At 62.0% G+C, this 181,973-nt stretch carries 179 protein-coding genes, 5 tRNA genes and 4 pseudogenes (1 of these 188 only partly in view); 79 read left to right on the top strand and 109 right to left on the bottom strand.

Annotated elements, in window-relative coordinates:
- From malQ to E8E78_RS21485, 4 genes are all read right to left on the bottom strand, one after another.
- On the bottom strand, positions 1-1,816 hold the 5' portion of the coding sequence (gene malQ, locus E8E78_RS21470) for a 4-alpha-glucanotransferase (protein WP_280314369.1). 254 nt of this gene lie to the left of the window's left edge; the window shows 1,816 of its 2,070 coding nt (coding positions 1-1,816); it begins with the start codon at positions 1,814-1,816; its stop codon lies off the left edge, out of view.
- Positions 1,813-3,555 (bottom strand): malto-oligosyltrehalose trehalohydrolase, encoded by a 1,743-nt coding sequence (gene treZ, locus E8E78_RS21475; RefSeq protein WP_049273900.1) that lies wholly within the window; start codon positions 3,553-3,555, stop codon positions 1,813-1,815. The genes malQ and treZ overlap by 4 nt, the downstream gene beginning before the upstream one ends.
- A 14-nt stretch (positions 3,556-3,569) precedes the next feature.
- Complete coding sequence (gene glgA / locus E8E78_RS21480) at positions 3,570-5,129, bottom strand: glycogen synthase GlgA (RefSeq protein WP_016498821.1); 1,560 nt, start codon at positions 5,127-5,129, stop codon at positions 3,570-3,572.
- Positions 5,130-5,671: 542 nt separating this feature from the next.
- Entirely contained in the window at positions 5,672-5,839 is a 168-nt protein-coding gene (locus E8E78_RS21485) for a DUF6026 family protein (RefSeq protein WP_280314364.1), read from the bottom strand.
- Positions 5,840-6,042: 203 nt separating this feature from the next.
- On the opposite strand from E8E78_RS21485, the gene gnd reads away from it, so the two are divergent.
- From gnd to E8E78_RS21510, 5 genes are all read left to right on the top strand, one after another.
- The gene (gnd, locus tag E8E78_RS21490) at positions 6,043-7,026 is read left to right on the top strand and encodes a phosphogluconate dehydrogenase (NAD(+)-dependent, decarboxylating) (RefSeq protein ID WP_016488154.1); all 984 of its coding nucleotides are present in this window, start codon (positions 6,043-6,045) and stop codon (positions 7,024-7,026) included.
- The gene (gene zwf / locus E8E78_RS21495; RefSeq protein WP_059395765.1) at positions 7,023-8,528 is read left to right on the top strand and encodes a glucose-6-phosphate dehydrogenase; all 1,506 of its coding nucleotides are present in this window, start codon (positions 7,023-7,025) and stop codon (positions 8,526-8,528) included. The genes gnd and zwf overlap by 4 nt, the downstream gene beginning before the upstream one ends.
- Before the next feature lie 144 nt (positions 8,529-8,672).
- Positions 8,673-10,469, top strand: coding sequence for a glycoside hydrolase family 15 protein (locus E8E78_RS21500; protein ID WP_049275377.1), 1,797 nt, complete (start codon positions 8,673-8,675; stop codon positions 10,467-10,469).
- Between the two features lie 256 nt (positions 10,470-10,725).
- On the top strand, positions 10,726-11,013 hold the full coding sequence (locus E8E78_RS21505; protein WP_041167664.1) for a HigA family addiction module antitoxin: 288 nt from the start codon (positions 10,726-10,728) through the stop codon (positions 11,011-11,013).
- Positions 11,014-11,167: 154 nt separating this feature from the next.
- On the top strand, positions 11,168-11,788 hold the full coding sequence (locus E8E78_RS21510) for a TetR/AcrR family transcriptional regulator (protein WP_026034333.1): 621 nt from the start codon (positions 11,168-11,170) through the stop codon (positions 11,786-11,788).
- A gap of 176 nt (positions 11,789-11,964) precedes the next feature.
- Here the strand turns inward: E8E78_RS21510 and preA are convergent, their stop codons facing one another.
- The 3 genes from preA to hydA form a co-directional block, all read right to left on the bottom strand.
- Positions 11,965-13,239: an NAD-dependent dihydropyrimidine dehydrogenase subunit PreA gene (gene preA / locus E8E78_RS21515; RefSeq protein ID WP_280314357.1), complete on the bottom strand. Its 1,275-nt coding sequence runs from the start codon at positions 13,237-13,239 to the stop codon at positions 11,965-11,967.
- The gene (locus E8E78_RS21520; RefSeq protein ID WP_059395766.1) at positions 13,240-14,607 is read right to left on the bottom strand and encodes an NAD(P)-dependent oxidoreductase; all 1,368 of its coding nucleotides are present in this window, start codon (positions 14,605-14,607) and stop codon (positions 13,240-13,242) included.
- Positions 14,608-14,772: 165 nt separating this feature from the next.
- Positions 14,773-16,212 (bottom strand): dihydropyrimidinase, encoded by a 1,440-nt coding sequence (gene hydA / locus E8E78_RS21525; protein WP_280314355.1) that lies wholly within the window; start codon positions 16,210-16,212, stop codon positions 14,773-14,775.
- Between the two features lie 344 nt (positions 16,213-16,556).
- Between hydA and E8E78_RS21530 the strand changes: the two genes are divergently transcribed.
- Positions 16,557-18,062, top strand: a complete 1,506-nt coding sequence (locus E8E78_RS21530) for an NCS1 family nucleobase:cation symporter-1 (RefSeq protein WP_197864829.1) — start codon at positions 16,557-16,559, stop codon at positions 18,060-18,062.
- Positions 18,063-18,073: 11 nt separating this feature from the next.
- Positions 18,074-19,357, top strand: a complete 1,284-nt coding sequence (locus E8E78_RS21535) for a Zn-dependent hydrolase (RefSeq protein ID WP_049275344.1) — start codon at positions 18,074-18,076, stop codon at positions 19,355-19,357.
- Between the two features lie 111 nt (positions 19,358-19,468).
- Here the strand turns inward: E8E78_RS21535 and E8E78_RS21540 are convergent, their stop codons facing one another.
- The 6 genes from E8E78_RS21540 to nhaB all read right to left on the bottom strand — a co-directional run bounded on the left by E8E78_RS21540 (position 19,469) and on the right by nhaB (position 24,540).
- Positions 19,469-19,996: an ATPase AAA gene (locus tag E8E78_RS21540; protein ID WP_049275317.1), complete on the bottom strand. Its 528-nt coding sequence runs from the start codon at positions 19,994-19,996 to the stop codon at positions 19,469-19,471.
- Between the two features lie 34 nt (positions 19,997-20,030).
- Positions 20,031-20,990 carry a ribonuclease Z gene (locus E8E78_RS21545; RefSeq protein ID WP_059395768.1) on the bottom strand — a complete coding sequence of 320 codons (960 nt, stop codon included), beginning with the start codon at positions 20,988-20,990 and terminating at the stop codon, positions 20,031-20,033.
- Between the two features lie 16 nt (positions 20,991-21,006).
- Complete coding sequence (locus E8E78_RS21550) at positions 21,007-21,507, bottom strand: NUDIX hydrolase (RefSeq protein ID WP_059395769.1); 501 nt, start codon at positions 21,505-21,507, stop codon at positions 21,007-21,009.
- Positions 21,508-21,538: 31 nt separating this feature from the next.
- Positions 21,539-22,084, bottom strand: a complete 546-nt coding sequence (locus E8E78_RS21555; RefSeq protein WP_016498835.1) for a lipocalin family protein — start codon at positions 22,082-22,084, stop codon at positions 21,539-21,541.
- Positions 22,085-22,155: 71 nt separating this feature from the next.
- Positions 22,156-22,779 carry a dihydrofolate reductase family protein gene (locus E8E78_RS21560; RefSeq protein WP_049275320.1) on the bottom strand — a complete coding sequence of 208 codons (624 nt, stop codon included), beginning with the start codon at positions 22,777-22,779 and terminating at the stop codon, positions 22,156-22,158.
- Between the two features lie 258 nt (positions 22,780-23,037).
- Positions 23,038-24,540, bottom strand: coding sequence for a sodium/proton antiporter NhaB (nhaB, locus tag E8E78_RS21565; protein WP_232861200.1), 1,503 nt, complete (start codon positions 24,538-24,540; stop codon positions 23,038-23,040).
- A 150-nt stretch (positions 24,541-24,690) separates the two neighbouring features.
- Between nhaB and E8E78_RS21570 the strand changes: the two genes are divergently transcribed.
- Both E8E78_RS21570 and nudC read left to right on the top strand, forming a co-directional pair.
- Positions 24,691-25,503 (top strand): crotonase/enoyl-CoA hydratase family protein, encoded by an 813-nt coding sequence (locus E8E78_RS21570; RefSeq protein WP_280314347.1) that lies wholly within the window; start codon positions 24,691-24,693, stop codon positions 25,501-25,503.
- 36 nt (positions 25,504-25,539) lie between these two features.
- Complete coding sequence (gene nudC, locus E8E78_RS21575) at positions 25,540-26,370, top strand: NAD(+) diphosphatase (protein ID WP_084967431.1); 831 nt, start codon at positions 25,540-25,542, stop codon at positions 26,368-26,370.
- Here the strand turns inward: nudC and E8E78_RS21580 are convergent.
- The 12 genes from E8E78_RS21580 to E8E78_RS21635 form a co-directional block, all read right to left on the bottom strand.
- On the bottom strand, positions 26,338-27,117 hold the full coding sequence (locus tag E8E78_RS21580; protein WP_016498840.1) for a TSUP family transporter: 780 nt from the start codon (positions 27,115-27,117) through the stop codon (positions 26,338-26,340). The genes nudC and E8E78_RS21580 overlap by 33 nt on opposite strands.
- A gap of 146 nt (positions 27,118-27,263) precedes the next feature.
- Positions 27,264-28,154 carry an RHS repeat-associated core domain-containing protein gene (locus tag E8E78_RS21585; protein ID WP_059395771.1) on the bottom strand — a complete coding sequence of 297 codons (891 nt, stop codon included), beginning with the start codon at positions 28,152-28,154 and terminating at the stop codon, positions 27,264-27,266.
- A gap of 225 nt (positions 28,155-28,379) precedes the next feature.
- Positions 28,380-29,210, bottom strand: a complete 831-nt coding sequence (locus E8E78_RS21590) for an alpha/beta hydrolase (protein WP_049275326.1) — start codon at positions 29,208-29,210, stop codon at positions 28,380-28,382.
- A gap of 173 nt (positions 29,211-29,383) precedes the next feature.
- On the bottom strand, positions 29,384-30,673 hold the full coding sequence (locus tag E8E78_RS21595) for an FAD-binding oxidoreductase (RefSeq protein ID WP_059395772.1): 1,290 nt from the start codon (positions 30,671-30,673) through the stop codon (positions 29,384-29,386).
- A 280-nt stretch (positions 30,674-30,953) separates the two neighbouring features.
- Entirely contained in the window at positions 30,954-32,918 is a 1,965-nt protein-coding gene (locus tag E8E78_RS21600) for a DNA topoisomerase III (RefSeq protein WP_049275330.1), read from the bottom strand.
- A 199-nt stretch (positions 32,919-33,117) separates the two neighbouring features.
- The gene (locus E8E78_RS21605) at positions 33,118-33,546 is read right to left on the bottom strand and encodes a GNAT family N-acetyltransferase (RefSeq protein ID WP_059395773.1); all 429 of its coding nucleotides are present in this window, start codon (positions 33,544-33,546) and stop codon (positions 33,118-33,120) included.
- Positions 33,539-34,705, bottom strand: coding sequence for a cupin domain-containing protein (locus tag E8E78_RS21610; RefSeq protein ID WP_016498846.1), 1,167 nt, complete (start codon positions 34,703-34,705; stop codon positions 33,539-33,541). Before E8E78_RS21610 ends, E8E78_RS21605 begins: the two co-directional genes overlap by 8 nt.
- Positions 34,706-34,786: 81 nt before the next feature.
- Positions 34,787-36,157, bottom strand: coding sequence for an adenylosuccinate lyase (gene purB / locus E8E78_RS21615; RefSeq protein ID WP_041167991.1), 1,371 nt, complete (start codon positions 36,155-36,157; stop codon positions 34,787-34,789).
- 229 nt (positions 36,158-36,386) lie between these two features.
- Positions 36,387-37,013 carry a high frequency lysogenization protein HflD gene (gene hflD / locus E8E78_RS21620; RefSeq protein ID WP_016498848.1) on the bottom strand — a complete coding sequence of 209 codons (627 nt, stop codon included), beginning with the start codon at positions 37,011-37,013 and terminating at the stop codon, positions 36,387-36,389.
- The gene (mnmA, locus tag E8E78_RS21625; RefSeq protein ID WP_049275335.1) at positions 37,010-38,134 is read right to left on the bottom strand and encodes a tRNA 2-thiouridine(34) synthase MnmA; all 1,125 of its coding nucleotides are present in this window, start codon (positions 38,132-38,134) and stop codon (positions 37,010-37,012) included. Before mnmA ends, hflD begins: the two co-directional genes overlap by 4 nt.
- A 57-nt stretch (positions 38,135-38,191) precedes the next feature.
- Entirely contained in the window at positions 38,192-38,632 is a 441-nt protein-coding gene (locus E8E78_RS21630) for an NUDIX hydrolase (protein ID WP_016498850.1), read from the bottom strand.
- 222 nt (positions 38,633-38,854) lie between these two features.
- Positions 38,855-41,080, bottom strand: a complete 2,226-nt coding sequence (locus tag E8E78_RS21635; protein ID WP_016498851.1) for an NADP-dependent isocitrate dehydrogenase — start codon at positions 41,078-41,080, stop codon at positions 38,855-38,857.
- A gap of 412 nt (positions 41,081-41,492) precedes the next feature.
- On the opposite strand from E8E78_RS21635, the gene icd reads away from it, so the two are divergent.
- Positions 41,493-42,749, top strand: coding sequence for an NADP-dependent isocitrate dehydrogenase (gene icd / locus E8E78_RS21640; protein WP_280314336.1), 1,257 nt, complete (start codon positions 41,493-41,495; stop codon positions 42,747-42,749).
- Positions 42,750-42,819: 70 nt separating this feature from the next.
- Here the strand turns inward: icd and cspD are convergent, their stop codons facing one another.
- Entirely contained in the window at positions 42,820-43,086 is a 267-nt protein-coding gene (gene cspD, locus E8E78_RS21645; protein ID WP_016498853.1) for a cold shock domain-containing protein CspD, read from the bottom strand.
- 230 nt (positions 43,087-43,316) lie between these two features.
- Here cspD and clpS point away from each other — a divergent pair, with 230 nt between their 5' ends.
- Both clpS and clpA read left to right on the top strand, forming a co-directional pair.
- The gene (gene clpS, locus E8E78_RS21650) at positions 43,317-43,679 is read left to right on the top strand and encodes an ATP-dependent Clp protease adapter ClpS (protein ID WP_016488124.1); all 363 of its coding nucleotides are present in this window, start codon (positions 43,317-43,319) and stop codon (positions 43,677-43,679) included.
- 30 nt (positions 43,680-43,709) lie between these two features.
- Complete coding sequence (clpA, locus tag E8E78_RS21655; protein WP_049275337.1) at positions 43,710-45,980, top strand: ATP-dependent Clp protease ATP-binding subunit ClpA; 2,271 nt, start codon at positions 43,710-43,712, stop codon at positions 45,978-45,980.
- Positions 45,981-46,125: 145 nt separating this feature from the next.
- Here the strand turns inward: clpA and infA are convergent, their stop codons facing one another.
- From infA to aat, 3 genes are all read right to left on the bottom strand, one after another.
- A complete protein-coding gene (gene infA / locus E8E78_RS21660; protein WP_002553999.1) occupies positions 46,126-46,344 on the bottom strand; it encodes a translation initiation factor IF-1 in 219 nt (72 codons plus the stop codon).
- A 101-nt stretch (positions 46,345-46,445) separates the two neighbouring features.
- Positions 46,446-47,153 (bottom strand): arginyltransferase, encoded by a 708-nt coding sequence (locus E8E78_RS21665; RefSeq protein ID WP_028613329.1) that lies wholly within the window; start codon positions 47,151-47,153, stop codon positions 46,446-46,448.
- Between the two features lie 56 nt (positions 47,154-47,209).
- Positions 47,210-47,890 (bottom strand): leucyl/phenylalanyl-tRNA--protein transferase, encoded by a 681-nt coding sequence (aat, locus tag E8E78_RS21670; protein ID WP_280314330.1) that lies wholly within the window; start codon positions 47,888-47,890, stop codon positions 47,210-47,212.
- A gap of 442 nt (positions 47,891-48,332) precedes the next feature.
- Here aat and E8E78_RS21675 point away from each other — a divergent pair, with 442 nt between their 5' ends.
- The 6 genes from E8E78_RS21675 to cysG all read left to right on the top strand — a co-directional run bounded on the left by E8E78_RS21675 (position 48,333) and on the right by cysG (position 55,917).
- Positions 48,333-50,819: a DNA translocase FtsK gene (locus E8E78_RS21675; protein WP_280314328.1), complete on the top strand. Its 2,487-nt coding sequence runs from the start codon at positions 48,333-48,335 to the stop codon at positions 50,817-50,819.
- Between the two features lie 62 nt (positions 50,820-50,881).
- Positions 50,882-51,505, top strand: coding sequence for an outer membrane lipoprotein chaperone LolA (gene lolA / locus E8E78_RS21680; RefSeq protein ID WP_041167665.1), 624 nt, complete (start codon positions 50,882-50,884; stop codon positions 51,503-51,505).
- 12 nt (positions 51,506-51,517) lie between these two features.
- Positions 51,518-52,843 carry a replication-associated recombination protein A gene (locus tag E8E78_RS21685; protein ID WP_028613325.1) on the top strand — a complete coding sequence of 442 codons (1,326 nt, stop codon included), beginning with the start codon at positions 51,518-51,520 and terminating at the stop codon, positions 52,841-52,843.
- Positions 52,840-53,214 (top strand): fluoride efflux transporter CrcB, encoded by a 375-nt coding sequence (crcB, locus tag E8E78_RS21690; RefSeq protein ID WP_016498860.1) that lies wholly within the window; start codon positions 52,840-52,842, stop codon positions 53,212-53,214. Before E8E78_RS21685 ends, crcB begins: the two co-directional genes overlap by 4 nt.
- A 30-nt stretch (positions 53,215-53,244) precedes the next feature.
- A complete protein-coding gene (gene serS, locus E8E78_RS21695; RefSeq protein ID WP_049275342.1) occupies positions 53,245-54,525 on the top strand; it encodes a serine--tRNA ligase in 1,281 nt (426 codons plus the stop codon).
- Entirely contained in the window at positions 54,526-55,917 is a 1,392-nt protein-coding gene (gene cysG, locus E8E78_RS21700; RefSeq protein ID WP_049275343.1) for a siroheme synthase CysG, read from the top strand.
- Positions 55,918-56,046: 129 nt separating this feature from the next.
- Here the strand turns inward: cysG and E8E78_RS21705 are convergent, their stop codons facing one another.
- From E8E78_RS21705 to E8E78_RS21740, 8 genes are all read right to left on the bottom strand, one after another.
- Complete coding sequence (locus tag E8E78_RS21705) at positions 56,047-57,006, bottom strand: glutathione S-transferase family protein (protein ID WP_059395775.1); 960 nt, start codon at positions 57,004-57,006, stop codon at positions 56,047-56,049.
- Between the two features lie 94 nt (positions 57,007-57,100).
- A complete protein-coding gene (locus E8E78_RS21710) occupies positions 57,101-58,102 on the bottom strand; it encodes a glycosyl transferase family protein (RefSeq protein ID WP_059395793.1) in 1,002 nt (333 codons plus the stop codon).
- 11 nt (positions 58,103-58,113) lie between these two features.
- Positions 58,114-58,449, bottom strand: a complete 336-nt coding sequence (locus E8E78_RS21715) for a TusE/DsrC/DsvC family sulfur relay protein (protein ID WP_016498865.1) — start codon at positions 58,447-58,449, stop codon at positions 58,114-58,116.
- Positions 58,446-58,742: a sulfurtransferase complex subunit TusB gene (gene tusB, locus E8E78_RS21720; protein WP_016498866.1), complete on the bottom strand. Its 297-nt coding sequence runs from the start codon at positions 58,740-58,742 to the stop codon at positions 58,446-58,448. Before tusB ends, E8E78_RS21715 begins: the two co-directional genes overlap by 4 nt.
- Complete coding sequence (tusC, locus tag E8E78_RS21725) at positions 58,742-59,101, bottom strand: sulfurtransferase complex subunit TusC (RefSeq protein ID WP_016498867.1); 360 nt, start codon at positions 59,099-59,101, stop codon at positions 58,742-58,744. Before tusC ends, tusB begins: the two co-directional genes overlap by 1 nt.
- Position 59,102: 1 nt before the next feature.
- The gene (tusD, locus tag E8E78_RS21730) at positions 59,103-59,495 is read right to left on the bottom strand and encodes a sulfurtransferase complex subunit TusD (protein WP_016498868.1); all 393 of its coding nucleotides are present in this window, start codon (positions 59,493-59,495) and stop codon (positions 59,103-59,105) included.
- A gap of 174 nt (positions 59,496-59,669) precedes the next feature.
- The gene (locus E8E78_RS21735; protein WP_059395776.1) at positions 59,670-61,049 is read right to left on the bottom strand and encodes a uracil-xanthine permease family protein; all 1,380 of its coding nucleotides are present in this window, start codon (positions 61,047-61,049) and stop codon (positions 59,670-59,672) included.
- Between the two features lie 437 nt (positions 61,050-61,486).
- Positions 61,487-62,158 carry a Bax inhibitor-1/YccA family protein gene (locus tag E8E78_RS21740; protein ID WP_003251184.1) on the bottom strand — a complete coding sequence of 224 codons (672 nt, stop codon included), beginning with the start codon at positions 62,156-62,158 and terminating at the stop codon, positions 61,487-61,489.
- Positions 62,159-62,292: 134 nt separating this feature from the next.
- On the opposite strand from E8E78_RS21740, the gene E8E78_RS21745 reads away from it, so the two are divergent.
- The 3 genes from E8E78_RS21745 to arfB all read left to right on the top strand — a co-directional run bounded on the left by E8E78_RS21745 (position 62,293) and on the right by arfB (position 63,329).
- Positions 62,293-62,380: transfer RNA gene (locus tag E8E78_RS21745), tRNA-Ser, on the top strand.
- Between the two features lie 90 nt (positions 62,381-62,470).
- Positions 62,471-62,719 carry an entry exclusion lipoprotein TrbK gene (trbK, locus tag E8E78_RS21750; protein WP_016498870.1) on the top strand — a complete coding sequence of 83 codons (249 nt, stop codon included), beginning with the start codon at positions 62,471-62,473 and terminating at the stop codon, positions 62,717-62,719.
- A gap of 196 nt (positions 62,720-62,915) precedes the next feature.
- A complete protein-coding gene (arfB, locus tag E8E78_RS21755; RefSeq protein WP_280314315.1) occupies positions 62,916-63,329 on the top strand; it encodes an alternative ribosome rescue aminoacyl-tRNA hydrolase ArfB in 414 nt (137 codons plus the stop codon).
- Between the two features lie 440 nt (positions 63,330-63,769).
- Here the strand turns inward: arfB and E8E78_RS21760 are convergent, their stop codons facing one another.
- Together E8E78_RS21760 and E8E78_RS21765 are read right to left on the bottom strand one after the other, a co-directional pair.
- Complete coding sequence (locus E8E78_RS21760; protein ID WP_003251131.1) at positions 63,770-64,411, bottom strand: 3-oxoacid CoA-transferase subunit B; 642 nt, start codon at positions 64,409-64,411, stop codon at positions 63,770-63,772.
- 8 nt (positions 64,412-64,419) lie between these two features.
- Positions 64,420-65,115 (bottom strand): 3-oxoacid CoA-transferase subunit A, encoded by a 696-nt coding sequence (locus E8E78_RS21765; RefSeq protein ID WP_049273909.1) that lies wholly within the window; start codon positions 65,113-65,115, stop codon positions 64,420-64,422.
- Between the two features lie 389 nt (positions 65,116-65,504).
- Here E8E78_RS21765 and E8E78_RS21770 point away from each other — a divergent pair, with 389 nt between their 5' ends.
- Together E8E78_RS21770 and E8E78_RS21775 are read left to right on the top strand one after the other, a co-directional pair.
- Positions 65,505-67,670 (top strand): methyl-accepting chemotaxis protein, encoded by a 2,166-nt coding sequence (locus E8E78_RS21770; RefSeq protein WP_280314310.1) that lies wholly within the window; start codon positions 65,505-65,507, stop codon positions 67,668-67,670.
- A 129-nt stretch (positions 67,671-67,799) separates the two neighbouring features.
- Positions 67,800-68,678, top strand: a complete 879-nt coding sequence (locus E8E78_RS21775) for a LysR family transcriptional regulator (RefSeq protein WP_061203129.1) — start codon at positions 67,800-67,802, stop codon at positions 68,676-68,678.
- 188 nt (positions 68,679-68,866) lie between these two features.
- On the opposite strand, the gene E8E78_RS21780 is transcribed toward E8E78_RS21775, so the two are convergent.
- Positions 68,867-70,084, bottom strand: a complete 1,218-nt coding sequence (locus tag E8E78_RS21780; RefSeq protein ID WP_084967430.1) for an amidohydrolase family protein — start codon at positions 70,082-70,084, stop codon at positions 68,867-68,869.
- Between the two features lie 283 nt (positions 70,085-70,367).
- Between E8E78_RS21780 and E8E78_RS21785 the strand changes: the two genes are divergently transcribed.
- On the top strand, positions 70,368-71,534 hold the full coding sequence (locus E8E78_RS21785) for an MFS transporter (protein ID WP_084967429.1): 1,167 nt from the start codon (positions 70,368-70,370) through the stop codon (positions 71,532-71,534).
- A 112-nt stretch (positions 71,535-71,646) separates the two neighbouring features.
- A complete protein-coding gene (locus E8E78_RS21790) occupies positions 71,647-72,285 on the top strand; it encodes a TetR family transcriptional regulator (RefSeq protein WP_016487984.1) in 639 nt (212 codons plus the stop codon).
- Between the two features lie 3 nt (positions 72,286-72,288).
- Here E8E78_RS21790 and E8E78_RS21795 read toward each other — a convergent pair whose 3' ends face one another.
- The 4 genes from E8E78_RS21795 to E8E78_RS21810 all read right to left on the bottom strand — a co-directional run bounded on the left by E8E78_RS21795 (position 72,289) and on the right by E8E78_RS21810 (position 78,055).
- Positions 72,289-75,852: a molybdopterin cofactor-binding domain-containing protein gene (locus tag E8E78_RS21795; protein WP_280314302.1), complete on the bottom strand. Its 3,564-nt coding sequence runs from the start codon at positions 75,850-75,852 to the stop codon at positions 72,289-72,291.
- The gene (locus E8E78_RS21800) at positions 75,849-76,322 is read right to left on the bottom strand and encodes a (2Fe-2S)-binding protein (protein WP_059395936.1); all 474 of its coding nucleotides are present in this window, start codon (positions 76,320-76,322) and stop codon (positions 75,849-75,851) included. The genes E8E78_RS21795 and E8E78_RS21800 overlap by 4 nt, the downstream gene beginning before the upstream one ends.
- 133 nt (positions 76,323-76,455) lie before the next feature.
- Positions 76,456-76,932, bottom strand: a complete 477-nt coding sequence (locus E8E78_RS21805) for a MarR family winged helix-turn-helix transcriptional regulator (protein ID WP_049274749.1) — start codon at positions 76,930-76,932, stop codon at positions 76,456-76,458.
- A gap of 70 nt (positions 76,933-77,002) precedes the next feature.
- Positions 77,003-78,055: a 2,5-dihydroxypyridine 5,6-dioxygenase gene (locus E8E78_RS21810; protein WP_049274750.1), complete on the bottom strand. Its 1,053-nt coding sequence runs from the start codon at positions 78,053-78,055 to the stop codon at positions 77,003-77,005.
- Between the two features lie 323 nt (positions 78,056-78,378).
- On the opposite strand from E8E78_RS21810, the gene nicC reads away from it, so the two are divergent.
- The 6 genes from nicC to E8E78_RS21840 all read left to right on the top strand — a co-directional run bounded on the left by nicC (position 78,379) and on the right by E8E78_RS21840 (position 84,707).
- On the top strand, positions 78,379-79,527 hold the full coding sequence (nicC, locus tag E8E78_RS21815; protein WP_049274752.1) for a 6-hydroxynicotinate 3-monooxygenase: 1,149 nt from the start codon (positions 78,379-78,381) through the stop codon (positions 79,525-79,527).
- The gene (nicD, locus tag E8E78_RS21820) at positions 79,524-80,330 is read left to right on the top strand and encodes an N-formylmaleamate deformylase (protein ID WP_061203126.1); all 807 of its coding nucleotides are present in this window, start codon (positions 79,524-79,526) and stop codon (positions 80,328-80,330) included. Before nicC ends, nicD begins: the two co-directional genes overlap by 4 nt.
- Before the next feature lie 13 nt (positions 80,331-80,343).
- Positions 80,344-81,096, top strand: a complete 753-nt coding sequence (locus tag E8E78_RS21825; protein WP_016498886.1) for a maleate isomerase — start codon at positions 80,344-80,346, stop codon at positions 81,094-81,096.
- A 15-nt stretch (positions 81,097-81,111) separates the two neighbouring features.
- Entirely contained in the window at positions 81,112-81,753 is a 642-nt protein-coding gene (locus tag E8E78_RS21830; protein WP_041167667.1) for an N-carbamoylsarcosine amidohydrolase, read from the top strand.
- Positions 81,754-81,960: 207 nt separating this feature from the next.
- Positions 81,961-83,274, top strand: coding sequence for an MFS transporter (locus E8E78_RS21835; protein ID WP_059395932.1), 1,314 nt, complete (start codon positions 81,961-81,963; stop codon positions 83,272-83,274).
- A 140-nt stretch (positions 83,275-83,414) separates the two neighbouring features.
- Positions 83,415-84,707, top strand: a complete 1,293-nt coding sequence (locus E8E78_RS21840) for an OprD family porin (RefSeq protein WP_280314291.1) — start codon at positions 83,415-83,417, stop codon at positions 84,705-84,707.
- Positions 84,708-84,871: 164 nt separating this feature from the next.
- Here E8E78_RS21840 and E8E78_RS21845 read toward each other — a convergent pair whose 3' ends face one another.
- On the bottom strand, positions 84,872-85,057 hold the full coding sequence (locus tag E8E78_RS21845) for a hypothetical protein (RefSeq protein ID WP_280314288.1): 186 nt from the start codon (positions 85,055-85,057) through the stop codon (positions 84,872-84,874).
- Positions 85,058-85,729: 672 nt separating this feature from the next.
- Between E8E78_RS21845 and E8E78_RS21850 the strand changes: the two genes are divergently transcribed.
- Positions 85,730-85,924: a hypothetical protein gene (locus tag E8E78_RS21850; protein WP_016498891.1), complete on the top strand. Its 195-nt coding sequence runs from the start codon at positions 85,730-85,732 to the stop codon at positions 85,922-85,924.
- Between the two features lie 113 nt (positions 85,925-86,037).
- Here E8E78_RS21850 and E8E78_RS21855 read toward each other — a convergent pair whose 3' ends face one another.
- Positions 86,038-86,961, bottom strand: a complete 924-nt coding sequence (locus tag E8E78_RS21855; RefSeq protein WP_049276322.1) for a LysR family transcriptional regulator — start codon at positions 86,959-86,961, stop codon at positions 86,038-86,040.
- A 98-nt stretch (positions 86,962-87,059) separates the two neighbouring features.
- Between E8E78_RS21855 and E8E78_RS21860 the strand changes: the two genes are divergently transcribed.
- Positions 87,060-87,821, top strand: a complete 762-nt coding sequence (locus E8E78_RS21860; protein WP_016498893.1) for a TSUP family transporter — start codon at positions 87,060-87,062, stop codon at positions 87,819-87,821.
- 1 nt (position 87,822) lies between these two features.
- On the opposite strand, the gene E8E78_RS21865 is transcribed toward E8E78_RS21860, so the two are convergent.
- The 4 genes from E8E78_RS21865 to E8E78_RS21880 all read right to left on the bottom strand — a co-directional run bounded on the left by E8E78_RS21865 (position 87,823) and on the right by E8E78_RS21880 (position 92,090).
- Positions 87,823-89,247, bottom strand: coding sequence for a GGDEF domain-containing protein (locus E8E78_RS21865; protein ID WP_084967423.1), 1,425 nt, complete (start codon positions 89,245-89,247; stop codon positions 87,823-87,825).
- Between the two features lie 138 nt (positions 89,248-89,385).
- Positions 89,386-91,215 carry an SLC13 family permease gene (locus E8E78_RS21870; protein WP_049276325.1) on the bottom strand — a complete coding sequence of 610 codons (1,830 nt, stop codon included), beginning with the start codon at positions 91,213-91,215 and terminating at the stop codon, positions 89,386-89,388.
- A gap of 224 nt (positions 91,216-91,439) precedes the next feature.
- On the bottom strand, positions 91,440-91,832 hold the full coding sequence (locus E8E78_RS21875) for a glycine zipper domain-containing protein (protein ID WP_016498896.1): 393 nt from the start codon (positions 91,830-91,832) through the stop codon (positions 91,440-91,442).
- Between the two features lie 72 nt (positions 91,833-91,904).
- On the bottom strand, positions 91,905-92,090 hold the full coding sequence (locus E8E78_RS21880) for a hypothetical protein (RefSeq protein ID WP_016498897.1): 186 nt from the start codon (positions 92,088-92,090) through the stop codon (positions 91,905-91,907).
- 224 nt (positions 92,091-92,314) lie between these two features.
- On the opposite strand from E8E78_RS21880, the gene E8E78_RS21885 reads away from it, so the two are divergent.
- Positions 92,315-93,466, top strand: a complete 1,152-nt coding sequence (locus tag E8E78_RS21885; protein WP_059395929.1) for a GGDEF domain-containing protein — start codon at positions 92,315-92,317, stop codon at positions 93,464-93,466.
- A gap of 10 nt (positions 93,467-93,476) precedes the next feature.
- On the opposite strand, the gene E8E78_RS21890 is transcribed toward E8E78_RS21885, so the two are convergent.
- Positions 93,477-93,767 (bottom strand): RcnB family protein, encoded by a 291-nt coding sequence (locus E8E78_RS21890; protein ID WP_016498899.1) that lies wholly within the window; start codon positions 93,765-93,767, stop codon positions 93,477-93,479.
- 116 nt (positions 93,768-93,883) lie between these two features.
- Between E8E78_RS21890 and E8E78_RS21895 the strand changes: the two genes are divergently transcribed.
- Positions 93,884-94,234 carry a hypothetical protein gene (locus tag E8E78_RS21895; RefSeq protein WP_016498900.1) on the top strand — a complete coding sequence of 117 codons (351 nt, stop codon included), beginning with the start codon at positions 93,884-93,886 and terminating at the stop codon, positions 94,232-94,234.
- A 127-nt stretch (positions 94,235-94,361) separates the two neighbouring features.
- A complete protein-coding gene (locus E8E78_RS21900; protein ID WP_197863213.1) occupies positions 94,362-95,183 on the top strand; it encodes a class I SAM-dependent methyltransferase in 822 nt (273 codons plus the stop codon).
- On the opposite strand, the gene E8E78_RS21905 is transcribed toward E8E78_RS21900, so the two are convergent.
- From E8E78_RS21905 to E8E78_RS21920, 4 genes are all read right to left on the bottom strand, one after another.
- Positions 95,184-95,951 (bottom strand): SDR family oxidoreductase, encoded by a 768-nt coding sequence (locus E8E78_RS21905; RefSeq protein WP_156858364.1) that lies wholly within the window; start codon positions 95,949-95,951, stop codon positions 95,184-95,186.
- A gap of 35 nt (positions 95,952-95,986) precedes the next feature.
- Positions 95,987-97,054: a phosphotransferase family protein gene (locus tag E8E78_RS21910; protein WP_049276330.1), complete on the bottom strand. Its 1,068-nt coding sequence runs from the start codon at positions 97,052-97,054 to the stop codon at positions 95,987-95,989.
- A 186-nt stretch (positions 97,055-97,240) separates the two neighbouring features.
- Complete coding sequence (locus tag E8E78_RS21915; RefSeq protein ID WP_016487959.1) at positions 97,241-97,558, bottom strand: SCP2 sterol-binding domain-containing protein; 318 nt, start codon at positions 97,556-97,558, stop codon at positions 97,241-97,243.
- 56 nt (positions 97,559-97,614) lie between these two features.
- The gene (locus tag E8E78_RS21920) at positions 97,615-98,325 is read right to left on the bottom strand and encodes a histidine phosphatase family protein (protein ID WP_049276331.1); all 711 of its coding nucleotides are present in this window, start codon (positions 98,323-98,325) and stop codon (positions 97,615-97,617) included.
- Positions 98,326-98,523: 198 nt separating this feature from the next.
- On the opposite strand from E8E78_RS21920, the gene sohB reads away from it, so the two are divergent.
- Both sohB and E8E78_RS21930 read left to right on the top strand, forming a co-directional pair.
- The gene (gene sohB / locus E8E78_RS21925; RefSeq protein ID WP_043199556.1) at positions 98,524-99,543 is read left to right on the top strand and encodes a protease SohB; all 1,020 of its coding nucleotides are present in this window, start codon (positions 98,524-98,526) and stop codon (positions 99,541-99,543) included.
- Positions 99,544-99,697: 154 nt separating this feature from the next.
- A tRNA-Cys gene (locus tag E8E78_RS21930) sits at positions 99,698-99,771 on the top strand.
- 98 nt (positions 99,772-99,869) lie between these two features.
- On the opposite strand, the pseudogene E8E78_RS21935 reads toward E8E78_RS21930, so the two are convergent.
- From E8E78_RS21935 to yejK, 3 genes and pseudogenes are all read right to left on the bottom strand, one after another.
- A pseudogene (locus tag E8E78_RS21935) lies at positions 99,870-100,922 on the bottom strand (tyrosine-type recombinase/integrase).
- A 1-nt stretch (position 100,923) separates the two neighbouring features.
- Positions 100,924-101,109, bottom strand: a complete 186-nt coding sequence (locus E8E78_RS21940) for a DUF4224 domain-containing protein (RefSeq protein ID WP_280314268.1) — start codon at positions 101,107-101,109, stop codon at positions 100,924-100,926.
- Between the two features lie 251 nt (positions 101,110-101,360).
- Positions 101,361-102,407, bottom strand: a complete 1,047-nt coding sequence (yejK, locus tag E8E78_RS21945) for a nucleoid-associated protein YejK (RefSeq protein WP_280314267.1) — start codon at positions 102,405-102,407, stop codon at positions 101,361-101,363.
- A 383-nt stretch (positions 102,408-102,790) separates the two neighbouring features.
- Between yejK and E8E78_RS21950 the strand changes: the two genes are divergently transcribed.
- Positions 102,791-105,526 (top strand): hypothetical protein, encoded by a 2,736-nt coding sequence (locus E8E78_RS21950; protein ID WP_280314265.1) that lies wholly within the window; start codon positions 102,791-102,793, stop codon positions 105,524-105,526.
- Between the two features lie 43 nt (positions 105,527-105,569).
- Here the strand turns inward: E8E78_RS21950 and E8E78_RS21955 are convergent, their stop codons facing one another.
- Positions 105,570-106,331: a hypothetical protein gene (locus E8E78_RS21955; protein ID WP_280314263.1), complete on the bottom strand. Its 762-nt coding sequence runs from the start codon at positions 106,329-106,331 to the stop codon at positions 105,570-105,572.
- Positions 106,332-106,440: 109 nt separating this feature from the next.
- Here E8E78_RS21955 and E8E78_RS21960 point away from each other — a divergent pair, with 109 nt between their 5' ends.
- From E8E78_RS21960 to E8E78_RS21980, 5 genes are all read left to right on the top strand, one after another.
- Positions 106,441-106,917, top strand: a complete 477-nt coding sequence (locus tag E8E78_RS21960) for a glycoside hydrolase family 104 protein (protein WP_280314260.1) — start codon at positions 106,441-106,443, stop codon at positions 106,915-106,917.
- Positions 106,914-107,231 carry a DUF6527 family protein gene (locus tag E8E78_RS21965; RefSeq protein WP_280314258.1) on the top strand — a complete coding sequence of 106 codons (318 nt, stop codon included), beginning with the start codon at positions 106,914-106,916 and terminating at the stop codon, positions 107,229-107,231. Before E8E78_RS21960 ends, E8E78_RS21965 begins: the two co-directional genes overlap by 4 nt.
- Entirely contained in the window at positions 107,216-107,731 is a 516-nt protein-coding gene (locus tag E8E78_RS21970) for a DUF2514 domain-containing protein (protein ID WP_280314256.1), read from the top strand. The genes E8E78_RS21965 and E8E78_RS21970 overlap by 16 nt, the downstream gene beginning before the upstream one ends.
- A 311-nt stretch (positions 107,732-108,042) precedes the next feature.
- Positions 108,043-108,336 (top strand): hypothetical protein, encoded by a 294-nt coding sequence (locus tag E8E78_RS21975; protein WP_280314254.1) that lies wholly within the window; start codon positions 108,043-108,045, stop codon positions 108,334-108,336.
- On the top strand, positions 108,333-108,680 hold the full coding sequence (locus tag E8E78_RS21980) for a hypothetical protein (RefSeq protein WP_280314251.1): 348 nt from the start codon (positions 108,333-108,335) through the stop codon (positions 108,678-108,680). Before E8E78_RS21975 ends, E8E78_RS21980 begins: the two co-directional genes overlap by 4 nt.
- Before the next feature lie 317 nt (positions 108,681-108,997).
- On the opposite strand, the gene E8E78_RS21985 is transcribed toward E8E78_RS21980, so the two are convergent.
- A complete protein-coding gene (locus tag E8E78_RS21985) occupies positions 108,998-111,706 on the bottom strand; it encodes a calcium-binding protein (RefSeq protein ID WP_280314247.1) in 2,709 nt (902 codons plus the stop codon).
- A gap of 180 nt (positions 111,707-111,886) precedes the next feature.
- Between E8E78_RS21985 and E8E78_RS21990 the strand changes: the two are divergent.
- Together E8E78_RS21990 and E8E78_RS21995 are read left to right on the top strand one after the other, a co-directional pair.
- Positions 111,887-112,180 (top strand): annotated as a pseudogene (locus tag E8E78_RS21990) (hypothetical protein).
- A complete protein-coding gene (locus E8E78_RS21995) occupies positions 112,177-112,491 on the top strand; it encodes a hypothetical protein (RefSeq protein WP_280314244.1) in 315 nt (104 codons plus the stop codon). Before E8E78_RS21990 ends, E8E78_RS21995 begins: the two are co-directional and overlap by 4 nt.
- Positions 112,492-113,159: 668 nt before the next feature.
- On the opposite strand, the gene E8E78_RS22000 is transcribed toward E8E78_RS21995, so the two are convergent.
- Entirely contained in the window at positions 113,160-113,819 is a 660-nt protein-coding gene (locus E8E78_RS22000) for a hypothetical protein (protein ID WP_280314239.1), read from the bottom strand.
- 393 nt (positions 113,820-114,212) lie between these two features.
- On the opposite strand from E8E78_RS22000, the gene E8E78_RS22005 reads away from it, so the two are divergent.
- The 4 genes from E8E78_RS22005 to E8E78_RS22020 all read left to right on the top strand — a co-directional run bounded on the left by E8E78_RS22005 (position 114,213) and on the right by E8E78_RS22020 (position 115,778).
- A complete protein-coding gene (locus E8E78_RS22005) occupies positions 114,213-114,383 on the top strand; it encodes a hypothetical protein (protein WP_155403390.1) in 171 nt (56 codons plus the stop codon).
- Positions 114,380-114,598: an entry exclusion lipoprotein TrbK gene (gene trbK, locus E8E78_RS22010; protein ID WP_280314237.1), complete on the top strand. Its 219-nt coding sequence runs from the start codon at positions 114,380-114,382 to the stop codon at positions 114,596-114,598. Before E8E78_RS22005 ends, trbK (E8E78_RS22010) begins: the two co-directional genes overlap by 4 nt.
- A 120-nt stretch (positions 114,599-114,718) precedes the next feature.
- Entirely contained in the window at positions 114,719-114,916 is a 198-nt protein-coding gene (locus E8E78_RS22015; RefSeq protein ID WP_049276334.1) for a hypothetical protein, read from the top strand.
- Positions 114,917-115,415: 499 nt separating this feature from the next.
- Positions 115,416-115,778, top strand: coding sequence for a hypothetical protein (locus tag E8E78_RS22020; protein ID WP_016498926.1), 363 nt, complete (start codon positions 115,416-115,418; stop codon positions 115,776-115,778).
- A 460-nt stretch (positions 115,779-116,238) separates the two neighbouring features.
- Here the strand turns inward: E8E78_RS22020 and E8E78_RS22025 are convergent.
- Positions 116,239-116,400: pseudogene (locus tag E8E78_RS22025) on the bottom strand (type II toxin-antitoxin system HicA family toxin).
- Between the two features lie 2 nt (positions 116,401-116,402).
- On the opposite strand from E8E78_RS22025, the gene E8E78_RS22030 reads away from it, so the two are divergent.
- Positions 116,403-116,525 (top strand): hypothetical protein, encoded by a 123-nt coding sequence (locus tag E8E78_RS22030; RefSeq protein ID WP_265411837.1) that lies wholly within the window; start codon positions 116,403-116,405, stop codon positions 116,523-116,525.
- A 112-nt stretch (positions 116,526-116,637) separates the two neighbouring features.
- On the opposite strand, the gene E8E78_RS22035 is transcribed toward E8E78_RS22030, so the two are convergent.
- Positions 116,638-116,880, bottom strand: coding sequence for a Pathogenicity locus (locus E8E78_RS22035; RefSeq protein WP_080642775.1), 243 nt, complete (start codon positions 116,878-116,880; stop codon positions 116,638-116,640).
- A 45-nt stretch (positions 116,881-116,925) separates the two neighbouring features.
- Here E8E78_RS22035 and E8E78_RS22040 point away from each other — a divergent pair.
- A pseudogene (locus tag E8E78_RS22040) lies at positions 116,926-117,611 on the top strand (putative metallopeptidase).
- Positions 117,612-117,711: 100 nt separating this feature from the next.
- Here the strand turns inward: E8E78_RS22040 and E8E78_RS22045 are convergent.
- From E8E78_RS22045 to adhP, 19 genes are all read right to left on the bottom strand, one after another.
- Positions 117,712-118,032, bottom strand: a complete 321-nt coding sequence (locus tag E8E78_RS22045) for a hypothetical protein (protein ID WP_049277011.1) — start codon at positions 118,030-118,032, stop codon at positions 117,712-117,714.
- A 28-nt stretch (positions 118,033-118,060) separates the two neighbouring features.
- Positions 118,061-118,780, bottom strand: coding sequence for an SOS response-associated peptidase family protein (locus E8E78_RS22050; protein ID WP_061202539.1), 720 nt, complete (start codon positions 118,778-118,780; stop codon positions 118,061-118,063).
- A 177-nt stretch (positions 118,781-118,957) separates the two neighbouring features.
- Positions 118,958-119,851 (bottom strand): LysR family transcriptional regulator, encoded by an 894-nt coding sequence (locus E8E78_RS22055; RefSeq protein WP_016498932.1) that lies wholly within the window; start codon positions 119,849-119,851, stop codon positions 118,958-118,960.
- Positions 119,852-119,933: 82 nt separating this feature from the next.
- Positions 119,934-120,986 (bottom strand): alpha/beta hydrolase, encoded by a 1,053-nt coding sequence (locus tag E8E78_RS22060; protein WP_197863212.1) that lies wholly within the window; start codon positions 120,984-120,986, stop codon positions 119,934-119,936.
- A gap of 49 nt (positions 120,987-121,035) precedes the next feature.
- Complete coding sequence (locus E8E78_RS22065; RefSeq protein WP_172439568.1) at positions 121,036-121,980, bottom strand: alpha/beta fold hydrolase; 945 nt, start codon at positions 121,978-121,980, stop codon at positions 121,036-121,038.
- Between the two features lie 121 nt (positions 121,981-122,101).
- The gene (locus tag E8E78_RS22070) at positions 122,102-122,875 is read right to left on the bottom strand and encodes a carboxymuconolactone decarboxylase family protein (RefSeq protein ID WP_061202541.1); all 774 of its coding nucleotides are present in this window, start codon (positions 122,873-122,875) and stop codon (positions 122,102-122,104) included.
- 229 nt (positions 122,876-123,104) lie between these two features.
- Entirely contained in the window at positions 123,105-123,572 is a 468-nt protein-coding gene (locus E8E78_RS22075; protein ID WP_049277004.1) for a cupin domain-containing protein, read from the bottom strand.
- A 59-nt stretch (positions 123,573-123,631) separates the two neighbouring features.
- Entirely contained in the window at positions 123,632-124,624 is a 993-nt protein-coding gene (locus tag E8E78_RS22080; RefSeq protein ID WP_280314226.1) for an aldo/keto reductase, read from the bottom strand.
- 24 nt (positions 124,625-124,648) lie between these two features.
- A complete protein-coding gene (locus tag E8E78_RS22085) occupies positions 124,649-125,239 on the bottom strand; it encodes a flavodoxin (RefSeq protein WP_049277001.1) in 591 nt (196 codons plus the stop codon).
- The gene (locus E8E78_RS22090; protein ID WP_016498939.1) at positions 125,236-126,225 is read right to left on the bottom strand and encodes an aldo/keto reductase; all 990 of its coding nucleotides are present in this window, start codon (positions 126,223-126,225) and stop codon (positions 125,236-125,238) included. The genes E8E78_RS22085 and E8E78_RS22090 overlap by 4 nt, the downstream gene beginning before the upstream one ends.
- Before the next feature lie 173 nt (positions 126,226-126,398).
- The gene (locus tag E8E78_RS22095) at positions 126,399-127,763 is read right to left on the bottom strand and encodes an ATP-binding protein (protein WP_049276999.1); all 1,365 of its coding nucleotides are present in this window, start codon (positions 127,761-127,763) and stop codon (positions 126,399-126,401) included.
- Entirely contained in the window at positions 127,760-128,422 is a 663-nt protein-coding gene (locus tag E8E78_RS22100; RefSeq protein ID WP_084966337.1) for a response regulator, read from the bottom strand. Before E8E78_RS22100 ends, E8E78_RS22095 begins: the two co-directional genes overlap by 4 nt.
- Positions 128,423-128,424: 2 nt before the next feature.
- Positions 128,425-129,066: a hypothetical protein gene (locus tag E8E78_RS22105; protein WP_084966336.1), complete on the bottom strand. Its 642-nt coding sequence runs from the start codon at positions 129,064-129,066 to the stop codon at positions 128,425-128,427.
- Positions 129,063-129,869 (bottom strand): SDR family oxidoreductase, encoded by an 807-nt coding sequence (locus E8E78_RS22110; RefSeq protein ID WP_280314219.1) that lies wholly within the window; start codon positions 129,867-129,869, stop codon positions 129,063-129,065. Before E8E78_RS22110 ends, E8E78_RS22105 begins: the two co-directional genes overlap by 4 nt.
- Complete coding sequence (locus E8E78_RS22115; RefSeq protein ID WP_016498944.1) at positions 129,856-130,536, bottom strand: iron-containing redox enzyme family protein; 681 nt, start codon at positions 130,534-130,536, stop codon at positions 129,856-129,858. Before E8E78_RS22115 ends, E8E78_RS22110 begins: the two co-directional genes overlap by 14 nt.
- Before the next feature lie 8 nt (positions 130,537-130,544).
- A complete protein-coding gene (locus E8E78_RS22120; protein WP_061202546.1) occupies positions 130,545-132,014 on the bottom strand; it encodes an AMP-binding protein in 1,470 nt (489 codons plus the stop codon).
- The gene (locus E8E78_RS22125) at positions 132,004-132,681 is read right to left on the bottom strand and encodes a thermostable hemolysin (RefSeq protein ID WP_084966333.1); all 678 of its coding nucleotides are present in this window, start codon (positions 132,679-132,681) and stop codon (positions 132,004-132,006) included. The genes E8E78_RS22120 and E8E78_RS22125 overlap by 11 nt, the downstream gene beginning before the upstream one ends.
- A gap of 469 nt (positions 132,682-133,150) precedes the next feature.
- Positions 133,151-133,357 carry a DUF6434 domain-containing protein gene (locus tag E8E78_RS22130; protein ID WP_280314212.1) on the bottom strand — a complete coding sequence of 69 codons (207 nt, stop codon included), beginning with the start codon at positions 133,355-133,357 and terminating at the stop codon, positions 133,151-133,153.
- 91 nt (positions 133,358-133,448) lie between these two features.
- Entirely contained in the window at positions 133,449-134,459 is a 1,011-nt protein-coding gene (adhP, locus tag E8E78_RS22135; protein WP_084966332.1) for an alcohol dehydrogenase AdhP, read from the bottom strand.
- Between the two features lie 383 nt (positions 134,460-134,842).
- Between adhP and E8E78_RS22140 the strand changes: the two genes are divergently transcribed.
- The gene (locus E8E78_RS22140; protein ID WP_049276984.1) at positions 134,843-135,040 is read left to right on the top strand and encodes a hypothetical protein; all 198 of its coding nucleotides are present in this window, start codon (positions 134,843-134,845) and stop codon (positions 135,038-135,040) included.
- Between the two features lies 1 nt (position 135,041).
- Here E8E78_RS22140 and E8E78_RS22145 read toward each other — a convergent pair whose 3' ends face one another.
- Both E8E78_RS22145 and E8E78_RS22150 read right to left on the bottom strand, forming a co-directional pair.
- A complete protein-coding gene (locus E8E78_RS22145; protein WP_016498950.1) occupies positions 135,042-135,455 on the bottom strand; it encodes a DoxX family protein in 414 nt (137 codons plus the stop codon).
- 104 nt (positions 135,456-135,559) lie between these two features.
- Positions 135,560-135,644: transfer RNA gene (locus E8E78_RS22150), tRNA-Leu, on the bottom strand.
- A gap of 202 nt (positions 135,645-135,846) precedes the next feature.
- Between E8E78_RS22150 and E8E78_RS22155 the strand changes: the two genes are divergently transcribed.
- The 4 genes from E8E78_RS22155 to E8E78_RS22170 all read left to right on the top strand — a co-directional run bounded on the left by E8E78_RS22155 (position 135,847) and on the right by E8E78_RS22170 (position 139,181).
- A complete protein-coding gene (locus E8E78_RS22155; protein ID WP_059395922.1) occupies positions 135,847-136,122 on the top strand; it encodes a hypothetical protein in 276 nt (91 codons plus the stop codon).
- Positions 136,123-136,204: 82 nt separating this feature from the next.
- Positions 136,205-137,365, top strand: a complete 1,161-nt coding sequence (locus E8E78_RS22160; protein ID WP_049276981.1) for a PAS domain-containing sensor histidine kinase — start codon at positions 136,205-136,207, stop codon at positions 137,363-137,365.
- Between the two features lie 5 nt (positions 137,366-137,370).
- Positions 137,371-138,816 (top strand): ATPase domain-containing protein, encoded by a 1,446-nt coding sequence (locus tag E8E78_RS22165; RefSeq protein WP_280314200.1) that lies wholly within the window; start codon positions 137,371-137,373, stop codon positions 138,814-138,816.
- Positions 138,817-138,827: 11 nt separating this feature from the next.
- Positions 138,828-139,181 carry a response regulator gene (locus tag E8E78_RS22170; RefSeq protein WP_016498954.1) on the top strand — a complete coding sequence of 118 codons (354 nt, stop codon included), beginning with the start codon at positions 138,828-138,830 and terminating at the stop codon, positions 139,179-139,181.
- 43 nt (positions 139,182-139,224) lie between these two features.
- Here the strand turns inward: E8E78_RS22170 and csrA are convergent, their stop codons facing one another.
- From csrA to E8E78_RS22210, 8 genes are all read right to left on the bottom strand, one after another.
- Positions 139,225-139,422: a carbon storage regulator CsrA gene (gene csrA / locus E8E78_RS22175; RefSeq protein WP_004375914.1), complete on the bottom strand. Its 198-nt coding sequence runs from the start codon at positions 139,420-139,422 to the stop codon at positions 139,225-139,227.
- Positions 139,423-139,675: 253 nt separating this feature from the next.
- The gene (locus E8E78_RS22180) at positions 139,676-140,698 is read right to left on the bottom strand and encodes a DNA topoisomerase IB (RefSeq protein ID WP_049276977.1); all 1,023 of its coding nucleotides are present in this window, start codon (positions 140,696-140,698) and stop codon (positions 139,676-139,678) included.
- A gap of 57 nt (positions 140,699-140,755) precedes the next feature.
- Positions 140,756-141,847 carry a molybdenum ABC transporter ATP-binding protein gene (gene modC / locus E8E78_RS22185; protein ID WP_049276975.1) on the bottom strand — a complete coding sequence of 364 codons (1,092 nt, stop codon included), beginning with the start codon at positions 141,845-141,847 and terminating at the stop codon, positions 140,756-140,758.
- A 1-nt stretch (position 141,848) separates the two neighbouring features.
- Complete coding sequence (modB, locus tag E8E78_RS22190) at positions 141,849-142,529, bottom strand: molybdate ABC transporter permease subunit (protein WP_016487935.1); 681 nt, start codon at positions 142,527-142,529, stop codon at positions 141,849-141,851.
- The gene (gene modA / locus E8E78_RS22195) at positions 142,529-143,287 is read right to left on the bottom strand and encodes a molybdate ABC transporter substrate-binding protein (RefSeq protein WP_280314197.1); all 759 of its coding nucleotides are present in this window, start codon (positions 143,285-143,287) and stop codon (positions 142,529-142,531) included. Before modA ends, modB begins: the two co-directional genes overlap by 1 nt.
- A gap of 180 nt (positions 143,288-143,467) precedes the next feature.
- A complete protein-coding gene (locus tag E8E78_RS22200) occupies positions 143,468-144,544 on the bottom strand; it encodes a nitronate monooxygenase family protein (protein WP_280314193.1) in 1,077 nt (358 codons plus the stop codon).
- Positions 144,545-144,567: 23 nt separating this feature from the next.
- Positions 144,568-144,738, bottom strand: coding sequence for a hypothetical protein (locus tag E8E78_RS22205; protein WP_196304849.1), 171 nt, complete (start codon positions 144,736-144,738; stop codon positions 144,568-144,570).
- Between the two features lie 7 nt (positions 144,739-144,745).
- Positions 144,746-145,048, bottom strand: a complete 303-nt coding sequence (locus tag E8E78_RS22210) for a DUF1883 domain-containing protein (protein WP_016487931.1) — start codon at positions 145,046-145,048, stop codon at positions 144,746-144,748.
- 160 nt (positions 145,049-145,208) lie between these two features.
- Between E8E78_RS22210 and E8E78_RS22215 the strand changes: the two genes are divergently transcribed.
- The 8 genes from E8E78_RS22215 (at position 145,209) to E8E78_RS22250 (ending at position 152,676) form a co-directional block, all read left to right on the top strand.
- Positions 145,209-145,571, top strand: coding sequence for a hypothetical protein (locus E8E78_RS22215; protein ID WP_049276969.1), 363 nt, complete (start codon positions 145,209-145,211; stop codon positions 145,569-145,571).
- A gap of 77 nt (positions 145,572-145,648) precedes the next feature.
- Entirely contained in the window at positions 145,649-146,299 is a 651-nt protein-coding gene (locus E8E78_RS22220) for a c-type cytochrome (RefSeq protein ID WP_059395917.1), read from the top strand.
- Positions 146,296-147,210, top strand: a complete 915-nt coding sequence (locus E8E78_RS22225) for a c-type cytochrome (protein ID WP_280314187.1) — start codon at positions 146,296-146,298, stop codon at positions 147,208-147,210. Before E8E78_RS22220 ends, E8E78_RS22225 begins: the two co-directional genes overlap by 4 nt.
- 298 nt (positions 147,211-147,508) lie before the next feature.
- On the top strand, positions 147,509-148,348 hold the full coding sequence (gene galU, locus E8E78_RS22230) for a UTP--glucose-1-phosphate uridylyltransferase GalU (protein ID WP_016487927.1): 840 nt from the start codon (positions 147,509-147,511) through the stop codon (positions 148,346-148,348).
- A gap of 97 nt (positions 148,349-148,445) precedes the next feature.
- Complete coding sequence (gorA, locus tag E8E78_RS22235; protein ID WP_049276964.1) at positions 148,446-149,801, top strand: glutathione-disulfide reductase; 1,356 nt, start codon at positions 148,446-148,448, stop codon at positions 149,799-149,801.
- A 279-nt stretch (positions 149,802-150,080) separates the two neighbouring features.
- Positions 150,081-150,644 carry an alkyl hydroperoxide reductase subunit C gene (gene ahpC, locus E8E78_RS22240; RefSeq protein WP_004375926.1) on the top strand — a complete coding sequence of 188 codons (564 nt, stop codon included), beginning with the start codon at positions 150,081-150,083 and terminating at the stop codon, positions 150,642-150,644.
- A gap of 125 nt (positions 150,645-150,769) precedes the next feature.
- Positions 150,770-152,332: an alkyl hydroperoxide reductase subunit F gene (gene ahpF / locus E8E78_RS22245; protein ID WP_016498964.1), complete on the top strand. Its 1,563-nt coding sequence runs from the start codon at positions 150,770-150,772 to the stop codon at positions 152,330-152,332.
- 155 nt (positions 152,333-152,487) lie between these two features.
- On the top strand, positions 152,488-152,676 hold the full coding sequence (locus E8E78_RS22250; protein ID WP_049276962.1) for a hypothetical protein: 189 nt from the start codon (positions 152,488-152,490) through the stop codon (positions 152,674-152,676).
- Positions 152,677-152,680: 4 nt separating this feature from the next.
- Here the strand turns inward: E8E78_RS22250 and E8E78_RS22255 are convergent, their stop codons facing one another.
- From E8E78_RS22255 to nhaR, 3 genes are all read right to left on the bottom strand, one after another.
- Positions 152,681-153,328 carry a DUF480 domain-containing protein gene (locus E8E78_RS22255; protein ID WP_049276961.1) on the bottom strand — a complete coding sequence of 216 codons (648 nt, stop codon included), beginning with the start codon at positions 153,326-153,328 and terminating at the stop codon, positions 152,681-152,683.
- 112 nt (positions 153,329-153,440) lie between these two features.
- Complete coding sequence (gene sstT, locus E8E78_RS22260; protein WP_280314184.1) at positions 153,441-154,652, bottom strand: serine/threonine transporter SstT; 1,212 nt, start codon at positions 154,650-154,652, stop codon at positions 153,441-153,443.
- Positions 154,653-154,757: 105 nt separating this feature from the next.
- Positions 154,758-155,651 (bottom strand): transcriptional activator NhaR, encoded by an 894-nt coding sequence (nhaR, locus tag E8E78_RS22265; protein WP_016498968.1) that lies wholly within the window; start codon positions 155,649-155,651, stop codon positions 154,758-154,760.
- A gap of 131 nt (positions 155,652-155,782) precedes the next feature.
- On the opposite strand from nhaR, the gene E8E78_RS22270 reads away from it, so the two are divergent.
- Entirely contained in the window at positions 155,783-156,022 is a 240-nt protein-coding gene (locus E8E78_RS22270) for a hypothetical protein (RefSeq protein WP_019473606.1), read from the top strand.
- Between the two features lie 29 nt (positions 156,023-156,051).
- On the top strand, positions 156,052-156,804 hold the full coding sequence (locus tag E8E78_RS22275; protein ID WP_016498970.1) for a TerC family protein: 753 nt from the start codon (positions 156,052-156,054) through the stop codon (positions 156,802-156,804).
- A gap of 61 nt (positions 156,805-156,865) precedes the next feature.
- Here E8E78_RS22275 and E8E78_RS22280 read toward each other — a convergent pair whose 3' ends face one another.
- Positions 156,866-157,042: a hypothetical protein gene (locus tag E8E78_RS22280; RefSeq protein WP_016498971.1), complete on the bottom strand. Its 177-nt coding sequence runs from the start codon at positions 157,040-157,042 to the stop codon at positions 156,866-156,868.
- Between the two features lie 165 nt (positions 157,043-157,207).
- Here E8E78_RS22280 and E8E78_RS22285 point away from each other — a divergent pair, with 165 nt between their 5' ends.
- Positions 157,208-157,942, top strand: coding sequence for a peptidase C39 family protein (locus E8E78_RS22285; protein ID WP_016498972.1), 735 nt, complete (start codon positions 157,208-157,210; stop codon positions 157,940-157,942).
- 94 nt (positions 157,943-158,036) lie between these two features.
- Here E8E78_RS22285 and E8E78_RS22290 read toward each other — a convergent pair whose 3' ends face one another.
- Positions 158,037-159,320: an FAD-binding oxidoreductase gene (locus tag E8E78_RS22290; protein ID WP_049276956.1), complete on the bottom strand. Its 1,284-nt coding sequence runs from the start codon at positions 159,318-159,320 to the stop codon at positions 158,037-158,039.
- A gap of 203 nt (positions 159,321-159,523) precedes the next feature.
- Between E8E78_RS22290 and E8E78_RS22295 the strand changes: the two genes are divergently transcribed.
- The 4 genes from E8E78_RS22295 (at position 159,524) to E8E78_RS22310 (ending at position 161,223) form a co-directional block, all read left to right on the top strand.
- A tRNA-Val gene (locus E8E78_RS22295) sits at positions 159,524-159,600 on the top strand.
- 169 nt (positions 159,601-159,769) lie between these two features.
- A tRNA-Val gene (locus E8E78_RS22300) sits at positions 159,770-159,846 on the top strand.
- A gap of 132 nt (positions 159,847-159,978) precedes the next feature.
- The gene (locus E8E78_RS22305) at positions 159,979-160,548 is read left to right on the top strand and encodes an SPOR domain-containing protein (protein ID WP_016498974.1); all 570 of its coding nucleotides are present in this window, start codon (positions 159,979-159,981) and stop codon (positions 160,546-160,548) included.
- Between the two features lie 249 nt (positions 160,549-160,797).
- The gene (locus E8E78_RS22310) at positions 160,798-161,223 is read left to right on the top strand and encodes a bifunctional (p)ppGpp synthetase/guanosine-3',5'-bis(diphosphate) 3'-pyrophosphohydrolase (protein WP_016498975.1); all 426 of its coding nucleotides are present in this window, start codon (positions 160,798-160,800) and stop codon (positions 161,221-161,223) included.
- A 3-nt stretch (positions 161,224-161,226) separates the two neighbouring features.
- Here E8E78_RS22310 and E8E78_RS22315 read toward each other — a convergent pair whose 3' ends face one another.
- Positions 161,227-161,919, bottom strand: a complete 693-nt coding sequence (locus E8E78_RS22315; RefSeq protein ID WP_049276142.1) for an endonuclease I family protein — start codon at positions 161,917-161,919, stop codon at positions 161,227-161,229.
- 6 nt (positions 161,920-161,925) lie between these two features.
- Positions 161,926-162,168: a DUF1654 domain-containing protein gene (locus tag E8E78_RS22320; RefSeq protein WP_016498977.1), complete on the bottom strand. Its 243-nt coding sequence runs from the start codon at positions 162,166-162,168 to the stop codon at positions 161,926-161,928.
- A gap of 200 nt (positions 162,169-162,368) precedes the next feature.
- Here E8E78_RS22320 and E8E78_RS22325 point away from each other — a divergent pair, with 200 nt between their 5' ends.
- The gene (locus E8E78_RS22325) at positions 162,369-164,414 is read left to right on the top strand and encodes a TonB-dependent receptor (RefSeq protein ID WP_049276143.1); all 2,046 of its coding nucleotides are present in this window, start codon (positions 162,369-162,371) and stop codon (positions 164,412-164,414) included.
- A gap of 25 nt (positions 164,415-164,439) precedes the next feature.
- On the opposite strand, the gene E8E78_RS22330 is transcribed toward E8E78_RS22325, so the two are convergent.
- From E8E78_RS22330 to E8E78_RS22355, 6 genes are all read right to left on the bottom strand, one after another.
- Positions 164,440-165,735, bottom strand: coding sequence for an FAD-binding oxidoreductase (locus E8E78_RS22330; RefSeq protein WP_049276146.1), 1,296 nt, complete (start codon positions 165,733-165,735; stop codon positions 164,440-164,442).
- A 54-nt stretch (positions 165,736-165,789) separates the two neighbouring features.
- Positions 165,790-166,212, bottom strand: a complete 423-nt coding sequence (locus E8E78_RS22335; RefSeq protein WP_280314177.1) for a RidA family protein — start codon at positions 166,210-166,212, stop codon at positions 165,790-165,792.
- A 30-nt stretch (positions 166,213-166,242) separates the two neighbouring features.
- Positions 166,243-167,382, bottom strand: a complete 1,140-nt coding sequence (locus tag E8E78_RS22340; RefSeq protein WP_049276149.1) for a tyramine oxidase subunit B — start codon at positions 167,380-167,382, stop codon at positions 166,243-166,245.
- Between the two features lie 125 nt (positions 167,383-167,507).
- On the bottom strand, positions 167,508-168,725 hold the full coding sequence (locus tag E8E78_RS22345) for a multidrug effflux MFS transporter (protein WP_280314175.1): 1,218 nt from the start codon (positions 168,723-168,725) through the stop codon (positions 167,508-167,510).
- A 212-nt stretch (positions 168,726-168,937) separates the two neighbouring features.
- A complete protein-coding gene (locus tag E8E78_RS22350; RefSeq protein ID WP_049274528.1) occupies positions 168,938-170,248 on the bottom strand; it encodes a hypothetical protein in 1,311 nt (436 codons plus the stop codon).
- Positions 170,249-170,427: 179 nt separating this feature from the next.
- Positions 170,428-171,915, bottom strand: a complete 1,488-nt coding sequence (locus E8E78_RS22355) for an aldehyde dehydrogenase family protein (RefSeq protein WP_049274529.1) — start codon at positions 171,913-171,915, stop codon at positions 170,428-170,430.
- 367 nt (positions 171,916-172,282) lie between these two features.
- Between E8E78_RS22355 and E8E78_RS22360 the strand changes: the two genes are divergently transcribed.
- The 3 genes from E8E78_RS22360 (at position 172,283) to feaR (ending at position 175,387) form a co-directional block, all read left to right on the top strand.
- Entirely contained in the window at positions 172,283-173,779 is a 1,497-nt protein-coding gene (locus tag E8E78_RS22360; protein WP_059395909.1) for an APC family permease, read from the top strand.
- Positions 173,760-174,332 carry a DUF3156 family protein gene (locus tag E8E78_RS22365; RefSeq protein WP_059395908.1) on the top strand — a complete coding sequence of 191 codons (573 nt, stop codon included), beginning with the start codon at positions 173,760-173,762 and terminating at the stop codon, positions 174,330-174,332. Before E8E78_RS22360 ends, E8E78_RS22365 begins: the two co-directional genes overlap by 20 nt.
- A 113-nt stretch (positions 174,333-174,445) precedes the next feature.
- Positions 174,446-175,387, top strand: coding sequence for a transcriptional regulator FeaR (feaR, locus tag E8E78_RS22370; RefSeq protein WP_049274532.1), 942 nt, complete (start codon positions 174,446-174,448; stop codon positions 175,385-175,387).
- Between the two features lie 55 nt (positions 175,388-175,442).
- Here feaR and E8E78_RS22375 read toward each other — a convergent pair whose 3' ends face one another.
- Positions 175,443-176,741, bottom strand: coding sequence for an FAD-binding oxidoreductase (locus E8E78_RS22375; RefSeq protein ID WP_280314170.1), 1,299 nt, complete (start codon positions 176,739-176,741; stop codon positions 175,443-175,445).
- 107 nt (positions 176,742-176,848) lie between these two features.
- Here E8E78_RS22375 and hpaR point away from each other — a divergent pair, with 107 nt between their 5' ends.
- Positions 176,849-177,271, top strand: coding sequence for a homoprotocatechuate degradation operon regulator HpaR (hpaR, locus tag E8E78_RS22380; RefSeq protein WP_059395906.1), 423 nt, complete (start codon positions 176,849-176,851; stop codon positions 177,269-177,271).
- A gap of 11 nt (positions 177,272-177,282) precedes the next feature.
- Here hpaR and E8E78_RS22385 read toward each other — a convergent pair whose 3' ends face one another.
- Entirely contained in the window at positions 177,283-177,882 is a 600-nt protein-coding gene (locus E8E78_RS22385) for a helix-turn-helix domain-containing protein (protein WP_280314168.1), read from the bottom strand.
- A gap of 202 nt (positions 177,883-178,084) precedes the next feature.
- Here E8E78_RS22385 and E8E78_RS22390 point away from each other — a divergent pair, with 202 nt between their 5' ends.
- Positions 178,085-179,254, top strand: coding sequence for a p-hydroxyphenylacetate 3-hydroxylase oxygenase component (locus E8E78_RS22390; RefSeq protein ID WP_280314166.1), 1,170 nt, complete (start codon positions 178,085-178,087; stop codon positions 179,252-179,254).
- Positions 179,255-179,333: 79 nt separating this feature from the next.
- Positions 179,334-180,263: a p-hydroxyphenylacetate 3-hydroxylase reductase component gene (locus E8E78_RS22395; protein WP_016498992.1), complete on the top strand. Its 930-nt coding sequence runs from the start codon at positions 179,334-179,336 to the stop codon at positions 180,261-180,263.
- A gap of 149 nt (positions 180,264-180,412) precedes the next feature.
- Here E8E78_RS22395 and hpaI read toward each other — a convergent pair whose 3' ends face one another.
- Entirely contained in the window at positions 180,413-181,216 is an 804-nt protein-coding gene (hpaI, locus tag E8E78_RS22400) for a 4-hydroxy-2-oxoheptanedioate aldolase (RefSeq protein ID WP_280337140.1), read from the bottom strand.
- 10 nt (positions 181,217-181,226) lie between these two features.
- Positions 181,227-181,973: 2-oxo-hept-4-ene-1,7-dioate hydratase (gene hpaH, locus E8E78_RS22405; protein ID WP_280337131.1), on the bottom strand; the 747-nt coding region annotated here is incomplete at its 5' end.

Here is a 181,973-nt window from a genome sequence, read left to right on the forward strand (position 1 = left end):
TCAGTTCACCGTAGTTGGTCTCCAGGGTACGGCGCAGGCCGTCGTGTTCTATCTGGCGGCCTTGGCGCCAGTGCAGTTCGGTGGCAGCGTCGATCAGTTGCAAGCGGTGGCTCCAGTCGATGTCGCGGTTTTCCAGCCAGCCGGCCAGCGGTGCCAGGTCGTGGGTGCCGGTGGTGGCCAGGGCGTTGTCCGGCCAGTCCAGTATCGGTTTGAACTGGCCTGGCTGGGTTTGCTCGAACGGCAGCACGCGCATGCCCAGCACGGCCTTCTCGGCCAGTGTTTCGCGCAGGCCGCCGGGCACGGTGCCCAGGTCTTCACCGAGAATGATCGCCTGGTGGCGCACCGACTCCAGCGCCAGCAGGCGCAACAGGTCGTCCACCGGGTAATTGAGGTAAGCGCCTTCGCTGGGCTTGGCCCCCTGCGGGATCAGCCATAGCCGGCGCAGGCCCATCACATGGTCGATGCGCAAGCCACCGGCATGGGCCAGATTGGCCCGCAGCATCTCGATGAAAGCGCGGTAGCCGTTGCGCTTGAGGCCTTCGGGCGAGAACGCACAGATGCCCCAGTCCTGACCGGCGCGGTTGAGGATGTCGGGTGGCGCGCCTACTTTCAGGCCCGCCAGCAATTCGTCCTGGCGGCTCCAGGCCTGGCTGCCGGCACCGTCGGCACCCACCGCCAGGTCGGCGATCAGGCCCACTGCCATGCCGTTGCCGCGGGCTGCTTCCTGGGCACGTTGCAGGCCGCGCTCGGTCAGCCATTGGCAGAAGGCATGGAACTCGACCTTGGCCGGGTAGGCATTGGCAAAGGCTTCAACTTCCGGGTGGTAGGGGTCGTGCCAGGCCTTGGGCCAGTTGCGCCAGTCGGCACCCAGGCCGTGCTCCACCGCCTGGGCTTGCAGCACCTCGAAGCGGCAGTGGTGCTCCAGCGCCTGGCCGCCCGCTTCGCGGAAGCTGTCAAAATCGCTGCGCAGCGGGTGGTCACCCTGGCTGAAACCCTGGTACAGCGCTTCAAGCAGGCGCAGGCGGGCGCTGGCGGCGCGTGGCCAGTCGACCAGCGGGCGTTGCTCAAGTTCTTCCAGTTGTTGCTCCAGCCCGCAGGCTTCGATGGCCATGCGCACCTCCCGTTCGCCCAGCAGGGCGGCGGGGCTGGCGTACAGGGTGTTGAGCAACAGGCGGCTGGAGGGCGAGTAGGGGCTGTAGTGCTCCTGGTCGATGGCCGACAGTGTATGGATGGGGCTGATGGCCAAGGCATCGGCACCGCGCTCGGCAGCCGAGCGGGCCAGCTGCTCCAGCGCCAGGCAGTCGCCGTAGCCGCCGTCGCCTGGGCGGCGCAGGCTGTACAGCTGAACGGCCAGGCCCCAATAGCGTGGTGGTGGCTGTTGCACCGTGTCTTCGAGGCTGTGGCAGCGGGGCGGGGCCACGGCCACGGTGAAGTGGCGGCTGTCGATTTCCACCTGGTGGTAGCCGATTGGCAGCTCACCGGGCAGGCGTGCCTGGTCGTCAAGTTTCAGGGTGAGTGAGGCGTGGTCTTCCAGGGTGCAGTGGGCGACGCTGGCGGCGCTGAAGTAACGCGCCAGCGCCAAGGGCTTGCCCAGGTCTGCGGTCAGCAGGGGCGGCAGGTGTTCGCTGTCTTCGGCGGCTTCCACCGTGCGCAGGCTGATGGCGATGGCGTCGTCGTCAGCGGCAGCGTGGCCCAGGCCTTCAAGAATGGTGCGCAGCACCTCGTCACTGACGCGCTGGGGCCGGGCATTGGCGTCGATCCAGTCGCGGCTCAACCCGACGCGGTTTGCCAAGCGGTGCAGGGCGGTTTCGCTCATGGGCGCTCCTGGTCAGGGGGAAGCAGGCTGACCACGCAGCTGTACGCGGCCATTTGGGTATCTGGGTGTCGGGTGTCGCTGCTGTCGAACAGCCGGGTGGCGGCAGCGGGCAGTTCGACCGCCTGCGCAGTGGGCGCCAGGTTCAGGTCGATGCGCAGGGTATTGCCATCGCCCAGCCGCCAGCGTGCGGTCAGCGCTTTGTCGCCATGCACCTCGGCGCCCAGTGAGCGGCTGCCGGGCAGGTGCGGGATGACGTGGCGGCGTCGCAGTTCGAGCAGTTGCTGGTACAGGCCGTGCCAGCCGGCGATCACTTCCTTGTTTTGCGGGCGTGAAGATTCAAAGGTCTGTTCGGCGTTGGGGTCGGGAATGTGCTCACGCTGCTCGGGGTCGGCGAACGCAGTGAAGTGGGCGAACTCGCCACGGCGGCCTTCGCGTACGGCGTCGGCCAACTGGTCATGGAAGTCGGTAAAGAACAGGAACGGCCGGCAGCTGCCGTCGTCGTCGCCCATGAACAGCAGCGGAATCATGGGGGCCAATAGCAGCAGGCCGGTGGCCGCACGCAGCGCTGGCGGCGGGCACAGGCGGGTCAGGCGTTCGCCAAGCGCGCGGTTGCCGACCTGGTCGTGGTTTTGCAAGAACAACACAAAGGCGCTGGGCTCCAGGTGCCCGCTGGGTTCACCGCGGGGCGTGCCGTGGCGGTTTGCCTGGCCCTGGAACACGAAGCCTTCAGAAAGGCAGCGGGCCAGCTGGTCGATGGGGCGCTTCTGGTAGTCGGCGTAGTAGCCTTCGGTTTCGCCGGTCAGCAGCACATGCAGGGCATTGTGGCCGTCGTCGTTCCACTGGGCGTCAAAGCCCTGTTCCAGCAGGCCGGCCTGATTGTGCTCGTTCTCCAGCACCAGCCACACATGCCGGCCCGGCTCCACGGCGGCGCGTACGCGCTGCGCCAGCTCGATCAGGAAATCGGGCTGGTCGATGGCATGTACGGCATCCAGGCGCAGGCCGTCGCAGCGGTAGTCGCACAGCCACATGAGGGCATTCTGGATGAAGTACTCACGCACTTGCGGGCGGCGGAAATCGATGGCCGCGCCCCAGGGCGTCTGCCGGTCTTCGCGGAAGAACGGGCTGGCGTACTGGTGTAGGTAATTGCCGTCGGGGCCGAAGTGGTTGTAGACCACATCCACCAGCACCATCAGCCCTTCGCCGTGGGCTTGGTCGACCAGCGCGCACAGCTGCTCGGGGCTGCCATAGGTGTTCTGCGGTGCGTAGGGCAGCACGCCGTCGTAGCCCCAGTTGCGCTCGCCGGGGAACTGCCCCAGTGGCATCAGCTCGACGGCACTGATGCCCAGCTCGGCCAGGCGCGGCAGCTGCCGGGCAACCCCGGCGTAGCCATCGAGTAAACCGACATGCAGCTCCTGGATCACTGCTTCGTGCCAAGGCCGGCCTTGCCAAGGGTGTTGCCACTGGTAACCGGCCACATCCACCACCTGGCTCGGGCCTTTTACGCCCTCAGGCTGGTAGCGGGAGGCCGGGTCCGCCACTTGCAGCTCACCGTCGATACGGTAGTGGTACCGGTCACCGGCCTGGCACTGAGCCACACCGGTGTACCAGCCATCGTCGTCGGGCAGCAGCTCGATGGCCGGCTGTTGCTCCAGTTCTACGCTCACGCTGCGCGCATCGGGTGCCCAGAGGGCGAAGCGCGCCGACGTGGCGTCCAGTAAGTGTGCGCCATGCCTGTGCATCTTCCAGCCCCCGCTCAGTAGTGGCTCAGTTGTGCCTGCTTGACCAGATCCTCGTAGAGGCGGGCGTAGGGTTCCACCGCCTGGCACCAGTTGAATGGCTGGGTCATCGACAGGCAGCGCATGGCGTTCAGCAAATCCTTTTTACCGTATACATAGAAGGCGCGGCTGAGTGCCTGGCGGTAGCTCTCGACGGTGGACTCATTGAACAGGAAGCCCGTGACGCCGCACTCGATGGTGTCGGCCAGGCCGCCAGTGTTGCGCGCTACCGGCAGCGAGCCGAAGCGTTGCGCGTACATCTGGCTGAGGCCGCAAGGCTCGTAGCGCGATGGCATCAGCAAGAAGTCGCTGCCGGCAAACATGCGCCGGGCGTCGGTTTCGTTGAAGCCGATGCGCACCCCGATGCGGCCCGGGTGGCGCAGCGCCAGCTCGCGCATGGCCTGTTCTTCTTCCGGCTCGCCACGGCCGATGATCGCAATCTGCCCGCCTTGTTCGACGATGTAGTCGGCCACACCCAAGGTCAGGTCCAGGCCCTTCTGATACACCAACCGTGATACCACGGCGAACAGTGGTCCGTCAGAATCCTCCAGACCGAACAGGGCGCGTACCTCCTGAGTGTTGCGCGCCTTGCCTTCCCAGTCGTTGATGCTGAAGTTGTGCTGCAGGTGCTTGTCGGTGGCCGAGTCCCAGCTTTCATCGATGCCGTTGGGGATGCCACCAAGCAGGCCTTGCTGGGCTTTGCTGGCGAGGAAACCGTCCAGGCCGCAACCGAATTCCGGGGTGGTGATTTCCCGGGCATAGGTGGCGCTGACCGTGGTGATGTGGCTGGAATACGCCAAGCCCGCCTTGAGGAACGACAGCTTGCCGTAGAACTCCATGCCTTCCTGCTGCATGGCGTGGTCGGGAATGGCCAGCTCCGGGCTGCAACCACGGCTGTACACACCTTGGTAGGCCAGGTTGTGGATGGTGAAAAGGGTCGGCGTATTCAGCCCGCGCCAGTGCATGTAGGCCGGGGCCAGGCCGGCGGGCCAGTCATGCGCGTGCACCACTTCCGGCGTCCAGTGAATCTTGCCTTCGCCCGCAGCAATCTCGGCGGCAGCCAGGCCCAGGCGGGCAAAGCGGATGTGGTTGTCGGGCCAGTCGCGGCCATTGTTGGCACCATAGGGAGTGCCATCGCGCTGGTACAGCTCGGGGCAGATCAGCACATAGATGACCAGGCCGTCGGCCATGTCCATGCGCCCGATCTTGCACGGCGGCAGGGCCGCGTGGCCGCCCAGTTCACCGACGATGTGGATCGGGTTGTCGCTCTCCATCACCTGGGGGTACCCCGGGATCAACACCCGTACATCGTGCAGGTGCGCCAGGGCACGGGGCAGGGCGGCGGACACGTCACCCAGGCCTCCTGTCTTGACCAGGTCTGCGATTTCCGAGGTGACGAACAGAATCTTGCGCATGTTCGGGTTTTGCTGGCGCTGCGCGCCGGGTGCCTTGCCTGTCGTGGCGAAATCCGGGGTAAGCGGCTCGCGGTTGTCCGGTTTGAATGAATCTACGTGAGGCTCGACAGCGGCACTGATCATACTTCTCTCCGTCCCTATGCTTGGCCGGGTGCTGGCACCCGTGGCGATGTTTCGTGTTGGTTCTCTCTGGTTCTGAATACTGCGTAGTGCGTTCCATGCCCCAGGTTCGTGCGCGCAGGCACAACGCGATCAGCACTCCGGCCGAAGGCGGTTGGACTGGTTGGGATGGGTGGGCCGAGCCAGGGAATGTCCCCTGCGTTTGGCCTACTTAGTTCCTGACCTGCCCGCTTTCCTGAAAGTTCGACTTTTTTACGTCACTCTTCCATTGAGCAAATGGCGGGCCGAAAACCGAGTGTAGGAGAGAAAGTGATAAAAAGGTGACCCACTGGTCACTATTGTTATGTGCGGAATAGACGCAAACGTTGGCGTTTGTGACCGGTCATGAAAGGGGGTGGGCGAAGATAGGGCGGGGGTGTTTGGAGGGTGCGCCGAATTGTGGCTGGAGTGGGCTGGCGCACCATAATGGGGCGCTGCAGGTGTGTTTGCTTTTTCACAAGGGGCAGCAGCGTGGGAGCCCAAGAAGCCCCCACTGAGAGGAAGGGTCAGAGATTGACGGCCTTGCCGTCGATACGCGCCTGCGCCAGCAGCAGGTTCAACTGGGCGACCTGTTGGCGCAACTGGTCACGTTCGTCTTTCAATTTACGCAGCTCATCACGGCGCACGGAGACATAGAGTGTCTGGGTTGGGGTTGCAGGCATCAAGGTACCCATGAGCACACCTCGCGGTTTTGGCTGGTGACAAGTCAAAGCGTAGACGCTTCACGCGGGGCGCATTCTGAATTCTTTTGCAGTTGGTGGGAACTTTTTTGTTTATCGTGGTCTTGCCGTTCGTCGCTGAACCCTCGGGCGGCATGCTGGACTAATCTGAAACGCTGGACTGTGTTGTCATCCATTTCGTAAGGGAGCATCGGCTCATGCAATTGGGAATCGTCGGGCTGGGCCGCATGGGCGGCAATATCGCAAGGCGCCTGATGCGCGCCGGCCACCGCACCGTGGTGCACGACCGCAATCGCGAGGCCATTACCGGGCTGGAGGGCGAGGGTGCCCAAGGCGCGCACGACCTTGGTGCGCTGGTACAAAAGCTGAAAGCCCCACGCGCAGTGTGGGTGATGCTGCCGGCCGGCGAGCCAACCGAGCAGACCATCGCGCAGTTGGCTGACCTGCTGGAACCGGGCGATGCGATCATCGACGGCGGCAATACCTTCTACAAGGACGACATGCGCCGCGCTGCCGAGCTGGCCAAGCGCGGCCTGCATTACCTGGACGTCGGCACTTCTGGGGGTGTATGGGGCCTGGACCGTGGCTACTGCATGATGATCGGCGGCGAAAAGGACGTGTTCGAGCGCCTGGAGCCACTGTTCAAGGCGCTGGCCCCAGGCGTGGGTGACATCCCGCGTACTCATGGCCGCAGCGGGGAGCATCAGCGCGCCGAGCACGGCTATATCCACGCGGGCCCACCCGGCGCCGGGCACTACGTGAAAATGGTGCATAACGGTATCGAGTACGGCCTCATGCAGGCCTATGCCGAAGGCTTCGACCTGCTGCGCAGCAAAGGTGGCAACGAGCTACCGCAAGACCAGCGCTTTGACCTGAACGTGGCCGAGATCGCCGAGGTGTGGCGGCGTGGCAGCGTGGTAACCTCATGGCTGCTCGACCTCACCGCCGATGCCTTGGTGGCCGACCCGCAGCTGTCGCAGTTCAGTGGCTCGGTATCCGACAGTGGCGAAGGCCGCTGGACCATCGATGCCGCCGTCGAGCAGGCGGTGCCGGTGCCGGTGCTGTCCAGCGCACTGTTTGCGCGCTTCCGCTCGCGCCAGCAGCAGGGCACGTATGGTGACAAGATTCTTTCGGCCATGCGCCTGGGCTTCGGTGGCCACGTCGAGAAGAAAGGCGAATGACCAAACAGACCATTCCAGCCGCTCCTCCCTGTACCCTGTTCCTGTTCGGCGCCAATGGCGACCTGGTCAAGCGCCTGCTGATGCCGGCGCTGTACAACCTCAGCCGCGACGGTTTGCTGGACCGCAACCTGCGCATCGTTGGCGTTGACCACAACCCGGCCAGCGCCGAGGAATTTGCAGAGCGCCTGCATGCGTTCATGCTCGAGCGGGATAAAGGCGGCGAGGGCAGCGCCAAGTGCCTGGACGAAAAGCTCTGGGCACGCCTGGCCAAACGCCTGGATTACCAGACGGGCGATTTCCTCGACCCGGCCACTTACCAGGCCCTCGCCAAGCGCATCGACAAAACCAGCCACGGCAATGCCATCTTCTACCTGGCCACCTCGCCGCGTTTCTTCCCCGAGGTGGCGCAGCGCCTGGGGCAGGCCGGCTTGCTCGACGAGTCTGGCGGCGGCTTTCGCCGCGTGGTGGTCGAGAAGCCATTCGGCACCGACCTGGCCAGCGCCGAGGCGCTCAACGCCTGCCTGTTGAAAGTGATGGGCGAACGGCAGATCTACCGTATCGACCATTACCTGGGCAAAGAGACGGTGCAGAACATTCTGGTGAGCCGCTTCTCCAACGGCCTGTTCGAATCATTCTGGAACAACCACTACATCGACCACGTGCAGATCACCGCTGCGGAAACGGTCGGCGTCGAAACCCGTGGTGCGTTCTACGACAGCACCGGGGCCCTGCGCGACATGGTTCCCAACCACCTGTTCCAGTTGCTGGCGATGGTGGCCATGGAGCCGCCGGCTGCGTTCGGGGCTGACGCGGTGCGCGGCGAAAAGGCCAAGGTGGTCGGTGCTATTCGCCCATGGTCGGCGAAAATGGCCCTGAAGAACTCGGTACGCGGCCAGTACAGTGCCGGCAAGCAGGGGCGCAAGCAGCTGCCCGGTTACCGGCAGGAGTCCAATGTCGCGCCTGACAGCCAGACCGAAACCTACGTGGCGCTGAAGGTGATGATCGACAACTGGCGGTGGGCCGGCGTGCCGTTCTACTTGCGCACCGGCAAGCGCATGAGCGTGCGCGACACCGAAATTGCCATTTGCTTCAAGCCCGCGCCGTATGCGCAGTTCCGCGAGTCGGAGCTGGAGCGGCCCAAGCCCAACTACCTGAAAATCCAGATTCAGCCCAACGAAGGCATGTGGTTCGACCTGCAGGCCAAACGGCCAGGGCCGGAGCTGGTGATGGAGAATGTGGAGCTGGGCTTTGCCTATAAAGACTTCTTCAAGATGACCCCGGCGACCGGCTACGAGACTCTGATTTACGACTGCCTGACCGGTGACCAGACCCTGTTCCAGCGGGCTGACAACATCGAGAACGGCTGGCGAGCGGTGCAGCCGTTTCTCGATGCCTGGGCCCAGGATGGCGAGGTGCATCAGTACCCGGCCGGTGAAGACGGGCCTGACGCTGGCAATGAATTGCTGACCCGCGACAAGCGCGAGTGGCACCGCTTGGGCTGATGCTTTTGTAAAGCCTGTGCCGGCCCTTTCGCGGCTAAAGCCGCTCCCACAGGTATCGCATCAGGCCTGAGGGAAATGGTATCCCTGTGGGAGCGGCTTTAGCCGCGAAAAGGCCGGCACTGGCGATCACATCAAGGAGACCTAATGCCTGCCCACATCGAAGACTACGCCCTGCTGGGCAACTGCCGCAGCGCCGCCCTGGTCAGCCGCGATGGCTCGCTCGACTGGCTCTGCCTGCCACGCTTCGACGCCCCCGCCGTGTTTGCGGCCCTGCTGGGCAACGAAGAAAACGGCCGCTGGCGCGTTGCCCCCTGCGACCCCGTCGAGCACAGCAGCCGCCAATATCTGGACGACACCCTCGTGCTGGAAACCACCTGGGTCACTGCCACCGGCCGTGCCCGGGTGCTCGACTTCATGCCGCTGGGCGACGTCAATTCGGTGGTGCGGATCGTCGAGGGTCTCAGTGGCGAAACCAATTTTGAAATGGACCTGGTCATGCGCTTCGACTACGGTCGCAGTGTGCCATGGGTGGAACGGCTCGCCCCACTGACCCTCAGCGCCGTTGCCGGCCCTGACCGGCTGATCCTGTGCAGCACCGTCCCCCCGCATGCACTCGACCACCATACCGTCGCGCGCTTTCGTGTTGGCGCGGGCGAGCGCCAAATCTTCAGCCTGCGTCACCAACCCTCGCACCTGCCAGTGCAGCCCGACTGCGATATCGACCAGGCTTTTGCCCAAACCGTCGAGCAGTGGCAGGCCTTCGCCACCCGCTGCCCGCAGGTAGGGCCATACACCGCCCTGGTGCGCCGCTCGTTGCTCACACTCAAGGCAATGACCTACGCCCCCACGGGTGGCATCGTCGCCGCCGTCACCACCTCGCTGCCTGAGCGGGTGGGTGGGGAGCGCAACTGGGACTACCGCTTCTGCTGGCTGCGCGACGCCACCATGACCCTGCTGGCGTTCATGAACCTGGGCTACTTCGACGAGGCCCAGGCCTGGCGTGAATGGCTACTGCGCTCAGTGGCCGGCAACCCCGAGCAGATGCAGATCATGTATGGCCTGGCCGGTGAGCGCGACCTGCAGGAATACACCTTGCCGTGGCTGGCCGGATACGAGCATTCGCAACCCGTGCGGGTAGGCAATGCAGCGTCGCAACAGATGCAACTGGACATCTACGGCGAGCTGGCCGATGCCATGGCCCAGGCGATCAAGGGCGGCTTGCCCCGCCACCCGCGCAGCGCCGCCATCTCCCGCCTGATCCTGCCTTACGTCGAACGCATCTGGCGCGAGCCGGACGAAGGCATTTGGGAAGTGCGCGGCGGCCGCCAGCAGTTCGTGCACTCCAAGGTCATGGCCTGGGTTGCCTTCGACCGTGCCGCGGGGCTGGCTGACACCACTGAAGAAGGCCGCGAACGCGGGCACCATTACCGCCAGGTGGCTGACGAAATCCACCGCGAAGTGTGCGAGCACGGCCTGGACGCCAACGGCCGGTTTTTCGTCCAGGCCTATGGCTCGAGTGAAATGGACGCCAGCCTGCTGCAGATAGCCCTGACCGGCTTCCTGCCGGCTGATGACCCACGCTTCTTGCGCACGCTGGAGCAGATCGAACAGCGCCTGCTGAAGAACGGCCTGCTGATGCGCTACGACAGCGACAGCTGCAGCGACGGCCTGACGCCGGGGGAGGGCACCTTCCTGGTGTGTTCGTTCTGGCTGGCAGACGTTTATGTTTTGCTGGGCCGCCAGGCTGAAGCCGAAGCGCTGTACCAGCACCTGACCGGCCTGAGCAACGACCTCGGCCTGCTGGCCGAGCAATACGACCCGGCCGGCCAGCGCATGCTCGGCAACTTCCCCCAGGCGTTCAGCCATATCGGCATCATCAACACCGCACTCAATCTTCATCGCGCACAGTGCCCGGTGCGCGACCGGGCGAGGTGCGGGTAGCGGATGAACGTAGCAACTGCCTTGCTCAATATCTAGAATCGCGTGAGATCCCTGTGGGAGCGGGTTTACCCGCGAAGAATACAACGCGCAGCATGGCACCGGCTTCGCCGGTGTTCGCGGGTGAACCCGCTCCCACAAGGTGCGCGATAGGCTTGGTACTCCGTCATTTGTGACGCATTGCGTCACATATATTGTCTGTACGAGTGTGATGTGTAGGGTCACACTAGGTGCGTACACCTAGTTCGGAGAGCTGTTCATGCCTTTGCACAATCCGCCACATCCTGGCGAAACCTTGCGCGAAGATGTTTTGCCAGCGCTTGGCCTGACGGTAAAAGCCTTCGCGTCGCACCTTGGGTTTTCCCGCGAAGCGCTTTCGCGGGTACTGCATGGCCGCGCGGCAATGTCTCCGGACCTGGCGGTACGCCTGGAGATGGCGGGTATCAGTACCGCCCGCCTTTGGTTGGCCATTCAGGCTGATTACGATATCTGGCAGGCGCGCCACCGCCATCAGCCCGTGATTACCCGGTTGTTTCAGGCCGCCTGATATAAAAGTGTGAAACGAGCGGAGTAGACTAGGCCAAACCCCTTCGGCACGGAGCACACATGGGCATTCGCGGTACTGACCGGCAAATCGACAATATCGAGTTAAGTGACGGCCGGTTGACCGGTGGCTTGGCGGTGTGGGCGGCCCAAGCCTGATGGCCAATCACAAGATCGAAATTCGCCGACGCAATATCGAGAAAATCTTGCAGGCGGCGGAAAAGGTGTTTGCCGAGAAAGGCTACGGCGCCACCTCCATGGGGGACATCGCCGAGCAGGCCGAATTGCCACGCTCCAACCTGCACTATTACTTCAGCACCAAGGACGAGTTGTTCCGCGCGGTGCTGCAGGACTTGCTGGATGTATGGAAGCAGGACGCACTGTGTTTCGAGAACTTCGACGACCCGCGCGTGGTGCTGACCAGCTACATCAGGGCGAAGATGGGCCATTCGCGCTCGCGGCCCCTGGGCTCGAAGATTTGGGCCGAAGAGATGCTGCACGGGGCGCCGGTGCTTGGGGTGAACCTGGATGACAGCCTGGTGCCTTGGGCGAAATTGAAGGAAGCCAAGATCCGCCGTTGGGTGGAGGAGGGGCGTATTCTGCCGGTAGAGCCGTCGGCATTGCTGTACATGATCTGGGCGTCTACCCAGCACTATGCCGACTTTGGTTACCAGGTGCAGTTGCTCAATGGCGGCGAGATGTTGTCAGACATGGCGTTCGAGAGTGCGGTGCAGACGGTGACCAGCGTGATCTTGCGGGGGATCGGGCTGGAGCCTTGAACCGAGGTTCCAGCCTGACGCGGTCCATTGTAGGAGCGGCCTTGTGCCGCGATGGGGCGCGAAGCGGCCCCGGCAATTTCGGCGGCGAAGCTCAAACCCCGGGGCCGCTTCGCGCCCCATCGCGGCACAAGGCCGCTCCTACACCGATCGCGTTGCTGGTCAGGCAGTGTTCTACCTCAACTGGCCTCGCGGTAGGGGTTACGCGGGTCCTGTGTCCAGTTCAGGTAAGGCTTGCCGGTATCCTGCGCCTGCATCTCGATGCAGTTTTCAACCGGGCAGGTGATCTGGCACAGGTTGCAGCCCACGCATTCCTCTTCGATCACGCTGTAGGCATGTGTGCCATCTGCCTTCAGCGTGCTGGCAATGGCCTGGTGCGAGGTATCCTCACAGGCGATGTGGCAGCGCCCACAGCCAATGCACGCCTCCTGATCGATGTGCGCCACCGATTTATAGTTGATGTCCAGGTACTTCCAGTCAGTGGTGTGCCCCACCGCCTGCCCGCGGAACGCTTCGACAGTGTCATGCCCATGCTGGTCCATCCAGCGCGCCAGGCCGTCCTTCATGTCCTCGACAATACGGAACCCGTGCAGCATCGCCGCCGTGCACACCTGCACGGCGCCACTGCCCAGGGCGATGAACTCCGCCGCATCACGCCAGTTGCCGATGCCGCCAATGCCGCAGATCGGCAAGCCGCGTGTTTCCGGGTCGCGGGCAATTTCCGCCACCATGTTCAGGGCAATCGGCTTCACTGCCGAGCCGCAATAACCGCCATGGGTGCTCTGGTCACCGACGATGGGGTGGGCGACCATGCGGTCCAGGTCGACGCTGGTGATGGAGTTGATGGTGTTGATCAACGACACCGCATCGGCCCCGCCGCGGTGCGCAGCGCGAGCCGACTGGCGGATGTCGGTGATGTTCGGCGTGAGCTTGACGATCACCGGCAGCGAGCAGTACGTCTTGCACCAGCGGGTGACCAGCTCCACGTATTCCGGCACCTGGCCGACTGCCGCACCCATGCCACGTTCCGGCATGCCGTGCGGGCAGCCGAAGTTCAGCTCGATGCCATCGGCACCGGTGGCTTCCACCAGCGGCAGGATGAACTTCCAAGAGTCCTCCACGCACGGCACCATCAGCGACACGATCAAGGCTCGGTCGGGCCAGTCTTTCTTCACCTGGGTGATTTCGCGCAGGTTGATTTCCAGCGAACGGTCGGTTATCAGCTCGATATTGTTGATGCCCTGCACCAGGCGGTTGGCGCCGTAGTGCGCCGAATAGCGCGACGACACGTTGACCGCCGCCGGGTCCTCGCCCAGGGTTTTCCAGACCACGCCGCCCCAACCGGCCTCGAAGGCGCGGACCACGTTGTAGGCCTTGTCGGTTGGCGGTGCGGACGCCAGCCAGAACGGGTTGGGTGCCTTGATGCCGGCAAATACGATAGACAAGTCGGCCATTTACGCTGCCTCCACGTTGAGCATGAGTTGGGCATGGATGGCTTCGGCGGCCAGCTTGCCGTGCTGTACGGCCTGGACGGTAAGGTCCTGGCCCAGGGCGGTGCAGTCGCCGCCGGCATACACGCCCGGCAGGCTGGTCTGCAGGGTTTGGTCAACACGAATGCGCTCACCCTCGCGGGCCAGCTGCGCAGCCACCGGGTCGACCAGGCAGGCATCGTCGAAGCGCTGGCCGATGGCCTTGAAGATGGCATCGGCGGCCAGCTCGAAGGTTTCGCCGGTGTCGCGCAGGCGGCCGTCCGCCAGCTCGGTGCGGGCGAAGCGCATGCCGCGCACCTTGCCGGCGTCGTCCAGCAGCACGGCGTCGGGGCGGGCCCAGGTGTGCAGGCGCACCTGGTTGGCCTTGGCGATGTCCTGCTCGTGGCCGGTGGCGCCCATGTCGGTGTGGCCACGGCGGTACACCAGGTTGACGTCGCGGGCCCCCAGGCGGCTCATCTGCACGGCCATGTCAATGGCGGTATTGCCAGCACCGATCACCAGGCAGCGGTCGGCCAAGGGTAGCTGGCTCAGGTCATCGGCCTGGCGCAACTCGCGGATGTATTCGGTAGCGGCGAGCACGCCCGGGGCTTCTTCATCGGGCAGGCCAAGCTGGCGCACGGCGTTCAGACCGAGGCCGAGGAACACCGCGTCGTACTGATCGCGCAGTTCGCCCAGGCTAAGGTTGCCGCCCAGGCGGTGGCCATGGCGTACTTCGATGCCGCCAATGCCCAGCAGGAACTCCACTTCACGCTGGGCGTAGTCGTCGACCAGCTTGTAGCGGGCGATGCCGTACTCGTTAAGCCCGCCGGCCTTGTCGCAGGCCTCGAACACCACCACGTCATGCCCGTGCATGGCCAGCCGGTGTGCGCAGGACAGCCCGGCAGGGCCGGCGCCGACTACGGCGATGCGTTTGCCGGTAGCCGGTGAGCGCTTGAACGGGTGTTCGGTGAAGTGGGCGTTGTCCAGGGCGTAGCGCTGCAACTGGCCGATCAGTACCGGTGCACATTCCTGCGCGTTGTTGCGCACGCAGGCTTGCTGGCAGAGGATTTCGGTGGGGCAGACGCGGGCGCAACTGCCTCCCAGGATGTTGGCCGAGAGGATGCGCTCGGCGGCGCCTTGCAGGTTTTCGTCGCTGATGCGGTGGATGAATGACGGGATGTCGATGTCGCTGGGGCACGCGTTGACGCAGGGGGCGTCGTAGCAGTACAGGCAGCGCGCGCTTTCGACGGCGGCCTGGCGGGCGGTGAGGGGTGGGGCCAGGTCGCTGAAGCGCTCGGCCAACTGGTCGGCACCGGCCCGGGGGCGCGGCAAGTGGTTCAGGGCGTCGATCACGGTTGTAGCCTCTCTCTTTATTATATTTGGCTTGAAACGGGGGTCGCTGTGCGCCCCAATCGCCGGCAAGCCAGCTCCCACAGGAATCCCACAGGCCTTGAGAGCTGCGCGGTCGAGGTGGGAGCTGGCTTGCCGGCGATGGGCTGGGCAGCAGCCCCAATGGCCTTAGCGCTGAACGGGCGTCGGGCGCTGCTGTTCGGCGCGTCGCCCCAGCACCTCGTACACCGACGGATACGCCGGCCGTTCCACATACCGCCCCGCACCGGCCTCGGCGCGCAGGTCGCCATCGGCCCAGAGCACCTTGCCCTGGCTGATGGTGTGGCTGGGGATGCCGCGCACCGTGCGGCCTTCGAAGATATTGAAGTCCACCCGCTGGTGGTGGGTCTGGGCCGAGATGGTGCGGGTGCCTTGCGGGTCCCACAGCACCAGGTCGGCGTCGGCACCCACGCGGATGGCGCCCTTGCGCGGGAACAAATTGAAGATTTTTGCCGTGTTGGTTGAGGTCAGCGCCACGAACTCATGCATCGACAGGCGCCCGCTGTTGACCCCGGCATCCCACAGCACCGCCATGCGGTCTTCGATGCCGGCAGTGCCGTTGGGGATCCGGCTGAAGTCGTCGCGGCCCATGGCTTTCTGCTCGGCGCAGAAGCAGCAGTGGTCGGTGGCCGTGGTGTGCAGGTTGCCCGATTGCAGGCCGCGCCACAGCGCCTCCTGGTGCTCACGCGGGCGGAAGGGCGGGCTCATCACGTAGCCGGCAGCAGTGGCCCAGTCCGGGTGACGGTAGACGCTGTCGTCCAGCAGCAGGTGGCCGGGCAACACTTCGCCGTAAACCGGCTGGCCCTTGGCGCGCGCATAGGTGATTTCATCCAGCGCTTCACGGCTGGAAATGTGCACAACATACAGCGGCGTACCAATGGTTTCGGCAATGCGGATGGCGCGGCTGGCCGCTTCACCTTCCACTTGCGAAGGGCGCGAAAGCGGGTGTGCCTCTGGCCCGGTCAGGCCCTGGGCCAGCAGTTTTTTCTGCAGGTGGTAAACCAGCTCGCCGTTCTCGGCATGCACGGTGGGCACCGCGCCCAGTTGCAGGCAGCGCTCGAAGCTGGCCACCAAGGTGTCGTCGGCGGCCATGATCGCATTCTTGTAGGCCATGAAGTGCTTGAAGCTGTTCACCCCATGCCTGGTCACCAGCTCGCCCATCTCCTCAGCTACCTGCTCGCTCCACCAGGTGATGGCCACATGGAAGCCGTAGTCGCTGGCGCTCTTTTGCGCCCAGCCGCGCCAGGTGTGGAAGGCCTCCAGCAGCGACTGCTGCGGGTTGGGGATGACGAAGTCGATGATCGACGTGGTGCCACCGGCCAGGCCCGCAGCGGTGCCACTGAAGAAATCCTCGCTGGCCACCGTGCCCATGAATGGCAACTGCATGTGGGTATGCGGGTCGATGCCGCCGGGCATCAGGTACTGGCCGCTGCCGTCGAGGATCTCGCAATCGGTGGGCGGTTCGAGGTTTGGCCCGATGGCACGGATCAGGCCATCGGCACACAAGACATCGGTGGGGTAACTCTCTTCGTGGGTAACCACGGTGGCGCCACGGATCAACAGGGACATGCCGTTTTCCTCGCAGGCTGACCGGTCTGGGCCGGTTCTTGGAATTGTTTCGGGTGCAGGGCAGGCAGGGTGGTTAATCCTGTCAGTCCTGACAAGATTCGAGGCTAGATGCTGATCTGGGAATCTTCAAGAAAATTTTCCTATAAATTTTATGGTTTTTAATCATCTGATATTTAAGGATTAATTTTTAAAGACCCGCTGACTTCGGGCCTTTCAGGGGTTGTTGACTGACTTGACAAGATGGAATTCTGGTCAAGATTTCTAAGCACATATACGCGTGTGTACTCCGGCCATCGAATTAGCCCGATGAGCAAACAACTACAAGAAAATCTGGAGAAGGGCCCATGCAACAGAGCAGATCGGAAGTGGTCGAGCAGGATGGCCTGTTTGAGCTGTCCGAGGGCAGTGATGTCCTCGACAGCCCGCGCTACAACCACGACATCGCACCGACCAAGGTGCACCAGCGCACCTGGAACAAATGGCACATCACCGCCTTGTGGGTGGGCATGTCCATCTGCGTACCCACCTACACCCTGGGCGGCGTGCTCACCGCCTACTTCGGCCTCAGTGTCGGCGAAGCGCTGCTGGCGATCCTGCTGGCCAACGTGATCGTGCTGATCCCGCTTACCCTCAACGCTTTCCCCGGCACCAAGTACGGCATCCCGTTCCCGGTGCTGCTGCGCTCGTCATTCGGCATCTTCGGCTCCAACGTACCGTGCCTGATCCGCGCCGTGGTTGCCTGTGGCTGGTTTGGCATCCAGACCATGTTCGGCGGGCTGGCCATTCACCTGTTCCTTGGTTCGGTGTTCGATGGCTGGAAGGCCTTGGCCGGCACGGGCGAGGTGATTGGTTTCATGATTTTCTGGTGCCTGAACCTTTGGGTGGTGCTGCGCGGCGCCGAGTCGATCAAGTGGCTGGAAACGCTGTCGGCACCGCTGCTGGTGGCGGTGGGCGTCGGCCTGCTGTTCTGGGCCTTGCCACACATGTCGATGACCGAACTGCTGGCGCAACCACCCAAGCGCCCGGAAGGGGCGAGTGTGGTCGGTTACTTCTGCGCGGGGCTTACGGCCATGGTCGGCTTCTGGGCCACCTTGTCGCTGAACATTCCCGACTTCAGCCGCTACGCCCGCAGCCAGAAGGACCAGATTCTCGGGCAGATCTTCGGCCTGCCGCTGACCATGTTCCTGTTCGCTTCGCTGGGTGTGGTGCTGACCGCCGCCTCGGCGTCGCTGGTGGGTGAGACGGTGTCCGACCCGGTCAGCCTGATCGGCAGGATCCACAGCCCGTTCTGGGTAGCCCTGGCCATGGCATTGATCGTGATTGCCACACTGTCGACCAATACGGCGGCGAACATCGTGTCGCCGACCAACGACTTCCAGAACATCGCCCCACGCCTGATCGGGCGCACCCGCGCGGTATGGCTGACCGGCTTTATCGGCCTGGTGCTGATGGGCCATGAGTTGCTGAAGAAGCTGGGCCTGATCGTCTCCGACCTGAGCCTGGAGAGCGTGTATTCCAACTGGCTGCTGGGCTATTCCAGCCTGCTCGGGCCGATTGCCGGGATCATGGTGGTGGACTACTTCCTGATCCGTCGGCAGCAGCTGGACCTGGCCGGGTTGTACCGCGACGACGTGTACCCGGCGTGGAACTGGCCCGGGTTTGCCGCCTTCGGCTTGCCGGTGGCGCTGACGGTCATGGCGATTGGCAACAGCAGTTTCAGCTGGTTCTACGACTACGGCTGGTTTACCGGCTCGCTGCTGGGCGGCGCGCTGTACTACGTATTCGCCAGCTTGGCGGTGGGCGCGGGTTCACCCGCGAAGAGGCCCGCACCGACAACAAAAAAAGCCTGAAGGAGAAACCCGTGACCCCAGTCAAAGAGATCCTCAAGACCACCGTTCGGCATGTCGACAGCAACCGCCTGTGGCAATCGCTGATGGACCTGGCCCGCCTCGGTGCCACCGCCAAGGGCGGCGTCTGCCGCCTGGCCCTGACCGACCTCGACCGCCAGGCCCGCGACCTGTTCGTGCAGTGGTGCGAAGCTGCCGGTTGTACGGTCAGCATCGACGCCGTCGGCAACATCTTCGCCCGCCGCCCGGGGCGTAACCCCAAGCTGCCCCCGGTGATGACCGGCAGCCATATCGACACCCAGCCCACGGGCGGCAAGTTCGATGGCTGCTTCGGGGTGATGGCCGGGCTGGAGGTGATACGTACCCTGAACGACCTGGGCGTGGAAACCGAAGCCCCGCTGGAAGTGGTGGTGTGGACCAACGAAGAAGGCTCGCGCTTTGCACCGTGCATGATGGGTTCAGGGGTGTTCGCCGGCAAGTTCACCCTGGAGGAAACCCTGGCCAAGCGTGATGCCCAGGGCGTCAGCGTCGGTGAAGCCTTGAACGCTATCGGCTATGCGGGCCCGCGCGCGGTGCTGGGTCACCCGGTCGGGGCCTATTTCGAGGCCCATATCGAACAGGGCCCGATCCTTGAGGACCAGGCCAAGACCATCGGCGTGGTGCTCGGGGCGCTGGGGCAGAAGTGGTTCGACCTGACCCTGCGCGGCGTTGAAGCCCACGCGGGGCCGACACCCATGCACCTGCGCAAGGACGCCCTGGTCGGCGCTGCCGCCGTGGTGGAGGCGGTAAACCGTACCGCCCTCGGCCACCAGCCCCATGCCTGTGGCACTGTGGGTTGCCTGCAGGCGTATCCAGGCTCGCGTAACGTGATCCCGGGTGAGGTGCGCATGACCTTGGACTTCCGCCACTTGGAGGGCGAGCAACTGAATGCGATGATCGCCGAGGTGCGCGGGGTGATCGAGGCAACCTGTGCCAAGCATGGCTTGAGCCACGAACTGGTGCCTACGGCCGACTTCCCGGCGTTGTACTTCGACAAAGGCTGTGTCGATGCCGTGCGCGCCTCGGCGCAGGCGCTGGGGTTGCCGCACATGGACATCGTCAGCGGTGCGGGGCATGACGCGATCTTCCTGGCCGAACTAGGGCCAGCGGGGATGATTTTCGTGCCCTGCGAAAACGGCATCAGCCACAACGAAATCGAGAACGCCACGCCCGATGACCTGGCGGCGGGCTGCGCAGTGTTGCTGCGGGCGATGCTGGAGGCGTCGGAAGCGATTGCCAGCGGGCGCTTGGCGGCCTAGCCAGAGATTGATGTTGCCTGCACGGGCCCTATCGCCGGCAAGCCAGCTCCCACAGGTACAGCGCCGCCCTCAGGCCCGGTGATACCCCTGTGGGCGCTGGCTTGCCGGCGATCAGGCCGGAACAGGCAATGAAAGGCTCGCCAGAAACGCCGCGATCTGCCGCTCACCACGCAGATGCACAACCGGCACCTGCGGCCCGATTGCCTGGCGGTTCGCTTCGATACCTGGGCGATAGCCCCGGTCGAACGTCCACACAAACTTCAGGAAGGTCAGAAACGCCCGGTCCAGCCGCTCTGTGCACCCGGTCGGCAGGTCTGGCCGTGGCTTGTTCATCACACTGCGCAGGATGACCCGCTTCAGGCATGTCAGCCGTGGTGTATCCAGCCAGATGACCAGGTCGGCCCGTGGCAAGCGCAGGTCGAAGGTGCGGCGGCTGTAGTTGCCCTCGCATACCCACGCTTGCCCGCTAACCGCATCGCGTACCCGGCTGCGAAAGGTCTCGGCATCCGGCTCTACCCAACCGGCCTCCCAGAACAACGTGTCGAGGTGTACCACCGACGCCCCCAGGCGGGCGCCGATCAGCCGGGCCAAGGTCGATTTGCCACTGCCGGCGTTGCCCAGAATCACGATGCGTTGCATGGCCAAGTCCTTTTGGAAAACCGGCCATGCTAATTCATCCGGCTGGCTCAAGACAGCCATCACGGCCAATGCGATAGCGCTGCAGGTCCTGCGCCAGGATCAGTTGCCCGTGGTAGTGGGCGAGGGCTTCGTCACGCACGTTGTCGATATTCGGGCTGCGCCGCGGGTCGTTCTGGTAACGGGCGCTGAAGTGCGTCAGCACCAGGTTGCGCACGCCTGCGCTTTCGGCAAAGCGCGCCACCGCCGCCGCGGTACTGTGGCCGAAGGTGACCCCGGTGCGTTCGACCACGGCCTGGGTGAACGTGGCTTCGTGCACCAGCACATCCGCGCCTTGGGCAGCGTCGGCCAGCAGCTCGGGGGTATCGTTGTCGCCGCAGACGATCACCCGCCGCGGTGGCCGGGAAGCGCGCAGGTAGTCGTTGCCGTTCAGCAACTGCTCGCCATGCTGTACCGTCAAACCCTTGGCCAGCTCGCCCCACAGCGGGCCACGCGGTATGCCTTCGGCTTCCAGGCGGGGGATGTCCAGGCGCGGTTCGGGGTTGAGTTCGGTGAACACGAACCCGACGCTCGGCACGCGGTGTGACAGCTGAACGGTGGTCACCTGCAGGGTATCGTTGCGCCATTCGACCAACTCTTCCACGGCCAGCAGGCGCAGTTCGAATGGCAGGAAGGTGTCGCTGGCTACCAGGCCCTGGCGTACCCAGTCATGCAGCGCAGCCGGCAGGATCAGCTCCAGCGGTTGGGTACGCCCGCTCATGCCGGCACTGGCCAGCAGGCCGGGCAGGCCGAAGCAATGATCGCCGTGCACGTGGGTGATGAAAATGGCGCGCAGGTCGCGGATCGACAGCGGGGTACGCAGCAGCTGATGCTGCGTGCCTTCGCCGCAATCGACCAGGTACCAGCCGCTGCCACTGGCCTCGATCACCGCCGTGGCGCTGACATTGCGTGCCTTGGTGGGCACCCCGGCGCAGGTGCCGAGGAACAACAGGTCCATGCTCAGGTTCCTTGTTTCAACCCAACAGCGCCAAGTCGTGCAGCAACGCCTGCAGCCCTTGTGGCACCAGCGGGCAAGTGCGCTCGAAATCGGCGCTGTCGCACCAGCGGGCGCGGAACGGGCTGCTGTTGGACTCGTGGCCGTCCAGCCAGGCGCGCTGGTACAGGCTGGCGTCGTCGAAGCGCGCATCGTACACCTGCACGACCTCATGCCCCGGTTTGCCGGCATAGGTGAACAGGCTTTCCAGGGTGCCGAGCAGGCGGACATCACTGATCGGCTGGCCCAACTCCTCCATGATTTCCCGCGCGATGGCATCGCGGCCCAGCTCACCGAACTCGATACCGCCACCCAGTGGGCGGGACAGCGTCTGGCCGGTGACGGGATCATCGAACACGTTGACCAGAATCTTGCCCTGGTGATGGAACACGCACAGGGCAAGAAAACGGATGCGCGGTGCTGATGGCGGCTTGGTATTCAACGGTCTCGTTCCTTCGAGGCGAGAAAGGGCGCACACCATATCCGGATTGCCGTCAGCCGTCGACGGCCTGCTAGTCTCCCTGGCGCCAGATGAGCTTGCTGGTGTCATACCCTTGCTCCCGGGCGATGGTCAGCAGTTGCTCGCGCTGCTGGTCGGTGACCGCAGGCGTGCGTGAAAGCAGCCACAGGTACTCGCGGTTGGGGTGGCCGACCAACGCCACGCGGTAGTCCTTGTCGTGGTACAGCACCCAGTACTCGCCCTTGGTCAGGCCCGGTGCCAGGCGGCTGAACCAGTTGTCGAAGCGCACCCACAGCTTGTCGGTGCTGCCCGGCTGCTGGGCCTCGGCGATGCCCTTGGCTTCGTTCCACTGGCCGTCCTTTTCCTTGCAACGGTTGGTCACGTCGATCCGGCCATCCGGGCGCAGGCCATAGTGTGCCTCGGACTGCACGCAGTTGCGCTGGAAGAACATCGGCAGCCGGCCCAGTTCATACCAGGTGCCCTGGTAGCGTTGCAGGTCCACCTGCTGGGTGTGCGGTGGTGCCGGTTGATCGTTGCCGGCGCAGCCGAGCAGCGCCAGGGTCATGCAGGAAAGCAGCAGCGTAGTGCGCAGCGCCATGGTTGACCTCCTTGGAGCGGATAGGGGCTTCCTGTGTTTCGATGCCTGCGCGGGGCAAAAGTTGTACGGGATTACACCACGTCGAATGAACCGGTCTGCACCTGGCCTGCGCGCACGTAGCGGCTGATGATCACACCCTTGGGCGAAACTTGCGACTGCAGCAAGGTAAAGGCCGCTGCTGCTGCGTCATGACCGAACAGGCGTTTGCCGTGGCCGAGTAGCAGCGGGTGGGTCAGCAGTTGCAGTTCATCGACCAGGTCTGCCGCCAGCAGTTGCTGCACCAGGTAGGCGCTGCCCTGGGTCAGCAGGTTGGCGCCGTCCCATTGCTTGAGCGAGCGTACCGCAGCGGCGATGTCCGTGCCGAGAGCGTGGCTGTTGTGCCAGTCGAGGGTGGCAGGGGTGTGGGTGGCCACATGCTTGGGCACGCTGTTGAACAGGTTGGCGATGGAGAAGTCTTCGGCGTTGTCTTTGATGTTTGGCCAATAGCCGGCAAAAATGTCGTAGGTGCGCCGGCCCAGCAGCAGCTCAAAGGGCTGGCTGAACAATGCCTGCATCGCCTGGCCAAACACTTCCTCGGCGTAGGGCACGATCCAGCCGCCGTAGGCAAAACCGCCGCTGGTGTCTTCCTGCGGGCCGCCGGGAGCTTGCATCACGCCGTCGAGGCTGATGAAGGCGGCTACGATGAGTTTGCGCATGGGGACTCTCCTGTTGGCAGCCCGTTGGCTGCTTTCTTGGGTAGTCGAATGGCACCAGGCAGAATCGACACAGGTCTCGAAAGTGATGCAGTTCCTGTGTAGGAGCGGCCTTGTGCCGCGAACGGGCTGCGAAGCAGCCCCAGGATTTCAGCGCAAATGCACAAATTGCCGGGGCTGCTTCGCAGCCCGTTCGCGACACAAGGTCGCTCCTACAAGAGACTGAATTAGCCGATTACAAGGGGCCCGTGCAGGTTTACATCACAGCCAGTAGGTCACCGCCCACCAACCCAGCCCACCCATCACCACGGTATAGGGCAAGGCCATCCATACCATCCGCCCGTACGACAGCCGGATCAGCGGCGCAATCGCCGAGGTGAGCAGGAAAAGGAACGCTGCCTGCCCATTCGGCGTTGCCACGCTGGGCAGGTTGGTGCCGGTGTTGATCGCCACCGCCAGCGTTTCGAAATGCTCGCGGCTCATGCTGCCATTGAGAAACGCCTGCTTCACCTCGGTGATGTAGATGGTGGCGACGAACACGTTGTCGCTGATCGCCGACAGCAAACCGTTGGCCAGGTAGAGCATGCCCGGTTGCTGCTCGGCCGGCAGCGTCAGCACCCAACTGATCAATGGGCTGAACAGCTGCTGCTGATGGATAACCGCGACCACGGCGAAAAACACCACCAGCAACGAGGTGAACGGCATGGCGTCCTGGAAGGCGCGGCCTAGCCGGTGTTCATCGGTGATACCGGTAAACGCCGTGATCAGCACGATCACCATCAGGCCGATCAGGCCGACTTCAGCCACATGCAGCCCCAGGCAGACGATCAATATCAGCGCTGCAAACCCTTGCACCCACAGCGCGATGCGCTGGGCCTGGGTACGTGCGGCGTCGTCCTCGGCCGCGTAGGCGGCCAGCACCTGGCGCACCGGCTCGGGCATCAAGGCGCCGTAGCCGAACAGGCGCAGTTTTTCCAGCAGCACACAGGTCAGCAGGCCGGCACCCAGCACTGGCAGCGACACAGGTGCCACCTTGAAGAAGAAGTCGGCGAAGTGCCAACCCATCTCGTGGCCGATCAGCAGGTTCTGGGGCTCGCCCACCAAGGTGCACACGCCACCCAGGGCGGTACCCACTGCGCCGTGCATCAGCAGGCTACGCAGGAAGTCGCGGAACTGGTCGAGGTCTTCGCGGTGCAGGTGGGCGATCTGCTGGTCGCTGTCCACCGCGCTTTCCTCGCGCGGGTTGGCGCCGGACGCGACGCGGTGGTACACGGCGTAGAAGCCGACCGCAGCGCTGATGATCACCGCCGTCACGGTCAGCGCATCGAGAAACGCCGACAGAAACGCCGACAGCACACAGAACAGCAACGCCAGAACGGCCTTCGAGCGCACCCCGAGCAAAATGCGCGAAAACAGGAACAGCAGCAGCTCCTTCATGAAATGGATACCGGCGACCATGAACATCAGCAGCAGGATCACCGGGAAGTTGTGCTGCAGTTCCTCGTACAGCGCCTGTGGCGTGGTCATCTGCAACAGCAAGGCTTCGATTAGCAGCAGGCCGCCAGGCATCAGCGGGTAGCACTTCAGCGCCATGCCCAGGGTGAAGATGAATTCGAGCACCAGCGCCCAGCCGGCTGCAACCGGGCCAATGGTAACCAGCAGCAGCGGGTTGAGCACCAGGAACAGGCAGATGACCGCCTTGTACCAAAGCGGCGACTGGCCCAGAAAACCGTGGGCGAGGGCGCCGGACAGGGAGCGTGACATGAATATGTATCCTTATGATTCGGCGATGGCGCACGGTGCCGGATTGGCGCGTCTTAGGCAAGGCGTGCAGTCCCGTTTTTGGCACAAGTACGGCCATCGGGCTGGGTTACCATCCACGCCATGAATCCTTCCCCCGCAGGAGTGCCGCCCGTGACCGAGTACAGTGCGTTCAAGGTTGAACTGACCGACAACATCGCCCACGTTCAGATCAACCGCCCGGAAAAGGTCAACGCGATGAACGCGGCCTTCTGGGAAGAGATCATCACTATCTTCCAGTGGATCGACGACACCGATGCCGTGCGGGCGGTAGTGATCAGTGGTGCCGGCAAGCATTTTTCCGCAGGCATCGACCTGATGATGCTGGCTTCGCTGGCCGGGCAAATGGGCAAGGACGTGGGGCGCAATGCGCGCTTTCTGCGTGGCACCATCCAGCGCCTGCAAGCCTCGTTCACCGCCGTCGACAAATGCCGCAAACCCGTATTGGCGGCCGTGCAGGGTTACTGTATCGGCGGCGCCATCGACCTCATCTCGGCGTGCGACATGCGTTACTGCAGCAGCGACGCGCAGTTCTCGATCAAGGAAATCGACATGGGCATGGCCGCCGACGTCGGCACACTGCAACGTTTGCCACGTATCATTGGCGACGGCATCATGCGTGAGCTGGGTTTCACCGGTCGCAACGTTGCGGCCGACGAGGCCCTGCGCATCGGCCTGGTCAACCGGGTCTATGATGATCAGGCCGCACTCCTGGACGGTGTCTTTGCCATCGCTCGGGAGATTGCTGCAAAATCGCCGATCGCCGTGGCCGGCACCAAGGAAATGCTCAGCTACATGCGTGACCATCGCATCGACGATGGCCTGGACTACATCGCCACCTGGAACGCCGCGATGCTGCAGTCCGAAGACCTGCGCGTGGCCGTGGCGGCGCACATGAGCAAACAGAAACCGACGTTCGCCGACTGATCGGGCCGGGGGACGCGCAGTCAAGGAACCCCCGACATGTCAGCACGCTGGACTACTGCAGTACTCGACCCGCAGATCACCGGGGGCGTGGCCGTGGCCCGCAGCCCGGAAGGGTTTCTGGTGGACGACAACGGCGCGCTGTTTCCCCGCGACTGGCTCAAACGCCAGGACCTCGACGTGTTATGCGAGCACGGCATCGGCCATTTCGACGGCCAGCCGGTGTTCCTGCTGGAGCTGCGCAGCGCCACCGACGTGCCCGGTTGCCACTGGCGTGGCCTGCGGGCATTCATGCTCGAAGGCGACTTCGACACCTACAAAATACTGGGTTATGCCGCGCAGATCGGCACCTGGGCCCGCGAGCACCGTTTCTGCGGCAGCTGCGGCCAGGCGATGACGCAAATTCGCTGGGAGCGGGCGATGTACTGCCAGCCATGCGACCTGCGCAGCTATCCGCGTATTTCGCCGAGCATGATCGTGCTGGTGACCCGTGGCGATGAAATCTTGCTGGCGCGCTCGCCGCGCTTCGTCACCGGCGTGTACAGCACCTTGGCGGGCTTTGCCGAGCCGGGTGAGTCGGCAGAAGACTGCCTGGTGCGCGAAGTGCGTGAAGAGGTGGCGGTGGAGGTGCGGAACATCCAGTACGTCGGCAGCCAGTGCTGGCCATTCCCGCACTCGATGATGCTGGGCTTTCATGCCGAATACGCGGGGGGCGATATCGTCATGCAGCCGGACGAGATCGAGGACGCCCAGTGGTTCAGCGTCCACGACCTGCCGCCGCTGCCGGCCGGGCGGTCCATTGCCCGGTACCTGATCGATCTTTATGTGGCCAGGCGCTTAGGCTTGCCCGAACCAGTGCTGCCACGCTAGGCGCACGGTCAAGGCGAGCACCACGGTGATGAACACCGGGCGGATGAATTTGCTGCCGCCACTGATCGCCGTGCGTGCGCCAAAAAAGGCACCAACCATGACCGACAGGCCCATGCACAGGCCGACGACGTAATCCACCTGCCCGGAAATGATGAACACCGTCAGCGCCGCGATGTTGCTGACGAAGTTCATGCTGCGCGCCACGCCGCTGGCGCGGACCAGGTCGATGGGGTACAGCAGCAGGGTGCTGACCGTCCAGAACGCCCCGGTACCCGGGCCGGCCACGCCGTCGTAGAAGCCCAGGGTGAAGCCCTGCGGCACTTGCCACTTCTTCTTGATCGGCGCATCGGCATCCAGCGGCGCCTTGGGTGTGCCGCCGAACAGCAGGTAGATACCGCAGGCAAAGACGATCACCGGCAGCATCTTGTTCAGCCATTCGGCTGGCATGTAGTGGGCGATTACCGCACCTAGCAACGCCCCGGTCAGGGTAGCGAACAACGCCGGGCGCCACTGCGCGGGGTGGAACAGTTTGCGCTTGTAGTAGGTGAAACCTGCGGTGGCCGAACCGAAGGTGGAGCTGAGCTTGTTGGTGCCCAGGACCAGGTGCGGTGGCATGCCGGCGGTGAGCAGGGCCGGGGTGGTGAGCAGGCCCCCGCCACCGGCGATGGCATCGATGAAACCGGCGACGAAGGCGACCAGGGCCAGGATCAGCAGGGTTAAGGGTTCTACGGTGAGTTCGAAGGGCATGGGAGGCTTTCAAGCTGAAGGGCAGGTTGCGTCAAATGGCCGCAAAAGAACCGCCATGGTAATACTTGGTGCCTGCGCTTGTCAGTCTCTCGATTTGTTTAATTGACTCAACATCCATACCTCATGCGTTTACCGGCTCGAACGGCTCAGTCATCAAATTTTTCCCATGACTCTCGTATCGCCGGACCTGCCTCCTGTGGGTTGAGTGGTTGGGGTTTAAGCTTATCTAGCCTTTGGGTGTACCTTGCAAGCTTTATATACGAGCCCACTACTCTTAGTTGCTCGTCGGGGGTTAGGTATTTTGTGTTGTCGAGTTCGTCGATGTTTATAGGTAAGGACTCCGGGCTTTTAAAGTGGCGTCGGGTGGCAGTGCCAGCGTCTTGAAGTTGTTTAATGTTATTGTTAAGGTCCGGGATTCTTGCGAGCGCTTTGAAATGTTTTTGCGTGGCGTCCCGGTGATTAAGTATAAAGCCGTATTCCGCATTCAGCTCTGCGTCTGCTTCAATTGCTGCGGTGGCTGCGACGCGATAGTCGGGCTCCTGTTTTTTGAAAAAAGTCCTTACCGCTGTGCCTGCTTGCGTGATCCACGCCTTGAGGGCTTTCCACGTGTGTCCCGAAGGATCATGGCGATTTATAGGGTCTCCCATGCAGTAAGCGTAAGCGTTAAGCGTACGGTTCCTGAAGGGGCTGAGGCTGTCGGGCGAAAGGAACCGCATTATCTGCGGGCTGAATGCACGATAACCGTTGCCTAGGTGATAGCAGTTTGTGAGCCGATCATAACGTTGCCCGGTGTATCCCAGGATCAGGTCAGTCTGGCCGTGCCCATAGGCTGTATAGCTAAGATATTTCCTGCTGTTGCGAGATGAGCTGTTAACTATGGAACTCTGCGAGTTTTCTGCCAATAGCGTTGTCTCGGCAGAACGCTCCGCCAGAGGAGTGTTAGAGGCTGAAAATAGCGTTACGCTTTGGCCGTTGCCAATCTCTGAGGACAGTTGGCCATTTTTGTAGAATAAGCGCTGCTTCCTGTTCTGTGCCATGGTCAGCCTGCGGGTGCGAGAAGTAATGAATTTAAATTACCTTCATGCAAAACAGACAGGCGCGCAACTGGTAGTTTTGCCAGTTGCGTACGCACATAAAATAAGTGCGTTGACAGCCCTTTCGCGGGTGAACCCGCTCCCACAGGTTATATGCACATCTGAAGAATTGTGCAGTACCTGTGGGAGCGGGCGTGCCCGCGAAAGGGCCGGTGCAGGCTAATTACATCAACTACGGATAAACGCCAGCAAATCCGCATTGATCACATCGGCATGGGTAGTCGGCATGCCATGCGGGTAGCCTTTGTAGGTTTTCAGTGTGCCATTGGGCAGCAACTTGGCCGACAGCACCCCGGAGTTTTCATAGGGCACGATCTGGTCATCGTCCCCATGCATCACCAGTACCGGCTGGTTTATGCCTTTGAGGTCTTCGGTGAAATCGGTCTGTGAAAACGCCACGATGCCATCGTAATGGGCCTTTGCACTGCCGATCATGCCTTGGCGCCACCAGTTGGCGATGATGCCTTCGCTGGCTTCGGCACCGGGTCGGTTGTAGCCATAGAACGGCCCGGCTGGCACATCCCGGTAAAACTGCGCCCGGTTGCTGGCGACCTGGTTCTGGAAATCGTCGAACACCGACTTGGGCAGGCCGCCGGGGTTGCCGGGTGTTTGCACCATCAAGGGCGGTACGGCGGCGATCAGCACGGCTTTGGCCACTTTGTCCTCAGGGTACCGAGCCATGTAACGCACCACCTCGCCACCCCCGGTCGAGTGGCCGACATGTACGGCGCCTTGGGTGCCTAGGTGGGCAACCACGGCGGCTACGTCGTCGGCGTAATGATCCATGTCGTGGCCGTCCCATACCTGACTGGAGCGGCCATGACCTCGGCGGTCGTGGGCAACCACGCGGTAGCCCTGGGCGAGGAAGAACAGCATCTGCGCGTCCCAGTCATCGGCACTGAGCGGCCAGCCGTGGTGGAAGTGGATCACCGGTGCATCGCGCGGGCCCCAGTCCTTGTAGAAAATCTGTACGCCGTCCTTCGTGGTTACATAGCTCATGGTCGTGTCTCCTGGGTGCAGGAAGCGAAGGGAGCTATTGAGAATAGGAGGGATTTTGTCGGGTATCAGGACGTTGTGTTGCCTGTGCGGGCCTTTTCGCGGGTGAACCCGCTCTTACACTGTGAGCTCCCTTTCACCCGCGAAGCGGCCCGCACAGGCAATACTGATGCCCTTCAGACGCGGTCGCGCATGCGGTACCAGGCTTTTGCCGCAGCTTCCAAAGGCGCAGCCAGCAGATCTCCCCCGGGGAAGCGTCCATTGTCGATGCCTTGGTACAGCGCCAACAGCTCCTCATCGCCAAGAATGGCATCGCTGACGGCTCGCGCTGCGGCCAGGGTTGGCAGTACGCCATGCCCGGAGAAACCCTGCAACCAATAGCGCTGGCCCTCGTGCCCGACGTCCGGGGTGCGCTGGATGCTGCAATCGATATGGCCGCCCCAGGCATAGTCGATGGCCACACCGGCCAGTTGCGGGAACACCCGCTCCAGGTAAGGACGGGTGGCGCTGGCGACGTCCTTGGGAATACCGCCCAGGTAAGTGCAGCCGCCACCGAACAGCAGGCGGTGATCCGGGGTGAGGCGGAAGTAGTCCGGCACGAACTGGTTGTCGATCACGCAACTGTTACGCGGCAGCAGCGACTGGGCGAAGTCGGCGTCCAGTGGCGCTGTTGCCACCTGATAGGAGCCGACCGGCAACAGGCGGCGCGACAGACCACGGTCGAGGCGGTCGATGTAGGCGTTACAGGCCAGCACCAGCACCTGGCAGCGCACTTCGCCATTTTCGGTACGGGCGGTATAGCCGTTGCCGGCTTGCTGATAGCTGAGTACCTGGCTCTGTTCATAGATATGCCCGCCACTGGCTTCGATGGTGCTGGCCAGGCCTTGTGCCAGCTTCAGCGGGTTGAGGTGGGCGCCTTTGGCGTCATACAGCGCAGCCTGGTAGCGCGGGCTGTCGATCCATTGTGGCAGCTCGTCGCGGCCGATCAGGCGCAGGGCGTCGTAGCCCCATTTGTGTTCGGCGTCGTGCAGGGCTTCTTCGAGCATTTTCACCCGGCGCGGCAATACCGCAGTCCACAGGCTGCCCTGCCGGTAGTCGATATCGAAGCCGTGGCGTTGTGGCAGTTCGCGCATCTCGTCGGCGGCCCAGCACATGCTGGCCCACAGGCGCCGGGTGCGTTCGACGCCCAGTGCTTTTTCCAGTGGCGGCATGTCGCATGACCAGCCCAGCAGTGCCTGGCCACCGTTGCGTCCGGAAGCAGCCCAGGCCACACGGCTGGCCTCCAGCAGTGTTACGCGTTTGCCTGCCTGGGTCAGGCGCAGGGCGGTATGCAGGCCGCTGAAACCGGCGCCGATGATCAGCACGTCGGTGTCGTGGGGGCCTTGCAGGGTAGGGCGCAGCGGGATGTTGGCGGGGTAGGTCTGGGCGTAGTAGCTGGCGACGTGCTGGGCGGATTGTTTGAACATGCAAAAGCCTCGTGAAAATTATTGTGATTATTTTCATGAAAACTTAGCAGGGAAATTTCATGGTGCCAATGTGTCAGGCAGGGTTTGGTAGTTTACCTCTTATCAATATGCTGCCTGAGCTGGCCCTATCGCCGGCAAGCCAGCTCTCACAAGTACCCAATTGGCATCAGCACCTGTATAAGCCTTAGGTTCTCAAGATATGCACTGGCTTCAGTCCTTCTACAAGACTTGTGGGAGCTGGCTTGCCGGCGATAGGGCCTGTAATGCGAGTGCAGAAGCTTCAGGTTGTGGCTTTTTTCCGGGGCTGACGCGGCTTGCTTGCTGCCGATTTGCTTCCGGCTGCTTTGCTTTTTCCTCCACCTCCACCGCGACGCTTCTTCTTCCAGGGCGGCGCTGCCCCGGCTGCCGGCCCGCTGATGGTCATGCGCATGCCGCTGCAACGCTCGACCAGCTTGCCCATCCACGCCGACTGTCGGGCCACGAATTCTTCCAGGCTCATCTCGCCGCTTTGCACCATGTCCAGCGCCTGCTCCCAGATCGCCGTGGTGCCAGGGTCGGCGATGGCGCGGGGGACGGCATCAATCAGGCTGAAGGCCGCAGGCGTGGCCGCCAGCGCTTTGCCGTTTTTTACGAGATAGCCGCGGTCGAGCAGGCCCTGGATGATGCTGGCGCGGGTGGCCTCGGTGCCGATGCCGGTGGTTTCTTTCAGCTTCTGCTTCAGGCGCGGGTCGTCCACCAGCTTGGCCACGTTTTTCATTGCCTTGATCAGGTCGCCTTCAGTGAACGGCTTGGGCGGCTGGGTCCACAGGTCTTTCAGTTGCAGGCCTTGGACGGTGCAGTCCTGGCCTTCGCTCAGTGCTGGCAGCACCTGGGCCGGTGGTGCTTCGCGGCCCTTGGCCGGGGTCAGCGCTTCGGGCAGGGCGCGGCGCCAGCCCGGCTCGACGATTTGCTTGCCCACCGCGCGCAGGGCATGGCCGGCGCAGTCGAAGTCGGCCTGGGTGCGATCATATTCGTGGTTGGGCAGGAACTGCGCCAGGTAGCGGGCGCGGATCAGGGTGTACACCGCCTTGTGCTTGGCCGGCAGGCGCGACGGGTCGCTGGCGGCGGCAGTAGGGATGATGCCGTGGTGGGCGCTGACCTTGGCGTCGTTCCACGCCCGCGACCGGCGCTGCGGCTCCAGGTGGGGCTGCAGCGGCGCGAGGCCGGCATCGGCCCGTTGCAGGGCGGCGAGGATGGCCGGTGCTTCGGCGTGCTGGCTCAGCGGCAGGTAGCCGCAATCGCTGCGCGGGTAGGTGATGAGCTTGTGGGTTTCGTACAGGGCCTGGGCAATGTCTAGGGTTTCTTGGGCGCCGAGGCCGAACTTTTTCGAGCACAGCTCTTGCAGGGTGCCAAGGTCGAAAAGCAAGGGCGCGGCTTCACGCACGCGCTCGGTGGTCACTTTTACGGCCCGTGCCGTGCCAGCGTTACCGATGGCGGCGGCGGCCTGTTGCGCCAAGCTCGGGTTCAGGCAGCGGCCCTGGTCGTCGCAGGCGTCCTCGGGCGCACGCCACTGGGCGTTGAAAGCTTGGCCTGCATGTTCAAGCTGTACGTCGATGGCCCAGAACGGCACCGGCACGAAGTCGGCGATGCTGCGGTCGCGGTCGACCACCAGGCGCAAGGTGGGGGTTTGCACCCGGCCCACCGGCAGCACGCCCTGGTAGCCGGATTGGCGGCCAAGCAGGGTGAACAGCCGGCTCATGTTCATGCCGATGAGCCAGTCGGCGCGAGAGCGGCCCAGCGCCGAGTGATAAAGGTTGAACGTTTCGTGGCCTGGCAGCAGGCGTGCCAGGGCCTTGCGGATGGAGGTGTCGTCGAGCGCCGACAACCAAAGGCGCTGCACCGGGCCGCGGTAGCGGCAATGCTCGACCAGCTCGCGGGCAATCATTTCGCCTTCGCGGTCGGCGTCGGTAGCAATCACCAGCTCCCGCGCTTCGCCCAGCAGGCGCTTCACCGCCTTGAACTGGCTGGCGGTCTTGGGCTTGACCAGCATCTTCCACTTGTCCGGGATGATCGGCAGGTCGGCCAGGTTCCAGCGCTTGTAGCGTTCGTCGTAGCTGTCGGGCGGGGCGGTTTCCAGCAGATGGCCGATGCACCAGGTTACGCAGACGTCAGTGCCTTGCCAGCAGCCGTCGCCCTTGCGGGTGGCGCCTAGCACTTTGGCGATGTCTTTTGCCTGTGACGGTTTTTCGCAGAGGAACAGGCGCATGGCCGGGGACGCTTCATCGGAGGTGATGGGCACTAGGATGCGCAAGCGGGAGCGCGGAGGCAAGTTTTATCTGGATGGATGTACAGGTTTTTGTCAGGGGAAGTGTTTTGAGCTGTACGGCCCTTTCGCGGGTAAACCCGCTCCCACAGGGGCCGCACATTTTTCAGAATGTGTGGGGCGCCTGTGGGGAGGTGATGGATCAGACGCGCGAGTCGCGCACCATGTCCACGTGCGGGATGCCGGCTTCGAGGAATTCCTCGCTGACTATGCGAAAGCCGAGGCGCTCGTAGAACGGCGTGGCGTGCACCTGGGCGCTGAGCATCTGCTGCTTCAGGTCGCGGTTTTGCGCTTCGACGATCACTGCGTTCATCAGCGCGTCACCCACCTTCAGGCCGCGCCAGTCCTTGAGCACCGAGATGCGCCCGATGGTGCCGTCCGCCAGCAGGCGCGCGGTACCAATCGGGTAGTCACCCTCCATGGCCAGGAAGTGCAGGGCGTCCTGGTCTTCCGAATCAAACTCCAGCTCTGGCGGAATGTGCTGCTCGGCGACGAACACCGCTTCACGGATACGGCGGATGTCGGCGTTGTCTTTGTGCCAGTCGGCGAGGCGAACGCTGATCTTATTCATTGGCGAATCCCAGGCTCCCTTGTTTGACCAGCTGCTGTAGAAGCATAAGGCCATCTTCGTCCTGCAGCCAGTCTGCGAGGTTGTCGATGTGCAGGGCGTCTGCCGCGCACACCAGCTTCAGCAGCTCGCGCAGCTTGCCTGGCAGCGGGCAGCTGCGGCCGCTGGCGAACAGCAGCAGGTCGTCCTCGAACTCCGACCAGGCCATGCGTGCGCTTGGGTTGCGGATCAGGATGGCGCCTTGCTCGAGGGCGTCCACCAGCTCTTCCTCGCTCAGCTCTTCGCCAACGATCTGCTCGGGGTAGCGCGGCTCGGTCATGAACTGGCCGAACCAGGTCAGCAGCAGGTCCTTGTCGCCCATGTGCTTATCGAGCAGGGCCTTGAGGCGGTCGAGGGCGTCGTGCTGGATCTGGTGGGGGTCGCTGACCGGCTGGGCGTCGGCGTCACTGTAGCGCTCTTCGTCCGGCAGGAACTGGCCGAGGAAGTCGGTGAAGTGGGTCAGCACTTCGGCGGCGCTTGGCGCGCGGAAGCCCACCGAGTAGGTCAGGCAGTCGTCCACGGCCACGCCGTAGTGAGCCAGGCGTGGTGGCAGGTAGAGCATGTCACCTGGCTCCAGGGTCCACTCTTCGCTCTGCTCGAATTCGGCAAGGATGCGCAGGTCGGCGTGCTCCAGCAGCGGGCTGTCGCTGCTGCACATCTGGCCGATCTTCCAGTTGCGCTCGCCGTGGCCTTGCAGCAGGAACACGTCGTAGTTGTCGAAGTGCGGACCAACGCTGCCACCGGGGGCGGCGAAGCTGATCATCACATCGTCGATACGCCAGCTGGGCAGGAAGCGGAAGTTTTCCAGCAGTTCGGCCACTTCCGGGACGAACTGGTCCACCGCTTGTACCAGCAGGGTCCAGTCTTTTTCCGGCAGCTCGGCGAAGGTGTCTTCGTTGAACGGGCCGCGGCGCAGCTCCCACGGGTGGGCACCGTGCTCGAGCACGATACGCGATTCGACTTCCTCTTCCAGGGCCAGGCCAGCCAGTTCGTCGGGGTCGATCGGGCTGATGAAGTCCGGGAAGGCCTGGCGCACCAGCAGGGGCTTCTTCTGCCAGTAGTCGCGCATGAATTCGCGGGCCGAGATGCCGCCGAGCAGCTGCAGTGGAGTATCAGGATTCATGTTCAACCTATTGAAAAAACGTAATTTTCGTCCGGGAATAAAAACGCCCGGCCAGGCCGGGCGTTGCACGCGACGGTCAGCTTAGATGCGTTTGGCCTGGGCTGCCGCGTTACCGATGTAGGTAGCGGGGGTCAGCTGCTTGAGCTCGGCCTTGGCTTCGGCTGGCATGTCGAGGCCATCAATAAAGGTGAGCAGCGCGTCCGGGGTGATGCCCTTGCCACGGGTCAGCTCTTTGAGCTTCTCGTAGGGGTTTTCGATGTTGAAGCGGCGCATCACGGTCTGGATAGGCTCGGCCAGCACTTCCCAGCAGGCGTCCAGGTCGGCGGCGATACGGGCTTCGTTGACTTCCAGCTTACCGATGCCTTTCAGGCTGGCTTCGTAGGCAATGACGCTGTGGGCGAAGCCCACGCCCAGGTTGCGCAGCACGGTGGAGTCGGTCAGGTCGCGCTGCCAGCGCGAGATCGGCAGCTTGCTGGCCAGGTGCTGGAACAGCGCGTTGGCGATACCCAGGTTGCCTTCGGAGTTTTCGAAGTCGATCGGGTTGACCTTGTGCGGCATGGTCGACGAGCCGATTTCGCCGGCAACGGTTCTTTGCTTGAAGTAGCCCAGCGAGATGTAGCCCCACACGTCACGGTCGAAGTCGATCAGGATGGTGTTGAAGCGGGCGATGGCGTCGAACAGCTCGGCGATGTAGTCGTGTGGCTCGATCTGGGTGGTGTACGGGTTGAACTGCAAGCCCAGCTCGTCTTCGATGAAGGCGCGGGCGTTCTCTTCCCAGTCGATCTGCGAGTAGGCCGACAGGTGGGCGTTGTAGTTGCCCACGGCGCCGTTGATCTTGCCCAGCAGCGGTACGGCAGCGACCTGGGCGATCTGGCGCTCCAGGCGGTACACGACGTTGGCCAGCTCTTTACCCAGGGTAGTCGGCGAAGCCGGCTGGCCGTGGGTGCGCGACAGCATCGGCACGTCGGCGTGGGCGTGGGCCAGGGCGCGGATGGCGTCGGCGATCTGGCGCATCAGCGGCAGCAGCACGTCGTCACGGCCGGCGCGCAGCATCAGGGCGTGGGACAGGTTGTTGATGTCCTCGCTGGTGCAGGCGAAGTGGATGAACTCGCTGACCTTGGCCAGCTCAGGCAGCTTGGCGGCCTGCTCCTTGAGGAGGTATTCGATCGCCTTGACGTCGTGGTTGGTGGTGCGCTCGATTTCCTTGACGCGCTCGGCGTGCTCAAGTTTGAAATCGGTGGCCAGGTTGTCCAGCAGTGCGTTGGCTTCGGCGGAGAACGCCGGCACTTCGCCGATCTGCGGGTGGGCGGCCAGGCGCTGCAGCCAGCGCACTTCGACCAGGGCGCGGAAACGGATCAGGCCGAATTCGCTGAAAATGGGGCGCAAGGCCTGGGTTTTGCCGGCATAACGGCCGTCTACAGGGGAAACCGCAGTGAGCGAAGAAAGCTGCATGGGGTGTTCTCGGACAGTCAGGCTTTTGGAAGGGCGCATATCATACATGAAAATTGCGCCCAGGTCGGGTGGCTGACCAAAGGTCGGCCCAATTTGGATCTGGTGGCAGACCCTGTGGGAGCGGGCATGCCGCGAACACCGGCGTAGCCGGTGACATACACCGAGTCGCCTGCTTCGCGGCGGTTCGACGCCTCGACGCGCCCGCTCCCACAAAGGGCAGCTCAGCCCGTCAGTTGGGGCTGCGCATCATGTCGTACAGTTCGTTCAGCAGCTTGCGCCGGCTGAACACCAGTTGCCAGCGGTGACCGCCCAGTTGGCGCCACAAGCGTGCGGCGCGGATGCCGGCCAGCAGCAGGGCGCGGATTTTCGAGGCGTTGCTGGCCTGCTGCAGGAAGCGCATGTCGCCATGCACCTGAATGCGCTGACGCAAGGTGCTCAGGGTGTCCTGGTACAAGGCACCACTGGAGGCAATGACGTTTTCATGAACAAGGCCAAAATGGTCAGCCTGGGACTGGATTTGCGGCAGGCGGTTGCCGATGGTATCGAGCAGGTCGCCACGCTTGTTCAGCTGGCGCTCCAGCCCCAGCATTGACAGGGCGTAGCGCAGTGGCTCGCGCTGCAGGCTGTTGGGGTCGCGCTCCAGTGCGCCGATCAGCGCGCGGTAGCCGTCGCGCAGGTTCAGGTCGTCACCGCCGAACACCTCGAGGGTGTCCTTGGGGTCACGTACCAGCAGGCTGCCAAGCATGCAACCGATGTTGGCCTCACTGGCCTGGCCGGTGCGGGCGATACGGTCCACCAACACAGCGGCCTGAAACACACCGCCCAACGCAATCAGCTGCTCCTGCAGGTTGCTCATGCGCGCGGGCTCCACGGCTCGGCGGCTTCGATCACGCCGCCGCCCAGGCACACTTCACCGTCGTAGAACACCACCGACTGGCCTGGGGTAACGGCGCGCTGCGGCTCGTCGAACACCGCGCGGTAGCCGCTGGCCGTAAGTTCCAGGGTGCACTGCTGGTCGCTCTGGCGGTAGCGTACCTTGGCGGTGAGCTGACGCGGGCTGCTGAGGTCGATGGGGTTGACCCAGAAGATTTCCGAGGCGAGCAGGGCGCGGGAGAACAGCCAAGGGTGTTCGTTACCCTGGCCGACCACCAGCACATTGCGGGTGAGGTCCTTGTGCAGCACGTACCACGGCTCGTCACCGGCATCCTTCAGGCCGCCGATGCCCAGGCCCTGGCGCTGGCCGATGGTGTGGTACATGAGGCCATGGTGGCGGCCGATCACTTCACCGTCGGTGGTTTCGATGTTGCCCGGCTGGGCTGGCAGGTACTGTTTGAGGAAGTCGCTGAAGCGGCGCTCGCCAATGAAGCAGATGCCGGTGGAGTCTTTTTTCTTGGCGGTGGCCAAGCCGTGCTTTTCGGCGATGGCGCGCACTTGCGGTTTTTCCAGCTCGCCGACCGGGAACAGGGTACGGGCGATTTCCTTGCCGCCGACGGCGTGCAGGAAGTAGCTCTGGTCCTTGTTCGGGTCCAGGCCCTTGAGCAGTTCGGTAAGCCCGTCGGTGTCGCGGCGGCGCACGTAGTGGCCGGTGGCAATCAGGTCGGCACCCAGTGACAGGGCGTAGTCGAGGAACGCCTTGAACTTGATTTCGCGGTTGCAGAGGATGTCCGGGTTGGGCGTGCGGCCGGCCTTGTATTCTTCAAGGAAGTGCTCGAACACGTTGTCCCAGTACTCGGCGGCGAAGTTGGCGGTGTGCAGCTTGATGCCGATGCGGTCGCACACGGCCTGGGCGTCGGCCAGGTCTTCACGGGCGGTGCAGTATTCGGTGCCGTCGTCTTCTTCCCAGTTCTTCATGAACAGCCCTTCCACCTGGTAGCCCTGCTCGATGAGCAGAAGGGCGGAGACGGAAGAGTCCACGCCGCCGGACATGCCGACGATGACGCGGGTCTTGGCGGGGTCTTTGAGTGCTGGGCTGGTCATGGGTACCGGTGTGTATCAAGGGAAAAACGTCGATTCTATCAAACCCGTGGCGACGCGTCAGTCGCGGAGCAGGGTAAGGCTGTGCAAGGGGCCGTTGAGGTAGTCGTCGAGGCAACGTGGCACCAGCTCGCTGCGCCAGCGGGCCGGGTCGGCCAGCAGCTCGTCACGGGTCAGCCACACGGCGCGGACGATGTCGCTGTCCAGTGCCAGGTCGGCGTGGTGGCGCACCGGGCGGGCGGCGAAGCAGATGCGCTGGTAGGTCACGCCGTTGCTGGGGGCGGTGTACAGGTAGATGCCGACCACGCCGGTGAGCTCGACTTCCCAGGCGGTTTCTTCCAGGGTTTCGCGCAGGGCTGCCTGGGGCAGGGTCTCAAAGGGTTCGAGGTGGCCGGCGGGTTGGTTGAAGACGTGCTGGTTGGCTTTGAATTCTTCGACGAAGAGGAACTTGCCTTCGTGCTCGACGATGGTGGCGACGGTGATGTGGGGTTGCCAGGTCATGAGCATTTCCTATGGTTGGCACGGGCCCTGTAGGAGCGGCCTTGTGCCGCGAAAGGGCTGCGAAGCGGCCCGAGGTAATCAGCTTCGCAGCAAAAAACGCCGGGGCCGCTTTGCGGCCCTTTCGCGGCACAAGGCCGCTCCTGCAGGGGGCCGTGCAAGCTCTTTCAGAAAGCACAAACCCCGGTGCGTGGCCGGGGTTTGTGCTGTTACTTCAAGCGAACCTTACAGGGCAGCAATGGCGCTGTTCAGGGTCTGGCTTGGGCGCATCACCTTGGCGGTCAGCTCGGCATCCGGGGCGTAGTAGCCACCGATGTCGGCTGGCTTGCCCTGAACGGCGTTGAGCTCGGCGACGATGGTCTCCTCGTTCTCGGCCAGGGTTTTTGCCAGCGGGGCGAAGCGTGCCTGCAGGGCAGCGTCGTCAGCCTGGGCGGCCAGGGCCTGGGCCCAGTACAGGGTCAGGTAGAAGTGGCTACCGCGGTTGTCGATACCGCCAACTTTGCGCGAAGGCGACTTGTTGGTGTCGAGGAACTTGCCAGTGGCCTGGTCCAGGGTGTTGGCCAGCACTTTGGCGCGCGGGTTGTCGTAGGTGTTGCCCAGGTGCTCCAGGGAGGCGGCCAGGGCCAGGAATTCACCCAGCGAGTCCCAACGCAGGAAGTTCTCTTCCACCAGCTGCTGCACGTGCTTGGGCGCCGAACCGCCGGCGCCGGTCTCGAACAGGCCACCGCCGTTCATCAGTGGCACGATCGACAGCATCTTGGCGCTGGTGCCCAGCTCCATGATCGGGAACAGGTCGGTCAGGTAGTCGCGCAGCACGTTGCCGGTCACCGAGATGGTGTCCTTGCCTTCGCGGATGCGGGCCAGGGAGAACTTGATGGCATCGACCGGGGGCAGAACACGGATGTCCAGGCCAGTGGTGTCGTGATCCTTCAGGTACTGCTGCACCTTCTCGATCATCACGCCGTCGTGGGCGCGGGCCGGGTCCAGCCAGAACACCGCAGGGGTGTTGCTCAGGCGGGCACGGTTGACGGCCAGCTTGACCCAGTCCTGGATCGGCGCGTCTTTGGTCTGGCACATGCGGAAGATGTCACCGGCTTCGACGTTCTGCTCCAGCACAACGTTGCCCTTGCCATCGACCACGCGCACGACACCGTCGGCCTTGATCTGGAAGGTTTTGTCGTGAGAGCCGTACTCTTCGGCTTTCTGCGCCATCAGGCCAACGTTCGGCACGCTGCCCATGGTGGTCGGGTCGAAGGCGCCGTGCTGCTTGCAGTCTTCGATGGTGGCCTGGTAGATACCGGCGTAGCAACGGTCCGGGATCACGGCCTTGGCGTCTTGCAGTTCACCGGCGGTGTTCCACATCTTGCCCGAGTCACGGATCATGGCCGGCATCGAGGCGTCGACGATGACGTCGCTCGGCACGTGCAGGTTGGTGATGCCTTTGTCGGAGTTGACCATGGCCAGGGCCGGGCGCTGGGCGTACAGGGCCTGGATGTCGGCTTCGATCTCGGCCTGCTTCTCGGCTGGCAGGTCCTTGATGCGGGCGTACAGGTCGCCGATACCGTTGTTGGCGTTGAAGCCTACTTCGGCCAGGGCTGCGGCGTGCTTGGCCAGCACGTCGTTGTAGAACTCTTCGACGATGACGCCGAACATGATCGGGTCGGAAACCTTCATCATGGTGGCTTTCAGGTGCACCGACAGCAGCACGCCGGCGGCCTTGGCATCGGCGATCTGCTCGGCGATGAAGGCTTTCAAGGCCTTGCGGCTCATGGTTGCGCAGTCGATGATTTCGGCGGCCTTGACGGCGGTCTTTTCTTTCAGGACGGTGGTGGTGCCGTCTTTGCCGACCAGCTCGATGCGCAGGCTGTCGTCAGCTTCGATCAGTGCGGCCTTCTCGCTGCCGTAGAAGTCGCCCTGGGTCATGTGGGCAACGTGCGACTTGGAGTCGGCGGCCCAGGCGCCCATCTTGTGCGGGTGCTTGCGGGCGTAGTTCTTGACCGACAGCGGCGCGCGGCGGTCGGAGTTGCCTTCGCGCAGCACCGGGTTCACGGCGGAGCCCTTGATGCGGTCGTAGCGGGCACGGGACTCTTTCTCGTCCGCGGTGGCCGGCTCGTCGGCGTAATCAGGGATGTTGAAGCCCTTGCCTTGCAGTTCCTTGATCGCGGCCTTGAGCTGCGGTACCGAGGCGCTGATGTTCGGCAGCTTGATGATGTTGGCTTCAGGGGTGGTAGCCAGCTGGCCCAGTTCCGCCAGGTGATCGCCTACTTGCTTCTCTGCGCCCAGTTGCTCCGGGAAGGCGGCAAGGATACGGCCGGCCAGGGAGATGTCGCGAGTTTCGACGGCGATGTCAGCCGAAGCGGTGAAGGCTTCGACGATCGGCAGCAGCGAGTAGGTGGCGAGGGCGGGGGCTTCGTCGGTGAAGGTATAGATGATCTTGGAACGGGTGGGCATGCGGGTTAACTCTCTGTGTGCTGAGCGTGCTCGAGTCTCGTGGTGCGCAGGGTAGGCGCATCGCCCTGGCAGCGCCATGAGCGGAAAGTCGAGAGGCTGCGAGCGGTGATGGTGGATGCATCAGTCGAGCGTCAATGCTGAGCTGCGGTAACAACCCAGGCTTTTCGGCCATTCATGGCCAAGGGCGGTCCGCATTTTCCTGGGATTCGCCCCGATGACCCTACGGTCGCGGCGGAGTATACCAAACCATTCGGGCTAATCAGCAAGGCCAAGTGATATCGGCCCATTTATAAGACCAAAGACGTAGCTGCAATGTGGCGGGTTGTCGCATGCCTTGCAGGTCGGCAGATGTGGTTTAGGCTCAGTGGATCGCACGATGTCCAATCACACCCGACAGCGGAGTAGTGCAAGCATGGGATACCAGAAAATCAAGGTTCCGACCGACGGCAACAAGATCACCGTCAATGCAGACCATTCGCTCAACGTTCCTGACAACCCCATCATTCCTTATATCGAAGGCGACGGGATTGGCGTCGATGTCTCGCCGGTAATGATCAAAGTGGTGGATGCGGCCGTGCAGAAGGCTTACGGCGGCAAGCGCAAGATCGCCTGGATGGAGGTATATGCTGGCGAAAAAGCCACCCAGGTTTACGACCAGGACACCTGGTTGCCGCAGGAAACCCTCGATGCCGTGCGGGACTACGTGGTGTCGATCAAGGGCCCGTTGACCACCCCGGTGGGGGGTGGCATCCGTTCGCTCAACGTTGCCCTGCGCCAGCAACTGGACCTGTATGTGTGCCTGCGCCCGGTGCTGTGGTTCCAGGGTGTGCCGAGCCCGGTGAAAAAGCCCGGTGATGTCGACATGGTGATCTTTCGCGAGAACTCCGAGGACATTTATGCCGGTATCGAGTGGAAGGCCGGCTCGCCTGAGGCGAACAAGGTGATCAAGTTCCTCAAGGAGGAAATGGGCGTCACCAAGATCCGCTTCGACCAGGACTGCGGCATCGGCGTCAAGCCGGTATCGCGCGAGGGCACCAAGCGCCTGGTGCGCAAGGCCCTGCAGTACGTGGTGGACAACGACCGCGAGTCGCTGACCCTGGTGCACAAGGGCAACATCATGAAGTTCACCGAGGGTGCCTTCAAGGACTGGGGTTACGAAGTGGCCCGTGACGAGTTTGGTGCCGAACTGCTCGATGGCGGCCCGTGGATGAAGTTCAAGAACCAGAAAAGCGGCCGTGAAGTCATCGTCAAGGACGCCATCGCCGACGCCATGCTGCAACAGATCTTGCTGCGCCCGGCCGAGTACGACGTGATCGCCACCCTCAACCTCAACGGTGACTACCTGTCCGATGCGCTGGCGGCGGAAGTGGGGGGTATCGGCATTGCGCCGGGCGCCAACCTGTCCGACACCGTGGCCATGTTCGAGGCTACCCATGGCACCGCGCCCAAGTATGCCGGGCAGGACAAGGTAAACCCCGGCTCGGTGATCCTCTCGGCAGAGATGATGCTCCGGCACATGGGCTGGACCGAGGCGGCCGACCTGATCATCAAGGGCACCAACGGCGCCATTGCGGCCAAGACCGTGACCTACGACTTCGAGCGCCTGATGGACGGCGCCACGCTCGTGAGCAGTTCAGGCTTTGGCGACGAAATGATCAAGCATATGTAAGGCAATATAAAACCGGCCGCTCCTGTAAAGAAGCGGCCGGTTGTTTCGTATACCGGCGCAGCGCAGGCAGTCAGGCTTTGGCAGTTTCGCTCTGCGGCTCGCCCAGGGTTCTGTCGGGCTCTGCCGCGGCCACCGCAGCGTCCTTGATTTCGACGGCGTGCAAACCTTTGGGGCCCTGTACGATGTCGAATACTACGGACTGGCCTGCCTTGAGGGTTTTGTATCCGTCCATCCGGATGGCCGAATAATGGGCGAACAGGTCATCGGATTTACCTTCCTCATTGATGAATCCATAGCCCTTGGCATTGTTGAACCACTTGACTTTACCGCTTGCCATCCCTATGTCCCTCTGCAAAGGACTCCATCACTGGAGTATCATCCACTTCATCCGCATACGAACCTTGCGAAAAATCTGGTTGACTGCGCGGATCTTTATCGACCACGGTGGGTTCTTATTGGTTGTAACACCGTTTTGCCGATAGTCAAGGTCGCCCGGCGCCTGCGCCGGCCGTGGCCTATGCCGTCAACCCACAACCTTAACCTGACGCTCATGATGAAATTCTTTCCATGCATGCACCTAGTGAGATTCGACTAACATTCAATCAGGATCGCCCGCAAACGAATGAGGACGACGGCTCGGGTCTTGCAGTCCAGGAAGCCAAGCCGATCCTGCAGGCGCCACCGATGTACAAGGTGGTTTTGTTCAACGATGACTACACGCCAATGGATTTCGTCGTCGAAGTGCTCGAGACGTTCTTCAGTCTGAACCGCGAGCTGGCGACCAAGATCATGCTGACCGTCCATACAGAAGGGCGGGCAGTGTGCGGATTGTTTACCCGTGACATCGCCGAAACAAAGGCTATGCAGGTCAACCAATACGCCAGGGAAAGCCAGCATCCGCTACTCTGTGAAATCGAGAAGGACGGTTAATCGCCGACCACTTGGGTATGAGGTGAAGCTATGTTAAACCGCGAGCTCGAAGTCACCCTCAATCTGGCCTTCAAGGAGGCCCGTTCGAAACGTCATGAGTTCATGACCGTCGAACATCTGCTGCTGGCACTCCTTGACAATGAGGCTGCCGCGACCGTTCTGCGCGCCTGTGGCGCCAATCTCGACAAGCTCAAGCACGACCTGCAAGAGTTCATCGATTCCACCACGCCGTTGATTCCTGTCAACGATGAAGACCGTGAAACCCAGCCGACCCTGGGCTTCCAGCGCGTACTGCAGCGTGCCGTGTTCCACGTGCAAAGCTCTGGCAAGCGCGAAGTGACCGGCGCCAACGTGCTGGTGGCGATCTTCAGCGAACAGGAAAGCCAGGCCGTGTTCCTGCTCAAGCAGCAGAGCGTGGCCCGCATCGACGTGGTCAACTACATCGCCCATGGCATCTCCAAGGTGCCGGGGCATGGCTCGCAGTCTGACAGCGACCAGGAAATGCAGGACGATGAGGGCGGTGAAACCTCCTCTTCGAGCAACCCGCTGGACGCCTATGCCAGCAACTTGAACGAGCTGGCCCGTGCCGGCCGTATCGACCCGTTGGTGGGCCGCGAGCAGGAAGTTGAGCGGGTGGCGCAAATCCTTGCCCGTCGACGCAAGAACAACCCGCTGCTGGTGGGTGAGGCTGGCGTGGGCAAGACGGCCATCGCCGAAGGCCTGGCCAAGCGCATTGTCGATGGCCAGGTGCCCGACCTGCTGGCGCAGAGTGTCGTGTACTCCCTCGACCTTGGCGCACTGCTGGCCGGTACCAAGTACCGCGGCGACTTCGAGAAGCGCTTCAAGGCGCTGCTCGGTGAGCTGCGCAAACGCCCGCAGGCGATCCTGTTCATCGACGAAATCCACACCATCATCGGTGCCGGTGCGGCGTCAGGCGGGGTGATGGATGCCTCCAACCTGCTCAAGCCGTTGCTGTCGTCGGGTGAGATCCGTTGCATTGGCTCGACCACCTTCCAGGAGTTCCGCGGCATCTTTGAGAAGGATCGTGCCCTGGCACGGCGTTTCCAGAAGGTGGATGTCAGCGAGCCGTCGGTCGAAGACACCGTGGGCATTCTGCGCGGCCTGAAGGGGCGCTTCGAAAGCCACCACAATATCGAATACAGCGACGAAGCCCTGCGCGCCGCCGCCGAACTGGCCTCGCGTTACATCAATGACCGGCACATGCCGGACAAGGCTATCGACGTGATCGACGAAGCCGGTGCCTACCAGCGCCTGCAACCGGAGGCCAACCGCGTCAAGCGCATCGACGTGCCGCAGGTCGAGGACATTGTCGCCAAGATCGCGCGAATTCCGCCGAAACATGTCAGCAGTTCCGACAAGGAGTTGCTGCGTAACCTCGAGCGTGACCTGAAACTGACCGTGTTCGGTCAGGACCAGGCCATCGATTCGCTGTCTACCGCCATCAAGCTGTCCCGCGCTGGCCTCAAGTCGCCAGACAAGCCTGTCGGTTCGTTCCTGTTCGCTGGCCCTACCGGCGTCGGCAAGACGGAAGCGGCGCGGCAGCTGGCCAAGGCGCTGGGCGTGGAGCTGGTGCGTTTCGACATGTCCGAGTACATGGAGCGCCACACCGTGTCGCGCCTGATCGGTGCGCCTCCTGGTTACGTTGGCTTTGACCAGGGTGGTTTGCTGACCGAGGCGATTACCAAGCAACCGCATTGCGTATTGCTGCTCGATGAAATCGAGAAGGCCCACCCGGAAGTCTTCAACTTGCTGCTGCAGGTGATGGACCACGGGACCCTGACCGACAACAACGGGCGCAAGGCCGACTTCCGTAACGTGATCCTGATCATGACCACCAACGCTGGCGCGGAAACCGCGGCACGGGCCTCGATCGGCTTCACCCATCAGGACCATGCGTCCGATGCCATGGAAGTCATCCGCAAGAGCTTCACGCCAGAGTTCCGCAACCGCCTGGACACCATCATCCAGTTCGGCCGCCTGAGCCACGAAACGATCAAAAGCATCGTCGACAAGTTCCTTATCGAACTGCAGGCGCAGCTGGAGGACAAGCGTGTGCTGCTGGAAGTCAGCGATGAGGCGCGCGGCTGGCTGGCGGCGTCGGGCTACGACGTGCAGATGGGTGCGCGGCCGATGGCGCGGTTGATCCAGGACAAGATCAAACGGCCGCTGGCCGAGGAGATCCTGTTTGGTGAACTGGCCGAGCATGGCGGTGTGGTGCACATCGACCTGCGCGATGACGAACTGGTGTTCGACTTCGAGACCACGGCTGAAGTGGCGTGATATTGGGGCCGCGTTGCGGCCCATTCGCAGCACAAGGCCTTTGTAGGCGCAGCCTTGTGCTGCGAATGGGCTGCAAAGCAGCCCCTTGCAATCTGACAGGCACAAAAAAGCCCGGCACATGGCCGGGCTTTTTCATGGCTGGAGCTTAGCGCGCACGGTAAGTGATGCGGCCCTTGCTCAGGTCGTACGGCGTCAGCTCGACGCGGACCTTGTCGCCAGTGAGAATACGGATGTAGTTTTTGCGCATCTTTCCGGAGATGTGCGCGGTTACGACGTGCCCGTTTTCCAACTCCACGCGGAACATGGTGTTGGGCAGGGTGTCGACGACAGTACCTTCCATTTCGAAGCTGTCTTCTTTCGACATGCAGTTGAGCCCTCGGATCCAGTGTTAGCCCGACGCATATCCGCACCGGGCAAAAAAGTGGCGCCGATTATGCCGGAAATCTGCGTGTCAAGCCAATGCTTTCAGTTGAGGGTGACCCAGCGCTGGTTTATCAGCAACTCGATGGGCCGATACTGCGTCTTGTAGTTCATTTTCTTGCAGTTCTTGATCCAGTAGCCCAGGTAAACCGCTTCCAGGTCCTGGCGCACGGCCTCCGTGATCTGCCAGAGGATGGCGAAGCGGCCAAGGCTGCGTCGCTCCTCGTCCGGCTCGTAGAAGGTGTACACCGCCGACAGGCCATTGGGCAGCAGGTCGCACACTGCCACCGCCAGCAAACGGCCTTCCAGGCGGAACTCGTAGAACCAGCAGAACGGCAGGTCGCGCACCAGAAAGGTAGAAAACTGGTCGCGGCTGGGCGGGTACATGTCACCGTCGGCGTGGCGCGTTTCGATATAGCGCCGGTACAACTCGAAGTATTCTTCCTTGAACGTCGGGCGCGCAGCGCTCACGGTCAGGTCGGCGTTGCGCTTGAGAATGCGTCGTTGCTGGCGGTTGGGAATGAAGCGCGCCGCCGGGATGCGCGCCGGCACACAGGCGTTGCAGTTCTGGCAGTGGGGGCGGTACAGGTGGTCGCCACTGCGCCGAAAGCCCATTTCCGACAGGTCGGCGTACACGTTCACGTCCATCGGCTGGCTGGGGTCGAGGAACAGCGTGGTCGCCTGCTCGTCAGGCAGGTAGCTGCAGGAGTGGGGCTGAGTGGCATAAAACTTCAACCGCGCCAACTCTGTCATGATCAACCCCTTCGGTGAGACTTTGTTTTAAGTGTAAGCCAGCTATGGCAACTCGCCTAGGCAACCCACGTTGCGCTGTTGGGTTGGTCGAGGTGGCGTGCCAGGTAGCCGGCGAACTCGGCGCGGCTGATGGCGTGGGCGCCCAGGCTGTGCAGGTGGTTGGTGGGCATCTGGCAGTCGATCAGCACGAAACCGGCTTCGCGCAGGTGGTTGACCAAGGTCACGAAGCCAACCTTGGAGGCGTTGTCGGCGCGGCTGAACATTGATTCGCCGAAAAACAGCTGGCCCATGGCCAGGCCGTACAGGCCGCCGACCAGCTCGCCGTCCTGGCGTACCTCCACCGAATGCGCGATGCCACGGCGGTGCAGTTCGCAGTAGGCGTTGCGCATGGTGTCGGTGATCCAGGTGCCGTCGGCGTAGTCGCGTGGTGCGGCGCAGGCAGCGATGACGGCGGCAAAGTCGGTGTCGAAGCTGACCTCGTAGCGGCCCTGGCGCATCAGCTTGGCCAGCGACCGTGAAACGTGAAGTTGGCCGGGCAGCAGCACCGTGCGCGGGTCGGGTGACCACCACAGGATCGGCTGGCCGTCCTGGTACCACGGGAAGCAGCCATGGCGGTAGGCCTGCACCAGGCGCTCGGGGCTCAGGTCGCCGCCAGCGGCAAGCAGCCCGTTGGGGTCGTGCAGGGCCTTTTCCAGGGGCGGGAAGGTCAGCGAGTCGCGGGTCAGCCAGGTGAGCATGGTCTATCGTGCGGTGGGGGAGGGGAGAGGGCAGCATGGCGCGGGTGAAAAGCAGGGTCAATCTCTTTGGCTGCTTCGCGGGCACGCCCGCTCCCACAGAAACCCCACGGTCTTCAGGCTTGCGCAGGCCTGTGGGAGCGGGCGAGCCCGCGAAGAGGCCGGCACAGGCCAGGAAATCAGGCAATTTCCTGCACATTCATGAAACCGCAGGCACCATCCGCTACATTTGCTGTCACACCTGTGCAAAAACACAGCATAAGCCTTTGTCACAAAAGAAAATGCATGCTCAAATTGCAGCCATGTGAAAGTCGCCCCCGGCAAACCCCCATGCGGCGTGCCGCCATGGCGGCTGGCGGGCAGTAATGTTAAAAGTAGTGGTTCATTGGCCGCACAGCCGGCCGATCACTATTGGACGCGCACCACGCGCAGGAATAGACGCGTTTTGAAGAAATCCACCGCAACCCCAGCTCCTCTGCCTGTGCCCCTGTGGCGGCAGCAGCTGCATTACCGCCTCAAGGAAGGTGCGTTGATCGCGATCGGCGCCCTGTGCCTGTACCTGTGGATGGCGCTGCTGACCTACGACACCTCCGACCCGGGCTTCAGCCACACCAGCAACGTCGACCAGGTGCAGAACGCCGCCGGGCGGGCCGGTGCCTACTTCGCCGACATCCTGTTCATGGTGCTGGGTTACTTCGCCTACATCTTCCCGCTGTTGCTGGCGGTCAAGACCTGGCAGATCTTCCGTGAGCGCCATCAGCCGTGGGACTGGAGCGGCTGGCTGTTCTCCTGGCGATTGATCGGCCTGGTGTTCCTGGTGCTGTCCGGTGCAGCGCTGGCGCATATCCACTTCCATCCGCCGGCGAGCATGCCGTTTTCCGCGGGTGGCGCGCTGGGCGAGAGCCTTGGCGAGCTGGCGCGCAACCTGCTGAACGTGCAGGGCAGTACGCTGATGTTCATTGCCCTGTTCCTGTTCGGCCTGACCGTGTTCACCGATTTGTCGTGGTTCAAGGTGATGGACCTGACCGGCAAGATCACCCTCGACCTGTTCGAGTTGGTGCAGGGCGCCGCCAACCGCTGGTGGGAGGCGCGCAATGAGCGCAAACGCCTGGAGGCGCAGCTGCGTGAGGACGAGCCAGTCTTCAAGGCACCGCCGACGGCCGCCGACAAGCGCGAGCCTGCCAAGCCGGCGTTGCGCGAGCGTATCTTCAAGCGTGAAGAAGCGCCCGCCCAGCCTGTTGTGCAGCGCGAACCGACCCTTGCTCGTGAGCCCGTGGTGCCGCGCGAGTCGGTAGTGGCGCGTGAAGCCGTGGTGCCCCGCGAGCAGCCTGCGGGCCCGACCATCGTGCCACCGGCAGCGGCCAAGGCGCCTGAGCCGAGCAAGCGCGTGATGAAAGAGAAGCAGGCGCCGCTGTTTGTCGACAGCGCCATCGAAGGCACCCTGCCGTCCATCTCCATTCTCGACCCGGCAGAGCAGAAAAAGATCGAGTACTCGCCAGAATCCCTGGCCAGTGTCGGCCAGTTGCTGGAAATCAAGCTCAAGGAATTCGGCGTGGAAGTGGCGGTGGACTCGATCCACCCCGGCCCGGTGATTACCCGCTATGAAATTCAGCCGGCCGCTGGGGTGAAAGTCAGCCGCATCGCCAACCTGGCCAAGGACCTGGCGCGTTCGCTGGCTGTGACCAGCGTGCGGGTGGTGGAGGTCATTCCTGGCAAGACCACCGTGGGGATCGAGATCCCCAACGAAAACCGGCAGATGGTGCGCTTCTCCGAAGTGCTGGCCACGCCCCAGTTCGACGAGCAGAAATCGCCGGTCACCCTGGCCCTGGGCCACGACATCGGCGGCAAGCCGGTCATCACCGACCTGGCCAAGATGCCGCACCTGCTGGTGGCTGGTACCACCGGCTCCGGTAAGTCGGTGGGTGTGAACGCGATGATCCTGTCGATCCTGTTCAAATCCGGCCCGGAAGACGCCCGGTTGATCATGATCGACCCGAAAATGCTCGAACTGTCGATCTACGAAGGCATCCCGCATTTGCTGTGCCCGGTGGTCACCGACATGAAGGACGCCGCCAACGCCCTGCGCTGGAGCGTGGCCGAGATGGAACGGCGCTACAAGCTCATGGCGGCCATGGGCGTGCGTAACCTGGGCGGCTTCAACCGCAAGATCAAGGATGCCGAGGAAGCCGGCGAGGTCATCCATGACCCGCTGTTCCGCCGCGAGAGCATGGACGACGTGCCGCCTGCGCTGAAAACCCTGCCGACCATCGTGGTTGTGGTCGACGAATTCGCCGACATGATGATGATCGTCGGCAAGAAGGTCGAAGAGCTGATCGCCCGTATCGCCCAGAAAGCGCGGGCGGCCGGTATCCACCTGATTCTTGCCACCCAGCGCCCGTCGGTGGACGTGATCACCGGCCTGATCAAGGCCAACATCCCGACCCGCATGGCGTTCCAGGTGTCGAGCAAGATCGACTCGCGCACCATCATCGACCAAGGTGGCGCCGAGCAGCTGCTGGGCCACGGTGACATGCTGTACATGCCGCCGGGTACCAGCCTGCCGATCCGCGTGCACGGTGCGTTCGTCTCCGACGACGAAGTGCACCGCGTAGTGGAAGCGTGGAAGCTGCGCGGCGCGCCGGACTACAACGACGACATCCTCAACGGCGTGGAAGAGGCCGGCAGCGGCTTTGAAGGCGGCGGCGGTGGTGGCGATGGCGATGATTCGGAAAGCGACGCCCTGTATGATGAGGCCGTGCAATTCGTGCTGGAAAGCCGCCGTGCGTCGATCTCGGCCGTGCAACGCAAGCTGAAGATTGGTTACAACCGCGCCGCCCGCATGATCGAAGCCATGGAAATGGCTGGCGTGGTCACCCCGATGAACAGCAACGGCTCGCGGGAAGTGATTGCCCCGGGCGGCCCGCGCGACTGACGAACACCTTGCCGGGCGCCAACGATGGCGCCCGGCCTTTTCAATGCTCAATGAGGATTACCATGCGCGCGATTCGCATGCTGTTGGTTTCTGCCCTTGCTCTGGGCAGCGTTTCGGCTTTTGCCGGTGAGCAAGATGTACAACGCCTGACCCAGCTGCTGGAAAAGTCGCAGACCATCGAGGCCAACTTTTCCCAGCTGACCTTGGGGGCCGACGGCACCAGCCTGCAGGAGACTGCTGGCCAGATGATCGTCAAGCGCCCGGGCCTGTTCTACTGGCACACCAATGCGCCACAGGAGCAGGTGGTGGTGTCTGATGGCAAGATGGTTACCCTGTGGGACCCGGACCTGGAACAGGCTACCGTCAAGAAGCTCGACGTGCGCCTGAACCAGACCCCGGCACTGCTACTGTCCGGCGACGTGTCGAAAATCAGCCAGAGTTTCGACATCGCCTCGAAAGAGCAGGGCGAAGTCATGGACTTCACCCTCAAGCCGAAGACCAAGGACACCCTGTTCGACTCGCTGCGCGTGTCGTTCCGCAAGGGCCTGATCAATGACATGCAACTGGTCGACAGCGTCGGCCAGCGTACCAACATCCTGTTCAATGGCGTCAAGGCCAACCAGGCGGTGCCGGACAGCAAGTTCAAGTTCGACATCCCCAAAGGTGCTGACGTGATCAAGGAGTAACCGGAGCTCGTCATGGACCTGTTTCGAAGCGAACCTGTCGCCCAGCCCCTGGCCGCCCGCCTGCGCCCGTCCAACCTGGACGAATACGTCGGCCAGGAGCACCTGCTGGCACGCGGCAAACCGCTGCGTGAGGCGCTGGAGCAGGGTGCGCTGCACTCGATGATCTTCTGGGGGCCGCCTGGGGTGGGCAAGACCACCCTGGCGCGGCTGCTGGCGCAGTTCTGCGATGCGCACTTCGAAACCGTGTCTGCGGTGCTGGCCGGAGTCAAAGAGATTCGCCAGGCAGTGGAAGTGGCTAAACAGCAGGCGGGCCAGTACGGCCGGCGTACCATTCTGTTCGTTGACGAAGTGCACCGCTTCAACAAGTCGCAGCAGGATGCCTTTTTGCCCTATGTGGAAGACGGCACCCTTCTGTTCATCGGCGCCACCACCGAGAACCCGTCGTTCGAGCTGAACAACGCGCTGCTGTCGCGGGCGCGGGTGTATGTGCTCAAGAGCCTGGACGAGGCGGCCCTGCGCAAGCTGGTCAACCGTGCGCTGACCGAAGAGCGTGGCCTGGGCAAGCGCAACCTGCGGGTGGGCGACGACGCCTTCAAGATGCTGATGGCCGCCGCCGACGGTGATGGCCGGCGCATGCTCAACTTCCTTGAGAATGCCTCGGACCTGGCGGAAGACGGCAGCGAAATCGACGTCGAGATGCTGCAGAGCCTGCTGGGTGACAGCCGTCGCCGCTTCGACAAGGGCGGCGAGGCGTTCTACGACCAGATTTCCGCGCTGCACAAGTCGGTGCGCGGCTCCAACCCCGATGGCGCCCTGTACTGGTTTGCCCGCATGCTCGACGGCGGCTGCGACCCGCTGTACATCGCCCGCCGCGTGGTGCGCATGGCCAGCGAGGACATCGGCAACGCCGACCCGCGCGCGCTTAGCCTGTGCCTGGCGGCCTGGGACGTGCAGGAGCGCCTGGGCAGCCCCGAGGGCGAGCTGGCGGTGGCGCAGGCCATCACCTACCTGGCCTGTGCGCCGAAGAGCAACGCGGTGTACATGGGCTTCAAGACCGCCCTGCGCGAAGCGGCCGAGCATGGCTCGCTGGAAGTGCCGTTGCACCTGCGCAACGCCCCGACCAAGCTGATGAAACAACTGGGCTATGGCGACGAGTACCGTTATGCCCACGATGAACCCGATGCCTACGCCGCCGGTGAAGATTACTTCCCCGATGAGTTGGAGCCTCGCCAGTACTACCAGCCGGTGCCCCGTGGCCTGGAACTGAAGATTGGCGAGAAGCTGCGCCACCTGGCCGACCTCGATCGCAACAGCCCCCGCCAGCGGAGAAAACCGTGATTGCACTCATTGCCGCCGTCAGCGCGGGCGGTATCGTCGGCACCTTGTTGCGCTTTGCTACCGCCAACTGGGTAGCGGCCCACTGGCCACGGCACTTCTATGCCGGTACGCTGGCGGTCAACCTGGTTGGCTGCCTGCTGATCGGCCTGCTCTATGGCTTGTTCTTGCACAAGCCACTGGCGCCGGTCGAGCTGCGCGCTGGCTTGATTGTCGGCTTCCTCGGAGGCCTTACAACCTTTTCCTCTTTCTCGCTCGATACCGTGCGCCTTATGGAAAGCGGGCAAGTGCCCCTTGCCTTAGGCTATACCAGTATCAGCGTGGTGGGCGGGCTGCTCGCGACCTGGGCCGGCCTGTCCCTTACCCGATTCTGAACCAACACCTACCTATAACGAGAGAACGATATGCTCGATTCCAAACTGTTACGCGGCCAACTTCAGGAAGTGGCGCAACGCCTGGCCTCCCGTGGCTTTAGCCTGGATGTCGCGCGCATCGAATCACTGGAAGAGCGCCGCAAGGCGGTGCAGACCCGCACCGAGCAGCTGCAGGCTGAGCGTAACGCTCGTTCCAAGTCTATCGGCCAGGCCAAGGCCAAGGGCGAAGACATCGCGCCACTGATGGCAGACGTCGAGCGCATGGCCAACGAACTGGCTGCCGGCAAGACTGAACTGGACGGCATTCAGGCCGAACTGGACGGTATCCTGCTGACCATCCCTAACCTGCCGGACGCCAGCGTACCGGTCGGTGCCAGCGAAGACGACAACGTCGAAGTGCGCCGTTGGGGTACGCCGACCGCCTTTGACTTCGCAATCAAGGACCACGTCGCCCTTGGTGAAGTCAGCGGTGGCCTGGACTTCGAGGCCGCAGCCAAGCTGTCTGGCGCCCGCTTTGCCGTGCTGCGTGGCCCTATCGCACGCCTGCACCGCGCCCTGGCGCAGTTCATGATCAACCTGCACACCGGCGAGCACGGCTACGAGGAGCACTACACCCCGTACCTGGTGCAAGCGCCTGCCTTGCAGGGCACTGGCCAGCTGCCGAAGTTCGAGGAAGACCTGTTCAAGATCACCCGCGAAGGTGAAGCTGACTTCTACCTGATCCCGACTGCCGAAGTGTCGCTGACCAACCTGGTAGCGGGTGAAATCCTCGACGCCAAGCAGCTGCCGCTGAAACTGGTTGCCCACACCCCTTGCTTCCGCAGTGAAGCCGGTGCTTCTGGCCGTGACACCCGCGGCATGATCCGCCAGCACCAGTTTGACAAGGTGGAGATGGTGCAGGTGGTGGAGCCGGCTAAGTCGATGGAAGCCCTGGAAGGCTTGACCGCCAACGCCGAGCGCGTGCTGCAGCTGCTGGAGCTGCCGTACCGCGTGCTGGCCCTGTGCACCGGCGACATGGGCTTTGGCGCCGTGAAAACCTACGACCTGGAAGTGTGGGTACCGAGCCAGGACAAGTACCGCGAAATCAGCTCGTGCTCCAACTGTGGCGACTTCCAGGCACGCCGCATGCAGGCCCGCTGGCGCAACCCGGAAACCGGCAAGCCAGAGCTGGTGCACACCCTCAACGGCTCCGGCCTGGCCGTAGGCCGTACCCTGGTTGCCGTGCTGGAAAACTACCAGCAGGCTGACGGCTCGATCCGTGTGCCAGACGTGCTGAAGCCGTACATGGGCGGCGTCGAGGTCATCCGCTAAATGGATTACCTGCCGCTGTTCCACAAGCTGCAGGGCGGCCGCGTGCTGGTCGTCGGTGGCGGTGAGATCGCCTTGCGCAAGGCGCGCCTGCTGGCGGATGCCGGTAGCGAGCTGCGCGTGGTGGCGCCGGATGTCGACGGCCAGTTGGCTGCGTTGGCCCGGGAAGGTGGCGGTGAGGTGCTGGTGCGTGGCTATCAGGCAGCCGACCTGGTCGGTTGCCGGCTGGTGATCGCGGCTACCGACGACCCTGGGCTGAATGCCCAGGTGTCGGCGGATGCCCAGGCACTCAGCCTGCCAGTCAACGTGGTGGATGCCCCGGCCCTGTGCACGGTGATCTTCCCGGCGATTGTCGACCGTTCACCGCTGGTGATTGCGGTATCCAGTGGCGGTGACGCCCCGGTGTTGGCGCGTTTGATCCGCGCCAAGCTGGAGGCCTGGATTCCGTCGGCCTATGGTGAGCTGGCCGGGCTGGCTGCGCGTTTCCGGCACAAGGTCAAAACCTTGTACCCGGACGTCAACCAGCGTCGCGGCTTCTGGGAAACCGTGTTCCAGGGGCCGATTGCCGAGCGCCAGCTGGCCGGGCAGGGCGCTGAGGCCGAACGCCTGCTGCAGGCGATGGTCGATGGCGCGCCGGTGCAGCAGGGTGGTGAGGTGTACCTGGTAGGTGCGGGCCCGGGCGATCCGGACTTGCTCACCTTCCGTGCCTTGCGCCTGATGCAGCAGGCCGACGTGGTGCTGTACGACCGCCTGGTGGCACCTGCAATCATCGAGATGTGCCGCCGTGATGCCGAGCGCATCTACGTGGGCAAGCGCCGCGCCGATCATTCCGTGCCGCAGGACCAGATCAACCGCCTGCTGGTCGATCTGGCCCAGCAGGGCAAGCGTGTGCTGCGACTGAAGGGTGGCGACCCGTTCATCTTCGGCCGGGGTGGCGAAGAGATCGAAGAGCTGGCCGAGCATGGCATCCCTTTCCAGGTAGTGCCGGGCATTACGGCGGCCAGTGGCTGCTCCGCGTATGGCGGCATACCGCTGACTCACCGCGACTACGCCCAGTCGGTGCGCTTTGTCACCGGACACCTGAAGGATGGCACCAGCAACCTGCCGTGGAATGACCTGGTGGCGCCGGCGCAGACCTTGGTGTTCTACATGGGGTTGGTCGGTTTGCCGACCATCTGTGCCGAGCTGATTCGCCATGGGCGGGCGGCAAGTACCCCGGCGGCGTTGGTGCAGCAGGGGACTACGCGTAACCAGCGGGTGTTTACCGGTACTTTGGCGGACTTGCCAGAGCTGGTGGCCCGGCATGAAGTGCATGCGCCGACCCTGGTGATTGTTGGGGAAGTGGTGCAACTGCGTGACAAGCTGGCCTGGTTCGAAGGTTCGCAGAACAGCTGAAATTGTCGGGGCCGCTTTGCGGCCCATTCGCAGCACAAGGCTGCTCCTACAGGGGTCGCGTGAAGCCCTGCGTGATTCCTGTAGGAGCAGCCTTGTGCTGCGATGGGCTGCAAAGCAGCCCCGGCTATCTCAAGCCTGCCAGATCCCTTTCCCCACCAACTTCTCTCGATCATGCGGCAAGCCAAAGTCCTGCAACGGCCCCTTAGGCACGATCCCGGTCGGGTTGATGGTCTTATGGCTCATGTAATAGTGCTTCTGGATATGCTCCATATCCACCGTCCCCGCCACCCCTGGCCACTGGTACAGCTCACGCAGCCAGTTCGACAGGTTGTGATAGTCACTCAGGCGGCGCAGGTTGCACTTGAAGTGCCCGTGGTACACCGCATCGAAGCGCACCAGCGTGGTAAACAGGCGTACATCGGCCTCGGTCAGGTACTCACCGGCCAGGTAGCGGTTACGGCTCAGCACGTCTTCCAGATGATCCAGCTCGTTGAACACGTCGTCGAAGGCTGCCTCGTAGGCGTCTTGCGTGGTGGCAAAGCCTGCGCGGTACACGCCATTGTTCACCGCCGGGTAAATGCGCTCGTTCAATGCCTCGATGGTCGGCCGCAGTGGCTCGGGGTAAAGGTCCAGCGTATTGCCGGTCAGCTCGTTGAACGCGCTGTTGAAGATACGGATGATCTCCGACGACTCGTTGTTGACGATGCGTTTCTCTTGCTTGTCCCACAACATGGGCACGGTGACGCGGCCGGTGTAATGCGGGTCATCCTGGGTATAGCGCTGGTGCAGGTACTGCAGGCCGTCAAGGTGGTCACCGCTGGACCCTTGCTGCTGGTCGAAGGTCCAGCCATTGTCTTGCATCAACCAACTGACCACCGACACATCGATCAATGGCTCAAGGCCTTTCAGGGCACGCAAGATCAGGGTGCGGTGGGCCCATGGGCACGCCAGCGAGACGTACAGGTGGTAACGGCCAGCCTCCGGGGCGGGGAGCTGATTGCGGCGCTGGGCGTTTTCGCGTTTGAACGTGCCGTCCTTGCCGTTTTCATACCACTGGTCATGCCAGCGGCCGTCGATCAAAAGGCCCATGGTGAGCTCCTGAAACAAAGTTGTTTGTCGTTGGAGCCCAGTCTAGGCCAAATCGTTCGAACAAATAGCGCAAATATCGGGGTGCTATTATCGGCTAAATCGATCTATTCCGCGTATCCCAGTAGCCCTGCGCTGTCGTGAATGCCTGTTCGCGGTCTTGCCCCAGGCCACGCAGGGCCAGGGCCATGGTCGCGATCAGGGCCTTTTCGCCATAACTGTCTTCCACTTCACCGCGCCAGAACGCGCGCAGGTGCTCGGCCTGCAGGCTGCCCGGTTTGACATGGCGGCGCTCGCTCAGTGCTGGCCACTCTTCGTCCCACGCTTCGCCCGCCGTGGTGCCGTAGAGGTGGCTGATGACATCGGGGTTGACCTCAATCTCGCCGCCATCGCCCTTGATCACCACAGCATGGTCGCCCAGCAGGCGGCTGGCCTCACGGTGCACGGCCTGGTAGCCAGGGTGGAAGATGCTTTGCAGGCCACAGCGTGCGCCCAGCGGGTTAAGTACCCGGGCCAGCGAATGGATGGGCGAGCGCAGGCCCAAGGTGTTGCGCAGGTCGATCATGCGCTGCAACTGCGGCGCCCAGTCGTGCAGCGGGAAGAACGCCAGTTGGTACTGGTCGAGGGCGTTGCCGACGGCGGCCCAGTCGCGGCACAGCGGGATCTGCAGCAGGTCGAGCAGTTGCTCGCTGTACATGCGCCCGGCAGTGTGTGCGCCGCCGCCGTGCATCAGGATGCGCACGCCATTGCCGGCCAGGCACTTGGCCGCCAGCAGGTACCAGGGCAGGTGGCGCTTCTTGCCGGCGTAGGTGGGCCAGTCCAGGTCCACCGCAATGCTCGGTGCCTGTAGGTGGGCGCGCAGGGCCTCGGTGAAGCCGGCCAGCTCTTCGGCGCTTTCTTCCTTGTGGCGCAGCAGCATGAGGAAGGCCCCCAGCTGGGTGTCTTCGACCTTGTCTTCCAGCAGCAGGGTCATCGCCGCGCGGGCTTCTTCGCGGGTCAGGCCGCGCGCGCCGCGCTTGCCTTTGCCAAGAATGCGCACGAATTCAGCGAACGGGTGTTCGGCGGGGGTCTCCAGGGTAAGGGGACGAACTTCATTCAAGAGGGGCTGGGTCATATGCAGTTGGTCGGCTTGGGCAGGCCCGCCAGCTTGGCGGCAAGTTTGGCGGGGGTGCCATTGAACAGGCGGTTCAGGTGCGGGCTGTTGCCCTTTTCCGGGCCCAGCTTCAGGGCCGCGTACTTGATCAGCGGGCGCGTGGCCGGGGACAGCTGGTATTCCTGGTAGAACTGGCGCAGCAGTTCGAGGATTTCCCAATGGTCCGCCGTCAACGGGATACCCTCGCGCTCGGCCAAAGCCTCGGCGGCGGCGCGGGACCAGTCTTGCAGGTCGACCAGAAAGCCGTCCTTGTCCAGGGCGATCGCCTGATCGCCAACGTTGAGCGTACTCATAGCCAGCTGTTGACCTTGTCGTAATGCAGCGACAGTTCGACGAACCCGGCGTAGTCCACGGCCTTGGCCAAGTCGTTGTCGACCGCGCGGGCTTGCACATCCTCGTCCAGGGCGAACAGGCGCTGGGCCAGGCCGGCAGCTTGCAGCTGGCGGTGCGGCTCGCTGCCGCTGCGCAGGGCATACACCGCATCGCCGCATAGCAGCAACGCGTCGTCGGTGCCGAGCAGGCGCAGGCAGCTGGCCAGGCGCTCGTCGCCAAACGGAGAGTGGGCAATTACATGCAGGGTTGTCATCAGAGCGTTACCACCTGGTCGAAACGGGCGATCAGCGCGGCAAGGGCCGCGTCATCCAGCACTTGCACCGGCAGCGCCAGGGCATCGACTGCCAGGCCGCGGCGGGTGAGGCTGTGGCTGCAGGCGAACAGCTCCTCGACACCGAACATCGGCAGCGCCTGCAGGTTGGCGGCCAGGTTCTTCTGTTGCACGGCGGTGGGTTGCTGGCCGGGAGCGAGCTGGAACACCCCGTCGTCGAGAAACAGCATGCCCAGCGGCAGGTCGAAGGCCCCGCCGGCCAGGGCGATGTCCAGCGCTTCGCGGGCTGATGGGCCATTCCAGGGGGCCTGACGGCTGATGATCAACAAGGATTTGGCCATTTCAGTCGCCTCCAAAGCAGACAAGGCGGTCGGCAACCTGCGCCGCTTCATGCAGCTGGCCAAGCCCCGACAGTTCCCAAGGTTTGGGCAGGTTCACCGCCGGGCGCTGGTAACGGTTGGCTTCGGCCTCGTCGAGCACGCCACGGCGCAGGGCGGCGGCGATGCACACCACGGCGTCCAGCTGGTGAGTCTCGATAAAGGCACGCCATTGGCTGGCCACATCCAGTTCGTCCTGGGGCGCGACCACGTTGGCCGAGGCACTGTGCACCCCGTCCTGATAAAAGAACAGCCGGGCAATCTCATGCCCGCCGGCCAGCACCGCCTCGGCGTAGCGCAAGGCGCGCCGCGAGGAGGGCGCATGGGCCGGGGAGAACACCGCGATAGCGAATTTCATGGCTAACTCATGCAAAGGAATGCCGCCATGATAAAGCAAAAAAGCCCGCGCCCGCTTGTGCAAGCGGCGCGGGCTTTCTATGTATCCGTGTGCCCTACGCGCCCCTGTGGGAGCGGCCTTGTGTCGCGATGGGCTGCAAAGCAGCCCCATGGCCCTGTCAGAAGGACACAAGACTCAAGCCTGCTCCTTGCTCTCCGGCAAGAACCAGTTCAGCACCAGCGCACAGATCCCCCCGGTAGCCACACCCGACTCCAGCACATTGCGAATCGCCGCCGGCATATGCGCCAGGAACTCCGGCACCTGCGCCACGCCCAGGCCCAGCGCCAACGACACGGCAATGATCAGCAGCGCACGGCGGTCCAGCCGGGTGCTGGCCAGAATATTGATCCCCGAAGCCGCAACCGCCCCGAACATCACCATGGCCGCGCCACCCAGCACCGGCTCCGGCACTGCCTGGATCACCCCGGCGACGCTCGGGAACAGCCCCAGCAGCACCAGCATCACGGCGATCCAGATACCGATATGTCGGCTGGCAATGCCGGTCAGCTGAATCACCCCGTTGTTCTGGGCAAAGATCGAGCTAGGGAAGGTATTGAACACACCGGCCAGCAGCGAGTTGGCACCGTTGACCAGCACGCCACCCTTGATCCGCTGCATCCATACCGGCCCTTCGACCGGCTGGCGCGACACCTTGCTGGTGGCGGTAACGTCACCGATGGCTTCCAGCGAGGTCACCAGGTAAATCACCAGCATCGGAATGAACAGCGCCCAAGAGAAGCCCAGGCCGAAGTGCAGCGGGGTCGGTACCTGGAACAACGCGGCTTCGTGCATGCCGGTAAAGTCCAGGCGGCCCATGTAGCCGGCCAGTGCATAGCCAACCGCCAGGGCAATGACGATGGCGCAGCTGCGCATCCACACTACCGGCACGCGGTTGAGGATCACGATGATCGCCAGCACCACGCCCGACAGCAGCAGGTTATCGCCGTTGGCAAAGGTGCCATTGGCCATGGCGCCGAAGCCACCGCCCATGCTGATCAGGCCGACCTTGATCAAGGTCAGGCCGATCATCAGCACCACGATACCGGTCACCAGCGGAGTGATCAGGCGTTTGACGAACGGCAGGATGCGCGACACGCCCATCTCCACGAACGAGCCCGCGATCACCACGCCGAAGATGGCCGCCATCACACCTTCTACCGGCGTGCCTTGCTTGACCATCAGCGCGCCGCCCGCAATCAGCGGGCCGACGAAGTTGAAGCTGGTGCCCTGCACAATCAGCAGCCCGGCGCCGAATGGGCCAAAGCGCTTGCACTGCACGAAGGTGGCGATACCCGAGATCACCAGCGACATGGAAACGATCAGGTTGGTATCGCGCGCAGAAACGCCCAGCGCCTGGCAGATCAGCAGGCCAGGGGTAACGATCGGCACAATGATCGCCAGCAAGTGCTGCAGGGCAGCCAGCAGGCCAATCAGCAGCCGTGGCTTGTCCTCCAGGCCAAGCACCAGTTCATTGGCAGGCGCCGACGCGCCTGGGCTGTGTTCGTGTGAGCTCATTGCTGAAAGCCGCCCCGGAAGAAAAAAGGAGCGCATTCTACGGGGTGAAGAGGGATTGCGGTAGAGAAAAGCACGATGGCAGCATGATCGGCGAGCATTCGCCTGATTATCTGACTTTTTAGTCAGTTATTTGATGCTGACTTATCAGGGAAAACAAAGTCCCAGCCTACACCGTTGCCCTTTGTGGGAGCGGGTTCACCCGCGAAGAATGCGACGCGGTGCTTGGCACCGGCGTTGCCGGTGTTCGCGGCTAAAGCCGCTCCCTCAGGTACAGCCATAGCCTGGAATTTGCGCAATACCTGTGGGAGCGGGCAAGCCCGCGAAGAATCCACCGCGGTGCGGGGCAATGGCTAAACTGGCGTTCGCGACCAGGCGCCCCCAATTCCGCGCGCCCACAAAAAAGCCCGCCGAAGCGGGCTTTCTCACACAGCAATCAATCAGTCATCGCGACCCATGATGCCAAACAGCTGCAGCAGGCTTACAAACAGGTTGTAGATCGACACATACAGGCTGATGGTCGCCATGATGTAGTTACGCTCGCCACCATGAATGATCGCGCTGGTCTGGAACAGGATGCAGACCGACGAGAACAGCACGAAGCCAGCGCTGATCGCCAGTTGCAGGCCGCTGATCTGGAAGAAGAAGCTGGCAACGACAGCGCCAAGCAACACGAAGAAGCCCGCAGTGATGAAACCGCTGAGGAAGCTCATGTCCTTGCGGGTGATCAGCACATAAGCCGACAGACCACCAAACACCAGCGCAGTCATGGCAAACGCCGAGCTGACCACTTCAGCGCCACCGGCCATGCCCAGGTAACGGTTGAGGATCGGGCCGAGAATGAAGCCCATGAAGCCGGTGAGGGCGAAGGTGGACACCAGGCCCCAAGCCGAATCACGCAGCTTGTTGGTCAGGAAGAACAACCCGTAGAAGCCGATCAGCACCACGAACACGTTCGGGTAGCCGACGCGCATCTGCTGGGCAACGAATGCCATGACACCGCTGAAGGCGAGGGTAAGCGCCAGCAGGCTGTACGTGTTGCGCAGGACCTTGCTGATCTCCTGCTGCTCGACCTGCTGGCCGTGATGGACGGCGTAATCCTGTTCGCGCATGGCGACACTCCTTGGTAAAACCTGTGGTTTCAGACGTTCAGATGCTAGGAGTCTATCAGAGCTCCTGCAACCCGCGACACAGAGAGTTTGACAGCGTGTTTCATTACGGTATTATGGCGGCCGCAAAACGAGCTGGAAGCGTGGCCGAGTGGTTTAAGGCAACGGTCTTGAAAACCGTCGATGGGCAACTATCCTAGAGTTCGAATCTCTACGCTTCCGCCACATTCAAAGCCCTGATTATTCAGGGCTTTTTGCGTTTTTAGGGCCTGTAAAACGGGCTTCTGGAGCGGGTCTGTTCAAAGGAGTGAGTGAATGTCCATTGTGCCTTTTGCACGTCTGGTTGCAGCGCTTGGCGTTGCCGTGAGCCTTACAGCCATTGCCGAAGACAGGGTGCCTGAACCCAACGAAGCGAATTGCTCGGGTGAAACCTATGAGCAAATCCTGGCGAGCCTCTCCAAGGAGTGGGACCGCAATGAGTTCATCGCCAACTGCAAGAGCTTCCATGCTGCCAAAAAGATGACCAAGTGGAAGTTCGAAAAGAGCCCACCTGACAGCTTCTGAGCACAGCCAAAGCCCCCGCAGAGATGCTGGGGCTTTTTTGCATTGGATTGGGGCATTTCGCGTTGCCTCGATGGCATACCGGGCGAGTGCACAAGTCAGCAACGCCCGACTTCCGCGCTGATTCAAGGAATCGTGTGTTGTTCTATGGGAGCGCGGCCAAGGCTGTGATAATGGCGGCAATGACAAGGGCCATACCATGCTGACCATCTCCAATAACGTGCATCTGCCGGATGCCGAAATCGAACTGACCTATATCCGCGCGCAAGGCGCGGGTGGGCAGAATGTCAACAAGGTGTCCAGCGCCGTGCACCTGCGCTTCGACATCCCGGCCTCTTCATTGCCCGAGTTCTACAAGGAGCGGCTGCTGGCGCTGCGTGACAGTCGCATCACCGGCGACGGTGTGTTGATCCTCAAGGCCCAGCAATACCGCACCCAGGAGCAGAACCGTGCTGACGCACTGGCGCGTCTTGCCGAGTTGATCATCGCTGCCGGCAAGACCGAGAAGAAACGCCGCCCCACCAAGCCGACCCTGGGCTCGAAGACCCGCCGGCTTGAGGGCAAAGCCAGGCGGAGCGCTGTCAAGGCCGGTCGGGGCAAGGTGGATTTCTAGGGCTGATGTTGGACCGTCGCTGGCGAGTCTGAGCATCTGGTGATGCCAGCGTGGCTAGTCCTGCCGCAAAGCGGCCCCCGGATTCTGGGGTTACATCAACTGTTGCTGGGGGCTGCTTTGCAGCCCTTTCGCGGCACAAGGCCGCTCCTACAAAGGACCGCGCGTGTTTCTGAGATTTTCTGGAAGGCGGGTGCTGTCACTCGGCAGGCATTTCTCCCGAGGCATGCACAGGACCTGTGGGAGCGGCCTTGTGTCGCGATTGGGCTGCGGAGCAGGCCCTGGATTTCAGCGCAGATGCACAAATTGCTGGGGCTGCTTTGCAGCCCAATCGCGACACAAGGCCGCTCCCACAAATGGGGCAGTGCAGGCCGGCGCAATGGCAGTTCCCACAGTAGCCATGCAACACCGGCAAGCGGGCGCTTGCCCGCCGGTTCCGCCGATCACTTGATCAGCGGCACACCGCTCAGCTTCTGCAACTCGTCAAAGTCGATATCCGCGCAGATTTCTACCACTTTCAGCCCTTCAGGCGTCACTTCCAGTACGGCCAGGTCGGTGTAGATGCGGCTCACGCACGCAATGCCGGTCAGCGGGTAGGTGCACTCGGGCACCAGCTTGCTTTCGCCGGTCTTGGTCAGGTGGTCCATCATCACGAACACCTGGCGGGCGCCGGTGGCCAGGTCCATCGCGCCGCCTACAGCCGGGATCGAACCTTCGGCGCCGGTGTGCCAGTTGGCCAAGTCGCCCTTGACCGACACCTGGAAGGCGCCCAGTACGGCGATGTCCAGGTGGCCGCCACGCATCATCGAGAACGAGTCGGCATGGTGGAAGAAGGCACCACCGGTCAGCAGGGTGACGTGCTGTTTGCCGGCGTTGATCAGGTCATCGTCTTCCTCGCCCGGCGCAGGGCTTGGGCCCATGCCCAGCAGGCCGTTCTCGCTGTGCAGGAACACTTCCTTGTCGCCCAGGTAGTTGGCCACCAGGGTCGGTGCGCCAATGCCCAGGTTTACGTACGCGCCTTCCTGGATGTCTGCGGCCACGCGCTGGGCCATCTCGGTGCGGGAGAGCTTTTTGGTGATGGTCATGGCAGGCCTCAGACAGCTTTGGCAATCGAAGAAGCGGCAGCGCCGGAAACGGCAACCACGCGCTGGACGAAGATACCCGGGGTGATGATGTGTTCCGGGTCCAGTTCACCGAGTTCGACAACCTGGTCGACCTGGGCGATGGCGGTCTTGGCAGCCATGGCCATGATCGGGCCGAAGTTGCGCGCGGCCTTGCGGTAGGTCAGGTTGCCCCAACGGTCACCCTTGTGCGCCTTGATCAGCGCGAAGTCGGCGTGCAGCGGCATTTCCAGCACGTACATGCGGCCGTCAATTTCACGGGTTTCCTTACCTTCGGCCAACAGGGTGCCGTAGCCAGTCGGCGAGAAGAACGCACCAATGCCCGAACCCGCTGCGCGGATGCGCTCGGCCAGGTTGCCTTGCGGCACCACTTCCAGCTCGATCTTGCCGGCGCGGTACAGTTCGTCGAACACGTAGGAGTCGGACTGGCGCGGGAACGAGCAGACCACCTTGCGCACACTGCCCGCCATGAGCAGGGCGGCCAGGCCGATCTCGCCGTTGCCGGCGTTGTTACTGATAATGGTCAGGTCGCGGGCACCGGTTGCGATCAGGCCATCGATCAGCTCGGACGGCATGCCGGCTGTGCCGAAGCCACCGACCATGATGGTCGAACCGTCGGTGATCCCTTCCACCGCGCTGGCGATGGACTCGTACGTTTTATTGATCAAGGCGAGCTCCTGGTTGTTCCTGGAGTATGGTTGTCGGGCTGGCCGGCGCGTGTGAGGCGATGGGGCCAATCAGCGCTTAAAATTGTTTGCTGACTTTCGCTATAGCGTGCCGCAAGATAGGGCAACAGTAGAGGGGGTTTAGCGGAATTTGTGCGATTATCGAACTGTTGTGCGATGTGCGAGCAGTTCTGGTGGTTATTCGTCACATTCCGGATAAGGGCCTGATTTCATGTGATTCGCGCCTCGTTGGTGCATTCAGGGCCTGCCATAACCTTTCTTGCACAAGTGCTGTGCATTCAATGACTTGAATTCCCTATTAATCACCGCTCCCGCCGTTGGCGTGCGACTTGCTATCAGATTGCCATCCGATGTCGCGTATGGTGAAGATAATGTCGCTTTCCAGTGGTTCCATGCAGTTGTCATCCAGCGAGAAGGGCTGGCTGCCCTGGTTCGGTAAAACCGGAAAGCTCCGAATGGGCTGGGCATGTCACCTGAACCGGGCGAATTACCCGCAGATCGAGCAAACCTTCGAAGCCATCGCCCAGACCCGCATGCGTTTGTTGCATGAATGGGCGTGCGAGCACTGGGAGCACTTGGCGGAACTTGCGGAGCAACTCGCGCAAGGGTTCGCTCAACCCGACAGCACGCTGCTGCGCGACAAGCTGGCACAGGCCGAAGACTTTTCCGAGTTGTTTGTCGTCGATGCTGCGGGCAGCATCATCGCCTCGACCTGGCCACAACGTGGTACGCCACGTATCGAGCAGACTGCAGCTCTGGCCCAAGGGCTGAAGGCGCCCTTTCTGCATGGCCCTTACAGCGACCCGCTGACCCTGCGCATTGGCCCGTCGTCTTCACGCTTCCACGACGAAGTGACGCTGATGTTCTACCAGCCGGTGAAGGCTGGCGGTAAAGTCGTTGGCTGCCTGTGCGGTCGGGTACCCAACGATGTTCTGGGCGACCTGATCCAGCGCGAGGCCGGGCATATTTTCGCCGAGTCGGGCGACAACTACCTGTTCATGGCGCAGTCGCTTTTCGACCCGGCCATCCAGCCTGGCACAGCCCTGTCTCGCTCGCGCTTCGAGGACGGCACTTTTACCCACGGCGAAAATCTCAAAAGTGGTGTGCACACGCCCTGGACCACCGTGCAGGTCCAGCGCCATACCGAGCTGGAACTGCGCTTCACCGACCCCTCCACGCGCGAACTGCACCCGGGGGTAAGGGAAACCATCAGACGTGGTGCCAACCTGTTCGTGACTTACCCGGGCTACTCGGACTACCGCCACGTGCCGGTGGTCGGCAAGGGCGTAACGTTCCAGTTGCCGGGGTCGCCCGACCGCTGGGGCATGATGTGCGAGGCGGACCTGGAAGAGGTCTACCGACGCCGCTCGCTGAGCTATGGCTTGATGAAGCCCTACGTGGCGACCATGGCCGGGTTATTCGGTTGCAACTACCTGGTGCAGCACCATGCCGGCCTGCCGCAAGGGCTGAACGACGTGATTCTGGCCGTGAGCATGCTCGGCGCCACGCTGGTGTTCGGCGTGTTCGGGCCCAAGCGCCTTGCAGCCAGGTTGAATGGCATGAGCGGCGTGCTGCGCACCATCGCCGAGGGTGAAGGCAACCTGCGTCAGCGCCTGGACACCAGCGCCCTGGGCAACGATGAGAGCGGCGACATGGCGCGGTGGATCAACAGCTTCATCGACCGCCTGGACGCGGTGGTGGGGCAGGTGGTGAAGGCCAGTCGCACAGTCGGCAGCACCAACCAGATGATGCTCGGGCGCAGCCAGGAGGCGAGTGTGAGCTCTGCCGATGTGGCGGACGCCGTGCACCAGATGATGATCATAATGGAGGAGCAGCTCGGCGAACTGCAGCAGGCCTCGGTCAGTGCCGAGCAGATGAAGCAGGCCATGGACGAGGTGGTCAGCCGTGCCCGCGAGCAGTTTCTGGCGGTGCAGGCAGGCACCCAGTCGATTCGCGATGTGGTGGCGCGTTCGTCCTCCAGCGTGCAGCGGCTCGACAGCCGCATGGTCGAGATCGACAACATCACCGGGTTGATCAGCGACATCACCAACCAGACCAACCTGCTGGCGCTCAATGCTGCCATCGAGGCGGCGCGTGCTGGCGAGCATGGCCGCGGTTTTGCGGTGGTGGCCGACGAGGTGCGCAGCCTGGCCGCGCGAACCGCGCGCGCCGCCGAAGACATTCGCCACATGGTCGAGAGCCTTCAGGGCGAAACCCGCCAGGCCGTCAGCTTCATGGAGCAGGGCGTACAGGACGTCGACAACAGCCTGCGCCTTGCCGAAGATGCCTCGTCCGAGAACGTTCAACTGCACCAGGCCGTGGAGGGCATGTTCGCGATCATCCAGCAGCTCAACCGGCGTAGCGTGGAATACGGCAAGACCATCGACCAGGTCAACCAGTCCTCCAGCGAGATGCGCCAGACGGCGGTGGTGCTGCAGAGTAGCGCGCAGAAGGTGCGGGTGGATGCTGGCAAGTTGCAGAAGCTGGTGGGGCAGTTCGAGGTGAGTGGCGAGGAGAAGGGGGTAGCTGCAGCTTGAGCAAAGCACCGCATCCGCGAAAGGGTTCGTGCATGCATACAAGGTATGCCTTGCCCTCTGGCATTGCATCATGCACTGCCGCTTCAGGCATCATGTACCCAGCCCCATCCACAAAAGCTGAACCCGCAGATGCCTGACTCCATCAAACCCAACCGTGCCATCTATGACCTGGACATGCTCCGCACCGTGGTCATGGTGGCCGACTGCGGCAGTTTCACCACCGCTGCCGCACGCCTGCACTCCACCCAGTCCACGGTCAGCCAGAAGGTGCGCCGGCTGGAGGAAATGGTTGGCCAGCAGTTGCTCGACCGCAGCAACCGCGAGGTACACCCGACCGATGCGGGGGAAACCCTGCTGGGGTATGCGCGGCACCTGCTGGCAGTGAGCAGTCAACTGACCGAGGCCATGTCGGGCGGGGTGACAGTGACTGTACGCATCGGCCTGCCGGACGATTTTGTCGCAGGCAAGACGATGCAGGCGCTGGCGGCGTTCAACCGGCGTAATCCGACAGTGAAGCTGGAGATTACCGGTGGGTTGAGCCGCGATTTGATGAGTACCTACGACCGAGGCGAGCTGGACTTGGTGTTGATCAAGCAACGGCGCCATAGCCGCGAGGCGAATGCCTGCCAGCCAGAGCGCATCGAGTGGATCGACAGTGCGCAGTACCCGTGTTTTGCCCAAGACCCCATTCCGCTGGTGACCTTTCCGCCGCGGGGATTGTACCGGGATGACATGATCGGTGCGGTCGAGGCCATGGGGCGCAGTTGGCGGATCGCTTTTACCAGTTCGAGCCTGGCGGGGATTCAGGAGGCGGTGGCTAACGGGTTGGGGGTTAGCCTGCTGCCGTCGCGGGTGGTGACGGGTGGGCATCGAGTGCTTGGGGCGGAGCAGGGGTTCAAGCCCATCAAGGTGTTTGAGGCGGCGATTTTTCATCGGCCTACGGCGGACCCTATGGTCATGGCGCTGGCTGAAATTCTGATCGGGATCTTGCGGGGTGAGGAGGAATGAGCCTGCGCAGCCCATTGGCTGCGCCTTCGCTCAGGGTACAAAGCTCGAAACCGTGCCGCGAACCCTGTGGGAGCGGGTTTACCCGCGAAGAAGACAACGCGGTGTATGGCACCGGCGCTGCCGGTGTTCGCGGGTGAACCCGCTCCCACAGGGGCCGCGCAGGGCTGGGGTCTGTACTTTGCCTGCGATTAACGGCGCAGTTCGGTAGCAAACTGCACTGCCTTCAACTGCAACTGCGCAGGCCCGCCCCAGAACGCGCCGTGGCGCACGATCACCCGTTCATGAATGGCAGCCGCTACCGCCGCAGCGGCATTGGGTGCCTTGAACAGCACGAAGCTGGCCTCGTTACCAACCTTCAAACCATAGTCCTGTTTGCCCATCACCCCGGCACTGGCTTCGGTCGCCATTTCCAGTGCAACCCGCAGCTCGCCATCGGTATTGAAGCCCGAGCGATAGCTGACCAGCATCGCCCGCTGCAGCATGTCGCCATTGCCGTAGGGCCACCAGGCGTCCTGGATGTTGTCGTTGCCGGTAAATACCCGCACGCCGCCGTTACGCAGGCGCAGCACGGGTGGGAACGCATGTTCGCCGGGGGCGTTGGTCATGATGGATATGCCGGCGCCCGCCAGTACTTCGGCCGTGCGGTCGACCACAGCATCGGATACGTCGCCCAGGCCGTAGGCGTGGCTGACCGCCACCAGGCCTTGCATGCCCAGTGCCTGGGTGCGTGCCGCAATGCGCTCGAGCTGGGCGATGCAGATATCGCCCGGCTCGTGCAGGTGAATGTCGACCTTCACGCCATGCCGTTCGGCGATGCCGAAGACAATGTCCAGCTGGGCGTCGGCGTCGCCATCCAGTGTGGTGGGGTCGATGCCGCCGACCACCTGCACGCCTTCGCGCATGGCCGCTTCCATCACTTCAGCCGTGCCGGGGCAGCTCACCACGCCTGCCTGGGGGAAGGCCACCAGCTCGATGTCGAGCAGGTCTTTCCACTTGTCCCGGGCTTCGAGCATGGCGTGCAGATTGGTCAGGCCGGTGGTGGCGTCCACGTCCACGTGGCAGCGCATCGCCAGGGTGCCGAACGAGGCGGCTTGGCGCATCAGCGCATCGGCGCGCTCGACGATGGGTGGGGCACTGGCCAGTTCGCGTTTTTCCACGGCCAGGCGCTCGCGCAGGCTGGCGACCGGTTGGTGCGGTCGCCAGCGGTCGCCGACAAAGCTCTTGTCCAGGTGGATGTGGCCATCGACAAAGCCTGGCAGCACCAGCAGGCCTTCGAGGTCGATGGTTTCACGGGCTGGGGTGCTGGCGCGTTGCGGGCCGATGTGGGTGATGCGCCCGTTGGTTACGGCAATGTGCAGAGGCATGCCATCGGCGTCGATGGCGTTGATGAACTCACGGTCGTTCATGATCGGGCCTTTTCTACTGAGGCTTGGGTGACGTACCACGGTAGGGGGGATGCCGATAGGTCTCCAATTAATTATCAGGATCGGGTGCAGTGCATTTATGGATGCAGCCCAGGGCAGTCTGGCCTGCATTAAAAAGCCCACTGATATCGATGCCGATAATTAACTTTCAAAGCCTTCCATCTCGGCCCACGATTGCCCACGAGACCCGCCCAGCCGCCAGCTACGGCGCCTTTCAGGGCAGGTCGCCACACACAATAAAAACAAATGCCGTGTCGGGGTCCCCATGACGCAAGATTCCAAGCTGCTGCGTGCCGCGCTGATTTTCATCGCCTGTACTTCCTTCATCGTCTGTGGCGTACAACCCATCTTCATGGGGTTGGTCACGGAGCAACTGAGCCTGTCACTCGATCAGCAGGGCTGGGTGGTGTCGGTCGAGATGATCGGCATGACCCTGGGTACCTTGCTTTGCCCGGTGCTGATGAAGCGCCACGGCGGGCGCAGCCTGTGCCTGATCGTGGGCGCACTGTGCGTGGCCTTGAGCATCGCGACCGCCTTTGCCACCACCAACACCCTGCTACTGATCGTGCGCCTGGCGGCCGGCACCTGTGCGGGGCTGGTGTATGCCTATGCGGTGTCCACGCTGGGCCGCTTGCCCAACCAGGACCGTTCGTTCGGGTTGATGCTGTTGCTGCAAACCCCAGAGTACTCGCTGTTTTCCGCAGCGTTGCCGTTGCTGGCCGCGCAGAGTGGCACGGTAACCGCCCTGTGCGCGTTCGGCCTGTGGTACTTGCTGATCTGCGGCGCCAGCCTGGTGCTGCCACGTCGCCCGCCGGCGTTGCTGGCCAGTGGCGAAGCCTCGCCTGCCCAGGGTGGTTCGGCGCGCACGGGGCGTACTGCGTTGGTGGGCATGCTGTTCATGCAGATCGCCATCTACTGCGTATGGGGCTTCATTGACCAGTTGGCGCGAGACCAGGGTATCAGCGGGGTGGATATCGGCTGGGCGTTTGGCCTGTCGGCCCTTGGTGGTTTGCCGGGTGCGGGGCTGCCTAGCCTGCTGGGTGCGCGGGTCAATCGCCAGCTGATGATCGCCGTAGGGCTGGTGGCGGTGTTCATTTCCATCGCCATGCTCACCGGCCATACCCGCACGCCGATGCAGTTGTTCGTCGCGTTGCTGCTGATCAACTTTGGCTGGGTGCTGTCGTTGTCCTACTACATGGCGCTGATCACCACCAACGACCCGACTGGCAAGCTGACGCCTTTGGTCAGCATTACCTTGATGGGGGCTGCAGCAGTGACGCCGGCACTGATTGCCATGCTGGTGGAGGGCTCCAACCAGCAGCTGATTTTCCTGTTGGGTACCGGGGCATTGGTGATTGCCTTTGCAGTTACCTGCCTGGGCGCTGGGGCCAAGCCTGCCAGGCAAGGAAGTGTGCATGATTCGACGGTTTAGCTGTAAGCCTGCTGGAGCAGTGCGGGCAGCGTGGTGATACAGCACGTTGTCTCGCAAAGGCCCAACGTCTGTGGCAGTGTTGGGTTATCTCGCCAGCCCCTCAGGGACCGACATGCAAACTCGCAAAACCGGTGTTCGTGCCCAACAAGCCGACCGCACCCGGGACAACATTCTCAAGGCTGCGGTGAAGGTCTTCAGCAAGGAAGGCTTCACCGGTGGGCGTATCGAGCAGATCTCCACGCTGGCCAAGTCCAACGACCGGATGATCTATTACTACTTCGGCAGCAAGGAAAAGCTGTTCATCAGCGTGCTGGAGCATATCTACGCCAGCTTCAACCAGGCCGAAGCCAAGCTGCGCATCGACCTCGGCGACCCGGAACAGGCCCTGCGTGAGCTGGTGGCGTTCATCTGGGACTATTACGTGCGCCACCCCGAATTCGTCACCATCCTCGCCACCGAAAACCTTCACCAGGGCCAGCACGCGCGCAAGTCGCAGAACCTTAAGGCGCTGTCCGGCGAAGCGGTCGGCGTGCTGCGGCCGATCATTGAAGCAGGCCAGGCCAAGGGCCTGTTCCGCGACGACATCGACATCACCCACGCCTACCTGATGATTGCCTCGCTTTGCTATTTCTATAATTCCAACCGCCACACCCTCAGCTCGTTTCTGGCCGTAGACCTGGCCGACAAGCAGGCCAAGGCCGACTGGCTGGTATTTATCAGCGACCTTGCCCTGCGCGGCCTGCGCCGCTGACGCTCAGTGGCTGCCGGGGTTGGCGCGCACCTGCGCGGCCTTGGCCGCCAGGCCTTGCCAGGCCGGCTTGTCCGCAGCGAAGCGCTGGCGCAGGTAAGCTGCCAGGTCGGCGACCTGGCGGTCCGACAGGCTGTCCTTGAAGCCGGGCATGTAGCCCAGGTCACGGGTTGCGGGGGTGGCAATGCCGTGCAACACCACGCGCAGCAGGTTGTCCGGCAGGGGGCTGTGGACGTTGCTGTTGACCGCCATCGACGGGCTGACGCCAAACAGCTTCGGCCCCAGACCATCGCTGTGGCAGGCCATGCATGCGCCTTTGAATACCCGCTCGCCGTTGCTCAGCGACACTTGCGTGTCCACCTGGGGCGCGGCCTTGGCGGCCACTGCCTGTGGCTCGCCGTCGAGTGAACCTAGGTAGTGGGCAATGGCACGCACGTCGCTCTTTGGCAGGGTGGCCAGTTCGCTGACCACCGGGCCCATGGGGCCGGCCGCTACACCGTGCTTTTCGGAGAAGCCGGTGCTCAGGTAGCTGAACAGTTCGTCTTCGCTCCACGGCGTGGATGATTTGCCCAGCGCATTCAGGGCCGGGGCTTCCCAGCCATCGACCATGCCGCCCGCCAGGTAGCTGCTGCCGCCTTTTTCCGCGCCCATCAGGTTGCGCGGCGAGTGGCAGGCGGTGCAGTGGCCCAGGCCGTCGACCAGGTAGGCGCCGCGGTTCCACTGCGCACTGCGCTGCGGGTCGGGCTGGTATTCGCCGCGTTGCAGAAACAGCGCATTCCAGCCGGCCATCAGTGGCCGCTGGTTGAACGGGAAGCGCATCTGGTTGGCGGGTGCTTCCTGGCGTACCGGAGTTTGCGACATCAGGTAGGCATACAGCGCCTGCATGTCGGCGTCGTTGATGTTGCGAAATGAGGTATAGGGGAACGCCGGGTACAGGTGCCGACCGTCGCGGCTGATGCCTTCGCGCATGGCCCGCTCGAAGGCGCCGAATGACCAACGGCCGATGCCGGTTTCCGGGTCGGGCGTGATGTTGGTGCTGTACAGCGTGCCGAACGGTGTTTCCATCGCCAGCCCGCCTGTATTGACCTTGCCGCCGCTGACCGTATGGCACACGGCGCAGTCACCGGCCGCCGCCACCTGGCGCCCACGCTCGAGCATCGCGGCGCTCCAGCTGCCAGCGCCTGGCGGGGTGACCGGGGCGATTTCGGCGCGCCAGGGCAGGGCTGTGGCGAGTACGCCCAATGCAGCGCCGAATACCCCGGCCAGCGAGCCGAACCACCACTTCGAACGCTTGGTGGTCGGCTGCGCTGGCGCGGGCGCGTCAGGGCCCTGACCTTCGCCATCGAGGGCGGCACGCACCCGTTCCGCCGTGATTGGCAGTTCGCGAAAACGAATGCCGGTCGCGTCGAAAATGGCATTGGCGATGGCCGCCGCGCTCGGTACCGAGGCCGACTCGCCACTGCCCATCGGCGCTTCGTGCTGACGCGGCAGCATCATCACGTCGATGGCCGGCAGTTCGGGGAAGGTCAGGATCGGGTAGCCGCCCCATTCCTTGCTGGCCACCGTCGACTCTTCGAAGCTGACCTGTTCCTTGAGCACCCGGCTGGTGGACTGGATGACGTTACCGTGGATCTGGTGGCGCACGCCCTCGGGGTTGACCATCATCCCGGCATCGTGGCCGATCACCACGCGGGTGACGGCCACTTCACCGGTGCGCCGGTCCACCGCGACATCGGCCACCCATGCCGCCCACGCCGCGCCAAAACCGGGGAATTTGCTGTGGATGTAGCGTGCATAGGCAAAGCCCCTGCCGCGCAGCACATCGCCTTCGGCCTGCGCCTGCATGGGCCGGGTATGCGGCTGCCATTCGGCGCGGTCGGCGGTGGCCTTGACCAGGTCGATGGCGCGCGGGTCGGACAGGTGCCTGAGGCGGTATTCGACCGGGTCGACGCCAGCGGCAAAGGCCAGCTCATCGATGTACGACTCGTGGGCGAAGCTGTTGGGCATGGCCGACACGCCACGCATCCACGAGGCACGTACCAGTGGCGTCATGTCGTTGATGGTGACGCGCATGTGTTCGTAGTCATAGGGCGGTATAGAGGTGCGGTCGCCCATCTCGAACAGGGCCGGCACTGGCTCCACGGCGCCGGTCAACAGCAGGGCCAGGGTAGGTGCGCCATTGGAGGGGTAGCTGGTCTGGAAGTCGTAGGCGGCCACGCTGCCGTCGGCGTTCAGGCCGCCGTCGATTTCCATCAGTTGCGCGGTGCCCTTGGGCTCCCACACATGCTCCTGCTCGCGGGTCAGCTGCACCCGCACCGGGCGCTGTACCGCGCGCGACAGCAGCACCGCGTCGGCGCACACGTCATCGGCACAGTTGCGGCCGTAGCAACCGGCGGCCTCCATGCGAATGATCTCGATGCGCTCCTCTGTGCACTCCAGCAGCCAGGCGAGGTCGGCGCGCAGCAGGTGCGGGTTCTGCGTGCCGGACCACACGCGGATCGGCCCATCGGTGAAGTCGGCCAGCGCGCACGAGGGGCCGATCGATGCGTGCAGCTGGTACGGCCACAGGTAGCTGCGGCTCAGGCGCTGGGTGGCATTGGCGATGCCGCCGTCGACATCGCCCTGGTCCAGCACAGTGCGCTGTACCCGCGGGTTGTCGCGGATGGCCTGGGCGACATCGCTGAGGTCGGGCAGCTTGCCTGTGAATGGTTTCCAGCTGATTTTCAGCGCCTGGGCCGCGCGGATCGCTTGCTCTTCGCGCTCGGCCACCACGCCGACAAAGTCGCGGATGACGACCACGGCCACCACGCCGGGCAAATGGGCGATGGACGATTCATCTACCGCCAGCAGGCTGTTGCCGACGAAGTCGCCGCTGTCATGACCGGCGTAGGGCGGGCGGATCACCCGGCCGTGAAGCATGTCGGGCAGGCGCATGTCATGCACGTAGGTCAGCTCGCCGGTGGCCTTGCCGGGAATGTCTACCCGTGCAGCGCTGCGGCCGACCAGGCGGTAGTCGTCGATGGCCTTGAGCGGGGCATCGTCGGCAATGTGCAGCTGGTGGTTTTCGTCCTGTACCAGTTCGGCAAAACGCAGCGTGCTGCCATCGCTGGCGATGACCGCGCCTTCTTCGATGCGTAGCACTTCGGGCGTGCAGCCAAGGCGTTGCGCGGCCTGTTGCAGCAGGTGGCGCCGCGCGGTGGCGGCTGCCTTGCGCAGGGGCACGGCGGAAATCTGCAGGGTGGCGCTGGCGATGGTCGCGCCCTGGTTGGGTGCCCGCTCGGTGTCGCCCAGCACCATGTGCACCTGGTCCATGTGCAGGTCCAGCTCTTCGGCGACGATTTGCGCCAGCGAGGTGCGGATGCCGGTGCCCAGGTCGACGTGGCCGTTGAAGGCGTAGACCATGCCGTCGTCGCTGACAGCGATGAACAGCGCCAGCTCGCGCGCCTTGACCACAGGCGTCACACCCTTGGCCACGGGGCCCGAGGGTGGGGTGATTTGGTCGACGATCAGCAACACGCCAGTCTTGGCCAGCAGCTGGTCGCGGCTGGGCACCTGTTGTGAGTGGTTCATGCTTTTCTCCGGGTCTCGGCGGCGCGGCGCACGGCGCGCAGGATTTCGACGTGAGTGCCGCAGCGGCACAGGTTGCCGGACAGTTCCTGGCGAATCTGTTCGTCGCTGGGGTCGGGGATGCGGTCGAGCAGGGCCTTGGTGGTCATGATCATGCCGTTCATGCAGTAGCCGCACTGTGCTGCCTGTTCGGCGATGAACGCCTGTTGCACCGGGTGTGGCGCGGCCTTGCTGCCCAGCCCTTCGAGGGTGGTGATGTCGCGGCCCGCAGCGCCGGCCAGGGGGATGACGCACGAGCGTGCGGCCACGCCGTCGATGATCACCGTGCACGCCCCGCATTCGCCCAGGCCGCAGCCGTATTTGGGCCCGTTCAGGCACAGGTCGTTGCGCAGGATCAGCAGCAGCGGGGTGTCGGGCATGGCGCTGACTTCGACAGGCTGGCCGTTGACCCGCAGGGAGATGGTTGTTTGCATTGTTGGCTCATCTCTGGAGGTTGCTTGCGCTACCAAAGGACTCACATGACGCGAGAGTTTCGGTAAGTACTCACTACATGAAATGAGTGAGCAAGAAGCAGGCCAGAGATGGTTTGCCGGGCGCGTCAGCTTGTCAGCCGGGGTTTTCGTCGCTGTCGATCATCTTGCGCAGGAGGTACAAAATGGCCACGCGTTCGCCGGCATTCAGGCTGCCCATGCTCAATTCGCTGATCTGCAGGGCGCAGGGGATCATTGCGTCGAGCAATGCAGCGCCGCTGTCGGTGAGTTCGACAATGACCTTGCGCCGGTCGCCCGGGTCTGGTGACAGCTGCACCAGCTCGCGCGCCTTCAGGCGCTCGACGATGCCGCGGATGGTTGCCTGGTCCACCGCGGTGGCCTTGATCAGTTCGGCCTGGGAGCTGGGGCCATGGTCGCGCAGGGCACACAGGGTAACGAACTGGATCGAGGTAAGCTGCGGGTCGCAGGCCTGCTGCTGGAAGATTGCCGTGTGCCGCTGGTAAGCCTTGCGCAGCAGGTGGCCGACTTGTTCGGTGACGTCATAGGGTGTGGTGTCTAGCGGGGCGCTGCTGGGGGTGGTTTTCTTTGGCATGGGATGGCTTGGGCTGGGTGGAAAGGTGCTGGCCGGCCGCCAATAGCGGAGCGCCCGGCCAGTATAACCACTATCGCGCCCGTGATTCTTCTGGTGCGACCACGTCGCCGGCCAGCACCACGGCCTTGTCATCCAGGTAGATATCGCAGTTGCGCAGCGGGATGTCCAGGTGGCAGGGGGTCTTGCGCTTGCCGCCGACCTCGGTGTTCGGGCCGGTGGAGAACAGGAAGTTGCCGTAGAACGCGCGGGCGTCCATGCACATGCCGTCGTTGCGGTCGTGCAAGCCCATGGCCGTCCACTGCGCGCGCGGTTGCAGGCCCCAGCCGATGTGTGAGATGCCGTACACCTCGGGGTCGTTGAAGTACCTCATGTAGTCGCGCAGGTACTCGGCCTCGAAGCCGCCGTGGATGCCGATGATAAAGCCTTTTTCAATCTCCAGGGTGATGCGCTCGCGGCAGTAGTTCTTGAACGGCAGGATGATGTCGCCCACATCCAGCACCAGCGTGCCCTCGGCACTGTCCTCGTTCGGCCAGGTGAACAGAAAACCGCTGGGCCAGTGGTCCCAGCGCCCTGGTTCGTCGGCATAGCCGTACTCGGTCACGGCCGGGTACTGGCCGAGCGGGGCGTGGAAGTCGCTGCCGGCTTTGGACCGCACATGCATGCTGCGCGCCTGTTTCAGCAAGGTTTCGGCGGCCAGCACCCGGCGTTTGTCGTCTTCGCTCGGCAGCATGCGCGCCAGCACTTCAGGTGGCTCCACCGCCAGCAGGATGCGCGTGCCGGTCTTGAGGATCTGCTCCTGCTCGGGCGAGTGCAGCAGCATCATGGTATCGACGACCAGGTCGGCCGCTTCCAGCGCCCGCTGCGCCGCCAGGTTGCCGGTCAGTGCGGTGTCGCCGCAGTAGGCAGTCATGTCGTTACCCATGGCGGTCGGGTGGTTGAACGCCGGCAGCTCTACCGCATACACCTTCGCCTTCAGGCGCTGCGCGGCCTCCATCGCGGCGTTGACCGTGCGCGGGTCGGAGTAGTGGCTCTTGAGTACGGCCACGCTCTGCGTCTCGTCCACGCGGGACAGCTTCAGTACATGCTCGAACATCTGGGTCAGTTGTGCATTGCTCACCGGCATCGGGGTTCTCCTGGGTGGCGTTGACAGGGGGTGCACCATGGCAGTGCCTGGCGCTTCATCTCGGTGCAAAATAATAGTGTGTACACCCTACTTTTGCAGATGAAAGCGCATCCGGACGGCGAGCGCAAGTTATCTATCAAACGTTACCTATTCACACAAATCACCAATGTTTGCGGTAACAGGTGGCCTGTATTGGTTTTCGATCAGGTGTTTGAAAAATATTCTGCCGTGCCTCTATCCAAAGTTCATTTACAGCGTATACGCTCTAAATCGTCAGGCGGTCGAACCGCTGGCCACATATCAGAACAAGAGGAGAGATACCCATGCGTGGTAGGCAGAAAATCGCAATCGTCGGTGCGGGTCTGGGTGGGGCGGCCGCCGCCACGTTGCTGCAGCAGGCCGGGTTCGATGTCGAGGTGTTCGAGCAGGCGCCGGAGTTCACCCGCCTGGGGGCGGGCATCCATATCGGCCCTAACGTGATGAAGATCTTCCGCCGCATGGGGCTGGAGCAGAAGCTGGAACTGATGGGCTCGCACCCGGACTTCTGGTTCAGCCGCGATGGCAATAGCGGTGACTACCTGGCACGCATCCCGCTGGGCGAGTTTGCCCGCCGCGAGTACGGCGCGGCCTACATCACCATTCACCGTGGCGACCTGCACGCCCTGCAGATCGAGGCGATCAAGCCGGGCACCGTGCACTTCGGCAAGCGCCTGCAAAAGATCGTCGACGAAGGCGACCAGGTGCGCCTGGACTTCGCCGACGGCACCCACACCGTGGCCGACATCGTCATCGGCGCCGACGGCATCCACTCCAGGATTCGTGAAGAACTGCTGGGCGCTGAAGCGCCGATCTACAGCGGTTGGGTCGCCCACCGTGCGCTGATCCGCGGGGTAAACCTGGCGCAGCATGCCGATGTGTTCGAGCCCTGCGTCAAGTGGTGGTCCGAAGACCGCCACATGATGGTCTACTACACCACCGGCAAGCGCGACGAGTACTACTTCGTCACCGGCGTACCTCACGCGGCCTGGGACTTCCAGGGGGCGTACGTCGACAGCAGCCAGGAGGAAATGCGCGCTGCCTTCGAGGGCTACCACCCCACCGTGCAGAAGCTGATCGACGCCACCGAGTCGATCACCAAATGGCCGTTGCGCAACCGCAACCCGCTGCCGCTGTGGAGCCGTGGCCGCCTGGTGCTGCTGGGTGATGCCTGCCACCCGATGAAGCCACACATGGCCCAGGGCGCGTGCATGGCCATCGAGGATGCAGCCATGCTGACCCGCTGCCTGCAAGAAACCGGGCTGTCCGACCACCGCACCGCGTTCGCCCTGTACGAGGCCAATCGCAAGGAGCGGGCATCCCGGGTGCAGGCGGTATCCAACGCCAACACCTTCCTCTACAGCCAGGAGGACCCGGCCTGGGTCTACGGCTATGACCTGTACGGCCAGGCGCTGAAAAGCGGGGAGGCGGCATGAGCACCTTCGTCGCCGGCGGCAACGTCTGCGCCAATGGCATCCGCCAGCATTACCTGCGCTATGGCGGCAAGGGCCATGCGCTGATCCTGGTGCCAGGCATCACCAGCCCGGCGATCACCTGGGGCTTCGTCGCCGAGCGCCTTGGGTTGTACTTCGACACCTACGTGCTGGATGTGCGCGGCCGCGGGTTGTCTTCAAGCGGCCCCGAACTGGACTACGGCACCGACGCCTGTGCTGCGGACATTCCGGCCTTTGCCGCAGCGCTGGGCCTGGACAGCTACCACCTGGTCGGGCACTCGATGGGCGCGCGCTTTGCCATTCGCGCGGCTGCCCAGGGAGCACCGGGGCTGCAGCGGCTGGTGCTGGTCGACCCGCCGGTGTCCGGGCCAGGCCGCCGTGCCTACCCGAGCAAGCTGCCGTGGTATGTGGATTCGATCCGCCAGGCCACGGTGGGCATGAGCGGCGACGACATGCGCGCATTCTGCGCCACCTGGAGCGACGAGCAGCTGGCGCTGCGGGCCGAATGGCTGCACACCTGTTACGAGCCGGCGATCGTGCGGGCGTTTGATGACTTTCACAACGTGGATATCCACCAGTACCTGCCTGCGGTGCGCCAGCCGGCATTGCTGATGGTGGCCGGGCGAGGTGGGGTAATCGAGCCACGTGACATCGCTGAAATACGTGAACTCAAGCCGGATATCCAGGTCGCGCATGTCGACAACGCCGGCCACATGATCCCATGGGATGACCTGGACGGCTTCTTCGCCGCTTTTGGCGACTTCCTCGACCAACCCCTTGTCTGACGGAGCACGAGACATGACCAAGCTATACCGCATCGGCCAGATCGTGCCGAGCTCGAACACCACGATGGAAACCGAAATCCCGGCGATGCTCAACGCGCGCCAGGCGATCCGCCCCGAGCGCTTCACCTTCCATTCCAGCCGCATGCGCATGAAGCAGGTGAAGAAGGAAGAGCTGGCCGCCATGGACGCCGAGTCCGACCGCTGCGCCATGGAACTGTCTGACGCCAAGGTGGATGTGCTGGGCTACGCCTGCCTGGTGGCGATCATGGCCATGGGCCTGGGCTATCACCGGCAATCGGAAAAGCGCTTGCAGCAGGCCACCGCCGACAACGACGCGCTGGCACCGGTAATCACCAGCGCCGGGGCGTTGGTCGAGGCCTTGCATGTGATGAAGGCCAAGCGCATTGCCATCGTCGCGCCGTACATGAAGCCTTTGACCGAGCTGGTGGTGAACTACATCCGCGAGGAAGGCTTTGAGGTGCAGGACTGGCGCGCGCTGGAAATCCCCGACAACCTCGCCGTGGCCCGCCATGACCCGGCCAACCTGCCAGGCATCGTCGCCGGCATGAACCTTGAGGGGGTCGATGTGGTGGTGCTCTCGGCCTGCGTGCAGATGCAATCGCTGCCGGCCGTGGCCAAGGTTGAGGCGCAAACCGGCAAACCGGTGGTGACCGCTGCCATCGCCACCACGTACGCCATGCTCAAGGCGCTGGACCTGGAGCCGGTCGTGCCGGGCGCCGGTGCCCTGCTGTCGGGCGCCTACTGAAATCGGGAGATGGACATGAGCGACGCACAAAGCGCCCGTGACAACTACCAGGGCGTATGGGGCCAGCGCATCGGCTTTGGCCGCAAACCAGCCCTGTTGATGATCGACTTCATGCAGGGCTATACCACCCCCGGCGCACCGCTGTACGCCCCGGGCGTGGTCGCGGCGGTCGAGCAGGCTGCCGGCCTGCTGGCGCTGGCCCGCGACTGCGGTACCCTGGTGGTGCATACCAACATCCGCTACCAGCCGCCGCATTTTGCTGACGGCGGCGTGTGGGTGCGCAAGGCGCCGGTGATGAAGGACATGGTCGAAGGCAACCCGCTGGCGGCGTTCTGTGAAGCCGTTGCGCCACAGGCAGGGGAGGTGGTGCTGAGCAAGCAGTACGCCAGTGCCTTCTTCGCCACCAGCCTGGCCCCGCTGCTGCATGCTCAAGGCGTGGATACCGTGGTACTGGCTGGCTGCTCCACCAGTGGCTGCATCCGGGCCAGTGCGGTGGATGCCATGCAGCACGGGTTTCGAACCATCGTGGTGCGCGAGTGCGTCGGTGATCGCCACAACGACCCGCACGAAGCCAACCTGTTCGACATCGACAGCAAGTATGGCGATGTCGTCACCCGCCAGGAGGCGATGCAGCAACTCAGGCACCTGGCCGGCTGAATGCCGGGTAGCCCTTACCAATAACAATCAAGGACCGGTGCGGGAAGCCCGTCCATGACCGCCTGCTGTCCGGGTGGTCGCCCCGCAGGAGCACTCGGGGTCTTCAGGCGCTGCCCAGGCACGCCGCGTATAGTGCGCGGGGTGCCCGGCGCGTCGAACACTGCTGGCCTTAAAACAACCACAAAGTCGCCCGCCAGGAGACAGGAAATGCCAATTGCGAATGCAACCACGGTCCACAGTGACATCGACCATGGCACTAAAGCGCTGTACAGCAAAATCACCTGGAGGCTCATCCCCTTCCTGTGCTTCTGCTACCTCGCAGCTTATCTGGACCGCATCAATGTCGGCTTCGCCAAGCTGCAGATGCTCGAAGACCTGCAGTTCAGCACAGCGGCCTATGGCCTGGGTGCCGGGCTGTTCTTTGTCGGCTATATCATTTTCGAAGTACCGAGCAACCTGATCCTGCAGCGCGTTGGCGCCAAGCTGTGGATCGCACGCATCATGATCACCTGGGGCCTGCTGTCGGCCTGCACCATGTTTGTTTCCACCACCACCCAGTTCTATGTCCTGCGTTTTCTGCTGGGTGCTGCCGAGGCCGGCTTCCTGCCGGGCGTGCTGTACTACCTGACCATGTGGTACCCCACCTATCGGCGCGGGCGCATCATTGCCTTGTTCATGATCGGGCTGCCCTTGTCGAGCGTGATCGGCGGGCCGATTTCTGGCTGGATCATGGGGCATTTCGACCAGGTGCATGGCCTGCACGGCTGGCAGTGGCTTTTTTTGCTGGAGGCGATCCCCAGTGTGTTGCTGGGCATCCTCACGTTTTGGGCATTGCCTAACCATTTCCAGCAGGCCAAGTGGCTGTCGGCTGACGACAAGGCGCAGTTGGCAGCGGACTTGGTGGCTGACGATGCCGAGGGCAAGGACAGCAAACACAGCTTTCGCGACGGCTTTTTCAACCTGAAGGTGTGGATGCTGGGGGGCATCGACTTTTCGATTTTGCTCAGCGCCTATGCCATGGGCTTCTGGATGCCGACCTTCATCCGCGATGCTGGCGTCAGCGATACCTTCCACATCGGTCTGCTGACGGCCATTCCGAGCCTGGCCGCACTGGCCGGCATGTTGATGATCGGGGCCAGCTCCGACCGCCACCGTGAGCGCCGCTGGCACATCATCGTGCCGTTCATCATTGGTGCAATCGCCATGGCCAGCAGCACGTTGTTCAGCCAGAACCTGGTGATGACCGTGGCGCTGTTCGCCATTGCCTCGGCAGCGATCATCGGCGCGGTGCCGGTGTTCTTCAGCCTGCCGGCTACCTTCCTCAAAGGCACTGCGGCCGCCACCGGCTTTGCCCTGGCTTGCTCGGTGGCCAACATCGCAGGCCTGGTGAGCAACTCACTCATGGGCCTGGTCACCGACCTCACCGGTACCTCCCACGCCGCATTGTGGGTGTTTGCCGGCTGCCTGATCCTCAGCTGCTTCCTGGTCATCGCCTTGCCGGCGAAGCTGGTCAACCGCTAGCGGCCCAGCGCTTCAAGCAACGGCAGGGCAGGCGGGCCGGGTGCCCGCCTGCCGACCCCTCTCTCGATGCAACCTGCACGTTGGTAGCCACACACGGCCGCCGCGCCGGGTTGCTGTTGTCCGAATCCAGGAGTAGCTCCATGCAAGGTTCCACTGCACCGCGTTTTTCTTCGTCTGCGTGCCTGGCCGGCGGGTGTATCGCCGCCGCGTTGTGCGCCGAGGCCTCGGCAGAGGAGGCCGGTTTCATCGAAGGTGCCCGCGCCACGCTGCAGGCACGCAATTACTTCTTCAGCCGCGATTATGCCGATATCAAGGGCGCGAGCACCCAGTCGCGTACCCAGGAATGGGCGCAGGGTTTTATCCTGAACGCAAGCTCCGGCTACACCCAGGGCACGCTCGGCGTCGGCGTGGATGTGAAGGGCCTGCTGGGGTTCAAGCTCGACAGCAGCCCGCAGCATGCCAGGTCCGGGTTGCTGCCCAGTCTGGACAGCGGCAAGTCGGCGGACGAATACAGCCGCCTGGGGGCGGCGATCAAGTTCAAGGTCTCGCAAACCGAACTGAAGGTGGGCGAGTTGATGCCCAACCTGCCTGTGCTGTTGTTCAGCGATCTGCGCCTGCTGCCGCCTACCTACCAGGGCGCGATGCTGGAGTCGCGCGAGTTTGCCGGGTTGACCCTGAATGCCGGCCAGTTCCGCTCCACCAGCCTGCGCGACTCGTCCAACAGCCAGAAAATGTACGCGCTGGTCAACGACCCGATCAACCCGGCGCGGCTGGCGCGCTTTACCAGTGACCGCTTCAACTACGTTGGCGCCGACTATGCCTTCAACGACAACCGTACCAGCGTCGGTGTGTGGCAGGCGCAACTGGAGGATATCTACCAGCAGCGCTTCTACAGCTTCAAGCACGCCGAGCCACTGGGGGACTGGACGCTGGGGGTCAATGCCGGCTACTTCGATGCCCGCGAGGACGGGCGCAAGATTGCCGGTGACTATGACAACCATGCGCTGTTCAGCCTGTTTTCGGCCAAGACCGGCGGGCATACCTTTTACATGGGCTACCAGCAGATCGGCGGCGATGATGGCTTCATCCAGGTAGGTGCAAACACCAACCCGATGGGTAATACGCTGCCGACCTATGAGTTCTCGGCGCCGGGCGAACGCTCGTGGCAGGTGCGGCATGACTACAACTTTGTCGCCTTGGGCCTTCCGGGCCTGACGTCGACCCTGCGCTATGTAAAAGGGCGCGATGTGGACACCGGGCTGGGCTTTGAAGGGCGTGACCGCGAGCGTGACCTGGACCTGGCTTACGTGGTGCAAAGCGGGCCGCTGGCCGGGCTTGGGGTGCGCGTGCGCAACGTGATGGCGCGCTCCAACTATCGCACCGACATCGATGAGAACCGCTTGATCCTCAGTTACACGGTCAAGCTGTTCTAAAGCGGATGGCCTGTGCTGCGAGCTTTGTGTATGGGCGGGCTTGTGTCGCAGCAGCCCCAGGGTTTCAGCGAAAATGCATACATTGCCGGGGCTGCTATGCAGCCCTGTCGCGACACAAGGCCGCTCCTACAGCTCTGGTGCATGCCTTGCGGGAGCAGTAGCGGTCACTGCAGGGTCACGGGCTTGAGATCATCCGGCAACTGCCTGATAGCCGCCTCAATCCGCGCGATCGACCCGGCGAGGCGGTCCGCTTCCATGTCCTTGCCCTCACTTCTCAGGCGGTAGCACTCAAGGCGCAGGTCCAGCAATTTTTTCTGTAACTTCAGGGCCGAAGTGTTGAACGGGTCCATGCTTTTCTCGAGCTGTAGGCTTCCGTGCCGTTGTAGGAAAAAGGGACCGTAGCAGCTCGAATTAACTGGAGAAACTGATGTTTCATACAGGTTTGTGCCCCTACCGCGATTCTTCCCACAGCGCACAGTAAAAAGTCCTACAAACGACGTTTCAATTCATGTGCTCTCAATCGAGCTCGACTTCCCGTGTCAGCTGCGTTCAGTCGTCTTTTGAAGGGCAGGCCACCTGCGTGGTTACAGCCGGAGCCTGTAACCCGTCTTGAAACCTCATGTAGCAATAATGTATCTGCGCCGCATCTGATCCGCTTTTTTTCCACAAACCTGAATCTGTAACCGTATCAGCTCAGGCTCGACAATATGTCCATCCCCGCATCACAACTGTAGAGGTTCCAATGGGCAAGCTGGCGCTGTTCCTGGGTGGTTTTCTGCTACTGACCATTCTGATTGGTATTCTTGGCACCATTCCGCCAAGCTGACTTCAACTGCTTTTTTCCTGCGCGGCCCGTCTATTTCAACTGACGGGCCCAATGCCTGACCAATTGGCCAGCATTCCCCCTGCTTGCACTGCTGGACCAGCGGTAGCTGCAAGTCATTCTCAAGTGTAAAAGCCTCGTGTAGTCTCCCGCCGCCGCTCATTCGGGCCGGTCTTTTTGCCGTGGAGTCGATACATCAATGGAATACAAGAAAGGCACTTCAGCCATGCTGGAGTGGCGTAGCCGTTTTCTTGCCGAAGGCACACTTGATGAGCAGGGATATGACCAGGCATTGCGCGATGCCCTGGTGCTGGAACAGGCCGGAGTGATCAGCACGGCGGAGTGGATCGAGCTGGTCAAGCTGGCAAACACGGCGTTGCTGGTTGTGCGATAAGTCGTTCTTTGCGTTGGGAAATCTGTCCACAAAAAACGTGGGTAGGTCTGTGGATAAAGTGCTGTAAGCCAGGCCCGCGGCGGGCTCTGTTAAATTGAGCAGAAATTGAACAGTCATTTCGGGGGGCTGTTTTGGCAGGCCAGGCCGGCACGGCGCAATGCCGCTAGCAGGTCGCGTACCCGCGCCGGCAGTTCGCCAGCAGGGTACACGGCATGCATTTGCGGGTCCTGGCCGCTGCTGGAAGTCAGGCGGTATTCCGGGCACACCCGGACCAGCCGCCCGGCCTTGACCTGCGCTTCGCCAACCCAGGCAGCCAGGCGGGCGATGCCTGCCCCGGCCAGGGTGCTGTGGTACACCGCGTCACCGGAGTCCAGCCGTAGCCTGGGCCTGGGCCGCAGGCTGGTAATCTGGTCGTCGCGGCAAAAATGCCAGGCCTTGAGGATGCGCGGGGCGGTGTGCAGGATCAGCGCATGCCCTTCGAGGTCTTCAGGGTGCTGAGGTGTGCCGGCCACCGCCAGGTAAGCCGGGCTGGCATACAGGTGGCGCTGGTAGGCCCACAGCGGGTAGCCGATCAGCTCGCTCGATTGCGGAAAGGCCCCACGTACCACGAAATCGAACTTGCCTTGCAGCGGGTCGAGGGTTTCGTCGCAGTACCTTACGTCCAGGGTGACTTTGGGGTGGCAGCGGGAGAACTCGGCGAGCACCTGTGGCAGCACATGCTCACCCAGCAGTTGCGGCACGGCAAAGCGTATCCAGCCCTCGGCGCTGCCACTGAGCGCGGCCAACTCGTCGGCCGCATCACGTTGCACATCCAGCAAGCGTTCGGCATGGGGCAGCAGGCGCTCACCGGCTTCGGTGAGGGTGACGGCGTTGGCGTTGCGGTTTAGCAGCTTGCTTCCGGCGTTGTCTTCAAGGGTTTGCACCGCACGTGTTACCGCGCTGGGTGAGCGCCCCAGCGCGCGAGCGGCGGCCACGAAGCTGCGCTTGTGTGCCACGCTGACGAACGCCTGGATTTCCCGCAACATGTCCAATGCCATTGCCTGCTCCTTGTTGCAGTTTTTGCAATATGGCATTTCAACACAAGCGCAGCACTTTGATTAGCCTTGCTGGGGTCTTCTCTACCTGGAACCGCGTCATGATGGATGTTGCTGTGCTTTCTGTGTTCGCCTTTGCCGCCGGGCTGATCGACGCCGCAGTGGGGGGCGGCGGGCTGATCCAGATCCCGGCCTTGTTCAACGTGCTGCCCACCGCGCAACCAGCGGCGTTGCTCGGCACCAACAAGCTGGCGTCAGTGTGTGGTACGGCCTTCGCGGCGCGCTCGTTCATTCGCAAGGTGACGCTGGACTGGGGGCTGATCGTGCCGGCAGCGCTCAGCGCCTTTGTCATGTCGTTCGCAGGCGCGGCCACGGTATCACTGGTGCCGCCCAGTGTGATGCGCCCGGCAGTGCTGGTGATGATCGTGCTGATGGCCATCTACACCTTCTGCAAGAAAGACTTCGGCACGCTGCACAAACCCGCGAAGATCGGCCGCAAGGAGCAGTGCCTGGCGGTGCTGATAGGTGGCGCGATCGGTTTTTACGATGGCCTGTTCGGCCCGGGCACCGGCAGCTTCCTGATCTTCCTGTTCATCCGCTTCTTCGCCTTGGACTTCCTGCACGCCTCGGCCTCGGCCAAGGTGGTGAACATTGCCACCAACCTGGCGGCGCTGGTGTTCTTCGTGCCCTCGGGCAACGTGCTGTATGCCATCGCCCTGCCCATGGCGGCGTGCAACGTGCTTGGGGCCCTTACCGGCACCTGGCTGGCAGTACGCAAGGGCGCAGGCTTTGTGCGCGGGCTGTTCCTGATACTGCTGTGCGTGCTGATCGCCAAGCTGTCGTGGGACTTGCTGGCCGGTTGAGTCACACCACCTGGCGCTGCGCTTCGGCCTGCTCCACACGGTTGCGGCCATGGGCCTTGGCCCGGTACAGCGCCTGATCGGCGCTTGCCAGCAACGCGTCCAGGCTGGGGGCCGGGATATTGGCGTCGCAGCCGGCCAGGCCGATACTCACGGTAATCTGCAGGCGCTGGTCGGCCTGCACCACGTGCAGGTCCTGTACCGCGCGGCGCAGGCGTTCGGCGGTGAACTTGGCGCGTTCTGGCGCAAGGCCCGGGAGGATGACGACAAACTCCTCGCCGCCCAGGCGAGCGAGCAGTTCATCGTTGTGCAACTGGTCTTGCAGGGTGCTGGCGAACTGGCGCAGCACCTGGTCACCGACCCCGTGGCCATGGGCATCGTTGATCGACTTGAAGTGGTCGATGTCCAGCATCATCAGGGTCAGTGGCAGTGCCTGGGCATGCTGCTGGCGGCTGTCCAGCAGCGCGTTGGCGCGGCGGGTGAAAGCACTGCGGGTGAGCACGCCGGTCAGGTGGTCGATGGTGGCCTGGTGCGCCAGGCGGGCCATCAGGCTGCGGTTGGCCTGGCTGACGCAGGCCACCACCAGCGGGCCGAGCACCAGCATGGCAATGCCCAGGCGGGCCGACATCAGCGTGGTCACCCCGGGCTCGCTTTGCGGCACGCTGAAGTGCATGAGGTTTTGCGCCACCGCCACAATCAAGGTGCTGCCGGCGGTGAGTGTCAGCAGCGAAACCATGAATGGCGAGTAGGTCCAGGCACACCACAGCAAGGCGGCAATCGGGAAGGCGATGGCACCGGGGCCGCCAAAGGCAATGCTGAGCGCCAGCGAGACCAGCAGCACCAGCAGCGGCGGCAGGCGGATGGCCTGGGCACCTCCGCGCACCAGGGCCCGTACCGAGGGCGCGGTGAGCAGCACCGGCAGCACCAGCACGCTGGTCGAGAACTGTTCGCTGAACCAGGCCAGCCAGGTGGCGCGCAAGGATTGCTCGAACCAGGGTGCAGCCATGACCGCTGCCATGCTGGCCGCCACCATGGCGGCGGCGGCACAGGCGGCGAACACGCTGAGTACGCCGTGCGGGGTGCGCATGCGCCGGTGCAGCCGTGGCAAGCGCGACAGCAGCTGCCAGAGGGTTACTACCACAGCAAGATTGCACAGGTTGAACCATAGGGCCGGCCCCCAGGCACTGCCACACAACAGGTCGGCGCCGACCATGGCCAGCCACACCAGGCTGAAGCCGGTCAGGGTGGCTTGGCGGGGGTAGCGCAACAGTACGCCGGCCACCACAGCGTTCACTGGCCAGAACAGCGACAGCGATTCGATCGGGCGTGCCAGGATGCCGCCCAGGGTGAGGGCAAAGGTCAGGCAAAGCAGAACGACATAAGGCAACAAGCGCGATTGGGCTGGAAAAACCATGAACTCGACCGGCAAGCGGAAACGAAATCCAGGACAACGCCTTGAAGCACCTGGGGCAATAACCCGCAGTGTGTTTCGTCAGCCCAGTTGATGTCAATCTGCCGCGATCGGCCGAGATAATGTCAAATTGCCTCTAATCCTTGTTGCTTTCCTTTAAAACCCGAAGAACCACGGCACCATCACGACGGTGACCACCATCACCAGCACGGTGAACGGCACGCCGATTTTGACGAAGTCGGCGAAGCGGTATTGCCCCGGCCCCAGCACCAGTGTGTTGACCGGCGATGACACCGGCGTCATGAATGCCGCCGATGCGGCCAGGGCCACGGTCATGGCAAACGGGTAGGGTGACATGCCCAGTTGCGCGGCGGTACTGACAGCTACCGGCGCCATCAATACCGCAGTGGCCGTGTTGGAAATGAACAGGCCAATCACCGCCGTGACGGCGAACAGGCAGGCGAGAATGGCACTGGGGCCGGCGCCACCCAGCACGCTGACCAGCCCGCCCACCGCCAGGTCGATACCACCGGTTTTTTGCAGTGCCTGGGCGAACGGCAGCATGCCGACGATCAGCACCAGGCTTTGCCAATGAATGGCCCGATAGGCGCTGTTCATGTCGATGCAGCGGCCGGCGCCCATCAGCAGGCAACCGATCAAGGCCGCGATGACATTGGGCACGGCACCGGTCACCATCAGCCCGACCATCACCGCCAGGCTAAGCAACGCCTGTGGCGCGCGGGTGCGGGCTGGCGCGACCTGGTCGATCTCGGCGGGCAGGCTCAGTACCAGAAAGTCCTTGGGCTGGCTTTGCAACTGGCGCACGGCCTTCCACGGGCCGACCACCAGCAAGGTATCGCCAAGGCGCAGCTTTTCTTCCACCAGTTGCTCTTCGATAGCGGCCTGTTCGCGGCGCAGGCCGACCACGTTGAGGCCGAAGCGGGTGCGAAAGGCCAGTTCGAGAATGCTCTTGCCGATCAACTGCGAGCCCGGCGGCAGCGAGACCTCGGCCATGCCCAGCTCCTGGGACTGATCGATGAAGTAGGCTGCCTTGAAGTGCAGGGGCTCCAGTTGCATGGTCTGGCACAGGCTGCGCAGATCGTCGCGGTTGGCGAACAGGTCAAGCAGCAGCACGTCGCCCTGGTGCAGTACGGTGTTGGAGTCGGCGCCGATCACCCGTGTGGTGAACTTGTGCTGGCGCTCGATGCCGATCACGTTGGCGCCGTGCCGGGTGCGCAACTCCAGCTCGCCGAGGGTATGGCCGATCAGCGGTGAATCAGGGCGTATGCGCAGGCGCCGTTCACGGCCGTTGAGCTTGTAGTCCAGCACCAGGTCCAGCAGTGTGCGACGGGTTTCCACGCGGCCGTCCTTGCGTACTTCGCCGTTCAGCCAGTGGCGGGTCAACAGCATGTAGCCGATGCCCAGCACCAGCACCACCAGGCCGAACGGGGTAAAGCTGAAGAAGCTGAAGCCCGCTTCGCCATTGCGCACCAGCTCGCTGTGCACCACCACGTTGGGCGGCGTGGCCACCAGGCTGAGCATGCCGCTGATCAGCCCGGCAAACGCCAGAGGCATCATCAGGCGGCTGGGCGACAGCTGCAGGCGCGCGGCAATGCTTAGTACCACCGGGATGAAAATGGCCACCACGCCGGTGGAACTCATCATCGACCCCAGCCCGGCCACGGCCACCATCAGCAGCACCAGCAGGCGTGTCTCGCTATTGCCGGCCCGCTCGCTCATCCATTCGCCAATACGGTAGGCAATACCGGTGCGCACCAGGCCTTCGCCGATCACGAACAGCGCGGCGATCAGTACCACGTTGGGGTCGCTGAAGCCGGCCAGGGCCTGCTCCACGGTGAGGATGCCGAGCAGCGGCAGGGCCAGAATCACCATCAGCGCGACCACGTCCATGCGTGGGCGATTGATGATGAACAGGACAACGACGATGGCCAGCAGGCCGAGGACCCAGAGCAGATCTTGGTTCATGGGGAGGGGGTGTTCCTTCACACGGGGCACGATAGACAGTAGCAGTCAGTGTGCCAGCTTGTGATGAAGGGGGTGTTGATGTGCTGCAACAAAAAGGGCCGCTATGCGGCCCATCGCCGGCAAGCCAGGCTCCCACAGGATTGCATATGCCTTGCGGCCAATGCAGTCGAGGTAAGAGCTGGCTTACCGGATATGGGCCGCGCAGCAGCCCTAGAGTCAGCTAATCAGTGACGGTGACGGCGGTGCTTCTTGCTGCCGCGGTTGTCGTCACCCAGGTGGTTGCCGAGGGCACCGCCAGCGGCGCCGCCCAGGCCCGCACCCACGGTCGAACCGGTCTTGCCGCCCACCGCGCCGCCCAGCAGCGAGCCGCCAGCCGAACCCAGGCCACCGCCGATAGCGGCTTCGGTACGGTTGCCTTTGCGTGCACCTACCGCACTGCCGGCTGCGCCGCCCACGCCGGCACCGATGGCGGCGCCGGTCTTGCCACCGAGTTGTTGACCGACAACGTTACCCAGGACACCACCCAGGCCGCCGCCGATGGCGGCAGTACCGTCACCGGCGAAAGCGCCTTGGCACAGCAGCAGGCCGAGGGCAAGGGAAGGCAGAGTCAGACGCATGATACGAACCTCAAAGGAATCATCAGGTTAAGTTGCCGCGCAACGGGCGGCAGGTCAGGGGGCAAAGACGCTTCAGCGGTAGTCGCGGTCACCGCGGTACTGACGATTGTCATCGTCATCGCGGTCATGCCGATGGTGGTGGCGATGGCCACGGTCGCGGTCACGCCAGCCATCGTCGTCGTCATGGTAGCGATGGCTGTGGCAGCCTGCGGTCAGCAGAAATGCAGCAATCAGCGTAAGGCTTGCAAAGCGGGTCATCACGATATAGGTCCTTGATCCGCAACGGTTTACGGGACACTTCCTGAGACTGGGAATGATCCATTTGGTTTCCCGGGCGGGCAAAAAATTATCGCTGGGGTGATGAGCGGCGTGCTTGCAGGCTGTTGTTCTGTCCCATTCGGTCATGGTCGCGCGGGCAATGTCCCTCTAAACTGTGGGGCAAGCCGCAGTCAAGACGGCAATCTGCCACTCGGTGAATCACGATGATCGCCCATACCCCCACGTTGTTCGCCGCCGTTGCACTGGTTGCAACCATTCTGGCCTTCTGCCTGTTGCTGGTCGGGCGCAGCAACCGCCGTGACAACCTGCTGCTCACCGGTTGCGGGCTGCTGGTGCATGCGCTGGCTTATGTCTGCTACACCGTCTATGCCCAGGCCCCGCTGTGGGTCAGCTACGGCCTGGGCAACAGCTTGCTGTCGCTGGCCCTGGCGTTCTACACCGCCAGCCTGTTCCGGGTGCGTGAGCAGGTGGTGCCCTGGCGTGTCATTTTCGTCATCCCCGCCTGCATGCTGGTGGGGCTGATGCTGCTGCTCGATACGCTGGAGCCGCGCATGCTGCTGGCGACGCTGGTATTGATGCTGCAGTGCTCGATGATTCTTTACTGGGCGTGGCGCCATGCCGAGCGGCCGGGCAGGGCCCACCTGCTGCTGCAGATCGGGGCGTTGATCAGCCTGGTCGGCCTGGGCATGCGTGTGGTCGCGGTGGCCAATGGCACGGCGGTGGAAATGCGTTACGACACCAGCAACCTCAAGCAGAGCATTTCCGTGGCAATCGGCACGGCGACGGTGATGATGTATTCGATCGGGCTGGTGCTGATGGCCAAGGAGCGCAGCGAGTCCCGTTTGCAGCACCTGGCCCTGCACGATGTGCTGACCGGCACATTCAACCGCAGGGCGATACTGGAACGGTTTGCCGTGGAGCTGGACCATGCTCGCCAGCAACACGCCAGCCTGGCAGTGGCAATGATCGACATCGACCATTTCAAGCGCATCAACGACCTGTATGGGCACCTGGCCGGCGACGAGGTGCTGTGCCATTGCGTGCGCCAGTTGCAGCAGCGGCTGCGCCAGGGTGACAGCCTGGGCCGTTATGGCGGCGAGGAATTCCTGCTTTTGCTGCCGGGCAGTGACCGCAGTGGCGCGATCGCTGCGCTGCAAGGGCTGCGTGAGGCCATTGCACGCAGCCCGGCGCGCTTTGCCGGTGACCAGATCGAACTGCGCTTCAGCGTCGGCTTGTGGTGTGGCGTGCCTGGCGCCAAAGACAGCACCGCCAACCTGCTGGCCCAAGCCGATGCGGCGCTGTACCAAGCCAAGGCCGCCGGGCGCAACACGGTGCACATGGCGGCGTTGATCTAGGCGGGATGAATCAGGATGCCGGCTGAATCGCCAGCACTACCCCGTTGGTGATCTGCACCAGCACGTAGTGGTCACCCATTCGTACCCAATGGCTTTCCTTCTCCGGTGCTGGCAAGCCTTTGGCTTTCCAGTCCTTGATGGCCTCCTCGTCGCGTTTGTACTGGTCCGGGGCTTTGTCGCCCACTTCAAGCGTGCGATTGTGGGTTTCCGGGGCGGTGATGCTTTCTTCGCTGGAGGGCGCGGCGCTGACTGCCAGAGGCAGGCAGGGCAGGGCGGCGAGTAGCAGATAGTGAAGCTTCATGTGGTGCTCCTGATGGCGGCATACCTTATCTGCGACAGCGGCATGCGCGTGACAATTCACTCGCGATGCCCGCCAGTGCTAGAGTCGCATCTTTTTCAATACCCCGAGGATGGAACATGCGTGCGATTCTGCCGATGGCCGCAGCGCTGATGCTGGTCGGTTGTGCTTCTGCGACCATGGAGACGGCCCGCGGCGGCAAGCCGACTGCGCAGCTCGATTCGCACAAGGCGCCGGAGCTGGTGGCCCAGTGCATCCAGTTCAGCTGGCAGGAAGAGAAGGTGTTCGGCGACGATGCCAGTGGTTACCTGGAACCCCGCAAGCAGGGCGGGTTCACGGTGTATACCCGTGAGGCCGAGGCGTTTGTGGATGTTTACCCCCAGGCGGGCGGGGCGCGGGTCGACTACTACGCGCAGAAGAATGACGGCGTGGCGCTGCAGCGCCGGGCAGCGGCGGCTACCTGCCTGTAAGGGCCAGCGCAGTCCAGTTGTTTGCTCGTTGGGTGTTTTTCGGCCTTTACAATTTTTAGCAAGGCAGTGGTGTCGTAGATGAGCAGGTGGCGGCTAGCATGAGCCGTCACCACTCAAGGAAGACACCATGGACCGTTCATTGCAACTCAACCGCACCAGCTGGGACGAACGCGCCCCGCTGCACGCTGCCTCCAAGGAATACGAAGTCGATATTCTGGTCCAGCGCCCCGGGCACCTTTCCGAAACCGTCCGCTTCGACCTGCCTTTGCTTGGCGACATCACCGGGCTGAACACCGTCCACCTGCAGTGCCACATCGGCACCGACACCTTGTCGCTGGCACGCCTTGGCGCCAAGGTCTGCGGCCTGGACTATTCGGCGGCTTCGCTGGTGGAGGCGCGGGCACTGGCCGAGCGTTGCGCGATGCCCATCGCGTATGTCGAGTCCGACGTCTATGCCGCCGACAAGGTACTGCCGGCAGGCACGTTCGACCTGGTCTACACCGGTATTGGCGCGCTCTGCTGGTTGCCCCGCATCGAGCCGTGGGCGCGTGCGGTCGCTGCGCTGCTGAAGCCTGGCGGGCGGTTTTTCCTGCGCGATGGGCACCCGATGCTGATGGCCATCAACGAAGACCACCAGGACCGCCTGCAGCTCGAATACCCGTACTTCGAGCACGAAGCGCCGACGGTGTGGCACAACGACCAGACCTACGTCGAGACCGAACAGCGCCTTGCCCACACCGAAACCCACGAATGGAACCACGGCCTGGGTGAAGTCGTGACTGCCCTGCTGGCGCACGGGCTGCAATTGACGGCACTCGTCGAGCACCAGAGCATCCCCTGGGAGGCGCTGCCGGGGCAGATGCTCAAGGGCAGTGATGGTGAGTACCGCTTGCGCGAGCAGCCTGCACGCTTGCCCCTGAGTTACACCTTGGTGGCGGTCAAAGCCTGATCAGGACAGGTAGCCGCCGTCGACGTTGAGTGCCGTGCCGGTGGTGTAGCTGGAGGCATCGCTGGCCAGGTACAACACCGCGCCGGCCATTTCCTTGGGGTCGGCCACGCGTTTGAGCGGGATCTGCTGCAGTGCGGCGTTCAGGATGGCGTCGTTCTTCACCAGTGCAGAGGCGAACTTGGTGTCGGTCAGGCCCGGCAGCAGGGCGTTGCAGCGAATGCCGAACTGGGCGCACTCTTTGGCGAAGACTTTGGTCATGTTGATGACTGCCGCCTTGGTCACCGAATAGATACCCTGGAAATGGCCGGGGGACACGCCGTTGATGGACGCCACGTTGATGATGCTGCCGCCGCCATGCTCGCGCATCAGCTTGCCGGCTTCCACCGACATGAAGAAGTAACCGCGAATATTCACGTCCACCGTCTTCTGGAACGCATTCAGGTCGGTGTCCAGCACGTTGCAGAACTGCGGGTTGGTGGCGGCGTTGTTGACCAGGATGTCCAGGCGCCCGAACTGTTCGCGGATGCTGGCGAACACCTGCCGGATCTGTTCCATCTCACCGATGTGGCAGGCCACCGCCGTCGCCTTGCCACCCGCCGCGATGATTGCCTCGGCCACCTGTTGGCAACCGTCTAGCTTGCGACTGGAAACGATTACATGGGCACCTTGCTGGGCCAGCAGGTGGGCGATGGCTTCGCCGATGCCGCGGCTGGCGCCGGAAACGAAGGCAATCTTGCCGTTGAGGTCGAACAGGTGGGTCTTGGACATGCTGTTTTCCTTGTTATCCGTCGTCGTGGCGTTGTTCAGAGGCTGGACTTCGCGATGACCTGCAAGCTCATCTGCTCCAGCAAGCGGTTCATGTGGATGAACTGGGCGAAACGCTTGTCCTGGGTCTGGCCGTGGAAGTAGCGGTAGTAGATCTGCTGGACGATACCGGCCAGGCGGAACAGGCCATAGCAATAGTAGTAATCGAAGTTGTCCAGCGGGATGCCCGCGCGCTCGGCGTAGTAATCCACGAACTGGCGGCGGGTGAGCATGCCTGGGGCGTTGCTCGGCTGACGGCGCATCAGTTGCACCGGCGCCGGGTCGTCGGCCTCGATCCAGTAGGCCAGGCTGTTGCCCAGGTCCATCAGCGGGTCGCCCAGGGTGGCCATTTCCCAGTCCAGCACACCGATGATGCGCATGGGGTTGTCGGCGTCGAGGATCACGTTGTCGAAGCGGTAATCGTTGTGCACGATGGCGGGTTTCGGATGGTCGGCGGGCATTTTATCGTGCAGCCAGGCGGTCACCTTTTCCCAGCGCGGGGCATCCGGGGTCAAGGCTTTTTCGTAGCGGCTGGTCCAGCCCTCGATCTGGCGCTGCACGTAGCCTTCCGGCTTGCCCAGGTCGGCCAGGCCGCAGGCGTTGTAGTCCACCTGGTGCAACTCTACCAGGCGGTCGATAAAGCTTTTGCACAGGGCCTCGGTGCGGCTGGCGTCCAGGTTCAGCTCGGCGGGGATGTCCGAGCGCAGGATGATGCCCTTGACCCGTTCCATGACATAGAACTCGCCGCCGATCAGGCTGCTGTCGGTGCAGTGCACATACGCCTTGGGGCAGAAGGGGAAACCACTGTTCAACTGATTGAGGATGCGGAACTCGCGGCCCATGTCGTGGGCCGACTTGGCCTTTTGCCCGAAGGGCGGGCGGCGCAGCACAAAGTCCCGGCCCGGGTAGCTGACCAGGTAGGTGAGGTTGGAGGCCCCCCCGGGAAACTGGCTTATGCTCGGCAGGCCGTCCAGGCCGGGGATGTTGGCCTTGAGGTAAGGGTCGATGACGGCCGCGTCGAGTTCTTCGCCGGGGCGTACCTGGGTGGACTGGTCGGTGAGCGTCATGCGTTTTCCTTATTCTCGATCGCAAGGACTATTGGCTAATCTAATGGCCTGGCGGCGCTGGAACAAGCGTGCCAAGTGCCATATAGGCGAGGGTGTTGCAGGTCGATCACTGCACCGAATGCAGGGCAAAAAAAAAACCGAAGCCGCCACGGCTTCGGTTTTTCGATCATCCGGTGTACCCAGCCCTCAGGACGGGAACAGCTCGCTGAGTTTCATCGACAGCATCATGTCGCCTTCAACGCGCAGCTTGCCGCCCATGAAGGCCTGCATGCCGTCGGTTTCACCACTGACGATGCCCTTCAGGGTTTCGCTGTCCATCACCAGGGTGCAGTTGGCGTCCGGGTTTTCGCCTTCCTGCAGGTCGCAGGTGCCGTCTTTGACGATCAGCGCGTATTGCTTGCCTTCGTCGGTGATGTTGAAGCCGAACACCAGGTCCAGGCCGGCGGCAGCGGATGGGTTGAACTTCTCTTGCATCTTTTTGACGGCATCAGCTACGGAGGTCATGGCGCATTCCTTATAGAGTTATTTACACGTCCCCGCAGGGACACAACAAACCGGGCTCATCGATAGGTGACAAGCTCCGGTACCCTCAACAGCTGCACATGGGCCTGGCTGTTGAAGGAGGCCAGTGCCACGTCGCGGCCGCGGAACTTCAGCTGGCTGAGCGACGTGTTGATGATCTGCCAGTTCAGCGCGAACGCCTGGCTGGGGGTAATACGGGTAACCAGGTGGAGCAGGGCGGCGATGGTGCCGCCCGATGTGAAGATGGCGACATTGTCGCCGCTGCCGGCGGCATCCAGCACGCGCTGCAGGCCACCTTGTACACGGTGGGTGAACGCCTGCCAGCTTTCCAGGCCATCGTCGGCGTGTTCGCCCGCGTGCCAGCGCTGCACCATCAAGGCGAACAGGCGCTGGAACTCGCTGCGGTGCTGCGCAGCGTTGCGCAGGATGTGCAGGGCATCGGGTTCTTCTGGCAGCAGCCCGGGCAACAGGGCGCGGATGACGCCATCGGCATCGAACTCATTGAACGCGGCGTCGGTCTCAACAGCCGGCACCGGGCAGCCGCTGGCATGCAAGGCCTCCAGGGCCAGGCGTGCGGTATCCTGCTGGCGGCGCAGGTTGCCTGCCACGCAGCGGTCCAGCCGAATACCCAGTTGGGCCAGGTGCTCACCCAAGGCCTGGCTTTGGCGCACGCCCACGAGCGAGAGGACGTCGTAGTCATCGGCACCGAAGGAGGCTTGGCCATGTCGGATCAGGTAGAGGTTGCCCACGAAAGGTTCCGGCCTGTTTGGAGGTTGCTGCGAGGTTAGGATGCAGCACACGGGCTGTCAACGAAAAAACATACAAGCGTTTGAAAAGGTTGTTTGAAAGGTGTTGCCAGCGTTTACACCGGCTGGCAGCGCCTCAGGTGCAGCGGTATGCTTGCAACAGTTACGCGCCGCTTTGGCGCAGGTATTTAAGGAGTCAACGTGGAGTTTCTTGCCGAGTACGCAAGCTTTCTCGCCAAAACCGCCACCCTGGTCATCGCCATCCTCGTGGTGCTGTCGGCCATCGCTGGGTTGCGCAGCAAAGGGCGGCGCAAGCCGGGTGGGCAGTTGCAGGTCACCCGCCTGAACGAATTCTACAAGGACCTGCGCGAGCGCCTGGAGTCCGGCCTGCTCGACAAGGCCCAGCTCAAGGCCTTGCGCAAGCAGCAGGCCAAGGCGGAAAAACAGCAGAAGAAAGGCAAGGCCGAGGAAAAGGGCCGGGTCTTCGTGCTGGACTTCGATGGCGACATCAAAGCCTCTGCCACCGAAAGCCTGCGCAACGAAATCACCGCGCTGCTGACCCTCGCCACCCCGCGTGACGAAGTGGTGCTGCGCCTCGAAAGCGGTGGTGGCCTGGTGCACAGCTACGGCCTGGCTGCATCGCAACTGGCGCGCATTCGCCAGGCGGGCATCCCGCTGACCGTGTGCATCGACAAGGTGGCCGCCAGCGGTGGTTACATGATGGCCTGCATCGGCGAGAAAATCGTCAGTGCGCCGTTCGCCGTGCTGGGTTCGATCGGGGTGGTGGCGCAGTTGCCCAACATCAACCGCCTGCTGAAGAAGCACGACATCGACTTCGAAGTGCTGACAGCCGGTGAGTACAAGCGCACCCTGACCGTATTTGGCGAAAACACCGACAAAGGCCGGGAGAAGTTCCAGGAAGACCTGGACATCACCCACCAGCTGTTCAAGGATTTTGTCGCCCGCTATCGCCCGCAACTGCATATTGATGAAGTGGCCACAGGCGAAGTCTGGCTCGGCGTTGCCGCACTCAACCGCCAGTTGGTGGACGAACTGCAGACCAGCGACGAGTACCTCAGCGAGCGCGCGCGCAACGCCAACCTGTTCCACCTGCACTATGCCGAGCGCAAGAGCCTTCAAGAGCGAATCGGCATGGCTGCCAGCGGCACGGTGGAGAACACCGTGGTGGGCTTATGGAGTAAACTCAGCCGGCTGCGCTAACACCTTGAACCCGTTGAAATTTTTTTTTGTTCAGGGGGTTGCAAGGTGAAAGGAATGAAGACATAATGGCGCCCATCGAAACGCAGCAAACTTTGAAAAAGGTTCAGCGTTTCAAGGAGATAGCAAAGCGTAAGCAGCTAGATCCGACCTTTGAGGCCGAGTAGCAAAGTGGTTATGCTCCGGATTGCAAATCCGTCTACGCCGGTTCGATTCCGACCTCGGCCTCCACCATTCGAAAGCCCCGCAGATTAACGTCTGCGGGGTTTTTCTTTATGGGTCGACAAAAGGCAAGAGTTCCGAAACTTTCGGGGTGGAGTTCCGAAACTTCAACCTTTTGAGGGCTTTGCGATCGCGCCGACGCGCCGGTAAACACGCTCGGTAATCCCCTCTTTCGAGTGGCCCAGCAGCACGCTTGCCTCGCTCAGGTCGTTGATCTCCGATGCGGCTTTCGGTCGGATATCGCGGAACTGGAACTGGGCGATTCGATTGGCCAGGTCTGGCTTCTTTTCCAGTTCGGCTTTTACCCTGGCTGCCTCGCGGGCATCTGCCCACCGGTTCCGCAGCATCGGCCAGCTCATGCGCTTGCCGTGCTCGTTGACGATGAAGAACGGCGAAAGGTGCTGGCTGGTGTATCGCATGATCCGATCGAGCAGCAGGCCCAGGCTGTTCTTCACGCCATTCGCTTCCAGGACGATCCTCAATCGCTTGCCGGTCTTACCTTGGCTGACCAGCAGGTAGATCCCTTCCATATCGTCCTTCCGCATGGACAGCACATCTGACGGCCGCTGGCCGGTCAGGTACGCCAGGTCCATTGCATCCTTCAGCTCCGGTGGAGCCTCCTCATACACCGCCTGCCATACAGTTTCGTTGGCGTAGAAGTCGCGCGGTTTCTCCTTGTTCTTCCTAACGCCCAGGCACGGGTTGTCCCGGGTGGTGAGCCCCCATTCCCTTGCCGTGTTGAAAACGTGGGAGAGCAGGGCAATTTCCCTATTCGCCCTGGTCTTGGCAGACCGTGAGTCGCGGTACTGCGCGATCATGGCTGGTGTGATCGCGTCGATTGGCGCCGAGTCGAACACGGCGCGCAGCTGCTTGAGCTCGTAGATGTTGTCCTTCTGGGTCCTGGCGGCCTTGCCCGGGATGATCTTCAGCAGGTACTCGTCGAAGATTCCCTTCATCGTCGTCAGCTCGGCCGGGGTGGCCTTGGCTTCGAAGTCGGCCCACTTTAGCTTGGCCTGCACCAGGTCGGTACCGAGCGGTATTTCCTTACCGGCCTGGTCGCGGTAGTAGTACCCGACTCACACATTTCCGTTCTTCCTGGTGCGCTTGCGCCGGTACATGCCCGGCGGCAGATCGCGGTTCTCGGTACTTCTGGGGCGCATGTCACTTTACTCGGGAGAAATCAGGGGTCCAGGCTGGCGCCGGGGGCGGTACGGCAGCGACCGGCACGGTGTCGATCACCACGCCGCTGAGCTTCTGGCGGGCGTACTGGCGGCCAACCAGTGGCCGGCCGCCGCGACTCTCGACGAAGTGCCAGCCTTTTTCTGTGAGCCAGCGGCGCTGCCACACCCTACAAAGGTCCTTGTGTTGCCCTTGTGCTCAGGCGCTGCAAGATCTCGAAGAATGGTGAGCGCGACTACAAAGTCGAGCTCGACTTCCATGAGATTGCTTCCATGCTCGATATGTTGGCAGGGGAAGGAATTGATCAGTTTGGTCCTTCGCTCGCTGAGGCCCTATCTGGGTCTGTACGCTCCCTGAACCGGTTGATGTCTGCTGCGAGCGGGTTACCGCTGGCGGGGCAAGAAGACGATGAATAATCCTCAAGGCTCTCGAGCCGCAGAACGCTTGAGCTGGCCCACTAGCTGAGCCGGCAGGTTTCTGATGGTCAGGCTGGCGCTGTCCTGGTCGAACTCAACTCGCTCGCCGAGCAAGTGCGCCTCGAAGCTGATCGACATCCCTTCGGCGCGGCCGGTGTAGCGGCGATACTGGTTGAGGGTGCGCTTGTCGGCGGCGAAGGCCTCGGAGATTCCGTAATCGCCAGCCCTGATGAAGTCGGCAAAGGTCTTTGGCCTGTCCTCGTCCAGCACCTCGGAAAGCTCGTCCAGGCTGATCGGTTCGCCGATCTTTCCCTGCGCCTGGGCGTAGGCCACCAGGTTGTGGCTCTTCTCGCTGGCGGTGTCGCTGGGCAAGTCTTCAGCACTCACGAAGTCGGTGAAGGCCTTGAGCAGGGTGCGCGTTTCGCCTGGGCTGTCGATCCCTTCCTGGTAGCCGATGAAGTCCTGGAAGTAATGGGAAAGCCGCTTGCCGTTCTTGCTCTTGATGAACGAGATGTACTGGCGCGAGGCCGGGTTGTTCTTCCACTCGCTCAGGTTGATGCGAGCGGCGAAGTGCAATGTTCGGGTATCGATCTGGCGCGAGGTCGCAACGGTCATGTCATGGGCAACGGATACCGTATCAACCTGTTGAAGGATTGCGATCATCAGGTAGTCGGTCATGCCCTGGGTGTAGAGGGCGAACAGAACGTGACCACCGACAGACAGGTTCGACTCCTCCATCAACTTCGTTAAGTGCTCCGCTCCGGTCCGGGTGAAGTCGAGGAACGCCATTTCGTCGATCATGACCTTGCCCAGCCACCCACTGAGTGGGTAGGCGCCGGACGCGGGGTGGAAGAAGCCCCAGCCCTTGCCGGTCTTGGCGTTGTAGGTGCCATTCACGTCGAAAAGCAGGTTTTCGATGGCGGCGCTGTCCGGAAGCTCCGAACTGGCCAAGTGCAGGACCGCTGGGCTGCCGTCCGGCTTCTTGTCGATGAAGTGCAGCACTGCGTGGCGAATGGGCGTGGGTGTTCCTCCGGCGCCGGCTGGCGGCATGATGGCAATTTGGTTTTGGATGGAGTATTACGGGTGAGCGGCATCGGGCCGGTCACGAAAGGCGCACGTTTCCCCAACGGTACCAATGAGCGTCACAACCAGTCTCCAGAACGAGCTTCTGCTTGCAATCGGCATTACACCTAAGACCACTCGAGGCTGGACAGGACGCATGACGGGAGCAGATCAGACTGCGAGAGTCGAGCGTGTGAACGCGCCGGCGATGCATGTGTATTCGGCAAACGTGGGCTTTCCGCATCTGGTGTCCGGCATTTCTGTAGACGCTTTGTCAGGGGCAGAGCGCAACCTGATCCTGACAGTGTCCTAATCTTAATTAGGCCCATCGACTGCCGATCGGCGGTTTTTTTGTGCCCGGAGAAAATTTCATGGCTTATAACAGTGCCCACACCGGGCCACAGATCGATGCCGCAGTAGAGATGCTGGACCAGGTGCAGGATGCTCGTGAAGCCACTGCAAGCGACCTGGGTGAGGTAAAAGACCTTGCTGCCGAGGTAAAAAGCGATGCCCGTCAAGTGTCGGAAAAAGCCGAGACAGTGGCAGCCCAGACAGCTGAAGTTATCGCGAGCACCGCAGCGGTACAAAAAGCCCGTGAAGATGTGGTTTCAGCAGCCTCTGCCGCAGAAAGCGCAAAGGATTCTGCTGAGCTTTCAGCCGACTCTGCACGGCAAAGCCAGGACGCCGCTCACGCCAGCGATCTGGCTGCTTCGAGAAGCCAGCTGGCTGCCGGTCTTTCAGAGCAAGTCTCGGCAGACGCCGCCTCCGAGGCGGCGAGTGCAGCCCAGAAGACTGCGGATGATCGAGCCGCAGCTGAAGCCAGCGCTGTAAGTGCCGCTCGCAGTGCACAGAATGCTGAGGCGGTCGTCACCGGCGGCACGGCCTCTACCAGCCCTGAGCCAGGAAAAATTCCTCTTGCTGATGCTCAGGGCAAAATCGACTCTGGCTGGGTCGGAGCTGACATCGCTCGATCGGTGACTGTTGAGGCCGTTGCGGACGCAGCTGACTCAGCTGCAAATGCTGCGGCGGAGGCCCAAGCTAGAGCAGCGGCATTTCTCCTGCCGTCGCCAGAGGCGCCCATTGCACGAGATGACGGCAGCCCGCTTCAAGTCGGCGACAGATACTTCAACATGGTTGAGCAAGCAGAATACCTGCTCAAGCAAAGCGGTTGGGCCGTAAACGACAGCCTGGTAGCGCTGGATGTTCTTGAGCATCGAATCGGGACAGAACCTGCGCCTGGACGAATTCCTGAGGCGGGAGATGATGGTCTCTTGCCCGTAAAATGGATGCCAAAAGAGCTTGTTCGTGCGATGGCTCTTGCTGCGCAAGATGGTGCAGACGGCATCGGTTACGTATTTGGCGCAGAGAACAGCCTGCCCACCTCAGTAAAGTTCAAAATTGCCGAGCGTGTGAGCGTAGTGGACTTCATGAGCCCTTCGCAGAAGAGCGACTTCTTTGCGCAGAAGGGGCTTGTCGATCAGACCAGCGCGCTCAATGCCTTCTGGCGATATATCCGTTCGACGTTTGTCGACGTATCTTCGGAAGACTACGTTAAACGGTGTGGCGAGATTCCGGGAGGCCTGTATCGTGTTGATGGAAGTGTAAACTTCACGGGACTAAAGGCCCGCAACACGATATTGCTTGCCAATGGCGCAGTATTCCATGGTCGTGGCGTGTCGAAAAACGTTGTCGACATGACTGGGACGCGATGGCTTCAAGTGTACGGGCTAACCGTTTTTGGCGATGAGCAGAGCATGCCGCGATCGGGCATACTCTTGGGGCCCCAGACCAATGAAACCAGCGGTAATAATGCATTTTTCGGTTGCAATTTCACAGGTCATTTTTCGAAGGCTGCGATCTGGAACATCGGTAGTGAAACCACTTCGTGGGTTCGCTCCAGGGGCGCGAACTACAACACAGACCCAAGCGCTAAAGTTTTTATCGGCGACGGGAAGATGCGTAATGGAGCGACTAGCGACTACTCAGCTCTGCGAGGTGTAGGCACTGGGGTGTCATTTACCAATAACCAATTCTACTCCTGCGATTTGAGACACGTCGGCGGAGGCGCGCCCATGTGGCTAGAGGCGACGCGGGGCTGGGGATTTGATCGCGGTTGCTACTTCTTGAGCTTTAATGACGCTATCTTTGAACTTTACCAATCATCCGATAGCCTGCATCAGAACCTATCGATTGAAGGCCTGATGGAATCCACGTTTAAAGATAAACCAGCGGCAGGAAATACCGGCTGCAAACATCAAATAAAATTCGTTGGCGACGGATCGGCTAGCGTTTTGCAGGGTTTGACTTTTAAAGTAGGGATTCCGCACACGGCCTTGTCATCCATCAAGCAGGACGATAGCTCAGGGCCTATTTCGATTCTCAACTTTGACATGGTGATTGGACACCAATTGACTCCTGGCGTGCCAGTGTTCGATGCTCCAAGAGCCACTATTACTGGTCGCGTTCAGGCGGAAACGGCGGCAGAGCTCAATCTAGATTCGCTTGTGGCGTTCAACGGTTTTTCCATCAGCGCTGGTCCGGGTGCTATCCGGCCAAAAGCCGGTGTGTTCCTAATGCTCAATTCGGCGTCTGGACAATTAATAATGGGGGGATCAGGGCCGAGGGTGTTCGACGGTGCCTACCGCGCAGACGGAGCGGGAGCAAACGCAGACTTCAAAGGGAGGGCTAAGGGTTCTGGCAACGTGGAACTGGGGAACGAAGTCTTAATCGGGGCCCTGACGGTGAAGGCACAGCCGGGATCCGTGAATGGTCTCGCTACCCAGGCATCGCAGACAATTCCCTACTACACGGTAGTCTCTGTGTCGGCTCAGCTTGATGTCGGCTTGAGGTCAAAAGGGGCTGGTTCGAGAGTCCAACTGGGGAATGATCTATCGGCGAATTCTTGGGCTGAGGTACTATGTACAAGTACATTCCCCACCATCATGGCTGCGGGCCCAAGCGATAATCATGACCTGGCGCTGGCTGGCAAAGGTTCGGGTAATGTTCGTTTCGGTACACACGCTAACGCCAGTAGTCCAACGATTACCGGATACATTACGATTAAGGACGCAGGAGGGGTAATTCGAAAGCTTGCTGTGATAGCTTAAGGGGCGGCGGTCGCCCCTTTCAAAGGGTATGTGGTTCTGTCGGTTACATCCTGAATTTTATATTTTCTACATTTCTTGTGAATTCTTGATGCCTCTCGCTTCTCTCCATTTCACCAATTGATGAGCTGTTCATTCGAGACCATGTGATGTTTTCTCTGCGGCATGTCGCTGGTACTCCAGCGTAGGAGCACGATGGCAGCAGATTTCCTGATACAACAGCGGATTGGCCGATCACCGAATCCTTTCCAATAGTAGAGCCTTTAGATATTTTTACATCCCTACTAATCCAGACGTGGTTCGAAATAATAACGTCTTGGTCATGGTTGATCTTTTGTCCTGAGCTGATGTCATAGATCGAGTGGTGATCGCTCCGGTCTATAACTATTCTTGCAGATAACATGCAAAAATCGCCAATTATGATTTTCCCGTCACTGCCGCTGAGGATTGTGGTTATGCTTTCTACTGTCGAGAATGCCCCGAAATAAAATAGCGAATTTTCAGCGGTTATTCGAATGCTGGCATTGCTTAGCTTGCTGTGAGGGCCCAGAAAGACGATATTGTTGTTTCCGTTAATAGATATCTTTGATCCGCTTGACTCGCTTTTGTAGCCTCTTATCAAGACATTGTTTTTGCCGCTCAAGCTGGGGTGGGATATCTCACCTGTCACCCTTTCCGATTCGAAAATTTTAAAGTGACGTTGATCTTTGTGTGTTTTCTCGGAGTAGCAGTCTTTCCGTTCAACTAGTTTGTCGGATGTGGTTTTGCTCAGTATATCCAATGCTGAATTAAGATGCTGGTCTTGCATTGTGATCTCTCCTTGTGAGCTTTCATTATCCAGTCGTTGCAGATTTAGTGCAATCGGGTTAGTCAAATCAGCCCAAGTAGAAAGAGCTTACTTTTCTCAGGTGATAAATATGTCACGAATTACTGAGGGTGCAGCGGTGTGCAGCAATGTGATCCGCTTCTTGGATCTCATTGCCATCTCTGAAGGCACCTCTGCCGTTGAGGGCAGCGATAACGGCTATAACGTGCTGTATGGACGCGGCCTGTTCACCGGCTACCAGGATCACCCGCGGCGCAAGCTGACATTCCCCATCAACGGCAAGCCTGTCACCAGTACGGCGGCCGGCCGTTACCAACTGCTCGAGCGATACTGGGACGCCTACCGATCCAGCTTGCGCCTGCAGGGCGGCTTCACGCCGGAGAACCAAGACCGCGTGGCCATTCAGCAGATCCGCGAGCGCAAGGCGCTGGACGACATCAAGGCTGGGCGTATCGCCAAATGCTCGAACATCTGGGCCAGTTTCCCGGGTAATACCTACGGCCAGAACCCGCACCAGGTGGAGAAGCTTCTGGCGCAATGGGGCAAGCTTGGCGGGGTGCTGGCTTGACCATCAAGACGATCGGCCAGTGCCTGGGCCAAGCCGAGGACGGCTCGCTCTGGTTCTTTTGCAATGGCTGCAAACTACCGCACAGCCTGAGCGTTGGAGCTGGCAACGGCCCGCGCTGGGGCTACAACGGCAATGCCGAGGCAACCACCTTCACTCCATCCGTTCTTAGCCGGTACCGAATGGGCAGCAAGGAGACGGTTTGCCACTCGTTCGCCACTGACGGAAGGATCCAGTATCTAATCGACAGCACCCACAGCTTGGCCGGGAAGACGCTCGACCTTCCAGAGTGGGAGGCTGCATGGAACAACTGGTAGAGAGATATGGCGTGCCGTTGCGCTGCGTCGGGATCCTGCTCGTGCTCGCGTCCTATTGGGGCGTGTACCAGCACAGCCGGTCAGTGGAGAGGGCCGAGGCCGCCCAGGCATCAGCAGAACGAGACAGTGGCGACCGCCTAGCCGAGGTGATCGGCGAGCGCGGCGCCCGCCAGGAAGAACAACGACTCGCCCAGGCGCAGGAGGAGGCGAGAGCCCATGCCCACGAAGAAAGAACGATTGCTGATGCTGGTGCTGCTGGCGCCGATGCTGCTGGCCAGCTGCTGCGCGACGAAGCCGGAAAGCTCGCCGCCACCATCAGTTGCCCCAGCACGGAAACCGCCGCTGTCGCCCGAGGCCATGCAGCCACCCGCGCTGCCATGGTGCTCTCCGACCTGTTCGCACGGGCTGATGCTCGAGCGGGAGAGCTGGCGAAAGCTTATGACCGCGCCCGGATAGCAGGTCAAGCTTGCGAGGCGTCCTATAATGCGCTGATCAAATGATCGGGGTAGGGCAGTGGACAAGCGCACCTTTATTGGCATGGTCGAGGCCGGCGAGCCGCTGATTCAGCAGGCAGTCGACGTTATGCGCGAGTATCACCAGGCCCTAGATTGCGGCGCCTCGGCAGAATAGATCGAGCGCCTGCGCCTGCTGGCCGAGTCGCTGTTCCAGGCGGTCTCCGATGACTAGCTTCGTGTCGTGGCTAAGGCCCGAGGCAAGGATTTGCCCGCGCTGCATTAGGCCGCCGGTCGGTCGTTGCCTGCAATACTGGAGGGCTGTACGATACTGTTCATCTATACAGTGTTGGTGCCGCATGTACTTCCTTCTCGTTCGACGCCGCGAGCATGGCGCGGCCTTACCCTCCGATCGTCTACGGAAAGTCCAGCCACTCCGCGCTGAAGTCCACATCGGTGATCACCACAGCGAGCCTCTGGGGCGTGTGTCGACTCAGGCTTGGGTGTTCAACCCTGCACCTGGACCGGACATCATCCCGCGCCTGCACGACGCGAAGGTCCACGGCATGGCCCAGCTTGGCATCAACATCAATGGGGTCGAGGAAGTCGACGGCGTGCTGTACGCGCATTCCTGGTGGTGCAGGGCAGAATGATGGCCAGGATACCGCAGGCTTGGCTGGATAAACTGAATGACCATTTTGCCTTGGTCACCGATCCCGAAGGCCGCTCCGCGGTGCTGGATGAGATGGCGTATGCCGCCCATCGCCGGGGCGAGGTCAGTGCAGAGCACCTGGTCGACATGTTGGAGCTGTCCGAGGCGGCAAAGGTTTGGGGCTTGGTGGAAATTGATGAGGCTTATCACATCGGCCTGTTCAGTTATGAGATTTCGAGTAAATGGGATGGGGACAACCCAGGACGGATCATCGTAGGCAGAACGCCTGGGGGGGTGTTGATGCTGTCTAAAACTGCTCGAGGTCCTATCGGTTTTACGGGGTGAAAGTCGATCCGACTGGCCGAACCGTATTAGACAGGTCCAAGGCACAGGTCGCTTGTGGCGCGGCCTGTTGTTCGAATCTAACGGTACTGCTGCATGACTGGAAGTCTACAGCGCCCAGTTGTTAATTTTGCAACCATGCTCAGCCATGCTCTTGAGAATTTTGATGATTGAACTACTTAACCTAACTTTTCGTTGAGTTGAGGGCTGACTAGTTGTGAGGCGATGCGGCAGGTACTTCCTGCCGCTGGGTAAGCATATTTTTAAATGTTTTGGGTGTTTTCCAAATGGTTAATGATGGCTAATAAACGGATAACTCCTCAGAGGATGAAGTCTGAATGCGATATTTCTGAAATGCCGAGAATTTTTATGGCGAATTCAGGTGAGCTGTCTGAGTTGGTGTTACCGTATAGTATGCCGTTTGAAAATTTTAATTGCCCAGCCATCGTAAAGTTACTTGCGCTGCCGACAATTGTGTGGAATGCATCATTTACAGTCGTGGCGGTGTTGGCATCGAGGGTCGATAGATCTATCTTGTCGATGCCGCGCTCGAAGTCTGTTATTATATCCCACGTTGAAATGGTCAGTCCGGTCTCGTTGAGGTCGTTGAAATCAAAGATATCACTTCCTGAGCCGCCGGTGAGCACATCTTGACCTAAACCGCCGATCAAACGATCATTGCCAGCTCCTCCCAGTAGTATATCTGCACCGGCGCCACCATTCAGCACGTTGTCAGCACTATTGCCTGTCAATGTATTATCCAGGCTGTTGCCTGTGCCATTGATGGCTGCGGTTCCAGATAGAATAAGTTTTTCCAAGTTGTCGCCTAGAGTGCGGCTATCACTGGAAATAACAGTATCAATACCACCATTGGCGGCTTCGATGATCATGTCTTTACCGCTATCGACGTAATAAATATCGTTGCCCATGCCACCGATCATGGTGTCAGCGCCTGCACCGCCGTTGAGCACGTTGTCTGCGTTATTGCCTGTCAATGTGTTATCCAGACTGTTGCCCGTGCCATTGATGGCTGCGGTTCCAGATAGAATAAGTTTTTCCAAGTTGTCGCCTAGAGTGCGGCTACCACTGGAAATAACAGTATCAATACCACCATTGGTGGCTTCGATGATCACGTCTTTACCGCTATCGACGTAATAAGTATCGTTGCCCATGCCGCCGATCATGGTGTCAGCGCCTGCACCGCCGTTGAGCACGTTGTCTGCGCTATTGCCTGTCAATGTGTTATCCAAGCTGTTGCCTGTGCCATTGATGGCTGCGGTTCCAGATAGAATAACTTTTTCCAAGTTGTCGCCTAGAGTGCGGCTACCACTGGAAATAACAGTATCAATACCACCGTTGGCGGCTTCAATGATCACGTCTTTGCCGCTATCGACGTAATAAGTATCATTGCCCATGCCGCCGATCATGGTGTCAGCGCCTGCGCCGCCATTGAGCACGTTGTCTGCGCTATTGCCGGTCAATGTGTTATCCAGACTATTACCCGTGCCGTTGATAGCCGCAGTTCCGGAGAGAATAAGTTTTTCCTGATTGTCGCCCAAAGTGCGGCTGACGCTTGAAATTACAGTGTCAATTCCGCCATTTACATCCTCGATGACCACGTCCTTGCCGCTATCAACGTAATAAGTATCGTTGCCCAATCCGCCGATCATGGTATCCGCGCCGGGCCCACCATCAAGTACATCGTTACCTTTGCCGCCTTCCAGCAAGTCGTCTCCGGCAAGCCCGTTAATCCTATCATTGCCGTCCAGTCCTACCACCCAGTCCGAGTAACTACTACCGTTGAAGTAGTCGTCGGTAGATGTAAGTGTGGACTTGTTGGCTACAAACCTGATAGAGGTGTTGATGCCCATATTGGATAGTTCGTTGGGAGAGTAGCTTCGAGTATTCCCCTGTTGATCCTCAATTACTACGGTTGTAATGTTGTAGATTCCAGTAGGGTTGGTCGAGGCAATGTGCCAAGTTTGTGCGGAGCTTCCATCCAGCCAGGAGTCATAAAGTCCCTGGTTGAGCAAAAGGTTTGATGAGAATTTTTGGTCGCTATTGGTGTAGGAGTAAGTGAGGTTTTTATCAAGCCATATCTGTATGTTTTTGATGCCTGATAGGTCGTCTGATGCAGTTGCGTCTATGCTTAGTTCATTTGACCCAGACAAGGCTATTGTGGTGGGTATTTTAAGAGAGGTAAGGCTTGGTGGCGTTATGTCCGGTGTTGAGTTCTTGAAAAGAATACTTGTGTTGACACCTAAATCTGCTAATTCGTCTGAAGAGTAAGTTCGAGTGTTTCCTTGTAGGTCCTCTACTATAACGGAGGTGATGTTGTAAGTTTCAGAGCGGTTGGTCCCTGCAATGTTCCATGTTTGTGAGGAGGAACCATCCAGCCAAGAGTCAGAGAGTCCTTGGTTGAGTAGGAGATTTGAGGAGAATTTCTGGTCGCTGTTGGTGTACGAGTATGTGAAATTTTTATCAAACCATATTTGTATGTTTTTAATGCCTGACAAATCGTCGGATGCAGTGGCACCTATGGTCAGTCCGTTGTTGTCCGAAGACAAATCGATTGTGGACGGTATCTCAAGGGAGATGAGACTTGGGGGCGTTGCGTCAGTGGTTGACTTTTCAAAAAGAACGCTAGTGTTAACCCCGAGCTCAGATAGTTCGCTTGAAAAGTAGGTGCGAGTGTTTCCCTGCAAATCTTCCACAACAGCAGAAGTGACATTATATATTCCAGAGGGGTTGGTGTCTGCGATAGTCCATGTCTGAGAAGATGAGCCATCTAGCCAAGAGTCGGAAAGGCCTTGGTTGAGCAGGAGGTTTGATGAGAATTTTTCATTGCTGTTGGTGTATGAGTAGGTAAAGTTTCTATCAAACCATATTTGAACATTCTTTATTCCTGATAAGTCGTCAGATGCTTCGGCATCTACTGTCAGTCCGGCTGTTCCCGACGAAAGATCAATTACTTGGGGGATTCTTAACGAAGACAGATTAGGAGAAATTGTATCTGTAGCGGAGCTCATGCAGGTCATCCTTGGTGGGAAGTGGTGGGGGTGGGTCCCAAGCCGTCATATTGCTGGCCATTTGATATTAATGTGAGCGCAACCAAAAAGCGACATGGTCAGTATGATTGGCAATCTGTTTTCTAGAATTCGAGTGTGAGGACCGGTCACTCATAGCATTTGAAGCCACGGTGCGGGCTGATGTGCTTCCTGATCGTTCGCTGGAGGGAGTGTGGCATTGCCGCTCCGGCCGCTCGGTTGCGGAAATTCAAGAAGCTGCGTGCCAACGCGCATACTGGCGACCATTAATTTGAGCCTTTGGGGTGGGGTGCCACCTAGGCTTGGATGTTTAATCCTAGCTCTAGACCCGAAATCATCCCGCACCTGCACGACGCCAAGGTCAACGGCATGGTCCAGCTCGGGATGAACATCAACGGGGTTGAGGACATCGACGGCGTGCTGTATGCGCAGTCGTGGTGGTGCAGGGTGGAATGATGGCCGGGATACCGCAGCCCTGGGTGGACGAGCTGAACGACCATTTCTCTTTAGTCACAGATCCTGATGGTCGCTCGGCCGTGCTTGATGAGATGGCCTACGCTGCGCACCGCCGGCGCGAGGTGAGCGACGAAGACTTGGTCGACATGCTGGAGCTATCAGAGGCCGCCAGGGTTTGGGGATTGATGGAGCTTGAAGAGGCGTTCCACATCGGCCTGTTCAGTTACGAGATCGCGAATGGTTGGGAAGAGGACGAACCAGGAAGGATCGTCATCGGCAGAACGCCTGGATGGGGAAGGAAGGCTGTCTAAAACCGCGGTTGCGCTTCTCGGTTTTATTGGCTGAAACTCGATCAAACGGGCCAATGCATATTAGACAATCGCGATGCATAGGCCGCTAGTTTCGCGGCCTGGGGGCGGTTTCCTACACTACTGCTGCAGTACTGGAAGTTGGCAGAAGCGGTGATCGCCAGACGTATGAGCCTGATCGGAACATAAGGGTGCTGCACTCTACCAGCCTGTGTCCCCTTCGAGCCTGTATTGGTTCGGTTCCTTTTTCGAGTTCGTGTTCTCGTCTATTACCACATCTTCTCGTCGTATCACTGGTTGGTTTGGTAGTGAAGACATCATGCTATACAGCCCTTTCTGGAGCTTAGCCTTCTTGAGCTTCAGCTTTCCGCTGCGCATCAGCGCAACTATTTTTTTTCGCTGTGCGTTCGCCCGATCCCTCTCAAGGGCACGTCTATCTTCTGCTTTTTGGAGGTCCTTTTTCCTCTCCCTTCCCGATTTGGGGCTCCTGCAGATCGTGCCTTTTTGCTCAATGAGGTTCCCTCCAGATGACAGCGAAAGGTGTGGCGTCGGGCCAAAAAACAGTTCCAAAACTTAAATGCCGACCCTTGTAGAATGCGGGTTGTAGCCGTGAAATTCTGCATTGGTTTTGGAACTGATTTTATAGCCAAGAACCCATGAAATGGCAATTCTTAGATCGGATTGCAAATCCGTCTACGCCGGTTCGATTCCGACCTCGGCCTCCACCATTCGAAAGCCCCGCAGATTAACGTCTGCGGGGTTTTTATTTGCGCGTCAGAAAACCCAATCATTTCCGCATAATCAGGCATCGTTTCCGCATCAGGTCGTTGTTTGGTCGGGCTGACGACCTCGCCGACTCGGCGGTAGACCCGCTTCGTGATCTCTTCTTTGGAGTGGCCCAGCAGCCTGCTGGCGTGGCTAATGTCCTCGATTTCCGAGGCCGCCTTCGGTCTGATATCGCGGAACTGGAACTGCCGAACTGAGGCGGCCAGGTCAGCGTTGCCATCGGTCGTCAGCTTCCGAGCGGCCTTGTCGCGTGCTTCGCTGAAGCGGTTCCTGAGCATTTCCCAGCTCATCCGCAGACCCGAGTCGTTGGTGATGAGGCAAGGGTTACGCACGCCTTGCAGCTTGCGGCGTTCAAGTAACGCCTCAATGACAAGGCCAGTCAGTTCACCATTAACGTGCCGGCGAATGCGCAGTTTCTTGTCGGTCTTGTTCTGGTCAACCCACAGGTAATCCTCGTCGAGGTCATCCCTTCGGGTGCATTCTCCATCTCGACTACGCAGTACCCCAAGCCGTGGTCGCCGAACCAGCTGAACGGCAGTGCACATTCATCGCCGTCGTCCGGCCAAGCCGGGTGGGTCCAAAAGCCGCATTCATCGCGCTCCACTTGCAGCGGCTGGATCAGTTGCTTTTTTTCAGGCATGACTTCGTCCTTGGCCGCCTATCGCGGCAGGGAATAGAGGGGAAAGGGGTAAAAAGATGGAGCTTTTTTTCGTGGCCAGTGGTCAAGCTAGTTGGATAGGCCAAATTCCAAATGAAGGCGTCTGCCAGTCTTGGTTACACCAACAGCCTGGGCAGTGGCTGATCGCCAAGGAGCCGCCCTCGCCGGAGAGGCGTTATCGTTGAATAGGGGACGGCGCTGGCTGATGGCACGGCGCCACGTTTTGCGGAGGGTGGGGATGTTTGATATAACGCCCGGCCATTTCACAGGAAGGAACCTCATGAAACGCACCATCGTAGGCGCAGCCATCGTTGCCATCGCTGCAATTTCACTCAGCGGATGCTGGGAGTCCGAGGCGGACAAGAAAGCCAAGGCGCAGCAAGAGGCGAGCGACAAATTATGGGATATCACCCCTCCCGATCGCAGTAAGGACAAGGGGTTCAAGCCGTGAATTCATGCCTTGCCCCAATCCTCGCTGCGGCACTCGTTATAAGCTTGGCTGGCTGCAAAGAAGACGCCGTCGACACGGCAGCCTACGAGCCGACTAGCGAACACTGCCAGCCCGACTACCTGAAAACACTTCCAGACAACAAGGCCCGCGAAGACCTGGTCGAGAAGTGCATGACCGGTGGCTCGTACAAGAAGTCAGAGCCGAAGACCTGGTAACGTCCGGTCTTCGTCAGTCAGCGCCGCCTCATCAGGCGGCGTTTTCGTATGTGGGGAAGGCGCTGGCGTGCAGCGCTGCTGTTGTTATGCTTAGCCGCTTACCAAGCAGGGAGAGTGGTAATGCAGTTGCGTGAAAGACTTCGGGCGTTCCAGCTATGGTTCAACCCGAAGCGCAGACGGTGGGCTGGCGTGACCCTGATCACGCTTGGGGTGGTTGGGATGTTTCTCAACCCGCAAAGCCGGTGGACCCTGGTGCTGGGAACTGGAATCTACTGGTTCTTCACGGCCCTGCCGCCCACACTCGGCGGCAAGCGTTGAGGTGCTGGCGGGCAGCGCCGGAGGGGTAGGCGGCGATCGGAAACTCTTTGCCCAGGGCCTGCTGAACTGTCGCGATGGCGCGGCAGAGGTAAGCCCAGTCAGGGTTCGGCTCCATGGCGCCAGGTTTTCGAGGTACACACTGATCGGCTCGAGGCCGTGCACCTCGGTGATCAGCAGCTTGGTGACGGTCGATGTCTCGATGTTCATGGCTTTGTCCATGCATGCGCCGCCCTCCGTGGCCGGATGCGGCATGGTGGCAATTTGGTTTGGTTTGGGATGGTGTATCAGGGGTGACCGGCTTGGGGCCGGGCATCGTCAGAGCCATCATCGCCTCCATTGCGTACGAAGGTGGCGCCAGGCCCGATGTCGAGTAGGTCGCATACTCGACAAACATCGCCAAAAAGCCCAGCCATAGAGCTGGGCTTGTTCGTTTAGGGATTTACTTGAGGTGGGGCCAGACTGGTAGAATTTGCGCCCCTTGAACCTTGAGATGGATCTTATGCGACAGTTTTTGGCAATGACTTTTGGGGGGCTAACCCCGAGCTACTACGCTCGGCAGTTATTCTTCGGCGCGCTGTTTGGGGCTTTTTTCATTTACATGAAATCACGCGCTCCACTAGGTATTGATTTCGCAACGGTAGCCATCTCGGTGGTGAGTACCTTGCTCTATCCCTATTCTCGATTTGTGTACGAGAGCGTGGTGGGCTTCATCATGGGCCGCAACATGTTCTTCGTGAATGCGCTGCTGATGCTGTTTATCAAAGTGATGACGATGTTCATCTGCTGGTTCCTGGCGATCTTCATCGCGCCACTGGGATTGCTGTACCTCTACTGGCATCACAGTAGACAGCCTTCCAACTAAATCCTCCGAGCCCAGCCTAGCGCTGGGCTTTTTCGCTTATGTAGATGACGCTGAAAGTGCAGTGTGAGAGGGGCAAGGCGGCCGGAGCGAAAAGCGAAGAGGTCGCAACGCTGTTTAAAGGCCCGTCCCCAGCAGATCACAGGCACCCTGACACGGCTTCAGTGCCGGTCATCCGCACCCATTCATGAGCGCGGCCAAGTACCGGGTTTTTTATTGCCCGAACAGGCCCTCAAGAGGGCCGGTGAGAGTGCCGACCCCCTGGGTGCGCGATCAAGCAGCCTGCAGCGCGGTAGGTATCACCTGGAGTCGAACTCCGAACTTGGCCAGAGCTTCTTCCAGGCTCTCGAGCTTCGAGGTGTGCTCGAAGGCGACCAAGCGCCCGTTCGTGAGCCACGATTTTGTAGTCGTACATGTTTCCTCTCATGGGGCTGACTGGACGTCTGTTCAGGGTGGTGGGGCCTCATTTGAGGCCCAGTTGCTTGATGATTTCCTTCCTGAGTCCTTCACCAATTTCCTTGGATCCGTGGCTCGGGAAGATCGTTTAGTGGTCCTTGTAGCGAATCTTGAAGTGACTGCCATTGGCTGACTTCGAGAACTTGTGGCGCGACAATCTGAGGGCCACCTATGGACAACCAGCACAAGAAGATCACAGGTTACCGCGACCTCACTCAGAGCGAGATTGATGGCATGAACTCAATCAAGGCCCTGGAGGCCGATGCCAGTGAGCTGTTCAAGCAAATCGGCTAGATCGAAGGCGTGGACCAGCGTACCTTGGCCCTGGCCAAGACTAATCTTGTGGCCATCCTGCACGGTCATGCCCATGCCGAGACGCACAGGATGGTGTTCACGTAAGGATGGGCTACCGGCTAAGTGCATCTTTCGCAAAATCGACGGCGGCAGTAATAGCAGCTCTTGCTTGAGGGCTATTTCTCCAGCATGTCGATCCCAATGCGGCAGATGCTCGCGCCAAGATGTCGGTTACATCGGCTCTGCTCAGTTCGGCCAATGAGGCGATACCCATCTGCTCAAGTCTGGTGATGACCGTTGGGCCTACGCCCTTGAGTTGTAATAGTGCAGCACGTTCCTTCGGTGGAAATGGCATCAGTGAAATCCCTATCTGATCAATGGTGCTTTGTAAGATTGCCTCATGTTGGTAGTCGGTGCCACAAGCGACTGGAGGCCAAGCACTTTGGCTAGACCCCTTCCACCGGTGGACCTGCTCGAATCGCTGTGGCTCACATTGCGCCCGGCTACCCGCGTATGGGACTGGGTGCAGAGCGAGATCCTCACTGACACCGGCGGCATCCACAACCCAGATCACGCCCACCTGATGGATGCCAACATCGGCGTGCTATGGGCATCGTCCGGAATCGCTAAGCAGGGGCGGGTAGTTCTCGGCCAGGCCGAGCAGCTGATGTTCCGCGCAGGCGGGTGGCAAAAGGCTCGGCAAGAGCAGCAGATGCGGGAATGGTTTGGAGACGAGCCGACCTACCTCATCACCCTGGCCGCCGACAACTGCGCCCAGTGCTCCGACGCTCAGTTCTGCACCCGGGTCGAGCACGAGCTCTACCACATCGCCCAGGCAACCGATGAGTACGGTGCGCCCAAGTTCACCCAAGACGGTTTACCCAAGCTCTACCTGAGCGGCCATGACGTCGAAGAGTTCGTGGGTGTGGGCCAAGCCACGACGTACAGCAGCTGATCGACGCTGCAAGCCGGCCGCCTGAGGTGGCCAAGATCAACATTGCGAGGGGCATGACCCAACCAAGTACGCCGGGCGGGGCCGGTTCGATTCCGACCTCGACCTCCACCATTCGAAAGCCCCGCAGATGAAAATCTGCGGGGTTTTTCTTTGTGCGCTGAAAAACCTGATCGTGTCCGCATCAGCCCTCCACTGGGCAGGGCTGAATGGCTATCAATCTGCAGGTAGCATTCAGAGCTTGTATTGAATGGTGTAGGACGCATCGGTTCTCGGTTCTATCGTAATAGGAATACCGAAAAGCTTCCCTCGACAATCACTGACAACACAGCGATACACCGTGCCTTGCTGGAGCTGGGCCCATAAGCCTTCGTCATGTATCGCGATACCTAGTACACGGTTGTTCGGATCCTCTCTGACCTGAGCAACGTAGTGGTCCAGGTCGCACCCGAACTCAGCAGTGGTAAACTCTGGATCAAAGCCGATCAGCACACCGTGCCTTTTAAGATCGTCCCTGATACGCTCAATCACGTCGTCTGCTTCTTGTTTTAGCATGATCGTTATCTCGCGGTGCTTGTACTCATCAAAACTCTAGCTGACCCTGATGATTTTCGTTGTTCATCGGTGTAATCAACGACTCACCCTCATTCCTCACATTTCCTACCGCCTTACCGACCGGATACCACCGGAATTGGGCAGCTGGCATGCAACCTTGCTCCACGATCGTCGCAGCCCGCTGCGGCGATGTAGTCGGGTCGATCCATTCCCGCGCGAGCTCAGGGGCCAACACCAAGGGCTTCCTGTCGTGGATGTCGATCAGTCCCTGATCCGCTGCTGCGGTGATGATCACAAATCCATCGCGCTCGTCTGGCTCGGTGTTCTGGTGCACTTCTGCAAGCGCAGCGAAATAGAGCGGGGCGCCGTTGTCGCTTGTGATGTAGTACGGCTGCTTGCGCTTCGGATCCGCTGGGTCTGGTATCCACTCGAACCAGCCGTTCGCCGGCGCCAGGGCTCTACCACCTGGCCACAGCTCTTTGAAGAATTTCCCTGTTAGCACCGTTTCAGCCCGGGCATTGATCGGGTCCGGCCGCTTCCCCTTCGCCCAAAACGGCGACCACCCCCACTTGACCCGATCTACGCTGAGTCCATCGTCGACCGGGCGGATGATTTCGACGCGTGTCGACGGTGCCACGTTGAAGCGGTTGATTGGCGCGTGGTCGTAGCCATTGATCACCACCAGGTCCAGCGACAGCTGGCGCAGGTAATGATCCATCGACTCATAGATCGAATATCGTCCGCACATTTTCCCACCTCTCGCCCGTCAGATTTTTCATTGCCCAGGATTTACCGGGCACCCGATGCCAGATTGTCTGTATATACATACAGTTTCGTTGGGCCCTTCGCACTGTGGCGAGAGACGTCTTACTCATTCGCGGGTTGGTGGGGCGGGTCAAATTCAGACGGCTTGAACGTCGATGACTCAGTGCTTGTAGAGTAACGCTTCAACTACAACGCCGAACGCTGATGAATGTTCACGGCGATTAGGATAGTAGAGATGGTAACCGGCAAAGGGTTGGCACCAATCTTCCAACACCCGCACAAGGCTGCCGTCGGCTAGCTCCTTCGCCACCATGTCCTCCGGCAGGAAACCCAAGCCACATCCCGCCACGGCCGCACGCAGGATCGGCACGCTGCTGTTGAATGTCCATTGACCTTCGACACGGGCCTTCAGCTCGTGACCATCCTTTTCAAAATCCCATTGCATCAGGCTGCCATGAGTGGGTAGGCGCAAATTGATGCAATTGTGCGCCGCAAGGTCACCGGGCACCTTGGGCAATGGCCGCTTGTTGAAATACTCGGGTGAGCCCACGACTGCGATGCGCAGGGGTGGCCCGATAGGAACGGCGATCATGTCCTTGGCCACCTGATCTCCCAGGCGTACGCCGGCGTCATAGCGTTGCGCGACGATGTCGGAGAGGGCGTAGTCGACAGTGATTTCGACTTTGATGTCCGGATAGTCGGGGAGCACCTTTAAAAGCTTGGGCCACAAAATATTGTTGGCGGCATGTTCGGACGCTTGAATGCGCACGCTGCCTGCCGGGGTGTCACGAAACTCGCTGACCGCGGCCAGTTCGAGTTCGATCTCATCGAACCGCGGCGCCATCGATTGATACAGCCGCTGACCCGCCTCGGTCGGCGAAACGCTGCGGGTGGTACGTGTCAGCAAGCGCACGCCCAATCGGCTTTCCAGTGCGCGCATGGTGTGGCTCAGCGCCGACTGCGAAACGCCAAGCTGAGCGGCCGCGCGGGTGAAACTGCCTTCGCGGGTGATGACCACGAAGGCTTGCAGGTCGTTTAGATTGGCGCGGGACATTGATGAGAACCTCTCATGAGGGGCGCGGTATTAATCCATGAAAGCAGGTTGCACACGTATGCGCGACCCCTCAAGAGACTGGTTACAAGGTGCGGGAGTAAAACGTGGTCAGTTTGCCAATTGCGGCATCGACATAACGCGGTACCCAGTAGGTCTCGATGTGCGTTGCACCGTCGAGGATAAACACCTCCTTGTCGGTGGTGCCGGTGGCTTTGGGCAAAGCATCCTGCGTCATGTACAGGCTGTCGGCTTTGCTGCCGGCGATCATCAGCAACGGTTGGTTGATCAGCTCGATATGGTCAGTGGCGTCGAAACGCATCAAGTCGATCAGGCTGCTGGTGGTGTATTTGAAGGTCGAGTTCGGGTGTGCGTGTGTCTTCCAGTAGTACTCATAACCTTGGCGATACAGCTCGAAGGGCAGTTTGGCAATTTGCTCGTCGGAGAGGTTGGCATCGCCCGAGTACAGCACCGCGCCGCCGGCCGCTTCTTGCGCGCGGGCTGCTGACGCGTGTTGCAGGCGTTGCTGAATGCTGTCCATTTGCGAGTCGTTGTAGCCGTTGCGACGTACTCTGCCTGAGTTGAACATGCTTACTGTTGCCAACGATTTGAAGCGTTTGTCGGTTTGCGCTGCCGCCAACGAATAACCACCGCCACCACAGATGCCGAGCAGGCCCATGCGTTTGTCATCGACGCCGGCAAACTGGCTGATGAAGTCGGCCATGCCGTGAATGTCTTCGATGCGATACGCCGGCTTATCGATGCTGCGCGGCTGGCCACCGCTGGCGCCCTGATACGCCGCATCGGCCGTGATGGTGATGTAGCCCTGTTCGGCCAGGCGTTGGGCGTACAGCCCGGCGACTTGTTCTTTCACGCCACCATTGGGGTGTGCAACGACCACGGTCGGGTAGGTCTTCTTCGCGTCATAGTTAACCGGGGTGTATACGTTGGCGGCGATATCCAGACCGTTGAGTTTGTAGCTGACCGGATGGATGTTGACCTTGCCCGGTTCGTTCTTGCTGATCGCGCCGTCGTAGGCGAGGGTGAACGGGTTCTTTTTGTAATCGGCGGCCAAGGCTTCGCCCGCCGAGAGGCCGACCAATGCCGACATAAACGTGGCCTTGAGTGTGTTTTTCACCTGAAGCTCCTGAGCAATCAAAAGGGCGGCAGTTGCAAAAGTATTTGGGTCAGTCCAGCTGGTTCTCTTCGAGGAATTGCGCGACCAGGTCAGCGATCTGCACGTTGTTCAGATCCGACATGGGGAAGTGGGTATTGCCATGAATGCCGATCTCCGGCAGGTGGATCAGTCGCACATCACCGCCGTGGCGATTGACCGCGTCACGCCAGAGCCGGGCCATTTTCAGGCGTGCGCGCCAACTGTCCTGGGCGGGCAGGTCGACCGCCTGCTCCGGGATGTTGTCGCCGTAAAGGATCAGAATCGGAATGCGCGTGAGGGCCTTGAATTGCTCCATCGGCACCGCCGCGCCTTGCACTGTGTCGAACGCGCTGGGAATTGGCGGAGGGACTTCACCTTGAGCGAACACGAAGCTGCTGCCTGGCTCGAACGCCACAATGGCTTTCACCTTGTCGTTCTTGATCGCGGTCAACCAGCCCGGCCCGCCACCTTGCGAATGGGTGAACAAAATCCCCGGGCCGATTTTGTCGAAGAGTGCTGATACGCCATCAGAGACCACGTCCATGTCGAACGGCCCGGTGTTCGGCGTCATCGCCCGGAAAAATTGCTCGCGGGTCTGGGCATCCTGTGCCACTTGCACACCGCTGAAGTAGTTGGGCCACAACCCGATGCGGAACTGGTTGAACCACAATTGTTCGTCAGGCACAGGCTTGATTGTGGTCTCGACCATGCTGCGCCCGGCATCGCCACGCCGCGGCTGATCGATCAGATAGACGCCATAATGGCGGCGTAGAAAGATGTTCTGAAAGCCTTCGCGACCATCGGCGGTGGTTTCCCAGGTCTTGGAAAACTGACCCGCACCGTGCCACATGACGATGGGCAGTTTTCGCGCATCCACCGGGATTTGATAGAAGGCGTAGGCGTGGTCACCGTGGTATGTCTGGCCGTTGGGCGTCATCGGTTGGTGCGGGTTGAAGGTGCCCGGTGCAGTGGTCACCGTTCCGCCGGCGGCGAAGCTGCCTTGTCGTTGAATCTGCAACGAGCCATCGGGGTTGTTCGCGCAGGCCGCTAGCAGGCTCAACAGCGCGATGCTCAGTAGGGACTTGGCAGGCGTCATGTCATTTACCCGAAGCCGTGAGGGCTTGGGTCAACGCGGTCTTGGCACGTTCAGCCGTCTGCTCGTCGCCGTGTTGTTTCAGCAGCTGCGTGACTTCGTGCAACTGCGCCGCGCTCAGACCGACGCGCAGGCTCGCCGCCATGTGCGAGCGTAATTGTGGCTCGACCCCAGGCGTTGCCGCCAGCGCGCCGATGGTCGCCAGTTCGCGGCTTTGCCAGTCGAGGTTGTCGCGCTCGAAGATGTCGCCGAACAAGTGAGTTTGCAGGTACCGGTTTATTACCGGAGCGAACTCGAACACCGGGCCTTTGACCGGGGCACCGGAAATCCTGGTTTGATTTGCGGTGCCGGCGGCCAGCAGCTCAGCCCCGACCGGAATCGCCCGGCTCGGCTCACGCCCCGGCGCGTCTTCGATACCGCGCTGTTTGCGCGTCTGTACCACCGCCATTAACTCGTTCAAGGCGTTGAGGCTGCGCGGGAAGCCCACATAGGCGTACAGCTGCACCAGAATTTCCCGGGTTTCGCTGATGGTCAAGCCGGCATCGAGGCCTTGATTGAGCGCGGTGTTGAGGTTGGGTATGTCGCTGGTCGCCATGAACGCGGCGATCAGGGGAATCGTTTGTTGCTGGCGCGACAAGCTAGCTGCGCTGGCGGAGGGGCTGGCCATGGTCTGCGATGCCTCGGCTGCTTGAGTGGTAACGCTGAACATCGCCCCGACGCCCAGGCAAAGCGCCATGAGCGTGGGAAGGGTAGAGTTGTTGCGTGCGTCAGTGGTCATCGTGAAAGGCTCCATCCGTTGCGGGTCAGCGTGGTGTCGCTGGATCGTACGGAGGATGGTTGTGTCGATTAACCCCGAAATTGCGCATGGACTTCTGAGCAGAATTCATGAGTCGAAATTGCCGTCACCGCTGCAACTTCGGCGCGACCCCGCTGATGCCGGGCCTGCAGGGCGGCTGACGGTTTGTGACAGAGGTGCCGGGCGAGCAACTTCGACACATTCCGTAACTTCATTGGCCGGTGTATTGCGCCTCCGAGACCTGTTCCGCCCAGGTGACGGTCTTGCCGTCCTCGGCTTCAGCGATGGCGATGTGGGTCATGCCGTTGCTGGCCGTGGCGCCATGCCAGTGACGGGTGTGCGGCGGAATCCAGACAGTGTCGCCCGGTCGGATTTGCTGACGCGGGCCGCCCTCTTGCTGCACGTATCCGACGCCTGCTGTGACGATCAGCGTTTGCCCCAGCGGATGGGTGTGCCACGCCGTGCGTGCGCCTGGCTCGAAGGTCACCGTGCCGCCACCGATGCGCGCCGGCGCATCACCGTTGAACAGGCCATCAACGCGCACCTTGCCGGTAAAGTTTTGCGCCGCGCCATTGACCGAGGGCTGCGCGCCATTCGGCGTAACGCGGATTTCACCGGCGGCCTGGGATTCTGCTGCCATGAGTGACAAAGCAACGAGTGGTGCGATCAATCGGGTCATCGGATCAACTCCGGTCAGAAGGGAAAGTGGCGCCGCACTTGGCGCCGCGTTGGGCAGACTCAGAGTCCGGTCATTTTCAGTGCCGACTCTGGCAGGCGTTCACCGTGCACTTGAATCTGCGCAATCTGTTGGTTGATCTCGCGCAGATCGTCACCGGTCAATTGCAGGTCGACTGCGCCCAGGTTCTCTTCCAGTCGATGGGGTTTGGTCGTGCCCGGGATCGGCACAATCCACGGTTTCTGTGCGAGCAGCCAGGCCAGCGCCACTTGCGCCGGTGTGGCGTGTTTGCGATGCGCGACGGCTTTTACCACATCGACCAGCGCCAGATTGGCCTTGCGCGCTTCAGGGGAGAAGCGTGGTACATAGTTGCGGAAATCGCTGGCGTCGAACTGCGTGTGCTCGTCGATCTGACCGGTGAGAAAACCGGCGCCGAGCGGGCTGAACGGTACGAAACCGATTCCCAGTTCTTCCAGTACTGTCAGCAGCTCCAGCTCCGGGCCTCGCCAGAACAGCGAATATTCGCTCTGCACCGCCGTGACCGCTTGCACCGCGTGCGCCCGGCGAATGGTTTCCACACCCGCCTCAGACAGGCCGAAATGCTTGACCTTGCCCTCGGCGATCAGATCCTTGACGGTGCCGGCGACTTCTTCGATGGGTACCTGGGGATCGACGCGGTGCTGATAAAACAGGTCGATGCAATCAGTGCGTAGACGCTGCAACGACGCCTCTGCAACGGCGCGTATATGTTCAGGGCGGCTGTTGGTTCCGCCGCCGCGTGCGCCGGTGATCAGGTCGATATCGAAGCCGAACTTGGTAGCGATGACGACCTGCTCGCGAATTGGCTGCAAGGCCTCGCCCAGCAGTTCTTCATTGGCGAACGGGCCATACGCTTCGGCGGTGTCGAACAAGGTGATGCCTTGCTCGTGGGCCGAACGAATCAGCTTGATCATGCTGGCTTTGTCGGCAGCCGGCCCATAGGCCGAGGTCATGCTCATGCAGCCAAGGCCCAGTGCGGACACTTCCAGGCCATTGCCCAACGTGCGGATTTTCATCATGTCACTCCGTACAGAATTCGGTTAACGCGTGCGGGGGTGATCGCTCAGCCAGCCGTTCACACGTTCCATGGTCTTGCGCTCCTGCTCACTCTCCATCACAAAACCTTCCAGAACCTTTGCCTTCGGCGCGTGGTTGACCAGCACGCTGCGGCTGTTACCCAAGCCATAACCGCCGTGGGTGTTGAAGGGGATGAGGGCCTTGCCGGTCAGGTCGTGTGCGCTGAGAAAGGCGCGCACGATGGGCGGGGCGGTTTCACCCCAGATCGGGAACCCGAGATAGAGCGTGTCGTAGTCGCTGAGTGCGTGAACCTTCTCTTGCAGCTCGGGCTCGAAGCCGCTGTCACGCTCCTGACGCGCCTGCTCCACGGTTTGCAGATAGTCCTCGGGGTAAGGGTAGGCCGGGCGAATCTCGAAGAGGTCGGCACCCAGTCCACGCTGGATCAGCCCGGCGACCACGCGGGTATTGCCCGAGCGCGAGAAGTACGCCACCAGAATCCGCGAGCCTGAGCGCGGTGTTTGACTGGCGCCTTGCGTGTCGGCCAGAGACAGCAGCGGGGCGCTGGCCAGCGCGGCGATCACCGTGCGCCGCAACGGATCGTGACCGTTGCTCATCGACCGACACGCGCCTTGAGGGCCTCGGGATAACGCTCGCCCTCGATGCGGATCTGCGCCAACGCTGTATCTATTGCTTTCAGTTCCAAGGCGTCGAGCGTGATATCTGCGCCGCCGAGGTTTTCTTCCAGACGATGCAGTTTGGTCGTCCCCGGAATCGGCACAATCCACCGCGCCTGTGCGAGCAGCCATGCCAGCGCGATCTGTGCGGGTGTGGCTTGTTTTTGCTCGGCGATCTGCCGGATCAACACCACCAGGCCCTGATTGGCTTGCAGCGCCGGCTGGCTGAAACGCGGGACGATGCTGCGGAAGTCGTCGCTGCCGTAAGTGGCCTGCGCCGACACCGTGCCGGTGAGAAAACCTTTGCCCAATGGGCTGAACGGGACGAAGCCGATCCCCAACTCCCAAAGCGTCGGCAGGATTTCTTGCTCAGGCTCGCGCCACCACAGTGAGTATTCGCTTTGCAGCGCTGTGACCGGCTGCACCGCGTGCGCACGGCGAATGGTCTGCGCGCCGGCCTCCGACAGGCCGAAGTGCTTGACCTTGCCTTCGCCAATCAAGTCCTTCACCACCCCGGCGACGTCCTCGATCGGCACGTCCGGATCGACGCGGTGTTGGTAAAGCAGGTCGATGTAATCGGTCTTCAGTCGACGCAACGAACCCTCGACCGCGACCCGGATGTGCTCTGGTCGGCTGTTGAGAATCTGCTGTTTATTGTCGTCGCCGAAGGTGAAACCGAACTTGGTGGCGATGACCACTTGATCGCGCATCGGTGCCAGGGCTTCGCCCACCACCTGTTCGTTCAGGTAGGGGCCGTAAACTTCGGCGGTATCGAAAAGCGTGACGCCTCGGTCAACCGCCGATCGGATCAGCGCAATGGCTTGTTGTGTGTCAGTCGCCGGGCCGTAACCATGGCTCAAGCCCATGCAACCGAAGCCCAGGGCTGACACTTCGAGTGAACTGTTTCCGAGTGTGCGCTTGTGCATTTGGATCTCCCGACATTTGGCGTTGGGAGAACACTAAGCGAGCTAACGAGTGAGGACTAGACGGTTAATTCGGCAAGGGTTCATGAGGTTTGCTCATCAGTCCCGGAATCGAGGGCCTGAAGTGCTCAGCGTCAGATGCCAGTGCAGGGTTGGCGGCGAGTATGCTGGGGAATTCAACCCACCGGAAACAGCAAGGTGGCGGCTAGTCCGCCGCTTGCTCGATTATGCAAACGCACCTGCCCGCCCATCCGGTCAACGATGGTCGCCACGATGGAAAGCCCAAGGCCTGCACCATTGGGACTGTTACGGCTGTAGAAGCGCTCGAATACGCGCGACAGGCTGGCCTCATCGATACCCGGCCCCTCGTCCTCGACGACCAGCTCGACGTGATTCTCCAGGCGCCTGAGTGACACCGTGATGCGGCCAGCGGGCGGTGAGTGCTCCACCGCGTTCGACACCAGGTTCTGCAGGGCGATGCCCAAGGCGCCGGCATCGATTGTCAGGTGATGGTCGCCTTCACCGATATCCAGCGAGGGCTCCAGGCCGCGGTCCAGTATCCACGGGGTCAGGTCGGCCAAGGTCTCGGTGGCCACTTCGGCCAGGTCGATCTCAGTACTGGCTCGCTGCCCCAACCTTGGCTCGACACGGGCCAGCGTCAGCAACTGATTGACAACCCGGGTAAGCCGGTCCACCCCACCCATCAGAAAGCCCAGCGCTTTGTGTCGCTCGGCCTCGTTGCTGGCCTCCAGCGCGTTCTGCGCGTGTAGGCGGAGGACGGCCAAGGGTGTGCGCATTTCGTGGGCGGCATCGGCAATGAACCGATGCTCACGCCGCAACAGGTCCTCGATCTGCGCCAACAGGCGGTTGATGGCGGCCTGCATGGGCTCCAGCTCCGAGGGCAGAGGCACCAACTGCAACGGCTCTAGCGAATCGGCGTGACGCCCACGGATGATGTTGGCCATGTTCTGCAACGGCCGCAGTCCCCAGCCGATAGCAGCCCAAACCAGCAGTGCCAACACCAGGCTGCCGAGCAGGAACGGGAACAGGGTGTGGCGAACGATGCGATCGATCAAGTCGTAGCGCACATCGTCACGCTCGCCCACCCAGATCACCCAGTGTCGTTCCGGCACCGGCAACACGAAACCGCGCCATTGCTCGCCACCACTCGAAAAGTCGTAGAAACCGGGTACCGTCGGTGGAGGTTCGATGGTCGGCGCACTGGGTGTGTGCACCAGCAGGCCAGCGCCGTCCTGCCAGACCTGGAATGCCAGCTTGCTCTCGTAGGGGTGGCCTACCCGATGGTGGCCCGCCTGGGCCAATGCCTCGTTGAATGCCTGGTACATTGCTTCACGCGAGCCACTTTGCACCGGCAGGCTCATGACGCCCTGCAGCAAGCGAGCGTTTTGAGCCAGGTGCGCGTCGTACACCTCGTTAATTTCGTGGCGGCTGTCGTGATAGTTATAGAGCGCCAGCAGGCCGGTCCCCAGCAGCAGCAACAGCATCACCCGCCACAGGGTGCGTTGGCGCAGCGAGCTCATGCCTTGGCCTCGACCAGATAGCCAATGCCGCGCACCGTACGGATCAGCCCGTTGAACAGTTTTTTGCGCAGGTGGTAAATGTTCACCTCCAGCGTATTGCTCTCGGGTTCCTCATCCCAGCCATACAGCAGCTGGGTCAGGCGTTCGCGGGTGAAAACCTTGCCCGGCTGCGCCAGCAACTCGTGCAATAGCATGTATTCCTTGGGGGTCAGCACCACTTCGACGCCGTTGTAATGAACTTGCTGGGTCGCTGGGTCGAGGCTGACGCCGGCATGCTCGATCATGACCTTGGCGCGGCCGGCGCTGCGCCTTAGCAACGCGCGCAAGCGTGCCTTCAGCTCGTTGAGGTCGAACGGCTTGACCAGGTAATCGTCGGCGCCGGCATCGAGGCCGGTGATGCGATCATCGAGGGCATCCCGTGCGGTGAGGATCAGCACCGGAAGGCTGTCGCCGCCGGCGCGTACCCGCCGCAGGAGTTCAATGCCATTCATGCGCGGCAATCCAAGATCCAGGATCACCAGGTCGAAGCTCTCGTGCTGCAACGCATGCAAGCCACTGACACCGTCCCGCAACCAGTCGAGGGTGTAGCCCTGCTGGCGCAAACCGTCGCAGATCCCCTCTCCCAATGCGATATCGTCCTCAACCAGCAAAAGCCGCATGTTCAGTCCTGTTTGTCCTTGATCGCCTTGAGTAAAGCATCGATATCCGCGCGACGACCCTGATCAGCCAGCTCACGCCCCGGCCGCGGTGGGGCTTGCAAGGCTTTGTGTAGGGCTGCGGTAGCCTCCGGGTAGCGTTTTTGCCGATACAGATGATCAGCCCAGAAATAGTTGCTGTCGATACCGCCGGGGTTGATCTGCAGGGCTTTGCGCAGCATCTTGTCGGCCATCTCGGCATCACCGAAACCAATCGGCCAACCGGGCACTTGATCGTACAGCGTGCCCAGGCTGGTATAGGCCGAACCCTGCAGGGCGTTGGGGTCCATTTTCATGGCCTGCTCCAGGCTAGCCTTCGCGGCCTTGACCTTGCCTAGCGCGCCAAGGCCACCGGTGGCCCCCGCCCAGCTGCTGTTGATGATGCCCTCCCAGATCAATGGCTCTGGGGTACCGGGATACTGGTGAACGAAGGCCGTCGCGTCACTCGCCAGCTTTTCGAAGGCGTCAGCACGTTTTTCCTTGGGTAACTGGTACTGGATCTGCGCCCAGCGCTGCTGTAGCTCACTCAGGTGCTGTGTGCCGGTCTGATCCAGTGCCCAGGTGAAGGGTGCGAATGCCAGCAAGCTGGCGATGAGCAGTCGCTTCATTTGATCGACTCCTTGGAGTGGCTGCCGATGTAGCGGCGAATGACAGGCAATTGTTTGCGCAGTGCGCGGTCGACTACACCCGGCAACATGCCGTTAATGCGCACGAAGAGCTTTTCCGGCCAGCCCAGGTAAAGCTCGCTGCGTTCAGACTCCACGGCCTGAAGCACTGCACGAGCGACATCCGCCGGGTCGTCCATGCCGACTTTCAACGCTTGATTGAGCGCTGTCGCAGCACTGCTATTCATCGCGGTGCGGGTCGCGCGGGGCGCTGCATAGAGCACATTCACCGTGGTGTCGGCCAACTCGCGCCGCAGCGCTTCCGAAAAGCCACGCAGGGCGAATTTGCTGGCGCAGTAGGTGGCATAGCCGGGGTAGCCTATCGAGCCATAGGTGGACCCGACATTGACCACCAGCGCCTTGGGCTGGGTGCGCAGCAACGGCAGGCAGCCACGTGTCAGTTGTATCGGCGCCTTCAGATTGATGTCCAGCAGCTCATCGAGCTCGTGCTCGCCCAACTGATCGAGCAAGGCGAAGCGGTTTACCCCGGCAGCGTTGATCAGAACGTTGACATTGCCCATCTCGCGGGCTCGACCAACCACTTGCTCGCGCCCTGCCTGGCTGCGCAGGTCAGCTTCTTGCCAACGCAAACGGTCCGGATACCGATTCATCAGGCCAGCCAGCTTGCCCATGTGCCGGCTGACCGCCAGCACTTGGGCACCGGCAACGCACAATTGCCCGGCAAGCTCCAGTCCAATACCCCCACTGGCGCCGGTGAGGACCACCACGGATTCAGGCAAGCGCATGACGCACCTCGTGCTGCGCGGCGCGCGGCAAGCCCTGGAACATCTCGGCGTACAAGCGGTAGACGACCTTTGCGGCGTGGATCACAGCCTGCTGGTCGCCCTCGTCATCGAGGCGGTCCATCAACTGCTTGTAGGTCACCATGTGGTCCTGGTCGAGCGCACCATGGGAGCTGAGGTAGCTGAACGCCTGGCCAGGCAAGCCCAACGTGCTCTGGATGGTGGCCGCCGCCTGCGTGGCCAGGGCGATGCTGGTGCCTTCCAGTACGTTGACCATGCCGAACAGCCCGACAGGGTTACCACGTGCAATCAGGTCGTAGAGGTAGGCGACCATCAGCTCGATTGGTAGCGCTGGCCGACCATCACGCACGGCTTCCCAGTTGCCGCCGCAGGCGTTGATGTCGTTGAGGATCCACTGTTCGTGGCCGTATTCCTCATCGATGTATTCGCACACGGCACCGCGCAGCCATTCCAGGCGCGAGGGCAAACGCGCGCCACAGGCCATCATCAGCGGCACCGTATGGCGGACATGGTGGTAGGCCTGGGTCAGGAAGGCGACGTAGCTGTCCAGGCTGACCTGGCCGGCCAACGCGTCCCGGATTACGGGCACTGCGAACAACGCCTGACGCTCCTCGGCAGTTTGTGTTTGCAAAGCATCGAAAAATGACATGGTGAACCTCACAACGCGATGTCGGATAACAGGGTGTGGTAACGCTGCAGGATCGCCTCGCGCCGTGGGCGGCCGTTGGCAGTCAGGGTTTCATCAATGGGGCTTAGCGGGGCCGGCAAACGGCGCCAGGCATGCACATGCGCGTAATCGGGCAGTTGCGCGTTGCAGTGCCGTACGGCCTGTTCGATAGCCTCGTCGCTGGCGGCGGGGTCCAGTGGCCAGAGCAGCGCCAGGTTGTGCGGCAAGGCTTCGCCATGCACGAATGCCTGTGCAATCACGCCGCCCTGAGTCAGCTCCGACTCAACCCACTCCGGGTTGACGTTACGACCGAAGCTGGTGATGAACTGGTGCTTACTGCGCCCGTCAATGTACAGGTAGCCCTCTTCGTCGAGGTGACCGAGGTCGCCCGTCGCCCACCATTCGCCGGTGACCGGCGCCTCTTCCAGGTAACCCAGCAAGGTCGAGCCAGCCACCAGCACCTCGCCGTCGTCAGCAATGCGCACCTGCACATGGGGCAAGGGCTTACCGACGCTGCCAGGGCGAACGGCCCCCGGTCGGTTCAGCGCAACCACCGAGGCGCATTCGGACAAGCCATAGCCTTCGAATACTGGCAAGCCCACGGCATCGGCCCGAGCCAGCAGGTTGGGTGATACCCGGGCGCCGCCCACGGCCACGAATCGCAGTGGGCCAACCCCCATGAGCCTGCGCTCGATAGCGGTGACCAGCCCCATCAGCAGTTGCGGCACGAGGATCAGACTTTGTGCACCGCTTAGGGCAATCGCAGCGAGCAAACGCTTGAAATCCACCTGGCTTGCGCCGCCCATGCCCAACTGTTGCTGCGGGTAGAGCTGGACGCAGGCGCCCGCCATGAGCGCGGCATATACGCCGAGGTTCTCCAGCAATACACCCAGTGGCAGTACCGCCAGGTATTGCTGAGGCTCGGTGGGTCGGCTTGCAGCTTCCAGCTCCCGCGCTACCCGCAGCATGGCCTCGGCGCCCAGGCATACGCCCTTGGGGCTCCCGGTACTACCGGAGGTGTAGGTGATTTTTGCGGTGCCCGCCGGCAATTCAGGCGCGACGACGCCATCACGCGTCAGAAAGCCTTCTGTCGGCTTTTGGGTAAACCCTTGCTCAAGGAGGAGGGTGATCCACTGCGTCTCGCACAGCACGCTCGTGGCACCACTCTGCTGCAGGCAGTGCCGGAACTGAGCCGCGCTGAAGAACGGCGGTACGATCACACAAGTGCGCTCGGCGAAAAGAGCCGCCAAGTCCCAGAAAAGCAGCTCAGGCCCGTTATCCAGCACCATGACGAACGTGCCCGCTGGCCTGGTCAGCAAGCGGGCTACACGCAATTCCACCTCGTCAAGCAATTGCCGGTAGGTGAAAGACTGCCCCAGGCCCCGAACAGCTACAGAATCGGGTTTTTGCTGGGCATGCTGGAGCAACAACGCGTGAAAGAGATGCAGTTCATGCGGCATGACCGGTCTCCTGGGCCAGCTTGGGAAACCCAAGGCGCTGGAACACCCCCGCCCGGGTCAGGGCATCGAAGCCATGGCCGATGTTGCCGGCGAACACCTGTGGTCGTTGGTCGTAGTACGTTCCCCACTGATTAGACTGCCCCTGCAAGCGCTCAGGATCAGCCGCAGCCAATACGGTAGGCATCAAGCCCAGCCGTTGAAAGCTGTTGATCAGTGTCGCCGCGCCGGTGAATGCCACCCACTCCAGGCCACGCGAAGCCAACAACCAAGTCACGGCAATGATCATGATTCGGGCGCTGCCAGGGCTGAGTGAGGCCAGGTTGCCCACTTCGACCATGCCTGCACGGTCCAGGGCAACACCGGCGACCTGCGAAACAGCGAGCTCCAAAGGGGCGTCCAGATACCGCTCGAGAAACAGAGGCCCGTCGCAGGCTGATCGCATGCCGGCCGCTGCGATCAGGCGCCCGTGGCTGTCATGCAATGCCAGCAGCTCTGGCAAGTAGTGGTGGACATCCGCTTGGTGCACGGTGGCAAAGCACTGGTGGATGAAGTGCTCCAGATCCTCGCGTGAAGCGCCGCCTGCCAGATGAAGCGACAACTGCGCGTGGTGGTCGGCATGACTGCCTATAGGAAGCGGGAGCAGGCTGCTCCATTCAGATTCGCTCATAAAACTCCCCCGATTGGGTTCGACGGAGAGAATTATCAGGCGCGAATCTGAAGGGAATCTGAAGTCAAACAGCACAAAGCGTCTGAGATCCGGATTAGTCGCAGGAGATCGAGCACTCGGCCACTGTACCCGCCGCGTGTTCAACTTGATGACATTGAAAACCCGATGCTGGCACCAGCGCGCTGTGGCCAAATGGATCCCGTCAGTCTATGCCAGGCCCCACACTGCGTCTTGAGCACTTATCTTGAACCTCATCTCTGAGGCGATGGTCATCAGCAGGAGGGCGAGTGATATCGTCTCGGCGCCCTCATCAAATATTGAAACGTTCTCAAGCTATGGTGAACTCAAGCCCAATCCAACATTGATGGAGTCAGGAAATGGATTATTCCAGCATGGTTGAATCGTTGGACAAGATGCTCAAAGACGCGGCTACAGCACAATCAGGCTTGCAGGCATCAGGTGCCGGCTGTCATCGATGGATTCGCTGCCATTCGTCCGCGACTTCGCCCATCGTTGAGGGTGCCCCGGTTTTGATCCATGCCATAAAGGCACGGTCGAACTTGAATGACGCGCCACATTCACTGAGCAGAAACTGACGAACCTTCCGCGTGTTGCGGTAATGCTTGTCCAGCGGGGTGGCTCTGGTGATCGGGCCGGCGTGCCAGTCGAAGCTCATGGTCTGTTCCTTGACTGTTGAGAAGGTAAAAAGCCCGTAGAGGATCATCTACGGGCGTTGTGGTCGTGCGAAATGATCTGCTTTGAGGCTATTAACCTTCGAACTGGATCACCATACGCCCTTTGATCTTGCCTTCCAGCATCTCGTCGAAGATCTGGTTGATATCCTCGATTGGCCGCAAAGTCACCTTGGGCACTACTTTGCCTTCAGCCGCAAACTGGAAAGCTTCCTGCAGATCCTGGCGTGTCCCTACCAGCGAGCCCACCACTTCGATGCCATCCAGCACCAGGCGGGGAATGTTCAGGTCCATGGATTCCGACGGAAGCCCGACGGCAACCAGTCGCCCGCCAGCGCGCAGGGCGTCTACGGCCGAGTTGAACGCGCCTTTGGCGACGGCAGTCACCACGGCGGCGTGGGCGCCACCGGTCTTGGCCTGGATAACCTTTGCGGTGTCTTCGTTGAGCGGGTTGACCACCAAGTCTGCGCCCATTTCGCTGGCGAAGCGCAGTTGCTGCTCATTGACGTCGATGGCAATCACTTTGGCGTTGAAGACGTTCTTGGCATATTGCAGGGCCAGGTTGCCCAGCCCGCCGAGGCCGTAGATGGCAATCCATTGGCCTGGGCGGATGTTGGAAATTTTCACTGCCTTGTAGGTCGTGACGCCGGCGCAGGTGATGCTGCTGGCGGCAGCGGAATCGAGGCCGTCGGGTACTTTGACCGAATAGTCGGCCTTGACGATGCAGGCTTCGGCCATGCCACCATCCACGGTGTACCCGGAGTTCTTCACCTCGCGGCACAGGGTTTCGTTGCCGCTGTTGCAATACTCGCAATGCCCGCAACCCTGGTAAAACCAGGCAACACTGGCACGGTCGCCCGGCTTGAGCGAGGTGACGCCTGGCCCGACTTCCTGAACCACGCCGATGCCTTCGTGGCCCAGTACAACGCCGGTCTTGTCACCGAAATCGCCATTTTTCACGTGCAGGTCGGTGTGGCAGACACCGCAGCATTGCATCTTCAGCAGCGCTTCGCCGTGTTCGAGGGGGCGCAGGGTTTTTTCTACCACGTCCACGCGACGGCCTGGTGCAACAACAGCAGCTTTCATAAGAGCCTCCGTGTCTATCCGAGTGAGCTTGGGTTATCGCTGGGTTAGCATAGCCCTTGCCGGGTCGGGCAAAACTGCTTCAGGTCATGCTTCAAGAACACGTCGCAAAAAGAAAAGCCCGCGGCAATGATGCGGCGGGCTGCAAAAACGTACGGAGCGGGGCCAGTGTGCCAATCCGGTTGTCAGTATTTCGTGAAGCTCAGGTCATGAGGCTGTCATGCTCCCAAAGCCATAAAAAAGCCCGCCATGAAAGGCGGGCAAAAGACGTTTGAAGGGAGAGACTGCAGGCTGCGCCTGGCCGGTTAACCCAGGATTAAGCGGCAACACATTGACCTCGGAACCTGTTACGCCTATACAGGCCTGCCATCACCCCAGGAGCCAGCATGCACGACGAAGACAACCTGCACGAACCCGAGCACGATCACCTGCTTGACCATGAGTTTCTCTACGACGACATGGAGCCCGAGGCGGATGCCCAAGGCGCCGAGGATGAAGTGGAAGAAGACGAGGAAACGCTGGATGACCTCGATGACGAGGAGCGTGATCACCCAGCCTGGTTCGATGACTGCGAAGACGACTGACTCAGCGCCCGTCCACCGAAAAACGCCCTGGGCCGCTCACAGCCAGCAACAGCAGGCCGCCCATGATGCTCATGTTTTTCAGAAACTGGGTCATGTTGGCGCTGCGTTCGGGGTCGACCATGTTCCAGAACGGGTGGCCCAGCAGCGCCGTGCCCAGCACGAACAGCGCGAACAGAAACGCCAGCGGACGGGTGTAGAAGCCCAGGATCAGCAGGATGGCGACGACAAACTCCATGATTACGGCAATTGCAGCTGCCAGCATGGGGGCAGGGGCGCCTAACGACGTCATGTACCCAACCGTGCCATCAAAGCCGGTGAGCTTGGCCCAGCCAGACAAGACGAACAGTATCATCAGCAGTACGCGGGCGATCAGGATAATGATGTCGCGTTGGCCATCGAACAGGGAGTAGCGCATGGTGGCGTTCCAGTGGACGGGGACACGTTCCACTCTAGCAGCTGCGCAAGACATTGCTGGCAGGCAGCAAAAAGGCGCCGCAAGGGCGCCTTTTCAACGAAGTTTGGTGCGAGTGGCGGGACTCGAACCCGCAAGGCTCACGCCGACAGATTTTAAGTCTGCTGTGTATACCAATTCCACCACACTCGCACGCTTGAAAGGGCCGCAACGACCAGCTCGCTTCTAAGCAGAAGGGCTTTGCAATCAAGCGCGCTTTATAACCCATTGTTATAGTTGAGTCAACTGCAGCACCTATGATCAACAGAATGAAGGGTCGAACCACTGGATAATTGACACCTTGCTGTCATTACGCCACTGTTGCCCCCTTTATTGGATCCAAGAGTATGCGGCGATGGCTCAGTCCGACGCTAGCGAGCGTGTCGTGCGCCCACGGCTGCTCTGGCGGCTGCTGTTTGCGCTGGTGATCGTGTTGGGGGCGTTTCTTTACCTCAGCCTTATCAGCCTGGGTGGCTACCTGTTGATGCTCGGTTTCGATGCCGAGCACCCACAGCCGCAGCGGTGGATGGCTCTGGCTGGCGGCGGGGGGATCATGCTGGTTGGCCTGTGGCTGCTGAAAGTTGCCATGCCACGCCGTGTCAGCCCTGCGTTGGTCGAGCCTGAACGCTGACCATTGGTAGCCACAGGGGGCCGTTGGCGGTTACCCTCGGCTAAGCTCACATCGTCCCTCCTGCTGTGCCAGTGGAGTTTTCATGGTTTCAGCTGACTGTCTCGATCACCCCGCCATACCTGCCCAGCGCTATGAACAGCTGGTGCAGTCGGTGGTGGATTACGCCATCTATATGCTCGACCCGACCGGCCATGTGGTGTCGTGGAATGCCGGCGCGCAACGGATCAAGGGCTACCGCGCCGATGAAGTGATCGGCCAGCATTTCTCGCTATTCTTCACCCCCCAGGATTGTGCCGACGGCCGCCCCGAGCGCTTGCTGCGCCAGGCGCTGGAGCAGGGTGTGGCGCAGGATGAGGGCTGGCGGGTGCGCAAGGATGGCACACAGTTCTGGGCGCTGGCGGCGCTGGACGTGATCCGCGATGACCAAGGCCAGATCATCGGCCTGGCCAAGGTCACGCGAGACATCACCGACCGTCGCGAGTCGGCGGCGCAACTGGACGCCGTGCGCGCCCAGCTGTTCCAGGCGCAGAAGCTGGAAGCCTTGGGCCAATTGACCGGGGGGCTGGCGCATGACTTCAACAACATGCTCACCATCATCATCAGCTCGGCGCGCCTGGCGCTGGCCAGCCAGGACCCGGCGCGTATCCAGCGCATGCTGCAGCACATTCTCGATGCGGGGCAGCGGGGCACCGAACTGACCCAGCAACTGCTCAGCTTTGCCCGTCACCGGCGCCTCGATGTGGCGTGCGTCGCACCGCAAGACCTTGTCGCCGCCACCCGTGGCCTGTTGGAGCACGCACTGCCCAGCTCGATTGAACTGCAGGTGCAGTTGCAAGCGGGCTTGCCGTTGATCGAAGTGGATGCCGGGCAGTTGCAGATGGTGCTGCTGAACCTGCTGTTCAATGCCCGCGATGCCATCGCCGGGGAGGGCCGGATAGGCCTGACGGCCGAGGTGGTCGAGTTGGCTGGCGAGGTGGAAGGGCTGCAAGGCAGCTTCGTGCGCTTTGTGGTGGAAGACAGCGGCGAAGGGATTGCACCAGAAGTATTGCCGCGCATCTTCGAGCCATTCTTCACCACCAAGCCGTTCGGCAAGGGCACTGGCCTGGGCCTTAGCCAGGTGTATGGTTTCGCCAGGCAGAGCGGTGGCGCCATTTGTGTCGCCAGTGAGCTCGGCCAGGGAACTTCCATGCAACTTTACTTGCCAACGTATCAGGACAAGACCAACAGCCCACTCGACAGGTAAGCATCATGGCGCAGGCACTCAGGCGGTTGGTGACAGGTATCGAAGGGCTCGATGCGCTGCTGAAGGGCGGCCTGGTAGCCGGCGCCTCCTACATCATTCAAGGCCCGCCGGGTGCCGGCAAGACCATCCTGGCCAATCAGTTGGCCTGCGGGCACGTGCGTACGGGCGGCCGGGTGCTGGTCGCCACCTTGCTGAGCGAGTCGCATGAGCGGCTGTTCCAGTACCTGTCCACCCTGGACTTTTTCGACCCGACGCTGGTCGGCGACCAGATCCAGTTCGTCAGTGCCTTCGACACCCTTGAGCAGGAAGGGCTGGATGCCGTGGTGCGGCTGCTGCGCCAGGAAATCGCCCGGCAGCAGGCCAGCCTGTTGATTGTCGATGGCGTGCTCAATGCCCGGGTGCGCGCCGAAACCGCGCTGGATACCAAGAAGTTTGTCTCCGAGCTGCAGGGCCATGCGGCCTTTGCCGGCTGCACCGTGCTGCTGCTTACCAGCGCACGGCTGGACGAGGGCAGCCCGGAGCACACCATGGTCGATGGGGTGCTCGAGCTGGGTGAGCAACTGGTGGGCAGCCGCGCCGTGCGCCATATCCAGTTGCGCAAGACCCGCGGCAGTGGGGCGTTGTCGGGGCGCCACGAATGCCTTATCGATGAAAGCGGCATGCACGTCTACCCGCGCCTGGAGGCGTTGTTCAGCCACCCCAGCCAGATGGGCAGCGCCACTCCGGCGCGCATCGGCAGCGGTGTGCCATCCCTCGATGAGATGCTCGATGGCGGCTTGGCCATGGGTTCGGTCAGTCTGTTGATCGGGCCGTCGGGTATCGGCAAGACTTCACTGGGGCTGGCCTTTCTTGGCGCCAGCACCAAGCAGGCACCGGGGTTGCACTTCGGCTTTTACGAAACGCCCGACCGCCTGCGCAACAAGGCCGCATCGCTGGGTTACGACTTTGCAGCCATGGAGCAGGAGGGTAGCCTGCAGTTGTGCTGGCAACCGACTACCGAGGGGCTGCTGGACCAGATCGGTGCGCGCCTGCTTGAGCGTGTGGAGGCCCATGGCAGCAAACGCGTATTGATTGACAGCCTCGGGGCGTTCAGTCGCCTCGCTGTCGACCCGACGCGGCTCAATGCGTTTTTCCGTGCCATCGCTGGCGAGCTGCGTGCGCGTGATGTGAGCGTGATGCTGACCTGGGAAATGCGCGACATCTTCGGCTCCGAGATCAGCGCCCCGGCCCCGGACCTGTCGAGCATTGTCGACAACCTGATGCTGATGCGCTTCGTCGAGCTGGATTCGCAACTACGGCGCATGCTGTCGATCCTCAAAGTGCGTGACAGTCACCACGACCCTGCCTTGCACGAGCTGCTGATCGGGCCGCATGGCATTACCCTGCGCAGGGCATTCGAAGGTGCCTGCGGTGTGCTCTCGGGTACGCCGACACCGCAGGGGAGCGGGTGACGGATGAGCCAATGAACACCATCCTGATCGTAGATGACGAATACCTGATTGCCGATATCCTCGGTTTTGCGCTGGAGGACGAAGGCTATCTGGTGGAAAAGGCGAGCAACGGCAGCAAGGCGCTGGAGGCGTTGAGGGAGAAACGCGTTGAGCTGGTGATCACCGACTACATGATGCCGCTGCTCAACGGTGAGGAACTGGTACGTGCCATGCGCGAAGACCCGACGCTGTGCGAGTTGCCGGTCATTCTGATGAGCGGCGCGCAGGCCAGCCAAGGATGCCCGGCCCTGTTCGCCGCAATATTCGACAAGCCGTTCGACATGGACGAGATGATCGCCAAGGTGCGTCAGCTACTGGGTACCTGAGGCTGGCGGTCGAGCGCGTCCTTGCACGCTGGAGAGGGTAGGCTCAGTGTGAGTCGTCGTGCTTTTCCGGGGCTGGGCTACCGGCCTGGATGCGTTTGAAAATTTCTTCGCGATGGACCTGGACATCTTTCGGTGCATCGATCCCGATCCTCACCTGCATCCCTTTGACGCCCAGAATGGTGACTTTGATGTCATCGTTGATGACGATGCTTTCGCCAACCTTGCGGGTGAGTATCAGCATGTAGTTCTCCTTGGTGATGTAAAAAACCGCTGGGCCAGTTGCCGCGGCGGTGGGAGCGTGTCCCTCTTCCTTCTCATTAAAGACGCTTTCGGCGGATAGTAATTCCCCGACAGACAAATTCTGTTGCGTATCTTCAGTTGCAGGTGCCGAAACAAACCGCCAGCGGTTTGTCGGCCAAGGTGCTCGATGGCAAGAATAGGGGGCTTGGCGGCCAATGGGAAATTTCTTCGCATCATCGCCTGAATAGACAGGCTTAATGGCCATCCTGTTCCTCAAGTGCCTGAAGAAATAGCAACAAGGCCACTTCTTCAGGGTCCAGGCCCTTGCGCATACGGCGCTTCGGCAAGTTGCCCAGCCGCCCCAGGGCATAGTGTTCAAGTACGGCCGGGTGAATGTAGCAGCGCCTGCAGACCGCGGGCGTGTTGCCCAGCCGTGTAGCCACCTGGCGGACGATGGCAGCGACCTGGCGCTTTGCCTCGGTCTCGGGCTCCCAGGCCAAGGGCCTGAGCAGGTTCAGGGCCAGGCTGCTGCCGGCCCAGGTGCGGTAGTCCTTGGCAGTGAAGTCGGCGCCGGTCAGCTCCTGCAGGAACTGGTTGACCTCGCTGGAGCCGATGCTGTGGCGCTGGCCGTTTTCATCCAGGTACTGGAACAGCGCTTGGCCGGGCAGTTCCATGCAGCGTTTGAGCAGGTTGGCCAGGCGCCGGTCGGTGAGGGTGACGTCGTGCTCGACACCCCGCTTGCCGCGGAACTGGAAACGGATACTGCTGCCCTTGACCTGAACATGGCGGTTGCGCAGGGTGGTCAGCCCGTAGGACTGGTTGTCGCGCAGGTAGCGCTGGTTGCCGATGCGGATCAGGGTGTGGTCCAGCAGGCTCACGACCAATGCCATGACCTTTTCCCGGTCCAGGCCTGGCCGTGTCAGGTGGGTTTCCAGTTGCGCGCGCAGTTTTGGCAAGGCCTCGGCGAAGGCCAGCATGCGCCCGTACTTATGCTGGTCGCGCAGTTCGCGCCACTGCGTGTGGTAGCGGTACTGCTTGCGGCCACGGGCATCGCGACCGGTTGCCTGCAAATGGCCCTGCGGGTCGGTGCAGATCCACACATCTGTGTAGGCAGGCGGAATCACCAGCGCGGCTATGCGCGCAAGGGTGGCGCTGTCGCGCACCCGCTGGCCATCGGCATCCAGGTAAATGAAGCGGTCGCGCCAGCGTCGCCGGGTCAGGCCCGGCTGGCTGTCGTCAACGTAGTGCAAGCTGCGCGGCAGGGGGCAGTCGAGCATGGCGGGCAGGCCTCGATCAGGTCATTGATCAATGGACAACACCCGCGCGCAGGATGCTCAGCCCAGTAACGCCACCGACTTTATCTGGGCGAACAGCAGTTGGCCCGGGTGCAGGCCGAGCTGGTCTGCCGAAAAGCGCGTGATGCGCGCGAGCAAGGCATTGCCGGCGGCATCCAGGCTGACCAGCACATGGGCTGGGTTGTCGGCCGGGCGGCTTTCGCGCACCTGCACCGGCAAGCGGTTGAGGATGCTCGATGTGCTGTCGGCCGCCAGCGCCAGGCTGACGTCACGGGCCTGCACCTTGACGCGCAAGGTGCTGCCCATCACGTGGGCCGGGTGGGCGATGCGCAGCACCGGCCCTGAGCCGCCGGGCAGGCGCAGGTCGAGCAGGTCGTAGTGCGGGTCGTGGCCGACCACCAGGCCTTCGAACACCACGCCAGCGTCCTCGCCCTGGGCCAGCGACAGGTCGAGGCGGGCCAGGGTTTCGCCAATGGGGCCGCTGGCGACCACCAGGCCTTGCTCCAGCAACACCAGGTGGTCGGCCAGCCGCGCCACTTCATCCTGGGCGTGGCTGACATACACCAGCGGAATGTCCAGTTCATCGTGCAGGCGCTCAAGGTAAGGCAGGATCTCACGCTTGCGCGGCCCGTCGAGGGCCGCCAGCGGCTCGTCCATCAACAGCAGGCGTGGGCTGCTGAGCAGGGCACGGGCAATGCCCACCCGCTGCGCCTCGCCGCCAGACAACGTCGCGGGGCGGCGTTCCAGCAAGTGGCCGATGCCCAGCAACTGGCAGGCGTGGTCCAGGCTCACCTTGCGTTCAGCCGCCGCCACCCGGCGCCAGCCGAATTCCAGATTGCCGCGCACCGACAGGTGCGGGAACAGGCTGGCCTCCTGGAACACGTAGCCCACCGGCCGCAGGTGCGGGGCCAGGAAGTGGCCGCGGCCGCTGTCTTCCCAGACTTCGCCGTTAACCTCGATGTAGGCGCTGGCGGCCCGTTCCAGGCCGGCCAGGCAGCGAAGGCAGCTGGTCTTGCCGGAGCCCGAGTGGCCGAACAGCGCGCTGATGCCGCGCCCGGGCAGGTGCAGATCAACGTCCAGGGTAAAGTCGTCGCGCGCCAGGTTCAGGCGCGCCACTATCGATGCTGTCATTTCAGCTCCAGCCAGCTTTGCCGCGGCGTCCGGCGTACAGCAGGAGCAGCACCAGGAAGGAAAACACCAGCATGGCACCGGCCAGCCAGTGGGCTTGCGAATACTCCATGGCCTCGACGTGATCGAAGATTTGCACCGAGACCACGCGGGTCTTGTCGGGGATGTTGCCACCGATCATCAGCACCACGCCAAACTCGCCCACGGTATGGGCGAAGCCGAGGATGCTGGCGGTGACGAAACCGGGGCGGGCCAGCGGCAGCACCACATGAACGAAAGTGTCCCATGGGCTGGCGCGCAAAGTGGCGGCGACTTCCAGCGGGCGCTGGCCGATCGCGCCAAATGCATTCTGCAGCGGCTGCACCACGAATGGCATGGAATACACCGTCGAACCGATCACCAGGCCCGTGAAGCTGAACACCACGCTGCCCAGGCCCAGCGCCTGGGTAGCCTGGCCGAGCCAGCCGTGCGGCCCGAGGGCGATCAGCAGGTAAAAGCCGATCACCGTGGGTGGCAATACCAGCGGCAGAGCCACCACCGCACCCACCGGCCCGCGTAGCCATGAGCGCGTACGCGCCAGCCACCAGGCGATGGGGGTGCCGATAACCAGCAGGATCAGGGTGGTCAGGCTGGCCAGTTTGACGGTCAGCCAGATTGCACCCAGGTCACTGGCGTCCAGTGGCATCAGAGTTCATAGCCGTAGGACTTGATCACCGCAGCGGCTTTCGGGCCTTTGAGGTATTCGACCAGCGCTTTGGCGGCCGCATTGTCCTTGCCTTTGTTGAGGATCACCGCGTCCTGGCGGATTGGGTCGTGCAGGTTGGACGGCACGATCCAGGCGGAGCCGTTGGTTACCTTGCCGTCCTTGTAGACCTGCGACAGGGCGACGAAGCCCAGCTCGGCATTGCCGGTGGAGACGAACTGGAAGGCCTGGGTGATGTTCTGGCCTTCGACGATCTTGCCTTTGGTGGCTTCGGTGAGCTTCAGCTTGTCCAGCACCTGGGTGGCGGCCAGGCCGTAAGGTGCCGCTTTCGGGTTAGCGATGGACAGGTGTTTGTAATCGTTTTTCTTCAGTACGTCACCCTTGGCATCTACGTAGCCTTCCTTTGCCGACCACAGGGCCAGGGTGCCGATGGCGTAGGTGAAGCGCGACCCAGGGACGATTTCCTTTTCTTCTTCAAGCTTCTTCGGGGTGCTGTCGTCAGCGGCGAGGAACACTTCGAACGGTGCGCCGTTCTTGATCTGTGCGTAGAACTGCCCAGTGGCGCCGTAGGCTGCGACCAGTTTGTGGCCGGTGTCTTTTTCAAAGTCTTTTGCGATGGCCTGGATCGGGGCTGTGAAGTTGGCTGCGACCGCGACCTGAACCTCATCGGCCCAGGCAGTGTTGAAGGCTAACAGGGTGGCCAGGGCGGTGACGGCCCGGTGGGATGGGCGGATACGCATGAAGACAGCTCCTTGGGGTTATCGTTATGTGCTGAACTATATAGCGATAGGCCATTTGCCGGGAAGGGGCTGGGTGATGCATTTGCAGGCGCGGCCTCTTCGCAGCACAAGGCTGCTCCTACAGGCGCCTGTAGGAGCTGCCTTGTGCTGCGAAGAGGCCGAACGTATATATGAACATGCCTAACGATTAACCAAGGCCAGTGCCTTTTCGGCAATATCCCGGGTCAGCTCCCCCGCAGGCACGTGCCGCCCCAGCCGCAACGCCTGCCCCGACCACAGGTTACTGAAGTCACTGTTACCTTGTGGATCGGTGATCGCCCGCAATGGCATCAATGCTCCACCCGCCAGCGGGAAGCGCGGTGCCAGGTCGCTCATCGGCCCCAGCTCGCGCATGATGCGGTTGTTGATGCCGCGCGCCGGGCGGCCGGTAAACAGGTTGGTCAACGCCGTGTCGCTCGCGGGCGCGCTGTCCAGCGCCAGGCGATGCGCCGACGAAACCTTGGCCTCGGGGCAGAACAGGTAGGCCGTGCCGATCTGCACTGCCGAAGCGCCCAGTGCCAGCGCCGCCGCCAGGCCACGGTGGTCGCCGATACCGCCTGCGGCAATCACCGGCACGCTGACCGCGTCCACCACCTGCGGCACAAGGGCGAAGGTGCCGATCTGGCTGCTAATGTCGTCGCTGAGGAACATGCCCCGATGGCCGCCGGCTTCATACCCCATGGCGATGATCGCGTCACAGCCATTGCGTTCCAGCCAAACCGCTTCTTCTACCGTAGTGGCGCTGGACAGTACCTTGGCACCACTGGCCTTCACCCGTTGCAGCAGGTCAGCCTTGGGCAGGCCGAAGTGGAAGCTCACCACCTCCGGGCGCAGTTGCTCGATCAGCTGGCAGCTTTGTTCGTCGAACGGCGCACGGTTGGACACGGGCGTGGGGGCCGTGAAATCAGCACCCGTTTCGTTGTAATAAGGCTTGAGGGCCTGCTTCCAGCGGGCATCGCGCTCGGCATCGGGGGCTGGCGGCTGGTGGCAGAAGAAGTTCAGGTTCAGCGGGCGGCCCGGGCAAGCGTTTCGAAAGGCTTCGATCTCGCCCCGTACTTGTTCGCCTGTGAGCATGGCGCAGGGCAGGGCGCCAAGCCCTCCGGCGTTGGCCACGGCGATGGCCATCGCCGACCCGCTGGCACCGGCCATGGGCGCCTGGAGGATGGGCAACTCGATGCCCAGCAGATCGAGGATACGACGGTCGGGCCAGTTGCTCATGCAGTTCTCCTTGGCGCGCAGCCTTACAGTGCCTTGCTCACATGAATGTCGCTGATCTTGTCGGCGTCGTCGCCGTGGATCTTGCGCAGGGCATCGAGTGCCTGTTCCTGCGACGCGTCGGGCATGACGGCGAAATCCCAGCGGCGCTGGCCGTCGAGCTTGTATTTGATGACGTACTTGATGTTCTGGGTCATGGCAGTCTTATCTGAGTTTCGACGACGAGCGACGGATGATCTTGATCTTGTGGCTCAAGGTGGGCTTGCGCGTAACCGAGATCGGGCGGGTGGTCACGGTGTCGATGGTGATGTTCCAGAAGCCGGTGCTGGGTACCGTGATCTTGGCCGGGAAGTCAACGAACTGGCCGCCATGGTAGGTGTGACGGCCGCCGTTCTTGAAGCTGCGGAAATTGGCGTCGTTCATCAGGCGGATGTTGCAGCGCTGGGAGCATTCGATAACGACGATGTCGTCCTCGTTGAGGTGCTCGCGCTGGTGTACGAATTTCATGTGATGCTCCGCAAGGTTTGGATCTGTAAAGGCAAAAGATACCACGATGTGCCGTTACACTGGCGCGCTCGATGGCCAGGCCCCGATAAATCTGCCAATGCAGGGAGCAAAACCGCCTGGCTGCGGTCGAACAGGATTCTTGAAGGCTGAGGTGCTCTAAATGAAGTGGATGGTGGCGGTGTTGTCTGTGGCGGCGCTGGGCGGTTGTGTCAGCGTTTCGGAGCTGGAGCAATCGCACGAAACGCTGGATGTGATTTCTGGCAAGACCCCGCGTGAATATGCCGACTGCATCAAGCAGAAACTGGCCGATACGCGCGATCCGCTGGTGGAAGAGCCGCGTGGCGATGGCCTGCGCCTGATCGTGCCACAGAAGCTCAGCTCCGGGGCGGGCCCGGCTGCGCTGGTGGACATCGACAAGCGTGGCAGCGGCAGCAGCATCAAACTTCATGAGCGGCTGAACAACTTCCCCCTGCGCTTGGGCGATGTGCGCACGGCGGCCACCCAATGCATCTCCGGACATTGATCTGAGGCAACGGACCTTCCTGTCTTTGCTTATATGTTTTAAGCCTAAACATATAACAAAAGAAAGGGAGATTCGTGATGACACCGTTGAGACGCGTCGTGATCGGCAGCCTGCTGATCTTGGCCTGGCCTACGGCGCATGCCGCCGATGGCGAGAAAGTCTTCACCCAGGGCGGGGCGAACCCCGCTGCCATGGCTTGCCTCGGGTGCCATGGCCCCGACGGCAAGGGCATTGCCGCCGCCGGCTTTCCGCGCTTGGCCGGGCTACCGGCTGGTTACCTCAGCAAGCAACTGCATGACTGGCGCAATGGCAGCCGCAAGCAGCCGGTGATGGAACCGCTCGCCAAGGCCTTGAGCGAAGATGAAATCAAGGCGGTGAGTGCCTACCTGGCTAGCTTTCCGGCAGACCCCGCCGGTAACCTGTGGCGCCAGCAGATTGCCGATGACCCGACCACCCGCATGGCCCTGTACGGCGACTGGAGCCGGCAAATACCGGGCTGCGTGCAATGCCATGGCCCTGGCGGCGGCGGGGTTGGCGAACACTTCCCGCCTTTGGCCGGCCAGCCTGCCAGTTACCTGGTGGCGCAGCTCAATGCCTGGCGCGACGGCAGCCGCAGCAATGACCCCAACCAGCTGATGGTCGGCGTGGCCAAGGCCATGACCGATGACGAGATCAAGGCTGTCGCCGAGTTCTTCGCCCGCTCCGCCAGCCAGGAGGTCACGCCATGAAACCCTTGATTCCAGCCTTTTTACTGGTGGCCATGAGCAGCGCCCAAGCTGCCTCGATCGCCATGGAAGACCAGTCGCAGCTGAAGGTACCCGGCGGGCAGGTCGCGCCGCAGTTTGTGCCGCCCGCTGAAAGCGAGTTGCCCGACAATGCCTTTGGCAAGATGGTGCGCGAGGGCCATGCCCTGTTCGTCGATACCCGCCGGCTGATGCCCGAGGCCGTAGGCAACGGCATGAATTGCAGTAACTGCCACCTCGACCAGGGGCGCCTGGCCCATTCCGCGCCGATGTGGGGCGCGTACCCGATGTACCCCGCGTACCGCAAGAAGAACGACAAGGTGAATACTTACGCAGAGCGCATCCAGGGGTGCTTCCAGTTCAGCATGAACGGCAAGCCACCTGCCGCCGATAGCCCGCAGATGACGGCACTGGCGACCTATGCGTACTGGCTGTCGACCAAGGCGCCCACTGGCGTGGAGATTGCCGGGCGTGGTTACCCGGAGGTGCCGCAGCCCGAGGGCGGCTATGACTTCAGGCGGGGCCAGCAGGTGTACGGCGAGCAATGCGCGATTTGCCATGGCGACAACGGCGAAGGGCAGAAGGTGGGCGGTGAGTACGTGATGCCGCCGCTGTGGGGCAAGGACTCCTACAACTGGGGCGCTGGTATGCATCGCATCAACACGGCGGCGTCGTTCATCAAGTACAACATGCCGCTGGGCAAGCCGGGCAGCCTCAGCGATCAGCAGGCCTGGGACGTTGCCGCGTGGGTCAACCGCCATGAACGGCCGCAGGACCCGCGAATGGTGGAGGGCTCCATCGAGAAGACGCGGGTGAAGTTCCATGCCAATGACGGCGTGAACCTGTATGGTCAGAAGGTAGAGGGGGTGCTGATCGGGCAGGGTACCGGTAGCTGATGAAGCGCCTGTGCCGGCCTCTTCGCGGGTGAACCCGCTCCCACAGAATGTGCGCAGAGCTCAAGCCTGATGCGGTATCTGTGGGAGCGGGCTTACCCGCCAAAGGGCCGGTACAGGCCCCCTGATTTTGCTGTCATCCGCCCGTCATGTATGACGGTAATATTTACGATCCCCCGGAACTATCTACACTGGGTTATCTCTATGATGGCATCGGTCGCTATCAGGGGCATTGTAAGGTAAGTGCCGCCTGATTAGACTGCGCCGAATTCTACAGGCCTAGCCTTTGTTAAGGACGTATATGATCAAAAAATGCTTGTTCCCGGCGGCCGGCTACGGCACTCGCTTCCTGCCCGCTACCAAAGCCATGCCCAAGGAAATGCTGCCGGTGGTCAACAAGCCACTGATCCAGTATGGCGTTGAAGAAGCATTGGACGCCGGTCTGAACGAAATCTCCATCGTGACCGGTCGCGGCAAGCGCGCCCTGGAAGACCACTTCGACATCAGCTACGAGCTGGAAAACCAGATCAAGGGCACCGACAAGGAAAAATACCTGGTGGGTATCCGTCGCCTGCTCGACGAGTGCTCGTTCTCCTACACCCGCCAGACCGAAATGAAAGGCCTGGGCCACGCGATTCTCACCGGCCGTCCGCTGATTGGCGACGAGCCGTTTGCAGTGGTACTGGCGGACGACCTGTGCGTCAACCTTGATGGTGATGGTGTGCTGGCGCAGATGGTCAAGCTGTTCAAGCAATACCGCTGCTCGATCGTCGCGATCCAGGAAGTCGACCCGCAAGAAACCAACAAGTATGGCGTCATCGCCGGCGAAGAGATCCGTGACGGTATCTTCCGTGTGGACTCGATGGTCGAGAAGCCCAAGCCTGAAGATGCGCCGTCGAACCTGGCCATCATCGGCCGCTACATCCTGACCCCGGATATCTTCGAGAAGATCGAGCAGACCGAGCCGGGCAAGGGTGGCGAGATCCAGATCACCGACGCGCTGATGAAGCAAGCGGCCGAAGGTAACGTGATTGCCTACAAGTTCAAGGGCAAGCGTTTCGACTGCGGTGGTGCCGAAGGCTACATCGAGGCGACCAACTTCTGCTTCGAGAACTTCTACAAGGCTGGCAAGGCATACTGATTGGCCCAGCTGGTACGAGAGCCACCCTTCGGGGTGGCTTTTTTGTTTGCGGCGGCCAACGGCGTTATGCTGGGCGCCTGCCTAGGAGAGTGAATACATGGCCTACGATTTTGATCTGTTCGTGATTGGTGCCGGGTCCGGCGGTGTGCGCGCAGCGCGCTTTGCCGCGGGCTTTGGCGCGAAAGTGGCGGTGGCCGAAAGCCGCTACCTGGGGGGTACCTGCGTCAACGTCGGCTGTGTGCCGAAAAAGCTGCTGGTGTACGGCGCGCATGTCGCGGACGAACTGGAACAAGCCGCAGGTTTCGGCTGGACCCTGGAAGAAGGGCACTTCGACTGGGGCACCCTGATTGCCAACAAGAACCGCGAAATCGAGCGCCTCAACGGCATCTACCGCAACCTGCTGGTCAACAGCGGCGTCACCCTGCTGCAAGGCCACGCACGCCTGACCGGCGCCAATGAAGTGGAGGTGGAGGGCCAGCGCTACACCGCCGAGCACATCCTCATCGCGACCGGTGGCTGGCCGCAGATCCCGGACATCCCGGGCAAGGAACTGGCGATCACCTCCAACGAAGCCTTCTACCTCAAGGACCTGCCTCGTCGGGTGCTGGTAGTGGGTGGAGGTTATATTGCCGTCGAGTTCGCTGGCATCTTCCAGGGCCTGGGGGCCGACACCACGCTGCTGTACCGTGGCGACCTGTTCCTGCGCGGCTTCGATGGCTCGGTGCGCACACACCTGAAGGAAGAGCTGGAAAAGCGCGGCCTCGACCTGCAGTTCAATGCCGATATCCAGCGTATCGACAAGCTTGAAGATGGCAGCCTCAAGGCCACCCTCAAGGATGGCCGCGAGCTGGTTGCAGACTGTGTGTTCTACGCCACAGGGCGGCGCCCGATGCTGGACAACCTGGGCCTGGAAAGCACCGGCGTCGAGCTGGATGCGCGTGGTTACATTCGTGTCGACGAGCAGTACCAGACGACTGCGCCTTCGATCCTGGCCATTGGCGATGTGATCGGCCGTGTGCAGCTTACCCCGGTGGCCCTGGCCGAAGGCATGGCCGTGGCGCGGCGCCTGTTCAAGCCGGAGCAGTACCGCCCAGTGGACTACCAGAACATCCCGACGGCGGTGTTCAGCCAGCCGCCTATCGGTACTGTTGGCCTGACCGAGGAGCAGGCGCTGGAGGCCGGGCACAAGGTGCAGGTGTTCGAAAGCCGCTTCCGCGCCATGAAGCTGACCCTGACCGACATTCAGGAAAAGACCCTGATGAAATTGGTGGTGGATGCCGAGACTGACAAGGTGCTGGGTTGCCACATGGTTGGCCCTGACGCTGGGGAGATCATCCAGGGCCTGGGCATTGCCTTGAAAGCCGGTGCGACCAAGCAGCAATTCGACGAAACCATCGGTGTGCACCCGACGGCGGCCGAAGAGTTCGTGACCATGCGCACAGTCACCCGCTGACGCTCCTTCGCGCAGCGGCCCCAGGATTCAGCGCGGGTGTACAGATTGCTGGGGCCGCTATGCGGCCCGTTCGCGACGCAAGGCCGCTCCCACAAAAAGCGCTCCTCGTGCAGCTACAGCGTTCGCAATCCTTTGCTCAGCCCATTCCCTTCTATTAATTAACCCGGGTTATAGCCAAAACCAATCACAAGCATGAGCTTTGCCAATGAGCCTTCAGCGGGATGATTAGTTAGGATTCTATCCATCAACTGATTCCAACCCCATGAAGGAGCGTCTCTCATGCCAATCATCAACAGCCAAGTCAAACCGTTCAACGCCACCGCCTACCACAAGGGCGAGTTCGTCCAGGTCAGCGAAGCCGACCTGAAAGGCAAGTGGTCTGTCGTGTTCTTCTACCCGGCTGACTTCACCTTCGTCTGCCCGACAGAGCTGGGCGACCTTGCCGACAACTACGCCGAGTTCCAGAAACTGGGTGTGGAAATCTACGGCGTGTCCACCGACACCCACTTCACCCACAAAGCCTGGCACGACACCTCGGACACCATCGGCAAGATCCAGTACCCACTGATCGGTGACCCGACCCACGTCATTTCGCGCAACTTCGACGTGCTGATCGAAGAAGCCGGCCTGGCCGATCGCGGTACCTTCGTGATCAACCCGGAAGGCCAGATCAAGATCGTCGAACTGAACGACGGTGGTGTAGGCCGCGATGCTGCCGAACTGCTGCGTAAAGTGAAGGCTGCCCAGTACGTTGCCGCCCACCCAGGCGAAGTGTGCCCGGCCAAGTGGAAAGAAGGCGAAGCCACTCTGGCGCCATCGCTGGACCTGGTAGGCAAGATCTAAGGTCATGCCCATAACGCGGGCGGTAAGCAGCCGCCAAAGCTGAAATACCTACCGCCCCGTCAAACGCCCGGGCGACATCGCCTGGGCGTTTTTGTATCCGAGTTTTGAAAAAAGGAATCGCCCGTATGTTGGACGCCACGCTTAAATCGCAACTGAAAACCTACCTGGAGCGGGTCACCCAGCCGATCGAGATCGTAGCCTCCCTCGACGACGGCGCGAAGTCCCGCGAATTGCACGACCTGCTGGTGGAAATTGCCGGTTTGTCGAACCTCATTACCTTCAGCGCGGACGGTACCGATGCCCGTCGCCCGTCGTTCTCGCTGAACCGCCCGGGTAGCGATATCAGCCTGCGCTTCGCCGGCATACCCATGGGCCACGAATTCACTTCGCTGGTGCTGGCGCTGCTGCAAGTCGGCGGCCACCCGTCCAAGGCCAGTGCCGAAGTGATCGAGCAGATCCAGGCGCTGGAAGGCGAGTTCACCTTCGAAACCTACTTCTCGCTGTCGTGCCAGAACTGCCCGGACGTGGTCCAGGCGCTGAACCTGATGGCAGTGCTCAACCCTAATGTGCGCCATGTGGCCATCGACGGTGCGCTGTTCCAGGACGAAGTGGAATCGCGCAAGATCATGGCGGTGCCAAGCGTCTACCTGAACGGCGAAGTGTTCGGCCAGGGCCGCATGGGCCTGGAAGAAATCCTCGGCAAGATCGACACCAGTGCCGGTGCTCGCCAGGCCGAGAAGATCAACGCCAAGGACGCTTTCGATGTACTGGTGGTCGGTGGTGGCCCGGCCGGCGCGGCAGCGGCCATCTACGCCGCACGTAAAGGCATCCGCACCGGTGTTGCTGCCGAGCGCTTCGGCGGCCAGGTGCTCGATACCCTGGCCATCGAAAACTTCATCTCGGTGCAGGAAACCGAAGGGCCGAAACTGGCCACGGCACTGGAAGAACACGTCAAGCAATACGACGTGGACATCATGAACCTGCAGCGCGGCGAAGCGCTGATTCCGGCCACCGATGGCGGCCTGCATGAAGTACGCCTGGCCGGCGGTGCCTCGCTCAAGGCCAAGACCGTGATCCTGGCCACCGGTGCCCGATGGCGCGAAATGAACGTGCCGGGCGAGCAGGAATACCGCGGCCGTGGCGTGGCTTACTGCCCGCACTGCGACGGCCCGCTGTTCAAAGGCAAGCGCGTGGCGGTGATCGGCGGCGGCAACTCGGGCGTGGAAGCGGCTATCGACCTGGCCGGCATCGTCGCCCAGGTGACGCTGATCGAATTCGACAGCCAGCTGCGTGCCGATGCAGTGTTGCAACGCAAGCTGCACAGCCTGCCGAACGTGAAAGTGATCACCAGCGCGCTGACCACCGAAGTGCTGGGCAATGGTGAGAAAGTGACCGGCCTGCGCTACAAGGATCGCACTACGGATGAAACGCACGACGTGGCGCTGGAAGGCATCTTCGTGCAGATCGGCCTGCTGCCGAACACTGATTGGCTGAAGGGCACCGTCGAGCTGTCGCCGCGTGGCGAGATCATCGTCGATGCCAAGGGCCAGACCAGCATCCCGGGCGTGTTTGCCGCCGGTGACGTGACTACCGTGCCATACAAGCAGATCGTGATTGCTGTGGGTGAAGGGGCCAAGGCTTCGCTGGCAGCCTTCGATCACCTGATCCGTACTTCGGCTCCGGCATAAGCCTGCACTGGCCCTATCGCCGGCAAGCCAGCTACCACAGGTGATCACAGAATTCGAAACTGTGGTGTACCTGTGGGAGCTGGCTTGCCGGCGATAGGGCCTTCGAAGGCTGAGGGTGTCTATGATTAGTGCAGATCCCCTCAGGAATCACACCCATGACCCTGATCAGCCGCGAACCCTGGTGGTTAGTCCCCCCAAAGCCCGGTCAGCGAGAGCAGGACCTGCACTGGGGCTACCTGGAAATCTACGCCGACGGCCGCACCGTGTTCGTCGACCAGCGCCCCAGTGACCGGGAGCTGGCCGAACGCAAGAGCTGCCGAAACTTCCCCGACCGCGAGCCGTAAAGGCTCAGCCCTCCAGCTCGGCCAGGCGCGCCTCCAGCGCCGCGATGCGGGCTTCAAGGGCTTCGATGCGGTCTTCCGAGACACTGCCGCCACTGCTGCGCGCGCCACCTTCCTGCTGGCGTGCAGCGAGGATTACTTCGATTTCAGCCGGGTCGCCCAGGGCGTGGGTGTAGCGGTCTTCGCGCTGGCCGGCCTGGCGTGGCAGGTGCAATGCCAGACCGCGCGAAATCAGGCGCTCCAGTTGGTGCTGGATCTGCTCGGTGTCGTCGAAGTCGTGCAGGCGGTTGCTGCGGGTAAGCAGTTCGTTGAGGGTTTGCGGGCCACGCAGGAACATCAGGCCCATCAGTATCAGCTGCGCTGGCACCAGCTCCAGTGCCTTGTCCACCCTTTGTTCCCAGCGGTCGGCACGGCTGCCCATCTGCAGGCGGGTCATGTCCTGCCCTTCAAGGGCGCGCAAGGCCTGGCCGACCTGGCCTTGGGTCAGGTTCATCACCGGCTCGCGGCTGGTCTTCTGGTTGCAGGCCAGGAGCAGGGCATTGAGGGTGAGCGGGTAGCTTTCCGGGCTGGTGGCCTGCTTTTCGATCAGCGAACCGAGAATGCGGATCTCAACGCTGTTGAAGCGGCCTTCACCTGCGGTTTCGTATTCTGACATGGCCCTGTCTCATTACTGGGGAAAGGCCACTAGCCTAGGTAATGCGCCTGGCTTAAGCAATCACTGGCATCATTGCTTGCCTGCAAGGGGCCGCACAGCGGCCCCTTGGCCTTCAAGCGTTACGCCGCTCTTCGGCTTGGCAAGCCGCCGCTGTGAACAGCACATCGGTCGACGAATTCAGCGCCGTCTCGGCCGAGTCCTGCAACACACCAATAATGAAGCCCACCGCCACCACCTGCATGGCAATTTCGCTGGGGACGCCGAACAGGCTGCACGCCAGTGGAATCAGCAGCAGCGAGCCCCCGGCCACGCCCGAAGCACCGCAGGCGCACACCGCCGCCACCACGCTGAGCAGCACGGCCGTCGGCAGGTCAACCGGGATACCCAGGGTATGCACCGCAGCCAGGGTCAGCACGGTGATGGTGATGGCCGCGCCGGCCATGTTGATGGTTGCGCCCAGCGGGATCGACACCGAATAGGTGTCTTCATGCAGGCCAAGGCGCTCCGACAGTGCCAGGTTGACCGGGATGTTGGCCGCCGAGCTGCGGGTGAAGAACGCGGTAATGCCGCTTTCGCGCAGGCACAGCAAGGTCAGTGGGTAGGGGTTGCGGCGGATTTTCCAGAACACGATCAGCGGGTTCATCACCAGCGCCACGAACAGCATGCAGCCGATCAGCACAGCCAGCAGGTGCAGGTAGCCGAGCAGCGCGTCGAGGCCAGACTGGGCAAGCGTGGAGCTGACCAGGCCAAAAATGCCCAGCGGGGCGAAGCGGATGACCACGCGCACGATCAGGGTCACGCCATTGGACAAGTCTTCGACCACGGTACGGGTGGTTTCGCCCGCATTGCGCAGGGCCACGCCCAAGCCGATGGCCCAGGTCAGCACGCCGATGAAGTTGGCGTTGAGCAGGGCGTTGACCGGGTTGTCGACCGCGCTCAGCAGCAGGTTCTGCATCACCTCGGCGATGCCGCCCGGCGCGCTCAACGTTGCCTCGCCAGTGCTCAGCACCAGATTGGACGGGAACAGCATGCTGGCAACTACAGCCACCACCGCTGCGGCGAAGGTGCCCAGCAGGTACAGCCAGAGGATCGGGCGGATGTGGGTTTCCTGGCCGTGGCGGTGGTTGGCGATAGACGCCATGACCAGGACGAACACCAGTACGGGCGCCACGGCTTTCAGGGCGCTGACGAACACCTTGCCGAGAAAGGCCATGTCGCGGGCGATGGCGGGCGCGAGCAGGGCAAGGGCGATGCCGGCGAGCAGGCCGATGACGATCTGCGTCACCAGGCTGGTGCGGTTGAGGAGGCGGAGAAGGGGGGTCATGTGCAGCGGTATCTCGGAATCTGGAAAGGGCGCGACTTTACCATAGAGTACTTGTGGGGCTGTTGCGGCCTGTTCGCGGGTAAACCTGCGAACAGGCCGCCGCAATCACCAATGAAACAACTCCCGACGCGCCCCCTCGGTAATCGCCACGATCCCCGGGTGCTTGACCTTGCGTTCCACCGAAATGGCATAGAACGACTCGTGCACGGCCTCGGTCTGGCCGATCAGCGTCACGCCATACTGGCGGCATACTTCTTCGGCGATCACGCTGGGGGCAACGAAAATGCCGCTGCCCGACTGGCCGAACGCCTGCATCAGGGCACTGTCATCGAATTCGCCCACGATACGTGGCTGCACCTGTTGCTCACTCAGCCAACGTAACAGGCGGCTGCGCACCACGGTTTCCTGGCCGGGAACCAGCAACGGGGCGTCCTGCAGGCAGGCCGGGAAGGGGCCCTCCAGGCGCTGTGCCAGCGCCGGCGTGGCGAAGAAGCTCAGCCCGCACTCACCCAGCTTCTGGCTATAGCCCTTGATGTCCAGGTTGCCGGGCATCGGGCTGTCGGAAATCACCAAGTCCAGGCGCTGGATGGCCAGGTCGGCCAGCAACCGCTCAAGTTTGTCTTCGCGGCAGTTGATGCGAAGCACTTCATCCAGCTCCATGGTAGGTGCCAGCAGGCGGTAGACGATGGATTTGGGCACCACGTCGGCCACCCCCACGCGGAACAGGATCTGCTCCTGCGGGCCTGCGCGCAGCATGGCTTCGAGCTCGCCGCCAATCTGGAACATCTGCTCTGCATATACCAGCGCCTGGCGGCCGGTCTCGGTCAGCTCCAGCTGCCGGCCGGCGCGTTGAAACAATTCAAGGCCGTAGGTTTGCTCGAACAGGCTGATCTGCCCGCTGATGGTCTGTGGTGTAAGGTTCAGTTGTTCGCTGGCGCGGGTAATGCTGCCCGTCTTGGCCACGGCCCAGAAGTAATGCAGCTGGCGATAGTTGAGCACCGTCGTTCGTCCCGATTCGTAAAAACCGAAGTATACGCCATGAAAATACGAATTTTCCTGAACTATCAGCGTCTTTAGAATGCACCGCATCAGGCGCCATGCGCCGACGGGACATTTCAAGCGAGGACACCATGCTGCAACTCAAATCCATCGGTACCCCATTGGTGCTGGCGTTGGCCCTGTTCACCCTGGCAGGCTGCGACCAGGCTGAGAAATCCGCCCAGCAGATGCTCGACCAGGCCGCACAGTCGGCCAAGCAGGCGATTGACGACACCAACAAGGCCGCTCAGCAGGCGTTGAACGAGGCCATCGGCGGCGAAGGGCAAAAGCCTGAAGATGCCGACAAGAAAAAAGACACCCAGGAAATCTGACCCTAAACCGCCGCTGCAGGATTTGAACAATGGAATACTTGCTGGAACTCGCCGCTAGCCCCACCGCCTGGGTTGCCCTGGCTACGCTGGTCGCCATGGAAGTTGTACTGGGCATCGACAACCTGATCTTCATCTCCATCCTGACCAACAAACTGCCCGTGGAGTACCGTTCCAAGGCACGACGTATCGGTATCAGCATGGCGTTGGTCATGCGCCTGGCCTTGCTCAGCACGGTGGCCTGGATCGTACAGCTGACCGACCCGGTGTTCGAAGTGTTCGGTAACGCCTTCTCCTGGAAGGATGTGATCCTGATCGCCGGTGGCCTGTTCCTTCTGTGGAAGGCGACCAAGGAAATCCACGAAAGCGTTGACCCGCACGGTGCGAAGGAAGAAGCCAAAGTCGGTTCGACCATTACCCTGGGCTTCGCTGCGGCAATCTTCCAGATCCTGCTGCTGGACATCGTCTTCTCGGTCGACAGCATCATCACCGCTGTGGGCATGACCGAGCACTTGCCGATCATGATCATTGCCGTGATCACGGCAGTCATCGTCATGATGGTGGCCGCCGACCCGCTGGCCAACTTCATCAATGACAACCCGACGGTGGTCATGCTGGCCTTGGGCTTCCTGATCATGATCGGCATGACGCTGATCGCCGAAGGTTTTGGCGCTCATGTACCGAAGGGGTATGTGTATGCGGCCATGGCGTTCTCGACCGTGATCGAGATGCTCAACATTTTTGCTCGCCGGGCGCGATTGAAGCGTGAGGCGGCTGAAGGTTGATGTAAAGAAGGTTGATGCAAAAGGCGGGGCGCATTGCGCCCCGTTCGCGTTTTATGAAGTTTTAATGCACCCCGGCTGGCCGCCGTGCCCGGCGCACAGGTTGCGGCTTGGCAGGGGCCTGCGGTGGCAGGTGGTGGTGGGAATGGCGCCGCACGATGCGCAGTACGCCCCACAGCATGGCGGCTGCAACGCTTAGCCACATGCCTACCAGCATGAAAATTGCCATGGTCAGGCTCATCTGTGCCTCCATCTCTACGGCAAGCGCTCGATTGGCCAGCGCTGCCTTCCAGACACTGCTTTAGTCTAGCCCTTCGCCTGTGACGTTCCATCGAACAAAGGTCTATCTCTGAGTCCGATTCGCTCCAAGCCGCTGTCGGACTATACCCGCGCCGCTGTCGGACCTATGATCGGTGGCCAGAGCCGGGCGCTGCCTGCCTGGCGTTGGAACAAGCGAGTGTCCATGCAGCAACATTCCATCAAAGCTGCCCCACGGCGGCTGTTGGTCGCCTGTCTGATGGCGGCCACCTTGGCCGGCTGTGCCAGCGCACCGCCTGCCAACCTCAAAGGCCTGCCGCAGCGGGTCGAGATCAGCAGCGTGCCGTTCTACCGTGGCAACGCCAACCACAGCGGTGCCATGGCGCTGGCAGCGGTGCTGTCGCAACAGGGCGCACCCATCACCCCGGGCCTGCTGGACAAACCGTTGAACCTGCCACAGGGCGCCGAAGCGCTGGACACTGGCATCCCTCGCGTGGCGCGGGACTATGGCATGGTGGTGTACCCGTTGGACAAACAACTGGACGCACTGCTGGCCCAGGTGGCGGCGGGCAACCCGGTGTTGCTGCGTTACGAGGAGGGTTCCGCCTGGTGGGGTGAGCCACGTTATGCGGTGCTGATCGGCTATGACCGCTACAAGCAGCGTGTACTGCTGCGCTCGGGCATGCACCGGCGGCAGGTGATGGCGTTCGATGACTTTGCATCGGCGTGGGCTAAGCAGGGGAGTTGGGCGGTGCTGGTGCAGCCACCGCGGCAGTTGCCGGCCCAGGTGGACCGCCAGCGCTGGTTACAGGCTGCGGATGATCTGGCGCGGGCGGGGCAGGAAATTGCGGCGAAGCAGGCTATCAGCAGCCTGAACAAATAGCGGTGCCAGCTCCCACAGGTAGCGCACTGGGTTCGACGCCTGTGCGGTATCTGTGGGAGCTGGCTTGCCGGCGATAGCGCCAGGCCTGCTTACATCAGAAGCCCAGGCGATCGCGCAGGCTGTAGTACCAGGCGCCAATGGCGCTGAACGGCACACGCAGCATCTGGCCACCCGGGAACGGGTAGTGCGGCAGGCCGGCGAAGGCGTCGAAACGCTCAGCCTGGCCGCGCAGGGCCTCGGCCAGCACTTTGCCCGCCAGGTGGGTGTAGGTCACGCCGTGGCCCGAGCATCCCTGCGAGTAGTAGATGTTGTCGCCGATACGGCCAACCTGTGGCAGGCGCGACAGGGTCAGCAGGAAGTTGCCGGTCCAGGCGTAGTCGATCTTCACGTTCTTCAGCTGCGGGAAGGCCTTGATCATCTTCGGACGAATGATCGCCTCGATGTTGGCCGGGTCACGCGCGCCGTACACCACGCCACCGCCGAAGATCAGGCGCTTGTCGCTGGTCAGGCGGTAGTAGTCGAGCAGGTAGTTGCAGTCCTCGACGCAGTAGTCCTGCGGCAGCAGGGTGCGCGCCAGCTCTTCGCCCAGCGGTTCGGTGGTGATCACCTGGGTGCCGCATGGCATGGACTTGGCGGCCAGTTCCGGCACCAGGTTGCCCAGGTAGGCGTTGCCGGCGACGATGATGAACTTGGCGCGCACCTTGCCTTGTGGGGTGTGCACGACCGGGTTGGCACCGCGCTCGATGCGGATTGCCGGGGTTTGTTCATAGATGATGCCGCCCAGCGACTCGACCGCAGCAGCTTCACCCAGGGCCAGGTTCAGTGGGTGGATGTGGCCGCCGCTCATGTCCAGCATGCCGCCGATATAGCTGTCGCACGCGACCACTTCACGGATGCGCTTCTGGTCCATCAGCTCGAGCTGGTTGTGCCCAAAGCGTTCCCACAGGCGCTTTTGCGACTCCAGGTGACCCATCTGCTTGCTGGTGAGGGCGGCGAACACGCCACCGTCTTTCAGGTCGCACTGGATGTTGTACTTGGCCACGCGCTCACGAATGATGCGCCCGCCTTCGAAGGCCATGTGGCCCAGCAGTTGCGCTTCCTTGGGGCCGACGGTGCGTTCGATGACGTCGATGTCGCGGCTGTAGCTGTTGACGATCTGGCCGCCGTTGCGGCCCGATGCGCCGAAGCCGACCTTGGCCGCTTCGACGATGCTCACCTTGAAGCCGTTCTCCAGCAGGAACAGGGCGCTGGAAAGGCCGGTGTAGCCGGCGCCGATGATGCACACATCGGTTTCCACCTCACCCTGCAGCGCCGGACGTGGCGGCACCGGGTTGGCCGAGGCGGCGTAGTAGGACTGGGGGTAGGGGGTGTTAGCCATGCTGCAGGAACCTCGTGTTTTATATTTTTAACGAATGTACCGATGCTATCAATAATAATAAACACCCGCTAGTCGTCTGGTGAAAATCCTTTACGGCGGACCTGCCGGCGCCTCTCTATATAAAGAGTTTAAGATTCAGTAGGTTAGCTCGAAAAAAAGTGTTGACATGGTTTTTCTAATGCGTAGAATGCGCACCACACGACAGGCACATAGCTCAGTTGGTTAGAGCACCACCTTGACATGGTGGGGGTCGTTGGTTCGAGTCCAATTGTGCCTACCAAATCGAAGAAGGGGTGATCCGAAAGGGTCATCCCTTTTTTCATTGTCCATTTCGCGGGCGTCGAAACCGCGGCATGGGCAGGCAGCGCTCATAGTCGAAAGTTTTTGATTTTTCTCAAAAAAAAGCTTTACAGGTACGCATTGCATCACTAATATGCGCACCACACGACAGGCACATAGCTCAGTTGGTTAGAGCACCACCTTGACATGGTGGGGGTCGTTGGTTCGAGTCCAATTGTGCCTACCAAATCGAGAAAGGGCGATCAGAAATGATCGCCCTTTTTTCATGTGCGCGTGAATTAGCGTGTAACGTTTGGTCGCGGTTCGGGGCATACCCTGGCGTGCTAGAATCCGCGCCTTCGAAACTGGAGGTACACGCGTGCGCAAACTGGCTGTGGTAATGGCAGTGCTCGCCCTGGCGGGCTGTGAGAACGAGGTCGAAGGCGTGCACAAGCAGGTGGCCGAACACCTGCACAACCCCAAGACCGCCAAGTTCGGCAACGTGCGGATCGACACCCAGGGCACCATCTGCGGCCAGGTCCGCGGCAAGGACGATGCCGGGCAGTACGAAGCCTACCGCAGCTACGTGGCCATCAAGCGCGACGGCCAGTACGACATCATCGTCGACGACAACGGCAACAACCTGCGCATCCGCGAAGTGTGCGGTGGTGCCGACCTGCAGCGCCGTGCCGATGCACTGGCTGGGCAGCCGGCACCAGAAGGCTGGGATGTTGAAGTGATCCAGGGCGCCAACATGGGCGCGCTGAGCGACATGACCGCGCGGCTGATCGAAAAGGGCATCCCGTCTTCGGTGGAATACCGCAACGGCAAGCCGGTGGTGCTGCTGGGGCCGTTCCCTACCCGTGAAGAAGCGCAAGCGCGCAAGGACGAAGTGATGGCCAAGCTCGGCACCGATTCGGTGGTGATCCAGCACGGCGCAGCCCGCTAAGTAAATACAAGTGCGCCGCATGTTCGGGTGCACGCTGTACTTGTGGGAGCGGCCTTGCGTCGCGATGGGTAGCGAAGCAGCCCCGGCAAGATTAGCCGTGACCCCAATATCATGGCGCTGCTTTGCAGCCCATCGCGACACAAGGCCGCTCCTGCAGGGATGGCGCAAGCTTTGTCAGGCGTGTGTTAGACATTGTTCACACAAGTTTGGCTATGCTTGGGTGGAAGATGCCGAACGGGGAGGGGCCTAATGTCTACACTGGAGCGGGCCATTGCCGTCGCCGCCAGAGCGCATGAAGGGCAATACGACAAGGGTGGGGTGGCGTATATTCTCCACCCGCTACGCGTAATGATGCGGGTGTCCACACCCGAGCAACGGATTGTCGCAGTGCTTCACGATGTGATCGAGGACACCCCGCTGACGTTGTCCGACCTGGCGCGCGAGGGGTTTGCGCTGAAAATCCTTGCAGCCTTGCTGGCGCTCAGCCGCCGTGAGGGCGAGCCCTACCAGGACTTCGTGGCACGCCTGGGCGATGATCCGCTGGCGCGCACCGTCAAGCTGGCCGACCTGGCCGACAACAGTGACCTTTCCCGCATTCCCTGCCCTGGCCCCGCCGACTTGGCGCGGCTGGCCCGTTACCGGGAAGCCAGCGCCTATTTGCAAGCACTGGCCTAATGCTCAACCGCACGCCTTGAGGTTGACCGGGCCCACAAACTCGTTACCTCGTCCCATCACACAGGCTACCTGCTGGTTGCGTTGCCGCTCCCATGCCTGCGGCGGGTAGGTCTTGTTCCAGGCCTCGTACAACTGGCGGTCCTGCCTGGACAGGCGCAGGTTGTACTGCCTGCTCATATAGAAGTAGGTGCGGGCGATCATGCCGCGGATCGACGGGCGTGGCATCACCTTCTTGGCCTTGAAGTCGACCTGGGTCAGGCAACTGCCATACTGGCCGCGCTGTTCTGGCAGCCAGCCGAAACTGAAGTTGCTACGGTCGCCGTTGACCTCGCCGATGCTCGGCACCAGGTTATGCAGGTCGGCTTCGGCGCGTTTGTACACCTCGTCATGCTGCGAGCACTGCTTGCGCCCGCCGCTTTGCCAACATTGGCGCTGATGGCCGATCTGCCAGGCCGGTACGATGTGTTCCCACTCGATGCGCGATGCGCGCTGGGCATTCTTGCGCGGGGCATAGCCGCAGGACGCCAGGTCGACCTTGTTACCCTTGTATTTGCAGCCGCAATAGAATTCGGTCGATTGCGGCGCATAGAGCTTCCAGGCGACCTTCTTGGCCTCCTGGAAGGTGCGCGGGGCGTCGGCTTGTACAAGTGGAGTGGTCAGTAACAGGCAGGCTGCCGCGAAAAGCGAAACTCTCATGCGCGGTCAGTCTTCCTTCGGTACGGTCCAGAAAACCTGCACGCCGCCGTCGTCACGGTGGGCGAGGGTGACGTTGTCGTTCTCGGCGATTTCCTCGAGCAAGGTTTCCCAGTCATCCGGGCTTTCCTGTTCCAGGCGAAAGATCAGCGCCGCACGGCTGCGCTGGGCGGTGGGGCTGTTGATGATCTTCTGGATGCGTACACCCAACTGTTCATAGCTGCTCGGGGTAGCGGAGGCGGTGCTGGACACAGGAAATTCCTTGTTTTGCTGTATGCGTATACAGTATTTCAGCGTAAGTAAATTCGCAACTGCTTGCCAGGAAAAATCCTGCGTTCGCGCTGCCGCTGCTGGTCTGGTGTAATACCGGCAATTTCTGGAAGCTGCGCATGTATCGATTTCTTTCTCGTTTTCCTTCATCTCCAAGCCTGGTCCTGCTGTTTGCAGGTGGCATGAGCGCCAATGGCGGTGCTAAGGCCAATTCACCCGATATAGTCATCATGGACCCGCTGGTGGTGACCGGCGTCTATGCGCCCACCAGCACATTCGACCTGCCGTTTTCGGTGGATACCGTTGACCTGTCCCACGGCACGGATGGCCAGCTTGGCGTCAACCTGTCGGAAGTGCTCAGCAAAGTACCTGGGCTGGTGGTGCAGAACCGGCAGAACTACGCGCAAGACCTGCAGATTTCCTCGCGGGGCTACGGTGCACGCTCGGCCTTTGGCGTGCGCGGCATAAAGCTGCTGAGTGACGGCATACCGGCCAGTACGCCCGACGGGCAAGGCCAGGCTGCCACGCTGAACCTGGACGTGGCCGACCGTATCGAGGTGCTGCGCGGCCCGGCAGCGACGCTGTACGGCAGCAACGCCGGTGGCGTGATCCAGATGTTTACCCGCGACGGGCAGGGGCCCGCACGTGTGGGTGCCGAAACGACGTTCGGCAGCGACGGCTTCAACAAGAACCACCTGTCGGCAGAGGGCGGCAACGACACCGCAGGTTTCGTGCTGGATGCCTCGCGCCTGGATACCGATGGCTATCGCGACCACAGTGCCGCGCGCCGTGACCAGACCTTCGCCAAGGTCAATTTCAAGCCCGATGAAGACTCGCGCATGGCGCTGATCTACAGCAGCCTGGAGCAGAACAACACGCAGGACCCGCTGGGGCAGACCTGGGATGCCTACAAGCATGATCCACGCTCCACAGCGGCAGTGGCCGAAACCTACAACACCCGCAAGAGCATCGACCACCAGCAGCTAGGCATGAACTACGAGCGCTACTTTGGCGATGCCACGCTGCAGTTCAACCTGTATGCAGGGCGGCGCAGCGTGGTGCAGTATTTGTCCATCCCCAGAACGGTGGCCTCTAACAGCCAGCGTGGCGGCGGGGTTGTGGACTTTGATCGTGAATTCCACGGCGGCACCCTGCGCTGGATACAGCCGGTCGCGGATGTGCCCGGCAATCTTACCTTCACCATCGGCGCTGATTACGACCAGAGCAAGGACGACCGCCGCGGCTACCGGAATTTCAGCGGTGACCAGTTGGGCGTGAAAGGTGAGTTGCGCCGTGACGAGAAAGACACCGCTACCAGCCTGGACCCGTACCTCCAGGCCCATTGGGAAATCGGCAACTGGACCAGCGAGCTGGGGCTGCGCTACAGCACCATGGAAATGCGTGTCGACGACCATTACCTGGCCAACGGTGACTCCAGCGGCTCGAAGAAGTACCAGCAGGCCACGCCGTCACTGTCGGTGATGTACGCGTTCACGCCGGACCTGCGCGGTTACGTGAGCGTCGGCAAAGGTTTCGAAACCCCCACCCAGGCCGAGATGGCCTATGCGCCGGGCTTGGCCGAAAGCTTCAACTTCGGCCTCAAGCCTGCCACCAGCATGCAGTATGAAATGGGTGTGAAGTACCGGCTTGGCGAGCGCACGCGCCTGAATGCGGCGGTGTATGAGATTCATACCGATGACGAAATCGTCGTTGCCAGCGCTACGGATGGTCGAACCAGCTATCGCAATGCAGGGCGTACTGTACGACGCGGCTTTGAGGCGAGCCTGCAAAGTGACTTGAGCGAGCAGTGGCAGACCACCCTGGTGTATACCCGCACCGATGCCCGCTATGCCGATGACATCAGCCAGACCATCGAAAGTGGCAACCGCCTGCCCGGTGTGCCGCTGAACAACCTGTTTGGCGAGCTGGTCTGGAAGCCGGTGTCGTCCATCAGCATGGGGGTTGAAGGGCAGTACCGCAGCAAGGTGTATGTGGACGACAGCAACACCGCCAAGGCCGCACCTGCGTATGCGGTATTCAACTGGCGGACCCGGTTCGAGCAACATGTGGGGCCCTGGACGTTCCACCAGCTGCTGCGGCTGGACAACCTGTTTGACCGGCAGTATGTGGGGTCGGTGATTGTCGGTGACGGCAACGGGCGTTATTACGAGGCAGCGCCTGGGCGGTCGTGGTATGCGGGGGCGGGGTTGGAGTACCAGTTCAGGTAGCCGGGCTTGCCCACTCCCATTTGTGTCAGGCGAAACGCTCGAAGCGGTACGGTGACGGGTCGATCAGCGGGGTGGCCTGGGCCACCAGGTCTGCCGCCAGCTGGCCAGCAGCAGGCGAGGTGCCGAAGCCATGCCCGGAAAAGCCGGTGGCCAGGGTCAGGCCCGGAATACTGGCCACCGGGCCGATGACCGGGTTGGAGTCGGGGGTGACGTCAATCGTGCCGGCCCAGGCGCTGGCGATACGGGCCTGTTCGAACACCGGCCAGGCCGCTTTCAGGTTGCGCATGGCCTCGTCGTTGAGGGCCGGGTTGGCGTGCGGGTCTTGTACCCGTACACGCTCGAAGGGGGTTACATCCGTTGCCTTCCAGCGCCGGGCCAGGGCCAGGTCCTTGAAGAAGTACTTGCCAAAGCTGATGCGCAAAAAGTCCCGCTGGGCACGCAGCTGGGGCAGGTAACGCTTGCCCAGCAGCAGGTGATCGAGGGTGAGGAAGGCGTCCAGCGCGCCGCGCTGGGTGATGATGTAGCCGCCGTCCTTGTGCTTGCGGAAGGAAAAATCTGGTGCGCCCACGGCGATGTCGGTTGGCCCGTCCATGGGCTCTGTGCGCAGCACGGAACAGGTCAGCGGCAAGGTCGGCAGGTTGATGCCCAGGTTGCCGAGGAACTTGCGCGACCACAGGCCACCGGCCAGCAACACCTGGTCGCAGCGGATTTCACCTTGCTCGGTGACCACCCCGCTGACACGGCCGGCTGCGGTGACCAGCGTGCGCACCGCGCAGTTCTCCACTACCACTGCACCTTTGGCGATCGCCGCCCGGGCGATGGCGCTGGCGGCCAGAGTCGGTTCGGCGCGGGCGTCGGAGGGGGTGAAGATGCCACCTGCCCAATCCGCCCGACCACCCGGCACCATCCGGGTGATTTCCCGCGTGCTCAGCAGGCGCGAATCCAGGCCCAGCGCCTCGACGCTTTTCAGCCAGCCTTCATGCATGCCCATCTGCGTGTCGTTACGGCCGATGAACATGATGCCGGCTTGGCGATAGCCAACGTCGCTGCCAACCCGTGCGGGCATCTCGGCCCACAGCCGATCAGCCGCCAGTGCCAGGGGAATGTCATGGGCGTGGCGGTTGGTCTTGCGCACCCAGCCCAGGTTGCGCGACGACTGCTCGCCAGCGATGCGCCCCTTTTCCAGCACCACCACCGGTATGTTGCGTTCGGCGAGGCTCAGTGCGGCGGTGAGGCCGATAATGCCGCCACCGATGATCACCACGGTAGTGGCGTCGGGGTGGCGGGTGCTGGTTTGCACAGGGGCGATCGTGGGAGACATGGCTTTACTCTTTGTTGTGCGTGCAGGGGGAGTGTTCAGCGCCAGCCAGCAGCCTCACTGGCCAAGGCGGATCAGGGTCACTTGCGCTTGCCCCGCAGCGCGGTAGGCGGTGACCTCCAGCTCGACCTTGTAAACGGTGGAGCCCAGCGGCGGGCAGGTGACCGTGGTGGCCGGGTCGATGCCGCGGAACTTCTCGCCGATCACGTCCATGACCCGTGGTACATCGGCAGGGTCCTGGATGAACACGCGCGAGTTGATGACATCGGCCAGGCTGGCATCGACTGCGGCCAGCGCGGTTTCGATGTTGGCGAACACCTGGTGGGTCTGTTCGATGACGTCCTCTGGAATGACCTGGGTCTGCGGGTTGCGTCCGGCGGTGTTGGAGACGTGAATCCAGTTGTCCACCGCCACCAGGCGGGAGTAGCTGGCCATGGCTTCGAACTTGGAGCCGGTTTTCAGTTTGATGATCTGTGTCATGGGCTTTGCCTTGTTATCCGGTTGCGGGGATCAGCTGAGAACGGGGGTTTCCCAGAGGTTGAGCTTTACGCCGATGCCTTGCTCGAGCGCCTTGCGGTACACCACGGTGCCCCAGGCCACGTCTTCGACGGGCATGCCGCCCACCGACATCAGGATGATTTCGTCGTCATGCAGGCGGCCCGGTGCGTCGCCGCTGATGATCTTGCCGATGTCTTCCACCTGCTCGGCGGCCAGCGTGCCTTCGGCAATCATGTCCATGAAGCGCACACCTACCAGCGGTACGTGGTTGTGCGCAGGCTTGGGCAGCTCTTCGAACCAGGCCTCGTAGAGGCCGGTGTTGTCCACCACCTTGCGCACGTCGTCCTGCTCCATGCCGGCGTCGATACTGCACGGGGCTGGCATGGCCAGGAACGCGCCAGGCTTGACCCACTCGCGGCGCACCAGCGGGTACTGGCTGGGGTCGCCGACTTCGCCCGAGCTGCAGTAGCTGACCAGGTCGGAACCGCGTACCACTTCTTCCAGGGTTTCCACCACCTGGACATGAGTGATTTGCGGGAAGCTGGTTTTCACCCAGGCGACGAAGGCATCCAGGTTCTTCTGGCCACGGCCCTTGACCTTGAGGGTGTCGATCAGCGGGCAGACGGCCATGAACGCAGCGACCGTGGTCTTGCCCATCACCCCCGGGCCGGCCAGGCCGATCACCTTGGCGTCCTTGCGCGCCAGGTGGCGGGCGCCGACGCCCGGGATGGCGCCGGTGCGGTAGGCCGACAGCAGGTTGGCCGACATGTGTGCCAGTGGCGCGCCGGTGTCGGCATCGTTGAGGGTGAACATCAGGATCGAGCGGGGCAGGCCTTTCTCACGGTTGGCGATGTTCGAGCCGTACCACTTGGCGCCTGCGGTCTGGAAGTTGCCGCCGAGGTACGCCGGCATCGCCATCATGCGCCGGTCGGCGGTGGGCTTGGGCATGTTGGGGAATGGCGAGTGCTCGGGGAAGGTAATCATCGCGCCGTGCGAGTCGCTGTTCGGGCCGGCCATGCGGTAGTCACCCTGGTACAGCAGGCCGAACATTTCTTCCATGGTGTCGACACAGGCCGGCATGTCGGTGACGCCGGCACGGATCATGTCCTGCTCGGACAGGTAGATGAAGTCAATTCTGGTATCGAGGGTCATGGCGGGTCTCGCAGGGCTGGCAGCCGTCGGATTTGTTGTTGGTTTCGAGGCAACCAGTTTCGCTAACGACTGGTAGGTCGTCTTGTGTCTGCCTGCCAGCCGAGTTGACCGTCAGTGCCAGGGCTTCAATGGCCCGCGAGCGAGAAGCTGGCCGGGGTGTGGCGCAGGCTGAGGGCGGTCAGCAGGCACACCACCAGGGTGCACAGGGCCAGCAGCGCGGCCCATGCGGTCGGGCCGTGGTTGAGTACCACTGCGGCCAGCGGGGCGGCGCCGGCAGACGCCGACAGCTGGATGGCGCCCAGCAGCGCTGCGGTGGAACCCAGTGCCTTTTCTTGCGAGGCCATCACCAGCGACATCAGCGTCGACTCGGCTATCCCCAGGCCGAACAGGGCTATCACCATGCCGCCGGCCACACCTGGCAGCCCCAGGCCGGTCAGTGCACCGAGCAGGCTGATGCAGGCACCGCCGGCCATGCACAGCACGCCCACCCAAGTCAAGGTATTGAGGCCCAGCCGGCTGATCAGGTGGCTGGCCGTCATGGCGCCGAGCAGGATCGACACCCCGGTGGCGCCAAACAGCAGGCCGAAGGCCTGGGCGCTCAGGCCGTAGTGGGCCTGGTACACCAGGGTGGCACCGCCGATGTAGGCGAACAGGAAGAAGAATACCGCAGCAACCGCCAGGGTCGGGCGCAGGAAGCGGCGGTCGGCGAGGATGGCCAGGTAGGTGCTGCAGGCGTGGCCCAGGCGCAGGGGTTCGCGTTTGCTGGGCGGCAGGGTTTCCGGCAGGTTCAGCAGGCTGTTGACCAGCACCGTCACGCCCATGCCGGCGAGTACCAGCATTACTGCACGCCAGCCGAAATGTGCGTCGATCACGCCGCCCAGGGCAGGTGCCAGGATCGGTGCGACGCCTTCGATGGTCATCAGCAGGGCGAACAGTTTGGTCGCGGCCACGCCCTGGCTCACATCACGCACCATGCTCATGATCACCACCAGGGTCAGCGCACTGCCCAGGCCCTGGAAAAAGCGCAGCATGATCAGGGTGTCGAGGCTGGGGGCTGCGGCTGCGCCCAGCGAGCACAGGATGAACAGCAGCAGGCCGGCCAGCAGCGGCTTGCGCCGGCCATAAGCGTCGACGATGGGGCCGAAGATCAGCTGGCCGGCGCCCATGGCCAGCAGGAAGAAGGTCAGTGTCAGCTGTACGCGGGTGAAGCTAGCCTGATAGTGGCTGGCGATTTCCGGCAGGCTCGACAGGTACATGTCGACGGCGGAAGGGCCGAGGGCGCCGATCAGGCCTAGGCCCAGGGCGAAGCTGAAGGGTATGGGAGGGGAGGGATTGGCTTGCATGGTTTTCTCTGGCTGATTTTTCGCCTACCGACCGGTAGGTTTGCGAATATTATTCGCCGAGTCGGCCAAGGTCAAACCCTTCCGCAAGGCCACTGATTCCTGTGGGAGCGGGCATGCCCGCGAACACCGGCAAAGCCGGTGCCACCGAGTCGCCTTCTTCGCGGGCATGCCCGCTCCCACATTGACCGCAGAGGTTGGTTACCGTGGTTGCGTCAGAACGGCACAGCCACGGTCAGCTGGCTGTACACATTGGTACCATTCCCTCCCACCTGGTTGCCGCCGTTGCTCTCGTCCTTGCGCGGCTGGTAAAGGCCCACCAGCGGGCTGATTATCAGGTGCTCGTTGACTGCCCATTCCACATACAGGTCCAGCTCCCGCGCATCGAGGTTGAGGCTTTCGCGGGTGCGTACGGTGTCGAAGTCGAAGTACAGCGCCCCGACTGTGAGATTTTCCAGCGGTGTCGCCTTCACGCCCACATGGTGGATACCCGTGTTGCTGTTGAAGGGGCCGGCGTAGTTGGCAGCGACTTCACCCTGGAACCAGGTGCCGTAACCGCTGGACAGGCCGCTGAACAGCGCGTCCCAGCCTGCCGAGTAGCGGGTGTAGCGGTAGGTAACCTGCGGTGCCCACGGCAGGTCGGCGAAGGTGTAGCCGGCCTGCAGGTACCAGGCTTGCTCGGGGCCGTCGGTCTTGTCCTGCCAGGCGTATTCGAAGGCGAAACTGGCATTGTCGATGCCGGCGTTGCCTTCGCCGCGCACGCTGTACACGTCCATGCCTTCGCGGGCTTTCTGAAAGTCGCTGGCCCATTGGTCGGTGACGTCGATGCCGTGAACCCAGGTCAGCCCGAGGGTGCCCAAGGCTTGGGTGTAGTCCAGCGTGCCGGCGGCCAGTTCGGTTTCGGCCTGGGCGCGGTTGTCGGATTTCAGCCATAGCAGGCTGCCATGCAGGCCATCGCTGCCCCCCAGGCGCAGCATTGCGGTGCGGTCGAAGGCGTGGCGGGCGGCCAGGTAGTAGGCCCCGCCGCGGTCCAGCGCACCGTCGGCGACGCCGTTGCCCAGGTTCGGGCCGTCGTCGTTGATCAAAAAACCACTGCCCAGGCGAATGGTCTGGCGGCCGGCGGAAACGTCCACTCCATCCTTGCCCAGCACCGGGAACAGGTCGGCCGAGCGCCAGCCGAGGAAGGCGTCTTCGATCTTGGTGGTGCGTTCGGAGCCATCGGTGTTGCCGGCCGCATCGCCATCGCCCCAGGTGGCCGAGCTCACCCAGTTCAGGCTGCCGTACAGCGTGCCGTTGCCGGCCAGGCCCTGGTCACCGCTGAGGCCATACTTGATAAAGCCTTCACGCCAGGTCGAACCCCCTGTGGTGCCGTCGTAGTTCTTGCGGCTGTTGAACATGCCCCATACCGCCAGCATGTCGGCGTTCAGGTGGCTGTCATCGTCGGCGTACAGCTCAACGGCCGGCGCGGCCTGGCTGGCCAGCAAGGTTGCCAGGGCCAGGCTGGACAGCGTCTGTGGTTTGACCATTTGCACATCCCTCGTTTGTTCTCGGCCACCTTCACAGGGGCCTTTGTTGTTCGGGGGCACCCTCGGTTCTGGCGAGGGGCCATCGCGGTTGGCGGCGATGGCCTATTAGGGCGTGTGCGGTGGGGCGGGGTCTTGTTCGTGGCTGCCAAGGCGCTTGCACGCCTTGGCCACAGGCGCGGTCAGTAGCGGATCATCACCGACTTGAGCTCGGTGAAGTCATCGATGAAGGCCGAGCCGAACTCGCGGCCAATGCCGGAAGCTTTGATGCCCCCAAACGGTACAGCCGGGTCGAGCAGGGTGTGCATGTTGACCCACAGGGTACCGGCCTGGATTTGCGGGATCATGCGCATGGCCTTGCCCAGGTCGTTGGTCCACAGGCTGGCGCTGAGGCCGTAGGGCGAGGCGTTCATCAGGTGCAGCAGTTCGTCTTCGTCGTCATAAGGCAGGAAGGTCGCCACAGGGCCGAAGGTTTCCTGGGTGAGCAGCGTGTCGCTGGCCGACCGAGCGAGGATTACCGTGGGTTCGACGAAACAGCCGGGGCCGTCGCCGAGGGTGCCGCCGTGAATGATCTGGCTGCCTTCGGCGCGGGCGATGGCGAACAGTTCGGCCAGCTTCTGCTGGTGCGGCTTGTTGGCCACGGGGCCGAACTGGGTGGCCTCGTCCAGTGGCGAGCCGATTTTCAGTTGGCCCAGGCGCTGGGACAGGGCGTCCAGCAGCGGGTCGATGCGCGAGCGGTGCACATAGAAGCGCTCGCCCGCGGCGCAGATTTGCCCCGAGTGCAGGAAGCCGGCCTCGATGATGCCGTCCACAGCCTTGTCGGTTGCCACGTCCGGCAGGAAGGCCACCGCGTTCTTGCCGCCCAGTTCCAGTGTCGCACGGGTCAGCTTGGCGCCCATGGCAGCCTGGCCTACGGCGATGCCAGTGGGCACGGAGCCGGTGAACGAGACCTTGTCGGTACCTGCGTGCTCGATCAGTGCCTTGCCCACCAGGCCACCACCGGTCAGCACGTTCAGTGCACCGGCCGGCAGGCCTGCTTCGGTGGCCAGTTCGGCAATGCGCAGCAGCGTCAGCGGGGTGAATTCGCTGGGCTTGAGGATAATGCTGCAGCCGGTTGTCAGGGCCGAGGCCAGCTTCCAGATGGCGATCATGCTGGCGAAGTTCCACGGCACGATGCCCACCACCACGCCAATCGGCTCGCGCAGGGTGAAGGCGCTGTAGCGCTCACCGGCGAACGAGGGCAGCGACGGGGTGATGGTCTGGCCGGTGATCTTGGTCGCCCAGCCGGCGTAGTAGCGCAGGAAGTGCGCGGCCTGCTGTACTTCGAACGCACGGGAAATGCCGATGAGCTTGCCGGATTGCAAGGTTTCCAGCTGCGCCAGTTCTTCGCGGTTGGCTTCCAGCAGGTCGGCCAGCTTGAACAGCACTGCGGCGCGGGCGGCGGGGCTGGTGTGCGACCAGGCGGTAAAGCCTTGGCGCGAGGAGCTGACGGCATGGTCGACATCGGCCTGGTTGGCGTCGGCGATGTGGGCGATGGTCTGGCCGTTGGCCGGGTTGACCACGGCAATGTTCGACGACGACTGGCTGGCGAGGTGCTGGCCGTGGATGAACACGCCATGCTCGCGGGCCAGGAAGGCCGTGACGGCAGGTAGGAGGGTGATGTCGCTCATGCAGACTCCGGGGCAGGTGGCCAAAGTTTGCAGCTTAATAAGCGGGGCAGTGCGGTGCTTGTGCCTGCGTGACAGGTGCATGACTGTGGCTGCCAACCGCACTGGGTAAGCCTTGTGGGAGCGGCCTTGTGTCGCGATAGGGCCGCAGAGCGGCCCCGGCGATGTTGGCGGCGAAGCTGAAAATGCTGGGGCCGCTTCGCGCCCCTATCGCGACGCAAGGCCGCTCCCACAAAAAAAGCGAGCGTAGGCCGGGCTGATTGCTGGCAGGCAGCAACAAGCCCGGCGGCAGCCATCGGCAAGACGCCATGCCACCGGCAGCGCACAGTAATCACTCGTTCAACGCCACAAAAACAAGCCGGGGCATACGATGTCACTCAATAACAAGCTCACCGAGCACCTCAACCGCGGCACGGTCGGTTTCCCCACCGCACTGGCCAGCACTGTCGGGCTGATTATGGCCAGCCCGGTGATCCTCACCGCGACCATGGGCTTTGGCATCGGCGGCAGCGCCTTCGCCGTGGCCATGGTCATCGCCGCACTGATGATGCTGGCGCAGTCCACCACCTTTGCCGAGGCTGCGTCGATCCTGCCGACCACGGGCTCGGTATACGACTACATCAACTGTGGCATGGGCCGTTTCTTCGCCATTACCGGCACGCTGTCGGCCTACCTGATCGTGCATGTGTTCGCCGGTACCGCCGAAACCATCCTGTCGGGGGTGATGGCGCTGGTGAACTTCGAGCACCTCAATACCCTGGCGGAATCCGCCGGCGGTTCGTGGCTGCTGGGGGTGTGCTTCGTGGTGGCGTTTGCGGTGCTCAATGCCTTTGGCGTCAGCGCCTTCAGCCGCGCGGAAGTGGTCCTCACCTTCGGCATGTGGACCACCTTGATGGTGTTCGGCGTGCTTGGCCTGATCGCCGCACCCGCAGTGGAGCTGGACGGCCCGTTCGGCGTGTCGCTGGTGGGCACCGACCTGATGACCATCCTCTCGCTGGTCGGCATGGCCATGTTCATGTTCGTTGGCTGCGAGTTCGTCACGCCGCTTGCCCCCGAACTGCGTCGCTCGGCCTGGGTGCTGCCGCGGGCCATGGCGCTGGGCCTGTTTGGCGTGGCCAGCTGCATGTTCATCTACGGAGCGGCGATGAAGCGCCAGGTGGAAAACGTGGTGCTGGATGCCGCCAGTGGCGTGCACCTGCTGGACACGCCCATGGCCATCCCGCGGTTCGCCGAGCAGGTGATGGGTGATATTGGCCCAGTGTGGCTGGGTATCGGGTTCCTGTTCGCCGGCGCGGCCACCATCAACACGCTGATGGCCGGTGTGCCACGTATTCTTTACGGCATGGCGGTGGACGGCGCGTTGCCCAAGGTGTTCACCTACCTGCACCCGCGCTTCAAGACACCGCTGCTGTGCATCCTGGTGGTGGCGTTGATCCCTTGCCTGCATGCCTGGTACCTGGGCGGCAACCCGGACAACATCCTGCACCTGGTGCTGGCCGCCGTGTGCGCCTGGAGCACCGCCTACCTGCTGGTGACCCTGTCGGTGGTGATATTGCGCATCCGCCGCCCAGACCTGCCGCGTGCCTACCGCTCGCCGCTGTTCCCGTTGCCGCAGATATTCTCCAGCAGCGGTATCCTCATCGGCATGGCGTTCATCACACCGCCGGGCATGAACCCTGCCGATGTCTACGTGCCGTTCGCCATCATGCTTGGCGCCACTGCGGCCTATGCATTGTTCTGGACGCTGTGCGTGCAGAAGGTCAACCCGTTCAAGCCGGCGCGGGTCGAGGATGTGCTCGAGAAAGAGTTTGCTGCCGAGCCTGGCCACGCCGTGGGGCACGTGCTGCATGATCAGAAATTTGCGTGAACGCTTGCTGGCGCCCCGGGCGCCTTCCGGGTATCGCCCAGGCGCCACGCTGGCATGCCTGGCGCGCAACCTGGGGCAGCAGAACCTGGTGGCGGCCGGGGTGATCCACGACCCGGCCCAGGGTTGGCAGGCCAGGGTGTACGAACGCGTCGAGGCCCACCTGCTGATGCACATCGTCACCTGTGAGTTCCAGCTGCAGTTGCCTGCTCCGCAAGGGGGCGAGGTCAGCCTGGAGCTGCGCCATACCGGTGCACTACGCCGTACCGGCCTGGCCTGTGTGTACCGCAAGGGCGACCGGGCGCGCTTCGCCCGACTGCGCGACCGGTTGCTGCAGCAGGCCGCACTGGTGGCGGCGCTGATGCCGCTGGATTTCAAGCGCCTGACCTTGGCCTGGCGCGACGGCCAATGGCTGCTGACGCTGGAGCACATGGGCGGTAGCGAAGTGGTCAACCGCATGCCGGCGTTTCGCCGCTACATTCCCATCAGCCCGGAACAGCGTGCGCACCTGATGGCCAGCCTGGCCCAGTTCAACACTTTGCTGCCCAGCCTTTGACGCAAACTGGCATACGCCTTGCTGTATCTAGCGACGAATGATGACAGTTGTGCGCACATAGATAACATGTTAACAATGTGCGCATAACAACAAATCCTGCGTCGAGGGCAGCCATGCATACTCAACAATCCAACCGTCAGGGGCTGGAACGCTGGACCACGGCCATGCAACAGATCTGTGGCCGTTTCGAGACGGAACTTGCGTCCAATCACTCGCTGTTCATCGGCGAGGTTTCTACCTTTTCCCGTGCCGGCTTGCCGCTGGCCAACCTGCGCACCAATGCCGGCAACATCCGCCGGCTGGGCGAAAACCCGACTCTTGACGATGACCAGCATTGTTTCCTGGTCAGCCAGCGTGCGGGGCATTCCACCGTGTCCCAGGGGGGCATGCAGGTCAGCCTGGCGCCGGGTGAGCTGCTGCTGATGGATTCGGTCGGGCGCTGCGAAATCACCCCCAGTGGGTTGATCGAACATGTCTCGCTGGCCCTGTCGCGTGAGCAGGTACGCAAGTACGTGCAAGGCAGCGGCCCGATGTTTGGCAAGATCTCCTCAAGCAACGCCTGCGGGCGCATGCTGCATGTGCTGATGGACCAACTGTGCAAGGACGGCAATGTAAGCGGTGATGGTGCCCAGGGCGACGCGCTGCAGACCGCCTTCATTGCCCTGCTGGAGCCAGGCTTCGAGCGCCATGGCGAAGCGCTGGGCAACCTTGGGGCCTTGAACGGGGCCAACCTGCGGGGCTACGTGCAGCAGGTGATCGACGAGTCCCTGTCACAGCCCGGGCTGACCCCGTCCAACCTGGCCGGTCGCCTGAACATCTCGGTGCGTCACCTGTACCGGCTGTTCGAGGAGGAGGGCGATAGTGTGTGCCGCTACATTCAGCGGGCGCGCCTGAAGCGCAGTGCGGATGACCTGGCCAACCCGTTCTTCAGGAGCGAGTCGATTACCTCGATTGCCTACAAGTGGGGGTTTACCGACTCGGCGCATTTCAGCCGCTCGTTCAAGAAACAGTTCGAACGCTCGCCCAAGGACTACCGGGCGCAGGCGATGGTTTGAGTGTGATGGTGCTGCTTGTGCGGGCCTCATCGCCGGCAAGTCACTTGGCGGCGGTTCAGCGACGGCCGTTGAAGTAGCCCGACAGCTGGTGCACGGTCTTGCCGGCAGTGAGCAGCAGCGGGCGGAAATGGTCCTTGCCGAGGATGCGCGCATGCTTGACCGAGCTGACCAGGTCATAGCGCTTCGATCCCTCCTGCATACCCTCGGCGAGTATCTTGCAAATGATGTGGCTGGGCGTGACGCCAAAGCCGGAGTAGCCCTGCACATAGAAAGCGTTGGGGCGGTTGTCGAGGGTGCCTATCTGCGGAAACAGGTTGGCACTGGTGGCCATCGGGCCGCCCCAGGCCAGGTCGATGCGCACGTCTTTCAGGTAGGGGAAAATCTTCAGCATCAGCGCGCGGTTCCACGCCTTCAGGTCCAGCGGGAAGTGCTCGACGAAGGGCGTGGCGGCGCCAAACAGCAGGCGGTTCTCGCGGGTGACCCGGTAGTAGTCGATCACCGGGCGGATGTCGCTGTAGGCCCCGCGTATCGGGCTGATGCGCTCGATCAGCTCATCCGGCAATGGCTCGGTCATCATCTGGAAGGCATAGGTGTTTATAGTGCGTGCGTGCAGCTGCGGCTCCAGCTTGTTGAGGAAGCTGTCGCACGCCCACAGCAGCTTGCTGGCGCGTACCGAGCCACGGCCGGTGCGTACCGTGATGCGCTCGCCGTAGGTCACTTCCAGGGCCGGGCTGTGTTCGAAGATGCGCGCACCATGGCCCACCAGTGCCTGCGCTTCGCCCAGCAGCAGGTTCAGGGAATGCACATGGCCACCGCCCATGTGGATCAGGGCGCTGCTGTAGGCGTTGCTGCCGATGATCTGGCGCACTTCGCTGCCACCGAGAAAACGGATCTCGTCGCGGGTATTGATCGCCTTGAACGCCTTCTCCCATTTGCGCAGGGTCTGTTCCTGGCGGCGGTTGAAGCCCATGTAGCCATAGCCGTGGCAGAAGTCGGCGTCGATGGCGTAGCGGGCGATGCGGTCCTTGATGATGCCGGCGCCCAGTTCGCTGATTTCGAAAATATCCCTCACGCCCTGATCACCGACGCTGCTGCGGATCTTCTCCAGGTCGTGGCCGATGCCCGCCATGATCTGCCCGCCGTTGCGCCCGCTACCGCCGTAGCCCAGATAACGGCCCTCGAGCACGACGATATTGGTCACGCCTTGTTCCGCCAGCTCCAGGGCGGTGTTAATGCCGGAGAAACCGCCACCGATCACCACGACATCGGCCTCGATGTCGCGTTCCAGGGTTGGGAAGCTCAGGTTGTACTTCTTGGTCGCCGAGTAGTAGGTGGGGCTCTCGAGGGTGATCATGACGCCGCCTGCTGACTGGAAATGGGTAGAAATCATTCTATTAATGTATTAATGATTGTGCACTGGCATACTCGCCGGTTTGCTATTTCCAGCCTCCTTGAGCCCGCATGACCACACCGAGACCCTCCCTCACCCTGACCTTGCTGCAGGCGCGCGAAGCCACCATGGCATTCTTCCGCCCGGCGCTGAATGCCCATGACCTGACCGAGCAGCAATGGCGGGTAATCCGTATCCTGCGCCAGCAAGGCGAGCTGGAAAGCCATCAGTTGGCGGAGCTGGCCTGTATCCTCAAACCCAGCATGAGCGGGGTGCTCAAGCGCCTGGAGCGTGACGGCATCGTAGCGCGGCGCAAGTCGCCGGAAGACCAGCGCCGGGTGTTCATCAGCCTGACCAAGGCCGGTCAGCAAGCGTTTCTGGCGATGAGCGAGGAGATGACGCACAACTACGACAAGATCCTCGCCCAGTTTGGCGAGGACAAGCTGCAGCAGCTGATGCAGCTGCTGGATGAAATGAAGAAGATCAAACCCTGACGCGCCAGGCGTCAGCGGTTGAGTGACAGCGAGTCTTCCAGCACTTTCAGTAGTGCTGCCGCGCGCCGCTCATAGGCGTCGGGGCCTGCGTACATCAGCTCTACATACAGGCTGTCGATGATGCCCAGGTAGGCATCGGCATACAGCGCCAGGCGGCTTTGCTGCTCATGCGCCCAGCCGTGGCGAGCTTGCAGGGCCACGCTGAACCCTTCGCGTATGCCGTCCAGGTATTGTTCAAAGCCCGAAGTGACAATCGGCTTGATGCCCGCCGGGGGCAGGAACGCCGTGCGCAACACGAAGCGCAGTTCGGCCGAGTCGCGATAACGTTCGGCCAGGTGCAGGGCCAGCCAGTGCCCCGCCGCCAGGCCGTCGCGGGCTTCCTGCGCAAAGCCGTGCTCGACAAAGGCCGTTTCCTGCACAAGCGCACGCTGGAACACCTCCACGAACAAGGCGTCCTTGTTGGCGAAATGCGCATACAGCGATGCCTTGCGCATGCCCGCCAACTGGGCGATTTCGTTCAGCGAAGAGGCGTCATAACCGTACTCGGCGAAGTGGCCGACGGCGGCATCGCACACACGCACCGCAGAAGGGGAAAGGTCTTTCAACAGCATCACTCCGTCAGGGGCGCGGCGGGCCGCGCGCGTCTTGAGGGTTGGATTGTGGTGATCGAAAATGCACGGGTCAATGCTTGTCGCAAGGCAATTTCCGGGCGCCATGGAAAGTGCAATGTTCCCCTCGTAACGTGCATTCCGCCACCCAATCGCCGCTCACATACTGATCGCGTCTTCGAATCCAATAAGAAAGAGACCGCTCATGAAAAAGCCAAACCCCCTGCTGGAAGACCTGAAGTCCGTCCTGCCGACCATTGCCGCCAATGCCATGCGTGCAGAGCAGGACCGCAGTGTGCCGGCAGAGAATATCGCCTTGCTGAAAAGCATCGGCATGCACCGCGCTTTCTTGCCCAAACACTTCGGCGGCATGGAAATCACCCTGCCGGAGTTCGCCCAGTGCATCGCCTTGCTGGCGGGGGCCTGCGCCAGCACAGCCTGGGCCATGAGCCTGCTGTGCACCCACAGCCACCAGATGGCAATGTTCTCGCCCAAGCTACAACAGGAGGTGTGGGGTAGCGACCCGGATGCTACCGCCAGCAGCAGTATCGCGCCGTTCGGCCGCACTGAAGAGGTTGAGGGTGGCGTGTCGTTCAGCGGCGAAATGGGCTGGAGTTCCGGTTGCGACCACGCCGAATGGGCGATTCTCGGTTTCCGCCGCAAGAATGCCGAAGGCGCTCAGGATTACTGCTTCGCCGTCCTGCCTCGCAGCGACTATGAAATCCGTGATGACTGGTATGCCGTGGGCATGCGCGGCAGCGGCAGCAAGACCCTGATCGTGCGTGATGCCTTCGTGCCCGAGCACCGCATCCAGAAGGCCAAGGACATGATGGAGGGCAAGTCGGCGGGCTTTGGTTTGTACCCCGACAGCAAGATTTTCTTCGCCCCGTATCGCCCGTATTTTGCCAGCGGCTTCTCCACGGTCAGCTTGGGCGTTGCCGAGCGCATGCTGGAGGTGTTCCGCGAGAAAACCCGCAACCGCGTGCGTGCCTACACCGGTGCTGCCGTGGGCGCCGCCACCCCGGCGCTGATGCGCCTGGCCGAGTCGACCCATCAGGTGGCCGCTGCCCGGGCATTGCTGGAAAAGAGCTGGGACGAGATTGCCGAGCACAGTGCCCGTCACGAATACCCGTCGCGTGGCACGCTGGCGTTCTGGCGTACCAACCAGGGCTACGCCGTGAAGATGTGCATCCAGGCCGTCGACCGCCTGATGGAAGCGGCCGGTGGTGGCGCCTGGTTCGAGAGCAACGAACTGCAGCGGCTGTTCCGCGATTCGCACATGACCGGTGCCCATGCCTACACCGATTACGACGTGTGTGCGCAAATCCTCGGCCGCGAGCTGATGGGCCTGGAGCCTGACCCGGCGATGGTCTGAGCCGCCACTTGTTTTCACCCATCCCCTACAAGCACAACAACAAACAGGGCAGGCTGCCAGGCCTGCCCGGGAGTCTTGCATGTCCAAAGAAACCTTCGATTCACGTGCCTTCCGCCGCGCCCTGGGCAACTTTGCCACCGGCGTGACCGTGGTGACTGCCGCCGGCCCCAGTGGCCGCAAGGTCGGCGTTACCGCCAACAGCTTCAACTCGGTGTCGCTGGACCCGGCGCTGATCCTGTGGAGCATCGACAAGCGCTCTACCAGCCATGAAGTGTTCGAAGAGGCCTCGCACTTTGCCGTGAACATTCTGGCTGCGGACCAGATCGACCTGTCCAACAACTTTGCCCGCCCGAAGGAAGATCGCTTTGCCGGTATCGACTACGAGACCGGCACTGGCGGCGCGCCGTTGTTCGCCGATTGCGCGGCGCGCTTTGAGTGTGAAAAGTACCAGCAGCTGGACGGTGGCGATCACTGGATCCTGGTGGGCAAGGTTGTGGCCTTTGATGACTTTGGCCGCTCGCCGCTGCTGTACCACCAGGGCGCCTATTCAATGGTGCTGCCGCATACTCGCATGACCCAAGGCGCAGAGGGGCAGGCACCGAGCAGCCACTTCCAGGGCCGCCTGCAGCACAACCTGTACTACCTGATGACCCAGGCGTTGCGTGCCTATCAGGCTGACTACCAGCCACGCCAGCTGTGCACCGGCCTGCGCACCAGCGAGGCACGCATGCTGATGGTGCTGGAGAACGATGCGGGCCTGAGCCTGAACGACCTGCAACGCGAAGTGGCGATGCCGGCGCGGGAGATCGAGGAAGCGGTTGCCAACCTCAAGCGCAAAGGGCTGATTGCCGATGACGAAGGGCGAGTGCGGCTATCGGTGAAGGGCGTGGACGAGACCGAGGCGTTGTGGACCATTGCCCGGCAACAGCAGGACAAGGTGTTCGGGCAGTTCAGTGAACAGCAGCTGGAGACTTTCAAGACCGTGCTCAAGGCCCTTATCAACATCTGAACATCGCTTTGGATGGCACCGGCTGTGCCGGTGTTCGCGGGTGAACCCGCTCCCACAGGTCCAGCGCCAGTAGCAACTTCGGCGCGGTCCCTGTGGGAGCGGCTTTAGCCGCGAACACCGGCAAAGCCGGTGCCATCCAACCAGAAGCCTCAGTAGACACCACCCCCGGCACTGGGGACTACCACTGTATCCTTGAACTTCCCCGCCAGCTCGCGCAGCCCGCGCATCAGCACCGTGGTATCCACACCCACCGCCACAAACGCCGCACCCAGCTCGATGTAGCGTCGCGCCAGTTTCTCGTCCGCGCTGAGAATGCCGGCGGCTTTGCCCGCCTTGCCAATGCGCACGATTGCGTCTTCAATCGCCGCCTGCACCTCCGGGTGCCCGGGGTTGCCGCGATGCCCCATGGCCGCACTCAGGTCTGCAGGCCCGATGAACACGCCATCCACACCTTCCACTGCAACGATCTCGTCCAGGGTGGCCAGGCCTTCCTTGTTCTCGATCTGCACCAGCAGGCACATTTGCTCATCGGCGTGGTCCAGGTAACCGGGGAGGGTGTTCCAGCGCGAAGCCCGCGCCAGCGCGCTGCCCACCCCGCGAATGCCCTTGGGCGGGTAATGCATGGCCTTGACCAGTTGCCGCGCCTGTTCGGCAGTTTCCACCATCGGCACCAGCAAGGTTTGTGCGCCGATATCCAGCACCTGCTTGATCAGCGCGGTATCGCCGATCACCGGGCGGATCACTGCCTGGCTGGGGTAGGGTGCCACCGCCTGCAACTGGGCGAGCATGCCGCGCAGGTCGTTGGGCGCGTGTTCGCCGTCGATCAGCAGCCAGTCGAAACCGGCATTGGCCGCCAGCTCGGCGCAGTAGGCATCGGCCAGGCCGAGCCACAGGCCGATTTGCGGTTCACCGCTGTGCAGGCGTCGCTTGAAGTGGTTGATGGGCATGTCCATGAGCAGGTCCTTAAACGAAGCGGCAGGCGATGGAGCCGAGCATGTCGTAGTCGACGTGGAAGGTGTCACCTGGGCGAGCGGCGACCGGGCGGGTGAACGAACCCCCAAGGATGATCTGGCCGGGCTGCAAGGTGACGTCGTACGGCGCCAGTTTGTTGGCCAGCCAGGCAACGCCTTTGGCCGGGTGGTTGAGCACGGCAGCGCTGACCCCGGATTCCTCGATCACGCCATTGCGGTAGAGCACCGCCGGCACTTTGCGCAGGTCGATTTCGGTGGGGCGCACGGCCCGCCCGCCCATCACCACGCCGGCATTGGCGGCGTTGTCGGAGATGGTGTCGAACACCTTGCGGGTGGCCTGGGTTTGCGGGTCCACCTGCTGGATGCGCGCGTCAATGATTTCCAGCGCCGGGATCACCCACTCGGTGGCGTCCAGCACATCAAACACGGTGATGTTCGGGCCCTTCAGCGGCTTGCCGAGGATGAACGCCAACTCCACTTCAACCCGCGGCACGATGAAGCGCTCGAAGGGGATGTCGCTGCCTTCGTCGAACAGCATGTCGTCGAGCAAGGCGCCGTAGTCGGGCTCGGTGATGTTCGACGATACCTGCATGGCGCGCGAGGTCAGGCCGATCTTGTGGCCCACCAGCTTGCGCCCGGCGGCGATCTTTTTTGCCACCCAGGCGCGCTGGATGGCGTAGGCGTCTTCGATGGTGATTGCCGGTTGCTCCAGCGAGAACTGGCGCACTTGCTCGCGGGA

Origin of the sequence: Pseudomonas sp. BN505 (genome assembly GCF_029873175.1) — a bacterium.
Classification (GTDB): domain Bacteria; phylum Pseudomonadota; class Gammaproteobacteria; order Pseudomonadales; family Pseudomonadaceae; genus Aquipseudomonas; species Aquipseudomonas putida.

Coding starts and splice junctions, on each gene's coding strand:
- treZ (WP_049273900.1), bottom strand. CDS start 3,555: ATGCACAGGCATGGCGCACACTTACTGGACGCCACGTCGGCGCGCTTC.
- glgA (WP_016498821.1), bottom strand. CDS start 5,129: ATGATCAGTGCCGCTGTCGAGCCTCACGTAGATTCATTCAAACCGGAC.
- E8E78_RS21485 (WP_280314364.1), bottom strand. CDS start 5,839: ATGGGTACCTTGATGCCTGCAACCCCAACCCAGACACTCTATGTCTCC.
- gnd (WP_016488154.1), top strand. CDS start 6,043: ATGCAATTGGGAATCGTCGGGCTGGGCCGCATGGGCGGCAATATCGCA.
- zwf (WP_059395765.1), top strand. CDS start 7,023: ATGACCAAACAGACCATTCCAGCCGCTCCTCCCTGTACCCTGTTCCTG.
- E8E78_RS21500 (WP_049275377.1), top strand. CDS start 8,673: ATGCCTGCCCACATCGAAGACTACGCCCTGCTGGGCAACTGCCGCAGC.
- E8E78_RS21505 (WP_041167664.1), top strand. CDS start 10,726: ATGCCTTTGCACAATCCGCCACATCCTGGCGAAACCTTGCGCGAAGAT.
- E8E78_RS21510 (WP_026034333.1), top strand. CDS start 11,168: ATGGCCAATCACAAGATCGAAATTCGCCGACGCAATATCGAGAAAATC.
- preA (WP_280314357.1), bottom strand. CDS start 13,239: ATGGCCGACTTGTCTATCGTATTTGCCGGCATCAAGGCACCCAACCCG.
- hydA (WP_280314355.1), bottom strand. CDS start 16,212: ATGTCCCTGTTGATCCGTGGCGCCACCGTGGTTACCCACGAAGAGAGT.
- E8E78_RS21530 (WP_197864829.1), top strand. CDS start 16,557: ATGCAACAGAGCAGATCGGAAGTGGTCGAGCAGGATGGCCTGTTTGAG.
- E8E78_RS21540 (WP_049275317.1), bottom strand. CDS start 19,996: ATGCAACGCATCGTGATTCTGGGCAACGCCGGCAGTGGCAAATCGACC.
- E8E78_RS21545 (WP_059395768.1), bottom strand. CDS start 20,990: ATGGACCTGTTGTTCCTCGGCACCTGCGCCGGGGTGCCCACCAAGGCA.
- E8E78_RS21550 (WP_059395769.1), bottom strand. CDS start 21,507: ATGGTGTGCGCCCTTTCTCGCCTCGAAGGAACGAGACCGTTGAATACC.
- E8E78_RS21555 (WP_016498835.1), bottom strand. CDS start 22,084: ATGGCGCTGCGCACTACGCTGCTGCTTTCCTGCATGACCCTGGCGCTG.
- E8E78_RS21560 (WP_049275320.1), bottom strand. CDS start 22,779: ATGCGCAAACTCATCGTAGCCGCCTTCATCAGCCTCGACGGCGTGATG.
- nhaB (WP_232861200.1), bottom strand. CDS start 24,540: ATGTCACGCTCCCTGTCCGGCGCCCTCGCCCACGGTTTTCTGGGCCAG.
- nudC (WP_084967431.1), top strand. CDS start 25,540: ATGTCAGCACGCTGGACTACTGCAGTACTCGACCCGCAGATCACCGGG.
- E8E78_RS21580 (WP_016498840.1), bottom strand. CDS start 27,117: ATGCCCTTCGAACTCACCGTAGAACCCTTAACCCTGCTGATCCTGGCC.
- E8E78_RS21585 (WP_059395771.1), bottom strand. CDS start 28,154: ATGGCACAGAACAGGAAGCAGCGCTTATTCTACAAAAATGGCCAACTG.
- E8E78_RS21590 (WP_049275326.1), bottom strand. CDS start 29,210: ATGAGCTATGTAACCACGAAGGACGGCGTACAGATTTTCTACAAGGAC.
- E8E78_RS21595 (WP_059395772.1), bottom strand. CDS start 30,673: ATGTTCAAACAATCCGCCCAGCACGTCGCCAGCTACTACGCCCAGACC.
- E8E78_RS21600 (WP_049275330.1), bottom strand. CDS start 32,918: ATGCGCCTGTTCCTCTGCGAAAAACCGTCACAGGCAAAAGACATCGCC.
- E8E78_RS21605 (WP_059395773.1), bottom strand. CDS start 33,546: ATGAATAAGATCAGCGTTCGCCTCGCCGACTGGCACAAAGACAACGCC.
- E8E78_RS21610 (WP_016498846.1), bottom strand. CDS start 34,705: ATGAATCCTGATACTCCACTGCAGCTGCTCGGCGGCATCTCGGCCCGC.
- purB (WP_041167991.1), bottom strand. CDS start 36,157: ATGCAGCTTTCTTCGCTCACTGCGGTTTCCCCTGTAGACGGCCGTTAT.
- hflD (WP_016498848.1), bottom strand. CDS start 37,013: ATGAGCAACCTGCAGGAGCAGCTGATTGCGTTGGGCGGTGTGTTTCAG.
- mnmA (WP_049275335.1), bottom strand. CDS start 38,134: ATGACCAGCCCAGCACTCAAAGACCCCGCCAAGACCCGCGTCATCGTC.
- E8E78_RS21630 (WP_016498850.1), bottom strand. CDS start 38,632: ATGACCTGGCAACCCCACATCACCGTCGCCACCATCGTCGAGCACGAA.
- E8E78_RS21635 (WP_016498851.1), bottom strand. CDS start 41,080: ATGCCCACCCGTTCCAAGATCATCTATACCTTCACCGACGAAGCCCCC.
- icd (WP_280314336.1), top strand. CDS start 41,493: ATGGGATACCAGAAAATCAAGGTTCCGACCGACGGCAACAAGATCACC.
- cspD (WP_016498853.1), bottom strand. CDS start 43,086: ATGGCAAGCGGTAAAGTCAAGTGGTTCAACAATGCCAAGGGCTATGGA.
- clpS (WP_016488124.1), top strand. CDS start 43,317: ATGCATGCACCTAGTGAGATTCGACTAACATTCAATCAGGATCGCCCG.
- clpA (WP_049275337.1), top strand. CDS start 43,710: ATGTTAAACCGCGAGCTCGAAGTCACCCTCAATCTGGCCTTCAAGGAG.
- infA (WP_002553999.1), bottom strand. CDS start 46,344: ATGTCGAAAGAAGACAGCTTCGAAATGGAAGGTACTGTCGTCGACACC.
- E8E78_RS21665 (WP_028613329.1), bottom strand. CDS start 47,153: ATGACAGAGTTGGCGCGGTTGAAGTTTTATGCCACTCAGCCCCACTCC.
- aat (WP_280314330.1), bottom strand. CDS start 47,890: ATGCTCACCTGGCTGACCCGCGACTCGCTGACCTTCCCGCCCCTGGAA.
- lolA (WP_041167665.1), top strand. CDS start 50,882: ATGCGCGCGATTCGCATGCTGTTGGTTTCTGCCCTTGCTCTGGGCAGC.
- E8E78_RS21685 (WP_028613325.1), top strand. CDS start 51,518: ATGGACCTGTTTCGAAGCGAACCTGTCGCCCAGCCCCTGGCCGCCCGC.
- serS (WP_049275342.1), top strand. CDS start 53,245: ATGCTCGATTCCAAACTGTTACGCGGCCAACTTCAGGAAGTGGCGCAA.
- cysG (WP_049275343.1), top strand. CDS start 54,526: ATGGATTACCTGCCGCTGTTCCACAAGCTGCAGGGCGGCCGCGTGCTG.
- E8E78_RS21705 (WP_059395775.1), bottom strand. CDS start 57,006: ATGGGCCTTTTGATCGACGGCCGCTGGCATGACCAGTGGTATGAAAAC.
- E8E78_RS21715 (WP_016498865.1), bottom strand. CDS start 58,449: ATGAGTACGCTCAACGTTGGCGATCAGGCGATCGCCCTGGACAAGGAC.
- tusB (WP_016498866.1), bottom strand. CDS start 58,742: ATGACAACCCTGCATGTAATTGCCCACTCTCCGTTTGGCGACGAGCGC.
- tusC (WP_016498867.1), bottom strand. CDS start 59,101: ATGGCCAAATCCTTGTTGATCATCAGCCGTCAGGCCCCCTGGAATGGC.
- tusD (WP_016498868.1), bottom strand. CDS start 59,495: ATGAAATTCGCTATCGCGGTGTTCTCCCCGGCCCATGCGCCCTCCTCG.
- E8E78_RS21735 (WP_059395776.1), bottom strand. CDS start 61,049: ATGAGCTCACACGAACACAGCCCAGGCGCGTCGGCGCCTGCCAATGAA.
- E8E78_RS21740 (WP_003251184.1), bottom strand. CDS start 62,158: ATGCGCGAACAGGATTACGCCGTCCATCACGGCCAGCAGGTCGAGCAG.
- trbK (WP_016498870.1), top strand. CDS start 62,471: ATGTCCATTGTGCCTTTTGCACGTCTGGTTGCAGCGCTTGGCGTTGCC.
- arfB (WP_280314315.1), top strand. CDS start 62,916: ATGCTGACCATCTCCAATAACGTGCATCTGCCGGATGCCGAAATCGAA.
- E8E78_RS21760 (WP_003251131.1), bottom strand. CDS start 64,411: ATGACCATCACCAAAAAGCTCTCCCGCACCGAGATGGCCCAGCGCGTG.
- E8E78_RS21770 (WP_280314310.1), top strand. CDS start 65,505: ATGTCGCTTTCCAGTGGTTCCATGCAGTTGTCATCCAGCGAGAAGGGC.
- E8E78_RS21775 (WP_061203129.1), top strand. CDS start 67,800: ATGCCTGACTCCATCAAACCCAACCGTGCCATCTATGACCTGGACATG.
- E8E78_RS21780 (WP_084967430.1), bottom strand. CDS start 70,084: ATGAACGACCGTGAGTTCATCAACGCCATCGACGCCGATGGCATGCCT.
- E8E78_RS21785 (WP_084967429.1), top strand. CDS start 70,368: ATGACGCAAGATTCCAAGCTGCTGCGTGCCGCGCTGATTTTCATCGCC.
- E8E78_RS21790 (WP_016487984.1), top strand. CDS start 71,647: ATGCAAACTCGCAAAACCGGTGTTCGTGCCCAACAAGCCGACCGCACC.
- E8E78_RS21795 (WP_280314302.1), bottom strand. CDS start 75,852: ATGAACCACTCACAACAGGTGCCCAGCCGCGACCAGCTGCTGGCCAAG.
- E8E78_RS21800 (WP_059395936.1), bottom strand. CDS start 76,322: ATGCAAACAACCATCTCCCTGCGGGTCAACGGCCAGCCTGTCGAAGTC.
- E8E78_RS21805 (WP_049274749.1), bottom strand. CDS start 76,932: ATGCCAAAGAAAACCACCCCCAGCAGCGCCCCGCTAGACACCACACCC.
- E8E78_RS21810 (WP_049274750.1), bottom strand. CDS start 78,055: ATGCCGGTGAGCAATGCACAACTGACCCAGATGTTCGAGCATGTACTG.
- nicC (WP_049274752.1), top strand. CDS start 78,379: ATGCGTGGTAGGCAGAAAATCGCAATCGTCGGTGCGGGTCTGGGTGGG.
- nicD (WP_061203126.1), top strand. CDS start 79,524: ATGAGCACCTTCGTCGCCGGCGGCAACGTCTGCGCCAATGGCATCCGC.
- E8E78_RS21825 (WP_016498886.1), top strand. CDS start 80,344: ATGACCAAGCTATACCGCATCGGCCAGATCGTGCCGAGCTCGAACACC.
- E8E78_RS21830 (WP_041167667.1), top strand. CDS start 81,112: ATGAGCGACGCACAAAGCGCCCGTGACAACTACCAGGGCGTATGGGGC.
- E8E78_RS21835 (WP_059395932.1), top strand. CDS start 81,961: ATGCCAATTGCGAATGCAACCACGGTCCACAGTGACATCGACCATGGC.
- E8E78_RS21840 (WP_280314291.1), top strand. CDS start 83,415: ATGCAAGGTTCCACTGCACCGCGTTTTTCTTCGTCTGCGTGCCTGGCC.
- E8E78_RS21845 (WP_280314288.1), bottom strand. CDS start 85,057: ATGGACCCGTTCAACACTTCGGCCCTGAAGTTACAGAAAAAATTGCTG.
- E8E78_RS21850 (WP_016498891.1), top strand. CDS start 85,730: ATGGAATACAAGAAAGGCACTTCAGCCATGCTGGAGTGGCGTAGCCGT.
- E8E78_RS21855 (WP_049276322.1), bottom strand. CDS start 86,961: ATGGCATTGGACATGTTGCGGGAAATCCAGGCGTTCGTCAGCGTGGCA.
- E8E78_RS21860 (WP_016498893.1), top strand. CDS start 87,060: ATGATGGATGTTGCTGTGCTTTCTGTGTTCGCCTTTGCCGCCGGGCTG.
- E8E78_RS21870 (WP_049276325.1), bottom strand. CDS start 91,215: ATGAACCAAGATCTGCTCTGGGTCCTCGGCCTGCTGGCCATCGTCGTT.
- E8E78_RS21875 (WP_016498896.1), bottom strand. CDS start 91,832: ATGCGTCTGACTCTGCCTTCCCTTGCCCTCGGCCTGCTGCTGTGCCAA.
- E8E78_RS21880 (WP_016498897.1), bottom strand. CDS start 92,090: ATGACCCGCTTTGCAAGCCTTACGCTGATTGCTGCATTTCTGCTGACC.
- E8E78_RS21885 (WP_059395929.1), top strand. CDS start 92,315: ATGATCGCCCATACCCCCACGTTGTTCGCCGCCGTTGCACTGGTTGCA.
- E8E78_RS21890 (WP_016498899.1), bottom strand. CDS start 93,767: ATGAAGCTTCACTATCTGCTACTCGCCGCCCTGCCCTGCCTGCCTCTG.
- E8E78_RS21895 (WP_016498900.1), top strand. CDS start 93,884: ATGCGTGCGATTCTGCCGATGGCCGCAGCGCTGATGCTGGTCGGTTGT.
- E8E78_RS21900 (WP_197863213.1), top strand. CDS start 94,362: ATGGACCGTTCATTGCAACTCAACCGCACCAGCTGGGACGAACGCGCC.
- E8E78_RS21905 (WP_156858364.1), bottom strand. CDS start 95,951: ATGTCCAAGACCCACCTGTTCGACCTCAACGGCAAGATTGCCTTCGTT.
- E8E78_RS21910 (WP_049276330.1), bottom strand. CDS start 97,054: ATGACGCTCACCGACCAGTCCACCCAGGTACGCCCCGGCGAAGAACTC.
- E8E78_RS21915 (WP_016487959.1), bottom strand. CDS start 97,558: ATGACCTCCGTAGCTGATGCCGTCAAAAAGATGCAAGAGAAGTTCAAC.
- yejK (WP_280314267.1), bottom strand. CDS start 102,407: ATGCCGCCAGCCGGCGCCGGAGGAACACCCACGCCCATTCGCCACGCA.
- E8E78_RS21950 (WP_280314265.1), top strand. CDS start 102,791: ATGGCTTATAACAGTGCCCACACCGGGCCACAGATCGATGCCGCAGTA.
- E8E78_RS21955 (WP_280314263.1), bottom strand. CDS start 106,331: ATGCAAGACCAGCATCTTAATTCAGCATTGGATATACTGAGCAAAACC.
- E8E78_RS21960 (WP_280314260.1), top strand. CDS start 106,441: ATGTCACGAATTACTGAGGGTGCAGCGGTGTGCAGCAATGTGATCCGC.
- E8E78_RS21970 (WP_280314256.1), top strand. CDS start 107,216: ATGGAACAACTGGTAGAGAGATATGGCGTGCCGTTGCGCTGCGTCGGG.
- E8E78_RS21975 (WP_280314254.1), top strand. CDS start 108,043: ATGTACTTCCTTCTCGTTCGACGCCGCGAGCATGGCGCGGCCTTACCC.
- E8E78_RS21980 (WP_280314251.1), top strand. CDS start 108,333: ATGATGGCCAGGATACCGCAGGCTTGGCTGGATAAACTGAATGACCAT.
- E8E78_RS21985 (WP_280314247.1), bottom strand. CDS start 111,706: ATGAGCTCCGCTACAGATACAATTTCTCCTAATCTGTCTTCGTTAAGA.
- E8E78_RS21995 (WP_280314244.1), top strand. CDS start 112,177: ATGATGGCCGGGATACCGCAGCCCTGGGTGGACGAGCTGAACGACCAT.
- E8E78_RS22000 (WP_280314239.1), bottom strand. CDS start 113,819: ATGTGCACTGCCGTTCAGCTGGTTCGGCGACCACGGCTTGGGGTACTG.
- E8E78_RS22005 (WP_155403390.1), top strand. CDS start 114,213: ATGAAACGCACCATCGTAGGCGCAGCCATCGTTGCCATCGCTGCAATT.
- E8E78_RS22015 (WP_049276334.1), top strand. CDS start 114,719: ATGCAGTTGCGTGAAAGACTTCGGGCGTTCCAGCTATGGTTCAACCCG.
- E8E78_RS22020 (WP_016498926.1), top strand. CDS start 115,416: ATGCGACAGTTTTTGGCAATGACTTTTGGGGGGCTAACCCCGAGCTAC.
- E8E78_RS22030 (WP_265411837.1), top strand. CDS start 116,403: ATGGACAACCAGCACAAGAAGATCACAGGTTACCGCGACCTCACTCAG.
- E8E78_RS22035 (WP_080642775.1), bottom strand. CDS start 116,880: ATGCCATTTCCACCGAAGGAACGTGCTGCACTATTACAACTCAAGGGC.
- E8E78_RS22045 (WP_049277011.1), bottom strand. CDS start 118,032: ATGCTAAAACAAGAAGCAGACGACGTGATTGAGCGTATCAGGGACGAT.
- E8E78_RS22050 (WP_061202539.1), bottom strand. CDS start 118,780: ATGTGCGGACGATATTCGATCTATGAGTCGATGGATCATTACCTGCGC.
- E8E78_RS22055 (WP_016498932.1), bottom strand. CDS start 119,851: ATGTCCCGCGCCAATCTAAACGACCTGCAAGCCTTCGTGGTCATCACC.
- E8E78_RS22070 (WP_061202541.1), bottom strand. CDS start 122,875: ATGACCACTGACGCACGCAACAACTCTACCCTTCCCACGCTCATGGCG.
- E8E78_RS22075 (WP_049277004.1), bottom strand. CDS start 123,572: ATGACCCGATTGATCGCACCACTCGTTGCTTTGTCACTCATGGCAGCA.
- E8E78_RS22080 (WP_280314226.1), bottom strand. CDS start 124,624: ATGAAAATCCGCACGTTGGGCAATGGCCTGGAAGTGTCCGCACTGGGC.
- E8E78_RS22085 (WP_049277001.1), bottom strand. CDS start 125,239: ATGAGCAACGGTCACGATCCGTTGCGGCGCACGGTGATCGCCGCGCTG.
- E8E78_RS22090 (WP_016498939.1), bottom strand. CDS start 126,225: ATGCACAAGCGCACACTCGGAAACAGTTCACTCGAAGTGTCAGCCCTG.
- E8E78_RS22095 (WP_049276999.1), bottom strand. CDS start 127,763: ATGAGCTCGCTGCGCCAACGCACCCTGTGGCGGGTGATGCTGTTGCTG.
- E8E78_RS22100 (WP_084966337.1), bottom strand. CDS start 128,422: ATGCGGCTTTTGCTGGTTGAGGACGATATCGCATTGGGAGAGGGGATC.
- E8E78_RS22105 (WP_084966336.1), bottom strand. CDS start 129,066: ATGAAGCGACTGCTCATCGCCAGCTTGCTGGCATTCGCACCCTTCACC.
- E8E78_RS22110 (WP_280314219.1), bottom strand. CDS start 129,869: ATGCGCTTGCCTGAATCCGTGGTGGTCCTCACCGGCGCCAGTGGGGGT.
- E8E78_RS22115 (WP_016498944.1), bottom strand. CDS start 130,536: ATGTCATTTTTCGATGCTTTGCAAACACAAACTGCCGAGGAGCGTCAG.
- E8E78_RS22120 (WP_061202546.1), bottom strand. CDS start 132,014: ATGCCGCATGAACTGCATCTCTTTCACGCGTTGTTGCTCCAGCATGCC.
- E8E78_RS22125 (WP_084966333.1), bottom strand. CDS start 132,681: ATGAGCGAATCTGAATGGAGCAGCCTGCTCCCGCTTCCTATAGGCAGT.
- E8E78_RS22130 (WP_280314212.1), bottom strand. CDS start 133,357: ATGAGCTTCGACTGGCACGCCGGCCCGATCACCAGAGCCACCCCGCTG.
- adhP (WP_084966332.1), bottom strand. CDS start 134,459: ATGAAAGCTGCTGTTGTTGCACCAGGCCGTCGCGTGGACGTGGTAGAA.
- E8E78_RS22140 (WP_049276984.1), top strand. CDS start 134,843: ATGCACGACGAAGACAACCTGCACGAACCCGAGCACGATCACCTGCTT.
- E8E78_RS22145 (WP_016498950.1), bottom strand. CDS start 135,455: ATGCGCTACTCCCTGTTCGATGGCCAACGCGACATCATTATCCTGATC.
- E8E78_RS22155 (WP_059395922.1), top strand. CDS start 135,847: ATGGCTCAGTCCGACGCTAGCGAGCGTGTCGTGCGCCCACGGCTGCTC.
- E8E78_RS22160 (WP_049276981.1), top strand. CDS start 136,205: ATGGTTTCAGCTGACTGTCTCGATCACCCCGCCATACCTGCCCAGCGC.
- E8E78_RS22165 (WP_280314200.1), top strand. CDS start 137,371: ATGGCGCAGGCACTCAGGCGGTTGGTGACAGGTATCGAAGGGCTCGAT.
- E8E78_RS22170 (WP_016498954.1), top strand. CDS start 138,828: ATGAACACCATCCTGATCGTAGATGACGAATACCTGATTGCCGATATC.
- csrA (WP_004375914.1), bottom strand. CDS start 139,422: ATGCTGATACTCACCCGCAAGGTTGGCGAAAGCATCGTCATCAACGAT.
- E8E78_RS22180 (WP_049276977.1), bottom strand. CDS start 140,698: ATGCTCGACTGCCCCCTGCCGCGCAGCTTGCACTACGTTGACGACAGC.
- modC (WP_049276975.1), bottom strand. CDS start 141,847: ATGACAGCATCGATAGTGGCGCGCCTGAACCTGGCGCGCGACGACTTT.
- modB (WP_016487935.1), bottom strand. CDS start 142,529: ATGCCACTGGACGCCAGTGACCTGGGTGCAATCTGGCTGACCGTCAAA.
- modA (WP_280314197.1), bottom strand. CDS start 143,287: ATGCGTATCCGCCCATCCCACCGGGCCGTCACCGCCCTGGCCACCCTG.
- E8E78_RS22200 (WP_280314193.1), bottom strand. CDS start 144,544: ATGAGCAACTGGCCCGACCGTCGTATCCTCGATCTGCTGGGCATCGAG.
- E8E78_RS22205 (WP_196304849.1), bottom strand. CDS start 144,738: ATGACCCAGAACATCAAGTACGTCATCAAATACAAGCTCGACGGCCAG.
- E8E78_RS22210 (WP_016487931.1), bottom strand. CDS start 145,048: ATGAAATTCGTACACCAGCGCGAGCACCTCAACGAGGACGACATCGTC.
- E8E78_RS22215 (WP_049276969.1), top strand. CDS start 145,209: ATGAAGTGGATGGTGGCGGTGTTGTCTGTGGCGGCGCTGGGCGGTTGT.
- E8E78_RS22220 (WP_059395917.1), top strand. CDS start 145,649: ATGACACCGTTGAGACGCGTCGTGATCGGCAGCCTGCTGATCTTGGCC.
- E8E78_RS22225 (WP_280314187.1), top strand. CDS start 146,296: ATGAAACCCTTGATTCCAGCCTTTTTACTGGTGGCCATGAGCAGCGCC.
- galU (WP_016487927.1), top strand. CDS start 147,509: ATGATCAAAAAATGCTTGTTCCCGGCGGCCGGCTACGGCACTCGCTTC.
- gorA (WP_049276964.1), top strand. CDS start 148,446: ATGGCCTACGATTTTGATCTGTTCGTGATTGGTGCCGGGTCCGGCGGT.
- ahpC (WP_004375926.1), top strand. CDS start 150,081: ATGCCAATCATCAACAGCCAAGTCAAACCGTTCAACGCCACCGCCTAC.
- ahpF (WP_016498964.1), top strand. CDS start 150,770: ATGTTGGACGCCACGCTTAAATCGCAACTGAAAACCTACCTGGAGCGG.
- E8E78_RS22250 (WP_049276962.1), top strand. CDS start 152,488: ATGACCCTGATCAGCCGCGAACCCTGGTGGTTAGTCCCCCCAAAGCCC.
- E8E78_RS22255 (WP_049276961.1), bottom strand. CDS start 153,328: ATGTCAGAATACGAAACCGCAGGTGAAGGCCGCTTCAACAGCGTTGAG.
- sstT (WP_280314184.1), bottom strand. CDS start 154,652: ATGACCCCCCTTCTCCGCCTCCTCAACCGCACCAGCCTGGTGACGCAG.
- E8E78_RS22270 (WP_019473606.1), top strand. CDS start 155,783: ATGCTGCAACTCAAATCCATCGGTACCCCATTGGTGCTGGCGTTGGCC.
- E8E78_RS22275 (WP_016498970.1), top strand. CDS start 156,052: ATGGAATACTTGCTGGAACTCGCCGCTAGCCCCACCGCCTGGGTTGCC.
- E8E78_RS22280 (WP_016498971.1), bottom strand. CDS start 157,042: ATGAGCCTGACCATGGCAATTTTCATGCTGGTAGGCATGTGGCTAAGC.
- E8E78_RS22285 (WP_016498972.1), top strand. CDS start 157,208: ATGATCGGTGGCCAGAGCCGGGCGCTGCCTGCCTGGCGTTGGAACAAG.
- E8E78_RS22290 (WP_049276956.1), bottom strand. CDS start 159,320: ATGGCTAACACCCCCTACCCCCAGTCCTACTACGCCGCCTCGGCCAAC.
- E8E78_RS22310 (WP_016498975.1), top strand. CDS start 160,798: ATGTCTACACTGGAGCGGGCCATTGCCGTCGCCGCCAGAGCGCATGAA.
- E8E78_RS22315 (WP_049276142.1), bottom strand. CDS start 161,919: ATGAGAGTTTCGCTTTTCGCGGCAGCCTGCCTGTTACTGACCACTCCA.
- E8E78_RS22325 (WP_049276143.1), top strand. CDS start 162,369: ATGAGCGCCAATGGCGGTGCTAAGGCCAATTCACCCGATATAGTCATC.
- E8E78_RS22330 (WP_049276146.1), bottom strand. CDS start 165,735: ATGTCTCCCACGATCGCCCCTGTGCAAACCAGCACCCGCCACCCCGAC.
- E8E78_RS22335 (WP_280314177.1), bottom strand. CDS start 166,212: ATGACACAGATCATCAAACTGAAAACCGGCTCCAAGTTCGAAGCCATG.
- E8E78_RS22340 (WP_049276149.1), bottom strand. CDS start 167,382: ATGACCCTCGATACCAGAATTGACTTCATCTACCTGTCCGAGCAGGAC.
- E8E78_RS22345 (WP_280314175.1), bottom strand. CDS start 168,725: ATGCAAGCCAATCCCTCCCCTCCCATACCCTTCAGCTTCGCCCTGGGC.
- E8E78_RS22350 (WP_049274528.1), bottom strand. CDS start 170,248: ATGGTCAAACCACAGACGCTGTCCAGCCTGGCCCTGGCAACCTTGCTG.
- E8E78_RS22355 (WP_049274529.1), bottom strand. CDS start 171,915: ATGAGCGACATCACCCTCCTACCTGCCGTCACGGCCTTCCTGGCCCGC.
- E8E78_RS22360 (WP_059395909.1), top strand. CDS start 172,283: ATGTCACTCAATAACAAGCTCACCGAGCACCTCAACCGCGGCACGGTC.
- E8E78_RS22365 (WP_059395908.1), top strand. CDS start 173,760: ATGATCAGAAATTTGCGTGAACGCTTGCTGGCGCCCCGGGCGCCTTCC.
- feaR (WP_049274532.1), top strand. CDS start 174,446: ATGCATACTCAACAATCCAACCGTCAGGGGCTGGAACGCTGGACCACG.
- E8E78_RS22375 (WP_280314170.1), bottom strand. CDS start 176,741: ATGATCACCCTCGAGAGCCCCACCTACTACTCGGCGACCAAGAAGTAC.
- hpaR (WP_059395906.1), top strand. CDS start 176,849: ATGACCACACCGAGACCCTCCCTCACCCTGACCTTGCTGCAGGCGCGC.
- E8E78_RS22385 (WP_280314168.1), bottom strand. CDS start 177,882: ATGCTGTTGAAAGACCTTTCCCCTTCTGCGGTGCGTGTGTGCGATGCC.
- E8E78_RS22390 (WP_280314166.1), top strand. CDS start 178,085: ATGAAAAAGCCAAACCCCCTGCTGGAAGACCTGAAGTCCGTCCTGCCG.
- E8E78_RS22395 (WP_016498992.1), top strand. CDS start 179,334: ATGTCCAAAGAAACCTTCGATTCACGTGCCTTCCGCCGCGCCCTGGGC.
- hpaI (WP_280337140.1), bottom strand. CDS start 181,216: ATGGACATGCCCATCAACCACTTCAAGCGACGCCTGCACAGCGGTGAA.